Source organism: Acinetobacter sp. ANC_7634 (genome assembly GCF_056779875.1).
In genome coordinates, this window is the sequence record NZ_JBWYIT010000002.1 from 1 (window position 1) to 230,686 (window position 230,686).

Annotated in this window: 217 protein-coding genes, 3 tRNA genes, 1 pseudogene and 1 riboswitch (1 of these 222 cut by a window edge); of the genes and pseudogenes, 109 read left to right on the top strand and 112 right to left on the bottom strand. The window is 39.2% G+C overall.

The features are described 5' to 3' along the window. Positions 1–282: 282 nt before the first annotated feature. Genes AC1M9A_RS03800 through tssH form a run of 6 tightly spaced genes read right to left on the bottom strand, consistent with a single transcriptional unit; the run spans position 283 to position 7,917 of the window. A complete protein-coding gene (locus AC1M9A_RS03800) occupies positions 283–1,260 on the bottom strand; it encodes a M15 family metallopeptidase (protein ID WP_180029098.1) in 978 nt (325 codons plus the stop codon). After that, the gene (locus tag AC1M9A_RS03805; protein WP_481609681.1) at positions 1,257–1,874 is read right to left on the bottom strand and encodes a hypothetical protein; all 618 of its coding nucleotides are present in this window, start codon (positions 1,872–1,874) and stop codon (positions 1,257–1,259) included. The genes AC1M9A_RS03800 and AC1M9A_RS03805 overlap by 4 nt, the downstream gene beginning before the upstream one ends. Before the next feature lie 12 nt (positions 1,875–1,886). Further along, positions 1,887–2,690, bottom strand: a complete 804-nt coding sequence (gene icmH, locus AC1M9A_RS03810; protein ID WP_481609682.1) for a type IVB secretion system protein IcmH/DotU — start codon at positions 2,688–2,690, stop codon at positions 1,887–1,889. Positions 2,691–2,709: 19 nt separating this feature from the next. Beyond that, complete coding sequence (gene tssK / locus AC1M9A_RS03815) at positions 2,710–4,074, bottom strand: type VI secretion system baseplate subunit TssK (RefSeq protein WP_481609683.1); 1,365 nt, start codon at positions 4,072–4,074, stop codon at positions 2,710–2,712. 5 nt (positions 4,075–4,079) lie between these two features. After that, positions 4,080–5,198: a type VI secretion system protein TssA gene (gene tssA / locus AC1M9A_RS03820; RefSeq protein ID WP_481609684.1), complete on the bottom strand. Its 1,119-nt coding sequence runs from the start codon at positions 5,196–5,198 to the stop codon at positions 4,080–4,082. Positions 5,199–5,220: 22 nt separating this feature from the next. Further along, positions 5,221–7,917 carry a type VI secretion system ATPase TssH gene (gene tssH, locus AC1M9A_RS03825; RefSeq protein ID WP_481609769.1) on the bottom strand — a complete coding sequence of 899 codons (2,697 nt, stop codon included), beginning with the start codon at positions 7,915–7,917 and terminating at the stop codon, positions 5,221–5,223. Between the two features lie 434 nt (positions 7,918–8,351). Between tssH and AC1M9A_RS03830 the strand changes: the two genes are divergently transcribed. The 12 genes from AC1M9A_RS03830 (at position 8,352) to AC1M9A_RS03885 (ending at position 22,151) form a co-directional block, all read left to right on the top strand. Next, positions 8,352–8,939, top strand: coding sequence for a hypothetical protein (locus AC1M9A_RS03830; protein ID WP_481609685.1), 588 nt, complete (start codon positions 8,352–8,354; stop codon positions 8,937–8,939). Positions 8,940–8,967: 28 nt separating this feature from the next. Next, positions 8,968–9,480, top strand: coding sequence for a type VI secretion system contractile sheath small subunit (tssB, locus tag AC1M9A_RS03835; RefSeq protein ID WP_092766613.1), 513 nt, complete (start codon positions 8,968–8,970; stop codon positions 9,478–9,480). Further along, positions 9,473–10,954 (top strand): type VI secretion system contractile sheath large subunit, encoded by a 1,482-nt coding sequence (tssC, locus tag AC1M9A_RS03840; protein ID WP_092766612.1) that lies wholly within the window; start codon positions 9,473–9,475, stop codon positions 10,952–10,954. The genes tssB and tssC overlap by 8 nt, the downstream gene beginning before the upstream one ends. 44 nt (positions 10,955–10,998) lie before the next feature. Next, positions 10,999–11,502 carry an Hcp family type VI secretion system effector gene (locus AC1M9A_RS03845; RefSeq protein ID WP_092766611.1) on the top strand — a complete coding sequence of 168 codons (504 nt, stop codon included), beginning with the start codon at positions 10,999–11,001 and terminating at the stop codon, positions 11,500–11,502. Positions 11,503–11,570: 68 nt separating this feature from the next. After that, positions 11,571–12,050 carry a type VI secretion system baseplate subunit TssE gene (gene tssE, locus AC1M9A_RS03850; protein WP_092766610.1) on the top strand — a complete coding sequence of 160 codons (480 nt, stop codon included), beginning with the start codon at positions 11,571–11,573 and terminating at the stop codon, positions 12,048–12,050. Between the two features lie 13 nt (positions 12,051–12,063). After that, entirely contained in the window at positions 12,064–13,872 is a 1,809-nt protein-coding gene (gene tssF, locus AC1M9A_RS03855; protein WP_092766609.1) for a type VI secretion system baseplate subunit TssF, read from the top strand. Further along, positions 13,836–14,831, top strand: coding sequence for a type VI secretion system baseplate subunit TssG (tssG, locus tag AC1M9A_RS03860; RefSeq protein ID WP_481609686.1), 996 nt, complete (start codon positions 13,836–13,838; stop codon positions 14,829–14,831). Before tssF ends, tssG begins: the two co-directional genes overlap by 37 nt. Next, positions 14,828–16,234, top strand: a complete 1,407-nt coding sequence (locus AC1M9A_RS03865; RefSeq protein ID WP_481607149.1) for a hypothetical protein — start codon at positions 14,828–14,830, stop codon at positions 16,232–16,234. The genes tssG and AC1M9A_RS03865 overlap by 4 nt, the downstream gene beginning before the upstream one ends. Positions 16,235–16,260: 26 nt before the next feature. Next, complete coding sequence (gene tssM, locus AC1M9A_RS03870; RefSeq protein ID WP_481609687.1) at positions 16,261–20,100, top strand: type VI secretion system membrane subunit TssM; 3,840 nt, start codon at positions 16,261–16,263, stop codon at positions 20,098–20,100. 43 nt (positions 20,101–20,143) lie between these two features. After that, positions 20,144–21,103: a type VI secretion system-associated protein TagF gene (gene tagF / locus AC1M9A_RS03875; RefSeq protein WP_092766605.1), complete on the top strand. Its 960-nt coding sequence runs from the start codon at positions 20,144–20,146 to the stop codon at positions 21,101–21,103. After that, the gene (locus AC1M9A_RS03880) at positions 21,103–21,861 is read left to right on the top strand and encodes an OmpA family protein (RefSeq protein ID WP_092766604.1); all 759 of its coding nucleotides are present in this window, start codon (positions 21,103–21,105) and stop codon (positions 21,859–21,861) included. Before tagF ends, AC1M9A_RS03880 begins: the two co-directional genes overlap by 1 nt. Positions 21,862–21,884: 23 nt before the next feature. After that, entirely contained in the window at positions 21,885–22,151 is a 267-nt protein-coding gene (locus AC1M9A_RS03885) for a PAAR domain-containing protein (RefSeq protein ID WP_092766603.1), read from the top strand. Between the two features lie 135 nt (positions 22,152–22,286). Here the strand turns inward: AC1M9A_RS03885 and AC1M9A_RS03890 are convergent, their stop codons facing one another. The 5 genes from AC1M9A_RS03890 to ribF form a co-directional block, all read right to left on the bottom strand. Next, entirely contained in the window at positions 22,287–22,829 is a 543-nt protein-coding gene (locus tag AC1M9A_RS03890; protein ID WP_481588750.1) for an NADPH-dependent FMN reductase, read from the bottom strand. Positions 22,830–22,949: 120 nt separating this feature from the next. Continuing rightward, entirely contained in the window at positions 22,950–23,432 is a 483-nt protein-coding gene (locus AC1M9A_RS03895; RefSeq protein WP_035270560.1) for an FKBP-type peptidyl-prolyl cis-trans isomerase, read from the bottom strand. Then, positions 23,425–23,967 (bottom strand): signal peptidase II, encoded by a 543-nt coding sequence (gene lspA, locus AC1M9A_RS03900; protein WP_035270556.1) that lies wholly within the window; start codon positions 23,965–23,967, stop codon positions 23,425–23,427. Before lspA ends, AC1M9A_RS03895 begins: the two co-directional genes overlap by 8 nt. After that, positions 23,960–26,806, bottom strand: a complete 2,847-nt coding sequence (gene ileS / locus AC1M9A_RS03905) for an isoleucine--tRNA ligase (protein WP_481609688.1) — start codon at positions 26,804–26,806, stop codon at positions 23,960–23,962. The genes lspA and ileS overlap by 8 nt, the downstream gene beginning before the upstream one ends. A 61-nt stretch (positions 26,807–26,867) precedes the next feature. Beyond that, a complete protein-coding gene (gene ribF, locus AC1M9A_RS03910) occupies positions 26,868–27,869 on the bottom strand; it encodes a riboflavin biosynthesis protein RibF (protein WP_481592003.1) in 1,002 nt (333 codons plus the stop codon). A 192-nt stretch (positions 27,870–28,061) separates the two neighbouring features. Between ribF and AC1M9A_RS03915 the strand changes: the two genes are divergently transcribed. Next, positions 28,062–28,628, top strand: a complete 567-nt coding sequence (locus AC1M9A_RS03915; RefSeq protein ID WP_481608689.1) for a 5'-methylthioadenosine/S-adenosylhomocysteine nucleosidase family protein — start codon at positions 28,062–28,064, stop codon at positions 28,626–28,628. 77 nt (positions 28,629–28,705) lie between these two features. Here AC1M9A_RS03915 and AC1M9A_RS03920 read toward each other — a convergent pair whose 3' ends face one another. The 10 genes from AC1M9A_RS03920 to AC1M9A_RS03965 all read right to left on the bottom strand — a co-directional run bounded on the left by AC1M9A_RS03920 (position 28,706) and on the right by AC1M9A_RS03965 (position 37,732). Then, positions 28,706–29,320, bottom strand: a complete 615-nt coding sequence (locus tag AC1M9A_RS03920; protein ID WP_035264923.1) for a TetR/AcrR family transcriptional regulator — start codon at positions 29,318–29,320, stop codon at positions 28,706–28,708. A 315-nt stretch (positions 29,321–29,635) separates the two neighbouring features. Further along, the gene (locus tag AC1M9A_RS03925) at positions 29,636–30,430 is read right to left on the bottom strand and encodes an ABC transporter ATP-binding protein (protein ID WP_481609689.1); all 795 of its coding nucleotides are present in this window, start codon (positions 30,428–30,430) and stop codon (positions 29,636–29,638) included. An 8-nt stretch (positions 30,431–30,438) separates the two neighbouring features. Further along, entirely contained in the window at positions 30,439–31,236 is a 798-nt protein-coding gene (ssuC, locus tag AC1M9A_RS03930) for an aliphatic sulfonate ABC transporter permease SsuC (RefSeq protein WP_481586967.1), read from the bottom strand. A gap of 53 nt (positions 31,237–31,289) precedes the next feature. Further along, a complete protein-coding gene (ssuD, locus tag AC1M9A_RS03935; protein WP_092766595.1) occupies positions 31,290–32,465 on the bottom strand; it encodes an FMNH2-dependent alkanesulfonate monooxygenase in 1,176 nt (391 codons plus the stop codon). Between the two features lie 21 nt (positions 32,466–32,486). Continuing rightward, on the bottom strand, positions 32,487–33,419 hold the full coding sequence (locus tag AC1M9A_RS03940) for a sulfonate ABC transporter substrate-binding protein (protein WP_481609770.1): 933 nt from the start codon (positions 33,417–33,419) through the stop codon (positions 32,487–32,489). 81 nt (positions 33,420–33,500) lie between these two features. After that, positions 33,501–34,475, bottom strand: a complete 975-nt coding sequence (locus AC1M9A_RS03945) for a sulfonate ABC transporter substrate-binding protein (RefSeq protein ID WP_481609690.1) — start codon at positions 34,473–34,475, stop codon at positions 33,501–33,503. A 362-nt stretch (positions 34,476–34,837) separates the two neighbouring features. Further along, entirely contained in the window at positions 34,838–36,190 is a 1,353-nt protein-coding gene (gene argA / locus AC1M9A_RS03950; protein ID WP_481609691.1) for an amino-acid N-acetyltransferase, read from the bottom strand. 150 nt (positions 36,191–36,340) lie between these two features. Next, positions 36,341–36,718 carry an RcnB family protein gene (locus tag AC1M9A_RS03955; RefSeq protein ID WP_481609692.1) on the bottom strand — a complete coding sequence of 126 codons (378 nt, stop codon included), beginning with the start codon at positions 36,716–36,718 and terminating at the stop codon, positions 36,341–36,343. A 179-nt stretch (positions 36,719–36,897) separates the two neighbouring features. Beyond that, on the bottom strand, positions 36,898–37,296 hold the full coding sequence (locus tag AC1M9A_RS03960) for an RcnB family protein (protein WP_092766593.1): 399 nt from the start codon (positions 37,294–37,296) through the stop codon (positions 36,898–36,900). Positions 37,297–37,576: 280 nt separating this feature from the next. Next, on the bottom strand, positions 37,577–37,732 hold the full coding sequence (locus tag AC1M9A_RS03965; protein ID WP_481609693.1) for a hypothetical protein: 156 nt from the start codon (positions 37,730–37,732) through the stop codon (positions 37,577–37,579). Positions 37,733–37,952: 220 nt separating this feature from the next. Between AC1M9A_RS03965 and dapB the strand changes: the two genes are divergently transcribed. Both dapB and AC1M9A_RS03975 read left to right on the top strand, forming a co-directional pair. Then, positions 37,953–38,774, top strand: a complete 822-nt coding sequence (gene dapB / locus AC1M9A_RS03970; RefSeq protein WP_035264896.1) for a 4-hydroxy-tetrahydrodipicolinate reductase — start codon at positions 37,953–37,955, stop codon at positions 38,772–38,774. A gap of 55 nt (positions 38,775–38,829) precedes the next feature. Then, positions 38,830–39,480 (top strand): START domain-containing protein, encoded by a 651-nt coding sequence (locus AC1M9A_RS03975; RefSeq protein WP_481609694.1) that lies wholly within the window; start codon positions 38,830–38,832, stop codon positions 39,478–39,480. Between the two features lie 18 nt (positions 39,481–39,498). Here the strand turns inward: AC1M9A_RS03975 and AC1M9A_RS03980 are convergent, their stop codons facing one another. Beyond that, on the bottom strand, positions 39,499–39,909 hold the full coding sequence (locus AC1M9A_RS03980) for a hypothetical protein (RefSeq protein ID WP_481609695.1): 411 nt from the start codon (positions 39,907–39,909) through the stop codon (positions 39,499–39,501). 94 nt (positions 39,910–40,003) lie between these two features. Between AC1M9A_RS03980 and AC1M9A_RS03985 the strand changes: the two genes are divergently transcribed. Further along, positions 40,004–41,446, top strand: coding sequence for an aminotransferase-like domain-containing protein (locus AC1M9A_RS03985; protein WP_481609696.1), 1,443 nt, complete (start codon positions 40,004–40,006; stop codon positions 41,444–41,446). Positions 41,447–41,451: 5 nt separating this feature from the next. Here AC1M9A_RS03985 and AC1M9A_RS03990 read toward each other — a convergent pair whose 3' ends face one another. The 7 genes from AC1M9A_RS03990 to AC1M9A_RS04020 all read right to left on the bottom strand — a co-directional run bounded on the left by AC1M9A_RS03990 (position 41,452) and on the right by AC1M9A_RS04020 (position 45,602). Next, the gene (locus tag AC1M9A_RS03990; protein ID WP_481609697.1) at positions 41,452–42,021 is read right to left on the bottom strand and encodes a DNA-3-methyladenine glycosylase I; all 570 of its coding nucleotides are present in this window, start codon (positions 42,019–42,021) and stop codon (positions 41,452–41,454) included. A gap of 18 nt (positions 42,022–42,039) precedes the next feature. Then, entirely contained in the window at positions 42,040–42,285 is a 246-nt protein-coding gene (locus AC1M9A_RS03995; RefSeq protein WP_035264881.1) for a hypothetical protein, read from the bottom strand. A 29-nt stretch (positions 42,286–42,314) separates the two neighbouring features. Next, entirely contained in the window at positions 42,315–42,839 is a 525-nt protein-coding gene (locus AC1M9A_RS04000) for a M23 family metallopeptidase (RefSeq protein WP_481609771.1), read from the bottom strand. A 58-nt stretch (positions 42,840–42,897) separates the two neighbouring features. After that, entirely contained in the window at positions 42,898–43,929 is a 1,032-nt protein-coding gene (gene mutY / locus AC1M9A_RS04005) for an A/G-specific adenine glycosylase (RefSeq protein WP_481609698.1), read from the bottom strand. Positions 43,930–44,035: 106 nt separating this feature from the next. Further along, positions 44,036–44,404, bottom strand: coding sequence for an HIT family protein (locus tag AC1M9A_RS04010; protein WP_265596980.1), 369 nt, complete (start codon positions 44,402–44,404; stop codon positions 44,036–44,038). Between the two features lie 62 nt (positions 44,405–44,466). After that, the gene (locus AC1M9A_RS04015) at positions 44,467–45,204 is read right to left on the bottom strand and encodes a dienelactone hydrolase family protein (RefSeq protein ID WP_481609699.1); all 738 of its coding nucleotides are present in this window, start codon (positions 45,202–45,204) and stop codon (positions 44,467–44,469) included. Between the two features lie 239 nt (positions 45,205–45,443). Beyond that, the gene (locus AC1M9A_RS04020) at positions 45,444–45,602 is read right to left on the bottom strand and encodes a DUF1328 domain-containing protein (RefSeq protein ID WP_035264869.1); all 159 of its coding nucleotides are present in this window, start codon (positions 45,600–45,602) and stop codon (positions 45,444–45,446) included. Positions 45,603–45,792: 190 nt separating this feature from the next. On the opposite strand from AC1M9A_RS04020, the gene AC1M9A_RS04025 reads away from it, so the two are divergent. From AC1M9A_RS04025 to AC1M9A_RS04035, 3 genes are all read left to right on the top strand, one after another. After that, entirely contained in the window at positions 45,793–46,245 is a 453-nt protein-coding gene (locus AC1M9A_RS04025; protein WP_035264867.1) for a YcgN family cysteine cluster protein, read from the top strand. Between the two features lie 110 nt (positions 46,246–46,355). Beyond that, positions 46,356–47,540, top strand: a complete 1,185-nt coding sequence (locus AC1M9A_RS04030) for a PQQ-dependent sugar dehydrogenase (protein WP_180028374.1) — start codon at positions 46,356–46,358, stop codon at positions 47,538–47,540. 102 nt (positions 47,541–47,642) lie between these two features. Further along, positions 47,643–48,917 (top strand): replication-associated recombination protein A, encoded by a 1,275-nt coding sequence (locus AC1M9A_RS04035; protein WP_481595693.1) that lies wholly within the window; start codon positions 47,643–47,645, stop codon positions 48,915–48,917. Positions 48,918–49,337: 420 nt separating this feature from the next. Here AC1M9A_RS04035 and purC read toward each other — a convergent pair whose 3' ends face one another. From purC to dapA, 3 genes are read right to left on the bottom strand one after another with little or no spacing between them, the layout of a single operon-like run. Further along, entirely contained in the window at positions 49,338–50,057 is a 720-nt protein-coding gene (gene purC, locus AC1M9A_RS04040) for a phosphoribosylaminoimidazolesuccinocarboxamide synthase (protein WP_092766585.1), read from the bottom strand. A 37-nt stretch (positions 50,058–50,094) separates the two neighbouring features. After that, positions 50,095–50,700, bottom strand: a complete 606-nt coding sequence (locus tag AC1M9A_RS04045) for a lipoprotein-34 precursor (NlpB) (RefSeq protein ID WP_092766584.1) — start codon at positions 50,698–50,700, stop codon at positions 50,095–50,097. Between the two features lie 17 nt (positions 50,701–50,717). Continuing rightward, complete coding sequence (gene dapA, locus AC1M9A_RS04050) at positions 50,718–51,617, bottom strand: 4-hydroxy-tetrahydrodipicolinate synthase (RefSeq protein ID WP_092766583.1); 900 nt, start codon at positions 51,615–51,617, stop codon at positions 50,718–50,720. Between the two features lie 681 nt (positions 51,618–52,298). On the opposite strand from dapA, the gene mhpT reads away from it, so the two are divergent. The 3 genes from mhpT (at position 52,299) to AC1M9A_RS04065 (ending at position 55,321) form a co-directional block, all read left to right on the top strand. Then, the gene (gene mhpT, locus AC1M9A_RS04055; RefSeq protein ID WP_035264856.1) at positions 52,299–53,507 is read left to right on the top strand and encodes a 3-(3-hydroxy-phenyl)propionate transporter MhpT; all 1,209 of its coding nucleotides are present in this window, start codon (positions 52,299–52,301) and stop codon (positions 53,505–53,507) included. A 143-nt stretch (positions 53,508–53,650) separates the two neighbouring features. Next, positions 53,651–54,304: a bifunctional nicotinamidase/pyrazinamidase gene (pncA, locus tag AC1M9A_RS04060; protein WP_481609700.1), complete on the top strand. Its 654-nt coding sequence runs from the start codon at positions 53,651–53,653 to the stop codon at positions 54,302–54,304. Positions 54,305–54,355: 51 nt separating this feature from the next. Next, positions 54,356–55,321 carry a bile acid:sodium symporter family protein gene (locus tag AC1M9A_RS04065; RefSeq protein ID WP_481609701.1) on the top strand — a complete coding sequence of 322 codons (966 nt, stop codon included), beginning with the start codon at positions 54,356–54,358 and terminating at the stop codon, positions 55,319–55,321. A 6-nt stretch (positions 55,322–55,327) separates the two neighbouring features. Here AC1M9A_RS04065 and AC1M9A_RS04070 read toward each other — a convergent pair whose 3' ends face one another. The 9 genes from AC1M9A_RS04070 to AC1M9A_RS04110 form a co-directional block, all read right to left on the bottom strand. Then, on the bottom strand, positions 55,328–55,792 hold the full coding sequence (locus tag AC1M9A_RS04070) for a 2-thiouracil desulfurase family protein (protein WP_035264844.1): 465 nt from the start codon (positions 55,790–55,792) through the stop codon (positions 55,328–55,330). A 61-nt stretch (positions 55,793–55,853) separates the two neighbouring features. Continuing rightward, on the bottom strand, positions 55,854–57,692 hold the full coding sequence (glmS, locus tag AC1M9A_RS04075) for a glutamine--fructose-6-phosphate transaminase (isomerizing) (protein ID WP_481609702.1): 1,839 nt from the start codon (positions 57,690–57,692) through the stop codon (positions 55,854–55,856). Between the two features lie 12 nt (positions 57,693–57,704). After that, on the bottom strand, positions 57,705–59,069 hold the full coding sequence (glmU, locus tag AC1M9A_RS04080; protein WP_481592787.1) for a bifunctional UDP-N-acetylglucosamine diphosphorylase/glucosamine-1-phosphate N-acetyltransferase GlmU: 1,365 nt from the start codon (positions 59,067–59,069) through the stop codon (positions 57,705–57,707). A 26-nt stretch (positions 59,070–59,095) separates the two neighbouring features. Next, positions 59,096–59,572, bottom strand: coding sequence for a phosphatidylglycerophosphatase A family protein (locus AC1M9A_RS04085; protein WP_481609772.1), 477 nt, complete (start codon positions 59,570–59,572; stop codon positions 59,096–59,098). Between the two features lie 10 nt (positions 59,573–59,582). Continuing rightward, positions 59,583–60,512, bottom strand: a complete 930-nt coding sequence (gene thiL / locus AC1M9A_RS04090) for a thiamine-phosphate kinase (RefSeq protein WP_481609703.1) — start codon at positions 60,510–60,512, stop codon at positions 59,583–59,585. 12 nt (positions 60,513–60,524) lie between these two features. Then, positions 60,525–60,974, bottom strand: coding sequence for a transcription antitermination factor NusB (gene nusB, locus AC1M9A_RS04095; protein ID WP_035264834.1), 450 nt, complete (start codon positions 60,972–60,974; stop codon positions 60,525–60,527). A gap of 3 nt (positions 60,975–60,977) precedes the next feature. Then, positions 60,978–61,448 (bottom strand): 6,7-dimethyl-8-ribityllumazine synthase, encoded by a 471-nt coding sequence (gene ribH / locus AC1M9A_RS04100; RefSeq protein WP_035264832.1) that lies wholly within the window; start codon positions 61,446–61,448, stop codon positions 60,978–60,980. Between the two features lie 24 nt (positions 61,449–61,472). Then, positions 61,473–62,594 carry a bifunctional 3,4-dihydroxy-2-butanone-4-phosphate synthase/GTP cyclohydrolase II gene (ribBA, locus tag AC1M9A_RS04105; protein ID WP_035264829.1) on the bottom strand — a complete coding sequence of 374 codons (1,122 nt, stop codon included), beginning with the start codon at positions 62,592–62,594 and terminating at the stop codon, positions 61,473–61,475. 284 nt (positions 62,595–62,878) lie between these two features. Next, the gene (locus tag AC1M9A_RS04110; protein ID WP_035264826.1) at positions 62,879–64,150 is read right to left on the bottom strand and encodes a hypothetical protein; all 1,272 of its coding nucleotides are present in this window, start codon (positions 64,148–64,150) and stop codon (positions 62,879–62,881) included. A 77-nt stretch (positions 64,151–64,227) separates the two neighbouring features. Here AC1M9A_RS04110 and serB point away from each other — a divergent pair, with 77 nt between their 5' ends. From serB to AC1M9A_RS04125, 3 genes are all read left to right on the top strand, one after another. Then, positions 64,228–65,448, top strand: coding sequence for a phosphoserine phosphatase SerB (serB, locus tag AC1M9A_RS04115; RefSeq protein WP_481609704.1), 1,221 nt, complete (start codon positions 64,228–64,230; stop codon positions 65,446–65,448). Between the two features lie 413 nt (positions 65,449–65,861). After that, positions 65,862–66,176: a ciprofloxacin tolerance protein AciT gene (gene aciT, locus AC1M9A_RS04120; RefSeq protein ID WP_035264816.1), complete on the top strand. Its 315-nt coding sequence runs from the start codon at positions 65,862–65,864 to the stop codon at positions 66,174–66,176. Between the two features lie 190 nt (positions 66,177–66,366). Then, entirely contained in the window at positions 66,367–66,846 is a 480-nt protein-coding gene (locus AC1M9A_RS04125; protein WP_481592791.1) for an SCP-2 sterol transfer family protein, read from the top strand. 92 nt (positions 66,847–66,938) lie between these two features. On the opposite strand, the gene dtd is transcribed toward AC1M9A_RS04125, so the two are convergent. Further along, entirely contained in the window at positions 66,939–67,379 is a 441-nt protein-coding gene (gene dtd, locus AC1M9A_RS04130; protein ID WP_035264810.1) for a D-aminoacyl-tRNA deacylase, read from the bottom strand. Positions 67,380–67,612: 233 nt separating this feature from the next. On the opposite strand from dtd, the gene AC1M9A_RS04135 reads away from it, so the two are divergent. From AC1M9A_RS04135 to asd, 5 genes are all read left to right on the top strand, one after another. Continuing rightward, positions 67,613–69,127 carry a catalase gene (locus AC1M9A_RS04135; protein WP_180028376.1) on the top strand — a complete coding sequence of 505 codons (1,515 nt, stop codon included), beginning with the start codon at positions 67,613–67,615 and terminating at the stop codon, positions 69,125–69,127. A 139-nt stretch (positions 69,128–69,266) separates the two neighbouring features. After that, on the top strand, positions 69,267–69,770 hold the full coding sequence (locus tag AC1M9A_RS04140) for an ankyrin repeat domain-containing protein (protein ID WP_481609705.1): 504 nt from the start codon (positions 69,267–69,269) through the stop codon (positions 69,768–69,770). A 113-nt stretch (positions 69,771–69,883) separates the two neighbouring features. After that, entirely contained in the window at positions 69,884–71,092 is a 1,209-nt protein-coding gene (gene pncB / locus AC1M9A_RS04145) for a nicotinate phosphoribosyltransferase (RefSeq protein ID WP_481609706.1), read from the top strand. A 105-nt stretch (positions 71,093–71,197) separates the two neighbouring features. Then, a complete protein-coding gene (locus AC1M9A_RS04150) occupies positions 71,198–72,046 on the top strand; it encodes a sulfurtransferase (protein WP_481609707.1) in 849 nt (282 codons plus the stop codon). After that, positions 72,043–72,891, top strand: coding sequence for an archaetidylserine decarboxylase (gene asd / locus AC1M9A_RS04155; protein ID WP_035264801.1), 849 nt, complete (start codon positions 72,043–72,045; stop codon positions 72,889–72,891). Before AC1M9A_RS04150 ends, asd begins: the two co-directional genes overlap by 4 nt. 42 nt (positions 72,892–72,933) lie before the next feature. On the opposite strand, the gene phoR is transcribed toward asd, so the two are convergent. From phoR to AC1M9A_RS04170, 3 genes are all read right to left on the bottom strand, one after another. Continuing rightward, positions 72,934–74,295, bottom strand: coding sequence for a phosphate regulon sensor histidine kinase PhoR (phoR, locus tag AC1M9A_RS04160; protein WP_035264800.1), 1,362 nt, complete (start codon positions 74,293–74,295; stop codon positions 72,934–72,936). 10 nt (positions 74,296–74,305) lie between these two features. Then, positions 74,306–75,016 carry a phosphate regulon transcriptional regulator PhoB gene (gene phoB / locus AC1M9A_RS04165; RefSeq protein ID WP_035264799.1) on the bottom strand — a complete coding sequence of 237 codons (711 nt, stop codon included), beginning with the start codon at positions 75,014–75,016 and terminating at the stop codon, positions 74,306–74,308. Between the two features lie 228 nt (positions 75,017–75,244). After that, a complete protein-coding gene (locus AC1M9A_RS04170) occupies positions 75,245–75,931 on the bottom strand; it encodes a TetR/AcrR family transcriptional regulator (RefSeq protein ID WP_035264798.1) in 687 nt (228 codons plus the stop codon). A 198-nt stretch (positions 75,932–76,129) separates the two neighbouring features. Between AC1M9A_RS04170 and AC1M9A_RS04175 the strand changes: the two genes are divergently transcribed. Continuing rightward, positions 76,130–76,975 (top strand): SDR family NAD(P)-dependent oxidoreductase, encoded by an 846-nt coding sequence (locus AC1M9A_RS04175; protein ID WP_035264797.1) that lies wholly within the window; start codon positions 76,130–76,132, stop codon positions 76,973–76,975. A gap of 50 nt (positions 76,976–77,025) precedes the next feature. Here the strand turns inward: AC1M9A_RS04175 and AC1M9A_RS04180 are convergent, their stop codons facing one another. The 3 genes from AC1M9A_RS04180 to AC1M9A_RS04190 all read right to left on the bottom strand — a co-directional run bounded on the left by AC1M9A_RS04180 (position 77,026) and on the right by AC1M9A_RS04190 (position 80,689). Then, complete coding sequence (locus tag AC1M9A_RS04180; protein ID WP_092766554.1) at positions 77,026–78,393, bottom strand: MATE family efflux transporter; 1,368 nt, start codon at positions 78,391–78,393, stop codon at positions 77,026–77,028. Between the two features lie 104 nt (positions 78,394–78,497). Further along, positions 78,498–79,661: a methionine aminotransferase gene (locus tag AC1M9A_RS04185; protein ID WP_481609708.1), complete on the bottom strand. Its 1,164-nt coding sequence runs from the start codon at positions 79,659–79,661 to the stop codon at positions 78,498–78,500. Between the two features lie 155 nt (positions 79,662–79,816). After that, on the bottom strand, positions 79,817–80,689 hold the full coding sequence (locus tag AC1M9A_RS04190; protein WP_481609709.1) for a LysR family transcriptional regulator: 873 nt from the start codon (positions 80,687–80,689) through the stop codon (positions 79,817–79,819). A gap of 97 nt (positions 80,690–80,786) precedes the next feature. Here AC1M9A_RS04190 and AC1M9A_RS04195 point away from each other — a divergent pair, with 97 nt between their 5' ends. From AC1M9A_RS04195 to thrH, 3 genes are read left to right on the top strand one after another with little or no spacing between them, the layout of a single operon-like run. After that, positions 80,787–81,557, top strand: coding sequence for a 2OG-Fe dioxygenase family protein (locus tag AC1M9A_RS04195; protein ID WP_481609710.1), 771 nt, complete (start codon positions 80,787–80,789; stop codon positions 81,555–81,557). 3 nt (positions 81,558–81,560) lie between these two features. Further along, positions 81,561–82,169: a LysE family translocator gene (locus AC1M9A_RS04200; protein WP_035264787.1), complete on the top strand. Its 609-nt coding sequence runs from the start codon at positions 81,561–81,563 to the stop codon at positions 82,167–82,169. A gap of 12 nt (positions 82,170–82,181) precedes the next feature. After that, a complete protein-coding gene (gene thrH, locus AC1M9A_RS04205; protein ID WP_092766549.1) occupies positions 82,182–82,814 on the top strand; it encodes a bifunctional phosphoserine phosphatase/homoserine phosphotransferase ThrH in 633 nt (210 codons plus the stop codon). Positions 82,815–83,001: 187 nt separating this feature from the next. Here thrH and AC1M9A_RS04210 read toward each other — a convergent pair whose 3' ends face one another. The 3 genes from AC1M9A_RS04210 to AC1M9A_RS04220 are packed head-to-tail and all read right to left on the bottom strand — an operon-like array spanning position 83,002 to position 85,476. Next, a complete protein-coding gene (locus tag AC1M9A_RS04210; protein WP_481591972.1) occupies positions 83,002–84,309 on the bottom strand; it encodes a DUF445 domain-containing protein in 1,308 nt (435 codons plus the stop codon). Between the two features lie 37 nt (positions 84,310–84,346). Then, positions 84,347–84,901, bottom strand: a complete 555-nt coding sequence (locus AC1M9A_RS04215; RefSeq protein ID WP_481609711.1) for a CC0125/CC1285 family lipoprotein — start codon at positions 84,899–84,901, stop codon at positions 84,347–84,349. A 35-nt stretch (positions 84,902–84,936) separates the two neighbouring features. After that, complete coding sequence (locus AC1M9A_RS04220) at positions 84,937–85,476, bottom strand: DUF924 family protein (RefSeq protein ID WP_481609712.1); 540 nt, start codon at positions 85,474–85,476, stop codon at positions 84,937–84,939. A gap of 212 nt (positions 85,477–85,688) precedes the next feature. Here AC1M9A_RS04220 and gshA point away from each other — a divergent pair, with 212 nt between their 5' ends. Together gshA and AC1M9A_RS04230 are read left to right on the top strand one after the other, a co-directional pair. Next, on the top strand, positions 85,689–87,266 hold the full coding sequence (gshA, locus tag AC1M9A_RS04225) for a glutamate--cysteine ligase (protein WP_180028387.1): 1,578 nt from the start codon (positions 85,689–85,691) through the stop codon (positions 87,264–87,266). An 18-nt stretch (positions 87,267–87,284) separates the two neighbouring features. Then, positions 87,285–87,785 (top strand): disulfide bond formation protein B, encoded by a 501-nt coding sequence (locus tag AC1M9A_RS04230; protein ID WP_180028388.1) that lies wholly within the window; start codon positions 87,285–87,287, stop codon positions 87,783–87,785. A gap of 43 nt (positions 87,786–87,828) precedes the next feature. Here AC1M9A_RS04230 and AC1M9A_RS04235 read toward each other — a convergent pair whose 3' ends face one another. Beyond that, positions 87,829–89,160, bottom strand: a complete 1,332-nt coding sequence (locus AC1M9A_RS04235) for a PGAP1-like alpha/beta domain-containing protein (protein WP_180028389.1) — start codon at positions 89,158–89,160, stop codon at positions 87,829–87,831. A gap of 248 nt (positions 89,161–89,408) precedes the next feature. On the opposite strand from AC1M9A_RS04235, the gene AC1M9A_RS04240 reads away from it, so the two are divergent. Both AC1M9A_RS04240 and parE read left to right on the top strand, forming a co-directional pair. After that, positions 89,409–89,993, top strand: a complete 585-nt coding sequence (locus AC1M9A_RS04240) for a YqiA/YcfP family alpha/beta fold hydrolase (RefSeq protein WP_481609713.1) — start codon at positions 89,409–89,411, stop codon at positions 89,991–89,993. A gap of 14 nt (positions 89,994–90,007) precedes the next feature. Further along, positions 90,008–91,888 (top strand): DNA topoisomerase IV subunit B, encoded by a 1,881-nt coding sequence (gene parE / locus AC1M9A_RS04245; RefSeq protein ID WP_481592802.1) that lies wholly within the window; start codon positions 90,008–90,010, stop codon positions 91,886–91,888. Positions 91,889–91,932: 44 nt separating this feature from the next. On the opposite strand, the gene AC1M9A_RS04250 is transcribed toward parE, so the two are convergent. The 9 genes from AC1M9A_RS04250 to urtA all read right to left on the bottom strand — a co-directional run bounded on the left by AC1M9A_RS04250 (position 91,933) and on the right by urtA (position 100,866). After that, the gene (locus AC1M9A_RS04250) at positions 91,933–92,229 is read right to left on the bottom strand and encodes an FmdB family zinc ribbon protein (protein WP_035264759.1); all 297 of its coding nucleotides are present in this window, start codon (positions 92,227–92,229) and stop codon (positions 91,933–91,935) included. 121 nt (positions 92,230–92,350) lie between these two features. Then, on the bottom strand, positions 92,351–93,529 hold the full coding sequence (fmdA, locus tag AC1M9A_RS04255) for a formamidase (protein ID WP_092766540.1): 1,179 nt from the start codon (positions 93,527–93,529) through the stop codon (positions 92,351–92,353). 39 nt (positions 93,530–93,568) lie between these two features. Further along, positions 93,569–94,684: an AAA family ATPase gene (locus AC1M9A_RS04260; protein WP_481609714.1), complete on the bottom strand. Its 1,116-nt coding sequence runs from the start codon at positions 94,682–94,684 to the stop codon at positions 93,569–93,571. A 38-nt stretch (positions 94,685–94,722) separates the two neighbouring features. Next, on the bottom strand, positions 94,723–95,766 hold the full coding sequence (locus AC1M9A_RS04265) for an aliphatic amidase (RefSeq protein ID WP_035264753.1): 1,044 nt from the start codon (positions 95,764–95,766) through the stop codon (positions 94,723–94,725). A gap of 212 nt (positions 95,767–95,978) precedes the next feature. Further along, entirely contained in the window at positions 95,979–96,677 is a 699-nt protein-coding gene (gene urtE / locus AC1M9A_RS04270; RefSeq protein ID WP_035264750.1) for an urea ABC transporter ATP-binding subunit UrtE, read from the bottom strand. Between the two features lie 9 nt (positions 96,678–96,686). Beyond that, positions 96,687–97,445 carry an urea ABC transporter ATP-binding protein UrtD gene (urtD, locus tag AC1M9A_RS04275; RefSeq protein WP_092766538.1) on the bottom strand — a complete coding sequence of 253 codons (759 nt, stop codon included), beginning with the start codon at positions 97,443–97,445 and terminating at the stop codon, positions 96,687–96,689. Next, complete coding sequence (urtC, locus tag AC1M9A_RS04280) at positions 97,442–98,608, bottom strand: urea ABC transporter permease subunit UrtC (RefSeq protein WP_481609715.1); 1,167 nt, start codon at positions 98,606–98,608, stop codon at positions 97,442–97,444. The genes urtD and urtC overlap by 4 nt, the downstream gene beginning before the upstream one ends. Before the next feature lie 19 nt (positions 98,609–98,627). Beyond that, positions 98,628–99,548, bottom strand: coding sequence for an urea ABC transporter permease subunit UrtB (urtB, locus tag AC1M9A_RS04285; RefSeq protein ID WP_481609716.1), 921 nt, complete (start codon positions 99,546–99,548; stop codon positions 98,628–98,630). Between the two features lie 79 nt (positions 99,549–99,627). Beyond that, on the bottom strand, positions 99,628–100,866 hold the full coding sequence (gene urtA / locus AC1M9A_RS04290; protein ID WP_179999684.1) for an urea ABC transporter substrate-binding protein: 1,239 nt from the start codon (positions 100,864–100,866) through the stop codon (positions 99,628–99,630). Between the two features lie 202 nt (positions 100,867–101,068). On the opposite strand from urtA, the gene AC1M9A_RS04295 reads away from it, so the two are divergent. From AC1M9A_RS04295 to AC1M9A_RS04305, 3 genes are all read left to right on the top strand, one after another. Beyond that, entirely contained in the window at positions 101,069–104,545 is a 3,477-nt protein-coding gene (locus AC1M9A_RS04295; protein ID WP_481609773.1) for a hybrid sensor histidine kinase/response regulator, read from the top strand. A gap of 3 nt (positions 104,546–104,548) precedes the next feature. Beyond that, positions 104,549–105,469, top strand: a complete 921-nt coding sequence (locus tag AC1M9A_RS04300) for a response regulator transcription factor (RefSeq protein WP_180028395.1) — start codon at positions 104,549–104,551, stop codon at positions 105,467–105,469. A gap of 108 nt (positions 105,470–105,577) precedes the next feature. Continuing rightward, positions 105,578–105,979: a nuclear transport factor 2 family protein gene (locus tag AC1M9A_RS04305; RefSeq protein WP_218945362.1), complete on the top strand. Its 402-nt coding sequence runs from the start codon at positions 105,578–105,580 to the stop codon at positions 105,977–105,979. Between the two features lie 68 nt (positions 105,980–106,047). On the opposite strand, the gene AC1M9A_RS04310 is transcribed toward AC1M9A_RS04305, so the two are convergent. Both AC1M9A_RS04310 and alc read right to left on the bottom strand, forming a co-directional pair. Then, on the bottom strand, positions 106,048–106,545 hold the full coding sequence (locus tag AC1M9A_RS04310; protein ID WP_481609717.1) for an ureidoglycolate lyase: 498 nt from the start codon (positions 106,543–106,545) through the stop codon (positions 106,048–106,050). Between the two features lie 93 nt (positions 106,546–106,638). Next, positions 106,639–107,646 carry an allantoicase gene (gene alc / locus AC1M9A_RS04315; RefSeq protein ID WP_481609718.1) on the bottom strand — a complete coding sequence of 336 codons (1,008 nt, stop codon included), beginning with the start codon at positions 107,644–107,646 and terminating at the stop codon, positions 106,639–106,641. A gap of 212 nt (positions 107,647–107,858) precedes the next feature. Between alc and hpxO the strand changes: the two genes are divergently transcribed. Next, a complete protein-coding gene (gene hpxO, locus AC1M9A_RS04320) occupies positions 107,859–109,016 on the top strand; it encodes an FAD-dependent urate hydroxylase HpxO (protein WP_481586895.1) in 1,158 nt (385 codons plus the stop codon). Between the two features lie 32 nt (positions 109,017–109,048). On the opposite strand, the gene AC1M9A_RS04325 is transcribed toward hpxO, so the two are convergent. From AC1M9A_RS04325 to puuE, 6 genes are all read right to left on the bottom strand, one after another. After that, positions 109,049–109,555 carry a GNAT family N-acetyltransferase gene (locus tag AC1M9A_RS04325; protein ID WP_092766530.1) on the bottom strand — a complete coding sequence of 169 codons (507 nt, stop codon included), beginning with the start codon at positions 109,553–109,555 and terminating at the stop codon, positions 109,049–109,051. A gap of 95 nt (positions 109,556–109,650) precedes the next feature. Then, complete coding sequence (locus AC1M9A_RS04330; RefSeq protein WP_035264928.1) at positions 109,651–110,400, bottom strand: outer membrane protein OmpK; 750 nt, start codon at positions 110,398–110,400, stop codon at positions 109,651–109,653. A gap of 122 nt (positions 110,401–110,522) precedes the next feature. Then, positions 110,523–111,881, bottom strand: a complete 1,359-nt coding sequence (locus AC1M9A_RS04335; protein ID WP_481591961.1) for a nucleobase:cation symporter-2 family protein — start codon at positions 111,879–111,881, stop codon at positions 110,523–110,525. 34 nt (positions 111,882–111,915) lie between these two features. Further along, on the bottom strand, positions 111,916–112,242 hold the full coding sequence (gene uraH, locus AC1M9A_RS04340) for a hydroxyisourate hydrolase (RefSeq protein ID WP_035264724.1): 327 nt from the start codon (positions 112,240–112,242) through the stop codon (positions 111,916–111,918). Then, a complete protein-coding gene (gene uraD, locus AC1M9A_RS04345) occupies positions 112,239–112,742 on the bottom strand; it encodes a 2-oxo-4-hydroxy-4-carboxy-5-ureidoimidazoline decarboxylase (RefSeq protein ID WP_481591960.1) in 504 nt (167 codons plus the stop codon). Before uraD ends, uraH begins: the two co-directional genes overlap by 4 nt. A gap of 132 nt (positions 112,743–112,874) precedes the next feature. After that, complete coding sequence (gene puuE, locus AC1M9A_RS04350) at positions 112,875–113,837, bottom strand: allantoinase PuuE (RefSeq protein WP_481588788.1); 963 nt, start codon at positions 113,835–113,837, stop codon at positions 112,875–112,877. Positions 113,838–114,078: 241 nt separating this feature from the next. On the opposite strand from puuE, the gene AC1M9A_RS04355 reads away from it, so the two are divergent. The 3 genes from AC1M9A_RS04355 to AC1M9A_RS04365 all read left to right on the top strand — a co-directional run bounded on the left by AC1M9A_RS04355 (position 114,079) and on the right by AC1M9A_RS04365 (position 115,887). Then, entirely contained in the window at positions 114,079–114,438 is a 360-nt protein-coding gene (locus AC1M9A_RS04355; protein WP_035264715.1) for an HPF/RaiA family ribosome-associated protein, read from the top strand. 126 nt (positions 114,439–114,564) lie between these two features. Further along, positions 114,565–115,107: an ankyrin repeat domain-containing protein gene (locus AC1M9A_RS04360; RefSeq protein ID WP_035264700.1), complete on the top strand. Its 543-nt coding sequence runs from the start codon at positions 114,565–114,567 to the stop codon at positions 115,105–115,107. A 12-nt stretch (positions 115,108–115,119) separates the two neighbouring features. Next, complete coding sequence (locus AC1M9A_RS04365; protein WP_481609719.1) at positions 115,120–115,887, top strand: transporter; 768 nt, start codon at positions 115,120–115,122, stop codon at positions 115,885–115,887. 61 nt (positions 115,888–115,948) lie between these two features. On the opposite strand, the gene AC1M9A_RS04370 is transcribed toward AC1M9A_RS04365, so the two are convergent. After that, a complete protein-coding gene (locus tag AC1M9A_RS04370; RefSeq protein WP_035264694.1) occupies positions 115,949–116,863 on the bottom strand; it encodes an alpha/beta hydrolase in 915 nt (304 codons plus the stop codon). A 143-nt stretch (positions 116,864–117,006) separates the two neighbouring features. On the opposite strand from AC1M9A_RS04370, the gene AC1M9A_RS04375 reads away from it, so the two are divergent. Next, the gene (locus AC1M9A_RS04375) at positions 117,007–117,444 is read left to right on the top strand and encodes a DUF2147 domain-containing protein (RefSeq protein WP_035264927.1); all 438 of its coding nucleotides are present in this window, start codon (positions 117,007–117,009) and stop codon (positions 117,442–117,444) included. A 48-nt stretch (positions 117,445–117,492) separates the two neighbouring features. Here the strand turns inward: AC1M9A_RS04375 and AC1M9A_RS04380 are convergent, their stop codons facing one another. Then, entirely contained in the window at positions 117,493–117,843 is a 351-nt protein-coding gene (locus AC1M9A_RS04380; protein WP_481609720.1) for a Spx/MgsR family RNA polymerase-binding regulatory protein, read from the bottom strand. Positions 117,844–118,274: 431 nt separating this feature from the next. Further along, entirely contained in the window at positions 118,275–119,093 is an 819-nt protein-coding gene (locus AC1M9A_RS04385) for an exodeoxyribonuclease III (RefSeq protein ID WP_481588791.1), read from the bottom strand. A gap of 38 nt (positions 119,094–119,131) precedes the next feature. Between AC1M9A_RS04385 and pyrE the strand changes: the two genes are divergently transcribed. Next, positions 119,132–119,782, top strand: a complete 651-nt coding sequence (gene pyrE, locus AC1M9A_RS04390) for an orotate phosphoribosyltransferase (protein WP_481586886.1) — start codon at positions 119,132–119,134, stop codon at positions 119,780–119,782. Between the two features lie 183 nt (positions 119,783–119,965). Here pyrE and arsH read toward each other — a convergent pair whose 3' ends face one another. Genes arsH through AC1M9A_RS04405 form a run of 3 tightly spaced genes read right to left on the bottom strand, consistent with a single transcriptional unit; the run spans position 119,966 to position 122,035 of the window. Then, positions 119,966–120,670 carry an arsenical resistance protein ArsH gene (gene arsH / locus AC1M9A_RS04395; protein WP_481586963.1) on the bottom strand — a complete coding sequence of 235 codons (705 nt, stop codon included), beginning with the start codon at positions 120,668–120,670 and terminating at the stop codon, positions 119,966–119,968. A gap of 5 nt (positions 120,671–120,675) precedes the next feature. Next, positions 120,676–121,716, bottom strand: a complete 1,041-nt coding sequence (arsB, locus tag AC1M9A_RS04400) for an ACR3 family arsenite efflux transporter (RefSeq protein WP_481609721.1) — start codon at positions 121,714–121,716, stop codon at positions 120,676–120,678. Positions 121,717–121,720: 4 nt separating this feature from the next. After that, entirely contained in the window at positions 121,721–122,035 is a 315-nt protein-coding gene (locus AC1M9A_RS04405) for an ArsR/SmtB family transcription factor (protein ID WP_035264683.1), read from the bottom strand. Between the two features lie 82 nt (positions 122,036–122,117). On the opposite strand from AC1M9A_RS04405, the gene arsC reads away from it, so the two are divergent. The 4 genes from arsC (at position 122,118) to AC1M9A_RS04425 (ending at position 125,928) form a co-directional block, all read left to right on the top strand. After that, complete coding sequence (gene arsC, locus AC1M9A_RS04410) at positions 122,118–122,546, top strand: arsenate reductase (glutaredoxin) (RefSeq protein ID WP_481609722.1); 429 nt, start codon at positions 122,118–122,120, stop codon at positions 122,544–122,546. A 304-nt stretch (positions 122,547–122,850) separates the two neighbouring features. Then, positions 122,851–123,162: a hypothetical protein gene (locus AC1M9A_RS04415; protein WP_481609723.1), complete on the top strand. Its 312-nt coding sequence runs from the start codon at positions 122,851–122,853 to the stop codon at positions 123,160–123,162. Positions 123,163–123,209: 47 nt separating this feature from the next. After that, entirely contained in the window at positions 123,210–124,952 is a 1,743-nt protein-coding gene (locus AC1M9A_RS04420) for a multicopper oxidase domain-containing protein (protein ID WP_481609724.1), read from the top strand. Further along, entirely contained in the window at positions 124,939–125,928 is a 990-nt protein-coding gene (locus AC1M9A_RS04425) for a copper resistance protein B (RefSeq protein ID WP_481609725.1), read from the top strand. The genes AC1M9A_RS04420 and AC1M9A_RS04425 overlap by 14 nt, the downstream gene beginning before the upstream one ends. 350 nt (positions 125,929–126,278) lie before the next feature. Here the strand turns inward: AC1M9A_RS04425 and AC1M9A_RS04430 are convergent, their stop codons facing one another. The 4 genes from AC1M9A_RS04430 to AC1M9A_RS04445 form a co-directional block, all read right to left on the bottom strand. Continuing rightward, complete coding sequence (locus AC1M9A_RS04430) at positions 126,279–126,902, bottom strand: LysE family translocator (RefSeq protein WP_481608666.1); 624 nt, start codon at positions 126,900–126,902, stop codon at positions 126,279–126,281. Positions 126,903–127,049: 147 nt separating this feature from the next. Then, the gene (locus AC1M9A_RS04435; RefSeq protein ID WP_092766521.1) at positions 127,050–127,661 is read right to left on the bottom strand and encodes an NAD(P)-dependent oxidoreductase; all 612 of its coding nucleotides are present in this window, start codon (positions 127,659–127,661) and stop codon (positions 127,050–127,052) included. A gap of 250 nt (positions 127,662–127,911) precedes the next feature. After that, the gene (locus AC1M9A_RS04440; RefSeq protein ID WP_481609726.1) at positions 127,912–128,850 is read right to left on the bottom strand and encodes a hypothetical protein; all 939 of its coding nucleotides are present in this window, start codon (positions 128,848–128,850) and stop codon (positions 127,912–127,914) included. 64 nt (positions 128,851–128,914) lie between these two features. Further along, positions 128,915–129,472: a hypothetical protein gene (locus tag AC1M9A_RS04445; protein WP_481609727.1), complete on the bottom strand. Its 558-nt coding sequence runs from the start codon at positions 129,470–129,472 to the stop codon at positions 128,915–128,917. 218 nt (positions 129,473–129,690) lie between these two features. On the opposite strand from AC1M9A_RS04445, the gene AC1M9A_RS04450 reads away from it, so the two are divergent. From AC1M9A_RS04450 to gshB, 3 genes are all read left to right on the top strand, one after another. Next, positions 129,691–130,524: a 2OG-Fe dioxygenase family protein gene (locus AC1M9A_RS04450; protein ID WP_081403308.1), complete on the top strand. Its 834-nt coding sequence runs from the start codon at positions 129,691–129,693 to the stop codon at positions 130,522–130,524. After that, positions 130,521–131,414 carry a LysO family transporter gene (locus tag AC1M9A_RS04455; RefSeq protein WP_035270265.1) on the top strand — a complete coding sequence of 298 codons (894 nt, stop codon included), beginning with the start codon at positions 130,521–130,523 and terminating at the stop codon, positions 131,412–131,414. Before AC1M9A_RS04450 ends, AC1M9A_RS04455 begins: the two co-directional genes overlap by 4 nt. A gap of 132 nt (positions 131,415–131,546) precedes the next feature. Continuing rightward, a complete protein-coding gene (gene gshB, locus AC1M9A_RS04460) occupies positions 131,547–132,485 on the top strand; it encodes a glutathione synthase (RefSeq protein ID WP_035270267.1) in 939 nt (312 codons plus the stop codon). 19 nt (positions 132,486–132,504) lie between these two features. Here gshB and AC1M9A_RS04465 read toward each other — a convergent pair whose 3' ends face one another. Then, on the bottom strand, positions 132,505–133,722 hold the full coding sequence (locus tag AC1M9A_RS04465; protein WP_481586876.1) for an MFS transporter: 1,218 nt from the start codon (positions 133,720–133,722) through the stop codon (positions 132,505–132,507). Between the two features lie 393 nt (positions 133,723–134,115). On the opposite strand from AC1M9A_RS04465, the gene murG reads away from it, so the two are divergent. The 7 genes from murG (at position 134,116) to lpxC (ending at position 142,212) form a co-directional block, all read left to right on the top strand. Then, entirely contained in the window at positions 134,116–135,213 is a 1,098-nt protein-coding gene (gene murG, locus AC1M9A_RS04470) for an undecaprenyldiphospho-muramoylpentapeptide beta-N-acetylglucosaminyltransferase (protein WP_481609728.1), read from the top strand. Positions 135,214–135,228: 15 nt separating this feature from the next. Beyond that, a complete protein-coding gene (gene murC / locus AC1M9A_RS04475; protein WP_481609729.1) occupies positions 135,229–136,677 on the top strand; it encodes a UDP-N-acetylmuramate--L-alanine ligase in 1,449 nt (482 codons plus the stop codon). Between the two features lie 55 nt (positions 136,678–136,732). Next, on the top strand, positions 136,733–137,662 hold the full coding sequence (locus AC1M9A_RS04480) for a D-alanine--D-alanine ligase (protein ID WP_481609730.1): 930 nt from the start codon (positions 136,733–136,735) through the stop codon (positions 137,660–137,662). Positions 137,663–137,665: 3 nt separating this feature from the next. Continuing rightward, a complete protein-coding gene (locus AC1M9A_RS04485) occupies positions 137,666–138,520 on the top strand; it encodes a cell division protein FtsQ/DivIB (protein ID WP_481609731.1) in 855 nt (284 codons plus the stop codon). A gap of 61 nt (positions 138,521–138,581) precedes the next feature. Beyond that, the gene (ftsA, locus tag AC1M9A_RS04490) at positions 138,582–139,844 is read left to right on the top strand and encodes a cell division protein FtsA (protein ID WP_035265831.1); all 1,263 of its coding nucleotides are present in this window, start codon (positions 138,582–138,584) and stop codon (positions 139,842–139,844) included. A gap of 163 nt (positions 139,845–140,007) precedes the next feature. Next, positions 140,008–141,186 carry a cell division protein FtsZ gene (ftsZ, locus tag AC1M9A_RS04495; protein WP_481609732.1) on the top strand — a complete coding sequence of 393 codons (1,179 nt, stop codon included), beginning with the start codon at positions 140,008–140,010 and terminating at the stop codon, positions 141,184–141,186. 123 nt (positions 141,187–141,309) lie between these two features. Further along, positions 141,310–142,212 carry a UDP-3-O-acyl-N-acetylglucosamine deacetylase gene (lpxC, locus tag AC1M9A_RS04500; protein WP_481607208.1) on the top strand — a complete coding sequence of 301 codons (903 nt, stop codon included), beginning with the start codon at positions 141,310–141,312 and terminating at the stop codon, positions 142,210–142,212. A gap of 97 nt (positions 142,213–142,309) precedes the next feature. Here lpxC and AC1M9A_RS04505 read toward each other — a convergent pair whose 3' ends face one another. Continuing rightward, positions 142,310–142,753, bottom strand: a complete 444-nt coding sequence (locus tag AC1M9A_RS04505) for a DciA family protein (RefSeq protein ID WP_035265826.1) — start codon at positions 142,751–142,753, stop codon at positions 142,310–142,312. A 107-nt stretch (positions 142,754–142,860) separates the two neighbouring features. On the opposite strand from AC1M9A_RS04505, the gene AC1M9A_RS04510 reads away from it, so the two are divergent. The 9 genes from AC1M9A_RS04510 (at position 142,861) to recJ (ending at position 155,497) form a co-directional block, all read left to right on the top strand. Continuing rightward, the gene (locus AC1M9A_RS04510; protein ID WP_481591846.1) at positions 142,861–143,568 is read left to right on the top strand and encodes a M23 family metallopeptidase; all 708 of its coding nucleotides are present in this window, start codon (positions 142,861–142,863) and stop codon (positions 143,566–143,568) included. A gap of 302 nt (positions 143,569–143,870) precedes the next feature. Continuing rightward, on the top strand, positions 143,871–146,573 hold the full coding sequence (gene aceE, locus AC1M9A_RS04515) for a pyruvate dehydrogenase (acetyl-transferring), homodimeric type (RefSeq protein WP_092766512.1): 2,703 nt from the start codon (positions 143,871–143,873) through the stop codon (positions 146,571–146,573). Positions 146,574–146,575: 2 nt separating this feature from the next. Continuing rightward, entirely contained in the window at positions 146,576–148,555 is a 1,980-nt protein-coding gene (locus AC1M9A_RS04520) for a 2-oxo acid dehydrogenase subunit E2 (protein ID WP_481609733.1), read from the top strand. Positions 148,556–148,643: 88 nt separating this feature from the next. Next, positions 148,644–148,786: riboswitch (yybP-ykoY riboswitch) on the top strand. A 75-nt stretch (positions 148,787–148,861) separates the two neighbouring features. After that, the gene (locus AC1M9A_RS04525) at positions 148,862–149,437 is read left to right on the top strand and encodes a TMEM165/GDT1 family protein (protein ID WP_481594504.1); all 576 of its coding nucleotides are present in this window, start codon (positions 148,862–148,864) and stop codon (positions 149,435–149,437) included. A gap of 215 nt (positions 149,438–149,652) precedes the next feature. Further along, positions 149,653–150,018 carry a YkgJ family cysteine cluster protein gene (locus tag AC1M9A_RS04530; protein ID WP_481609734.1) on the top strand — a complete coding sequence of 122 codons (366 nt, stop codon included), beginning with the start codon at positions 149,653–149,655 and terminating at the stop codon, positions 150,016–150,018. Between the two features lie 177 nt (positions 150,019–150,195). Further along, positions 150,196–151,662, top strand: a complete 1,467-nt coding sequence (guaB, locus tag AC1M9A_RS04535; protein WP_035265814.1) for an IMP dehydrogenase — start codon at positions 150,196–150,198, stop codon at positions 151,660–151,662. Between the two features lie 125 nt (positions 151,663–151,787). Next, entirely contained in the window at positions 151,788–153,122 is a 1,335-nt protein-coding gene (gene glmM / locus AC1M9A_RS04540; RefSeq protein WP_481609735.1) for a phosphoglucosamine mutase, read from the top strand. A gap of 14 nt (positions 153,123–153,136) precedes the next feature. Further along, a complete protein-coding gene (gene pdxH, locus AC1M9A_RS04545; RefSeq protein WP_481609736.1) occupies positions 153,137–153,793 on the top strand; it encodes a pyridoxamine 5'-phosphate oxidase in 657 nt (218 codons plus the stop codon). Continuing rightward, positions 153,794–155,497: a single-stranded-DNA-specific exonuclease RecJ gene (gene recJ / locus AC1M9A_RS04550; RefSeq protein ID WP_481609737.1), complete on the top strand. Its 1,704-nt coding sequence runs from the start codon at positions 153,794–153,796 to the stop codon at positions 155,495–155,497. Positions 155,498–155,535: 38 nt separating this feature from the next. Here the strand turns inward: recJ and AC1M9A_RS04555 are convergent, their stop codons facing one another. From AC1M9A_RS04555 to AC1M9A_RS04565, 3 genes are all read right to left on the bottom strand, one after another. After that, entirely contained in the window at positions 155,536–156,297 is a 762-nt protein-coding gene (locus AC1M9A_RS04555; RefSeq protein WP_035265808.1) for a putative porin, read from the bottom strand. Between the two features lie 174 nt (positions 156,298–156,471). After that, on the bottom strand, positions 156,472–157,254 hold the full coding sequence (locus AC1M9A_RS04560; RefSeq protein ID WP_035265806.1) for a putative porin: 783 nt from the start codon (positions 157,252–157,254) through the stop codon (positions 156,472–156,474). Between the two features lie 289 nt (positions 157,255–157,543). Then, positions 157,544–158,395, bottom strand: a complete 852-nt coding sequence (locus AC1M9A_RS04565) for a putative porin (RefSeq protein ID WP_481597182.1) — start codon at positions 158,393–158,395, stop codon at positions 157,544–157,546. Between the two features lie 177 nt (positions 158,396–158,572). On the opposite strand from AC1M9A_RS04565, the gene prfB reads away from it, so the two are divergent. The 5 genes from prfB (at position 158,573) to AC1M9A_RS04590 (ending at position 163,381) form a co-directional block, all read left to right on the top strand. Then, a protein-coding gene (gene prfB / locus AC1M9A_RS04570; RefSeq protein WP_481609738.1) for a peptide chain release factor 2 occupies positions 158,573–159,668 on the top strand; the annotation gives its coding sequence in 2 pieces (ribosomal slippage) (positions 158,573–158,644 and positions 158,646–159,668; 1,095 coding nt in all). A gap of 216 nt (positions 159,669–159,884) precedes the next feature. Next, on the top strand, positions 159,885–160,187 hold the full coding sequence (locus AC1M9A_RS04575; protein WP_035265803.1) for an ArsR/SmtB family transcription factor: 303 nt from the start codon (positions 159,885–159,887) through the stop codon (positions 160,185–160,187). 26 nt (positions 160,188–160,213) lie between these two features. Next, the gene (locus AC1M9A_RS04580; RefSeq protein ID WP_481609739.1) at positions 160,214–161,278 is read left to right on the top strand and encodes an alkene reductase; all 1,065 of its coding nucleotides are present in this window, start codon (positions 160,214–160,216) and stop codon (positions 161,276–161,278) included. A 98-nt stretch (positions 161,279–161,376) separates the two neighbouring features. Continuing rightward, positions 161,377–162,657, top strand: coding sequence for a 3-deoxy-D-manno-octulosonic acid transferase (locus AC1M9A_RS04585; protein ID WP_481609740.1), 1,281 nt, complete (start codon positions 161,377–161,379; stop codon positions 162,655–162,657). A gap of 10 nt (positions 162,658–162,667) precedes the next feature. Next, the gene (locus AC1M9A_RS04590; RefSeq protein ID WP_481609741.1) at positions 162,668–163,381 is read left to right on the top strand and encodes a 16S rRNA (uracil(1498)-N(3))-methyltransferase; all 714 of its coding nucleotides are present in this window, start codon (positions 162,668–162,670) and stop codon (positions 163,379–163,381) included. On the opposite strand, the gene AC1M9A_RS04595 is transcribed toward AC1M9A_RS04590, so the two are convergent. Further along, on the bottom strand, positions 163,355–164,338 hold the full coding sequence (locus tag AC1M9A_RS04595; protein WP_481586863.1) for a mechanosensitive ion channel family protein: 984 nt from the start codon (positions 164,336–164,338) through the stop codon (positions 163,355–163,357). The genes AC1M9A_RS04590 and AC1M9A_RS04595 overlap by 27 nt on opposite strands. A gap of 453 nt (positions 164,339–164,791) precedes the next feature. Here AC1M9A_RS04595 and acs point away from each other — a divergent pair, with 453 nt between their 5' ends. Next, positions 164,792–166,735: an acetate--CoA ligase gene (acs, locus tag AC1M9A_RS04600; protein ID WP_035265794.1), complete on the top strand. Its 1,944-nt coding sequence runs from the start codon at positions 164,792–164,794 to the stop codon at positions 166,733–166,735. Between the two features lie 149 nt (positions 166,736–166,884). Then, positions 166,885–168,066, top strand: coding sequence for an acyl-CoA dehydrogenase family protein (locus AC1M9A_RS04605; protein ID WP_481607216.1), 1,182 nt, complete (start codon positions 166,885–166,887; stop codon positions 168,064–168,066). 44 nt (positions 168,067–168,110) lie between these two features. On the opposite strand, the gene AC1M9A_RS04610 is transcribed toward AC1M9A_RS04605, so the two are convergent. The 4 genes from AC1M9A_RS04610 to msuE form a co-directional block, all read right to left on the bottom strand. Then, on the bottom strand, positions 168,111–168,725 hold the full coding sequence (locus tag AC1M9A_RS04610; protein WP_092766502.1) for a riboflavin synthase subunit alpha: 615 nt from the start codon (positions 168,723–168,725) through the stop codon (positions 168,111–168,113). Positions 168,726–168,803: 78 nt separating this feature from the next. Continuing rightward, positions 168,804–169,952, bottom strand: coding sequence for an MFS transporter (locus AC1M9A_RS04615; RefSeq protein ID WP_306669939.1), 1,149 nt, complete (start codon positions 169,950–169,952; stop codon positions 168,804–168,806). A gap of 308 nt (positions 169,953–170,260) precedes the next feature. Beyond that, positions 170,261–171,370 (bottom strand): dimethylsulfone monooxygenase SfnG, encoded by a 1,110-nt coding sequence (sfnG, locus tag AC1M9A_RS04620; RefSeq protein ID WP_481609742.1) that lies wholly within the window; start codon positions 171,368–171,370, stop codon positions 170,261–170,263. Between the two features lie 29 nt (positions 171,371–171,399). Beyond that, positions 171,400–172,137, bottom strand: a complete 738-nt coding sequence (gene msuE, locus AC1M9A_RS04625) for an FMN reductase (RefSeq protein WP_035265789.1) — start codon at positions 172,135–172,137, stop codon at positions 171,400–171,402. Positions 172,138–172,513: 376 nt separating this feature from the next. On the opposite strand from msuE, the gene AC1M9A_RS04630 reads away from it, so the two are divergent. After that, the gene (locus AC1M9A_RS04630) at positions 172,514–173,164 is read left to right on the top strand and encodes a response regulator (RefSeq protein ID WP_035265788.1); all 651 of its coding nucleotides are present in this window, start codon (positions 172,514–172,516) and stop codon (positions 173,162–173,164) included. Between the two features lie 61 nt (positions 173,165–173,225). Here the strand turns inward: AC1M9A_RS04630 and AC1M9A_RS04635 are convergent, their stop codons facing one another. Next, complete coding sequence (locus AC1M9A_RS04635) at positions 173,226–173,993, bottom strand: hypothetical protein (RefSeq protein WP_035265786.1); 768 nt, start codon at positions 173,991–173,993, stop codon at positions 173,226–173,228. Between the two features lie 424 nt (positions 173,994–174,417). Then, positions 174,418–177,909: a hybrid sensor histidine kinase/response regulator gene (locus AC1M9A_RS04640; RefSeq protein WP_481609743.1), complete on the bottom strand. Its 3,492-nt coding sequence runs from the start codon at positions 177,907–177,909 to the stop codon at positions 174,418–174,420. A gap of 183 nt (positions 177,910–178,092) precedes the next feature. On the opposite strand from AC1M9A_RS04640, the gene AC1M9A_RS04645 reads away from it, so the two are divergent. The 4 genes from AC1M9A_RS04645 (at position 178,093) to AC1M9A_RS04660 (ending at position 183,155) form a co-directional block, all read left to right on the top strand. After that, positions 178,093–178,425, top strand: a complete 333-nt coding sequence (locus tag AC1M9A_RS04645) for a DUF485 domain-containing protein (RefSeq protein ID WP_035265779.1) — start codon at positions 178,093–178,095, stop codon at positions 178,423–178,425. 1 nt (position 178,426) lies between these two features. Continuing rightward, complete coding sequence (locus tag AC1M9A_RS04650) at positions 178,427–180,133, top strand: cation acetate symporter (protein WP_180028478.1); 1,707 nt, start codon at positions 178,427–178,429, stop codon at positions 180,131–180,133. Between the two features lie 137 nt (positions 180,134–180,270). Continuing rightward, complete coding sequence (locus AC1M9A_RS04655) at positions 180,271–180,960, top strand: ion channel (protein ID WP_481609744.1); 690 nt, start codon at positions 180,271–180,273, stop codon at positions 180,958–180,960. Between the two features lie 224 nt (positions 180,961–181,184). Continuing rightward, entirely contained in the window at positions 181,185–183,155 is a 1,971-nt protein-coding gene (locus AC1M9A_RS04660) for a BCCT family transporter (RefSeq protein WP_481608656.1), read from the top strand. Positions 183,156–183,218: 63 nt separating this feature from the next. On the opposite strand, the gene omp33-36 is transcribed toward AC1M9A_RS04660, so the two are convergent. Beyond that, positions 183,219–184,154 (bottom strand): porin Omp33-36, encoded by a 936-nt coding sequence (gene omp33-36 / locus AC1M9A_RS04665; protein WP_180028475.1) that lies wholly within the window; start codon positions 184,152–184,154, stop codon positions 183,219–183,221. 821 nt (positions 184,155–184,975) lie between these two features. Here omp33-36 and blaOXA point away from each other — a divergent pair. The 3 genes from blaOXA to AC1M9A_RS04680 all read left to right on the top strand — a co-directional run bounded on the left by blaOXA (position 184,976) and on the right by AC1M9A_RS04680 (position 189,913). Then, positions 184,976–185,869, top strand: a complete 894-nt coding sequence (blaOXA, locus tag AC1M9A_RS04670) for a class D beta-lactamase (protein WP_481609745.1) — start codon at positions 184,976–184,978, stop codon at positions 185,867–185,869. Between the two features lie 488 nt (positions 185,870–186,357). Further along, positions 186,358–188,064 (top strand): GGDEF domain-containing protein, encoded by a 1,707-nt coding sequence (locus tag AC1M9A_RS04675; protein ID WP_481609746.1) that lies wholly within the window; start codon positions 186,358–186,360, stop codon positions 188,062–188,064. Positions 188,065–188,122: 58 nt separating this feature from the next. Next, on the top strand, positions 188,123–189,913 hold the full coding sequence (locus AC1M9A_RS04680) for a P-loop NTPase fold protein (RefSeq protein ID WP_481609747.1): 1,791 nt from the start codon (positions 188,123–188,125) through the stop codon (positions 189,911–189,913). A gap of 12 nt (positions 189,914–189,925) precedes the next feature. On the opposite strand, the gene uvrA is transcribed toward AC1M9A_RS04680, so the two are convergent. The 3 genes from uvrA to tenA form a co-directional block, all read right to left on the bottom strand. Beyond that, entirely contained in the window at positions 189,926–192,757 is a 2,832-nt protein-coding gene (uvrA, locus tag AC1M9A_RS04685; RefSeq protein WP_481609748.1) for an excinuclease ABC subunit UvrA, read from the bottom strand. A 255-nt stretch (positions 192,758–193,012) separates the two neighbouring features. After that, on the bottom strand, positions 193,013–193,384 hold the full coding sequence (locus tag AC1M9A_RS04690; RefSeq protein ID WP_481609749.1) for a hypothetical protein: 372 nt from the start codon (positions 193,382–193,384) through the stop codon (positions 193,013–193,015). 172 nt (positions 193,385–193,556) lie between these two features. Continuing rightward, a complete protein-coding gene (gene tenA, locus AC1M9A_RS04695) occupies positions 193,557–194,231 on the bottom strand; it encodes a thiaminase II (RefSeq protein WP_035265765.1) in 675 nt (224 codons plus the stop codon). A gap of 317 nt (positions 194,232–194,548) precedes the next feature. Between tenA and AC1M9A_RS04700 the strand changes: the two genes are divergently transcribed. The 4 genes from AC1M9A_RS04700 to AC1M9A_RS04715 all read left to right on the top strand — a co-directional run bounded on the left by AC1M9A_RS04700 (position 194,549) and on the right by AC1M9A_RS04715 (position 198,298). Then, positions 194,549–195,634: a DUF475 domain-containing protein gene (locus tag AC1M9A_RS04700; protein WP_179999088.1), complete on the top strand. Its 1,086-nt coding sequence runs from the start codon at positions 194,549–194,551 to the stop codon at positions 195,632–195,634. Between the two features lie 172 nt (positions 195,635–195,806). Beyond that, complete coding sequence (locus tag AC1M9A_RS04705) at positions 195,807–197,171, top strand: MFS transporter (protein WP_481608651.1); 1,365 nt, start codon at positions 195,807–195,809, stop codon at positions 197,169–197,171. Between the two features lie 51 nt (positions 197,172–197,222). Then, positions 197,223–197,789, top strand: coding sequence for a single-stranded DNA-binding protein (gene ssb, locus AC1M9A_RS04710; protein WP_481608650.1), 567 nt, complete (start codon positions 197,223–197,225; stop codon positions 197,787–197,789). Between the two features lie 104 nt (positions 197,790–197,893). Next, the gene (locus tag AC1M9A_RS04715) at positions 197,894–198,298 is read left to right on the top strand and encodes a hypothetical protein (protein ID WP_481608649.1); all 405 of its coding nucleotides are present in this window, start codon (positions 197,894–197,896) and stop codon (positions 198,296–198,298) included. Between the two features lie 115 nt (positions 198,299–198,413). On the opposite strand, the gene AC1M9A_RS04720 is transcribed toward AC1M9A_RS04715, so the two are convergent. The 4 genes from AC1M9A_RS04720 to kynU form a co-directional block, all read right to left on the bottom strand. After that, complete coding sequence (locus tag AC1M9A_RS04720; RefSeq protein ID WP_481609750.1) at positions 198,414–199,475, bottom strand: porin; 1,062 nt, start codon at positions 199,473–199,475, stop codon at positions 198,414–198,416. A 164-nt stretch (positions 199,476–199,639) separates the two neighbouring features. After that, the gene (locus AC1M9A_RS04725) at positions 199,640–200,392 is read right to left on the bottom strand and encodes an alpha/beta hydrolase (RefSeq protein ID WP_481609774.1); all 753 of its coding nucleotides are present in this window, start codon (positions 200,390–200,392) and stop codon (positions 199,640–199,642) included. A gap of 14 nt (positions 200,393–200,406) precedes the next feature. Then, complete coding sequence (locus tag AC1M9A_RS04730; protein WP_180028467.1) at positions 200,407–201,807, bottom strand: amino acid permease; 1,401 nt, start codon at positions 201,805–201,807, stop codon at positions 200,407–200,409. 40 nt (positions 201,808–201,847) lie between these two features. Further along, positions 201,848–203,101, bottom strand: coding sequence for a kynureninase (kynU, locus tag AC1M9A_RS04735; RefSeq protein ID WP_481591876.1), 1,254 nt, complete (start codon positions 203,099–203,101; stop codon positions 201,848–201,850). Positions 203,102–203,242: 141 nt separating this feature from the next. On the opposite strand from kynU, the gene gigD reads away from it, so the two are divergent. From gigD to ahpC, 8 genes and pseudogenes are all read left to right on the top strand, one after another. After that, the gene (gigD, locus tag AC1M9A_RS04740; protein WP_092766480.1) at positions 203,243–203,695 is read left to right on the top strand and encodes an Lrp/AsnC family transcriptional regulator GigD; all 453 of its coding nucleotides are present in this window, start codon (positions 203,243–203,245) and stop codon (positions 203,693–203,695) included. A 517-nt stretch (positions 203,696–204,212) separates the two neighbouring features. After that, positions 204,213–204,289 (top strand) — tRNA-Met (locus tag AC1M9A_RS04745). A gap of 241 nt (positions 204,290–204,530) precedes the next feature. Further along, positions 204,531–204,743 (top strand): cold-shock protein, encoded by a 213-nt coding sequence (locus AC1M9A_RS04750; RefSeq protein WP_035267602.1) that lies wholly within the window; start codon positions 204,531–204,533, stop codon positions 204,741–204,743. 542 nt (positions 204,744–205,285) lie between these two features. Further along, on the top strand, positions 205,286–205,507 hold the full coding sequence (locus AC1M9A_RS04755) for a hypothetical protein (protein ID WP_035267598.1): 222 nt from the start codon (positions 205,286–205,288) through the stop codon (positions 205,505–205,507). A 319-nt stretch (positions 205,508–205,826) separates the two neighbouring features. Next, the gene (locus AC1M9A_RS04760) at positions 205,827–207,911 is read left to right on the top strand and encodes a catalase (protein WP_481609751.1); all 2,085 of its coding nucleotides are present in this window, start codon (positions 205,827–205,829) and stop codon (positions 207,909–207,911) included. Positions 207,912–208,145: 234 nt separating this feature from the next. Then, a pseudogene (locus tag AC1M9A_RS04765) lies at positions 208,146–208,578 on the top strand (uroporphyrinogen decarboxylase/cobalamine-independent methonine synthase family protein); the annotation flags it as partial. 112 nt (positions 208,579–208,690) lie between these two features. Then, on the top strand, positions 208,691–209,185 hold the full coding sequence (locus AC1M9A_RS04770) for a flavin reductase family protein (RefSeq protein WP_035267597.1): 495 nt from the start codon (positions 208,691–208,693) through the stop codon (positions 209,183–209,185). A 391-nt stretch (positions 209,186–209,576) separates the two neighbouring features. Continuing rightward, a complete protein-coding gene (gene ahpC / locus AC1M9A_RS04775; RefSeq protein WP_481609752.1) occupies positions 209,577–210,140 on the top strand; it encodes an alkyl hydroperoxide reductase subunit C in 564 nt (187 codons plus the stop codon). A 45-nt stretch (positions 210,141–210,185) separates the two neighbouring features. Here ahpC and AC1M9A_RS04780 read toward each other — a convergent pair whose 3' ends face one another. After that, complete coding sequence (locus AC1M9A_RS04780) at positions 210,186–211,109, bottom strand: LysR substrate-binding domain-containing protein (RefSeq protein WP_481609753.1); 924 nt, start codon at positions 211,107–211,109, stop codon at positions 210,186–210,188. Positions 211,110–211,231: 122 nt separating this feature from the next. Continuing rightward, a complete protein-coding gene (gene ycaC / locus AC1M9A_RS04785) occupies positions 211,232–211,858 on the bottom strand; it encodes an isochorismate family cysteine hydrolase YcaC (protein ID WP_035267592.1) in 627 nt (208 codons plus the stop codon). Positions 211,859–212,158: 300 nt separating this feature from the next. Between ycaC and AC1M9A_RS04790 the strand changes: the two genes are divergently transcribed. From AC1M9A_RS04790 to AC1M9A_RS04800, 3 genes are all read left to right on the top strand, one after another. Then, on the top strand, positions 212,159–213,028 hold the full coding sequence (locus AC1M9A_RS04790; RefSeq protein ID WP_035267590.1) for a pirin family protein: 870 nt from the start codon (positions 212,159–212,161) through the stop codon (positions 213,026–213,028). Between the two features lie 448 nt (positions 213,029–213,476). Beyond that, the gene (locus AC1M9A_RS04795) at positions 213,477–214,775 is read left to right on the top strand and encodes an FAD-dependent oxidoreductase (RefSeq protein WP_481609754.1); all 1,299 of its coding nucleotides are present in this window, start codon (positions 213,477–213,479) and stop codon (positions 214,773–214,775) included. 8 nt (positions 214,776–214,783) lie between these two features. Then, a complete protein-coding gene (locus AC1M9A_RS04800) occupies positions 214,784–215,623 on the top strand; it encodes a class I SAM-dependent methyltransferase (protein WP_481609755.1) in 840 nt (279 codons plus the stop codon). Positions 215,624–215,672: 49 nt separating this feature from the next. Here the strand turns inward: AC1M9A_RS04800 and AC1M9A_RS04805 are convergent. The 3 genes from AC1M9A_RS04805 to AC1M9A_RS04815 form a co-directional block, all read right to left on the bottom strand. Beyond that, positions 215,673–215,748: transfer RNA gene (locus AC1M9A_RS04805), tRNA-Thr, on the bottom strand. A gap of 177 nt (positions 215,749–215,925) precedes the next feature. Further along, positions 215,926–216,153, bottom strand: a complete 228-nt coding sequence (locus AC1M9A_RS04810; protein WP_481609756.1) for a hypothetical protein — start codon at positions 216,151–216,153, stop codon at positions 215,926–215,928. Positions 216,154–216,361: 208 nt separating this feature from the next. Further along, positions 216,362–216,452: transfer RNA gene (locus tag AC1M9A_RS04815), tRNA-Ser, on the bottom strand. Positions 216,453–216,575: 123 nt separating this feature from the next. Between AC1M9A_RS04815 and AC1M9A_RS04820 the strand changes: the two genes are divergently transcribed. Further along, on the top strand, positions 216,576–218,456 hold the full coding sequence (locus AC1M9A_RS04820) for a potassium transporter Kup (RefSeq protein WP_035267583.1): 1,881 nt from the start codon (positions 216,576–216,578) through the stop codon (positions 218,454–218,456). A gap of 69 nt (positions 218,457–218,525) precedes the next feature. On the opposite strand, the gene AC1M9A_RS04825 is transcribed toward AC1M9A_RS04820, so the two are convergent. Next, on the bottom strand, positions 218,526–218,888 hold the full coding sequence (locus tag AC1M9A_RS04825) for a hypothetical protein (RefSeq protein WP_228133254.1): 363 nt from the start codon (positions 218,886–218,888) through the stop codon (positions 218,526–218,528). Positions 218,889–219,188: 300 nt separating this feature from the next. On the opposite strand from AC1M9A_RS04825, the gene AC1M9A_RS04830 reads away from it, so the two are divergent. Both AC1M9A_RS04830 and AC1M9A_RS04835 read left to right on the top strand, forming a co-directional pair. Continuing rightward, positions 219,189–220,232, top strand: coding sequence for a DNA/RNA non-specific endonuclease (locus AC1M9A_RS04830; RefSeq protein WP_481609757.1), 1,044 nt, complete (start codon positions 219,189–219,191; stop codon positions 220,230–220,232). 72 nt (positions 220,233–220,304) lie between these two features. Continuing rightward, positions 220,305–220,550, top strand: coding sequence for a hypothetical protein (locus AC1M9A_RS04835; protein WP_035267579.1), 246 nt, complete (start codon positions 220,305–220,307; stop codon positions 220,548–220,550). Positions 220,551–220,592: 42 nt separating this feature from the next. Here the strand turns inward: AC1M9A_RS04835 and AC1M9A_RS04840 are convergent, their stop codons facing one another. Then, a complete protein-coding gene (locus AC1M9A_RS04840; RefSeq protein ID WP_035267577.1) occupies positions 220,593–221,600 on the bottom strand; it encodes an AraC family transcriptional regulator in 1,008 nt (335 codons plus the stop codon). A gap of 199 nt (positions 221,601–221,799) precedes the next feature. On the opposite strand from AC1M9A_RS04840, the gene AC1M9A_RS04845 reads away from it, so the two are divergent. Then, positions 221,800–222,435 carry a hypothetical protein gene (locus AC1M9A_RS04845; protein WP_035267575.1) on the top strand — a complete coding sequence of 212 codons (636 nt, stop codon included), beginning with the start codon at positions 221,800–221,802 and terminating at the stop codon, positions 222,433–222,435. Positions 222,436–222,702: 267 nt separating this feature from the next. Here AC1M9A_RS04845 and hisF read toward each other — a convergent pair whose 3' ends face one another. Beyond that, the gene (hisF, locus tag AC1M9A_RS04850) at positions 222,703–223,461 is read right to left on the bottom strand and encodes an imidazole glycerol phosphate synthase subunit HisF (RefSeq protein WP_035267573.1); all 759 of its coding nucleotides are present in this window, start codon (positions 223,459–223,461) and stop codon (positions 222,703–222,705) included. 114 nt (positions 223,462–223,575) lie between these two features. On the opposite strand from hisF, the gene AC1M9A_RS04855 reads away from it, so the two are divergent. From AC1M9A_RS04855 to AC1M9A_RS04870, 4 genes are read left to right on the top strand one after another with little or no spacing between them, the layout of a single operon-like run. After that, positions 223,576–224,526, top strand: a complete 951-nt coding sequence (locus AC1M9A_RS04855; RefSeq protein WP_481609758.1) for a homoserine kinase — start codon at positions 223,576–223,578, stop codon at positions 224,524–224,526. A gap of 24 nt (positions 224,527–224,550) precedes the next feature. Then, positions 224,551–225,174 (top strand): DUF1294 domain-containing protein, encoded by a 624-nt coding sequence (locus AC1M9A_RS04860; protein WP_035267569.1) that lies wholly within the window; start codon positions 224,551–224,553, stop codon positions 225,172–225,174. Between the two features lie 29 nt (positions 225,175–225,203). Beyond that, complete coding sequence (locus AC1M9A_RS04865; protein ID WP_035267567.1) at positions 225,204–225,596, top strand: DUF4870 family protein; 393 nt, start codon at positions 225,204–225,206, stop codon at positions 225,594–225,596. A gap of 26 nt (positions 225,597–225,622) precedes the next feature. Next, complete coding sequence (locus AC1M9A_RS04870) at positions 225,623–225,937, top strand: antibiotic biosynthesis monooxygenase family protein (protein WP_035267565.1); 315 nt, start codon at positions 225,623–225,625, stop codon at positions 225,935–225,937. 2 nt (positions 225,938–225,939) lie between these two features. Here the strand turns inward: AC1M9A_RS04870 and AC1M9A_RS04875 are convergent, their stop codons facing one another. From AC1M9A_RS04875 to AC1M9A_RS04885, 3 genes are all read right to left on the bottom strand, one after another. Beyond that, positions 225,940–226,827, bottom strand: a complete 888-nt coding sequence (locus AC1M9A_RS04875; protein ID WP_481591884.1) for a DMT family transporter — start codon at positions 226,825–226,827, stop codon at positions 225,940–225,942. A 53-nt stretch (positions 226,828–226,880) separates the two neighbouring features. Beyond that, positions 226,881–227,612, bottom strand: coding sequence for a 1-(5-phosphoribosyl)-5-[(5-phosphoribosylamino)methylideneamino]imidazole-4-carboxamide isomerase (gene hisA / locus AC1M9A_RS04880; protein ID WP_035267561.1), 732 nt, complete (start codon positions 227,610–227,612; stop codon positions 226,881–226,883). A gap of 129 nt (positions 227,613–227,741) precedes the next feature. After that, positions 227,742–228,503, bottom strand: coding sequence for a hypothetical protein (locus tag AC1M9A_RS04885; RefSeq protein WP_481609759.1), 762 nt, complete (start codon positions 228,501–228,503; stop codon positions 227,742–227,744). Between the two features lie 557 nt (positions 228,504–229,060). Between AC1M9A_RS04885 and AC1M9A_RS04890 the strand changes: the two genes are divergently transcribed. After that, a complete protein-coding gene (locus tag AC1M9A_RS04890; RefSeq protein WP_228133253.1) occupies positions 229,061–229,489 on the top strand; it encodes a helix-turn-helix domain-containing protein in 429 nt (142 codons plus the stop codon). Between the two features lie 50 nt (positions 229,490–229,539). Here AC1M9A_RS04890 and hisH read toward each other — a convergent pair whose 3' ends face one another. Then, positions 229,540–230,157 carry an imidazole glycerol phosphate synthase subunit HisH gene (hisH, locus tag AC1M9A_RS04895; RefSeq protein ID WP_035267559.1) on the bottom strand — a complete coding sequence of 206 codons (618 nt, stop codon included), beginning with the start codon at positions 230,155–230,157 and terminating at the stop codon, positions 229,540–229,542. Continuing rightward, on the bottom strand, positions 230,157–230,686 hold the 3' portion of the coding sequence (gene hisB, locus AC1M9A_RS04900) for an imidazoleglycerol-phosphate dehydratase HisB (RefSeq protein WP_035267557.1). The gene runs 64 nt beyond the window's last position; the window shows 530 of its 594 coding nt (coding positions 65–594); the start codon falls outside the window, past its right edge; it ends in the stop codon at positions 230,157–230,159. Before hisB ends, hisH begins: the two co-directional genes overlap by 1 nt.

The following is a 230,686-nucleotide window of genomic DNA, read 5'->3' on the forward strand; positions in this document are numbered from 1 at the left end:
AGAAGTGAAACCTCTTAGCGCTGATGGTAGTGTGGGGTTACCCATGTGAGAGTAAGTCATCGCCAGCTCATTATTCTAAACACCCCCTTCAATACAAGGGGGTGTTTTTTTATGTGAAAAGAAAAAAATAAACAAATAAAATTAAGGGAAAGGCATGGGTACGGGAAAATTAACTTCTAAATCAATGTCTTCACATAGTTAATTACAAGCGCAAAATATATCAATAAATACAAAAATGCCTGTATCGTTAACAGGCATTTTGAAAAGAGAATCAACGGATTATTACTGTTCTATATTGCTTGCCATTAAATTACCTTGTTCAGCTTCTCGCATGAAACGATCATGAGTTTCCTTGCTACGAACCAAGCCAGGCATTCGATATTCTGTATGACCGTAGTCATGAATTTTTGTCCAACGTCCTCCCCAAACTAAACCGACAGACTCAGCAACTTGACCATATAACTGATAGCCACGCATAGCCCAAGGATCACGTTCAGAAATAACGACTTTACCATCTCGCTTGAATGCGACATCAGCTGCCAAACCAAATTGGTGATAGCTACGGTATGCAGTCGCTAAAGTGGTTGCTTTATTCCGAGATAGGCTATTTTGTCGTGCAGGACTACGATAACCCTCTAGTAATACTAATTCATAGCCATGTTGTTCCTTCATAATTTTGAAGACCATAAGTAATCGTTGTTTATAGCGTGGATGCATCTTGTCCCACTTACGATTTACCATTGAAGTATCGAGATGACCATGAGAAAACTCTGAATTTTCTACATTAGGAATAGTTGTAGATGAAACAGAACCGCCAGTTTGAGCTTGATATTGTTGCTCAAGACGTACAGCTTCAACGATTGCTGCATCGACGAGACTTTCTTCAACCTCTGGTGGAGGGGAAAGAATTTCCCCATTTAATAAGTTATAAATTTGAGGATCAGCTTTCTTTAAATAGTTCGCTTCTATTTTTGTAGGATCAACGGGTTTTGTAAAAGCAAAAAGCATAATACTGCTAAGTAAGAAAAAACCAGCAATGAGTATCCACCATTGCTGTAAGTGCCAATGCGTTTGAATTTGGTCTGCTGAAGCAGCATGATTCATTTCATGTGCAAATTTACGTGCGTTTAAAAGCTTTTTTTTACCTTGTGGTAATAAGCTTTGTGCAAAATCTATTACTTTTTGTCTTATCTCATAAGACATCAATAAAGTCAGCGCGATGATCAATATCACAAAACTGACAATGATAAAAAAAATCACGGTGCAGGTTCTTTAGCAGTTCGTGTGACTGAAATTTCTACACTGGCTACAGGAATATCAATATTTTCATCAGTATCAGCTTTACTTTCAGCAACTTTATTTGGGCTGGATGTCGTAGGCTTAACCTCAGGCTTTTTAATGGTTTTCGGTAATGTTTCAGTTGTCGTCTTTTTTACTGGTTCTGCTTTAGGTTGAACTTGGGGAGTTTTGTCACTTAAAGGTTGTGCTTGATTAAAAGTTGATTCAAAGGGATTCTTACTTGAAATCACTGGTTGAGTTGCTTGAGCGGAGTTGGTTTGCTGATGTTTGAAAATATTATTAAGCTCATTTAGCTTGGGTTGAGCTTGGTGATATTCATCAGGTTCAGATTGCTCGTTTTGATCAGCTTGGGTGATTCCCGAATCAACATTGGATAATTTATCATTTGAGTGTGTTGAATCTGTATCCGCTGCGTTAATCGGTTGGAAGCTTGGTTGATTTAAATAGGTATAAAAAGCTAAAGATGTGGCAGAGATACCAATTGCCACACCAATGATCCCACTTACTAGAGGCGAAATTTTTTTATTTTTTTTAGTAGGTGTAAGGACTCTAATATTTTTCTTTTCTTGGCTCATATTGAATATCTTTTATGGTAAATGAATCGTTATGTGGGCCTGTTCAGCAGGTGCACTAATGACATTATTATATTGAGTCATGGCTTTGGTCTCTTGTTGACTGAGCATATAGCGAAGTCCAGAAAATGCCAATAATGCAAAGAGGAGTAAAAATAAGAGAATCCAAGCGAATGGAAGTTCTTTATGAATAATGTTTTTAATTTGATCAGGCAATGCAGCGAAAGGTGAAAAGAGGGCTTTTTTACCTTTTAAATAATCTATTTCATCGCCTACGCGTGCAACCAAATGATTTAAGCTTTCAATTGATTCAATACGGTATTTACCTTGAAAACCTAACAGTAAACAGTAGTGAAAAACTTCTAAAGCCGCTAAGCGATCTTTTCCACGAGTTCTAATTTTTTCTAATAAGTCAAAAAATTGATAACCTGCGAGTTGAGATCCAAATAAAGTTAACTGAAGAGGACTAATTAACCACGAATTTTGTAAATGGAAATAACTAGGGTCCTGTTGTGTGACAATCGTTTCATCAAGTAATGCACAAAATGCATATTTTGCATCATGGATATCCTCGGCTGAGAACTGCAACTTCTTCGCTTGTAATTCGAAACGTTGTAGTTGATCCATGATTTTTTGGCGAAATTCATCGACATTGTCAGGAACGTATTGGTTACGAATTAAAAAAACGATATAGAAACCGTCATGCATTAAATCAACCAAATTAGAAGACTGTGTCAATTTATTCTGTTGCTGTGGTGTAGAGCCTGCTCCAATCTGACCGTCATCGAACAGTGAAGGTGCTCCATTAGGCATATTCATATTTTTCTCTTCTCAATCTCTAGCCATTCATCACTGCGATGAGTTCAATACTGATATCTTGGAATCCAGCAGGTACATAAATACAGATGGTTTCAGACTCCAACATGCGTTGATAGAGTTCATGATGAGGTTCAATTTCAAAATAACTCACACCAGAGCGGACTGGAATCGCAGTAGGTACTTGCATCAAATGGTGAATCGGAATAGCAGGCAATGCAGAGACGACACGTTGCTCAACATCGACTGTTGTGCCCACTTTAAAACGTAGTGGGACAATTTGTACAAGTTCGTGTGTCTGCATCATTGAACTAGACACAGCAATATACAGACGAGATTCGCGAGTGATCTTATCTGACTCTAAGCTACCAACCCAATACGAAGGACGTATTTCTTTAAGACTGATATTGAAGTATCGACTTGAAATGATTGTGTCGAGTAACTCTCTTAAAATGACATCTAACTGCGCAAAGCTATCTTGTAAATTATGATGTTGATATTGAGGTAAATGTTCAACTTCATAGGCTGTTGAGAATGTCAGTAATGAGCCAGTCAATCTGAGTAATTCAAAAAATAAGCGTTCAGGGTGAATTTGGGGATGAGTCAATAAATGGCTGAGAGTTGCATGAGCAGTATTCAATGCATTCACTAGCCAAAATGAAACAATGTCACCTGATCTAAATTCAATTAATTTTTGTTCGTTTTCGCGATTGTTGGTTTGAATAGTTTTGATTTTTGCTTTAATGACATTCAAGGTACGTTTTAAATTAGCAACCAATGACTCACATGAAGCAATATGCAAAATTGGTGGAATAAATTTTGTATCAAGTTCAAAGTTTCCTGAACTATGACGCTTAATTTTTCCTATCGGCAAATATAAAAAACCATCCAGTTCATGAGGAGTATTATTCTGAGATTCCAGTAATTTCAGCTCAGCACGACGACGAATGTAAGTAATTTCAGCAGGTGTGGCATCTGTGAACAAATCATGAGTTTCATTCAGATACGAATGATATCGACTTGGTTGTGTCGAAGCCTCATGGGCGATATTACGCTTGTTTGGTTGAACGATAGGGAGCGCAAGAAAAATGGTCATTTCACCACGGAAATTGAGCTCATCAAGCAGCACGGGCTGAGGTAAAAGATCTCGCGAAGGAGCAGCGTAAATTTCACCATCTTGCCAAATCATTTCAATGTGCTCGATTGCTAGCACATGGGTCGTTAATTGAGATTCATCAAATTTGAGCTGTTGTACCCCATATGCGAACGGAATTGTGGCACGAATAGTTTGATTTAAACGCTGTTCATGATAACTGTCTTGAATTTGAAAGTGCTGTGGTCTTAAAAACAGACCTTCACCCCACAGTACTTTTTCTGCTTTAAACATTGAGATTACCATTCATTAGATTCATTGCTATTTTTTACACCCAAGAGTTCGTGGACTGATTCCAATGGGTTGTTATCGTTTTTAATAACTTGTGCGAGCCATTCATGAAGCGGCATTTGGCTCCATTTAATGGTTTTTTGAAGCATATAACTTACAGGACTATGTGGTTCATTTGCTTGAAAATAATCCGCAATATCTTTAAGCACCCGCATTGCTTGTTCACGATTTTGTAGATGACTTTGTGGTTGAGGTTGAAATGACTGCTGAGTTACTGCTGCTTGTATATTTGCTGTTGGAGCAGAATTTATATTTGAATTGTTTTCTTGGAATTGTAGGTCTTGATTCATGTCAGGAGTATCCTCAGACATTAAAAATGCATCTGCTTTATAAATTTTTTTCAGTGTTTTATGTATGTCTTCCAACTGAGAATCAGTATTTGCGAAACTTGGAGCATCTAATTGCATCAGTTGATCAAGTACTTGCTTGAGGGTATCCCAGTGCGTCAAAATTTCTAAAAAGAACTGATAATTGTTGTATTGGAAACTTTTTGAGGTATTAAATAAGCTTTGTTCGAATTGCTCGAGTTCTGGATGATTCTGAGAAGATCCATAATCATCAGCATTTTTTAATCTTACATTTTGTTGATGCAGTAATTTTTCATAATCATAGATTGAATAGAAAGGAGCTGAATTGATGAGTGGAACACGTTTAATCAAAGCAGGTAACTGAGAAGTCAAACCTTGCAATAAACCCAGACGTTGATCTAAATCATCATCTTCAATTTCAGGATGTATATCTTTCCAATAATTGGATAACATACGATGTGAAAGCTCAAGGCTACGAGCGACTCCTTCGTAACCGTAGAGTTGACTCCAAGCCTCGCTTAACCAAGTCAATAAACGAATATCTTTACTTTTTTGAGTCAGAACATCGATACATTTTGCCGAAACAAATGACCAATCTGCTTGTTTAGGTTCAGCTACCCAATCTCCCATATCTAAGAGCGGATCATCTTGGGTTTTCGCTTTCTTGATTTCATGAAATTCATTCGAAAAAGATAGATCTTCGCCACAGATTGCTTGATCTGAGATTGGTTGAAGTAGCTTTTCTATATCAATGTTCATATTAATTTATATACTCAAATAATTATGCTTCAACAATTTTCTTTTTGGCGGCTTTACGCTTTTTCGGTGCTGTTGTTGGATCTAATCGATACTCAATCACGTCATCTTTGCTATCAATTTGAATTAATTTAGGCACTTTGTTATCCGCTAAGGCAATCAATATTTGTGTTGCAAGTTCAGGTAAAACTGAAGAGTTTAGAATATTGTCTACATTACGTGCGCCACTATCGACTTCTGTACAGCGACTTAAGAGGAGTTCCACCAAATCATCGGTGTATTCAACACGTGTTTGATATTGTTTGAAAATACGATCAGTAATTTTGCCTAACTTATGATGAATAATACGCACAAGTAGATCATCATGGAGTGGGAAGTAAGGCACGATACGCATACGTCCCAAGAAGGCAGGTTTAAACTGTTTATATAAACTTGGTTTTAAATGTTCAATTAAGTCTTCTGCCGTAGGCCATTCTTCTACAGGTTTAGTCAAACAGGCCTGCATAATTGCGCTTGAGCCAGTGTTAGAGGTCAATAAAATTGTGGTATTTTTAAAATCGATAACACGTCCTTCACCATCTTCAAGTGTGCCTTTGTCAAAGACTTGGTAAAATAACTCTTGAACATCTGAATGTGCTTTTTCAATTTCATCTAACAAAACAACGCTATACGGATTGCGTCTAACAGCTTCAGTGAGGACACCACCTTGACCATATCCTACATAGCCTGGAGGCGCACCTTTCAATGAGGAAACAGTATGAGCCTCTTGATACTCAGACATGTTAATCGTGATGAGATGAGATTCCCCACCATACAGCTCATTGGCTAAAGCTAAAGCCGTTTCTGTTTTCCCCACACCACTTGGTCCAACCAACATAAATACCCCTTGAGGCTTGTTTGGATCTTCAAGTTTTGCTTTAGAGGTTTTGATTCCTTGAACAAGTTGATGCAGGGCATAGTCTTGACCCATGACGCGTTGTTCCAGTTTTTCTTCTAAACTTAGAATTTGCTTAATTTCGTCATTGACCATTTTTCCTACAGGAATACCAGTCCAGTCTGAAATAATCTCATTAATGATTTGTGCATTAACACGTTCAAATACCAGAGGTTGTTCACCTTGTAATATTTTTAAATCGGATCTAAGTTGCTGAATCTGATTTTTAAAATCATTAATGTGTTCTTCATCTTTTAATTCAGAATTTTTTTGCTCAAGTGTTTTGATTTTTTGAACAATTTCTAGTTCTTGTTTCCACTTTTCAGTTGTGGCATTTAACTCATTTTCTATTTCAGTTATCGTATTTTTAAGATTGGAGAGGCGTTCGTCATGCTGTGGGAACTGATTATTCTCTTGTTCCAAAATATCTAATTCAAGCAATAAATTATGATGTTGAGCATGTAGCTGATCTAACTTTACCGGCTGAGCATTCTGAGTTAATGCCACACGAGCGGCAGCAGTATCTAAAACACTCACTGCTTTATCTGGGAGTTGTCGACCAGCAATATATCGATGTGAAGAATGAACAGCAGTCACAATGGCTTCGTCATCGATTTGAAGATTAAAGTGTTTAGCCATGACAGGAATCATGGCGCGAAGCATATCAATCGCAACTTCTTCAGTCGGTTCTTCAACGTTGACGACTTGGAAACGACGACTGAGCGCCGCATCTTTTTCAAAATATTGCTTATATTCAGCCCATGTAGTTGCAGCAATTGTTCTTAACTCGCCACGTGCTAAGGCTGGTTTAAGGAGATTCGCCGCATCATTTTGACCAGCTTGACCGCCTGCACCAATCAGTGTGTGTGCTTCATCAATGAAGATGATGATAGGATGAGCGGAACTTTGAACCTCTTGGATGACTTGTTTTAAGCGATTTTCAAACTCACCTTTTACACTTGCACCTGCTTGTAATAGACCCATATCAAGAACATGGATATGTACATTTTTTAATGCATCAGGCACTTGGTTGTTGGCAATCTTCAGCGCTAAACCTTCAACGACAGCAGTTTTACCTACGCCTGGCTCACCTGTTAAAATAGGATTATTTTGACGACGACGCATCAGAATATCCAACATAAGGCGAATTTCAAACTCACGTCCAATGACAGGATCAATCCCACCGTTAAGCGCTTTTTGAGTCAAGTTAATGGTGTATTGATCTAGTGCAGGTGTTTTTGCATGAGACTCTGAACTTTGAATCGTATCCTGATCCTGAACATCATTTTGATGATCAGCTTGAGGGAGATGCTCTTCAATGCTAGCTTTACAAATTTCTATAAATTTGTGTTTCATCATATCAATCGGGAACAGATCGAATAAACTCGATGCACGAAGCGCGATTTGATATAAATCTCCTGCAGTCAATAACGCAACTAATAAGTGCCCGCTACGGATGACTGGGGTTTGATCTGCGGAAGCAATAAGCCAAGCTTGTTCTAGCAGACGTACAATCGATTGAGCAAAAATAGGTGTACGCGTATTGCCTTTGGGCAAGTGCGAAATCGTTTCTTGTAAATCATCGATCAGTGCATTTTTAGAAATTTTATAGTGATTGAGCAAAATAGAGAGATCATTTTTTACGTTTTGATTTAATAATTCGAAGAGTAGATGTTCAATTTCGATTTCGTAATTTTGTTGATTAATACAATAATTTGCAGACTTTTCTAGTGCTGTTCTTGTCGTAGGAGATAGTTTTGTAATCAAAATTTTCAAGTTATTCATCAGAATTCTCTGTGTTCAAATTATTTATAGTTACTTAAAATAAACCTACATAACGTCTATTTTTAAGATTTTTAACGACTAAATATTTAATAAACAATAATTTTTAGTATGAAAAAATTCACCCATATTTTTTATTCTACCTAAATAAAGGTGATAAAAAAACTATCCTATAGTGTGAATCGTTTACAGAACTATATAATTTTGTAACTTAAAAAACTTAATTGTTTCTTTATTATAATGGTCATAATGTTGACTAAGTTTGCATTTATAAGTTTAAATTTTAATTAAATCTAATATATATAGAAGACATTGCTCTAAACATTGAGTGTGTTAAAAAATGATTTAATGAATCATATAGTTAATGTAAATTTTATAATAAATGAGGGTGTATTTTGAATACTAAAATTCTGCTTACAACTCTGCTAATTGGGTTGGGGATGGCGTCTACAACTTACGCAGATGAAGTAAAACTCAAAAGAGGTTGTGTTAAAGATCATCCATTAGTAGCGGGTGAAACAGACCAGACATTGCTACAAATTTATGCTCAAGCATGTGATAAAAAAAATAAAGACAACAAAAATGGTTTTCTAGCACAAGCAGCTCAGCGTTTTCAACAAATCGGACAAAATCAGAAAGCACTTCAATTGGTGAACAGTCTTAATGCACAAAATGTTCAGCACTCATCGTTAACAGATACTAAGTTTTTAGCTGGAATCGGAATCGCGAATGAGGCATTAGAGCAAATGCGTGGACCAGAAGTACGTTATTTGACTGAAGAGACTTACGAACCTGCGTTGGCACTTTCTGAAGCAGTTAAAAAAGCTAAACCTTTGACTGTAATCGAAACCAAAGTTGAAGAAGCACCTAAGCGTGTTCAAGAGACTCGAACTACTCGACAGCCTGCACGTACGACGCGCCGTGCATCGACTCCAGCAAAAACAACATCCGCTAAAACAACGACACCTGCGAAAGTTGAAAAACCAGCAGCACCAAAACGTGAGAATCCATTTGGCTCGTTGAACTGATCAAATTACAAATTTAGGAAAAAATAATATGGCTAAGCGTGAAAGTGTTCAAAAAAAATTACAACGCATTCGACCACCTCGAGTACAACTGACGTATGACGTAGAAGTAGGTGATGGTAAAGAAATAAAAGAACTTCCTTTTGTTGTTGGTGTATTAGGGGACTTCTCAGCAGCATCTGAACTTGAAAGAACCAAACTGAAAGATAAGAAATTTATTAATGTGGATTTGGATAACATTGATGAAGTAATGAGTTCGCTAGCACCAAGAGCAGCCTTTCAAGTTGAAAACACAATTTCGGAAGAGGGTGGAAATATGTCGGTAGATCTTACTTTTAACTCAATGGAAGATTTCCGACCTGAAAATGTTGTTCAACAAGTTGACCCTTTACGCAAATTGGTTGAAGCGCGTGAACGCCTTTCAGATTTGCGTAATAAAATTTCAAATAGTGAACGTCTAGAAGATCTGCTTGATGAAATTCTTCAAAATACAGATCAAGTACGCAAATTAAGTGCTGAAGCAGGAGGCGACGACCGTGAGTAATTTACAAACCGCACCTGCGACAAGCAATGCTGTTGAAGAAACGAGTCTTCTAGATTCGATTGTTGAACAAAGTCGAATTGCGCGTAACGATGATGAACATGTTCGTGCGAAAAATTTAATTGGGGAATTAGCCAAAGAAGTTATGGCTGGAACAATTACTGTTTCAGAAAACATGACGGTCTCAATAGATAAGCGTATTGCTGAAATTGATGCTTTAATTTCTGCTCAATTAAGCAAAATTATGCATCATGAACAGTTTCAAAAGATTGAGTCGACTTGGCGTGGACTTTACTATTTCTGTCAAGAAACACCTTCAAATCCTTTAATTAAAATCCGCATTTTAAATACCACTAAAAAAGAATTGATTAAGGACTTCCAAGGCGCAACTGACTTTGATCAAAGCACATTGTTCAAAAAAGTTTATGAAGAAGAATATGGTTCTTTTGGTGGTGCACCTTACGCAACTTTGATTGGTGATTTTGAATTCGATCGCACACCGTCAGATATGTATCTTTTAGAACAAATCTCTCATGTTGCCGCTGCCTCTCATGCACCCTTTATTTCAGCAGCAAGCCCTTCAATTCTAGGTCTTGAATCTTTCACTGAAATTGATCGTCCTCGTGATGTATCTAAAATTTTTGAAACTGCAGAATATGTACAGTGGCGCTCATTCCGTGAAAGTGATGATTCTCGCTATGTGGCTTTAACTATGCCACGCGTTCTGGGTCGCCTGCCTTATGACCCTAAAGAGGGTTGGGCAACAGAAGGCTTTAACTTCGTTGAAGAAGTCTCAGGTGAAGATCACGATCAATATCTCTGGATGAATGCAGCATACGGTTTCGGTACACGTTTAACGAATGCATTTGATATGCATGGTTGGTGTGCAGCAATTCGTGGGGTTGAAGGTGGTGGTTTAGTAGAAGGCTTGCCAGTACATACCTTCAAAACCAATGATGGTGAAGTCGTATTTAAGTGTCCGACAGAAGTTGCGATTACGGACCGCCGTGAGAAAGAGTTGAGCGATCTCGGTTTTATTCCATTAGTACACTGCAAAAACACAGACTACGCAGCGTTCTTTGGGGCTCAATCGACCCAAAAGCCTAAGAAATATGATAGCGATACAGCGAATGCAAATTCAGCACTCTCAAGCCAGATTCAATACATCATGGCTGTGTCGCGTATTGCGCATTATTTGAAAGCAATGATGCGAGATAAAGTCGGAAGTTTTGCTTCAGCTGGAAATGTAGAAAGCTTTTTGAATGATTGGTTATCTCAATATGTATTACTAGATGATGGTGCATCACAAGAGGCCAAAGCTAAGCGCCCGCTTCGTGAAGCATCTGTAAAAGTTGTGGAAGACCCGGCGAACCCTGGTCACTACAAATCGGTCGTGTTTTTAAGACCGCACTTCCAGTTGGACGAGTTGTCGGTATCTTTGAGACTTGTCACTGAGTTACCTCAGTCCTCTAATTAAATAGAGCAACTTTATAATAACGTTAAATAAAACAGGAAATCTTCATGAAAGATATATATGTTCAATTTCGAGGAAAATACAAAGTAGACGGCGAATCTCGTGACACTGAGCACAAAGATTGGTTGGAAGTTAATTCTTGGTCTCATAACATCCGTCAGCCTAAATCTGCGACATCTTCAAGTGTTGGTGGTCATACTTCTGAGCGTGTTGAACATTCAGACATGTTATTCGTTAAAGATTTAGATGCGACTAGCCCGAAACTTTGGGAAGCATGTTCTGCTGGTTACACTTTTGATGAAGTACAAATCGATTACTACCGTGCGAATGGTGATAAGCGTATCAAGTACCTTCAAATCAAATTGAAACATGTTCTAGTTTCAAGCGTAACACCATCTGTAAATGCTGAAGGTGTTCCGACTGAAGCATTTGGTTTGAAATATGCTGCTGTTGAATGGACATACAACCAACAAGATATCGATGGTACTCAAAAAGGTGCGATCACGAAGCAATGGTCACTTTCTAACAACACTGCAAGCTACAAAGCTTAAAGTCTTGAAAGTGAGAGGAGTAGGGGCTGACTTAAGTTGGCCTTTATTCATCTTTTAGAGTAGGCAAGATGAAAACAAATTTAGATCATCTTTATCCATTTGGCTTCCGTGCAACTTTATTTGACCGCTTGATTCCAGAATATGAGGATCAGATCAAAGGCTTATCTATGCAAGAGCTACGTGAATCTGTTGCACATGACTTGGAAGATCTACTCAATAGTCGAGTAGCCAAGTTTGATCAAATTGATGACTTCCCTACGGTTAAAGGCTCGATTGCACAGTTTGGCATTATTGATTTTGTTGGATTATCAACAGCCAATCCAATGGATCGAGACAAAATTTGCCAATCTATTCAGCAGTCCATTGCGGCACATGAACCTCGCCTACGACAAATTCAAGTTGAAATGTTGTTAGACAGCGACAATATGGGCGCACTTTGCCTCAGTATTCAAGCATATTTAAATATCCATCCATTGTATGAGCCTGTAGTTTTTGATGCTTTATTGAAACCAACGACACAACAATATGTAATTTCGGCTAGATCTTAAGATTGGGGCTTTTGTGATAGAAGAACTTTTACCGTACTACGAAAAACAATTACAAGAATTTGGTCAACAATCTCGCGAGTTTGCTCAGAAGTATCCTAAAATTGCCCAACGGCTCTCGCTCAACCAAGAACAGATTGATGATCCACACATTGAGCGCTTAATTCAGGCGTTTTCGTTGATTGCTGCTCGAATTGATAAAAAATTAGCAGACAGTTATGACGTTTTTACACGTGCTTTATTTGAGGTGATGTTCCCTCAATATCTAAGACATTTTCCAAGTTGTACTGTCGTCAGTTTCGAGGATCAAAATAAAATAAAACAATTAACTGAAGCTCACGTCATTCCGCAGGCAACAACGCTAAAATCACGAAGCTTTAAGGGGGTACAATGTGAATTTAATACCTCTCAAGCTGTACGATTACTTCCCATTCAACTGAATCAAGTTCAATTTAAAACGAACCCAAGTGCTCAAATTCATCTCAATCAAAATGCCACTTTGCAATTAAGTTTTGAAACTTTCAATGAAGCAGGCTTGTGGATTCATCAAGAAAAACTCCCTATTTATTTAGATGCTATTTCAAATTTTCCGCTGCAAGTTTTGGATAGTATTTTCAAAAAAGATACGACTTTTACGGTACGCATTGGAACACAACTTTATCAAATTTCTAATCCATTTTCCTTAATGGGCTTTGAGGAAGATGAGAGTTTATTGCCTATTGATCAACATACACATCATGCCTATCGCTTGTTGATGGAATATTTTTGTTTTGCAGATAAATTCAGCTTTCTTAATCTTGATTTGTCTTTTTTAAGAAATTTATTAGATCAGCAAACGAGTTTTGATCTCCAAATTCATTTTAAGTTAAACCTAAACGATCAGGCGATTATTCGTAATTATTCAGAGCTGAATGTTGCAAATTTCAAATTATTTAGCACGCCGGCTGTTAATCTTTTTGAAAAAAATGCTGAACCACAAAAAATACATCATCGACAACTTGAATATCCATTGATCACGGATGCGCATCATCCTGAGTTTTATCAGGTCTATTCGATTCAGAAAATGCACATGGTTCGTGAAAAGATTAATCAGGAACAGGTTTATCATCCAGTGTTGCCGTTCTTTGGAATGAGTCATTACCATGATGAAAATGTCCAATTTTTCTATGCATTGAACTCATCACAGCTCAACAATAAGTTTGTTGAAACGGGTTATTCCATTATTTCTAAGCATTTACAGCCGTATGATACAAAGTCTGATTTTATTAGCACCGTATTGCTATGTTCGAATCGGAATTTACCGCATGAAGCATTAAGCCAGTCAAATAATATTTTAAATCTGAATGATAGTAGTTTGGCACGTCGAGCGTTGGTATTGAAGCGTCCGAGTTTACCCTATCAATTTGAGCAAAATCAGAAAGAGCAATGGCGCATTATTTCTCATCTTTCATTAAATACGTTAGCACTGATGAAAGGGGATGCGGTAGCACATTTAAAAGAATTATTAGAGTTATATAACTTACCGGCGAATAAAGAAAATCATCTGTTAATTAATTCGATTAAACAAATTGAATTTAGCCTGACGCATAAGTTGGTTGAAGCAAAACCTTTCCCGCTTTTCGTACGAGGACTCAAAGTTGTTATCCGAATCGATGAACAAATATTCAGAGGTCATAGTCTTTATATTTTCAGTCAATTGCTGAGTCATGTGTTTAACTTAAAAGTGCAGTTAAACAGTTTTGTCGATGTCATAATCGAAGATGCTCAATCACAACAGGAGTTATACCAATGCGTGCAGAACGTTGGTGGCAAGAAGCTTCTGTAATAGACCATTTATTTCAACAGCCGACTGCTTATGAGTTTATTCAGTCGATTCGATTGTTAAGACATGTGCCCTTTGCTCGGCCACATACACCATGGGATCGTGATTTTAAATTTCATCCTTCCTTAGAGCTTAACTTCCCTAAAAAAGAAATTGAATCGCTAGCTTTAGAAGATGAAAAAGTTCAGCTTACAAATTTAATGGTGGGTTTGACTGGCATGCAGGGGGCATTACCCTATAGCTATACCAATAAAGTTAAATCAGCATCACGCAAATTTCGAGTTGAAACAACGCAATTCTTGAGTTTATTTAATCATAAGCTCACTTCACAATTCGTTGATGCGACGGTCAAGTACAATTTACCAATACGGTATGAGGTCGAGTCTGAAAATCATTATCTGAATATTATCCATGCTTTAAATGGTTATATTAGTCAGCAACATCAACAACAAGAACTTGATGATTATTTTGCTGAATTTGCAGGATTAATGCAGGGGCAAAATAATACAGCACATGCTTTAAAAACCATGATTGCACAGGTATTTAATCAGCATGTGGCAATACAAGAGTTTATCCCTGAAAAATTTAAATTAGAGCTTCAGCAGAGAACATCCTTAGGAGGGGCGACGCCAAGCTTGTTAGGATTGAATACATTTTGTGGAGAGACTATTACCCAAATTGATGGCAAAATTGAAATTCAAATTGGACCGTTGGATCGTAAAACTTACCTAGATTTTCTACCACAACAAAAACTAAGTTTAAAATTAAAAAAACTACTACAAAGCTGGTGTAGCCCAACCTTATTGGTTGATGTTCGTTTAATTTTATCAAAACAAGAAATACAGCCTATTACTTTAAATTCGGAGCATTCTATGGGGCTTAGTCAGGGTGCCTTTTTAGCTCATAATCAACCGCTAGACAATGATGAAACTTGCTACCCATTGCTTGGAGTAGCGTCATGATCAAAATCATTGTTGGAGTATTCCTTACTGTTTATCTGGTGATTTCTGCGATTGTGGTGCTGTATTGGCGTGACATCAATTTTGATCCTTCTGGCAGTGATCTACTTATCTTTTTTGGATTGTTACCTGTTGCAATCACTGCTTTTTTGGTGATGCCATATATGATTTATCATTGGATAAAAGAGCAAAAAAATAAACAGAATGATCCTCAACTTAGCGATGAGGTCGCAATTGAGGAGCTACAGCCTGAGCCTGTGGAGTGGATCAATTTAAATGTCTATCGCGCTTATGCACTCAATGCTTTGGGTGAAAATCATCTGATTATTGATGCGATTCGGGAATTCAAGAGTCCTGAACTTGATGACAAATTATTGAATGGGTATGGCTTGCCTATTCTGAGTTATCGAATTTCTGATTTAGACGTCGAACAAGATGAAGAGGATGAATATAGCTTCAAACGGCAATACCGCATTCACCAATTGATTCTGACTCAACTCGAACAACAAACAGAAATACTCTGGGAAATTAGTGAGCATTTAAAAAAATCTGCACTTTTCTACGATACTCAAATTAGCCAATCTTATCGTATGCATCCAGCATGGATTGATCCTCAGGCTGAGTATCATGATGGGGAAGAAGATACTCCTTCTGTGCAGCAAGTTTATCGACTGAATAAGCTTAAAATCCACCTGATTCTCGCGGAAGAATTACTGCATGTTTGGGATGAACAAGATTCTGAGCAACTCATTTCAGACTACCTGAGTCAGCTCAATTATATTCCTGAAGTGTTTCACGTGGAACACCACTATTGGGGTGCTGAAACAAGCTATAGTGAATGGATTCATCTTTTACAAAGTATTGAAAAAGATGAGTCGTCTATAAGTCTTGTGTTTATCGTTGATTCCGAAATTGACCAAGATACATTAGATGAAAAGATTTGGATTTCAGAGCAGTATATTCCTGCAGAATATATTTCGAGCTGTTGTTTAGCTTCACCTAAAATTCAAATTGAAAATGTTTTACCTACGAAAACATTAGATATTGCGATAAATGAAAAACAACTGAAACAGAGTTTAGATCGCTATAACATTGATCATCAGTTCAAAGTGGAAAATGAGCAGCCCTTTACAGTCCTGTTGGATGACATTACTCAACTCAAAACACTTAAGAAAATTGAGCAAAATTTTGCCAATACGAATATTGAGCAACATCACTATTTAATGCTTTTTCCAACACTTGGGAATACACAAAGCTTAGCTAAAATTTTTGGCTTTACTCTCGCTTTTCAGTTTGATGATGCCTTGATGACAATGGTGTATACAACTCAAAACCCAGATGTTCAGACATTTATTCAAACTTATCAATCAGAATCAGACATAAATCCTGAGCAGCAAAACGTTTAAAAATTTACGAAAAAAATGAGAATACAATGCACACGATATTAGGCTATGTATGGCAGTACGTTTCAAACCCAAAGGCAATCATTGCATTGTCATTGTTTGTTGCCTTAGTGTCTGCCTATCACACGATACCTAGACAGTATTTCTGGCCGCTTGCGGTGGCTTATGTACTGGGTCTAATCGGTTATGGAATCTATTGGTTCATTCAACGCAAACGCCATGAGAAGCAAGGGGAAGAATTGGCGGAAGCAATCGAAAAAGATACCCAAGCTGAGTATGGTAAGCAGAAGGATAAAGATGAACTACAATTGGTTCATCAACAGATGAAGGATTCAATTCAGCTCATTCGTAAGTCAAAGCTGGGTGATAAAAAAGGGAATGCAGCGCTATATGAGTTGCCTTGGTATATGGTCATTGGTAACCCTGCTGCCGGTAAGAGTTCTGCCATTTATAACTCGGGCTTAAAGTTCCCATTCGAAGAAACGCATAAAAATGCAGTGTCTTCAGGTTTGAGTGGAACACGTAATTGCGACTGGTTTTTCTCAACAGAAGGGGTGTTGTTGGATACTGCTGGTCGTTACTCAGTCTATGCAGAAGATCACTCTGAGTGGATTAGTTTTTTGAACTTGCTCAAAAAAAATAGATCTAAAGCGCCGATTAATGGACTGATTGTCACCGTCAGTATTGCCGAGTTAGTTAGCCAAAGTCCTGAAAAATCTTTGAAACTCGCTAAAAACTTGAGAGCACGTATACAAGATTTGACGGAACGTTTAGAAATCTTTGCACCTGTGTATTTGGTGTTTTCTAAAATGGATTTGATCGCAGGATTCACTGAGTTTTTTGATTGTTATGATCAGGATGAATTTGACCAAGTTTGGGGAGCAACGCTGCCTTATAATCCAGATTCATCTGAAAATGCTGTTGATCTATTCGAGCATCATTACAATATTTTGTATGATGGATTGAAAAGCGTAAGTACGACTCATTTAAGTCGCCGTCATGCACAGAATATCTCACCAAGTGTGATGACTTTTCCGCTTGAGTTTAAGACTTTAAAACCAGCACTCAAAACTTTTATAGGAACACTATTTGAGGAAAATCCGTATCAGTTCAAACCTGTATTCCGTGGTTTTTACTTCACCAGTGCCTTACAAGAAGGAACGATCGAGAGTCCAATGACGGAGCAAATTGCTCAAGAATTTAGACTTCAGAAAATTCCGAACAGCGAACATGGTATTCCACAAAATTCTGTATCACAGAATCATGGGTATTTCTTAAAGGGATTATTTTCAGATGTCATTCTGAAAGATAAAAACTTGGTGAAGCAACATATTAACCCGGCGAAAAAGCGCCAACGTTATTTGAGTTTTATTGCAGCTTTACTTGGGGTATCTATAATTTTAGGCCTGTGGGTGTGGTCTTACCGTAACAATCAACAGTTGATCGCAGATGTTCAAGCTGATCTGAATAAAGTGATGCAAATGGAGCAGGCATCAGGTCAGCATTTGGCGACACAGCTCGACTCGTTACTAATTTTACAACAGCGTTTAGAACAGTTAGATCAATTTGAAGAAGATCGTCCATTAAAGTTTGGCTTTGGTTTGTATCAAGGCAATGATCTGCGGGAAAAACTTAAAACCGAATATTTAAATGGTGTGCGACAAATTGTTTTAGAACCATCTCAACAAAATATTGGTCAGTTCTTGCAACGTGTAAAAAATAATGAAGCGACACTAAAAGAAAATCACGTTAATGTTGAAATTCAGCAAGTATCGGCTAAACCTGCACAAAATGCTTTGGAACCTTCTGATTCGAATCCCCAAGATGCTTACAATGCATTGAAAGCTTATTTGATGATGAGCAATTCAAAATATATGGAAGCAAGTCATCTGAGTGATCAGGTTACGCGCTTTTGGCGTTCATGGTTAGATGCCAATCGTGGACAAATGCCACGTGGTGAAATGATCCAAAAAGCGGAGCAGGTGCTGACCTATACCATGACATTGGCGAATGATCCAAAATTCCCACAGTTGTCAGCGGATGCGCAATTGGTTGATCAAAGCCGACAAGTATTGTTGGCGGTGATGAAGGGGATGCCAGCACGTGATCGAGTTTATAATGAGATCAAAATGCGTGCTGCTGTACGATATCCAGCAGTGACAGCAGCTCAAATTGTAGGTGAGAACAATCGTAGTGCCGTATTAGGTTCTTATGCTCTTCCTGGGGTATTTACATATAAGGCATGGAACGAATATATCGATCAAGCCATTGATGAAGCTGCGAATAGTCCGACAGACAGTCGTGACTGGGTGTTGAACAGCAATCAATCAGATGACCTCACCTTTAGTGGTAGTCCAGATCAAATTCGTAAGCAGCTGACTGAACTCTATAAGAAAGAATATATCGCAGAGTGGCGTAAATTCTTGAATGGAATTTATTATGCAAAACAACCTGATTTTGCCCAGCAACATAAAACAATAGATTTATTGGGTGAGCCTCAAAACTCCCCGATACGTTTGCTCATTGAGCATACAGCGAAAGAAACCAATTGGGATAACCCTGTGGTTCAAGCGGAATTGGCGGCTCCACAAACAGGATTTATCGCTTGGTTTAAACGTAAGGTTCTTCGTCAAGATAATACCAATGAAATTCAACGTGCAGCTGAGCGCGCCCAAGGTGCTATCTCAAAAGAATTTAACGTTTTTTATCAGTTGGTTCGTAAACGTGATGATCAGCAAAATGAATCATTACTTGATGAGTATTTAGAAAATCTCGCACAGGTACGTAGTAAGTTCAATGACCTCCGAAATGCAGGGGATATTGGCCCAAATGCGATGGCTTTGGTAAAACAAACCATCAATGAACAAACCTCAGTATTTAATACTACGCAAAAACTTGTCGATGAAAAACTGACGGTAGGTCTGAATGATATTGACAATAAGCTCATTCAAAAGCTTTTGGTGAGTCCACTGACACAATCCTTTGCAAGCTTAATCACGCCAGCACAAGATGAGATTAATAAATTATGGGTGATGCAAGCTTATCAACCGTTTAATCAGACTCTGAGCCAAAAGGTTCCATTCAATACCTCGGCTTCAATCCAAGCGACGAGTAGTGAAATCGGTCAAATCTTCGGTGAGGGCGGTAGTATTGCCAATTTTGTTAAAGAAACGCTCGATCCATTTGTGATTCGTCGTGGCTACACACTGACTTCTAAAACGTGGAAAGACCAAGGCATTATCTTGAATCCACAATTTGTGATGAGTTTCCAACGCTATGTTTCACCACTTAACGGTGTAGCTACAGGTACTTTGTCACAAGGTTCTGCGCCTGCTGCGACCAATCAGTCCAACTTCCAATTCTATCCATTGTCTAATCCACAGTTGCTGTCTTATACGATTGATATTGATGGTCAACGTATGGTCTTTGAAAATGGTATCCAACAGTGGGTGAACTTTGTTTGGCCGAATACTGGTGCTATTCCTGGAGCGCGTATTACTGCAGTCGATCTCGAAGGGAAAACGCATACGATTTTTGATGCACCAGGTGAATACGGGATCAATCGTTTGATCGACTCTTCACAACGTCGTGATCAAAATGGTGTCATCGAAATGACTTGGGCAAGTGCTCAACAACCATCATTAGCGGTAAAAGTAAACTTCCGTTTGATCAGTGGGAATTCAGGTCAAGGTGGAACAGGCGTTGGCTCTAATCGTGATTTAAACGGTTTGCAATTGGTTGATAAGGTGACGACCAACAAGGCGACAGCACGTGTGGTATCTGCTCAAAAGGCACCAACACCAGCACCTCAAGCTGAGAATTCAACGAATACGGCATTGCAAAATGCAACACAAGGAGCACAGCCATGATGTATGGAGTACAACTTAAGATGGATCATCAGTAGGAGGCGATATGTACAGTGTGAAAACAACGCCTTTGTACTATGGTAAGAGTCCTGCTCGTGGCGATTTTCTGAAAACCAAAGGACAGTATTCTTTGATTCAAGTGATTGATCAGTGGATTACTGAAGCGCTTGAAATGGCAATGAGAAATCCAAATTTCGATCAAAATTATCAAAGTTTGGCATCATTAGATTTCTTTATTGCCAATCCGCGTGAAAATATGTTCTTGGTTGCAAACTTAGTGACCAGCCAAGACAGCTCAGGTCGTCAGTTTCCTATGGTGTTGAGTCACTTATTGGAAGTGGATGCACCCTACCAAAATTTGCTCTATGCACCTTATAGCTATAAGCCAGTTTTGATTGACTTATTTCAAAGAAACCGTGTGATTCGTCAAATTCGAGATGCTGATGATTTAATCGAAAAACTGGCTCAGCTCAAAAAAGAAATTCAAGTTCTTGATGTAACTGAATCAACCGCTTTTTTTGAAAATCATACCATGCATTCGTTTGCACAAATGATGAAAATATCGGTCTATGAGCTTGCACAAAGCATGATTGGGCTAGGTCTTTTACTCCAACCTGTATTAAAAAATGGAACGAGTAAACTGAATAAGGTGTTAATTTTACCGATTCACAACCCTAGTTTTTGTTATGAAATCGCAGCATTCTGGGTTAGTTTAATTGCAAGATTTTTGCCAAAACATAATACCGAAGTGTTAATTGGTATTCTTCATTCAGAACGTCCAGTTTTATTATTTGGCTTTCAGGGCGCAGATATTGAAGCATTAAGTGATATTTTCAATCAGAACTTAAGCTCTGAACATTGGGTTTCATTGGTACAAGCACAGTGGATTGATCGCTATTTGGAGCAAAATGCAGGTCTTGCTGCACTCGAGCAATCTTTGTGCGAACGACAGTTAAGTTTAAATCAAGGAATGAAATTATTCCGACAGACTTTTATAGAAGAATAATGATGAAGAAAACCTTATTAAAGATTTCATTGCTTAGTTCGATATTGAGTATAAGTGTTATATCGTTTGCGAAAGAAATTATCGTTGAGGGAGTTGTTCCTAACGAGATGAGCAAACAGGCCATATTGAATAAAATGAAAGTGGTCTATAGCCAAGACCAAATTATCGATAAAATTCAGGTTCGTCCTGTCACTGCACCCAATGGATGGAGTGATTCCGTGACACAAGTCATTACACCTGATCTTAAAAAAGTTTCTCAAGGAAAATTGAGTGTAAGAGGAACACAAGTTGAGCTCACAGGTAAAGTCCTCAATCAAAATGATATCGTACCGACTCAAAATACATTTCAAAATTTAGTTGTGGCACCTTATCGCTTTAATGCACAGTTATCTGTGAATCATGCAGAACAAGCCATCATTGATAATGCTTTAAAAAATCGAATTATTGAATTTGCTTCTGGAAGTGCCACACTTTTACCAGCAGGCACACAAATTTTAGACGAAATGGTGGTTGCGCTAAACAAAGTTCAAGGCAAAAATGTCAAAATCATCGGACATACTGACAGTCAAGGTAATCCACAGAAAAACAAAGAATTGAGCTTGCAACGTGCGGATGCAGTAAAACAATATTTGATTGCCAAGAATATTTCACCTTCACGATTAAGTACAGCGGGTATGGGTGCTGATGAACCTGTTGCAGACAATGCAACGGAAGAGGGTCGTAAGAAAAATCGAAGAATCGAGTTTGAAGTTCAATAAAATATTATAAAAGGAACAAGTGTATGGCTTTCCCTTATATTACGATTGGCTCTCCAACCACTGGTGGTGGGCAGGTTATTTCAGCAAATAGTTCTTTCTTAATCGAAGGTAAGCCAGTTGCTTGTGTAGGGGATAAGGCCACCTGTCCTAAACATAAAACGGTGACGACAATTGTTGCGGGTGACAGCAAAATGGTTATTATGGGAAAACCCGCCGCACAGCATAATTCACCTTTGGCATGTGGATGCAAATGTATAGGGAATCAAAGTTTAACGGTTGGACAAAATTAGTTAATTCATTGGGATCTGTATCTAAAAAGAACCCTCTAATTTTAGAGGGTTTACTTTTTCAACTATAATTTTATCTCGATCAAAGTGTCTTCGGTATTTGTAATCGCGCACCTACTGATGATCTGAAGATGATTATTACGCACTTACATATTGCACAATTTTATCAAACGCAGATTTAAGCGCTTTGTCATCGAATTCATTGCCTTCGAATGTTTCATTGCGATTGCGTGCAAAAATATCGCGAATCTCAACCACGGCATTTGAGTCGACTAAACCTAATTGCGTAGCAACTTGACGGATTTGATCGATAGAGCGAGAGCCATTACTACCGCCATAACTGACATAAGCAGCAGGTTTTCCATTCCACTCTTTACCTAAATAGTCGAGTGCATTTTTAAGTGCAGGGCTGTATCCATGATTATATTCAGGACTAATAAATATAAATGCATCACCTTTCGCGATTTGAGCAGCCCATTCTTGTTGCTTAGGTTGATCATATATACCCGTTAGTGGTGGATTTGCTCCAGCGAAAAACGGTAAATCCCATTCTTTTAAGTCCACAATTTCTGTCTTAATCGTGCTGTAGTTATATGATGAAATCGTGTTTTGAACCCAATTTGCAACTTTAATGGCTGTGCGGCCTTCTCGAATGCTTCCCACAATAATTTGAATATTCACCAAATTTATCCTTCTATCTGTTATCACACTGACTTTAAAATGTTTTTTTTAAAAAAGGTAGATCGAAAATGTATCTAAAAAAAAGCGCCATAAGGCGCTTTTTTATGTACGAATCAGGCATTACATAATTTTGATGCCTTGCTGACCTGCTGGTGTTACTTTGAAAATTTCAACTTCAAAAGTAATGTCCTTACCAGCAAGCGGATGGTTAAAGTCGACCTCAGTGATATCATCACCAACCGATTTAACCACACCATATAATGACTGCTTTGCTTTATCTTCAAACTCAATCATTTGACCTTCAGCAGGACGTTGCTCAAATTTAACAGTATCAAATTTTTGCACGTTCTCTTGGTTCCAAGGGCCAAAAGCATCTTCAGCAGGTAAACTTACTGTACGACGGTCACCCGCGCGTAAGCCAAATAAAGCTTTTTCAAAACCAGGCAATAAGCTGCCATCACCTATCACGAGGCTTACAGGTTCTTCGCGACTACGGGTATTATCAATTTCAACACCATTTTCAATGGCTACTGAAAAGTGTAAATGTACTTTTGAACCCGCTTCAATGCGAGTATCTTCATTTGGATTAATAAAATCAGTCATTTTGCGCTTCCGCACGTTGAATACGATGTTTCTCTAAGAAAAAAGTATCGATCAGCATTAAGATGGTACCTAAAGTAATGGCACTATCTGCAAGGTTAAAAGCAGGGAAGTGGCTATTGTTATAGTAGACATGAATAAAATCTACAACATAGCCTAAACTTACTCGATCAATAAGATTACCAATCGCCCCACCTAAGATGAGTGCGATGGCTAAAGGCAATACTTTCATGTTTTTTGGCATACGCATAATCCAAAACACAAAAATAACCGAGACAATTCCTGCAAGTGATGTAAAGAAATAACGTTGCCATCCACCGGCATCGGACAAGAAACTAAAGGCAGCGCCGTAGTTATGTAGTAATGTCCAATTTAAAAAAGGTAAAACAGGTACAGGGTCTGCATAAGTCAGATGTGTACTTGCTATCCATTTAGTCCATTGATCCAAAATAATGGCAACAATAGACAATCCTATCCACCACAAATTGTGGGGATAGAATTGGAATAAACCTTTTTTATTATTTTGTGGATTAGGCATATTTTCTCTCTTCGCCTTGACCTGTAGGGAGGTTAATAATACAACGACCACATAGTCCTGGATGTGATGGATGTGTATTCACATCAGGCAGAACATGCCAGCAACGAACGCATTTTTCGCCGTCAGCAGCAGAAACTTTCACATTCAAGCCTTCTAAGTCAGATACTTCACCTTGTGCTGCATCGAAACTATTGACTATCACTTGTGAAGTAATGAGAACGAAACGAAGTTCATCGCCTAATTTGTCTAGAACGGCTTTAAGTTCATCATTCGCCCAAAGCTCAACCTTAGCAGACAAGTTTGAACCCACAGTTTTCGCACCACGTGCTGCCTCGATAAACTTATTCACTGCCGATTTCACATTGATCAATGTTTGCCATTCAGTTTCTGATACGACATTGGCACTTGATGCAGTCGGAATATCATACCATTCAGCAGTGAAGACATATTTCTCAGTTTGACCGGGAATCAATGGCCAAGCTTCTTGTGCGGTGAACGTTAAAATAGGTGCCATCCAACGTACAAATGCTTGAACCAAATGGTACAACGCAGTTTGTGCAGAACGGCGTGCTTGAGAATCTGCTTTGGTGGTGTACTGACGGTCTTTGATAATGTCTAGGTAGAAACCACCTAAATCGTTGATACAGAAATTCGTCAGCGCACTTGTCACGATATGGAAGTTCATATCTTCGTAAGCTTTCTTAATGGTTTCTTGCACTTCTGAAGCACGTTGCAAGATGTATTGATCAAGTGCAATCAAATCATCAGTCGCTAAGCAATCAGTCGCAGGTTGGAAACCATTTAAGTTTGCTAACAAGAAACGCAATGTGTTACGAATACGACGGTAACCGTCTGAGGCACGGTTAAAGATTTCTTTACCTGCGGTCATTTCATAACGGTAGTCTGCAGATGCAATCCAGAAACGAAGGCCATCAGCACCCATATCTTTAATGATGTCTTGCGGTGTGATGACGTTACCGATCGATTTCGACATCTTACGGCCTTTCTCATCGACCACGAAGCCGTGTGTCAACAAGCCTTTATACGGTGCGCGTTCGTTGATTGCCATTGAAGTCAACAATGAAGATTGGAACCAACCACGGTGTTGGTCTGAACCTTCAAGGTACAAATCAGCAGGGTCTTGTAGCTCTTCACGTTCACGAAGGACTGCAAAGTGTGTTGTACCTGAATCGAACCATACGTCTAAAGTATCTCGAACAGCGTTATAGCAATCTGCATCATCACCGATGAATTCGCGTGCATCACGGTTATACCAACCATCAATACCTTCTTGCTCGATTAACTTCGCAACTTCTTCAATCAATTCAGGTGTACGAGGGTGTAACTCGTTAGTATCTTTATGAACGAAGAATGGAATTGGCACACCCCAAGTACGTTGGCGAGAGATACACCAATCTGGGCGACCTTCGATCATCGCTTGAATACGGTTTTTACCCCAATCTGGTACAAACTCAATATCATTTTCAATCGCGTTCAATGCACCTTGGCGTAGACCTTTGGCATCCATGCTGATGAACCATTGTGGTGTTGCACGGAAGATAATCGGAGTTTTATGGCGCCAGCAATGTGGGTAGCTATGTTTAATCACAACATGTGCCCAAAGTTTGCCTGCTTCAGTCAATGCTGCAATAATTTTTGGATTGGCTTTGTAGATGTGCTCGCCTGCAAAGAGTGGCGAAGTTGGTAGATACACACCATTACCACCGACTGGGTTTTCAACTTTTAAGTTGTACTGTAAGCCAACTTTATAGTCGTCTACACCATGACCTGGTGCAGTATGTACAGCACCTGTACCGCTACCGTCAGTCACGTGCTCACCTAAGATTACAGGCACTTGGCGTTCAGCGATCAGTGGGTGTTGCAGAACAAGGTTTTCAAGTTTTGCACCAGTGAATTCTGCAATGACTTCAAATGCAGTAAAACCATAACGCTGAGTAGCTGATTCAACCAATGATTTCGCAAGAATGAAGTTTTGAGGTACTTTGTCTTCGCCAGTCGCTTTCACAAGTTGATATTCGAGATCAGCATGAAGCGCAACCGCTTGGTTGGCAGGCATAGTCCAAGGTGTTGTGGTCCAAATCACGATGTCGGTACGTTCAGCAATGTCTACACCCAAACGTGCAGAAAGGTCAGCTAAATCAACAACGCTGAAACCCACATCAATTGCGTCTGATTTTTTATCTTCGTATTCAACTTCAGCTTCAGCCAATGATGAACCACAGTCTAAACACCAGTTGACGGGTTTAAGACCTGGTTCGATATGACCTGCTTTGGCAATAGCACCCAATGAACGCACGATGTCGGCTTCTTGTTTGAAGTTCATCGTTAAGTACGGATTGTCCCAATCACCAAACACGCCCATACGCACGAAGTCTTTCTTTTGCAGTTCAACTTGTGTGTAAGCATATTCACGGCAGGCTTTACGGAATGTAGAAGCATCTACTTTTACGCCGACTTTACCGACTTTTTCTTCAACTTTAAGTTCAATTGGAAGACCATGACAGTCCCAACCCGGTACGTATGGTGCATCAAAACCATCCATTACTCGGCTTTTAATGATGATGTCTTTTAAGACTTTGTTAACCGCATGACCTAAGTGAATTTGACCATTCGCATATGGAGGGCCGTCATGAAGCACATATTTTTTCTTGCCAATACGCGACGCACGAATCTGCTGATAAATGTTGTCGGCATACCACTCTTCTAACCATTTCGCTTCACGTACTGCGAGATTTGCTTTCATCGCAAAGTCAGTACCTGGGAGGTTTAGCGTGGCTTTATAGTCCACTGCATTTTCAGGAGTTTGCTTATCGCTCATGCAAGTTGTCTTCCAATTTAATCAGTCTAAAGCTGACGCGTTTTACAAAAATTAAGGAGTATTAATAAGGAAAGTTGGGGTTATTTCGGCGAAACTCAAGCAGTTGCTCAACATCATCATCGATCCCAGCTTTGAGTGCTTCTAGCGAAGGATAATTCTTTTCGCCGTGAACAAAGTTCAAAAATGTTACCCGCATTAACAGACCATACAGATTAGCAGAAACATCAGGGAAATGTACTTCTAATCGCCACTCTGGATGTTCCTGTTGGATGGCTGGTCGGGTGCCGACATGTCCTGCACCGAAAAGGGCTGTAGACTCATAACCAGCGATACCTGGATATTCGGCATTTTCATTGCGAACTTTGTCTTTTAACGATTCTGTTTCACAAATCACTTCAACACCATAGATACCATGTAAACAGGGCTTATGGCGGTTTAGACGAACATTGATAGTTGGAAAGTTAATGGTGCGACCGATTTGATCACCATATTGAACACGACCCGTAATGCTATACGGGCGACCAAGTAGCTCCGCAGCTTTTTTAAGGTCCCCTGTAGCCAAAGTTTGGCGTATTAAGGTAGAGCTAATACGCTCGCCATTCAGTTCAACGTTATTTAAATCGGTGACTTGAAAACCATAATCGCGCAAGAATTGGCTATTACCTTGTCGGTTTTTACCAAAATGATGATCTTCACCAAGTACTAGGCTTTGGGTATTCAGCTTGTATTTTAGAATATCAGCAAACTCTTCCGCACTTAAATTACGGAAAGTGTCATCAAATTTGGCAACAACAATATAGTCGATACCAAGTGCAGCCAAATGTTCCACTTTTTCACGTAATGAACTAATTCGTGGTGGTGCATCGTAACTTTTAAAATATTCTAAAGGCTGTGGCTCAAAAATCATCACCACAGTTTTTAAATCTTGTTGTTGTGCAATGTCTTTTAATTGCTGAACCATCGCCTGATGACCCAAATGAACACCATCAAAATTGCCAATGGTGACGGCAGTTTTGGGCAATTGAAAGTTGGGCGCTAAAGCATTCAGACGGAGTAGCTTCATGGGCGAAATGGTGACTAAAATTAATTTGGGCTATATATTGCCATATTCTCACAGTTTCGTCTTGTTGTTGTGTTTTTATTCAATACTTTTCTTGTTCTAGATCAAGACGCTTGAGTCATTAGATCAAAGAAACTTTTATTTCGGGATATATTTTTGTCTAATGTATTCCATTCGAAATTTAATGAGTAAGTAATGTCTGATCTAGCCCTAATTATGGCCCTAGCAAGTGAATCTAAAGGATTATTCGAAGCTGAAAATATTGCAGTACATTACAGTGGTATTGGTAAGGTGAATGCAGCATTTAAAGCATTTGAAGTGATTCAAAAAACGGGATGCACAACTTTGCTGAATTTAGGAACAGCAGGAAGTTCGCATTTTGATGCACATTCCTTGGTTGAAGTAACGACATTTGTACAGCGAGATATGGATGTTTCACCGCTTGGCTTTGAAGTTGGTGTTACACCGATGGATCAGGAATTTCCCGCAGCGATTAACCTAGAGCCGTATTTTCAACATCTTCCCAAGGGCATTTGTGGGACTGGCGATAGCTTTGAAACTGGTGCACCTAAGGTGCCATGTCAGTTGGTTGATATGGAAGGATATGCGCTCGCCAAAGTATGTAAGAAACTTGGCGTTCGTTTGATTTCCGTGAAATACATTACAGATGGGGCAAATGACACCGCACATTTAGATTGGGAGGAGAACTTGTTGTTGGGCGCTCAAAAATTATTGGCTTTATATCAGAGTATGGAACACTAGATTTTGAAGATTTTGGCGACCATAGAAACTATGGTCGTATGCCAGAGATCAATCTCGAAGAGATTTAGAGAAACCAATTATGGTCGAGGTAAAATACCGTATAGCATCATATGGACTGTATGCTCAATGGTACGTTGATACATGGTGCGATTGCGCAAGGTTTTTCCCGTTACCATTTCAGTTTGGGTGCTAAAATCAGCATAGTTTTGTGTGATACCCCAAAGGTTAATAATTAAAACCTCAGCATCGATCTTGTCTGATATTTTGCCTTGCTCTTGCCACGTGGAAATGACTTTAGATTTACGTTTGAAGAGTTTTTTTAATGGGCCTTTCAAAATTGGCAGGATATGTGGTGCGCCTTGGATAATTTCTAAAGCAAATAATTTTGATGCCTTATGTTGAGTACGGGAAACCTCAATCTTTTGCATGAGATATTGTGTGATCGCTTCAGCAGGCTCTAAATCAGCTTCCAACATTTGCAGTGGAGCTAACCATTTTTGCATGACAGTAGTCAGTACTTCGACATAGAGCGCTTCTTTATTTTCATAGTAATAGAAAATATTCGATTTGTGCATTTCCGCGAGTTGTGCAATTTCATCTAAGCTTGCACCACTAAAACCATACACAGAAAACACATCTAATGCAGCAGCTAAAAGCTGTTGACGTTTTTGCGTACTCTTCTTTTGTTCCATCTCGTCAGTAAATTATAAAAAGGAACCTCAAATTGTACGGCAAAACGTGCGATTTGTGCACAAGGATTAGGGCATTTGCAAAAGAATATGAAGAATAATTGTGTAGTTAAGTGATAAAACTAATAATAAGACACATGTACAATTTATTTGATAAACAAATACATATTACTCATGTGGGAAATGCTGATCGAGAATATCTTTTAATTTAATTAAAAAAAGCCATTTATCAGTACGAAAAGTGTCTAATTTTCCGACGAAAATTAGACACTTCCATTTACCTCATTCAACAATTCAGAATGTCATATTTTGTATCGCTTAAGTTGAAAGTACGGCTTCTAAAACTTGTTGTTCAAGCTCTGCAAATTTGACATTTTTTTGTCGCGGTCGTGGTAAATCTACTTTGAACTGATGTGCGATATGACCTTTATCGAGCAAAATAATACGATCTGCTAACTGAACAGCTTCACTGACATCATGTGTCACTAAGATGGTGGTGAAGCCTTGTTCTAACCATAGTTTCTCGATTAAATTTTGCATGTCTAAACGCGTAAGCGCATCTAAAGCCCCCAAAGGTTCATCAAGTAATAGTATTCGAGGGGTATGAGACAAGGCACGAGCTAGCGCTGCTCGTTGACGTTGTCCACCTGAAAGTTGTGCAGGCCAAAGTTCAGCTTTTTCATTTAAGCCAACTTTTTCCAATAATGCTTCAGCCTTATCATGCTGGGATTTATCTAAGCCCAATTGCACATTTTTTAAAATGCTTTTCCATGGTAATAGGCGAGGATCTTGGAACATGACGCGGATGTCATCAGTGGTAATACCTTCACGAAAGTTCAGTGCAGATTTAAATTTAATCTCACCATAACTCGGTTGTTCTAAATCCGCGATTAACCGTAACAACGTACTCTTACCACAGCCACTTCGACCCACAATGGCAACAAATTCACCAGGTTCTATATGTAGGTCTAAATCCTCTAATACTTTAACTTTGCCATAGAACTTGTGCAGTTGTTCAAGATTGATTTCTGCACCGATTTTTTGTGGAGCTGATCTGGCATGATCTGGAATGACATGTTCATCAGCGAGATTTGAAATACTTAAATCAGTCATATGCATTCCTATTTTTGATAGCCTGGATGCCAGCGTAATAAATATTTTTCTAAGGCAACCGCGAGTACATCCGCTAATTTACCAAGTAGGGCATACAGTAGAATCCCAACTAAAACGACATCTGTTTGTAAAAATTCACGCGCATTCATGGTCATGTAGCCAATTCCAGCTTGTGCCGAGATGGTTTCAGCCACAATTAAAAGAACCCAAACTAAACCTAGTGCGAAGCGCAAACCAACTAAAATGGAAGGAAGAGCACCTGGTAAAATAATTTCTTTGTATAACTGCCAGCGTGTTAATCCATAACTCTTGCCCATCTCGATCAGCTGAGGATCTACAGATCGGATACCGTGATACGTATTGATATAAATTGGGAAAAACACGCCAATCGCGACCAAAAATAATTTGGCAGATTCGTCAATTCCAAACCATAGAATCACCAATGGAATTAAAGCTAAAGCTGGAATATTACGGATCATTTGTAGGGTCGTGTCGAGTAACGTAGAGGCGACTTTAGATGAGCCATTTAACAACCCTAAAAATAATCCTAAGCCACCACCAATCAGCAAGCCAATCAGTGCACGTCCCGCACTGACTTGGACATGTGTCCACAGTTCACCACTAAGCAATAGATGCCAAAAAGCCAAAACCACTGCGGTTGGAGCAGGCAAGACGCGGCTTTCTAAAATGCCAGTGACTGATGCCAGTTGCCAAATCACAATAAGAAAAATGGGTACTAACCAAGGCAACAAACGTTGCCCCAGTTGTTTGATTCCTCGAGAGAGAAAACCTTCAGCTTTAACCACCTTGGTTTTACTCAACACGATAGAATGTTTTTGAGTTTTATCTACCGCTGTTGTCATGCCGGCTCCTGAACCTGATCTCCTTTTTTATTTTCTTCAGGAGTATAGTTATTCGCGACAATCTCGCCAAAAGGACCAGTCAGATTCGGTTGAGTCAGTTTTTGGCGTGTTTCTAATGGCAGAAGAGGGAATACCAATTCAGCAAAACGAATTGATTCTTCAAGGTGCGGATAACCCGAGAAAATAAAGGTATTAATGCCTAAATCTGCATATTCTTGGATACGTGCCGCCACAGTTTCAGGGTCACCTACTAATGCCGTGCCTGCACCCCCACGGACGAGACCTACGCCAGCCCATAAGTTTGGTGACACTTCAAGTTTCGAGCGATCTCCATTATGAAGTTCAGCCATACGACGTTGACCAACAGAGTCCATTTGTTTAAATTTTTTCTGTGCCGCAGCGATGGTTTCATCATCAACATACTGAATTAATTCTTCAGCAGCTCTCCATGCTTCCTCGTTGGTTTCGCGGACGATGACATGTAAACGAATACCGTAATCTAGGGTGCGACCTTTAGCTGCCGCCTTAGCGCGGACATTTTCAATTTTTTCTTTAACCGCTGCTGGAGGCTCTCCCCAAGTTAAATAGGTATCTACTTGATCAGTTGCCAGTTCAACAGCATCATCAGAAGAACCACCAAACCACAATGGTGGATAAGGTTTTTGGACGGGTGGATATAATAATTTTGCATCATCCACGCTTAGACGTTCACCATGGAACGTGAAGCTTTCACCCGTATGAGAGCGTTTTAAAATTTCGCGCCAAATCGTAGTATATTCAGTCGCAGTTTTATAACGCGTTTTATGATCTTCATAGACGCCGTCACCTTTTAACTCTTGCTCATCACCACCAGTGACCAAGTTCAATAGAACACGGCCATTTGAAAGACGGTCAAAGGTTGCTGCCATACGTGCAGCCAGTGCAGGAGTGGTTACCCCTGGACGCAAAGCAACGAGAAATTTAAGATTTTTGGTGGCATCAATTAAACTTGCGGCAGTCAACCATGGATCTTCACAAGAACGACCAGTCGGGATAAGCACACCTTCATAACCTAGATTATCCACCGCCACAGCGATTTGTTTCATGTAGGCATGGTCGACAACACGTCCGCCTTTGCTTGTACCTAGGTAGCGACTATCACCATGAGTAGGAATAAACCAGAAAATTTTCATTACTTAAGTCCTTAATATGAGTTACTTACCAGTCCATACGACTTGGTTAATTTGTATCGGTTTAGGAATGATTTTGAGCTCAGCAAAGCGATCAGCCAGTTGTTGCTGATCTGCAATGACTTTCGCGTTTAAAGGTGCTGCATAAGATGGACGAGGTCGGCGCTGAACAAAGGTTTGGCTGACATTCGGCTTTAAACCTGTTGTTTTGGCAAAAATCGTTGCTGTAGTTTTTAAGTTCTTTTGAACCCATTGATCAGCAAGATTAATCTGTTCAATGACACCTGAAATCGCTTGAGGATGTTTGTCGATAAACTTGCCTGAAGCGAGATAGAACGTGTAATTCGGGCTCAGCCCTTGTCCAGTGGTCAAAACTTTTGCTTTATCTTCAAGTTCAGCAGCAGCGTAATACGGGTCCCAAATGGCCCATGCATCAACAGCACCTTTTTGGAATGCTGCGCGTGCATCAGCAGGACTTAACCAAATTGGTTTTACATCGCTCCATTGCAAACCTGCTTTTCGGACGGCTTGGACCAATAGATAATGTGAACTAGAGCCACGATGTACTGCGACACGCTTGCCTTTGAGGTGTTTAAGCTGAGTAATTTTGGATTTTTGCGGCACTAAGATTGCTGAAGAAAGTGGCTTCGCCGCCTCATAAGCAATGTAATGCAAAGGTTTGTTTCCTGCTTGCGCATAAACAGGGGGGGTATCACCTGTTGCACCAATATCCACTGAACCCACTGCAAGTGCTTCTAAAATTTGAGGACCACCAGGGAACTCATTCCATGTAATTTTGGCATTGGGAAATTCTTGCTCAAACAGTTTTTGCTGTTGAGCAATCACCAAATTTACGGAAGATTTTTGGAAGCCAATGCGTAATTCTTTCACTGAGGGATCAACAGCCCATGCAGCTGAGCAACCCAACATCGCACAGGCAAATAGCATCGTTGTCATTGAATGACTTGAGGTTTTAAACCAAGTGTGTGCTGTATTTCCTGATTGATATTGAGTCATGTTCATCACCTTTTCATGTTGTTATTTGGGTGTAGGCGCAATAATTGCGGCCTGAATATTGATTTTGTTTGGAATCAATTTCTGTTGATGGAATACATCGGCAACTTTTTGCTGATGTTGAGTAACTTCATTACTAATTGGATAAACGCCGAAGCTCATACGTCCAATTGAGGTTTGAAGAATTTTGTAATCTAGACCTGTAGGCTTCACGAGCAGTTGAGCGGCTTCATCTTTATTGGAAGCAATCCAATCAGATGCTTCATTAAGTTCTTGAACAACGGTTTGTATAATTTCAGGATTCTGTTCAACGAACTTACGATCAGCCATATAGAACTGGTAGTTATTGGCATTCCCTTCGCCAGAAGCGAGAACACGTGCGCCGATTTGATGCTCTGCTGCTGCAAAGAACGGATCCCAGATTACCCATGCATCGACTGCACCGCGCTCAAATGCTGCGCGAGCATCCGATGGTGGTAGGTAAACCACTTCAATATCATCAAGCGTCAAATGATTCTTTTCTAAGATCTTCAAGAGAAGATAATGAACGTTAGAACCTTTGTTTAACGCTACACGCTTACCTTTAAGTTGTTGAATATCTTTGATGTTCGAATTTTTTTGAACAATCAACGCTTCAGCGCGTGGAGTCGCAGGTTGATTTGCGACATAAACCAAATTTGAATTCGCTGCTTGGGCAAAAATAGGGGGGGCTTCACCGACTTCACCAAATGAAACACTGCCGACATTCAAACCTTCTAACAGTTGTGGTCCACCTGGGAACTCTACCCATTTCACTTGAATGTTTTGATCCTTCAAAGCGGCTTCTAATTCACCACGTTCTTTAATCACGGGCAGTAAGCCATACTTTTGATAACCGATATTTAACACTTGGGTTTTATCTTCTTTTTTTGAGTCGCAACCAGTGAGTAGCAAAGCACCTGTTAACGCAGAAGACAAAATGAGTGTTTTTTTCCAAAGATTAGCGTTAAAGCTGCTCATATTGAAAATCCTGAAAACTTAAAAATAAAAAAAATCAAAAAAATAAATGCGTCATGTAACGCGCCTAAGTTAATGAATTTTCTATTTCGTAAAAAATAAGAATTCAGGAATTCCTAATGAATAAAAAAGATAAAATTAAAAGAGAAAAAAATATCTAAAAAAATGCAAAAGGCTCAATCTAAGAATAACGATATTTTTTTTCTAAGTTTATGAAATATATAAATATATATTAAAATATTAAATTGTGATAAGGATATGATTTGTATGAATATATCGAATGATTGTGAAGATAGTTCACCTAGGAATATCGATATATAAAAGAAAGATAAAGCAGTTCATAAGGGTGCAATAAAAAAGCCACTTTAGAGTGGCTTTTTACAAACAATTGAGTTTCTTTGGAAATTATAAAGTGCCTGACGCGCTTGTGGTAAGTCATCCACCGATGCTTTGACAAACCCTTGTTCCAAAAACCAATGTGCGGTTCGTGTCGTAAGAATAAATAACTGTTGGATATTAGACTTTTTTGCTTTCTCTTCTAAATAGTGCAAGATTTGGCTACCACGATTTGATTTGCGGTAACTTGGATGTACTGCCACACAGGCTATTTCTGCAGAACGAATTTCATTTGATTCAGTTGGTATTGGATATAATGCTGCACAAGCCAGAACCATACCGTCACGTTCAATCACAGCGAAATGATCAATTTCATTTTCTAAGCGTTCTCTAGAGCGGTATACCAAAATGCCTTCTTGTTCTAATGGGCGTAATAAACTGATTAATCCACCGACATCCTGAATCGTCGCTGTGCGGACTTCTTCATAATGTGCATCGGTGATCATCGTGCCATGCCCATCACGAGTAAATAATTCTTCGATTAATGCACCATCATGTTCATATGACAATAAATGTACGCGGTTAACGCCATTTAAAGAGGCTTCCTTGGCATTTTGTAAATGCAATGCCAATTCATAATTTTGCTCTAAAGCAACGTCAATATGTTGATCTAGCTGATGCGGGGTCACTTCGCGCAACAACTGCTGTGGGCTTTGCATTAAACCTTGTTCGGAACCGAGAAAAATGAGTTTATCGGCACCGAGTTGGATAGCTGTTTTGGTCGCCACTTCTTCAGCAAGCAAGTTATAAACTTCACCAGTGGTTGAATAACCTGAGGGGCCAAGCAATACAATATTGTGATTGTCCAAATGCTTTTGAATCGCATCTGCATCGACTGAACGCACTTCACCGGTAAGTTGATAATCGATGCCGTTACGAATGCCATAAGGTTTAGCTGTTATAAAATTACCAGATACCACATCAATGCGAGCACCATACATGGGTGAGTTTGCAAGTCCCATAGACAATAAGGCTTCGATTTGTAAACGGATTGAGCCTACGGCAGACATGACCGCACTTAATGAATCACGTGTTGTTACTCTACGATGATTATGAAAAGGGCTATCTAAATTCTTCTCAGCAAGATTTGCACTGATTTGTGGTCGTGCTCCATGAACCAGAATGAGTCGAATGCCGAGAGAATGTAAAAGGGCAATATCATGAATAATATGTTGAAAATTTGGTGATTGAACTGCTTCGCCGCCAAACATTAAAACGAAGGTTTTATTACGATGGGCGTTGATATACGGCGCTGAGTTTCGGAACCAATGCACATATTGCTGTGTCATATTTTGAGTTGTATCTATTGAGTCCGATTGCATGCATGTACCGATAGAAGCGGGAAGTGGTCATCAGATTCTAAACAAAAAAATGATTTTCCACACCTGCATTAAAATAAAGACATAAAAAAGCCCAAACTGAGTTTGGGCTGAGTGAAGGGAAGATCAATTTGAGAAGATCTAGGAATAAGCTTATCCGATGATACGCACGATGCGATCTGTACGCTCATTCACTAAGACATAGTCTCCATTAATTTTGTACCACTGCTGGTTACGCGCCGCTTTAGGTAGATTCTTCGCTTGACGATCACTTAACTCAAATTTTGAAGAGTTGAATTGACGTGGTAACTGTTGACCTACTCGCCATTGACGGCTTGGATTTACATTTTGGAAGCCACGATTTTGTTCATAGCGGTCATGTTGATATTTCCCAGGCTGACCTTTATTCCAATACGCTGGTGGTGGAGTTGGTTTTGAATAGTGACGACCATCGTCATGTGGACCAGCCATCGCAGATGTTGCCAATAAACCACTCATTGCTAATGTAAGTACTGATACTAACTTTTTCATGTGGGATACCTCTAACTTTGTTATTTATCCGATATCGCTAAAGTACAAAATGATTTGAGATAAACCGTGGAGAGATATAGTCAATTTGTGAAATGTATGAAGAAGTGATGAAGATGAATGATTAGGATTGAACTTAACAAAAAACCCGACATGAAGTCGGGTCGATTTAAACGTCAAAATTAATCTTGCTGGATTTTCAAAATGCTATTGCTGTTTGAATCCACCAGAATAAAGTCATTATTCACTTTGTACCATTGTTGGTTTTTACCAGGTTTTGGTAGGTTATGATCTTTATATTCGGTTTTATAACTATTGCCACGATAGTGTTGAGGCATGACGTAGCCAGTTTGCCATTTATGTTGACGTAAACGTTTTACGCCACGCTCTTCTCTGTTTTTACGACGATCTTGGAACTCTTGATCTGATGAAGCATCATATTGAGTACGTTTCTCAAATCCTTTACCACGTTCACGTGAACCTTTATCTTGGTAGTCATCAGAGTAAGGAGCAGCATTGGCAATATTTGCTGTAAATATTGCACTTAAAGATAATGTCAAAACTGTCATAATCTTTTTCATATTCCGCCCTCGTTGACCTTATAAATTGGGGTTCACACTAATGTACTGAAAAAATGCAGAGAAACTGTGAAGATAGAATGTAATTTAGATTAAAAATAACGAGATAATAAGAACATATTTTAATAGGAATGAAAATAGAAACCGATGCTTTAGCTGAGCAATCAATGCTTTGAGCAATTTTAAATTTTGAATCCTAATATGATTTTTAAATTGTAAATATTTTAATAACACAGAAGATGATTTTCTTTTAAATAAGAAAAATCATCTGATCCGTTTCATCTCAGTGCCACTGATTATGATATTCCTGCAATTGTTGAATAGCTTCGATAATGATCCACGCAGTGTCGGCATGATCTAAACCTTGAACTAATGAAGCATCCAACTGTAACTGTTCGATCGTTTGGATCGTTGATAATTTTCGAGCTTGGTCTGCCATAATATTTCCTTATAAAAGTGTTGAATTTCATGGCATTGATCATAGTTAAAATTTATAAATATAAAAAACCGAATATTTTTCTCAATTTAATCTGATTATTCGATTAATGTTCGAATCAAATGCTTAGAAGACAGCATAATTTTTTATATCGATAAACTTAGCGTATGTATAGACTTTTGTTATAGTAAGAACAATTTTAAAGCAACACTAGGAATAGGTTATGTCTGTCGCTCCGCGTATTGGGATTTTAGGTGCTGGTGGCCGTATGGGTCGTACATTGATTCAAGCAGTTCAAGATGCTGGTTATCAATTAGCAGCAGCGGTAGAGCGTCCAGGCAGTAGCCTTATTGGCGCGGATGCAGGCGAATTAGCGGGTATTGGTACACTTGGTGTGAAAGTCGTGGGTGATATCCAAGATGTTTTAAATGATTGCGATGTATTTATTGATTTTACTGCACCAGTTGCAACTGAACAGCATTTGAAACTGTGCCGTGAGGCTGGTGTTGCATTAGTGATCGGTACGACGGGAATGAACGATGAGCAAAAAGCATTTTTAGATGAAAGTGCAACGATTGCACCTGTAGTGTACGCAGCAAACTACTCCGTAGGCGTGAATGTATCCATTAAACTTTTAGAATTAGCATCTAAAGTCTTTGGTGACAGTGTCGATATTGAAGTGATCGAAGCACATCATCGTCATAAAGTTGATGCGCCATCAGGTACTGCTTTAATGATGGGTGAGGCGATTGCTGATGCATTAGGTCGTGATTTGAAGCAAGATGCTGTGTATCACCGTGAAGGGCATACTGGTCCTCGTGAACGTCAAAGTATTGGTTTCCAAACCATTCGTGGTGGCGATATTGTGGGTGAACATACGGTAATGTTTATTGGTGAAGGTGAACGTGTAGAAATCACACATAAAGCCACGAATCGCATGAATTTTGCTGCAGGTGCAGTACGTGCCGCTGCTTGGGTTGTCGGTAAAGCACCGAAAAAATATGACATGAAAGACGTTTTAGGCTTCAATGATATCAAAGTTTAAGTTTAAAAATACTGCGTGATCATCTAAATAATAATGTTAAATATGAAGAATAAAAATGAAGAAATTTTCTATGATCTGCTTGCTTGTCAGTGCCATTGGCCTGACAAGCCAAGTTCAAGCCAATGAAGCCTCTCGACTCACCATTAACAAAAACAATATTAAAGTGTGGACGATGCAAAATCCTGATCATCCTGTGTTGTCCTATCGTGCTGAAACAGTAGTGGATGCTTCACTCGAAAGAGCAATTGCAATAGTTTTGGATGTGGAAAATGCAAAATCATGGGTACCCAATGTCGGTTCAGCACAGGTGATTTCTCAAAATTTGAAGCAAGGGGAATTTAAACTCTACATGGTGTTAGATTTTCCATTTCCTTTGAAAGATCGAGACCTGATTGTGCAAGGGAAAATGTATAAGGATTCAAAAGGTATTATTCATATTAAGAATAAAGCTTCGCAAACGGGAAAATCGAAGAATCCTCAGTATATTCGCCTGCAACACTATGTTGGAGACTGGAGCTTTGAACAGATTGGACCGAATAAGGTAAAGGTCAGCACTTCAGGATATGCGGATCCAGAAGGTGCAATTCCACAAAGTGTGACCAATATGTTTGTACAACAGCAGCCTTATCAAATGTTGCAAAAAATGAAAACTGAATTAGCAAAATCTCAATCTGCGCAGATATCGTTACCAGATATTTTGAAATAATGACGTTACATCAGTCATTTAATCATTTTTCAAAGTGTAAGCTGTAAATTGCTTTAACTCTGCTGCTTGAGGCAAATGAAAACTCAAAATTGGTTGCTTAGTCTTAGACGTCTGATCCAATAGAAAAACTTGATAGATTTGTTTTTTGGAATCATCACATTGAAAATTTAAATTTTTTTGTGTGGGGCTATTGAGCTTGACTGCATGATCAGAAGACACGGTGTAGAGGTAAATTTTCTGCTGATCTGGAGATTCAATACTTTTTGTAAAACGATAATGACTGTTGTTCGTCACTTTTAAGAATCCATCAATTAACGATGTACAAATAAATTTTTGCTCAAGTGCAGCTTGATCGATCGCATGCTCTGGTTGGCAAGCTGTCATAAGTGCTACCAAGGGTAATATCAAATATAATTTATCGTTGTTCATGTGGCCTCCTGTGTTTTTTTAGCTGTAAGACCATCATAAATTTGCTAGGTTTATAGATACAGATACACACATTTTATAAAAATGAGCACAGTTCATGTTCAAGTATCAAATCTTAGCCAAACATATCAAACAGAAAATTCTGAGTGGAGAACTGTGTTCAGGACAGAAGCTCATTTCCCTTCGACAATTTTCAGCATTACATGCCGTCAGTTTAAATACAGCAAAAAATTGTTATGCATTATTGGAATCGGAAGGGCTCATCACTGTTAAAAATAAATCGGGTTATTTTGTTCAACATTTGAAATCCAGAAACGATCCGCCAGTATTGCCTTATCATCATGAATTTGAAGTTGAAGCAAAGGATATCAGTAACTTAGATTTGCAAATTGAAATACAGGAGTCTTCAATCAATAACCGATCAATTCATTTAGGTGCAGTACAAATCTCTCCGAATCACGTGCCTGTAGATGCAATCCGAAAGTCAATTCAACGTGCTTTAAAACACAGTCAACCAGAAGATTTCCTTTACAGTAATCGACAAGGGCATTTGAGATTGAGACAAGCTTTATCAGACCATTGGGCTGAAGATGGTTTTTATATCAATCCAGACGAGATTTATATCACCAATGGCTGTATGGCTGCGTTATCACTCGTGGTTCAGCTCTTGACCAAGGAAGGGGATGGCATTGTGATTCCAACCCCAAATTTTAATGGTCAATTACAGTTGTTAGGGACACTGAAACGCAAGTTGATTGAGATACCTGCAAATGTGGATGGTTTTGATTTAGAACACTTAGAAAGAGCAATGCAGCACCCCGATACCAAAGCCTGTCTATTGACTGTGAATTATCAAAATCCACTAGGATTTGAGCTTTCTAATCATGATAAGCAGAAGATTGTGCAATTGGCTGAACAATATCAATGCTATGTGATTGAAGATGATATTTATGCTGAATGTAGTTTTAATTTACAAAGACCTTTACCGATTAAGCATTGGGATGAAGCAGGCTATGTCATTTTATGCAGTTCAATATCAAAATCATTGTCCAGCGCATATCGAGTAGGTTGGTTTTGTTTACCGCCGAGGCTTAAATATTTGCATCGTCAAATTGTCATTCAAAATGTCAGTGTGAATACACCTTTGCAATTGGCTTTGGCTGACCTGATGTATAGTAGAGCCTATCGTGAGCATCTACTCCGATTAAAACCAAAATTAAATCATCAAGTTGATGCATATCGAAAAACGATATTAAACGCTTTTCACGGGATCGACATTGGGTTAAGTCAGCCGGATGGTGGTTATGTTTTATGGCTGCAATTGCCGACACATATTGATGGTTTAGAACTCTATTATGCTGCACGTCAACATGGTATTAACATTGTTCCCGGTGATGTTTTTGGAGAAGAACGCCGTTATAAAAATTATATTCGCTTAAATGCAGGGCATGAACTAACTCATGAAATTCATGACTCCATCGTGTTTTTAGCGGATTGGGTGAAACAAAAAATGAGGTCATCATCCCAAGCACCTTCTTAAAAAGATTATGGCGCTAAACTAAGCTTTTTAAAGCAGTGATTTTCATGATCATCAATCATTCCTACCGCTTGCAGATAAGAATAGATAATGGTTGGACCCACGAATTTAAAACCATTCTTTTTTAGAGTTTTAGACAGTTGCAGGCTTAATTCGCTTTGTGTTGGTGCTAAGCGATAGTCTGGCACAGAATGAACTTTGGGTTGATGCCCTACAAAACTCCATAACCATTTGACCATATCAGGCATGATTTGGCGCATATTCAACCATGCTCGAGCATTATCTCGAATCGCCTTTAGTTTACCTAAATGACGAATTATGCCCGGATCTTGTGCTATTTCGAATAAATGTTCATCTGTAAAAGTCGCAATTTCTTCAATGGTGTATTGAAAGAAATGATATCGATATCGCTCGCGTTTTTTTAAAACAATAACCCAAGCGAGTCCTGCTTGCTGACCTTCTAAACAGAGCATTTCAAATAAGGTGTGTTCATCATATACAGGAACACCCCATTCTTGATCGTGATAATCAATATAAATCTGCTCATCGGAGCACCAGCCACAGCGTTGAATCGTCATGCGAATGCTCCGAAGTGATCAAATGGTAAAAGCAACCCACTGATCGTTTTGATTGTCCCAAAAGAACAACTCTGCTTGCTCTAAATCCGAAAAATTAATCCAGAAATCTTTACCTGCTTTATCTGCAAACCCAGTGCTAATCAACAGAGCTTCTTCGGTAATTTCCATAATCCAGCCCTGATGGCTTTGTCCATTTAAGACAATACGTTGTTGATTGCCAGATTCTGCAAATTCAACTAGACGATTAATCAAGGCTTCTGACATGAAAACTTCCTAATAATAAAAACTTTAATTTAACGTAAATAAGGGTATGGATTGACAGGGCCTCGACCGCGACCATCTAAGTAAATTCCATAATGTAAATGAGGGGCAGTATGTCGAGCATTACCCGTATTGCCGACATAACCAATATGGTCACCTCGTCGCACGAAGTCACCCTCATTGAGACCTTTTTTATGCTGATCTAAATGCGCATAATAATGCCAAGAACCAGCGGGTCCTAAAATCCAAATGACTTTCCCACCCAGCTTATTATCGCGCATACTGCGAACAATTCCATCAGTTGCACTATAAACTTTTGTACCACGAGCCGCCAAGATATCAATGCCTTCATGTGTTCGACCGTGACTTCGTGATGCACCCCAAGTATCAGTGAGTTGTCTCACTTTTACACCTTGTACTGGGATAGGTAATTTGCGGTCCAAAGGAAGCATATGTAAGCGAGCAACGAGGGTTGGGTCAAGCGGCGTTTGTTTTGGAGGTTGGCTACTGCAGGCAACAAGTAGAATAGCTACACTTAGGATGATGTAATGTCGCAAATACTTAGTCACTCCAACTCCTTGATTGATACAGCCACACTTATTTGAATCGACTATGTCACAATTTCACGGCTGAGATCAATTTTTTCATCGCAGTTGGAATGCCCATTTCTGTTACAACTTGTGGAGCGAGCCATTCACCTCCTAATTCTGTTTGGAGGTATTCCATCTGGTCGAGATCAACATGGAAAATATGTGCATTCAGTAACCAGGTAAAGTGGGTGAAACTGTGTGAAATTTGAGTCGGTAATTGATTACTCACCAAACCATATTGCTGAGTCAATTGACTAAATTCTGAAGTTTCATCAATAATGGGTAAGGTCCATAAACCACCCCATAAGCCTGAATGCGGACGTTGATGCCATAGCCATGTATTTTCAGTACTTCGCAGTAATAAAACATCCGCAGTTTTTATAGGCACTGCTTTTTTTGGCTTTTTAAATGGTAACTCTTGTGTCAGACCCTGCTTTAAAGCTTGGCATTCTGACTGCATTGGACAGTACAGGCAAAGTGGTTTTTTAGGAGTACAAATTGTTGCACCCAAATCCATAATGGCTTGCGTGTAATCATGGTTGCGTTGTTCAGGACAGAGTCGCTCGGCTAATTCCCACATTGCACGATCATGGAGAGGCTTTGATAAATCATCTTCAATGGCAAAGAAACGTGCTAAAACACGCTTAACATTTCCATCCATTATCACGCCGTATTTGCGTAATCCAAGTGACATCAATGCACCAGCAGTTGATCTACCTATTCCTGGCAGTGCCATCCAAGCTTCTAAAGTCTCTGGAAAATGTCCATTTTGACTTACGATTGTGGCTGCTTTATGCAGGTTGCGAGCACGCGCATAATAGCCTAGACCTGCCCAGTAAGGAGCAACTTCATCCCAAGTAGCACGACCTAAATCGGTGACCGTCGGAAAGCGCTCAATAAAACGATCATAGTATTTCAGAACAGTTTTCACTTGGGTTTGCTGCAACATAATTTCAGAGACCCAAACTTTGTAAGGATCATCTGCGACTTGCCATGGCAGGTCATGTCGACCATGTACATCAAACCAATCCAGTAACGCAGTTGAAAAAGAAAACATGAAAATACCATTAATACAATCTGTGCTCAGTATAACCAATCTAGGCAAAGACCTTTTAAAAAAGCATGAAAAAAGGCGCATATTGCGCCTTTTTGTAAAATCAACATTACTCTTGAATAATGCCCCAACGACTATCTAATTTAAGCGGTTGGTTTTTGTAACGAGGAATAATATGGATGTGTAAATGTTCCGACTCTTCATCGCCAAAAACTTTGCCATCATTAAAAGCGATATGAAAGCCTTCCGGATGATGACGGATTTTTAACTCGTTACGTGCCAGTTCTAACAACGACTGTAAACTTTTACGCTCTTTATCGGTAATTTCAAAAAAAGAACTCACATGACGTAAAGGAATAATAACGGAATGTCCTTTAGTCAACGGCTGCTGTTCTGGCAAAATCACACCGAATTCATTTTTATCAATCACATCATATTCATCGTGATTGCAATAAGTACATTGTTCACTCATCCTTATATTCCTCTTATATTTTATCTTCTTTCTTCAATAATCTTAGCGCTAATAAACTTTGAAAGTAATTAATCTAAGTGACGCGACAGTAACTCATACATCGCAGCTAAGCTTTTTTCCTCAGCTTCAGCGTTATAACCGAGATCTACACCATTGGCTTTTGCCCGTTCATCAGCTTGTGGATTACTAAAACCATGTTTTGCATCCTCAAAGATAATGACCTCATGTGGCACCTGAGCTGCAAACATTTCTTCTTTAAATTGTGCCACATCATCTAGCGTGACCATGCTATCTAGCTCACCATGCAAAACCAGAATTTCAGCTTTTACTTGACCTTGTTGAGCAGGTGTTTGCGCAGATAAATTAGCATGGAAGGTAGCAACTGCTTTTAAGTTCGCACCAGAGCGAGCAAGATCTAAAACAACTTTTCCGCCGTAACAAAAACCAATCGCAGCTAATCGAGTTGCGTCAACTTCAGGCTGTGCAGATAAAGTGTCTAACGCAGCTGTAGCGCGTTGTACAATCGTTTCAGGCTGTGTGAAAGTTTGCATCATCCACTCATTTGCTTGAGAAGCTTCAGTGGTTACCTTTTTTTCGCCGTACATATCAATGGCAAAAGCAGCATATCCTTGTTCTGCAAGTTCTCGAGCACGTTGTTCTGTATATTCATTACGACCCCACCACTCTGGGGCTACAATAATACCTGCAGCTCCTGAAGAGTTTTCAGGTGCGGCAAAATAACCAATCAATTGTGTACCATCTGCCGCTTTATACTGAATTTCTCTTGTTTGAATTGCTGAAGTCATTATTGAAAGTCCTTTCGTTTATGAAAATCAGCCAAGATTAAAGCATAAATGTTTTCCGAAGTGATGAATTTGCAATAAGAAAGTAAAATCAAATGTGAGAATTTATGAAAGATTGGAATATGTAAAACGCGTATCAATGAACGAATAAAAAGAAATAAAAAGAAATAAAAAAAGAAGAAGGAGTACCTTCTTCTTTTCATCAATCTTGTGTTTTCAATTTAATCTAGTGATTTAGAACACTAGACTTTGCCTCTTGAGATAAAGCCTACAATTGCGAGAATCACTGCAATCACAAGTAAGATAATTGCGAAATCTTTAGATAAGCCTGCTACACCACCAAACCCTAGCAAACTTGCTATCAATGCAATCACTGCAAAAATAATCGCCCAACGGAACATTTTGATTCTCCATAAATTTTTATTAATGTTCATTCAGTATAAGAAAATAAACTGAGCAAAATGTATACAAAGGGTATTTTAACGTAGAGTATTGATATTCTTTAGTTAATCAACTGTAACTGAGATTGATGAAATTTTATGAGAATTATTAGTGATATACTGACTCAAATTTTTGATATTTAGCTGAATCATGAGCACATCTTTACGCCCTGAATTTTGGAAACATTATTCACTGTTTGAAATGAACCAAGCAGAATGGGAGGCACTGTGTGATGGTTGTGGTATGTGTTGTTTGGTTAAATTAGAAGATGATGAAACCGAAGAAATCGCATATACCAAAGTGGCTTGCAAACTTCTAGATTGTCAGACGGGGCATTGTTCAGATTATGAAAATCGTCAGGTGCATGTACCTGACTGTATTCAGTTAACGCCTGAAAAATTACAACAAATACGATGGCTACCTTCGAGTTGTGCATATCGACGTATTAATGAAGGTAAAAAGCTACCGAATTGGCATCACTTGGTGACAGGCAATAAACAAAGTGTGATTAGTGCTCGAAAATCTGTAGCAGGTCGTTGTATATCTGAACAGCTTGTTGATGAAAATGAAATAGATGAATACATCGTGCGGTGGGTACGCTAGTACATTCAATTGCTAGACTACACATATTTTGTAATATAAAAACACTTTTAAAATGATCATTGCCGTTTAATCCTTGAGACTGATATTCAAGGATTTAAAAAGGGAAAGGCATGTTAAAAGCTGCAAAACTGATTTGGATTGTTGGTTTGAGCGGAATCATAATGGCGTGTCATGCCAATCAAAATAAAGCCACTGAAGCACAGAATCCGCAGGAATCAACAGTCAAAAACGAAAATTCAAAAGCTCAAGAACAACGATATCAAGTTGAAAAAATTGCTCTATTTAATGAACCATGGGCGATTGCAACTTTACCAAATGGTCAACTGTTAATTACAGAAAAGTCAGGCATACTTAAGTTGTTTGACCCACAATCAAAACGTAGTTTTAACGTGGCTGGTGTGCCTCAAGTTGCTTATGGCGGACAAGGTGGGTTAGGTGATGTTTCGATTCATCCTAATTTCAATAATAACGCTTGGCTATATCTCAGTTATGCCGAAGAAAAAAATGGATTGTTTGGTGCAGTGGTAATCCGAGCGAAATTGGATTTATCGAATATCGAAGCACCGAAACTGACGGATATCGAACGCATATGGGAGCAAGTCCCTAAAGTGTCGGGTCAGGGGCATTATGCACATCGTATAGTGTTTGACCAGCAAGCGAATTTATGGATTAGTTCAGGGGAACGGCAGAAGTTTCAGCCTGCACAAGATATGCAGTCTAATCTAGGTAAAATTGTATATTTGTATGATGATGGTCGTGCTCAAGAATCTAATCCGTTTGCCAAACAAGGTGGTGTCTCAGCGCAGATTTGGAGTTTAGGTCATCGTAATCCTTTAGGTATGGCATTTGATCATCAAAATCGTTTGTGGGTGGCAGAAATGGGCCCTAAAGGTGGCGATGAGTTCAATCTTATTGAAAAAGGTAAGAATTATGGCTATCCAATTGTATCTAATGGTGATCACTATGATGGGAAACAGATTCCGAATCATGAAACGCGACCTGAATTTATAGCCCCTAAACTTGATTGGTCTCCAGTGATTTCACCCTCGAGTCTGATTTTTTATAAATCTAACTATTTTCCACAATGGAAGAACAAAGCCTTAATCGGTGGATTATCATCGAAAGCCATTATTGTGGTAGATCCACAATCTGAACCTGTACGAGAAATTCAGCGCTTGGATATGGGGGTTCGAGTACGAGACTTGCATGAAGCGAAGGATGGCACAATTTGGGGAATAGAAGATGGGCCGCAAGCTTATTTATTCAAATTAAAAGCAAAACTCGAATCTGAGTAAAATGAAAAATGTTGAATAGTGATGGTTGTTTTGACTATTAATATTGGAATTTGACTATTACATAGTAGACTAGTCAACAGCACTTTGAGATCTATAAAAAATATGTCCGATACACAAATTCCGCTACCTGAACGCTTACGTCCACGTGATTTGTCTGAGATTATCGGACAAGATCATTTACTTGGTGAAGACGCACCTTTACGTCAAATGATTGACCAAGGACATTTACCTTCGATTATTTTTTGGGGGCCTCCAGGGGTCGGCAAGACCACCATTGCGCTATTGTTAGCTCAAGCTGTAGATCGTACTTTTATTAGCTTGTCTGCACTCAACACTGGTGTTAAAGAGCTTCGAGAAATCATTGGGGAAAGTGGCGATCTCATTGTGCCAGTGGTTTTTATTGATGAAATTCATCGCTTTAATAAATCTCAACAAGATGCCTTACTGAGCGCAGTAGAAAAAGGCAAGATTACTCTGGTTGGTGCAACCACAGAAAATCCTTCTTTTGAAGTCAATAATGCTTTGTTGTCGCGCTGTCAGGTGTATACGCTGAATGCATTATCTGAGCATGATATTCAACATTTAATTGAACGTGCACTCAAGCAAGACCAATTTTTGAAAGACCGTCATATTCACATCGAAGAATATGATGCATTAATTCAATTTGCCTCAGGCGATGCTCGTAAAGCACTCAATTTATTGGATCTCATTGCGAGCACATTTGAAGCAGATGTTGAAAATATTGTCACCAATGCCATCGTGGTAAAAGTAGCTCAACAAAATATTGCGCGATATGACAAATCTGGTGAGCAGCACTATGATTTAGTCTCAGCTTTCATTAAATCAATTCGTGGAAGTGATCCTGACGCTGCACTATATTGGATGGCGAGAATGTTAAAGGGGGGGGAAGATCCAGTCTTTATTGCGCGTCGGATGTTAATAGCCGCTTCGGAAGATATTGGAAATTCTAATCCTAATGCGTTGTTATTGGCTGGGGAGTGTTTTAGGTCCGTTCAAGCGGTTGGGATGCCAGAATGCCGTATTATTTTAGGACAATGTGCAGTGTATTTGGCCACAAGCGCGAAAAGTAACAGCACTTACTTAGCAATCAATAAAGCATTAGAGTTGGCTGAACGTACGTCAAATCTTCCAGTTCCATTGCATTTAAGAAATGCTCCAACCAAGTTAATGAAAGAGCAGGGATATGGTGTAGATTACTTATATCCACATCACTATCCAGAACATTTCGTGTTGCAGGATTATATGCCTCCAGAGCTGAAAGGCACCAAATTGTACGAATCAGCTCGTAATAAGCGTGAAGTCGAAGCAGAGCGTTTACAGCAGCGACGTTGGCAGCAAGAGCAGCAACAACAATAAAAAAAAGCCCAGTTCTATGGGAAGCTGGGCGAAAAGCGATTCATCTGGTCGGCAACTACAGTCTCTCTCTTGAGCCACCAACTCCTGTAGTTGCCTGGTATAAAAATATATTAGTTGAACTTAGTAATATTGTAAAAACGATCATTTTAATAAATAGCATTAATTTATTCGATTAATGAGGGTAAATTTAAAAACAAAAACAACAATTGAGTTTTTTAATGATCAAAACCCCAGATTTGTCATCTTATTTAAATATCGATTCGATAAATTAATAGCATTACCAATGAGGAGAGAGCATTGGTAATGCGACTTAACAAAAATAATGAATGTATAACAACAATTTGAAAATATAAAAATAATATCAACAGATACAAAAAAGCCGAGTCATATGACTCGGCTTCATTTTATCTAAATTTTGATTTAGATATCAGAAAGGTCAACACCGATACGTGTAGCAACTTCTTCATAAGCTTCAACCACACCACCTAAACCTTGGCGGAAACGGTCTTTATCTAATTTTTTCTTGGTATCTTTGTCCCATAGACGGCAACCATCTGGAGAGAACTCATCACCAAGAACGATACGATCATGGAACACACCAAATTCAAGTTTAAAATCAACTAAAAGCATGTTGCCTTGAGCAAAAAGATCTTTTAAAACCACGTTTACTTGGTGAGTTAACTCTTTCATACGCTCAAGTTGTTCAGCAGTAGCCCAACCTAAAGCAATGGCTTGAGATTCATTCACCATTGGGTCGCCCAAAGCGTCATCTTTGAAAAATAATTCAAATGTAGGTGGTGTAAGTTCTAAACCTTCTTCAACACCCAAACGACGGCAAAGCGAACCAGCTGCATAGTTACGGATTACACATTCAACTGGAATCATGTTTAACTTTTTAACCAAAACTTCGTTTGGTGTTAAAAGTTTTTCGAAATGAGTTTCGATACCTGCAGCTGCAAGTTTTTCCATGATAAAGGCGTTAAAACGGTTGTTCACCTTACCTTTGCGATCTAGCTGTTCGATTTTTTCGCCATTAAATGCTGAGGCATCATCACGAAAGACTAAAATCAGGTGGTCTGCACTATCGGTTTCATAAACGGATTTAGCTTTACCAGTATAGAGCAAGGTTTGTTTTAACATGGTGGAACCTTTTTCAGAAAAAATATGCCTAGAACGACTAGGCTGGCCAGTTTTGATAAATCTGGGTTAACAGGCTCGCAGCTTTTTGTTTATCTGCAAACGCGTTAGTTGGGGTAAACACGGCCAAGGTATGACTCGAACCTACAGATGTCAGTTTAAGCACTAAACTTTCACCATCCACTTGAATTGTCGCGGAATGGGGATTCTTAGGTTGATTGACAAAGTTGTAGTTGAGGCTACTGAGGGTGGCGATTGTGTATTGCCAAATTGTAGCAGAATTTCCGTCAATTTTGATCAACGGATTGCCATTTCCATCAGTTAAAAGTTGTGGACGACCGACAGCAGTTGATTGTTCACTCTCAACAGGATTAGAAACGGTTGGTGCCACATTAGGACGAGGTAGCTCAAAACGATTACCTCGCTTATTAACCATTTGTGGCGCATTGTCTATTGCAAGCTGTTCAACAACAGGCGCTGGATAAAGCGGTGTTGCTGGTCTAACCATTGAACCTTCAGGGAATTTAAGCGGGGCTTGTGCAGTAGATTTTTTATAATCGAGTGAACCATTATCGATACCAATCGTACTACAACCGACCATGCTGAGGGCTGAAAGGGCAAGGGGTAAACCAAAACGTAGTTGCATAGTTGTTAAACTCTTCTTTAAATAATGCTCGCAGCTTTTAATGCATCACGCAGTGAAGCTCGATATTGTTCTGCTAATGGAGTAAGTGGTAAACGGATACCTGTACCAATTAATCCCATTTCATGAAGTGCCCATTTCACAGGAATTGGGTTTGATTCACAAAATAGAATTTCGTGTAAATTTGCAACTTGATCATTAATTGCTTTTGCTTGAGCTGCATTACCCACTAAACCAGCGGCACATACTTGGCTCATTTGCTTTGGAGCAACGTTAGCGGTCACAGAAATATTACCTTTCGCACCATGCTCAATCAGTTGATATGCTGTTGCATCATCACCTGAATAGACCACCATATCTTTGCCTTCAAGTGCTTTTAAAAGCTCAGCACCGCGAGGAACATCACCTGTTGCATCTTTAATCCCTACGATTTGAGGAATATCAGCAAGACGAACTACAGTTTCATTGCTCATATCAACGCCAGTACGGCCAGGTACGTTATAAAGAATTTGCGGTAAATCAACAGCTTCAGCAATTGCTTTGTAATGCTGATACAAGCCTTCTTGAGTCGGTTTGTTATAATATGGCGTTACTAAAAGTGCAGCATCTGCACCAAGCTCTTTAGCTTCTTTGGTAAGCTCAATCGCTTCATGCGTTGAGTTTGCGCCTGTGCCGGCAATAATTGGAATGCGTTTATTGGCTACACGAATGATTTCTTTGATCACTTGAGTGTGTTCAGCCATGCTTAAGGTCGAAGCTTCACCTGTTGTTCCCACGGCAACGATACTATTTGTACCTTGTTCAATGTGCCATTCAACAAGCTTCTCGAGACCCTTCCAATCAACAGTTCCATCTTCAAACATTGGAGTGACGATTGCGACGATTGAGCCTTGAATTACCTGAGCTTGCTGAGTAGTCATTTTAAAACACGATCCTATTTTTCCATCCAGTGAAGGTTGAGAAGCGAAGTTTGGATGGGTATGTATTTTGATTTATATCACGATCCAATATGCCTGCATACTGGATAATGCGTATGCAAATTATGAACTAAGCAACCAATAAGAACAATATGAATTCACTTCAGTCAAAAAAAAGTTTAGTTAAAACAAGTAACTTTTTTTAAAAAAAGCAATTTTAAGACCTTATGGTTAGGCATTTAAATAACAGTGAAGATAGATGTTCGTCTATGAAAGTATTGCGGATAAAAATGAAAATTCGAACTAAAATCTGACCAATTTACCCTGAATTAATAGCTTATATCACTTACATCAGATTTAAGACGTATGTATATAAAGGTGAATAAACTAATAATTTTTAAATTATGTGATTATTATAATTTATAAAACGTCTTAATTTTTTTACTTAAAGGTTAAATTATTCTAATACTTACAGATTTTATAATAGATTTTTCTTGGTTTTTTTTTAAATAAAAAAAATAATTAATCGTTTTGAAGACTAGAATTTATTTTGGTTGGCAAGAGGTATGAAATTTAATCTTATTTTGATTACATTTTATTACACCATTTGATAACTCTCACTTTCATTGACTTACATAGATAATCGGGCATCGGACTCAAATGCTGATGAGTGAGGGAAGTTCAATGCAAGAATCAGTAAGTAACAAACATGCAATTTTGACGGTAGGTATCTGCTTCCTCATTGCAGTAATTGAAGGCTTAGATATTCAGGCTGCAGGTATTGCAGCTGCGGGTATTCGTGAACATTTTGGTTTAGATAGTTCACAATTAGGTGTGTTTTTTAGTGCTGGTATTTTAGGTCTGTTACCTGGGGCACTGGTAGGTGGGCGTATTGCGGACCGTATTGGTCGTAAAACAGTTTTAATTTGGTCTGTTGCTGTTTTCGCTGTATTCACTTTATGTACGGTATGGGTAAATAGTTTTAACAGTTTATTGGCTGTACGTTTCCTTGCAGGTGCAGGACTAGGTGCAGCAATGCCAATTCTCATCACTTTGGCTTCTGAAGCAGTAACCCCACAAAATCGTGGTCGTGCTGTAGGGCTAATGTACTGTGGTATGCCTGTCGGTGCTGCGATCTTATCTTTAATTGCAAGTACAGATTTCGGTGCTAATTGGAAAAATATTTTCTATCTTGGTGGTTTATTACCATTAATTGTTATACCAGTGATGATGAAATTCTTACCTGAATCTAAAGAATTTTTGAAAACGCAAAATAGAACTGAAGCTGAAATTGCAGAAGCTCCACAAGGTTCGTTTAAAGATTTGTTTAATTCACAGAATCTTCTTCGTACGATGTTCATCTGGTGTAGCTATTTCTTCACGCTCATGGTGGTTTACATCATGCTCAGCTGGTTACCTTCTCTATTCCAAGAATTAGGTTTTTCGAGAAAAGAAGGTGCGACAGCGCAATTCTACTTCATGGTAAGTGCTACTGTAGGTACTGTGATTTTAGGTGTATTAACTGACCGCTGGAAAAAAGCTTATGTGATCTTGTTAATGTACGGTGGTATTTTGGCTGGCCTTCTTGCGTTGAATGCAGCAAGCTCACTCACACAAATGTATTTGGCTTCAGCATTGGTTGGTGCTTTCGTGATTGGCTGTCAAGGTGTGCTTTACGCATTTGGTGGTATTGTGTACCCAACAGAAGTACGTGGTACAGGTGTTGGTGTAGCATCGGCAGTAGGTCGTATCGGTGCTATGCTTGGGCCAGCAATTGCAGGATCATTGTTAACGGCAGGATTTGGTGCAGCAGGCGTAATCTCTGCAGCAATCCCTTGTATTATTATTTCTGCGATCTTCATGTTAATGTTGGTACGTCGTATCCAGAATTAAGACAAAAACATAGATTAAAGCCTGCTTGATGCAGGCTTTTTTTATAGAATTTTGATATCAAATTTTCAACTCAAGCAATTGTAGTTCTCTTGATCCTATGCAATAGTCCCTAACAATTTTAAAAATATTGGGAGCTGAAAAGGATGTTCCAACCACAACAAAGTGCACTTATCGTTGTTGATGTTCAGAATGGATTTACCCCTGGGGGAAATTTGGCGGTAGCAAATTCAGATCAAATTATTCCAACCATTAATTCACTTGCTCGGCATTTTGACAATGTTGTCCTTACCCAAGATTGGCATCCTCAAGACCATATTTCATTTTTTGAAAATCATCCTGGAAAGTCTGCTTATGAGACGATTGAATTAGCTTATGGCCGCCAGGTGTTATGGCCTTCACATTGTGTGCAGGGTACACATGATGCAGATTTTCATCCAGACTTGAATATACCCAAAGTGCAGTTGATCATTCGTAAAGGTTTTCATCCACATATTGATAGTTATTCTGCCTTTTTAGAAGCTGATCATCGAACGTCGACTGGCTTAGCAGGTTATCTGCGTGAGCGTGGAATTCGTAATGTCTTCATTGTCGGGATCGCCACTGATTTTTGTGTGGCTTGGACGGCAATTGATGCTGCAAAATTAGGTTTTAATAGTTATGTCGTGTCAGATGCGACTAAAGGCATTGATTTAAATGGTTCGTTGCAACATGCATGGCAAGAAATGCTTGCACAAGGTGTGAAACGAATATACGCCAAAGAACTGATGATTCTCAGACACTCCGCGCAGACCATTTAAAGGTCATGGTTCAAGATCATACGTCGTTAATCCAATAAGTGAACTTTTTAAATGAAAGCCATCAATCAATTCTTGCAAAAAACCTTTGCGCTGTGGGTACTCCTTTTTGCAGGAATTGCCATGTATATGCCAGAAGCATTTATTTGGCTTAAGTCTTATATCACTTGGATGCTCGGGATTATCATGTTTGGCATGGGAATGACCATGTCGTGGAAGGATTTTAAAAGTGTTCTCAGTCAGCCTAAGGCGGTTGCCATTGGGGGGGGTGCTCAATTTATAGTGATGCCATTATTGGCATGGGGCTTGTGCATAGCATTTCGATTACCTGCTGAAATTGCCATTGGCGTACTCCTTGTTGGATGTTGTCCCGGAGGTACAGCATCTAACGTCATTGCTTATATGGCAAAGGCAAATGTGGCTTTGTCCGTCGCGTGTACCTCAGTTTCAACGATGTTAGCACCTTTGCTGACACCATTGATTTTTTATCTCTTAGCGAGTCAGTGGATCGATATAGATGCGGTAGCAATGCTTGTATCGGTAATGCAAGTGATTTTGTTCCCTATCATTTTAGGGGTGATCGTGAGCGGTCTATTTAAGCAAAAAATAGATCGATATATCGCAATGATGCCTATGGTTTCAGTCATCGCGATTGTATTGATTGTGGCTGCGATTATTGCTGGAAGTAAAGTGCAAATTTTACAGTCAGGGTTACTGATCCTTGCTGTTGTAATTTTACATAATGGATTAGGATATTTTATAGGTTATTGGGCTGCAAAATTATTGCAGCTCAATCAAGCAGATGCTAAAGCAGTTTCGATAGAAGTAGGGATGCAAAATTCTGGCTTAGGCGTTGCTTTAGCTGCGGTTCATTTTGCGGCAACCCCCATTACAGCACTTCCAAGTGCAATTTTTAGTTTGTGGCACAATATTTCTGGACCCGTCTTGGCAAGTTATTGGGCGACGCGTGACAAAGCTCACCTTAAAAAACATGAATATGACGATGATGTGATTAAGTAGCTGATTTTATTTCATTAACTGATCTAGAAATTCTTTTTCAGTCATGATGTGAATACCATGTTGCTTTAAAAGCGCTGCTGTAACACCGTCCGCATTTATTTTTGACCCCGAAAAAGAGCCATCATAAATCTGACCAAAACCACATGATGGACTTTTAGCTTTCAAAATCGCATGAGTAATCCCATGTTTTTTCGCAAAAGCTAAGGTCTGTTTGGCACCTAAAATAAATGCTTCGGTAACATCTTTTCCCGAAAGATCAAATACTTTTGCATGGCCACTCAAAACATCGGAGCCTGTTCCTTTTTGAATTTCAGCAGGGGCTCTGGGAGTGCTAAGTCCTCCAGAAATTTCAGGGCAGATTACGACGGCCTGATCGGTATCAATCAGCGTTTTAATTTTTTCTTGAAGGCAATGTTGACCATCGTAGCGAACTGGATGTCCGACTAAACATGCACTGATAAGATATTTCATTTGATAAAAAAAAGACCGATAATTTTCATTATCGGTCTTTTTAAGTGTAGATCAAATTGAATTATTCAACCGTAACTGACTTAGCTAAGTTACGCGGCTGATCTACATCGGTACCGCGTAGTACAGCGATGTGATAGGACAAAAGCTGCACAGGAATACTGTATACGATTGGTGATAATAGTGCTGAAACGCTCGGAACTTGAACAACGTGTTGGCGCTCTTTTTCCTTAATGCCACTATTTTCATCTGCAAATACAAACAGCTCACCACCACGTGCTTGAACCTCTTCCATATTTGATTTGAGCTTATCAAGCATGTCATCCTGAGGAGCAAGAATGACAACAGGCATATCATTATCAACTAAGGCCAATGGGCCGTGTTTCAACTCACCAGCTGCATAACCTTCAGCATGAATATATGAAATTTCTTTCAGTTTAAGCGCTCCTTCAAGCGCGATTGGGAACTGTGTTCCACGACCTAAAAATAGGCAATGTTGTTTTTCAACAAACAATTCAGATAGGCGTAAAATTTCTTTATCACATTGTAATGTGTCAAGAATCACTTTAGGTGTATGCCACAATCCAGTAATGATTTCTGTTACTTGTTCATTAGAAATCGTTTGTTTAACTTGACCGAACTTAAGCACGAGAAGCATCAAGGCAGCAAGTTGTGTGGTGAATGCTTTGGTCGACGCAACCCCAATTTCTGGACCTGCTAATGTCAATAAGCTGTAATCTGTTTCACGCACCATGGAAGATGTTGCAACGTTACAGATCGTCATCGTGGTGATATTAATATTTTTCGCTTTGGCACGTTTTTGTGTATCACGAAGAGCAGCCAATGTGTCGGCAGTTTCACCTGATTGAGAAATACACACATAGAGTGTATTGTTCACGATGACTGGAGTGCGATAGCGGAACTCACTTGCAATTTCAACTTGGCAAGGTACATCAATCAGTTGTTCAAACCAATATTTTGCGATCATGCCTGCATGGTAACTGGTACCGCAAGCGATGATTTGAACTTGCTGAATCTGAGAAAAATCTTCTACAGCATTTGCAAGAAAATCATCACGTAAGTGATCGGCATTTAAGGCTTGAGAGATAGTTTGCTTGATTGCTTCAGGTTGCTCATAAATTTCTTTCAGCATGTAATGCTTATATTCACCTTTTGAAGCATTACTCACTGTCGCATCAAGTTCTTTGACAGGGCGTTCAACGCGCTCACCTTGTACATATACTTCAATCGTATCACGTGTTAAACGCGCAATATCACCTTCTTCAAGGTATATAAAACGATTGGTAATCGGTAATAGGGCCAATTGATCAGAACTGATAAAGTTCTCACCAATTCCCACACCGATCACGAGCGGTGAACCTTCACGAACAGTGATCAATTCATTTGGGTAATCTGTATGTACGATACCGAGTGCAAATGCACCTTTGAGTTGAGGCACAACTTGTTCAACGGCTTTAAGCAGGTTAGGAGCAGACTTCAGTGCATCGTGAACTAAGTGTGCAACAACTTCAGTATCTGTTTGGGATGTAAACACATATCCTAATGCTTCAAGATCATCTTTAAGCTCTTGGTAATTTTCAATAATACCGTTATGTACCACAGCGACTTGACCAGATATATGCGGATGTGCATTATTTTCTGTAGGTTTGCCATGAGTAGCCCAACGTGTATGTGCGATACCAAGCGCGCCAGTGATCGCTGCTTCTGAAACCGCTTCTTCAAGGTTGATAACTTTACCGACACGACGTTCACGTAAAACTTGACCTGCATTGATTAAAGCTAATCCCGCTGAGTCATAACCACGGTATTCAAGACGCTTTAAGCCTTCAATTAGAATATTCGTTATGCTTCGTTCTGCTACACCGCCGACGATACCACACATACTGTAATCCCCTTAATTCTTAATCTTTTGTGGACGTGGATAATTGTCTTTCACAAATTGTTTAGAGCGTTCTACCGCTAAACTATGATCATCCACATCACGAGTAATCGTCGATCCAGCACCAACTGTTGCACCATTACCAATTTTAACCGGCGCGACTAAAGAGCTGTTTGAACCTATAAAGGCTTGGTCACCAATGATCGTTTTAAACTTGTTGGCACCATCATAATTACATGTGATCGTACCCGCGCCGATATTTGAACCCTCACCCACTTCAGCATCACCTAAGTACGTAAAATGATTGGCTTTAGAGCCTAAACCAATGGTGGTGTTTTTCACTTCAACAAAGTTGCCAATGTGTACTTCATTTGCCAATTTAGCACCAGGGCGCAAACGTGCGAATGGTCCAATTTGAGTCTGCTCACCCACAATGGCTGAATCAAATACGCTATACGGTTGAACTTTCGTGCCTGCAGCAATTTTGGAGTTTTTAATTACACAGCCTGCACCGATTTCGACATTGTCACCAAGTTCACATTCGCCCTCGATAATGACATTGATATCGATACGTACATCTTGACCAACCTTGAGTGAACCTCGGAGATCGAAACGACTCGGGTCGATCAAATGTACACCTTGCTGCATCAGTAATTTCGCTTGGTAGTTTTGGTATTCTCTTTCCAATGCTGCCAATTGCACACGATCATTTACACCTTCAACTTCGAAAGCTAAAGCAGGTTCAACTGAGGCAATTTCGAGTCCATCGTCAATAGCCATTGCTACGATATCTGTTAAATAATATTCGCCTTGCGCATTATTATTATTCAGACGTGGCAACCACTCGTGCAATTTGGCATTGCTTACTGCATAAATGCCAGTATTAATTTCTTGAATTAAACGTTGCGCTTCAGAAGCATCTTTATGTTCAACAATGGCTTGGATTTTACCATTTTCTCTCACGATACGACCGTAACCTGAAGCATCGTCTAGTGTAAGTGTGACTAAGCCAATACCTTTAGATTGTGTTGCTTCAAGTAATTTTTGTAATGTATCGGCTGTAATACAAGGCACATCGCCGGATAAAATTAAAGAAATACCATCTTTGGGTAAGACAGGTAAGGTCATTTGAACAGCGTGACCTGTACCAAGTTGTTCAGCTTGTTCAACCCAGTCAATATTTTCTGTCGAAAATGCTTGTTTAACTAGAGCGCCGCCGTGACCGAAAATAGTAATAATATTTTCAGCTTGTATTTTTTTTGCGGTTTCAATGACATGCCCTAAGAGTGGACGTCCTGCTAAAGGCTGTAATACTTTTGGTAGTTTTGAACGCATTCGCGTCCCTTTACCTGCAGCAAGAATAACAACTGTGGTTGACATACAACATCCTTTCTTTGGAGCTTGGCTTAAACCATATCAATATAGAGATAAATTATAATACAAAGTGCTGCCCACAAACCTGCGATCAGGTCATCAAGCATAATGCCGAAACCACCGTCGACTTGACGATCAATGACGCGAATCGGCCAAGGTTTCCAAACATCAAAGAGACGGAAAAGTGCAAAACCAATAAAAAGCCATACCCAATTCATCAGACCTAGGTAGATTAAAGGGAGAAATGTGATCGATTGACCCGCAAATTCATCCCACACAATTCGTCCGTCATCATGGACGCGCATTATATCAGCGGCTCTTCCACAAATATATATCCCAATCAATGACATAACGATTATGGCAATCGTGCTATACAAAAAACCTATTGCCATGAAAGCAGGGATAAACAACAAGGCAAAAGCTGAACCAAAAGTACCAGGTGCTTTTGGCGCTAAACCAGAACCGAATCCAACGCCACAAAAAACAATGAAACGTTCAGACCAAGTCATCGTTTTAAAATTAATTGGTTGTTTTTGCAAAGTGCTGATATCCCTGTAATTCTAGTTCTTGTGGTTGTCGATAATGATAAAAATCTAATAGCTGAGTCTCTTTTACGACACCAATCACCGTGATTGGTGTATCGCAGTGTTGAGCTTTTAACTCATCTAAGGCAGATGAAGGAATCGTAAAACACAATTCATAATCATCGCCACCTGCTAAAGCCAATTGCCATTTTTGCTGATTGGGCAATGCTTGTAAGGCAGGACTAAGTGGAAGTTGATCTAAGTGTAAGTCGGCACCTACATGTGATGCTTTGAGAATATGTCCTAGATCTTGTGCCAAACCATCGGATACGTCAATCATACTATGCGCCAATCCTTTAAGCGCTTGACCGAGTTCACAACGTGGAGTGGGATAATCGAGACGTTTTTTTAAAGCATGATCGGGATATTTTAATCCGAATGCAGCATCACCGACAGTGCCTGATACACAAATTAAATCACCTGCTTGAGCACCAGAGCGTGGCACGGCTTTTCCAATATCCACCCAGCCTAGAGCGGTAACTGATAATGTGAGATGTGGGCTTTGCGTTGTGTCGCCGCCAATTAAACTTATCCCAAATTGATCGCAACAATCATACAAACCCTGACTAAACCCTTTTAGCCAATCATGATCAATTTGGGGTAGGCTCAATGCCAAGAGAATGCTTTGAGGTTTTGCACCCATGGCTGCAATGTCTGAAAGATTCACAGCTACAGATTTCCATCCAATCGCATGGGGATCTGTATCGATGGGGAAATGTCGACCAGCAACGAGGGTATCGGCACAAATGACCAATTGTTGCTGTGGAGGCGGGGTGAGCAGGGCTGAGTCATCACCGACACCTAGATCGACTGAAGAATAACTCGGTCGATTGAAATAGGTATCAATAATAGAAAACTCAGCCATTTCAACAACAACTTATTTTGCTTGTTGCTTTTCTGCTTCACGTAGGCTTTGTGCCAAACGGTCTAATACACCATTGATGTATTTGTGACTATCTGCACCGCCGAAGTGTTTAGCCAATTCAATTGCTTCATCGAGAACGACGCGATATGGAATTTCAAGATGCTCTTTCAATTCATACGCGCCAAGACGCAAAGTAGCTAATTCAACGCCGTCCAGTGCCGAGATCTCACGATCTAGTACTGGAATTAATAACGCATCCAATGCTTCATGATTTGCAATCACTTGTGTGAGCAACTCGTGATAATAGCTGAGATCCACTTTATGCATGGCATTTTCAGCACGTGTACGTGCTTCAATTTCATGCACAGGGTTGTGGCTCATTTGCCATTCATAAATCCCTTGTACAGCAAAACGACGTGCTTTGCGTTTAGCTGCATAAGTAGCTTGGAGTGTCTGCGACATGCTTTAGATCGCCTTTAGCAAGTTAACCATTTCAATTGCAGTCAAGGCAGCTTCACCACCTTTATTACCTGCTTTTGTACCTGAACGCTCGATGGCTTGTTCAATGCTGTCTGTAGTCAATACGCCATTGATTACAGGTAAACCAGCTTCTAAACCAACAACACCAAGGCCTTTTGCACATTCACCAGCAACAAAGTCAAAGTGAGGAGTGCTACCGCGAATAACTGCACCAAGTGCAATTACCGCATCAAACTTACCAGAATTTGCGAGTTTTTTCGCCACAACCGGAAGTTCCCAAGCGCCTGGCGCGTGAACGACAGTGATATTATCGTCTTTAACACCATGTCGATGCAATGTATCAATTGCACCTTCTAATAAATGTTCAACAACAAAGCTGTTAAAACGACCAACTAGAATCGCGTAACGATCTTCGCTCGCGAGATGTAATAAACCTTCAATACGGCGAATCGCCATAGCAACCTCGATATTTAATAAGAGTTATGAATGAGAGCTCTGATCAGCTGTGATGTATTCGACCACTTCTAAATTAAAGCCAGACAATGCATTGAAGCGTAAAGGTGAGCTCAGGAGCTTCATTTTCTGTACGCCTAAATCACGTAAAATTTGTGCACCCACACCAATGGTTTGGTATTGCTGCGATAAGGCAGCATTTGACTTGGCTGGTTTTGGCGCAGTTAATGCTTCTAATGCTGGACCTAAATCAGACGGCTGACGTTGTCCAATCCATACCAAGACACCACGATCGCTTTGAGCAATTTCTTTTAAAGCACGATCTAAATTCCAAGCTGCTTCACCATCTTGCTTATTAAGCTTTAATAAGTCTCGCGCCGGATTGAAGCCATGAACGCGAACAGTCGTCACACCCTCTTCAGGTTGACCTTTAACCAATGCCAAATGAATATCAGGATTCCCGACTTCACGATAACGGTAAAGATCAAAAGTACCATACTCGGTATCGAGTTTTTGTTGATCCAAACGCTCTACCGTTTGTTCATTGGTCATACGGTAGTGAATAAGATCAGCAATTGTACCAATTTTTAGACCGTGTTTTTCAGCAAAAATTTCAAGGTCAGCACGACGGGCCATAGTCCCGTCTTCATTGATAATTTCACAAATCACAGAAGCTGGTTCAAGACCTGCAAGACGAGCTAAATCACAGCCTGCTTCGGTATGACCTGCACGATGGAGCACACCACCTGGTTGTGCCATGAGTGGAAAAATATGGCCTGGCTGAACGATATCTGCTGGTTTTGCATGTGCCGCAACTGCTGTTTGAATCGTGTGCGCACGTTCTGCTGGAGAAATACCTGTAGAAATGCCATTTGCAGCTTCAATAGAAAGCGTGAAGTTTGTCCCGTGTTGAGCGCCATTCGCATCAACCATTAACGGTAAATTTAATTGTTTGCAGCGTTCACGACTTAACGTTAAGCAAACCAAGCCACGAGCATGCGTGATCATGAAATTAATGTCTTCAGGTCGTACGTGCGTTGCAGCAATAACGAGGTCGCCTTCATTTTCACGATCTTCATCATCCATCAGGATGACCATTTTTCCTGCACGGATATCTGCTACAAGTTCTTCTACAGTATTGAGCGACATCAACCTTCACCTTTTTGTTATGTCATTCTGACATTTGAATAAATTTGTTGCGCCATAGTCTAACGCTTTTTTAGTCAGTTTGCCTATGCTTATGACTGTACCATTCAACACAGTCCAACATACACCTTCATAGCACATTGAAAAGAGAGATAAAATTACCAAAAGAGCAATTTTGTATACAAACTAGACGCTTAGTCTAACTTTTCACGACTGTGAGCTTTTAAAAAGAAAAACCAGATTTAACTTAGCATCAAATCTGGTTTACTTATTAAAATTTAATCTAATTAAGAGCTGATTGTACGATCCGTCGAGGAGCTTTGGGCTTTGCCTTTCAAAATCTCAGTACGGATATTTTGTGCGAGTTCGGCACAGGCTTCGTTCATACCATTAATCATGAAAGCGTGACGTGTTAACACACTGGTTGGATTCGGCATCGGAACCAATTGATAGCATTCACCAATATGCTTTAACTGATCGTGGGTCAAATATAGCGCCATTTCTTTCGCAATCAGGTGATGTGTGAGTCTTTCCGCAGCTTGTACTGAATCGAGTTGCATTGCCTCCACTGGGGCGGTTACAGCACAGCGCGTTTGCAATACGAACCGTTTATCCTCACGGTAACGCTTATAGAGTACTTCTGACAATAATTGAAACACCGAACCAATCATTAAGATGCAAGCAATCGAGTTATTCTTGAGTGAAGAAATACTGATGACAGCGCCTTGTTGATCAAAACTACGATTCACAACGATATCATCAACATTCAAATGATAATGCGCTGTACACAGTTCGATACTCTTATTTAAGAAAATTTGACATAAATTAAAATAAGGTAAAGAGACAGATTTGTTGACCGTATTAATTAATTGTTTCGGATCATAAAATTGGATATTCAGTGATAAAGCATCCTGATTTAACTGCAGAGTCGGTACTTTTGGCGTAATTGCAGCTTGTTCTTTATTTTGCTCTGGCGTATGAGGTTGTTTAGGCTGACTCTTTTCCAGTTCTAATGCTTCAGTGAGCAGTTTGATCTCATGACGTAAACGGGACTCATTATTTAATCTCGCAAGATATTCGCTACGCGTAGGGCGAGCAATGGCACGATAAGCCAACCATAATAAGCCATGAATAAAGAGTGACGAGAGGATCGCCAGCCATTGTGTTCTTAATATTTCACCGATACTTGGTTTAACCAATGTGATTTCCACACTGCCAATTTTCTTTTCATTTTGTAGTGCATCTCGAACGAAGATTTCACCCTGACGCGTCTTAGACAAGCCTGCAGTTGCGAGAACTTGATCTCCTGTGCCAAGAATACGTATATATGCAACACTTGGATTCGTTGCATAGCGGTTGGCTAATAATGCAAGAGATACAGTATTGGCAGGTTCAAGTTCAGTTAAGCTATCTGCGACCAGTTGAGTCGTCATTAGCAAACCTTGGCTTGCACGGTTTTCATTTAATTGATGTGTCGTTGCAATAACCAATAAAAAGGTATGCAAGGCAAAACTTACAATCAGCAGGCTAGCAAATAGCCCTTGTCTAGGCGCATTCAACGTAAACTTCCAAAGAAAATTAATTCAATTTCGATTATGATTCTTACAATATTCGTAGCTCAGACCCGAGTCAATTCATGCGAGAAATCATTCTTATTTCATTTTTAGGACCTGACCAACCGAATCAGTTTACTCGATTGATGCAGGTGTTGTCCGTACATTCTTTGCAAATTTTAGATGTAGGACAAGCAGTTATCCATAACCAATTGACTCTCGGCATCGTGGTTGCTTCCGAAGACCAGACAGCAACGGCTTTGGCCATGAAAGATATTCTGATTTTAGCACACGATATTGGTCTTACTGTGCGCTTTAAACCGATCGATTCAGAAGATTATGAGCAATGGGTGAAAGAGGGTGGACGTACACGATATATCGTGACGGCATTGGCACCTGAACTTACTGCAGCACATTTGCAAGCAGTGACTAATATTGTTTCAAGTCAAGGGTTTAATATTGAAACAGTCACTCGTTTGTCTGGTCGCCCAACGTTGAATCATTTTGAAAATGAACCAAAACGTGCTTGTTTGCAATTTGGTTTGAGCGGTCAGATGTTAGATGCTGCAACGATGCGAGCGGCATGTTTAAGTTTATCAAATGACCTTAGTGTCGATGTTGCAGTACAAGAAGACACGCCGTACCGTCGTAATCGTCGTTTAGTTTGCTTTGATATGGATTCAACGCTGATCGAACAAGAAGTGATTGATGAGCTTGCAATTGAAGCAGGTGTCGGTGCACAAGTCGCAGAAATTACTGAGCGTGCTATGCAAGGTGAGCTGGACTTTCAGAGCAGTTTCCGTGCGCGTGTGGCGCTACTGAAAGGTATGGATGCTTCTGTATTGCCTAAAATTGCAGAACGTTTAACGATTACTGAAGGTGCAGAACGTCTTATTTCAACCCTGAAATCTTTGGGTTATCGTACGGCTATTTTATCTGGTGGCTTCCAATATTTCGCTGAATATTTACAAGAAAAACTTGGGATTGATGAAGTTCATGCCAATATCTTGGATGTTCAAGATGGGCAGGTCACTGGCGAAGTTAAAGGGCATATTGTGGATGGCGCTCGTAAAGCATTTTTATTAGGCCAAATTGCGGATGAAATGGGCATTTCACTTGAGCAAACGATTGCAGTAGGTGATGGTGCGAATGATTTGCCAATGCTCTCTATAGCGGGCTTGGGCGTTGCATTCCGTGCTAAACCATTGGTGCGTCAAAATGCAAATCAAGCCATCTCAAGTGTTGGGTTGGATGGTGTTCTGTACCTGTTAGGTGTACATGATAAAGATTTAAGTCGAGCTTAAAATCAAAAAAAGCTTATTAAAAAGGCGACCAAATGGTCGCTTTTTTTTATCTAAGTGAATCATTCTTAGACAAATTTTAATCAGCTAAGTTCAGACGAAAAAACAGATGGTCATCATCGAAAAAAAGATGTTTTTGACAAAAAATTACGAGGTATTTTTTTGTAATGACACGCCAAGTTTGACTGATTCTGACTCTATGAAAAATGTCTAATCTTAAAAAATGTAATGACAAAAGAATGTTGCGACAATATGTGTCGCTTACAAAAGCATCAGGTCTTTTTTTCTGAAAAAAACTCACCATAATGCTTTCATAAACGCCAACAAGACCATTGAAGAAAGTGAAGCGTTATTTAATTTGTTGTGAAACACCATTAGGCAGTATTTGAAACATCTAAATTTTGACGGAGATTTTTATGGTCACTTTAACTTTTGCAACGATACTCGGATTTGCTCTGATCGCTGTAGCATTGGCGGCCGTATTCTTTTCACCTTATCGTCATTGGCTAGGGTTTATGTTGGCGGGTATGGTCTTCTGGGGTTTACTTGAAGGTATTCGTTATAGTGTCCAACACGTCTTTGACATGTCTTTGGCATATAGTTATTTAACAGCGATTAGCTTAGCCATGGTGGCTTTAACGGCTTTCTTACTTCGCGAAGATAGTCGTGCGCAAAAGGCTTTAGAAAATCGTCGTTATATTGAACATACTCCTGTATATGAGGACGATTAAATCCTACTCATGACAAATGATATGTAAACCAAAACTGCGTGGTAACAATTTTATATTTAAAGGTGTATCAAAATGATATACCTTTTTTTTGCCTATACGTTTTGTTAAACAAAGCTGCATTTCCTTACTTATAAGATATGCTAGGATGAATCAATTATTTTTGATATTAAAAAAACGGACTTAAATTGTCATGAAACTATCTTCAATACCTGTTGTGAAATTACCTATCGTTGATGCAAGCACAGATCCACTAGACCTTTTGGTGTTAGGTTTGGCGTTGCGTATGAAACAATTGTCACGTACGAGTCCAAAATTTATTGAGTTAATTCATGATCGTCAGTTCCGTATTCAAATAGGTACAGATCTAGGTGTTGCACGTCAGATTTTAGTCAACAATGGTCAGATTGATTCTGTTTCAGGTGATGCAGAGAAAGCAGATTTCGTACTTCAGTTTGCTGATAGCGAGCAAGGTGTTAAAACCCTGTTGAAAGGTGATCCAACTGCATTCATGACGGGTATGCAAAATGGCAGTATTAAAATGGAAGGTGATTTCAGCTTATTGGTATGGTTTAACCAAGTCGCTAAATTAATTCCACCAAAAATTCCTAAACCTGTAAAAGAAAAAATACAATTTGCTCGTCAATTTATTAAAGAAAAGACAGGTAAGTAATACAGCACCTAAATACGGACTTTTCTCGTTTTGATTCTAGAGATGAGTATTGAAATGCAAGAAAAAAAGCCCTCATCAGAGGGCTTTTCTAGTCATTCAACTTCAAGATTGAAGGTTACCGGACCATCATTGATGAGATGCACTTTCATATCCGCTGCAAAGATTCCTGTTTGTACATGTTCAAACTGAGATTTTGCGTATTCAACTAACTGTTCATACAGTTCTTTTGCTTCGAGAGGCGGCATTGCAGGGCCGAAGTCAGGACGCAAACCTTTTTGGGTTTGTGCCATCAGGGTAAATTGCGAGACTAATAATAATCCGCCTCCGGCTTGGCTAAGATTCCAACCCATTTTTCCTTGGTCATCATCAAAAAAACGGTATTTTAAAATCTTATCGATGAGCTTCTTACCTTTTTCAAAGTTATCTTCTTTGCCAATACCAATAAAAACTAAAATCCCTTTTTCGATTTGACCAGTAATCTCACCATCCACAACGACTTTCGCTTCAAGGACGCGTTGGAGTAAAGCACGCATAATTCAACCAAGTTTGATGTTTTTTAATTCAAATGAATTGTATCAAATTGGAAAAAAGATAAGGGATAAAGTCGTTATCTATCCTCATAAGCCATTGATAAAAAAATAATTAATCGGAGTATATACTTTTGATCTAATAAAGCGATTGAAATAATAAAAATTAACCTTTTTACCAATTTTGTTAAAGAAGGTAATTTACGCGTGCAGGAAAGGTAAATTTGAGAGAGAAAACGATGTTTAAGCGTTCAATGTTGGTTGCAATGCTTGCAACTGCGACAGCAGCATCAGCTGCACCATTAACAAAAGATAACGGCGCACCAGTGGGTGATAACCAAAACTCAATCACTGCAGGTCCAAATGGTTCTGTATTATTACAAGATGTACAGTTGATTCAAAAACTTCAACGTTTCGGTCGTGAGCGTATCCCTGAGCGTGTTGTACACGCACGTGGTACGGGAGCTTATGGTGAATTCGTTGCAACTAAAGATTTATCAGATCTTACTATTGCTTCACTTTTCAAAGCAGGTACGAAAACTCCAGTATTCTTACGCTTCTCTACAGTAATTCATGGTAAGCATTCTCCAGAAACTTTACGTGACCCACATGGCTTCGCAATTAAGTTTTATACTCAAGAAGGTAACTGGGATTTAGTTGGTAACCAAACGCCTGTATTCTTCATTCGTGATGCGATTAAGTTCCCAGACTTCATCCACGCAATGAAACCAAGCCCAATTGACAACGTTCAAGACGCTAATCGCGTATTTGACTTCTTGTCTAGCCAGCCATGGGCAACAAATATGTTGACTTATGTATATGGTAACCAAGGTGTTCCTACGAGCTACCGTGAACAAGACGGTTTCGGTGTACATGCATTTAAATTGTACAACGACAAAGGCGAATATAAATACGTTAAATTTAACTTCCGTTCTAAGCAAGGTGTTAAAGGTCTAAACGTTAAAGAAGCTGCTGAATTACAAGGTAAAGACTTTAACCACTTAACGAATGATCTTTATAAGAACATCAATGCGGGCAATTTCCCGAAATGGGATCTTTATATCCAAGTGTTGGATCCTAAAGATTTGAATAGCTTCGATTTCGATCCACTTGATCCAACTAAAATCTGGCCTACTGATTTAGTACCAGAAACAAAAGTGGGTACTTTGACATTAAATCGTATGCCGAAGAATTTCTTCCAAGAAACGGAACAAGTTGCTTTAGCACCAGGTAATTTAGTACCAGGTATCGAGCCATCAGAAGACCGCTTACTTCAAGGTCGTATCTTCTCTTACTCTGATACACAAATGTACCGTTTAGGTGCAAATCACCAACAAATTCCAGTAAACCGTCCATTGGTAAATGTGAACAACAATAACCAAGATGGTTATATGAATGTTGGTGCTACGACATCTAATGTGAATTACGAACCAAGTCGTATTGAACCAAAACCATCTACAGCGAAAGCTCGTGCTGTTGAAACTCCACTTTCTGGTACGGTTCAGCAACGTGGTGTGAAAGAGCAAAACTTTAAGCAAGCGGGTGATTTATACCGTTCATACTCTGCTAAAGAGAAATCTGACCTCATTATGAACTTAGCAGCTGATCTTGGTAACGTAAAAGATTCAGAAACTAAACACATCATGTTGTCTTATTTCTATAAAGCAGATGCGGATTACGGCACACGTATGACTAAAGCTGTAAACGGTAACTTAGCGACTGTTAAAGCGAAAGCGGCAGCTTTAAAAGACTAATCAAGATTAGTTCTTGAATTGGTGATTAGGGTCTAAGGTGTCACCTCAAAAAAGTCCTGTAAAACTCAATTCCTTTCCTGCAACCCTAGGGGAGTTTTACAGGCACTCGTTATCGAATTTAAACTCAGGTGAGGGAAGAATGAAAAATATTGTATATAGTTTATTAATCGCTTTACTGAGTTTAAGTTCAGTAATGCTTCACGCTCAAACGACGTCTGTCAGTAGCTCACAACAATCAGATCAGAAAGAAGTGATTGACTTATTTTTTGCAGCAGCGAAAACAGGAAACAAAGAAGTTGTTCATGAATTTTTGAAACATGGGTTTCCAGTCAATATTAAAAACCATGCTGGTTTTACACCATTAATGATGGCGACCTACTATGGTCATCAAGATATTGTAACGACTCTATTGGAAAACGGCGCAGACCGCTGTGCTCGTGATAATAAGGGTAATACAGCTTTGATGGGTGCTATCTTTAAGCTTGAATGGTCGATTGCCAAACAATTACGCCAGGTCGATTGTGATGCTCAAGCAAAACAGACAGGACACAAGACCACAGAAGAATTCGCAAAAGTTATTGGGCAAGATAAAGCATTGAAAGCTTTGACTGAGTCATATAGTCAAGACAATGCAAAAAAATAATCAGTTTAAGTTTTAGTAATTAGTCGAATAATCTTCGACAATTACTAAAACGAGCTATGAATCGCAACAAAATGTGCTTTAATGCAATAAGTTGCTAAAAACTGAAAAATAATATGTCTGCCATTATTCAATCCTTACTTGATACTGACTTGTATAAATTCACGATGCTACAAGTGGTATTACATCAATTTCCTCAAACGGATAGTGTCTATCAATTTCGTTGTCGTAACCTTGAAGATACAGCCTATCCACTCGTGGATATATTAGAGGAACTGAACGAACAGTTAGATTTACTGTGTCAGCTCAAATTTAAAGAAGATGAATTACAATATTTAAGAAGTTTACGCTTTATTAAAAGTGATTTTGTAGACTATTTAGAATTATTCCAACTTAAGCGCCGCTTTATTAAAGCCAGTATCGATGATCAAGGTCGTTTAGATATTCGTATCGAAGGACCTATGGTTCAAGCAATGATGTTTGAAATTTTCGTGCTTGCAATCGTCAATGAACTCTATTTTCGTCGTATTCGCGATGAGCAGGTATTGGCAGAAGGAGAGCGCCGTCTTAAAGCTAAAATTGAATTGTTGAAACACTATGAAAGTAGTCAACAACCGAATGATCCACCATTTCTTGTTTCCGATTTTGGAACACGCCGTCGCTATAGTTTTGACTGGCAGAAACATGTGGTGGAAGAGTTTAATAAGGCTGCACCACATATTTTTCGTGGCACCAGTAATGTTTTATTGGCAAAGCAGTTGGGTATTACACCCATTGGTACGATGGCACATGAATTTTTACAAGCTTTCCAAGCACTGGATGTTCGCTTACGTGATTTCCAAAAAGCTGCACTTGAAACTTGGGTGCAGGAATATCGCGGAGATTTAGGCATTGCACTGACAGATGTTGTTGGTATGGATGCATTCCTAAGAGACTTTGATTTGTATTTTGCCAAATTGTTTGATGGTCTACGACATGACAGTGGTGATCCATATGAGTGGGGCGATAAAGCCTACGCACATTATAAAAAATTAAAAATTGACAGCAAAACTAAAATGCTCACTTTCAGTGATGGTCTAAACTTAGAGAAGGCATGGGATTTGCATCAATATTTTAAAGATCGTTTCCAAGTGAGTTTCGGGATTGGTACTAACCTCACCAATGATATGGGACAAACTGCTTTGAATATTGTTCTAAAGTTAGTCGAGTGCAATGGTCAATCAGTAGCTAAACTCTCTGATAGCCCAGGAAAAACGATGACTGATAATGATACCTTCCTCGCATATTTGCGTCAGGTATTTGATGTTGAGTCTCCTCAATCATAATTTCCCTTTTCTGATTTTTTGCTAATACCATGCAAAAAATCAGAATAATTTTGAAAAAGTCTTGTGCTAAGATTTTAACAAGGCCAATAGAACTATTCAATAAATATGACCACTAACGCTTTTGATTTCGGTCTGCTCATTGAAGCAGAACAACTTGTTCCTCATTTAGGAAGTGAAAAGTTACGTATTGTTGATTTGACCCGAAGTTCGGTCTATGAGCAATTACATATTCCGCATGCTATACATCTGAAGCCAAAATTTTTAGTGCGCCAAGAGGAACAAGCTACGGGTTTATTGCCTGATGATGAAGGGCTTCAGCAGCTAGTCCAGATATTAAACATATCACCTGAGCATCATGTCGTGGTCTATGATGATGAAGGTGGGGCATGGGCTGGTCGACTGATCTGGAATCTACACTGTATGGGTTTTTATAACACCAGTTTATTAAATGGTGGTATTCATGCATGGTTAGGCGCCAACTATCCTACGTCTTCAGAAGTTGAAGAGGTTCAGCCAGTCACATGTCTTTTTCAAGTTAAGACATCCAATGTTGATCAACACCGGGTTGATTATTCAAATTTAATAAAAAAAATTGAAAATAAAACTTGCCAAGTATGGGACTGCCGGACGGCTGAAGAGTATACCGGGCAACGTCTCGCGGCACGTCGTGGTGGACATATTCCAACGGCTAGACATTTTGAGTGGAGTACTGCACTTAATCGTCAAAATCATTTAAAATTGCACCCCTTAGAACGCACGCAACAACGTTTAGAACAATTGGGCTTTCAATTTGATCAGCCAGTCGTCGTATATTGTCAGTCTCATCACCGTTCAGGTTTAGCTTACATTATTGGTCGATTACTGGGTTGGGATATCCAAGCTTATGATGGTGCGTGGAGCGAGTGGGGCAACCGCCTCGACAGTCCAATCATTACTGGAGAGTCACCTGAGTGAGTCTGACAAATTTAAAAAAGAAACTATTTATTCAAGCGCAGCAAATCGTCCCGCAACAAAAACTCAGCCGTTTGGTGGGTAAAGTCGCAGCCAGTGAAAACCCAGTATTAAAGAATGTTGTCATTCAAGCATTTAAAGCAAAATATGGCATTGATATGTCAATTGCTGAGCAACAAAATGCCTTGAAATTTAAATCCTTTAATGAGTTTTTCACTCGCTCTTTGAAAACAGGCGTTCGTTCAATTGATCCTAATCCTAAAAGTGTCGTGTCACCTGCAGACGGTGCAATTTCACAATTGGGTAAAATCAATGAGGGCGATATTTTTCAGGCAAAAGGTCAAAGCTTTTCAGTTGAAAAGTTAATTGGTGATCCTCAATTGGCAGCACCATTCAAAAATGGTGAATTTGCAACAGTGTACTTATCACCGCGTGATTATCATCGTGTGCATATGCCTTATTCTGGTACATTGACTGAAACTTTATATATTCCAGGTGAATTATTTTCAGTCAACCAAACTACAGCTGAAAATATTCCGGGTTTGTTTGCACGTAATGAACGAATGGTATGTTTATTCGATACTGATATTGGTCGTATGGCTGTTGTTTTAGTTGGCGCAATGATTGTTGCTGGAATTGAAACTGTTGCGACAGGTAAAGTAAAACCAACAGGTCGCTTAGAGCTGAACCATCATGCGATGAAACTTGAAAAAGGTGATGAGCTCGGACGTTTTTATTTGGGTTCAACGGCTGTAGTTTTGTTTGAGAAAGATAAAATGCAATGGGACCAAGCATTTAAGGCGAACTCAACTGTAGTAATGGGTGAAGCGTTGGGTCATCTTATTTGAGTATATCTTTTGAATAAAAAAAAGCGCCTAAGGCGCTTTTTTTTATTCGTGCATTTTATACAAGCGTTCTTTGGGAAACACGGCAATAAATGTAGAGCCTTCGTTTTCTTTCGACTCGATTTCAATATGTGCGCCATGTTGCATAAGTACGTGCTTAACGATGGCAAGGCCTAAACCAGTACCACCTGTTTGACGACTGCGTGCACTATCCACACGATAAAAACGCTCAGTTAAACGCGGTAAGTGTTTTGGATCAATTCCAATACCAGTATCCTGAACAGAAAAATAGCCACGTTCTCCATCATCATGCCAGCCGATGGTGATGGTGCCACCTTTCGGGGTGTACTTTATGGCATTGGTAATTAAGTTGCTAAATGCACTCGCCAATTCCATATCTGAACCAATTAAGTCACAGTGGCTGTCTATATCAAGGTTAAGTGTATGACCATAATCAATATTGTAAGCTTGCGCATCATCAAACAGATGGTTCATTAAACTTGGCATTTCGATAATTTGATTTTTCGCAATTTGTTTTTCATTTTCTAAACGAGACAAAAGCAAAAGATCATTGACCAATGCATTCATGCGTTTAGTTTGCGATTGCATTTGTTCAAAGGCACGTTTCCAACGCGGATTGATATCTTCTTGATCTGTGAATGTTTCGATATACCCACTTAACACTGTGAGTGGTGTTCTTAATTCATGTGAAATATTGTCAACAAAATCTGAACGCATTTGCTCGAGATTTTTCATACGCGTAATGTCGTGCGCAACTAAGAGGCGACTTTCATTGCCAAAGCGAGTCAGTTTGATTTGCGCGTACTTATTATCATGGTTCACCAATTTAATTTTTACACCATCTGGTGCTTGATGGGTATTATGAAAATATTCAATAAAATCTGGCTGGCGAATAATCGTGAGCAGGTTGCGGCCACGATCAACAGCTTGAATGCCAAATAACTTTTCCGCAGCAGGATTCCACCATTCGATTTGATGGGAATCATCCGTAAGAATAATCGCTTCTGATAAAGCCACGAGAGAAGATTGAGTTCGATCGATCAGTCCAACCATTTCAGACTGAACAATACGTTCTTGGCGTTGAGCCCGATATACATTGAACAGTAATGCCCCCCAGATTCCATTTAAATTTGGTGGTACATCGTAAGGACGATTCGAAATCCAATCATTGACTAAATATAATGAGCGTAATTGGATACCAAAAAATATGAGACAGGCAATGCCTAAGCATATCCAAAGATAGCCAATCCCTAACCCGATACAGCCCGCAATAATCAGTAGAAATACCAGTAAACGTAAGTCTTGCTTGGCAAAAGTCCATAAACTGCTATATAGAAACTTTTGATGTTCACGTGCCAATTCTGGGACGGGGTAGGGTTCGTACATAAAATCTAAATTAACCTAAAGCAACATCAGCTCGTGTTGAAAAACGATAGCCAGTACCACGCACAGTTTGAACATAACGGTCTGCACCATAAGGTTCGAGCACCTTACGTAAGCGACGGATATGGACGTCGATGGTTCTGTCTTCAATATACACATTTCCACCCCATACCTGATCAAGTAATTGAGCACGGGTATAGGCACGTTCTGGATGAGTCATAAAGAATGCCAATAGACGATATTCTGTTGGCCCCATATCAAGAATATTTTGATTATAGCTGACACGTTGGCTTACTGGGTCAAGAATTAAGCCATTTGCATCAATGGTTTTTTCGCCATTTAACGCATTTGCACGTCTTAACACTGCTTTAATACGGGATACCAACTCACGTGTTGAAAATGGTTTCGTCATATAGTCATCTGCACCAGCATCAAGACCTTGAACTTTATGATCTTCTTCGCCACGCGCAGTCAACATAATGACTGGAATTTCTGAAAGTGTTTCATCACGCTTAAGGCGACGACACAAATCTACGCCACTCACGCCACCCGGTAACATCCAGTCGAGTAGGATAAGCGCTGGACGTTGATCAACAATCATTTGATGTGCTTGTTTCGCATCTTCTGCTTCCAAGCATTGAAAGCCTGCCATATCTAAAGAAGTATGGATCATTTCCCGAATTGGGAGCTCGTCGTCGACAATTAAAATGTAGTCATCTTTCACAACGCAATATCCTATGATGAACGGTGAACCGTTTTATATTTATGACAGGCTTATTACAAAGATTAATTATGACAGTATCATTGCAAGATGGAAATCGAAGTTAAATATAGCAATGTTTTGTGACAATTAGGCTGATATTTTGTCTCATTGATATTTATTAATCTGAAATTAAATCAATATCTTAAATTTACTTACGATTTGTCACAATTTCTTCATCTTAATTTGATGCTACTTTTTCATTAGATCATTCAATAGGGCGAGAAAAACGGTTTTACATGCCTGAACGACCTCAGCACGTGGAAGTTTAAAACCACCTACTACCCAGCGAACAGCAACTTGAGTGACATAGCCATTTAGACCAGTTGCAATCAAGGAGATCTCTTTTTCAGTGAGATGGGTATGTGGCATCATTAATGTGACAAAGGCATGAATCATTCGGTCGAAACGGCCCATTGTTTCTTGAATGGTTGCATGATTATGAAGTTCTTGGACGAGCATTGCATCAATATAAATAATCCGAGCGGTACGCGGATCATCTTCTAAAAAACTAAAGAACGCATTTAGACCTGCATCAATCATGTTTAGAGGCTCAGGAGAGGCTTTCATAATAGCTTGCATTAATGTTTGTTGAAGCTTCTCAATCAGTTCTAAAAAGATCGTTTGGAATAAGTTTTCACTTTTCTTAAAAGATTCATAAAAGTAACGTTCAGTTAATTTCGCTTGTGTGCAAATATCTTTAACGGTTACTGAGAAAAAACCATGAGTTCCATATGCTTCAATACCCGCTTCAATAAGTTTCTCACGGCGTGCTTGTTTGCGTTCAGTTAAGGACATCCCTTTAAATTGACGCTCTTTTGCGGGAGGCTTTTCAATCGCTTGCTCGTGTTCTGATGGAGTGAGGTTCTCTGGGTTCATAGCAATTCGAGTCTTTTTATAAAAGTGTTATGCTGCGGTCAGTATAGAGTACTGATCAGCTAAAGATACTAAATTGGCCTATAGTAACAATAAAAATGGTCGATAGTTACATTGACAATAATAATTGTCAAAATTATAGTGAACATGAATGACCCAGATCAACGCTGTGGTGCATAAAAATCAAAAAAAGGATTCACAATGAAAAATTTTAAAAACAAAGTGGCTGCAATCACAGGTGCAGGTTCTGGTATTGGTCAACAACTTGCGGTGTTACTGGCTAAGCAAGGTTGTCATTTGTCTTTAAGTGACGTAAATGAAAAGGGCTTAGCAGAAACAGTTGAACTGACGAAGAATGCAAATGTACGAGTCACAACCAAAAAAGTAGATGTTGCGAATCGTGACGAAGTTAAAGCATGGGCGGCTGAAACTGTACAGAATCATGGTTCAGTGAACATGATTTTCAACAATGCTGGGGTGGCATTGGGTTCGACCGTTGAAGGTGCAACATACGAAGAGTTGGAATGGATTGTTAATATTAACTTCTGGGGTGTCGTATACGGCACCAAAGAATTCTTACCATATATTAAGAAAACAGGTGATGGACACATTATCAACATTTCAAGTTTATTCGGTTTAACTGCGCAACCAACTCAGTCTGCTTATAATGCAACTAAATTTGCTGTACGTGGTTTCACTGAATCTCTTCGTCAAGAGCTAGATATTGAAAATGTGGGTGTGAGCGCGCTTTGCGTACATCCAGGTGGCATTCGTACCAATATTGCGAAAGCTGCAAAAATGAATGACAGTTTAAAATCTTTGGGCATGAATCCACAGAAATCTGCACAGACATTTGATAAATTATTACGTTGTCCACCTGAAGAAGCAGCGCGTCAAATTCTAGAAGCAGTGCAAAAAGATCGCCGTCGTTTACTGATTGGTAACGATGCGAAAGTGATTGATTTAATGCAACGTGTGATGCCAACGGGCTATCAAAAAGTGACTGCATTTGCGACTAAAATGAGTAAACGTTTCGATTCTAAATAATCGTTAAAAAACCCGCGTCATGCGGGTTTTTTATTTTCTTGATTTCTAATTTAAATCAGTACTTGAACAGTTTTCTTTTTCCAAACAAATTGATAATACAAACCTTGCATCACACATAAGCAAACGAAAGCCAAAGCATAAGCGTACCAGATTCCCGCCAGCCCCCACCATGCGCTAAATAGATAAGCTGCTGGGAGTTCTATACAGAGTATGGCTACAATATTGATGATCATTGGCATAGTCACAGTGCCACTTGCACGCATAATTGAGGCGAAAATAGCACTCGCGCCAAAAAATAAAATTGACCACAGCACAATAAACAATAATTGTTGCCCGAGTATCACGACTTTTTCATCTGTAATAAATAATGCCATGAGATATTTTGAGAACAAATAAGCCAAGATTACGAGCCCGCCTGTAAAGACAAAATTCATCCCCAGTGCTGTTTTAGTTACACGTGATAAAGAATCCGCTTTACCTGCACCGATCGCTTGAGCCCCAAAAATAGAGGCAGCAATTGCGATAGACAGAGCAGGGAATTGGATGTAGTTCAAAACCTGATTAACTGCGCCATAAGCAGCTGTTGCTTCTGAACCATAGCGATTGACCAAGCCGACAATGACTAATCCTGCCACAGAGGTCGTGACCATTTGAATGCCTGTAGGAACGCCAAGTCTGAGAATAATTTTGCTCAGTTCAGGATTGTGGCGTACATGTTTACACATTGCTAAATCTGGACGTAATGGATGATTTTTTTTATTTAAATAAACGTACAGAAAAATAAGCACGGCTAGATAACCCACAATCGTAGCGATGGCGGGTGCAATGATACCTAATTGAGGAAATCCAAAATATCCAGCGATGAGAACAGGAGTAATAAAGAGCCCAATTAAACTGGTCATTCCCAAAGCGATGAGAGGTGTAATGCTATCACCGACACCACGTAAGATAGAGGTATAAATAATATAGATAAAAAGGAGTGGGCTACCTGCTAACATCCATTGAACATAAGGCAAAGATAAGTGCATGACACTTGGGTCTGTGCCTAAGGCTTCAAGAATGTGGCGTGCAGATAGAACACCTAAAATGGCAATAATCGTCCCGCCGATCAATGTCATAAAAATAGTAGACCCGACAACCGCTCTTACTTTTTCTAAATTTTGTGCTCCCCACGCTTGACCAACCAATACCGTCGAGCCAGCCGAAAGCCCAATCACAAAAGCCAAGAGACAGAACAAAATAGGGAAGAAGACGGAAACAGCAGCAATTGCTTGAACGCCCATCATTTGCCCGACGAAGATCGTATTAATTGTGCCTGATAAATTTTGCAGGATATTGGTTGCAATCAGCGGAACTAAAAAAACTAAAAAAACTTTCCAGAAACCAGGTTCATCAATCGGCCGTAAGGTTCTCGCCATATATAAGTCTTATCCATTATTGTTTTCTATATCAACGGATTGACCTTAACACCTTATCATTCAAATTGCTTTAGTAATAAAGTAATCCGTCTCGTCTCTTTTCGTTATTGTGATTGAACCTTCGTTAAAATTTCTCCTGCAAGATGCAAGGTTTCCTCTCGTTTTGCAAAACAGACCCGAATGAGCTTCAGATCTTGAGGTGGCTGTTGATAAAACACTGATATAGGAATCGCTACCAGTTTGTGTTGTTCTGCAAGATATTGGCACATTTCTATATCTGTGAGCTCAGGTCTTAGTGTACTGAAATCTAAGTTTTGAAAATAAGTTCCTGGTGACGGCACATATTGAAATTTTGAATGTTGAATTCCATGGATGAATAAGTCACGTTTAGCTTGATAAAAATTGGGGAGATCTAAAATATGTTCAGGATGTTGTTCGATGAATTGATTAAGCGCGATTTGAATCGGATGGACACCACAGAAATTGGCAAATTGATAAATTTGACGAAATACTTTCATCAGTGCCTGAGGTGCAACGCAATATCCAGTTTTCCAACCAGTAACATGAAACGTTTTTCCGAATGAACCAATCACAAAACTACGATCTCGAAGTTCAGGAAAACTAAGCGCAGAATAATGTTGTTGACCATCAAACACTAAATGTTCATAGACCTCGTCAGAAAGTACACAAATGTTTTTATCCTGAATCAACTCGATCAGTTGTTGCCAATCTTGCTTGGACCAAATTGCACCTGAGGGATTATGTGGTGTATTTACAATGATTAATCGCGTTCGTTCATTTATTCGATCTTTCACCACATTCCAGTCAACATGGAAGTCTAGATGTACCAAGTTGATATGGATCGCTTGCGCCCCAGCGAGTTTCACTGCAGGTGCATAACTATCATAAGCAGGATCGAAAATAATTACTTCATCTCCAGCATTTACAACAGCTTGAATCGCACACAAAATTGCAGTCGTTGCACCAGGTGTAATGGTGATTTCGCTGATCGGGTCTAAATCGACTTGGTCTCGTTGGCAGAATTGGGCTGCAATTTTTTGTCTTAAACTCAGCAGACCGTCACCAGGTGGATATTGGTTATAGCCTTGTTGTGTGGCTTGAGCTAAAGCTGCAATTAATTCAGGAGGAGGTGGAAAATCAGGAAAACCTTGAGAAAGATTTAACGCGTTCAACTTTTGGGCGAGTGCTGACATCACGCTAAAAATAGTGACACCTAAGTCTGGTAATTTAGATTCAATTTTAATCATGCTGGATAGTAATATTTAGCCCGTTTCTTCGTAGTTTAGCAGTTGAAATGCCTGCACTAAATACAAATATCTGCGACATATTCGTTTTAATTCTCATAAGATTCTAATGATCTTCAATTAAGTTTAAAACCTTAGATGATCTATGCGATCTCATGTTAAAAATGATTGATCTGACTTTGCTTCATTTCATTTTTTAACCAATTTAAAAAAATAATCTTCCTAGGATCTTCAATAAATCTAGTATGGGACAGTAGATAATAGGCAGAACCATCCTGAAGAATTGGTGTTATTTTTTTTACAGACTTGAGCTCTAATTCTTTTTCAATCATGTAGATAGAAATGATCGTCTTTCCTAGGCCAGCCAAGCAGCCTTCTAAACATAAGTAAAAATGCTCTAATTCTATTTTGGAATGTTTCTTCAAAATATCTTTGAGTTCATCCAATTGGTGTAATTTTTTTGAAAAATAAGGGCGTGATTTAGAAATTAACAATTCTTTGGTTTTAGGGTGGTGAGATGCTTGGACTGCCACAATATATTCATCGCCAATTTTCTCACTAAACAGATGCGATCCCCATTCAAAATCATTTCTTCGTATTGCGATATCGATATTATCTTTTTCAAAGTCGACTATACCACCACCTGTGAGCAAAACCACTTCAAAATCATGTCCAAGTTTTTTAAATTCAACAAGTCGTGGAATTAACCACTTCATCGAAATGGTTGGTTCACAGGACAGTACCAATTGTTTGTTTTCAGTTTTATTTTGAGTTAGTCCAATTAAACAATCATCCAATTGATTGAAAATATTCTGAGCGCAATGAAAAAGAGTTTCTCCTTCTTTGGTGAGTATCAAGGTTTTATTTCGTCGTTCAAATAATGTGATATTTAATATTTCTTCGAGATTGTTAATTTGCTTACTGACGGCACTTTGCGTAACAAATAATTTCTTTGCTGCAATCGTGACACTGCTGTATTTAGCGACAAAATAAAAAAACTTCAGTGAATTCAAAGATATTTTTTCTATCATTCCAAAAACTCATATATTTTTAGTCGATTTTATTGATTTTATTTTTTTAACTTTTGTTCAAAATGAAGATTACCAAAAGCAAAATAAAGCTAATACAATGGAAAATATATTAAAATTCAGTCCATTTAACAAGCAGCATCTCGATGAATACACATATTCAAAAGAGATAATCACAAAGGGTTATGCATTTATTGATTTAAATACATTCCAAGAAATACAGAAAAATAATAATTTTCACGATGTTAATGAGCAAGATGTCAGTGATTTTATAGACAGTTGGAACGCTCTAGATTTAGATCAATTTATGTCGGATAAAGGTAAATATCGAACAAGAAAACATGCAACTTTTACTATTAATGATAAGCATAAAATTTTACTGAAAAATTCTTATATTCCTCATTTTCAGACGATTGAATACAACACTTTGAATGGTGGAATTGCGAGATATTTTTCAGAGATTGATAAAAATACAATTGAAAATCCAATTTTTAGAAATTTACTACAATTCGCATATCTCACCTTTTCAGAAATTGAAACTGAAAATTGGTTTATCGAAGCGCATCAATTTCGCATTGAAGCAAAATTTAACGATAGTGGTAAGCCAACCCCTGAGGGGATACATCGAGATGGGGTGGATTTCGTTTTAATGGCCATGATCAACCGTCAAAATGTTCAGGGTGGAATGACCCGAATTTATGACTTAAATAAGAATTTGAAAGCAGAATTTATGCTTGAAAATTTTTTAGATATCGCACTTGTGGATGATCATCAGGTCTATCACAGCGTAACGGAAATCAAAGTCAATGATTTTACGTTGGGTGATACTGGATTAAGAGATGTATTAGTGATCACGTTTAAAAAGGCATAATGAATGGGTGAGTTTATAGCAGTTATTCTCATCACCATACTCGCTGTTGTGAGTCCTGGTGCTGATTTTGCTATCGTGACAAAAAACAGTTACTTATATGGTAGAAGGATAGGTGTTCTCACTTCACTGGGAATTTCTTTAGGTGTTTTGATTCATGTGACTTATACGCTTATTGCTGTCGCATTTGTCATGGCGTATACACCTCAAATTCTAAATATTGTGAAGTATATTGGAGCCATCTATCTCATCTATATCGGTTATAAAACTTTTGTACAAAGTCCGGTTGTCGAGACGTCATCAACTGCTGCAATTAATCCTTTTCAAGCAGTGAAATATGGCTTTTTCACCAATGCACTTAATCCTAAAACGACTTTATTTGTGATTAGTACATACACTCAGATCATCAGTGTGAGTACGCCGAAAGCGATTCTGGTCGGTTATGGGCTATTTATGTCTTTTGCTCATTTTTTATGGTTTGGATTGGTGGCTTTGCTTTTTTCATCGATTGTTTTAAGACAGAAAATGTTAGCTAAGCAAGTACAGATTAACAGAGTGATTGGAACTGTATTATGTCTGCTAGGGATAGCACTTCTGTTTGCTAAATTTCAATAATAGGGTAGCAATATGAAAAAGATGGCTTTTATCGATATGGAAGGTGTTCTTGTCCCTGAAATATGGAAACACTTTTCAAATGTATACAATATCCCAGAGTTGGCGATTACAACTCGAGAAGTCGCAGACTATAAGTCTCTGATGGAATTTAGAATTAATTTACTGAAAGAAAATAAAATTCCTTTAAAACAATTAATCGATGACATTAAAGAACTGGATGTCATTCCAGATGCTAAAGAGTTTTTAGAATATTTGCAAAAGGCTGAAAATTTTGAAGTTAACATTATTTCAGATTGCTTTTATGAGTTTTTATTTCCCTTTTTTGAAAAATTAAATCTTCCTGTTAAAAATACATATTGTCATCACTTAGAAATTGGACCAGATGGATTTATAGAAAATGTTCTGTATACACGAGATAAAGGGAAACATGAAATTATTGTAAAGTTCCAAAAAGAAAACGTTTCAATGACCAATAGTATTGCGATCGGTGATGCATTCAATGATTTTTCGATGTTGCATTTAGTTGATTATGGTTTTTTATTTCAACCCTCAGAAGACGTGAGAAAGAACTCCCCAGCTTATTTTTGTAAAGTAGACTCTTATCAAGATATTATTTCACATTTAAATCGTAAAAAAATTATGTAACCTTATAATATTATTATGGTTTATATAAGATGAAGCAGATAGGAATGACTCTAGTGATAGCTTAGTTCTTTAAATGGATTAAGAATAATAAATACAGCCCATTCATGCAGAAATGGGCTTTTTGATGACGTCAATTCACAATGAATTCAATTTTAGTCAGCGACCAAATTTAAATTTCATTTCTAAGTTAAATCAAAAATTCAACTGCTGCTCGGATGATCCCTAACACTAAACCGATAAATGCACCAACGACAACACCGTTGACGCGAATCATATGTAAGTCACCACCGACTTCATTTTCAATTTTATCGATCATTTCTCGTGAGTCCCATTCGTGAATGCGTTCACTGATAAATAAAATGACTTTTTCGCTGTATTGATCACTGAGATTGACTGCCATTGAACTCATTTTTTCATTTAATAATTGGCGTAATGCAGGATTGGAAATGATGTTTTGACCGACTTGTTGAATCGCAACACGTAAATTTTCAGCTATACCTGAATCTGCTTTCTCCAAATCTTCACGAATGGCATTGCACAGAATGACGACGGCACCAGTAATAAAATTTAAAACTTGAGGACTATCTAACAATGCATTTTTAGTTTCATTTAATTTAAGACTCGCCTGACTTTCAGGATTTGCGAGTTCAGTCATTAAATGCTGTGCAATACTCTCAATTTTTTGACGCCATGGATGCTCTGGATCTGCCAACATTGACTCGACACGCTCTATTAAAGAGTCAATCGTTCTTTGTTGAACATCGATACCGATCCAACTTGCGCCTTTGGCTAAACGCCACACTCCGAGTTCTTTAAATAGGGTGCGGGTTAGCTCCCGAGTTTGTTCAGGATGTGAAGTCACCCAACCGTGCGCAACATCGAGACCACGTTGTAAAACATCTTGGTGGAAGTCATTTTCTAATACGGCACGAATCATTTCACTGGCCAGGGTATTGATTTGAGTGTTCTTTACCCATTGCACACTGTTAGTTTGAATAAACCTACCGACTTGTTCTTGTCCAACAAACTCAAAAACTTTAGGCACTGTCTGTTGAATCACTTGAGTCACTTGACGATTGTTATCTGGATTGGCTAGCCATTGTCCTACTGCCAAACTCACATCTGTTTGACTCAAGCTTTTTGCCACAATCTGTGGCGATAGGAAGTTTTCTTGAACAAAACGTCCCATGGATTCTGCAATACGCGCTTTGTTACGTGGAATAATTTCGGTGTGATCTTTTAAAAACTTAGGAATAGGGATACGGCCGAATGGGTTCCGAAACAAAACCGTAATGGCATACCAATCTGCTAAACCACCAACCACACCTGCTTCAGCAGACAACATTAAAATATGAATAAGCCAAACATATTCTGGAAAAATTTTGGCAGCCACCATGAGCGATATCCAAGCCAATACAGCGACAACCAGTGCGATCATGGCAAACCGTTTGCTTCGATCCAGACTAGGGGTAGTCATTGTTGGTGATACACTCATGCATAATTCCTATGTAAGCTGTTGTATTAATATTATTTTATTGTGATTGAGAAGGCTGTGTTTGTACAGGCAGTATGTCGCCTGTAGCACTTAAACCATATTTAGACCCTAAGGCCTGTAAAATTAAACGTGCATCAAAAGCATCTTGAGGTGCTGTTTTTTGATCTTTAAAACAGGTGATGGTATAGGCTACTTGAACTGGCTCTAAACTGACCACCTGTGGCACATCATTAAAAGGATCAAAGAACATAGGATGTCTACGATATCCATAACCATACGGGTAAGGATTGGAATAAACCACAGCTTGACGAGGTGGTTGTTGTGTGCGATTGCTTGGATCATCTTGGACTTTAAAAAAATGAAAGCCCTGTTTGACTGTTGTTTGTGCAGCTTTAAGTAAGGTTATTTCTTCAGCTTTACCATAGCTCATGTTAGATGAGCCTTGAAAACTAATACGATACGTTGATTGGTTCAAGGGAATAGTTGCGAATTGCCCAAGCTGATCAAATGTACGCGGTTTACTTGGCGTCGTGACACAACCAGACAGCAGGAGCATGCCAGATAATCCCAAAATCATGCATAAGTTTTTCATTTCGCTCTCCTGAAGTCTGTTGTGTCAATATCAATTTAGAAGCTACTGTTTGGCTGTTTTAAGAATTCTATTTCCTCAGGCGTAGAGAGACGATTTAAAATTTCATTACGATGAGGATAGCGGCCGAAACGTTCAATGATGACTTGATGCTTTTTCTCAAAGTCTAAATTTACAGGGTTGCCTAATGCCTCAAACAAACGAAGCGCTTGAGTGTGAATGATTTTTGATTCGCTATGCATGAAAGGCATATATAAGAAGCTACGTTGTTCAGGTTCCAGTTCGAGATCTAAACCAAGACGAACCGCTTCTTGAGCTAGCCCAAGTGCTAATGGATCTTGGGCAAAAGATTCAGCTTTGCCACGATAAACATTACGAGAAAATTGATCCAAGACAATGATTTCTGCTAAGCGTCCTAAAGCAGTTTCCCGCCATGTCCATAGTTCGCCTGCGGCAGCTTGTTGGATGGTGTGACCAAATTGCGCTTGAATAAGTTGATCGAAAGCATCGCTTTTCGCAAACCAATGTGGTTGAGTTTCAGCACTGAACCAAAAATCTATAACGTTTTGATAATTCATATTCTTTACAGTTTGTTAGCATTTATTCTGCAATAAAATCACAAATTTCAGATGTCTTAAAGACTAAGATTGTGTTAAAAATTTGCCAAAATAAAAGGTTTATCCAACTGAAATGTATATGCAAACTGCATTTGGGAATATAAATCACGGTATACTTGATATAAATCAATAATTTTTTATCTCAGTCGTTCTTCTAGATAAGCGAGTAAGTAATGAGTCAACCCGAAGCGCTCTCTGAAACAATTTTACCAAATTGGGTGGATTCGTCGGTGTTTAAAGGTATGTTACGAGGCATTGAGCGCGAAAGCTTAAGGATGCAAAGTGATGGCTTTATCTCCCAGAAAGATCATCCTAAGGGTTTAGGCTCTGCGTTAACTCATCCTCATATTACGACAGATTATTCTGAAGCCTTACTTGAGTTTATTACGCCTCCTCAATCTTCAATTCCTGAAGCATTAAGCTACTTAGAAGATATTCATGCTTTCACTCATCGACATCTAGAAGATGGTGAAAAGCTATGGCCAATGTCGATGCCATGTATGTTGGATGATGAAGAAGAAAGTATTCGTCTTGCGCAATATGGCTCGTCCAATATTGGTAAATTCAAAACCTTATACCGTCGTGGTTTAGGTGTACGTTATGGTCGTCGTATGCAGACGATTTCAGGTGTACATTACAATGTTTCATTCCCTGATGCGTTGTTTGAGCAGTTGCAAGCAAACGAGCAAGATGAAGCTTTAAAACAGCTCAGTTTGCAGGATTATCGCAGCCATCGATATTTCGCTTTAATTCGAAATTTCATTCGTTTAACCCCATTGGTTATGTTTTTGATAGGTGCAAGCCCATCGGTCTGTCGTTGTTTTATGACGGGTCGTGAACATCATTTATTGCCTTTAATTAAGGGAACATTGTATTTGCCATATGCCACTGCATTGCGTATGGGGCGCTTTGGATATCAAAACTCAGCGCAGAAAGAGTTAGGTATTCATTACAATGATTTGAAAGGATATTTAGCAGGCTTACAAAAGGCGGTGAAAACGTCTTATGCTGCTTTCAGTCGTTTGGGATTAGATGACGAAGCGGGCGAACCGATCCAAATTAATGATCACGTACTGCAAATTGAAAATGAGTACTACAGTCTTGTACGCCCTAAACAAGTACCACAGTCTGGTGAAACACCATCTGATGCATTAGCAAACCGTGGGGTAGGGTATGTTGAATTACGCGCAGTAGATGTGAATCCATACAGCCCAATTGGTATCAATGAAGATACTGCAGGCTTCCTAGAGGTATTAGCGCTTTATTGTTTATTAAAAGACAGTCCTGAGCTGCTAGATGATGAACTTGAAGTGATTGAACAAAACCAGCAAGAAGTTGTGAATCGTGGACGTGCGCCAAATGCTGCCATTGTTGAAAATGGTCAATCAATTGAAATTGAGACATGGGCAAATCAATATCTCAAACAGATGCAGCCTTTAGCAGAAACGTTAGATCAAGTTCACTTGACCTCGTTGTATTCTGATGCAATGCAAATCATGCAATCACGTGTAGATGAGGTGGATGAAACCTTCTCTGCGAAAATAGTAGAAGATACTGTAAAACATAGTGGTACTTGGAGCTTAGGCAGTGTGCTCGCGCATCAACATGCTGATCATTATCAAAATTATGTGTTATCTCAGGATAAAGTCACCTATTTTGAACAACTCACAGTGCAATCACTTGAACAGCAACAACAGTTGGAAGCAGAGTGTAGTCTAAGCTTTAAAGAATATCTAAAAGCATATCGATAAAAATATTGAGGAAAGTATATGCAGTGGCAAAATTATCGCATGGTGAGTGGTCTGTTGTTTGTAGCCAGCGTGATTGGAATGGCCTTCGCGTTGTATCTCGAACATGTCCAAGGACTTGAGCCTTGTCCATTGTGTGTATTTCAACGGTTAGGTCTGATCGGACTGGGACTGATTTCTTTTATTGCGGTTCTACACAATCCCGTCCGTAATGGTTTAAAACGAGCATATGCTTTCCTAGGGACATTATCGATTTTATGGTCAGCGGGTGTTGCTGCACGTCATGTCTGGCTGCAGAGTTTACCTCCAGATAAAGTCCCAAGTTGTGGGCCTGGTTTAGATTATTTGGTAGATGCTTTGCCGCTTAAAACAGTGCTTCAACAAGTGCTGTCAGGATCAGGCGAATGTGCGGTAGTAGACTGGACTTTCCTAGGTCAGTCTTTACCTGTATGGTCTTTGGTATTTTTTAGTATTTTGCTGATCATCTCGATTTGGCAGTTATTCAGAAAGTATCCTGCTTAAAATAAAAAAGCCAACTAATAGTTGGCTTTTTTATTGAAGATGGTCAGGTTTCTACGATTCCTTCCATGCTTTCTAATTTGATTAAATATTTACGGATTTGCTCTTCAGCTAATTCATCGTGATGTGGATAGAACCATTTAACGATTTGCTCAGCAACACTGGAATGGTATTGAATCTCCATATGATTGAGCCCGTAGAACACCGCTTTGTGTGATTCTGGCAATTTCAGTTGGAATCGCGGATTTGGATGCTCACCCAAAGCACTTTGCACACTCACTAAGTAATCGCCAATGACTTTGAGTGTACGATTTTTACGATTTTCAAACTCAATTGTTCCAGCTACTAAGAATGTATTGATATGTGAAGGCAGCGGTGCAGGTTTACGATTATCATCCATCATGCCAATACGAGCGTGATTGTGTTCCCAGTCATCATCACGGACACTACCATGGCGTAAATCCAAAATACCATCACTGCGAATATTCACAATGTGGCTGGCTAACTTGATGACGGGAAAGTGTCCAATTTTTTCTTGAACGGCAAAGCCAATACGTTCTAGAACTGCACCATGATGTGGAGAACCTAAGCAGACCAAATTCTCTGCCATGTGAAACCATTGATGGAGATTTTGTTTACCATAAAACAAAGCACTTCGAGAAACCAAACCACCCATACTGTGACCGATTAAATCAAGGCTGGTGATACGTGGATTGCGCTTTACCAAGTCTTCAAGCATATTGGCCAACGAACGACCATTCGCTGAAATTCTGCGACCAGTGTTGTAATGCAAATAAAGCATGGTGTTGTTGTCGCGTTGTGCAAGCAGTTTTTCACCAATACCGCCATAGTTACGATTGGTCCAATCAAGATGATTCATGCACAGACCATGGCAAAAGATCACGACACGACCTGACAGGTCACCCTGTTGTAACTCTCCATAGTGATCATACAGATTACTGGTAATCGCCAACGGATTTTGATTTTTGAGTAAATAGTCGCCAATCACGCCATTAAGAGCACTGACCAAAAAAATCATTTTTGGCGTGAGGGGTTTATCATGGAGTTTCGGAAATTGATCAATGATTTTGCGCAGGGCTGGTGCGACCAAATAATTTCCGTAATTTAGAAGCGTGTCATATGAAAATTGATATAACTTTCGAACGTAGGTTTTTTTTTGAAATTCTTTTGATGTTTTTTTACTTAAACCAAATACGGTTAAGAGCACTTCACGTTGAAGTGATTGAATGAGATTTTGAACAGCAAGGTTGATTGGAGTGCTGACCAGTTGTGCCAAACCTTCAAGCACATCGGCCTGACTCGGAGGAGATCGATCCCATTTACAATAGGTTTCATGTAGTGGCGTTAAACTCGGCATCTAGTCTTATCCTGATAGTGCATGATCATCTAAAGACACTTTATTTTTAGCAATGATCACTGTATAAAATTCCTTGTATTTATCTTATGTTGTTCATCCCGAACAATTTTTAAGATAACTTTGATTTCAGATCGGCTCTAATTTTTTTGTCTGACAATATTTGTTATCGTACAAAAGAGAAACAAATATGTGATCTGATTCACAATAAAAATTAGAACAATTTTGAGGAAAATGCAATTAATCAGTTCATGAATATTATCTATCTACATGGATTTCAAAGTAGTCCTTTTTCGATTAAAGGGCAACTGATTCGTCAGTATTTTGAAAGACATGAACATGTACAAGTGCATTTGCCTGATTTAAATATGCCGCCTGATCAGGTCATTACTTTGATTTCGACACTCATCGAATCTATGTCAAATGTCGTTTTGATTGGGAGCAGTTTAGGTGGATTTTATGCGACGCAGCTTGCCGCGAAACATGGAGTCGTAGCTGTACTGATTAATCCCGCTATGCAACCATGGAAATTATTTAGAAACTTGTTTTCAACGGCGCAGTTTCCTCATCCAGTCACTGCGAATTGGTCGTTAGATGAAGCTCAGCTTGATCAATTGGAGCATATGGCAGTTCCGTTTGTGCAAGATGCAGACAAAATCTTGGTCTTGTTACAACAAGGTGATGAAGTTTTGGATTATCGTGAAGCGGAACGTTATTATAATTGCGATGGTCATCAAGCGTTCCTCATTACAGAAACATATGGCAATCACGCGATGGATGATTTCGCGGATAAAATACCCTTGGTATATCAGTTTTTAGCTGACAGCTTAAAATAAGGAAACAATTCAACGTGTCTCAATATACGGCCCAATCCCTTGAAGTCTTATCTGGTTTAGATCCTGTACGCCGTCGTCCAGGCATGTATACCGATACCACACGTCCAAACCATTTGGCGCAAGAGGTCATTGATAATGCGGTCGATGAAGCATTGGCAGGACACGCGAATAAAATTACAGTGACTGTGTATAAAGATGGTTCATTGTCAGTAGAAGATAACGGGCGTGGTATGCCAGTTGATATTCATCCTGAATATGGTCAAAGCGGCATTGAAATTATTCTGACTAAACTGCATGCAGGTGGGAAATTCAGTACAGATAATTATCAATTCTCTGGTGGTTTGCACGGGGTTGGTATTTCTGTTGTAAATGCGCTTTCCACACGTGTGGAAGTCCAAGTTCAGCGCCAAGGTAATTTATACAAAATGGCCTTTGAGCAAGGTGAAGCAACGGCACCACTTGAAGTTCTGGAAGGTAAAGCACCCAAACGTGCATCGGGTACCTCAGTTCACTTTTGGCCTGAAGCGAAATATTTTGATTCACCTAAATTTGCATTGAAGGCGCTTAAACATAATTTAAAAGCGAAGGCGGTATTAGCTGCTGGCTTACAAATCAATTATGTTGATGAAATTAACGACGAAAAGATCACGTGGCAGTTTGAAAATGGTCTCGTCGATTATTTGATGGATGAGTTGGAAGATCGTGAAATCATCCCTATGCCTGCATTTGTCGCTACAGGTGACGCGGAACGTGCCAGTGCGGAGTTTGCGATTTGCTGGAATGTTGAAGGCGGAGAGAGCATTCAAGAATCTTATGTGAACTTGATTCCAACGGCTCAAGGTGGCACACATGTGAATGGTCTACGTTCAGGTGTGACGGATGCGATCCGTGAGTTCTGTGAGTTACGTAATCTCTTACCACGTAATATGAAGCTTTCAGCAGAAGATGTTTGGGATGGCGTGAACTATATTCTGTCTTTGAAATTTCAAGAGCCACAATTTTCAGGTCAAACCAAAGAGCGTCTTTCAAGTCGTGAAGCCTCTGCGATTGTGCAGAACATCGCAAAAGATGCTTTTGCCTTATGGTTGAATCAAAACTCTGAAATTGCAATGCAATTGGCTGAAATGGCGATTTCAAAAGCGGGACGTCGTTTAAAAGCAGCGAAGAAAGTTGAGCGCAAAAAAATCGTTTCAGGTCCAACTTTACCAGGCAAATTATCTGATTGTGTGGGACATAGTTTGGAAGAGTCAGAACTATTTATTGTGGAAGGTGATTCTGCTGGAGGATCTGCCAAACAGGCGCGTGATAAGAATTTCCAAGCGATTATGCCGATCCGCGGAAAAATTTTAAACACTTGGGAAGTCTCTTCAGATGAAGTACTTGCTTCTCAAGAGGTTCATAATATTGCAATCGCAATAGGAGTCGATCCGGGTTCTGATGATTTGTCTGAACTCCGCTATGGCAAGATCTGTATTCTTGCCGATGCAGACTCAGATGGATTACATATTGCGACTTTGCTATGTGCATTATTTGTGAAGCACTTCCCAAGTCTAGTTGAAGCAGGGCACTTATTTGTTGCGATGCCACCTTTATTCCGTATTGATGACGGTAAAGATGTGCATTACGCGCTTGACGAAGCAGAATTAGAAGGCATATTGAAAAAAGCCAAAACTAAATCCCCACAAATCACACGATTTAAAGGTTTGGGTGAGATGAATGCAAGTCAGCTCCGTGAAACAACATTGGATCCCAATACTCGTCGTTTGGTGCAACTAGATTTGGATGATGTGCATTTTACTTCAGGTTTATTAGATAAATTATTAGCCAAGAAACGCGCAAGTGATCGTAAAGAATGGTTGGAACAAAAAGGCAACTTAGCTGAATTAGTCGTTTAATTGTCCGTAGACACGAGCATTAAAGCCCGCAGATGCGGGCTTTTTTATACTTCACAAAGTGAACAATTCACACCACGACAGTTGTGCAGCACTGAACTGCGCGCACTATTTTTATTGGTACCTGGACCGCCGACTAAAGGTCCTGCAAGTTGTTCTGCGCCTGACCCTGGGCGCCATTTGGTCTTCATGTTGATTTGTTGTCTGCCAGTAATCATTGGTTTAGCTAAGGTGGGTTGTTGGCAGTATTTGCATTCGATGGTGTCAGTTGCAATCCTAGAAATAGGCACACGTTGTTCAAAAATTCCTTCGCAGTGCTCACAACGGAAATCGTATAATGGCATGGTCGTGCTCCTACTTATTTTTAAGCATGCGCATATTTAAAAGTTAAAAAGGAGGTAGCTCGCATGCTTACTCAAGCTACCCCGTAAAATGGTGAAACCTGTAACAACAATAATGCGCTAATTAGCGTTTATGCCCCCAAAATTTATCGTCATTTAAAGCACCTTGCGGCAAGATATTTTGTTCAAAAATGGAGGTTGGGAGTGAGACGGTACATGCACAGTTTGGAATATCTACAATACCTCCGATACGACCTTCAACTGGTGCAGCGGTAAGTAACATGTAGGCTTGTGACCCAGTAAAGCCAAAGTTTTCAAGATACTTGATGGCTTTTAAACATGCTTGGCGGTAAGCCACTGTCGCATCGAGATAGTGATTTACACCATCTTCAACACTGATCCCTTCGAAAGTCAGCCATTGATCATAATTTGGACGTACATTGCTTGGAACAAAGATGGGTGAATCAATATTGTATTTTTCCATCCCACCTTTGATTAAATCGAAACCGACACGTGTAACGCCATCCATTTCAATCGCACCACAGAAACCAATTTCACCATCACCTTGTGAGAAGTGGAGATCGCCCATTGAGAAGCCAGCACCTTTTTGATAAACAGGGAAGTAAATACGGCTTCCTGCAGCAAGGTCTTTAATGTCTGTGTTACCCCCATGTTCACGTGGAGGAACTGTGCGTGCAGCTTCAGCCGCCATACGATCAAATTCGGGACCTTTTACACCACGCAGAACGGCTGTACGTGGATCAGGAGGGTTTGCTTGACCTTTAGGAACGAGCAATGCTTCACGGCGATTCCATTCTTTCAGTAAATCATGTGATGGTAGAGTTCCCATCAAGCCAGGATGTTTTAATCCTGCAATACGTACACCAGGGATATGACGTGAAGTTGCAAATAAACCTTTCAAATCCCAAATGGCTTTATCTGCTTCTGGGAAATAGTCCGCCAAGAAGCCACCACCATTTTCCTTGGCAAAAACACCCGAAAAACCCACATCAGAAATCGGTTGAATGTCTAGTAGATCAATGACCAACAAATCACCTGGTTCTGCACCTTCAACATAGAATGGACCTGTTAAAGGATGAGCACGTGTTAAATCCACATTTTTAACATCAGAAATATCGTCAGTATCTTTAATTTGTGCGTCAAGGAAATCCAAACTTTCAATCAGAATCTCTTCACCAGGTTTTACTGATGTCAGAAAAGGTAAGTCTGGGTGCCAACGGTTGTGACCAATTTCGGCTTGCTCCGCAAGTGGAACTCCTGGTTTGATTTTAATATGTTGCATAATGTATCCCCTGTATTGAGGTCAAATAAAGTTTAGGTCTCAGTGTTGTTGTGATGCTTCGTGTATCAGTAACGGATCAAGTTGTTTCACTGCAGGCTCAATCATCTGAATTTGAAGCTTCGTATTGTCGTAATCGATGATGAATTCACTAATGTGCTTGTTGTTTAGAAAAGCTTTCGCGAGTGCAGGTTCAACTAACACTTTAAAACGACGGCTTAAACCCCGAGCACCAAATCGAACATCATGTCCTGAACTCAGGAATCGAATGGCAGCATCGGTCAAAGCAATGGTTCGACTTTGCTTTTTTAGACGTTGGTTCATTTTGTCAATTTCGAGTTGGACTAAGGTTGCAGCAAAATCAGATTCAACTGGCTGATAATGTAAGATTCGCTCAATTCGATTTAGAAACTCAGGATCAAACTTTTTATCGAGTGCTTTTGTCGTGATTTCACTGTCATCTAATTTCAAATGCTTGGCTAAATTCTGGAGTGGTTTTGGTAATTGACTGAGTTGTTTCTGACGCTTTTGAGCATCTTTGGCACCTACATTACTGGTCATAAAAATCATGCAGTTTTTAAAGTCTAAAACCTTTGTACCCGCAGTTAATTTTAAAGTTCCTGTTTCAAGCACATTGAGTAGCCCTCGAATGACTTCAGTACTGGCTTTTTCAATTTCATCAAAGAGAACAATGCCAGGTTTGGAGAAACTCCCTTGAATCAGGGCTTCATCGAATAAAGTATTTCCTTCTTTAGAGCCGACATAGCCTGGTGGGGCACCTGTCAGGGCGGCTGCATAATGCTCTTGTGCCAATGTATTCATATCAATTCGGCAGAATGCATCAGCTTTACCGTGTATCGCTTCAGCAATGAGGCGGACTGTTTCCGTTTTTCCTACACCGGTAGGACCTAACATCAGTGTGACACTTAAAGGACGATGAGCTGCGTTAAAATCTGCTTTCACTGTGGTGAGCATATTTTCAATTTCATCAAGTGCGGCTTCTTGTCCAATAATATGTTCACGTAGATGGGTCATCACGGCATCTGGTTCAAAACTGAATCGGGAAGTACGTGCTATACATTCCTTGCTTTGCATGTCATAGCGTTGTTTTGCCAAACTTTCCTGATTGGCATGTATACGGTCACTGGCAAATGTCATGTTCGAAACCTCCTGAAATCAAGTCGGACGAAGCTTCTTTAAGAAGCTTCTTTCTCTAACCCTTCGTGAGGTAAGTTGCCAATTGGGCACTCTGCAACGCCAATGGTTGAACGCGTAAACTGCTCAACATTTTCCTGTGCTTTTTGTGCGTCTAAGACCCATGTTTTGTAGAAGTCGAATGGACAATCGGCAACCCCTTTATCACCATCACCATTGTTGTATACGCCTGTGTAACCACGGTGTAGCAGCTTGAACAAGTGGTTTTGTGATTGATCGTATTTACGTGCATCACGTATTTCTGTGAGTGATAACTGTGCGTATTGGATACCATTTTCTTCCGTACCACATTCACCTAATGTACGTCCGTCAAAGCCGACCACTGCCGAATGTCCAAAGTAGGTATATACCCCATCAAAACCAGTACAATTGGCAACAGCCACATAAACGTTATTTGCCCATGCCATACATTTGGCCATATTGATTTGCTGTTCATCAGCCGGGTACATATAACCTTGGCATCGCACCACAAGTTCAGCACCTTTCATCGCACAGTCGCGCCAAATTTCAGGGTAATTGCCGTCGTCACAGATAATGAGTGACATCTTGATGCCTTTAGGGCCCTCTGTCACATAAGTCGTATCTCCAGGGCACCAGCCTTCAATTGGGCACCATGGAATAATCTTGCGATATTTTTGAACGATTTCACCTTTGTTATTGATGAGCACTAAGGTGTTATATGGCACTTTATGCGGGTGTTCTTCGTGCTGTTCTCCAGTAATTGAGAAGACGCCCCAAACATTTGCTTCAATACAAGCTTGAGAGAAAATTGCCGTTTCATCACCTGGGATTGTGGCTGCAGTTGCCATCATTTCATCATGATCATACATAATGCCCATGGTGCTGTATTCAGGGAAAACAATGAGATCCATGCCTGGAATACCTTGTTTAATCCCTTTCAACATTTCAGCAATTTTTTTTGCATTCTCAAGTACTTCTGCTTTGGTGTGCAGGCGTGGAATTTTATAGTTCACTACTGCTACACCTACTGTATTTGGACTACTTGAGATATCACCGTGACGCATTCAACTTACTCCCCATATCTTTAAAATTAAAATCTATGTAAGGAGTTTCGCGTGAAATTGATCGATGCAAAATACGGTGAATTGCGTATATGAAGCGATATTTTGAATGAGTCTTTAGATCGAAATAACAATACCACTCCAACAAATGGTCAAAAAAATCCCCCGAAAAATCGAGGGAGATGCCAAATTAAGAATTGATGAGATGACGTGCTTTAAACTGAAAGATATTTGCTAATGGTTGCTTCATCGACATTCGCTCTGACATCTTCATAAGCAAAACGGCCTTTATCGATGACCAAGAAGCGATCTGCCATCGCCATAGTAAAGCTCAGTACTTGCTCGGAGACCACGATAGTGAGGTCTCGTTGATCGCGAATTTCTTTTAGCGTTTTCGCAATATCTTTAATAATCGAGGGCTGGATTCCCTCGGTAGGTTCATCGAGCAGCAATACTTTGGGATTGGTGGCGAGTGCACGTGCAATTGCCAATTGTTGCTGTTGTCCACCAGATAAATTTCCCCCTTTGCGTTTACGCATATCCCAAAGTACAGGGAAAAGCTCATACAGATCGTCAGGTACTTTGCCATGGGCAGACGCAGGGAGACCTGTTTGAATATTCTCTAGAACAGACATGGTTGAGAAAATCATACGACCTTGAGGAACATAAGCAACACCATTTTCTACACGTTGATACGGGTCAAGCTTTTCTAAGTTTTTACCATCGAGCTTGATTTCGCCTTGAGTATTTTTAATATCACCGATAAGGGTTTTAAACAGTGTGGTTTTTCCCATCCCATTTCGACCCATAATCGCCACAATTTCTTTGGGTTGAATTTTAAGTTCTAGATCATGAATGACTTGGCTTTGTTTATAACCTGAACACAAAGAACTAATTTCTAATAATCCGCTCATAAGGCCTCCTTAGTGTCCGAGATAGACTTCAATGACTTTTGGATCACTTTGCACATCATCCATTTTTCCTGCTGCGAGGATTTTCCCTTGGTGCAATACTGTCACTTTATCTGCAATGGTTTTTACAAACTCCATATCGTGCTCAATCACGAGGACTGAGCGTCCTTTACTGATTTCACGAAGCAGTTGTGCTGTCTGTTCGCGCTCAGAAACACTCATGCCTGCCACAGGTTCATCCAGCATTAACAACTCGGGGTCTTGCATAAGCAACATCCCTATTTCAAGCCATTGTTTTTGTCCATGAGACAATAGGCCTGCGGAGGTGTGTAATAAATCAGTGAGGAAAATTTTTGAAGCGACTTCTTGGATACGCTCTTCGACATCTTTGGTTCGCTTAAAGAACAAAGCCCCAAACACATTACGACCACGTGGGAAAGACATTTCGAGGTTGTCATAGACTGAAAGGTTTTCGTAAATATTGGGATTTTGAAATTTACGACCGACACCTTTACGAACGATTTCGAACTCTTTGAGCTTAGTCAGTTCAATATCATTAAATTTGATCGTGCCAGAAGTTGCTTTAGTTTTACCGCAAATCAAATCCAATACTGTTGTTTTACCTGCACCATTAGGGCCGATCACCACGTGAACTTCGTTTTTATCGAGATAGAAGTTGAGATCGCTGACGGCTTTAAAGCCGTCAAACGAGACTGTGAGGTCTTCAATTACAAGTACAGGTTTTGCCATTTCTACGCCGACTTTACTCATTTCACACCTCCTTCTACTTCAACATTGCTATCTTTATTGGACTCCGTGGGTTGATGGGGGGTAGGCGAAGCCGTTGTTTTTTTATCTTTGAAGATAAGTGGGCGAACATATTTTTCATATAAGCCAGCTAAACCATTCGGTAAGAACATCACAACGCCTATGAACAATGCACCAAGGAAGTACAACCATACTTCAGGGAATGCTTCAGAGAAGTAAGTTTTACCGAGGTTAACTAAAACTGCACCATATACAGCTCCAATCAGTGATAAGCGTCCGCCTATTGCAGCCAAGATCACCATTTCAATAGATGGGACGATGCCAATAATCGTTGGAGACATGAAGCCGACTTGCAGCGTAAACATTGCCCCACCGACGGAAGAAACGACTGCCGCAAAGCAGAAGATAAAGACTTTGTACATTGAAACGTCATAGCCAGAAAAACGTACACGTTCTTCTTTTTCACGCATTGCAGAAAGTAAGCGACCTAACTTTGAGCTGAGAACAAAGCGACTGATCATGATGACTGCGATGAGTAATAATGCATTGATGTAATACAGAACGTACTTTGCCTCATCCGTACGGATGTCCCAGCCATGTAATGTCTTGAGATCAGTAATACCGTTGATACCACCAGTAAAGCCTTGTTGACCAATAATCAAAATTGTCAAAATCGCCACAATCGCTTGCATGATGATAGAGAAATACACGTCTCCTACACGACGAGTAAACATTGCAAAACCAATAATAAAAGCCAATAAAATTGGAATAATTACAATCGTGAATAGGGTAAATGTGAAACTATGGAACGGTTCCCAGAACATTGGTAAACTGGTAATTTGGTTCCAGTCCATAAAATCAGGAATACCGGGTGTGGTTTGAGCTGCTGTGGATTGCATGTCAGAAGCTTCGAGCTTGAGGAACATGGCCATACAGTAGCCACCGATCCCAAAGAAAATACCCTGACCTAAACTCAAAATGCCGCCGTAACCCCAGCACAGCACTAAACCAATCGCGACAAAGGCAAACGTAAGATATTTACCCATTAAATTGAGACGGAAAACATCTAAAAACATGGGCATTACAAATAGGATCAGTACTGCCAATATAGCCAGTCCAATCGCACCTTCTTTACCGCCTAACAAGGCATTCATTGGATTACTCATATCAATCTCTCCTGAATACCTATTTACGAATTTTGATTGAGAACAAACCTTGAGGACGTAACATCAAAATGATGATGACCGTCGCTAAGGTAATGACTTTGGCAACAGAGCCTGACAGGAAGAACTCTAGGATTGATTGGGCTTGTGCAATACTGAAAGCCGAAGCGATAGTGCCTAATAGACTTGCAGCTCCACCAAACACCACAACCAAGAACGTGTCTACGATATAGAGAGAGCCTGCAGTTGGACCAGTTGAGCCAATTGTCGTAAACGCCGCACCAGCAATACCGGCCAAACCACAACCTAATGCGAATGTTAGACTGTCCACACGCTTTGTATTAATACCAACGGCACCACTCATGAAACGGTTTTGGTTTGTCGCACGAAGCTGTAAGCCCCAGCGAGAACGATAGATGAGGAAATAGACGAAAGCGGTCACGGTGAGTGTGACACCGACAAGGAATAAGCCATTAATAGGAATATCAATCGTCTCTGTCGGTTGATAAGAGCCCATAAGCCAATCAGGTAGTGTTGGACTCACTTCTTTGGGACCAAATGTAGAGCGAAACACTTGTTGCATGATTAAGCTCAAGCCCCAAGTTGCAAGCAAAGTATCGAGTGGCCGCTGATAAAGCCGACTAATCATGAGCCGTTCGACCATATAGCCGATAATGCTTGCTGTCAAAAAAGCTGCCACAATCGCTACAATAAAATAATAAGGAAGCAACTGAGGAAAATAGCTTTCAGTCAGGGTTGAAATGACAAATGTGGTATACGCGCCTATTGTGAGGAATTCACCATGTGCCATATTGATGACACCCATTTGCCCAAAAATAATTGCAAGGCCCAGTGCCATTAACAACAGCACACAGAAAACAGAAAGACCATTAAAGCCTTGCATCGCAAATATTGCACCGAAGTCAGCTAAAGATAAATCCATCGCCTCATCCTCCAAGCTTTAAATAATAGGTTTGAAATGAAAAGATCAGGAGAGGGCTCTCCTGATCATGTGCTGTCGATTAGTAGCCTTTAGGGAATGGATTAGGCTTGATTAAACCTTTTGATTCGTAGACCACTTTGAATTGACCATTGGTTTGCACTTGTGCAATACGTGATTTGCTCCATAAATGATGATTGGCATCAATTTTCACGTAACCTTCAGGCGCATTTTTCATTTCGATCCCTGGAGAGGCTTTGGTCACTTTCGCAACATCAAAACTACCAGCTTTTTCAACTGCGGCTTTCCATAGCCACGGACCAAGATAAGCGGCTTGAGTCACATCACCAATTACTGCTTTAGGACCGTATTTCGCTTTAAATGCTTTTACGAAAGCTGCATTACTTGGATTATTTAGACTTTGGAAATATTTCATTGAAGAGTAGAAGCCCTTCATATTCTCGCCACCAATACCCAGTAATTCATCTTCTGTCACAGAGAAGGTGAGCAGTGTTTGCTTATCGCCAGTCACGCCTGCAGCTTTCATTTGCTTGTAGAATGAAACGTTTGATCCACCTACCACGGCAGCGACAATTGCATCTGGTTTACGAAGTTTGGTTTTGTTAATTAAAGAACCAAATTGCGTATGGCCAAGCGGGTAGTATTCTTCACCGACGACTTTACCTTTCAACACTTTTTCAATGTGTGTACGGGCAATTTTCATGGTGGTACGTGGCCAAATATAGTCAGAACCGATTAAATAGAATGTTTTGGCTTTTTTCTCACGTGCAAGCCAATTCAGAGACTCAAGTACCTGTTGTGTAGCTTCTTGACCGGTATAAATCACATTTTTAGATTGTTCTAGACCTTCATAGAATGTTGGGTAATACAGAAGTGAATTATTTCGTTCAATAATAGGTAATACGGCTTTACGAGAAGCTGAAGTCCAGCAACCAAAAATTGCTGCAACACGATCCTTTTCAGTTAATTTTCGGGCTTTCTCAGCGAAAGTTGGCCAGTCAGATGCACCATCTTCTTGAACAATTTTAATCTGACGACCTAATACACCACCTTGTTTGTTGATCTGCTCAATGGCTAAGCGTTCTGCTTGGATGGCCCCTGTTTCAGAGATTGCCATCGTTCCTGTCGCTGAATGAAGCTGACCGACATAGACGAATTTATCATTTACGTTAAGTTTGGTTGTATTTACTTTTGCTGTCGCTGGAGCACTCGCAGTGGTCAAGACAGGTGCCAGTAAAAAAGGAACAGCGAGTAGTCCTGCGAGTAAGCCAGATGTTTTAACTTTAGATTTTAAGGTCATTGGTGTTCCCCTGATGAAGTGGATAAGGCCATTGCGCGGTTTATTGTTTGCGCTTGCTATGGACTTAAGCCTAAGGGGTGTTAAAAAATGAGCATATACGTCACTTTACGTATATCGATGTTCCTCAAAATGTTTTTTGATGAAAGTTACGCTGGGCATAGATTTTGCTAACTGTAAGGGTCTATTTAAATTGCCCAGCTTTATGGTTTCATCTAGCAATACTCCTCAAGCACCGCAACGGGTGATTCATACACGCCGTAAATACAATACTTGGGTGGTTGATGAGAGTATTGAAGACTATGCACTACGCTACGCACCGAGGTCAGTAAGACGGTGGTCCCTTTGGACGGTGACCAATACAGCGCTTGCAGCAGTCAGTTTTCTAGCGATGGAAGCGCTTGGTGCAACCATGTTATGGCAATACGGCTTTAGCAATGCATTCTGGGCCTTAGTGGTCGTTTCAATCATTATCTTTTTGACCAGTTGGCCTATTGGATATTACGCGGCCAAATACAATGTTGATATTGACCTACTTACGCGGGGCGCAGGCTTTGGCTATATCGGCTCATCTATAACTTCAGTCATTTACGCCAGTTTTACTTTCATCTTCTTTGCTTTTGAAGCCGCTATCATGGCTTTGGCGCTTGAGCTTGGTTTAGGTGTGCCGCTGAGTCTAGGTTATTTAATTTCTGCGCTTATTATTCTGCCCCTAGTGATCAAAGGCATAGGGTTTATTAATAAAGTACAAGCGTTTACCCAACCATTATGGATTTTTTTATTATTACTACCATGGTGCTTTGTTTTGGTGAAGCATCCGACTCTGCTCTCTGAAGTTGCCCTAATAGAAGGCGCGCAAAGTCAAAGTGCAGGATTCAATTTGGCTTTTTTTGGCGCATCTTGCACTGTTTTGTTTGCGCTGATTACGCAGATTGGTGAACAAGCTGATTATTTAAGATTTTTGCCAGACAAAAAACATGCTCAAAAGACATGGAACTGGGCGGTATTTTTAGGCGGTCCTGCATGGATATTGGTGGGATTCATTAAAATTTTTATGGGAATGATTTTAATGGTTCTCGCCCTTAAATTTATGGTGCCGAATCATGAATTAAGCAATCCGAATTATCTATATTGGATCGCCTACCAACAAGTGATTGAGCATTCTGGTGCTGCATTATTTCTTACAGTCATGTTTGTGTGTATCGCACAGTTAAAGATCAACGTAACCAACGCTTATGCTGGCTCATTGGCGTGGTCTAATTTCTTTGCACGCTTAACACACAGTCATCCCGGACGTGTGGTTTGGTTAGTGTTCAATATTTTTATTGCGCTATTGTTGATGGAGCTAGGCGTCATCCATGCGGTGGAGCGTGTATTGGGGCTTTATAGTAATGTCGCCTTGGCATGGGTGGGAGCCATCGTTGCTGATCTCATCATTTGTAAGCCATTGGGGCTGAGCCCGAAAGGAATTGAGTTTAGGCGTGCCTATCTCTATGACATTAATCCAGTCGGTGTTGGCAGTTTATGTATTGCATCCTTGTTGTCGATTTTATGCTACTGGGGATTATTTGGTGATATCGCAAAATCCTTAGCAGGATTTATTGCTTTAGGTTCAGCTATCGTCTGTGTCCCAATGCTTGCTTATTTTACTCGTGGCAAATACTACATCGCACGTCATGAAGATAAATCATTAAAACCAATAGAGACACAACGATGTGTGGTTTGTGAGCATGATTATGAAATGGCTGACATGGCGACTTGTCCTGCTTATAACAATATTATTTGTTCTTTATGCTGTACCTTAGAAGCTCGTTGCCATGATTTATGTAAGCCTCATGCACGGTGGTCTGCACAACTTAAGCATTTTGCAGTTTGGTTTCTACCGCGCCAATGGTTGAGATACATCAATACTAGATTGAGTCTTTATATTTTGATGATCTTTGTTCTGAGTGTGGTATTGGCAGTCAGTTTAAGTCTGGTTTATTTACAAGAACTGAGTAAATTCGGCACAGTATTTGGATCAACTCAACAGCATGAGTTGCTGATGCTATTTGTGAAAATTTATGCCGTATTATTTTTACTGTTATGTGTTGCAGCATGGTGGTTGGTACTCAATGATGAAAGTCGCCGACAAGCTCAGCTTGAAAGTAATATGCAAACACAACTGCTCATGGACGAAATTGAAGCGCATAAAATTACAGATCGGCAATTACAAGATGCACGAACTCAAGCTGAAAAAGCCAATGAGGCCAAAAGTCGTTATGTTGTTGGGATTAGTCATGAACTGAGAACACCTCTAAATAGTATTTTAGGATATAGCCAATTACTCAATAAACAAGAACAACTCTCTGAACAAGGAAAAGCTGCGCTGGGCGTGATTCGTCGTAGTGGGCAGCATTTAACGTCCTTGATTGATGGTTTACTTGATCTTGCAAGGATTGAAACAGGTAAAATTTCTTTAGAAATGTCGAATATTGAATTTCCGAAGTTTCTCCAACAAATCGTGAATATGTTTGAGCCACAATTCCAACAAAAACAACTGAAATTTACGGTCGAAATTAGTGAAAAAATACCACAATACGTACGTATAGATAAAAAAAGACTTGAACAGATCCTTATCAATTTAATGGGAAATGCTTTGAAATTTACGCTCGAAGGAGAGGTGAAATTTCGAGTGGATTATCGCTTTCAGACGGCATATTTTGAAATTCATGATACGGGATGCGGAATTGCTGAAGCAGATCTAGAGCGAATATTCCAGCCTTTTGAGCGCGGACAAAATGTCGTACAAGGTAGCTTTGCTGGAACAGGTTTGGGTTTACCAATTGTTAAACTATTGGTGGATATTCTCGGTGGGGAGTTAAAGGTCAGCAGTACGTTAAAAAACGGTTCTATTTTTAAAATAAAACTATATTTACCTTCAAAGTCGGTCATTCATCCGATTGCTGATGTCGCATCGAATACAGTATCTGGCTATACGGGACATCGCCGTAAAATATTGGTCGTAGACAATGAAGCAACTGATCGTGGACTAGTTTTAAATTTCCTTAAACCTCTCGGCTTTATTCTTGAAGAAGCAGAATCGGGATTGCAATGTCTAAGAAAAGTCCCTGAATTTCGACCAGATTTAATTTTAATGGATTTGAGTATGCCTTTGATGGGAGGGTGGGAAACTGCGAAATTATTGAGAAATAATAAAATGACCAATGTTCCCATCATCATTATTTCCGCAGATGCCAATGAACGAATGCAGAACCCTGAAACCGATGTATTGAATGAAGACTTTCTGGTCAAACCAGTGGACTTAAATCTGCTACTGAACAAAATTGGAGATAAATTAGGCTTGAACTGGGTTCATCAGAATGAGCCAACTCAAGTCGCAGAAGAACCTCAAAAACAGGTTGAACCCTTACACTATGATAGTAACGCTTTATCTGTCAGCGTGATTGATGAGGATGATGTAGCACCAGAACAAGCGCTAATCAAACTAGAAGATTATTTGAGTATTGGTTATATCCGTGGAGCCAAAGAGATCCTCGAAATTTGCAAGAAACGTAATGTCTGTGATCCTTCTATATGGCAACACATAGAATTTGATATTCAACGCTTCGATACCCAACGTGCATTACAACGATTACACGAGCACCTATCTGATATCAGATCTGATTTGGAAGGGAGTTAAGCTATGTTAGAAAGCATTTTAATTGTGGATGATATTCCTGAAAATCTAAGTTTATTACATGAGAGTCTTGATCAAGCAGGCTATCAGGTCTTAGTTGCTACCAATGGTTTTACTGCTATTGAAATTGCGCACCGTTCACAGCCAGATATGATTTTATTGGATGGGAGTATGCCTGAGATTGATGGTTTTGAAACCTGTATCCAGCTTAAAGCGAGTCCAATGACTGAGCACATCCCTGTCATATTTATGACGGGTTTGACGGAAACCGAACATATTGTAAAAGGCTTTCAAGTCGGGGGCGTAGATTATGTGACAAAGCCACTGAATATCGATGAAGTACAAGCACGTGTCAAAACGCATTTACTGCAAGCCCGTTTAATGCACCAACAGAAACAAATGCTCGATGCAACAGGCAGTGCAATTTTGTCGATGAATATGGATGGGGAAATTATTTGGCAGACACCTGTAGTGCAAGGTTTATTAACGCAACATGGAATTGATATTACTCATTTTAGAAAGAGTATAAATCATTGGTTAAAAGCACTTTTCCAGCAATCGTATCAAGAAGAAATGTTACATGGTCAATATGGTCATGGGCATCAGCAATTACAATTAAATTTATTGACCAAGCTGAAAGAAGGACAATTACCTAAACATGTTTTGGTTCAGATCAAAGAGCAAACACACATGCCAAGTGTTGAAGAGATCGCTCAAGCTTGTCCGAATTTAACACCACGTGAAGCTGAAGTTATGCATTGGGTAACGCTTGGCAAAACCAACCGAGATATTGCAGAAATTTTGGAGTTGAGTCCACGCACCGTCAATAAACATTTAGAGCACGTTTTTGAGAAGCTGTTTGTGGAAACGAGAACTGCTGCGGTGTTACATGTGATGTCAGCTTGTCAAAATCAAGCAGTCGTATAGAACTCATCGTTTCTAGCAAAATCTTTAAATCGCTATACCAGCTGATAGTGATCTTTCACTATCCCTTCATTAACCTCTTTTTATCCTAAGATAAAAAGAGTAAATAAAATGAGTATGATCAATTCACTTCAAATCATAGACCAAATGTTTGAGGCATTTAGGTCTCAAGATTTACAGGCTGCTGTTGCAACAGTAACTGAGGATACGGTATGGATTCACCATGGCTCACAAAAACTGCCTTCAATTCGATTTGAAGGAAAAACGGGTGTAGAACAGTTCTTCAATACCAATTTCACAACCATGCATGTCGCATACTTTGATATTTTACGTATGGTCAAAGAAGGTAACAAAGTGGTGGTTTTTGGACGCGAAAAATTTACGATTGATGGTCAAGATGGTGAATTTGAGCAAAAATGGGTACAAGAGTACACCATTGAAAATGGACTAATTTCAAGAATGGAAGAATATGCGACATCGGTGAATGACAATGATTACCTGGTTGTAAAATAATAGTCAAAGATGGACATAAAATTAGATGGTCTCATGATCTGCATAACTGAGATGCATAAGCACCAGATTCAATGTGATATTTCAATTTGATCAAACTGAAACACATCACAATTATTCCCAGCACCAATCCGATCCACCACCGCAAAATCACTCGGGCTTTCCAATGTTAAAAGTGGATGATGCCAAGTCCCCGCCCGATAGTTCACACCTTGAGAGCCATTGGTTATAAAAGCTTGTAGGTTTGAAATATCGGGCTGATCCGCATTTAAGTTTGGTGCAACCACTACTAAAAACTTTTGTCCCTGCATCGGGATGAAAGCTTGTGATCCATGAGGATGACGTTCAAGCATTGAAATTTTGAACGGAATATTGGTACTTTGAATATTTCGAAAAATACTAATCCCGGCTTTGGCATCGCCAATAATTTCAGTGGTCACTAAAGCATGATAGCGCTCTGTATGCGCATCGTTAATATGAAAATAATCATTTCCTTGGCAAGCAATGACGTCACCAAAAGGTGCAAAATTTTCGGAGGTTAAAGGTTGTAGGGTAATGGTATGCTTCATAAAAATTCGCTAAAAAGATACTGCATTTTCAATTTAGAATTGAGTCGAAAATGCAGTCAAAATAAGATCGCTTTAAAAGTAACAAATGCTCAACTAAGGATTCACTTTACCCCAGAGGCGTATACGGCTAATCCCTCCATCAGGAATCATATTCACCCGAATATGAGAAATTTTTTCATGTCCCAACACTTCATTTACAAAGTTATGAATGTGATCCATTTGCATCGGTTGAGGTGCGAGTAAAAAAGGCCAATACATACTTTGTGGAATCAATTGAGGATCCGTTGCATCTTCTATATAAATGGCTTGAATGGACACTTCAGCAGGATAATTTCCTTTAAAGTGGGCTGTATCAATCTCGATCTTTTCAATGTGACCAGCTTGCCCTAAAGCTAAAATACACCAGTCGAAACCGGGTGCACGACGGCGTGCGGTTTCCCAACCATCACCCATATTAACCCCACGTCCTGGATTGATCAGATTACGTGGATGTCCGAAGTGTGCATCACTATAGGCAATAACACGTCCACCATTTTCAAGTGCAAGCAGGTCGAGGGTTTGGCTTTGATCTTGGATTTTAACGCTGACTTCACCATATACGCGGAATCGTGCGATACCCCCATCTGGAAAAATATTTAAACGAAGATGGGTAAAGATCTGATTCATTGAAACTTCAAAGACATGGTGCTGACTTGGTCCCAATATACTATTTGGTAAAATTTGGTGCCATTCAGCATCATCCAAGTTTTCATTTGGTGCATAACACCCTTCTACTGAAGCAGAAGCGGGATAATTACCACTAAAAAAAGTAGTATCAATATCGAGTGCTTTAATTTTACCTGCAACACCTAACTGAACAATCGCCCAATCATAACCACTGTGACGCTTACGACGGGTTTCCCATCCATCCATCCACTTGCCATGATCATCAAATTTACCTTCTACAAAGATAGGCGCATCAAACTGAAGCATACGTTGAGCTTCAGCAAAAAAATCATCAGAACATGTTGTGACTTTTGCACCAATTCGGGCATCTGCAAGGTTAGTAAGTTGCTGTAAATGAGTAGGGATTTCAAATTCCGGTGCCAATAGTGTTGCCATGTCATCTTCCATTATTACTTTAAAACTTGATTCTTATCAAAAGAATGCATTCTTAGAATCATAATGCGTTGTTATGTCGCATCTGCTTAAGGGCTTTAAAAAGAATGCACAGCATGTGCCAACCTTGCACTTATGTAGCGCTATATTGGTGGAAATGGCACGTTTTTCGCTTTAAGCAGTGGGTTAAAGCAAAAAAAATTGTGGAAGTAAAAATGAATATCACCATTATTGGTGCCGGAATGGCAGGATTAACGACCGGAATTGCGCTGAAAAAATTTGGTCATCAAGTTTCAATATATGAACAAACTGAAAAAATTTTACCCGTGGGTGCTGCGATTTCATTGTGGTCAAATGGTGTGAAATGTTTGAACTATCTAGGACTCACGGATCAAGTCGCTCAACTTGGTGGGAAAATGGATCACCTTGCTTATGTCGATGGGCTCACGGGTGATGTCATGACGCAATTTAGTTTATATCCATTGATTGAAGAAGTCGGGCAGCGACCTTATCCAGTTTCTCGCGCTGAATTACAAAATATGTTAATGGATGAGTTTGGACGTGAAGATATTCATCTTGCAAAAAAAATGATCGGACTTGAGGATCAAGGTGATGACGTCAAAATCCATTTTGCTGACGGAACACAAATAACCACGGATTTATTGGTCGGCGCGGATGGCACTCATTCGATCACGCGTGCCTATGTTTTAGGTGAGCAAGTTGAGCGTCGTTATGCCGGTTATGTGAATTGGAATGGGTTGGTCGAAATTTCTGAGTCGCTGGCACCTGCTGATCAGTGGACCACCTTTGTGGGAGAAGGGAAGCGAGCTTCTTTAATGCCAGTCGCAGGTAATCGTTTTTATTTCTTCTTTGATGTACCACTTGAATTAGGTTTGGAAAATAATCGTAATCAATATAAAAAATTATTGAAACAATATTTTGACGGTTGGTGTCCGCAAGTACAAACTTTGATTGATGCTATTGATGAACAGCGAACCAATCGTGTTGAAATCCATGATATAGAACCATTTGCAGATTTCTATAAAGGGCGAGTTGTGATTGTTGGCGATGCAGCACATAGTACAACACCTGATATTGGGCAGGGCGGTTGCCAAGCGATGGAAGATGCCATTTATTTGGCTCGGGCATTACAGATTAATACACTGGGAATTCAGGATGCTTTAAGACGTTATCAAAACAAACGTAATGAACGCACTGCTGAAATGGTATTGAGAGCGCGTAAACGTTGTGATGTGACGCATATGAAAGACGAATCGATTACTCGTGAATGGTATGAGGACTTAAGAAAAGAACAAGGACCTCATATTATGAAAGGTATTATCAGTAATATTGTTGGAAATCCTTTGGATTAAAAAATTTTAACTAAAAGGGCTAAATGCCCTTTTTAAGTATTTAGATTCAGTTGGAATAAGACGAGATTGCGCCAAGATCCAAATTTTTGTCCGACTTCAGGTAAATAGCCTGTTTGTTTAAATCCAAAGTATTCATGTAATTTGATGGATGCAAAATTTTCATGATCTATAGCAGCGATCATGACATGAATTTTATGTTGGCTTGCGTATTGAATTAAATGTTGGAGTAAAGCTTTGCCTAAACCCAAACGTGTAAAATTGGGATGAATATACACAGAGTGTTCGACAGTTTGTCTAAAACCACTGATCGCTCTAAATGTACTGTATTCAGCATAACCTGCAATTTGTTGGGTGAGTTCGTTTTCAACCACAAAAATAGGGAAATGATCTATTAGATGCTGACGATACCAATTCTGATAATAATAAATGTCTTGATCTTGCTCATTCCATGTTGCAAAACCATTCAGAATTTCATCGTTGTAAATATCTTGGATTTGAGTTAAATCCTGTTCAGTTGCGAAACGAATTTTAAAAGACATTTTTTATTCTAATCGTCAGTATTTATAACTTTATTTTGATTATTGAGCATAAAAAAAGCAAGACACTAGTCTTGCTTTTTTATTATAAATATCAATTAGAAATGATATTTAACCAATGCGCTTACATCGTTTTGGTCTTGACCTTTTTGACCGAATTTATTGTTCCAAACAGAGTGTTCAACACCTACATACAATTTGGTTTTTGGAGAGATATGTTTACCAACATTCCATTTATATTGGCTTGTCCAGTTCAATTCACTCGCATGACCAGGACCTTCATTTGTAGACCAATCAAGGAATGCATCTGCCAAGAATTCTTCATTGCCTAGCTTGAATGGAACAGCGTAAGTGATCGTCATTTGGTAGTCATCTTCAGTCAAGTCATTGTCAACTCGATAGAAGTTAATATTTGCATATTGCGTGTAAGGAATATCTAAAGCAAAGCCTACGCCATACAAGAAGTTATTGAACTCAGTATTGTTGTTATAACCAGCGTTGTGTTCCCAAGTCGTTGCAATCAATACATCTTTGATTGGACCAGCGCTTAGTTTTTGGCCAGAAACTTCACTTAAACTTAATCGTGGAGCTAATTCAAGGTAAGTTGAATCGCCATCTTTTCCGCCCCATTGTTGATCGACGAAAAAGAAAACATCCGAGTACTTAAGCTTTGCAGCATATTCAGCAGTGATGGTATAGCGTTCACCTTCTTGTTGAGAGAAAGGGTTTAGGTAGTTATCGCCATAAAGACCAGTTAGGCTGAAATCTTGCCAAACAATTGGACTTGCTTGAGTAAACGCTGCTGTAGAAGCTAATGCGCAAAGTGCTGCGATTTGATTAAGTTTCATAAAAGAATCCCCAGAGAAAGCGGTAACAGAATAACGATTCTTTTGCAAAAATAAAGCCAAAATTGGATGAAAGGAAAAATTAATGCCCACGTATGCAGGCATTGATACAAAGATGGTTTAAATTAATGATGAGAATCAATTATTTGTTTACTTTTAATACTAATTTTCGGTCCAAATAATTTTAAGTGATTAAATAATATATTGAGGATTATCGCCATTAAGCAGGTTGAGCTAATACCCGAATGGAACAAGGTTTGGACCCATTTTGGGAAGTCGGAATAGAATGAATGGTCAATAATGGGTACCATTCCTGCAGCAATGGAAGTCGCGACAATAATTAAGTTTTTCTGATCGTTATAATCAATTTTTGCCAGTGTACGGATACCACTCGCGGCTACTGTACCAAATAAAACAAGGCCAGCCCCCCCAAGTACAGGCACAGGAATCGCTGCAATAAAACGCCCCATCACTGGGAGTAATCCAAGTACGACCAGAATTATCCCGCCAGCAGCGACAACATAGCGACTTTTAATCCCTGTTATTGCAACTAAACCAACGTTTTGCGCAAACGCACTTTGCATAAATGAACCAAAGATCGGTGCTGCTGCACTTGATAACATATCTGCGCGTAGACCATCTGAAATACGTTTTGAATCTACATCCGTACCGATAATTTCACCGACTGCAATAATATCAGCTGTAGTCTCAGTCATAATCACGAGGGTAACAATGATCATGGAAAGTATTGCTGTAAACTCAAAGGTCGGCATACCAAATGCAAAGAAGCTAGGAACCTGCAACCAATGACCTTCCCCAACTTTGCTAAAATCACCAAAGCCAAACATAAATGCTAAGACAGTGCCAAGAATAATTGCCAGTAAAATTGAAAGGCGTCGAATTGTGGCACTGCCAGCCATATTCAATATTATGACGATTGCAAGCGTCGCTAACGCTAAACAAATATTTTCAGCACTTCCCCAATCAGGTGCACTTTTATTGCCGCCCATCATCCAACGCACAGCAACTGGCAGGAGTGATAAGCCTATGATTGTAATTACACAGCCTGTAACAACTGGGGGAAAAAATCGAATAATTTTAGAGAAGTAGGGCGCTAAGAAAAACCCTAAAAGTGATGCCACAATGACGGCACCATAGACTGCCTGTAATCCGCCACCTGTGGTGACAATTGCGACCATTGTGGCTACACCAGCAAAAGAGACACCCTGAACCAAGGGCAATTGTGCACCAATATGTTTAACGCCTATGGTTTGTAAAATTGTCGCTAAGCCACCGACAAATAAAGCAGCAGCGATGAGTAGCCCAATTTCCATACCTGATAAGCCTGCAGCCGTACCAACGATCAGAGGAGGCGCTATAATACCACCATACATGGTTAAAACATGTTGTAAGCCATAAGCAGCACTTTTACCAGTACCAAGATATTCATGTTCGGGTGATTGTTGTTGTTCGTGTGCAGTCATAATAAATCCCTCTATATTTTAAATTTGCGAGTGCTCAGCTGCCACGATAGGTGGAGTAGGCATAAGGGCTAATCAGCAAGGGAATGTGGTAATGTTGGTGAGCGTCGTTTACTGAAAAATGAATGACGGCTTTTGGAAAAAAAGTTGGGATGTTCTGCGCTGAGAAATATGCTTGCGTCATAAATTCGATGCTGTATTCAGCGACATCAATTTGATCGAGTCCAAAATCTGCTGCTGTCACACGTCCATCAGAATTGGTTTTGGCTATCGCTAATAACTCTCCAGACGCAGAAAAAAGCTTAACTTCAACATTACTTGCAGGACGTCCAAGGTGGGTATCTAAAATATGTGAGCTGATCATGCTTGAATTTCCTGTGAGAGGCGCAATAAAGCAATTTCTAAAAGTTGGCGATGGACGATTCTTTTTTCGGTCTCAAAATCGTTTAGTAAGCGGTATTCCAATGCAGTCAGAATCTCTTCACTATTCAAACCAGAAGCTTTAATCAGAAAAATAAAACCGAATTTTTTTTCATAGGCCAAGTTGCCTTTATATAACGCATCTAGAACTTCTTGATCATGTGTGATGCGTGCTTGTTCACGCCTTGAAAAAGTTTGTTCTTGTTCTGATAATTCAAGTTTTGCTTTTCTTTCGCCAATCCTTGGGTGTGTATTTAGGGCTGCTAAAATTTCATCCCATGTCCATGTAATGGCATGTTGTTCAGCATACTTTAATAGTCCTTCTCGTGTGTCAAAAGGACCGTGATGAATGATTTCCTCGCCCCATCGTGGGATATGAACACATTGCAATAAAAATGCTTTCTGATGTTCAACAGATGTTTGATTAAATTCTGAAAGCAACACAATTCAAACCTATACATTGAAACTTTAGGCTTAAATTGCAATAACAATGCCAACGTAGATTTGGTGGAAAAAGTGACTGAAAAAGATCAAAAGAGCACTTTATAAAGCACTCTTTTTCTCATGAATGTGAAATTATGGTGCGAAATGATCGATCCAATGTTGCGCAATATCTCCACGACGACAAATCCAAACATGTTCATGAGATTGAACATAGTCTAAGAACTGTTGTAGTGCCTTGAAGCGTCCTGGGCGTCCTAAAAGACGGCAGTGCATCCCAATAGACATCATTTTTGGTGCAGTTTCCCCTTCGGCATACAAGACATCAAAGGCATCCTTTAGATATTGATAAAATTGTTCACCATGATTGAAGCCACCTGCTGAACTAAACTTCATGTCGTTGGTGTCCAGAGTATAAGGAATAATTAAATGCGGATGCTGCTCGCCATTGGGATGGGTGAGCTGTGTCCAAAAAGGTAAATCATCGCCGTAATAATCGCAGTCGTATTTGATTTGAGGAAATTCAGTTAAAAGTTGACGTGTGTTAGGACTATCTCGACCTGTGTACCAACCGATTGGGGCTTGTCCGAATAGCGTTTCAAGTACACTAATGGCTTGATCCATATGCTGCCTTTCGGTCTCAATATCCATATTCTGATAATGCAACCAACGTTGACCATGAGATACCACATCGTAATCCGCAGATTTAATTGCTTCGACCACATCTGGATGACGTGCCAAAGCCATTCCCACACCAAAAATAGTCATGGGTAATTGACGTTTCTTGAACTCATTATGAATACGCCAAAAACCGACTCTTGACCCATACTCATACATAGAATCCATTGACATATGCTTAGCATTAAAACTGGCAGCACCAACGATTTCAGATAAAAATTGCTCTGAACCTTGATCACCGTGCTCAATGTGGTTTTCACCACCTTCTTCATAATTTAAGACAAATTGCACTGCGATACGCGCTTGATTAGGCCAATGAGGATGAGGTGGATTCGCCCCATAACCTCTCAAGTCTCTGGAATAAGGTGCATTTTGAATCGAATCAATAAGCGCCTGTCCGCGTAAGTAAGTACTTGTCACAATGAGTAATCCTTTTATTAATTTTTTAAAATACCACTTGCATATTTTTGAGTTAGGCCCGATATTCAAAGTATAAGGACACGGTTCTGCAGACTCAAAAAGTGTTCATCATTCAATGTGGAGGGACGTATTCCAAACAGCAATTGAAGATGTTCGATGCAATTAGATTGCAAGCTACAAACGTGCCAAGATAAAAAGTTTTGCACAAAAATGATTCAGAAGAAGAGTGAGGATGATATTTATGAACATAGAAATCCGTACAGATAAGAATATTCAAAACAGTGAGCGATTAATTGATTATGTACGTGCAGAACTAAATACAGAGTTTCAACGCCATAGTGAAAGAATTACCCATTTTTCGGTTCATTTAAGTGATGAAAATGCCCATAAAGGCGGTGCAGACGATATTCAATGTATGATCGAAGCTCGCCCAGCTGGACTAAAACCAGTTGTGGTCAATCACAGAGGTCATAATATCGACACAGCGATTCATGGTGCGATTGACCGATTAAAGCGTAGTCTTGAACATGTATTCGAGAAAAAAGAGAACCCTCGTGGAGCGCCCATCCAACTGAAAGAAGATGAAGTGGATGTGGAATAGCAAAAAGCCCTTCGGGGCTTTTTTTTTTGAATAAAATTTTGAATGAACAGTTTTGATTTATTTAATTGAATAATGATCTGCATTATTAGGCATAATGTCGTTATAGATAAATAGTAGAGAAAGTAAATGCTAACAGCACATCAACAAGTGTTTTTACAGGCCTTAGAAGAATTAGACCTAGCACAGGTACAGCGCCTGTTAGCAGAAGGTTTAGATCCAAACTTTATCGCAGGAGAGAAAGGCCCTGCGGTTTCTGTGTGGTCAGACACTTTATTTCAATGGTGGGAAGAAATTTGTGAAGCGTATGAGCAAGGAAATGCGCTTTCAACAGAAGAAAAACAACAGAAATTACAAGTACATCTTGATATTCTAGATGCACTGATTGCAGCGAAAGCTAATTTCCATTTATGGGATGCAGAGGAATGTTACGGCCCACTTTGGGATGCTGCGAGCGCTGCTTGTGTACCAGCAGTTCAACGCTTACTTGATCACCAAGTTGATCCTAATACCAAAGATGAAGAGGGGAATACCATTCTGAGTTCAATTAGTGATTTATTTTTCGACTGCGATTTTGATACCATTGATTGGTCACAGGCTTTACCGGAAGAACGTGAGACACTCGAGTTATTACGTAGCCGTGGCGCAAAAATGACGAAAGAATTAAATTAATTTGGGTGCCCCATGACAAAATTAAAACAACTGAGCTTGATACTTTGCTCAACCGCGAGTGTAAGTGCGATGGCTGCAGATTTTGCCTTCGATCGACCTGGTACGAGTTTCAGCACAGGCATTACGCCCGTAGGTCAATTGGCATGGGAGCAGGGACTTCCAACTGCACAGTATGTTGAAAGTACTGAAAATGGTTTTAAAAATAAATCATTGCGACTCAATGCTGATGTCCTGTTGCGTACGGGATTGAGTAAGAATACTGAGCTTCAATTGGGTTGGGATGGCCCAGCGTGGGAGCGGACCCGAATCCAAAATCGAACTGATGACCATGATGGTTTAGGTGATGTTTCTGTTGGGATTAAGCATCACGTTGACTTACAAGATGATCAACTGAAAATGGCAATTTTGGCACAAGCTAAAATCGCAACAGGAAATGATCGTTTTACTTATGTTGATGATATTTATACTTTGGGCTCATCTGTTGAGTATCAATATAACGATACTGTAACGACAGGAATAGGAATGTTCTATTCGGCTCAAAATAGTGACTGGTCGGTGACTGCTGTACCTACTATTAGGTATAAAATCGTGGGTAATTTATCGGGCTATTCTGAAGCAGTATTTACCAAGAAAGAAAGCCAAGAGCGAGAGTATGGACTGGCATCTGGTTTAATCTATGCCTTGAATGATCGTGCGCAGTTAGATGCAAGCATCGGTGTAGACCTAAGTGGATCCGATCGAATTTATCATGGTGGATTTGGTGTCTCATACTTATTCTAAATGAATAAAAAAGGAGTAGCTTACGCTACTCTTTTTTATGTTTACTTCAGTTTTGATTCAATCAGTCTTTATCCAAACGATGGGCAAACTCTGCGATATCGGTCAAAGCTTGCTTTGCTTCATCAAACCAAGCGCTAAACATTTGGAAGTTATGCCACATACCGGTGTATAACTTAAACTCAACATCTACTCCAGCTGCTTTAGCCTTTTCTTCAAATCGCGTAGAGTCGTCTAACAAAATTTCTTTTGAACCCACCTGAACCAATGTCGGTGGCAATCCTTTGAGATCTCCAAAAATTGGGGAAATTTCGGGAATTGAGACATCTACACCTTTAGGAACATAATGATTTATGCCTGCTTCTAAAGCTTCAATTGACAATAAAGCATCATGCTTTTGATTGTAGCGTAGAGATTCACTGGTCAAAGTTAAGTCAAGAAAGGGTGACATTAAAATCAATCCACTTGGAAGAAGTTTTGGATTTTCTTCTTTTAAACGTAAAGCCAGTGCAAGTGCTAAATTGGCACCACAAGAATCGCCAGATAAAATAATATCTTTCGGTTGAGCACCTTGCTCTACCAATAATTGGTACACATCATAGATTGCTTCTCCGAGATCGGGGAAACGTTGTTCAGGTGAAAGAGGGTAATCGATATGTAGCACTTGCATTTGAGTCCGAAGTGCCATTTCAGTCATCAATGCGCGATGTGTATTTAACGATCCTAAAAAGAACGCGCCACCATGAATGTGAAAAATGAGCTGAGTCGTTTCAGGTTGAGGCAAAATTTCTTCGGCACGAATACCTGCGATTCTTAGTTTTCGAATACTGACATCTTTGGACTGTGGAAAAACACGCGTCATCTGCTCTAAGGCAACACGAAGTACGGTGGGGGGAAGATTAAAGCGACTCGGAAAGCGAAGACTCGTTTTTAAAAAAGACTCTGTTATGTATTGTTTCAAAACCGGATTGATCTTCATTGTTTTTCCATATTAATGAAATTATGTTTATTATCAGCACACAGCATTACAATGGTACACTAAATAGTCACATTCAAAAATTGCTTAAATGTTATCAATTTTTAATAATATTAAAGTTAATTCAGCAAGGGAAACAAAAAACAATGAAAAAAATTGCACTAGCGTTAGGATTACTCGCTTCAGCAGTATTTGCAAATGCTGCAGATCCACTCAATGGTACCGTGTGGAATACGATTGATGAGAAAACTAAAAAAGCTAAAGCTTTTGTAAAATTCACTGAACAGCCAAACGGAACATTGAATGCAACCATTCAGAGTGTTGTCACACCGGGTCAAGAAAATTCATGTACGAACTGTGAAGGTCCCTATCACAAGAAATCTTTAAAAGGTTTAACCATTGTGAAGGGTCTTAAAAATGTAGGTGGAACGAATTACGATGGTGGTTCAATCTTAGACCCACAATCTGGAAAAACTTACAAATTGAAGGGTTCATTGAAAGACGGTGGTCAAAAGCTTGAACTTCGTGGTTTCATCGGTGTATCAGCGCTTGGTCGTAACCAAACTTGGGTACGCGTGAACTAATTTAAGATTCATAAAAAAGCCGGGTAGTTGCTCGGCTTTTTTTATTTCCTATTTCTTTAATGCTTTTATCGCATTTTCATCAAAACCAATTACATAGCCTGATTCAGTAGTGATCACTGGTCTTTTAATAAGGCTCGTATGTGTAGTCAGTGCTTCAATCAAGCCCTGTTCAGATGCAAGGGCAGTTTGTTGATATTCATCAGACAATTTACGCCAAGTCGTTCCCTTTTTATTGAGGACAAGTTCAGCACCAAGATCATTTAGCCATTTTTGTACTGTTTCAGCATCAATACCTTGTTTCTTATAATCGTGGAACTCATAACTAAGCCCCAACTCATTGAGTAAATCGAATGCTTTCTTCATCGAGTTGCAATTTTTAATACCGTAAACTTTAATCATCTCTAACAGTCTTATTCATTGTGATCAGTCTAGAGCTTAGCAAAATTTACGCAAAAACATAAATGTGATCAGAATATTTTAAATAGGTTTGAAATCTACAGTGTGGCTTTATGGTGGTTATCAATAAAATGGTGGAAAATTTCTTATGTTAAAATTTGTATTGATCTTTTAAATAGAGAAAACCCGCATTAAATCATCCTGATCATGCGGGTCTCAATTCAACGTCCAATGTCTTCATCCTTGGAAAATAAACCGAAATTTATTTTCTTTTCATCCTACGGCTTCCAATCCCTATTGTCATCCTGACATGTCCCTGTGCCGTGCGACAATAATGCACTGAATTAGTCGGAATAAAAATACGTTAACACGACAAGATTTGTGAGCAATTAGCGTACATTTAGTAAACAGTTGTTCACTCAGTTTGCACGACACTAAATTTTATAATCGATAATGACAGGGGCATGATCGCTAAACCACGTTTCTTTATATACCCATGCATTCACAGTACGATCTTTCCAATCTGGTGAGCAAGCTTGATAGTCAATCCGCCAACCCACGTTCTTGGCACGGGCTTGTCCTCGGTTTGACCACCATGAATAAAGTTCTGCTTCTTTACGCACTTCACGGAAGGTATCGACATAGCCTAAATCATCATAAATATGATCGAGCCATGCACGTTCATGTGGTAAACAACCTGAAGCTTTTTGATTGCCTGACCAGTTCTTAATATCAATGCGTTTATGTACGATATTGTAGTCACCGCAAACAATCACAGATTTACCTTCATCACGCCATTGTTTTAAGATCAGCTTATATTCATTTAGAAAGTGATCTTTACGGGCTTGTGCTTCTTCACCAGAAGAACCTGATGGTAAATAGAGTGAGCAAATATGAGCTGTTTTCTCTAAGCCTAGATCAAATTCTGCTGAGATAAAACGACCTTGTGAATCAGCCAATTCAAAACCCAGACCATCGGTAACTGAGATAAACGGCAAACGACTATAGATTGCGGTACCAGCATAGCCAGGACGCTCAGCTGGGAATAGGTGTGTATACCAACCTTCTGGCTTAAATTTATCTGTCCATTGTTCGTGTGTAATACGGGATTCTTGCATGCAAATGACATCGGCATCTGAAGTTGCCATCCAGTCAAAAATTCCTTTTTTTTCTGCAGAACGAAGACCATTTACGTTGATTGATACGACACGTAAAATTTTTTGATCACTAGGATAGCTACTCTTTGGTATCATGCTCGAGTTTAACCTCAATTTAATAAATGGAGCACCTCATGACAGCGCAAGCGGCATTTAATCCACAAGCTTTTATCGAACTGGCATTATCACGTGGTGTGCTTAAATTTGGTGAGTTTACTTTAAAATCAGGTCGTGTGAGTCCTTATTTTTTTAACGCCGGTTTGTTAAATGACGGTGAAGCCTTAACTGGCTTGGCTTCTGGCTATGCAGCAAAGTTAACTGAATGCGAACACGTTGAAGTGATATTTGGCCCTGCATATAAAGGGATTCCATTTGTAGCTGCAACGGCTGTAGCATTGTCACAAAACCACGGTGTAAGTGTACCTTGGGGCTTCAACCGTAAAGAAGCTAAAGATCACGGTGAGGGTGGTGTGCTTGTGGGTGCTTCGGTAGAAGGTAAAAAAGTGTGGATCATTGATGATGTGATCACTGCGGGTACAGCCATTCGTGAAGTTGTGACCATTTTAAAAAATGCAGGCGCGCAAATAGCGGGTGTATTGGTTGCGCTTGACCGTCAAGAAAAAGGTCAGGGTGAATTGTCTGCGATTCAAGAAGTTCAAAAAGAGCTTGAAATTCCTGTGCATGCGCTTATCACAATGAAAGATTTAATGGATTACTTAGATGCTAAAGGCGACAAAGATGCTTTAGCGAAAATGGAAGCGTACCGTGTGAAGTACGGAATCTAAGTCTTATAAAGTTCTACTTAATATTAATGTGAAACATTGCTTAATAAATAAGCGTGGAACTTGAAGAATCTATAAAAAAGCCCAGATCTATAGGTCTGGGTTTTTTATATTGATATAAGTTATTGATTTGTATTTAATAAAAAATCATTTCGCATAAGGTGTATTATGTTAATTTTAGGAAATCTAGATACTCTTTTGATTCACACGCTTTGAAAGCTCTTCTGCACTTTCTACACGTTCAGAGTAACGGTCAGTGAGATATGAGGACTGTCCCCTGGTTAAAAGCGTAAATTTATAAAGTTCTTCCATCACATCGACAATCCTCATGTAATAAGAAGAAGGCTTCATACGACCATCCTCTTCAAACTCTAGAAATGCTTTAGGGACTGAGGACTGATTTGGTATCGTGATCATACGCATCCAACGCCCTAAAATACGTAATTGATTTACAGCATTAAAGGATTGCGAACCTCCACAAACTTGCATTACAGCTAAGGTTTTACCTTGCGTTGCACGGATTGCACCCGCTGCTAATGGAATCCAATCAATTTGAGCTTTCAATATCGAACTCATTGAGCCATGACGCTCAGGAGAGCACCACACCATGCCTTCTGACCATGCTAAGAGTTCATGGAGTTCCTTAACCTTTGGATGTTGCATATCACCATCTTCAGGGAGGGGTAGCCCTTTTGGATGGAAGATTTTCACTTCCGCACCAAAATATTCAAGGATTCGACCAGCTTCCTGAACAGCTAAACGGCTATATGATCTATCACGATTTGAGCCATACAAAAGCAGTATTCTTGGTGGATGCTTAAGGTTCTTTGCCTGAACTTTTTCTAAAGTCGGTTTTTCTAAAAGACTAGGATCAATATTTGGTAGGTTCATTCGACTCATGCCTCTTTAAAAACTTTTTTTCTCAGCCATAGCGAAACTGTCACTAAGGCAATCAATACAGGCACTTCAACAAGCGGTCCAATCACGGTTGTGAAAGCCACAGGTGAAGCTAATCCAAAAGTGGCAATCGCTACAGCAAGTGCTAATTCAAAATTGTTGCCTGCCGCAGTAAAGGAAATAGCAGTTGTTTTAGGATAATCGTTACCCATCCACTTACTCATAAAGAAGCTGATGAAGAACATCGCAACAAAGTAAATTGTCAAAGGAATAGCGATCCTAAGTACATCTAGAGGAAGGCTAACCACTTCACCACCTTTAAGGCTAAACATGGCTATAATCGTGAATAAAAGCGCAATAAGGCTGATTGGGCTAATCTTTGGGATAAATCTAGATTGATACCAATCCACCCCCTTCTGTTTGACTAAAATCAACCGAGTTAAAAATCCAAGTAAGAACGGAATACCTAGATAAATAAGAACAGCATAGGTAATTGTCCAAAAGCTCACATTAATGATTTGTGCTTCTACTCCAAAGAATGGTGGTAAGAAGGTTAAGAATAACCAGGCATAAGTACTAAAGAATAAGATCTGGAAGATACTGTTAAACGCGACTAAGGCAGCGACATATTGATTATCCCCACATGCCAGATCGTTCCAGACGAGGACCATCGCAATACATCGGGCTAAGCCTATGAGAATTAGGCCAGTCATGTATTCAGGATAGGCATGTAAAAAAATGATTGCCAAACCAAACATTAAGCAAGGTGCTATTAGCCAGTTTTGAACGAGAGATAATGTAAGGGTTCGCTTGTCCTCAAAGACTTTAGGCAAAGTCGCATAGTCTACTTTGGCAAGTGGTGGATACATCATCAAAATAAGCCCTATTGCGATAGGGATATTCACTGAATTAATGCTTAATTGATCGAGTACCACAGATGCTTGAGGAAAAAATACACCAATACCTACTCCTAATGCCATGGCAATAAAAATCCATAGCGTTAGATTTCGATCTAAGAATGAGAGCTTTGATCCGGACATTGAATTACTCGCATTGCATAGAGATAGATAAGTTGCTTGCAGGTTTATTCAGTACTTCATCATTTAAGACATTGAGCACTGCATTTACCCATTCTGGTAAATCAGGATTTAATCGGTAATACACCCATTGTCCCTTGCGCTCATCTAGCAAAATTGAGAGGTTACGGAGTAAAGCCAAGTGACGAGAAATTTTGGGTTGGCTCAGTTGTAATATCTCTGTGATTTCACAAACACATACATTTTGTCTTGCTAAAATAATTTTTAAAATATCTAGACGTGTCGGGTCAGATAGGCATTTAAAGAAATCTGCTTGATCCATCATCTACACTCCAATATATGCTATTGCGAATATACGCATATCCATATATAAATGCAATATTACTAAGCTTTGAGTTAATCCAATGTCATCAAAAGTTAAGATCTATCACAACCCTGCTTGCGGAACATCAAGAAATACACTGGCTTTAATTCGAAATACCGGAGAGGAACCTGAAATTATTGAGTATCTTCTCAACCCTCCGAGCAAGAGAGAACTGATTAATTTAATTGAAAAATCAGGTCTTTCTGTACATGAAGCTATTCGTAAAAATGTAGAACCTTTTGAAACTCATAAATTGGATCAGCCACACTGGACAGATGAACAGCTCATTAATTTTATGGTTGAGTATCCAATTTTAATTAACCGTCCATTTGTAGTGACTGAATTAGGTGTAAAACTATGTAGACCATCTGAACTCGTTTTAGATATTTTGTCTGCGCCTCAATTAGGAGCTTTTATCAAAGAGGATGGTCAAATCATCATAGATAAAGATGGTAAGCGGATTAAATAAATCCCCCCATTTAACATAATAGGCGTTATACGAAATTTTAAAAAAAATAGTAAAAAATGGGAGCCTAAGACTCCCATTTTTGATTTCGCATAAGGTGTATTATGTTAATTTTAGAGAAACTACTAAATTATATTGAGTTGTAAATAGTTGAAATTCCGTTAAGATATTTTGGATTAAATTCTATTCCTAGATAGCATTCGTGTTGACTCATCTCTCCAAAAAACTTTGGTTTTGTTTTCTTATGGTTTTTGCCATAGGATGGAGTAGTGTGTCTGTTGCATCAGTAAAGATAATGCATATCAATATGCAAACTGAAATGAGCCAAGATCATTGTTTAGATCAAGCACAGCAAGTCACTCAACATGGTATTAATCACGAAGTACAAACGAATACCGATTGCCATAATCATTTAGCTATTAATCAGAATATAGATCACAAAAAGTGTCAGGAATGTTCTAGCTTATCCTGCCAGACACAGATCTCATGTCTTCATTCTTTGCAAAGCTCGCTAGATCCCCTAGATACCTTCTATTCTATAGATCAGCCTAATTTTTATTACCTCAACCAATATCTAAATGGGTATTGGCAAGAAATTTCACGTCCTCCTAAAACTTAACCAATTTTTTTAAAATTTATTTATTTTTCAAAAATTAAGGTTAAGTTATGTCTCATAAAATTAGTTCGTACCTATTAGCAGGTATTTGTTTTGCATCGTCGCCTTTGGTTTTTGCCGAAGTGCGTGAATATCAGCTTGTTATTGATGAAGCAGTGGTCAGCCCAACTGGAAAGCCTGTAAAGCGCATTACCGTAAATGGTCAATTTCCTGCGCCTTTGCTTGAGTTTGAAGAGGGTGATGAAGCCATCATTCGCGTGAAAAATAATTTAAAAAACCAAGATTCTTCTATTCATTGGCACGGACTGTTGTTGCCGGGCATTATGGATGGTGTACCAGGATTTAATGGTTTTAACGGTATTAAGCCTCAAAGCGAGTATGTTTATAAATTCAAGATTCGCCAAAGCGGGACTTATTGGTATCACGCTCATTCTAAAGGACAGGAACAAGACGGCTTATATGGTTCTTTTGTGATTTATCCAAAAGGTAAAACACCATTGGCAGCACATGAAAAAGCTGAACGTGACTATGTGGTGATGTTGTCAGATTTTCATGAAAAAACCAGTGATCAAATTCAGAAAGATCTTAAAATTTCAGCTGAATATTATCAAGATCAGCGTGAAACCTTGGGTGATGTTTGGAAGCAGGTTAAACGTGATGGTATAAAAGCGACATGGTCTGACCGCAACATGTGGAATCAGATGCGTATGCTAAAAACCGACATGTCGGATGTTACAGGTTATACCTTCCTCATTAATGGCAAAACACCTGAACAAAATTGGACAGGAATGTTTAAACCGAATGAAAAAATTCGCCTACGTTTTGTGAATGCATCTGCGATGTCTTTCTACGATGTCCGTATTCCTAACTTGAAAATGACTGTGGTTAGTGCTGATGGTCAGCCTGTGAAACCCATTTCTGTAGATGAATTCCGTATTGGTACGGCTGAAACTTATGATGTGATTGTGGAGCCAAAAGGTGGACATTATCAAATTGAAGCTGAGTCAATTGACCGTTCAGGTTATGCGATTGGTACGCTACACAATGAACTAAATCCTGTAACACACGGCATTCATATGCCTCAGCCACGTTCACGCTCGCTTTTGACTATGGAAGATATGGGACATGGTGGTGGTGATCATTCAGGAATGGATCATTCGAAAATGAACCATGGCGATATGAAAGGCACGGATCGTTCACAGCATAGCGCAGTAAAACCGCAAAAAAATGATCAAGTGGTTTATGGTTGGGCAAATGCCTCTACACCTGCAGGTAACAAAGCCTTGCAATATAGCGATTTAAAATCGTTAGAGCCGCAAAAAGATACTCGTGAAGCCAGCAGTGAATTGGTCGTGCGTTTGGGCGGTACTATGGAACGTTATATTTGGACCATTAACGGTAAAAAATTTAGTGATGCTGAGCCTTTAAAAGTGAAATATGGCGAGCGTATCCGTATCAAATTTATTAATGACAGTATGATGGCGCACCCGATGCATTTACACGGTATGTTTATGCAGTTGGAGAATGGTCAAGAGTCGGTAGATATGCCGAATAAACACACATTGATTGTACCACCGGGTAAAACAGTGACTGCTTTATTAACTGCGGATGAGTTGGGCGAATGGGCAATCCATTGTCATTTGTTGTATCACATGAGTGCAGGAATGATGAACAAGTTGATCGTGGCAAATGTTAGCGATGAACAAGTGTCTACAACGCCAATTCAAGGTACAAATTCGACTCAAACTCACCAAGTAACTGAGCAAAAAGGAGCTGGACATGCACATCACTAATTTTGTATTTAAAGCGTTTTTTTCTGTTGCGGTATTGAGTTTAACAAGCTTAAGTTTGGCGCACGAAGGGCATCATTCAACTGCTCAGACTGATGGAAAAAATGTACCATCAATGAATCATCAAGCGATGTCTGAGATGGATCATTCACAGCATTCTCCACAAGAGCATGCACAACACATGCAGATGATGGGGAAAATGAACCATGGTCAGATGAATCATGCACAACATCAGGCAACATCTACGGTTAATCATTTACATCATGTACCAGATGCGAATACTCAGCAGAGTTCGCATTATGATCATCGCTCAGAACACGGTGCGCAAATTTATGCGATTACGACGGTGGATAATAAGTGGTTTGTCAATGAAGATGGCACAGGCGGTTTAAAGTCAGAGTTTGAAACCCGTATTGGCACAGATGAAAATAAGGTTTTTATTAAAGTTCATGCCGATAAAGAAGAATCGCATGATGCACATTATGATGCCAAACTTTTATATAGCCGTATGATTTCAGACTTTTGGGATGCACAGATTGGTGCACGTTATCGCAGTGAAAAAGTTGAACTCGATGATCATCGCAAAGACACCGAAGAAAATGTTGATGCAGTGATTGGCTTACATGGTATGGCACCATATTTCTTTGAAACTGATGCTTATCTCTATGCAGGAGAAGACAGTTATGCGGGCTTTAGTCTAGAAACGGAACGTGATTTTCTGATTACCCAAAAGTTGATTATTCAAACTTATTTAGAGTTGGATGCGATCTTTAGTGATGACTCTAAATATGCGAAAAAAACTGGTTTAAGCAGTGCAACCGCAGGGCTTGAAACTCGCTATGAAATCAGTAAAAAGATCATGCCGTATATCGACATTGCCTATGAGTATTCAAAAGGTAATGATGAAACGTCGTGGCAAATAGAATCAAACTCTGAGAAAGGTTGGTTATATGGAGCTGGTGTTAGATTTAGATTTTAATTAATTTAATGATTACTAAATAGCTTTATTTAAATAAAACTCTAGCTTAATGTGGTCGGAAGCAAAATGTTAACTTATTTTGCTCCCTCCCTCCCATTTAACATAATAGAGCTTATGCGAAATTCTTATCTGCATCACACAAATTACATTTTTACGTTATGCCCAACTTTTCATTCAGTTCTTGTTACCTCATCACTCAAGGACGATTTTGCTACGGTGGGGTATATCAAATGTATAACCTGATCGCAGGCAAGAATCATCTAATCAATGATTTTTATCTTCTGAATAAAAGACGATCATGGCGGGTTGCATCATTAGAAACCCCGGGAATAAATTGTAGTTTAAATAAGTTAAAGAGACTCGTAAAAGAGCGCTGTGCTGAATATCCCATACCCAGCGATGGTCATGAGGATCGCGCCACACAAGGCTAAGATTTTTGAATAAATACGTTGTTGAGAAATAGCGTTAAAACCTAAATAGACCAAAGATAGTACGACAAAATCTAGAAGAATCCATGTGATGATTAACAGCGTCAAACTTAAATCTATATTTGGTGTAATTTGAATAAACTGCGGAAAAAAAGCAGTGAAGAAAATAATATCTTTTGGATTGGAAATACCAACTAAAAAACCTTTGGAAAAACCACTATCGATCGGCTTGATCTTTGAAGAGGCAGTTTGATTGTGCTGAAAAGTTTCTCTAAGAATTTCAAAACCTAAATAGCCAATGTAAAGACATCCTAGGACTTTGATGACATTGAAAATATGCTCATTAAAATGCAGAACACCCTTAAGTGCAAGAATTGAAAGGGTAATTAAACATAGTGAGGCAACATTAGTACCTAAAATAGTCTGTAATGCTTTTCGATAACCACCTTTTGCACCTGCACTGGCCACCAAAATCATAACAGGGCCTGGAGTGGCAATCATAATAATGACAGTGAAAATATATAAAAAATACTCAAGATAATTCATGAAAATACTACTTTTTAAATTTTATTTATATAAATATTATAACCTCTTTAGATTTCATTCATCTCATTTATTTAAAATATCTCATAGAGCGAAATAAATAATAAAAAAGGAAGCCTAAGCTTCCTTTTTTAATAATATCATTGAATATTAATAACCTACGCTAAAGCGCTCTTGAATATGGTTATTATTTTCAAGCTCATCACTGAGCGCTACTGCGAAATCTTCTGCAGAGATTTTACTGCCTTCTTCACCAACGATAAGTTCATCTTTACCAGAGCGATATTCACCAGTTCGCTTACCAGGACCGAATTCCGCTGCAGGAGCAATAAAGGTCCAGTCAATGTCGTCCACTTGTTTTAACTTATCAAAGAACTGAATGCCTGCTTCCGCCTCAGCTTTATATGCATCAGGGAAGTCTTCTGTATCGATTACACGCACATTTTGATTTGGTACAGTTAAACCGCCAGCGCCACCAACAACAATATAACGTTTAACTTTTGATTCACGAATAGCATTAAGAAGTGAATTGATATCAAGACCTTGGAAACGTACTGCACTAATTACAGCATCTTGACCTTTCAGCTCATTTACAAGTGCTTCTTGATCATTTAAATCTAAATCTACAGTTAACACACGCTCTGTATCTGAAACTTTGCTTGTATTACGCGCAATCGCTTTGACGTAGTGTCCACGTGAAACAAGCTCTTCAAGAATACGAGAACCTGCCATGCCTGTTGCACCAATTAAAACTATTTTCATAATGCCCTCATTAAATTTATAACTATGATTATTGGAGTGCTAAATATTTAGTCATCACGATTAAAAAAATGAAATCATGAATGATTAAAATGTAATATTAATTTAGCTTAAAATAAAAAAGATTAATGTATTAAATCTATGTTGATTTATAGTTAAAATAGGAGTGGGAAGTTATTTAATTATTTTAAATGTAAATTTTATGTAATTATAAGCTTGAAAAATATTCATATAAAACCAGTCTAACTTTTATTTATTGTTGAAGTTGGTTTAAAGAAAATCGCCATATATCATTTTTATATCCATAACTTTCATCTTTCGAGCTTGGTGGATGCTGTAAGATAAAATTATGTAGTTGCTTTTTTTGATCATTATTCAGAACTTCAACAATAGCTGGTTGGTCGACAATTTGATTATTTAAATTCGCAATAATGTCTTCAATCATCTTCGGATTTTTATGCGCAAGTTGTTCTAAAGTTGTGTTATTTCCCTGACCATTTAGCAGATATTGAGAAAGAAATTGTGCTTCGTTTGGTGAGATAGAATTTTGTTGAAGAAGTTCTTGTGCAAGATTGTGCTGAGTTTGGACAGATGCGGTATGCGGTAGGCTAGAAATAAGAACTTGTTTAACCTTTGGATCTAAAGTTGGATCCTGAAAACGTTGCTCTAAAGCGTGACTAATTTTCTGTCGAATCAAATCATTTTCAGGTAGGGATTTTTTGAGTTCATGTTCTCGATCAGTCAGCAACATCGCATTATTCAGTGCGCCTATCGCTAAGCTTTGAATTTTAGGATTTTGATGTGTGAGAAATGGCAAAATTTGTTCAGTTGCTTCTAAAGGATTGAGAGAAGTAAGTTGAGTCAGGATTTCTTCTATTGCATTTTCATCATGCTGGTTTTGTTCAAGGAGCTGAATTAAATCATGTATTTTTTCATCTCGATTCGCAGTAGATTGATCCAGTTGAAGTAACTTTTTTGCCCATACGGGTAGGTTGCTAGTGTTGAGTTCCATATCTGCACTATTTTCAGACAAGCTAGTCGCACGATCTTCATTGCTTTTTAGCGTTGAAGTATTATTGTTTTGATTTGATATACTTTGAGTCGTATCTGCTGTCGATTTCAAATACACCCATAAAATTACTGCACAGATCACGAAGATCAAAATAACCAAAAAAATATTTTTCTTATTCATAATATTAAGCTGTCGTTGCCTTCAACATCAGAGATGTGAAGGCAATATAATGGGAATGATTTATTTACACTCGTGTAATTGTGAGTAAGCTACTGTTGAAAGTTCCACGCGGTGTGCTTCCTCCTAGATTACCATTACCTGTCTGAGTGTAGAGCCATTTCGTAAAGCTGTCACATCGGAACGTTCCCTTTTGCCATGTATATTTGCTACAAGCACCGTTGGAGTTATATTGTGAACAGACTTGCACAGCTGGGTTTGGTGTTGCTGAATACAGCGTGTAAGCGACATGAGGTCGTTGCTGATTTGAAATCGCAGTGATTTGATTAGCAGCAGATGAGTAAGGAGATTTATATCCAAAACTTGTTTTGGCCTTTGCTCCCCAATATTTTGTAGTTTTAAATCCACTTAAGCTGACATATTCAATCACATCTACATATGCCGTTTTGTTCATGACTTGAACAATATTGTTTGAACTTATATATACACCTGTATGCCCTAATGCACCAACAATTGGAACGTTGAGGTCTCGACCGAGTACATCACCGACTCGTGTAGGATTGCCTGCTGCTAAAGTAACTGAACTGATAGTGAGTAAACATAGTGTAGAAATTATTTTAATCATGGACTTGTACCTATTGTTGGAATATTAAGTCCTGTTAGTTTTATTCAACGATGTTAACGTTTGATGTAATTCGTATTTGAAGTTGTAACAATAATTTTGTAATTTTTCTTAATAATTTAATTTGAAATAGTAATATTATTTTGTGAGTAAACCTTAATAAAAACGTAATAATTTTAGCGTAACTATGATATTTATTTAGTTATTCTTAAGGGTTAATTGTGCTTGATCAATTAGACGCTAATACTGAATCGTATAGCAATTTGACTGCTATAAAACATCAAGAAATTGATTTGAAGAATACCTTCAAAGCAAAAGGGTATCTACATTATAAATCTATAGAGGTGGATCATTTTTCTAAACTATTACTAGCTAAAGAGTTTGAAAAACTTGAAAAAGATCCTTTTGCACCTACACATACTCAAAGGTTTAGAAGATACGGAAATGCCTTAATTTTACCTTGGGAAAAAGATCTTAAGCCTATTTGGTTGCCGACAGTGCGTGATAATATAGGGCAGGAGTTATCTGGATATGATCAGGGAGGGAACAATCCCGAGCATCAGTCGATTCGTTATTTTAACGCGTTGAGCCAAGAAGCTAAATCTACGCAATATCTTAATGATTTGATTGTAGATGATTATCAACTTACTTTTGGTTTGGAAAATGCCTATCTGCCAATTTACGTGGGTGTCCATTTTGTCAAACTGCGTTCAACTCATGCCGATCAGCTAGGAATTAGTTCGCCTAATTGTTTTCATCAGGATGGTGAGCCATTCACATTTGCTCATTTGTTTTATAGGAGCAATAACATTGAAGGAGGTGAAAACTTTATTGCATCACCTCAGGAAAGAAATAAGCGTTTAGATGAGGTAAATAATTATAATATTTATCAAAAATTTACGTTGAGACAAGCTTCTGAAAGTTTTGCTGTACACGATCCAGCAGTTTCACATTATGTATCACCTATTAGAAAAATAGATCAAGGCACAAATGCTGAGGCTGGTGAGCGCTGGATGATTTTGATTGATTTCTCTCTTACAAAGCAAAAAATATGATTCAAAATTTAATAATTTCGCTTTTACCTATTCTCATTTCTCTTATATTGGGTTGGGGCATAGGTAAAGCTGCAAACGTTCAAGTTCGCAATATATTGGTTGGTCAAATTACGTTTTTGGTGTGGTTGCTCCTCATCTCTATAGGCTTTCAATTTGGCAGTGTCTTGTTTGATAAAGATCTTGGTTCAAAAATATTAATTGAAGCTTTTATTTATTCTACAGTGTTAAGTGTGATTACCTTTGGACTTTTATTTAATCGTAGCCACTTTAAGGCTGAGCACCAAAAATCATTCAAGGATATGCTCAAACCTATTACCGAATGCTTGATTGCGATTGGAATGGTGTTGATCGGGATGGGGCTATATTGGCTATTACCCAAGACTTTATCAGGGGAAATGTTAAGCGCGATACTATTGTATGTGTTGATTTTTTTAATCGGAGTGGATTTGTCTACGATTAAAATTCAAGCCCTCACTATGAATCATATTAAAGTGCCATTTTTTTCAATCATTGCACTATTTATTGCGGCTTATTTGACGAGTCATATCATGACTCAATCTTTTGTCGAACTCGTTGTGATGGGGAGTGGATTTGGTTGGTTCTCTCTTTCTGGTCCTTTAGTTGCTAAAGTATTAGGACCTGAGCAGGGAACTTTTGCTTTGATCACAGATCTTGTACGAGAGTTTTATGCGATTGCATTGTTGTATTTATTAGGTCAGCGTTATCCAAAGCCAATCATTGGTGTATGTGGTGCCACGGCGATGGACTCGACTTTACCCTTTGTAAAAAACAATTGTTCACCATTAGATGTACAAATTGCAATTCTCAGTGGATTTTTCCTGACGCTCATTGCGCCGTTTTTTATTATTTTTTTTAGTAGTTTGATATGAATCCAAATTCTAGTGCTCAGCAGAAATAGGAAGGAGCTTCTCTGAATTTATACAATTGATCCTTTGATAGATCAGTAGATCGTTCACTAAACTTCGTTATAATCGCTTCATTGATAAAATAGAGAACAGATCATGCGCGTACTTGTGGTGATGGATCCCATCGAAAATGTAAACCTCAAAAAAGATTCGACCATGGCAATGCTTTGGGCTGCTGCACGTCGCGGTCATGAGTTAGGGTATGCACTTCAGGAAGATTTATATATCGATCAAGGCAAAGCTTTTGGTTTGATCTCACCACTTAAAGTGTTTGAGGATTATAATCATTACTATGAACTTGGTGAAAAACAGAAAGAATCTTTAGCCGCATACGATGTTGTACTCATGCGTAAAGATCCACCTTTTGATATGAACTTTGTTTATACAACTTATATTCTGGAACAAGCGGAACGTGAAGGTTCCTGGATTATCAATAAACCTCAAAGTTTGCGAGACTGTAACGAAAAGCTGTTCGCTACACAATTTCCAGAACTGCAGGTTCCGACTTTGGTAACTTCACAGCAAAGTTTAATCCGAGAGTTTATTGCTGAACATCAAGATGTGATTGTAAAACCGCTAGATGGGATGGGCGGTATGGGGATTTTCCGTTTAACTGCTGCAGGGGCAAATATCGGTTCAACTTTGGAAATGTTGACTCAAATGGGGCAGCAACCGATTATGGCGCAACGTTATATTCCTGAAATTGTGGATGGAGATAAGCGTATTCTGATGGTCAATGGTGAGCCAATTCCATATTGTTTAGCGCGTATCCCACAAAATGGTGAAACGCGAGGTAACCTTGCTGCTGGTGGGCGTGGTGAAGCACGTCCGTTGACTGAAAATGATAAGGTGATTGCTGCTAAAGTTGGACCATTCTTGCGTGAGAAGGGGCTGGTATTTGTTGGTCTTGATGTCATTGGAAACTATGTAACAGAAATTAATGTGACTAGTCCAACGTGTATACGTGAAATAGACGCACAATTTGGTACTTCTATCGCAGATACATTATTTGATGTTTTGGAAGCTGGACGTTAGCTGATCTGCAAAAAAGAGCCTAAATAGGCTCTTTTTTTTGCGTATATATTTTAAATAAATAATAGCTGGTCAATAGTCCTAGGGTGGAAAGACTTACGGTAACCCATGCGGCATTGGACCACTGGTGAGAAGACGAAACGAGAGCTGCTGTTGCTGGGGGAACAAGGAACTGCGCACATGCAGAAATTTGCAGCACTAAGCCCATACTGGATGCTGCTGCGTTGACCTGTGGTGCGTATCTAAGCGTATTGGCAAAGACGGTCGTCGGAATAATGCCACCGATAAAAGAAAACAAAATAGCGCACAAATATTGCAACTCAAAAATCAACCAATAGGGTTGTGAAAATACAACCCAGCTACATAAAATTAGACTTAAAAAACTAAATTGAAGTAATTTAAAAGGAGATATGCCTTTTTGAAGTAATACGCCTGCGCCAAAGGTTCCACCTAAGTTAGATAACACAACCATTGACACCAAAATTCCTGCAAGCTTTAAATCCATATTGAATGAGACATAAAGACTGGGTAAAAAACCTGTGAGTGTGATCCATTGACTGGTATAGCAAGCAAAGATAACGGCTAGACAGAGAATGGGTGGATGGGTCACGGTGACTTTAACAATAGATAAAAAAGAGTTGGAGGTTGATGTGCTCAGTGCCTTTGTCGTTACAGTGGTTTGCTTATCGTCATAACGTAAAAAATGGTAAATCATCAAGGCAACCAGCCAACAAAAGGCACCAAATAATGCCCAAATGTGTTGCCAACTGAGCCATTCGAGTAATACAGGGATGGTCAAAATAGCAAGACTAACCCCAACTCCCATATAAGAACTCCATAACCCCATTTTAAAATTCATGGTTTCAGGCGTGCTTAGGCGTTTTAAAATTGCGGGAGCGCAAAGACTAATGGTGAGAAATCCAATGCCTTCCATAAATCGAAAAAAATAAAGGCTAATACTATGATCAATCCATAAGCCTGCAAAACTACTCATCCCCAATAGAATGAGTGCAAAAATAAGACATTTTTTGAGTCCTATTTTCTCAGATACAGCACCAATACACAGGGCAAATAGCATTCCAGCACCTTGAACCAGTGATAAGGATAGGCCTGCTTGGGTGAAACTTAGATTTAAATCTTTTTGAAGAATTGGAATAACAGCAGAAAGTTTACCGACATGAATTGCAGCAAGGTAGCCTGCCAAAATAATCCAAATGTCATAAGATGATATTTTTGACATTTGCGTTTAAAAATCCTTTTATTCGCGAGCTGAATCTCAATGAGATATAGCAATATCATAAATAGAACTATTGCCTCATACCATTTAGACATAAGTTTATATCCAATATGGTGGTAGCGCAGATACGAAGGAACAATAGAGCCAATACTGTGGTGGTTTTTAATGTGCACATTAATCATTATTTTGGTGCGTTATAAACTAGATCGAATGGTAAAATACATAAAAAAGGCACACCTCATAATAAATCTAGTTTAAACTCTGAAATCATATGAAAAAAACAATTAAAGGGTCCGTGAAAAAAAGTAAATAAACTTTCATGGATATACGATTGTGATTACAATTGATGCCTTATATAAAATTTTCTGTTAGCTCTTAGATTTGAAGAATTAGACCGTGACACAAGCTCAGCATAAACAACCTAAACATGTCATGATGATGGCTGCAGGTACAGGTGGACATGTATTTCCTGCCCTAGCAGTTGCTCAGGAATTACAACAGCAAGGTGTCGAAGTGTCATGGTTGGCAACGCCTTCAGGTATGGAAAACCGCTTGCTTAAAAATCACCACATTCCAATTTATCAAATTGATATTCAGGGTGTGCGTGGCAATGGAATCGTCCGTAAGCTGCAAGCCCCTTTTAAAATTTTAAAAGCAACGCTTAGCGCAATGCGCTATATGAAACGATTAAACGTAGATGCAGTCGCTGGTTTTGGCGGTTATGTTGCAGGTCCTGGTGGTTTGGCTGCGCGTATTCTTGGTATTCCTGTCATCATTCATGAGCAAAATGCAGTAGCGGGTTTCACCAATACCCAATTGGCTCGTGTTGCTAAAACGGTCTGTCAGGCATTCCCGAAAACATTTCCAGAAAATCATAAAATCGTGACTACAGGTAATCCCGTACGTAAGGAAATTTCTGCGATATTGAGCCCTGCTTGGCGATATCAAGAGCGAGAAAAAGCCAATCAGCCTATTCGAATTTTAATTGTAGGCGGCTCTTTGGGCGCACAAGCATTGAATGAGCGCGTACCCGAAGCACTGAAACAATTAGATGTTCCTTTAAGTGTTTATCATCAGTGTGGTCAAAATCATGCTGATAGCACGCGGGCACGTTATGCCGATGCTCCTGATCATTTACAGGTAGAAGTTCAACCGTTTATTGAAAATATGGCGGAAGCCTATGCCAATGCCGATCTTGTAATCTGTCGTGCTGGTGCACTGACGGTCACTGAGATTGCTACTGCGGGTGTTGCAGCCGTATTTGTACCTTTGCCAAGTGCAGTAGATGACCACCAAACCGCGAATGCCAAATTCCTAGCAGATATTAATGCTGCAAAAATTTGTCCACAAGCGACACTCACTCCTGATTCATTAAAAACAGTTTTATTGCCACTCATGAACCGTACATTGTTGACGGAAATGGCTGTTAAAGCACGTCAACAAGCTCAACCAGATGCAACTCAGCGTGTGGTTGGTTTAATTCAAGATTTGTAAGTTTTAGAGAAAATTATGTCTTCAACGAACCCAGCTGATAAAGCAAAAAACCTGATTAAAATTCCTGAAATGCGCCGTATCAAGCATATCCATTTTGTGGGTATTGGTGGTGCAGGAATGTGCGGGATTGCGGAAGTCTTAAAAAACCAAGGCTATAAAGTTTCAGGGTCGGATATTAAAGCCTCTAAAACCACTGCACAGCTTGAAGAAAATGGCATTAAAGTTCATATCGGACACGCTGCTGATAATATTAAGGGTGCGAATGTATTGGTTGTATCGACTGCGATTGACCAAGAAAATCCAGAAATTAAAGCAGCGATTGAAACACGTATCCCTGTAGTTCGTCGTGCGGAAATGTTGGGCGAGTTGATGCGTTACCGTCATGGTATTGCGGTTGCAGGTACACATGGTAAAACCACTACGACAAGTTTGGTGACCTGTATGCTTGCTGAAGAAAACATGGATCCGACATACGTGATTGGTGGTTTGCTTAATCGCTCTGGAGTAAATGCTGCTTTAGGTGCGAGTCGTTATATTGTAGCTGAAGCAGATGAATCTGATGCTTCATTCCTATATTTAGAACCAATGGCCGCTATTGTCACCAACATTGATGCTGATCATATGGACACTTATGGTGGTAGCTTCGATGTTTTGAAAGATACTTTTGTTCAATTCTTGCAGAAGCTTCCATTCTACGGTTTAGCCGTAGTGTGTGGCGATGATCAAAATATTCGTGAAATTATGCCACGTATTGGTCGACCTGTTTTAACTTATGGTTTTAACGAAGATAACGATATTCGTGCTGTAGATGTGGTACAAGAAGGGATGCAATCACATTTTACTGTGCTTCGTAAAAACAAAGAGCCACTCAAGTTAACCATTAATATGCCTGGTTTGCATAACATCCTTAATGCGTTAGCTGCGATTGGTGTGGCAACTGATGAAGGTGTATCTGATGCTGCAATCGCTCGTGCTTTAGAAAGTTTTAGTGGTGTAGGGCGTCGTTTCCAAATTCAAGGTGAATTTGAGTTAGGTGATGGAACGGTCAAACTGGTTGATGATTATGGTCACCATCCAAAAGAAGTTGAAGCAACGATTAAAGCTGCGCGTGCAAGTCATCCTGATCGTAGACTTGTGATGATGTTCCAACCTCACCGTTTTAGCCGTACACGTGATTGTTTTGATGATTTCGTTGATGTCTTGTCACAAGTCGATCAATTACTGCTATTAGAAGTATATTCTGCAGGTGAAAAGCCGATTGTTGGTGCAGATAGTCGCTCATTGGCAAGAAGTATCCGATTGCGTGGTGATGTTGAACCAATCTTGATTGATCCAGTAGAAGGGAATTTGCCAAATGTGATACAAAAAGTGTTACAAGCAAATGACTTGTTATTGACTCAAGGTGCGGGTAACGTTGGAGCAATTTCAATTGAGCTTGCTCAGAACCAGCTCTATTTAAAATAATCGTCGTTTGATGATTTGGCTAAATTGAAAATTTTATAAGTTTAAGGAACTAAACGTGTCAAATGCTTCTAAATTCGGCAAAGTTGCTGTATTGCTTGGTGGTAAATCTGCAGAGCGTGAGGTGTCATTAGATAGTGGTAAGGCTGTACTTGAAGCATTGGTACGTTCAGGTGTGAATGCAGAGGGTTTTGACCCTCAAGAACGCAGTGTGACTGAACTGGTAAATTACGATCGTGCATTTATTGTGTTACATGGTCGTGGTGGAGAAGATGGTCAAATCCAAGGCGCATTAGAGTGGTTAAATATTCCATATACTGGAACTGGTGTGCAGGGGTCGGCTATCGGAATGGATAAAGTAAAGACCAAGCAAATTTGGCAAGGTTCTGAACTTCCTACAGCGCCATACCGTATTGTTTCTAAAGATACTGATGCACAAGCACTCGTTGCAGAGCTTGGATTACCACTGATTATCAAACCCGTGCACGAAGGCTCGAGTGTGGGCATGAGTAAGGTTGAGAAAGCAGAGGATTTAGCTGAAGCAATTAAAAAAGCGACTCAACATGATGCCGTGGTCATGGCTGAGAAGTGGATTACAGGTCGTGAATTTACGATTTCATTTTTAAACGGACAACCATTACCAGTCATCCGTTTACAACCTCCAGCTGATGTAGCCTTTTATGACTATGAAGCTAAATACCAACGCAATGATGTTGAATATGGTATCCCTTGTGGTTTGAGTGAAGCTGAAGAAAAAAGTTTACAAGCGCTTTGCTTACGAGCGTTTCAAGCTGTTGGGGCAAGTGGTTGGGGTAGAATTGATGCTATGCAGGACGAGCAAGGTCAATTTTGGCTGCTAGAAGTGAATACTGTTCCAGGCATGACCAGTCATTCATTGGTACCAAAAGCAGCTCAAGCAGTAGGTTATAGTTTTGAAGATTTGTGTTTGGCTATTTTAGAGCAAACCTTAGCGGAAGAATCACACTAAGTTATGGCTCAACTACCTCCATCGATGCGTCGCAAACGTGCGGCGATTACATCGATTCATGACAAACCACCGACTCGCAAAGAGAAAATGATTAATGCGGGTGGTTGGGTCATGCTTATTTTTGCATGTTGTGTACTTTTGGTCGGGATTTATGGCTTATATAGCGTCATGACCAGTGCAAAGGTAGCATCTTTGGATGTGGTTGGTCTGCAAGCCGAGCCTGAAATTAGTCAAGTGAAACAGCAGTTAATGCCTACCATTACAGGCAATTATTTTACTGCTGATCTTGAGCAAATTCGTGATAAGGCATTAGGGATTTCTTGGGTAGATCGAGTGGTCATTTCTAGAGCTTGGCCAGACGGTATTAAGGTTCGTGTTATTCCGAAACATCCGATTGCACGTTGGGGAACAGGACGTCTGTTAAGTGATCAGGGTGTGGTGTATACAGAGGCATATTCTAGAAATCACGCAAATTTACCACTTATGCATGGTCCGTCAGATCAGTCAAAAGTCATGATGAGACGTTATCATGAAATTAATCAACTATTTAGTCCAGTTAATCTGCGTTTGAAAGAGCTATATTTAACAGATCGTCGGACATGGTTTATGCAGTTCGATTCGGGTTTACGTATTATTGTGGATCAGGATCAGACCATGAGCAAACTGCAACGATTGAGTCACTTATCTCAAGCAGATCTGAAAGTGGTTTGGCCAAGAGTTTCAGCAATTGACTTACGTTACCGAAATGGCTTGGCGATTCAATGGAAAAATGCGACACCACCAAAGATTATAAATGGTCAGTTTGTTGTAACCATTAATGACATTAACATTGCAGATTCAAGAGTTGCAAAGCCATAATACGTGGCTTTAAAAATAGGCATAAGCCAGATATAAACAATGAAGAAAATGGTAGTGAATCATGAATGAGGCTGTTCCCTCAGTTGTTGCGATAGACATTGGGACACATAAAGTTTCAGTTCTAATTGGTAAAGTACATGCGCCGGATAATATCCAGGTCATCGGTATGGCGACTGCGCGAAATAAAGGCATGAACAAAGGAAAAATTGTTAGCCTTGAAAAAGTGATCTCTGCGATTAAGAATGCGGTACAAGAAGCAGAAGATATGGCGGAGTGTCGTGTGCATTCAGCATGGGTATCGATCCCGAGTACAGAACTGCAAAGTGCTTATGCGACAGGCCGGACACCGATTTCTAATCCAGAACGCACCATTACGACTTCAGAAGTGGTTAAAGCTTTAGAAATGGCAAAAGCCAGTCATTTAACTTCTGATCATTATCTTGCAAGTGCAGTGCCATTGGGTTTTGAGTTGGATGATTCACCTGAGTGGGTGCATAATCCAATTAACCTTTCAGCAAATAGCATGACGGCGCATTATCAACTCATGATGCTACCAATCAGCACCATGCAAAATTTAGATCGTGCAATGAAAGGCGCCAATATTTTTGTCGAAAAGATGGTGATTTCATGTTTAGCAACGGCTGAAGGTGCATTGCTAAAAGATGAAAAAGAGTATGGTGTATGCTTATTGGATATTGGGGCTGGTACAACCAATATTGCAGTTTATATTGAAGGTCATTTAGTGCTAGCACACACCATTCAACGTGGTGGTGAAAATGTAACGCGTGATATCGCTGCAGTATTGCAAACGACGACCGAAGAAGCTGAACGACTTAAATTGCTTTATGGTTGCGTTGATTTACAGCAAGTCAAACCTGAACATATGATCGAGTTTGAAGCGATCGATGGTCCTCAAGCGATCAGTCGGATTGAGCTATCAGAGATTATTATTGCACGTTACGAAGAAATTCTTTCTATGGTGCGTGATGAGTTACAACAACGTGGTGCGCTACAAAGTTTATATCACGGTGTAGTTTTAAGTGGTGATGCATGTCAGATTGAGGGTATGATCACATTATCACGTCGTATGTTGGGTGTTTCTGCTCATTTAGGCAACCCTCCGCTACAAGTATATGCGGATGATCAACATTTACCTGCATTAAGACGTTCAATGTATTCTACCGCAACAGGACTGCTGTTATTTAGTCAAAGCGATTTACAAGAATCGGTTGAGCAACCTGAAGAAGTGAATAAGCGTCCATTATTAGAGCGCATAGCGAATGGTTGGAATGCGTTTAATAACAAATTGAAAGGTATTTTTTAAGTTTAGTTTTTAAGGGAGTATTGTTTGCAACTTGTAAGAGCAACTTCATGTGCTTGACAAGAATGTGATTGCAACGCATCCTAAAAACAAATTTTTATTATTGAAGATCAAGGCAGTATACGGGCTTAAGTGACTGCCAAATTTATTAGGAAAAGTTAAGGTCATGGCTTCATTTGAATTTTTAGAAGATGAACAAACCGATAATAACGGTCAAGCCCGTTTTACTGTGTTTGGTGTTGGTGGCGGTGGTGGTAATGCCGTACAACACATGGTGCAATCTGATATCAAAGGCGTGAAATTTGTTTGTGCAAATACAGATAAACAAGCTTTGGATCGTATGAATGCGCCATTCAAAATCCAATTGGGCCAACAAAGTACGCGTGGACTAGGTGCAGGAGCAAATCCTGATGTCGGTCAGATTGCAGCAGAAGAAAGTCGCGAATTAATCCGTCAGCATCTGGAAGGTGCAGATATGGTATTTGTTACTGCCGGCATGGGTGGTGGTACTGGTACTGGTGCAGCACCAGTCGTGGCTGAAATAGCACAAGAAATGGGTATTTTGACGGTTGGTGTTGTCACCACTCCATTTAACTTCGAGGGTCGTCGTCGTCAACGTTCTGCTGAAAAAGGGATCGAAGAACTTGAAAAGCATGTTGACTCATTGATTATCATTCCAAACCAACGCCTACTTAGCGTTTATGGTGATATCTCGATGCAAGATGCTTATCGCAAAGCGGATGATGTCTTGCTTAACGCGGTACGAAGTATCTTTGATTTAGTTGTGCGTCCTGGTCATATCAACCTTGACTTCGCCGATTTAAAAACAGCGATGAGCACACGCGGTTATGCGATGATGGGTGAAGGTAAGAGTAGCGGTCCAGATCGTGCTGAAGATGCAGCGCGTCTTGCGATTCGCAGTCCGTTGCTTGACAACGTAAATATTATGAACGCGAAGGGTGTTTTAATTAATATCACTGGCGGTAATGATGTTACCTTGCGTGAAACTGAAATTATCACAGATGTTGTCAATCAAATTGTTGATCTGGATGAAGGTGAAGTCTTCTTTGGTACAGTATTTGATCCAGATGCGCGTGATGAAATCCGTGTTACTGTGATTGCGACAGGTTTAACTCGTAATGCGAATGAAACGGAAGTGAAGCGCCGTGCGCCAGTGAGTGTAAACCCATCAGTTGGTGGACAAGCTGCTGCTTTGGATGAAGATGATGTTCCAGCAATCAGTAAACGTCAGAATCAAGAGAGTGTAGCCTCTGAGCCTTCTGCGGCGCCTCGATCTGCACCAATGAGCATTCAAGATTATCTTAAAAATCAACAGCGTAAATAACATGTAACATAATGTGTTTACGATGATCAAACAGAAAAGGTGGCGCTTATGCCACCTTTTTGATTTTTATCAATGGCTAAATGTGCTAACGTATACTAGATTTTAGATGAATATTGAAGAAACATGTTGAAACAACGCACCCTGAAACGAGTCGTGAAAGCGAGTGGTATCGGATTACACAGTGGGCAAAAAGTAATGATTAACTTTGTACCACATGTAGCTGATGGGGGTATTGTTTTTCGTCGTATTGATTTAAATCCGCCTGTAGATATTCCTGCTAATGCGATGCTGATTCAAGAAGCATTTATGTGTTCGAATTTGGTACAAGAAAATGCCAAAGTTGGGACTATCGAACATATTATGAGTGCGATTGCAGGTCTTGGTATTGATAATCTGATTATTGAAGTATCAGCTTCAGAAGTTCCAATTATGGATGGAAGCGCCGGTCCATTTATCTATTTACTCATGCAAGGTGAGTTGATGGAGCTAGAAGCGCCTAAAAAATTTATAAAAATATTAAAGCCTGTAGAAGCATTAATTGACGATAAGCGCGCTATTTTTAATCCGCATGATGGTTTTCAACTTAATTTTACAATTGATTTCGATCACCCAGCCTTTGCCAAAGAATATCAGTCTGCCAGTATTGATTTCTCAACGGAAACATTTGTTTATGAAGTCAGTGAGGCACGTACTTTCGGCTTTATGAAAGATTTGGATTATCTTAAGGCGAATAATTTAGCTTTGGGTGCTAGTTTAGAGAATGCAATTGGTGTTGATGATTCAGGTGTCGTGAACGAAGAAGGCTTACGATTTGCTGATGAATTTGTACGTCATAAAATATTAGATGCGGTGGGTGATCTTTATTTACTCGGACATCAAATTATTGCGAAGTTTGATGGTTACAAATCTGGACATGCACTCAATAATCAACTGCTTCGCAATGTTCAGAGTGATCCATCTAATTATGAAATTGTAACATTTGATGACGAAAAGTCTTGTCCAATTCAATATGTAAGTGTGATCTAAGTCATTGTCTTCAGGTTAAATGTTATAGTGTAACATTGTTAAGTGTGACTTAATTCGCTTTTAAAATAGTGAATGACGTTTAAATCAAATGGTCCAGTTACTTTTTATTGCTTGCCAAACGTATCATAGCTTGGCTAAGCTTAGGATCGTTCACAAAACTAGCAGCGTTGAGTAACATTTCTTGCGTTGTCGGACATAAAGAAGTTTTGGAATTTTCAGTTTGTGTTTGGGGAATTTCTTTTTTTGCTCGAAGACGAACTTGGATTTTTTGTAAATCTTTGAGTTCAGGGATTTGTGATAACTGAGAAATATACTGTTTTTGAAGGTAACCGAGTTGACTAATCATGGCTTGATTTTCACCGGTGATGGTCAAAATACCGTATTGATAACAGACAACTTGCCATTGTTCATTTTTGGGCAATAGCGGTTGAATTAATTTTGTAAGTCTCTGCCAGTCAGCAACTTGCTTTGTGAGAAACGATAAGTTTCCTGTTTTTATGTGTTGTCTTGTTTGTTGAAACATATTTTTTGGTTCTGACATACATTGTTCCTACATTGTTTTGTCTTAATCTTAAACGCTTGTTTCTTTCGATATCAAGGAAGAGATCACACAAGAGACTTGAGTAAGAACAGTTTAATGAGGTTTATATGTATACGCGACGTATTTTATTAGCGTTTTCTTTAGCAGCTTCAGCAGCTTCGGTTGCATTTGCAGATTTAGTTCAATTAGATGCCACACAAGCCTCCAATCCTGATCGATTGGAAGAGTTAACAAGAACACTATCACAAGGTTCTTATAGTCATCCTGATGACATGGACATTCCAGCGACAGCACAAGTCGATGTGACAGTTCGAGCGAAGGCGGATCCAATCGAATTAAATAATGCGCTGCTTAATAGTAAATACCCTGCTAAAAAAACTACAACGACAAGTTCAAATCGTTACTCTTCAAATAATGCATATTCATGGTTAGTGACACACCCGCTTCCAACTGGTCGTGTCAGTTCAAATTATGGCGGCCGAACAATGGGCGGTCGTGCTGAAAACCATTCAGGCTTAGATCTTGCTGCACCAACAGGCACTCCAATTTATGCAACTGGTCCAGGTATAGTGACCAAATCAGGTTGGGGTACAGGTTATGGTCAATATGTTGAAATCAACCACGGTAATGGGTATATCACACGATATGCACATGCTTCACGTTTGATTGCTAAAGTAGGTGATAAAGTCACTGCTGGTGAGCATATTGCCAATGTGGGTTGTACTGGACGTTGTACTGGTCCTCACTTACATTATGAAGTGGTCAAAGATGGTCAGCGTAAAAACCCTTCAACTTACCTAGCGATGTTGCCTTAATTAATTATCAAACCTCATTAATACACATCCATTGTTAAGTCATTTGAATAAATCGCCAAGCATAGTCTTGGCGATTTTCGTTTTTGCAGTCAGGTCACCTGACTAAATTCAAGATTAAAATAAAGCTTTGTATAAAAAAACAGCAGAATTGGCGTTTTAGTGTTAATTTGTGTAATAAATGGTCAAGTACTATTTATTATCGAAATATTAGTCTAATGTCGTATTCATTTATAGCCATAACTGCGTATCGCGAAAATATGTTAAATATAGGGCATACAAATAGGCATGAATATAGGTGTAATATGGCGTATTACGGTGATACCGACGCACAAGAAACCCAAGAGTGGCAGGACGCTTTTGACTCTGTTTTACAGCATATGGGGACGGAAAGAGCAGCCTTTCTTCTTGAAAAACTGTATCAACGTGCGATTGCGAAACATGTTCCCATTCAGCGTCTAAATACTCCTTACTTAAATACGATTTCAGTAGAAGAGCAACCTGCAATGCCTGGCGATCCAGATATGGAGCGCCGAATTCGTGCTTTGATTCGTTGGAATGCTTTAGCAATGGTGCTTCGCGCCAATAAAACAGGCGACGATCTTGGTGGTCACTTAGCCAGCTTTGCATCTTCTGCAACTTTATATGATGTTGGCTTTAACCATTTCTTCCGTGCGAACAGTGATAACTTCGGCGGTGACATGATTTATTATCAAGGTCACTGTGCACCAGGGATTTATGCGCGTTCATTCTTGGAAGGTCGTTTAACTGAAGAGCATCTAAACAATTTCCGTCGTGAAGTTGATGGTATTGGTTTGCCTTCGTACCCACATCCATACTTAATGCCAGACTATTGGCAGTTCCCAACGGTATCGATGGGTCTGGGTCCAATCATGTCCATTTATCAAGCACATATTCAAAAGTACTTGATGAACCGCGGTTTGATTAAAGAAGAAGATCGTAAGGTTTGGGCTTATCTTGGCGATGGTGAGATGGATGAGCCAGAAAGTACTGGTGCAATCTCGTTGGCAGGTCGTGAAAAGTTAGACAACTTGGTTTGGGTTGTAAACTGTAACTTGCAACGTTTAGATGGTCCAGTTCGTGGTAATGGTAAGATCATCCAAGAACTTGAGTCTTTATTCCGTGGTGCAGGTTGGCGCGTGATTAAAGTAGTATGGGGTCGTCATTGGGATCCACTACTTGCTAAAGATGAATCTGGTGCGCTTAAAGCCATTATGGAAGAAGCTGTAGATGGTGATTATCAGCGTTATCAAGTGAAAGGTGGTGCTTATACACGTGCGCACTTCTTTGGTAAATATCCTGAAGCTGAAGAGTTAGTTAAACACTTAAGTGATGAAGATATCGATAATTTAAATCGTGGCGGTCACGATCCTTACAAAGTATATGCTGCTTATGCAGAAGCCATGAAATCTACAGGTCAGCCAACGGTTATTCTCGCGAAAACTGTTAAAGGTTACGGCTTATCTGAAGAAATTGAAGCGGTCAATAAAACGCATCAAATCAAGAAAATGCAACTTGAATCGCTTAAATATGTACGTAACCGTTTCAACTTGCCATTTACCGATGAGCAACTTGAAGAAGTTCCATTTTATCGCCCAAGTGAAAACTCGCCTGAAATTAAGTATATGAAGGCTCGCCGTGAGGCATTAGGTGGTTACTTACCAGCACGTCGTAAAGAGAGCGAATCTTTAGCGATTCCTGAGTTGTCTGTATTTGATGCAGTGTTAGCTGGTTCTAATGGTAAGCAACAATCAACGACCATGGTGATGGTACGTTTAATCTCTGCACTACTGAAAGAAAAAGCAATTAAAGACCGTGTGGTACCAATTGTTCCAGATGAGGCGCGTACTTTCGGTTTAGAAGGGATGTTCCGTCAATTGGGCATTTATGCCGCGCACGGTCAAAAATATACCCCTGAAGATCAAGAGCAGTTGATGCATTACCGTGAAGCGAAAGATGGTCATATGCTTCAAGAGGGGATCAATGAAGCAGGTGCGATGAGTGCTTGGGCTGCTTTAGGAACAAGTTATTCAACCAATAACCTTCCTATGATCCCGATGTACATGTATTACTCAATGTTTGGCTTCCAACGTATTGGTGATATTGCATGGGCGGCAGGTGATGCACAGGCGCAAGGTTTCTTATTGGGTGCAACTGCTGGTCGTACTACGCTGAATGGTGAAGGTCTACAGCATCAAGATGGTCACTCACATATTCTTGCGAATACGATTCCAAATTGTATTTCTTATGATCCATGTTTCGGATATGAACTTGCGGTGATTGTACATGACGGTCTAAAACGCATGTATGTGGATCAGGAGCGTGTGTTCTATTACTTAACTGTAATGAATGAGAACTATGAGCATCCAGCGATGCCACAAGGTGCTGAAGAAGGCATTAAACGTGGTATGTATTTACTTGAGGAAGATGAAAAAGCCACAGTTCAGCTTTTAGGTTCAGGTGTAATTCTGCGTGAAGTGATTAAAGCGGCTCAAATCTTACGTGATGAATATCAAATTCATTCGAATGTCTACAGCGTAACAAGCTTTAATGAGCTTGCGCGTGATGGTATGGCGTGCGAAGAATATAATCGTTTACATCCACTTACTGAAGATGTAAAAGAAGCATGGGTGTCGAAGCAGTTGCGTGGTACGAAAGGTATCGTCGTTTCTGCAACAGATCATATGCGTGCTTACAGTGAGCAAATTCGCGCTTACCTTCCAGATAACCGTCCATTTGTAGCATTAGGTACAGACGGTTATGGTCGCTCAGATACACGTGCAAAACTTCGTAGCTACTTTGGTGTAGATGCTGCACATATTGTTGTTGCGACACTGAAGAAACTTGCTGACGAGGGTGAAGTAGATGCGCGTCTAGTTAAAGATGCGATTTCTAGCTTTGAATTAGATACTGACCGTCCAGTCGCTTGGGCACCTCAAACAACGCCTGAACTTCACGCTGTAGCTGACTACAAAGAGGAGAACTAAGCATGCAAATTACGACTCCTGATATTGGTGTAGATAAAGCTACAGTGGCTGAAATTTTGGTCAAAGTGGGTGATACGATTAGTGTCGATGACAGCATTGTTTTGTTGGAGTCTGACAAAGCATCTGTTGAAGTGCCAAGCACTTCAGCAGGTGTGGTGAAAAGTATTTTGGTGAGCCTTGGTGACGAAGTTGCTGAAGGTGCGGTTTTGGTAGAGCTTGAAGCGGAGGGGCAAACGTCATCTGAAGCACCTACAGCACAAGTTGAAGAATTGAAAGCACAAGCTCAAGCAGAACCTGTAGCCCAATCTCAAGTGGAAGCACCAAAAGCAGCAACGGCATCTGAAACTGTTGATGTTCAAGTACCAGACATTGGTGTTGAAAAAGCCACTGTGGGTGAGATCTTGGTTGCGGTTGGCGACGAAATTGATGCCGATCAAAGTATCATTGTTGTTGAGTCTGACAAAGCGACAGTTGAAGTTCCAAGTGCTGTTGCGGGTACAGTTGAATCGATTGAAATTTCAGTCGGTGATACAGTGAAAGAGGGTGTTGTGATTCTGAAAGTGAAAACAGCAGCTTCAGCATCAACCGCGGCGCAAGCTGCTGCAGAAACTACACCGACGACTGTTCCATCTGCAGAGGCACCACCTGCAGAATCAACAAAAGAGACAGTTGCTTCAGCGCCAGCAGGTAAAGTTGAGATCGCTGTCCCTGACTTAGGTGTAGACAAAGCTGCTGTAGCTGAAATTTTAGTGGCTGTTGGTGATAAGGTTGAAAAAGACCAAAGCATCATTGTGGTTGAATCAGATAAAGCGACCGTTGAAGTACCAAGTACCACCACAGGTGTGATTACCGCAATTCATATTGAATTGGGTCAAAATGTGTCTGAAGGTGTGGCTTTAGTCACGATTGAAACTGAAGGTCAAGCAACCCCAGTTACAGAAGCCCCTGTATCAGCACCAGTGACTACAAAAGCGGAAGCACCAAAAGCTGCCCCTGCGCAAGCAGCGGTTGCTACTGTACAAACAGCAGCCCCTTCAGCAGATAAACTGACCAAAGAGCAAAATGCAGCAAACGCCAAAGTATATGCTGGTCCTGCGGTACGTAAGTTGGCGCGTGAGCTTGGTGTTGTGTTGGCAGAAGTCAAAGCTTCTGGTCCACATGCACGCTTAATGAAAGAAGACATCTTTGCGTATGTGAAAACACGTTTAACTGCACCAGCACCTGTAACTGCTGCACCGACAGTTGCTGCACCAGCAGGATTGCCTAAATTACCAAGTTTTGATGCCTTTGGTGGTGTAGAAGAAAAAGCGTTAACACGGTTACAGCAAGTGTCTATTCCACAGTTGTCATTGAACAATTATATCCCGCAAGTGACCCAATTCGATGCGGCAGATATTACGGAGCTTGAAGCATGGCGTAATGAGCTTAAAGGCAACTTTAAGAAAGAAGGCATTAGCCTGACCATTATGGCATTCATCATCAAGGCTGTAGCGCATTTGCTAAAAGAAGAACGTGAGTTTGCAGGTCATTTGTCTGATGATGGCAAAACCGTATTACTGCGTAAAGAAATCCATATGGGCATTGCTGTTGCTACACCAGATGGTTTAACAGTGCCTGTGCTACGTAATCCAGATCAAAAATCAATTAAGCAAATCGCAGTTGAACTCGGTGAGTTGGGTCAAAAAGCACGTGATAAGAAATTGTCACCGAAAGATCTGCAAGGTGCCAACTTCACGATTTCAAGCCTAGGCGCAATTGGTGGTACGGCATTCACTCCGCTTGTCAACTGGCCGCAAGTGGCAATCTTGGGTATTTCACCTGCAACGATGCAACCTGTGTGGAATGGACAAGGTTTTGATCCACGTTTAATGCTTCCATTGTCATTGTCTTATGACCATCGTGTCATTAATGGTGCTGATGCTGCTCGCTTTACCAATAAACTGACGAAGCTGCTTAAAGATATTCGTACATTGCTCATCTAAATATTTTTAACGTATTTTGTCTGCAGAATCAAAACCTCACTTCGGTGGGGTTTTTATTTGTAAAAACAAAAAGCCAGGCTTATAATGGATAAACTTCATTGGGGAGTAGCCGCTGTTCTGCAATAGAACAGGTGATGGTCAACATATTTGCTCTAAAACGAGCATGGTCATCATAGCAAAGAACCAAATGAGCTCTATTTGAGCTTTCTTTTGTTGGCAAGACCTTTGATTTACCATTCTGCAGATTTTTGGCTAGCAGGGATGGTGGGTCATTGGTATTTGTTATGCTAGCCAGAGAAAGACATCATGTATGAATTCCTTCTGTCTACAGGTATCGTCGCACTAGCTGAAATGGGTGATAAAACCCAATTGTTAGCTTTACTTCTTGCTGCACGCTTTCGTAAACCCGTTCCAATCTTAATTGCTATTTTGTTAGCAACAATTGTCAATCATGGAGTTTCCGCTGCTCTAGGACAATGGGTTACAACAATTTTAAGTCCCGAGATCCTCATGTGGATTCTAGCAATAGGATTTATTGCTATGGCTGCTTGGATGCTGGTCCCTGATGAATTAGAGGATGAGTCAGGTAGTATTCAAAAATGGCAAAAATTTGGCGTTTTTGGAGCGACATTTATTTTATTCTTCTTGGCTGAAATTGGCGACAAAACGCAGATTGCGACAGTGGCACTTGCTGCACGTTTTGACAGTATCTGGTGGGTGATGGCTGGAACGACATTAGGTATGATGATCGCTAATGCGCCGGCAGTATTTATTGGTGATAAATTGGCGAATCGATTACCTATCTCCTTGATTCACAAAATTGGCGCAATAATTTTCCTTGTCATTGGTGTGGGCACTTTAGTGCAACATTATTGGTTATAAATGGTTGTATACGCATAAAGATCTGAATCTTCAAAAGTTTTAGTTTATTTATAAATAGTATTGAAATAATGCACCATGAAAGTGATTCATAATGGTGCATTTTTTTAATGGAAGTTATTGATTAGTAAATAAATATAATAAAAATAAATCTTGTTTTTGAAATTAATTTTTTTTAGGATTTCGTCACTAAAAAATTATTTTTAAGAGATTTAAAAATGCTCTCTCAGATTTCTGCACAGGATGCGTGTTTAAGTTGTGGTGCTTGTTGTGCCTATTTCCGTGTTTCATTTTATGGTGCGGAAGCGATGAACATCCCTACCGAGATGGTTGAGGATATTAACCCTGTATATGCTTGTATGGTGGGGACGAATCAAACTAACCCGCGATGCGTTGCTCTAGAAGGAGAAATAGGGAAGCAGGTCTCTTGCTCGATTTATACGTTTCGCAGTTCATCGTGTAGAGAGGTCCAAGCCGGAGATGCGCAATGTGCCAAAGCTCGACAAGCCCATCATCTGATCCCATTAATTGATATTGAAATTGTTCCATCGTCGAATGATGACGATTACGATCAGGTCAGTTAATTTGAATGATTTAAAATATGCTTCTGTTTTATATGCTCTTATTATGATTTTCTCGGATAGTAAATTGTATAAAAATAGGGGTGATGGGTAAATTTCATAAAATTGTCGATAATAAGAAATGAAATTTACCTTAAAATTTGTATATAATGGCGCACGGAAATTACCAGTGAGACTGTTATGTTGACCATCGTTCAAGACGCGTTAACTTTTGATGATGTCCTATTACTCCCTGCCTACTCTACTGTTCTCCCAAAAGATGTCTCTCTAAAGACACGTTTAACTCGCGGCATTAATTTGAATATCCCTCTTGTGTCTGCAGCAATGGATACGGTGACTGAATCCCGTATGGCAATTGCAATGGCACAAAATGGCGGTATTGGTATCCTTCATAAAAATATGGATATTGCAGCGCAAGCTGCTGAAGTACGCCGTGTGAAAAAATTCGAAGCAGGCATGGTGAAAGATCCAATTACAGTAACCCCTGAAACGACTGTGCGTGAGTTAATCGCAATTACGCAAGCGAACAATATCAGCGGTGTGCCAGTGGTGAAAGATGGCAAAGTAGTTGGTATTGTGACAGGTCGTGATACACGCTTTGAAACTAATCTTGAACAGCCAGTAAGCAACATCATGACTGGTCAAGATCGTTTGGTCACTGTTCGCGAAGGTGAATCGAAAGAAAACATTCAGGCACTTCTTCAAAAAAATCGCATTGAGAAAGTGATTGTTGTTGGCGAAAACAACGAACTAAAAGGTTTAATCACTGTAACAGATTTTAATAAAGCTGAGCTTTATCCAAATAGCTGTAAAGATGACTTAGGTCGTTTACGTGTGGGTGCTGCAGTTGGTACAGGTGTAGAAACTCCAAGCCGTGTTGAAGCATTGGTTGATGCGGGTGTTGACGTGATTGTAGTCGATACTGCACATGGTCACTCTGCTGGTGTTATCGAGCGCGTACGTTGGGTTAAAGCCAACTACCCACAAGTTCAAGTCATTGGCGGTAACATTGCGACTGGCGATGCTGCATTGGCTTTACTTGATGCAGGCGCAGATGCTGTGAAAGTAGGTATCGGTCCTGGTTCAATCTGTACGACTCGTATTGTTGCAGGTATTGGTATGCCACAAATTTCGGCGATCGATTCTGTTGCTAACGCACTGAAAGATCAAATTCCATTGATCGCAGACGGTGGTATCCGCTTCTCAGGTGATATGGCAAAAGCGATCGGTGCAGGTGCAAGTACGATTATGGTGGGTTCTTTACTTGCTGGTACTGAAGAAGCACCAGGCGAAGTTGAATTCTTCCAAGGTCGTTATTACAAAGCTTACCGAGGAATGGGTTCATTGGGTGCAATGGCGGGTGCAACAGGTTCTGCGGATCGTTATTTCCAAGACTCTAAAGCAGGTGCTGAGAAGTTGGTTCCAGAAGGTATTGAAGGCCGCGTACCTTACAAAGGGCCAATGGGCAACATCGTGCATCAAATGATGGGTGGTTTACGTTCATCTATGGGTTATACAGGCTCTGCAGTGATTGAAGATCTTCGTCAAAATGCGAAATTCGTGAAAATCACGTCTGCGGGTATGTCTGAATCACACGTTCACGATGTGACCATTACTAAAGAAGCACCGAATTACCGTGTTGGTTAATTGCCTGTTATAAAACAATTTTTAAAAAAAACCGTCATGTAAATGACGGTTTTTTTATTTTGGTGTAAAGTGGTGCGCATTGAAAAAGGATGATGTTAATCACCCGCTAAGAAGTGAGAGAATGAATGAGTTATTTTGGTACTGATGGTATTCGTGGGAAATTCGGTGTATTTCCAATCACACCTGAGTTTGCACTCAAATTAGGGTTTGCTGCGGGTAAAGTACTTAAGCGTAGAACAAAAAGAAATAAACCGATTGTAGTGATGGGCAAAGATCCTCGTTTATCAGGTTATATTTTAGAAGCGGCTTTACAATCGGGTTTAAACGCAGCTGGTGTTTATGTGCATTTATTGGGTCCATTACCTACGCCTGCCATTGCTCATTTAACTCGTGCTTTGCATGCCAGTTTAGGGATTGTCATCTCAGCTTCACATAACCCTTATCATGATAATGGCATTAAGTTTTTTTCTTCAGAAGGAAAAAAATTACCAGACGAGTTTCAAGATGAGATTAATGCTGAACTCGAGAAAGATATTGTCATTGATGATATTGCGAGTCTAGGAAAAAGTGTGCGTGTTGATGATGCTCCAGGTCGTTATATTGAATTTTGTAAATCAACGTTCCCATACCATTATGATTTAAACAATTTAAAGATTGTCGTCGACTGTGCCAATGGAGCAGCATATAACGTGGGTCCTGCGGTATTCCGTGAGCTCGGTGCCAAAGTGATTGCGATTCATAATGAACCGAATGGTTTGAATATTAACCAAGGCTGTGGCTCAACTCATCCTGAGAGTTTGCAAGCTGCTGTTGTTGAGCATCAAGCAGATTTGGGTATTGCATTTGATGGCGATGCAGATCGTGTCATTCTAGTGGATCAGAATGGAAAGCTGATTGATGGCGATCATATTCTATATATCTTGGCGACACAAAGTGTCAATAAACCAGCCGGTATTGTCGGTACGCTCATGAGCAATATGGCACTTGAATTAGCACTTGAAAAAGCAGAAGTTCCACTGCTACGTGCCAAAGTTGGTGACCGTTATGTACTGCAAGGTTTAGAGGAAAACGGTTGGGTTATTGGTGGTGAACCTTCAGGTCACATTTTAACTCTAGACAAGAGCACCACAGGTGATGCGATTATTGCAGCCCTACAAGTCTTAACTGTCATGGTTGAACAGAAGAAAGCATTGCATGAGTTGGTTGCTGACTTTAAATTACTGCCAAACGTGCTTGTAAATGTCCGTTTAAATGCAATGTTTGATCCATACTCAGTACCTGCATTGGCTGCAGAATTTGCCAAAGCCGAAGCGCAACTTAAAGGTCGTGGTCGATTACTGATTCGTAAGTCAGGGACTGAACCTGTAATTCGTGTGATGGTTGAAGGTGATAATCTTCAAGAAGTGACTGCACTGGCACATGCTTTGGCAGATGCTGTACGTGCTAATGCAGCAGCTTAATCGGGGATTGACTCATGAGTGATTTGATTAAAGATCTCAGTGAACTGCGTCTAAATTATCAAAAAGGCGAATTACATGAGAATCAAGTGAATGCTAATCCACATGAACAGTTTTTATTGTGGTTTAACGATGCGTTAGAAGCTCAGCTTCACGAACCGTATGCCATGTCATTAGCTACAGCAAATGCTGAGGGTCGACCGCACGTACGTACCGTATTACTTCGCGGTGCCGATGAAAATGGTTATGCGTTTTATACCAATTATGACAGCCAAAAAGGACTCGACTTAGTAGCCAATCCTTATGCGCAAATTCTGTTTTATTGGGCTGAACAAGAACGCCAAATTCGCATTTCAGGTCGAGTGGTAAAAATTTCAGAACAAGAATCCGCTGATTATTACCATAAGCGCCCGCGTGATAGCCAAATTGCAGCGCATATTAGTACCCCACAAAGTGGTGTGATTGCGAGCCGTGACGAGCTACAGCAACGCTTTAATGATTTGCATGATCGTGTGGCAGATCATCAAACTTTAGATAAGCCTGATTTCTGGGGTGGTTACCGTATAGAGCCAGATTATTATGAGTTCTGGCAAGGTCGCCCAAACCGTTTGCACGACCGTTTGTGTTATGAAAAAATCGACGGTGCGTGGAAATTACAACGATTGATGCCATAAATGTCAAAACTTGAAATCAAGCAACGTCCATTTTTAACACGCCCTGAAAACTTTCAGGGTGTGCCTTCATTTGTTGCCGAAATTTTGGCACGTCGAGGCGTTGAATCTGAACAAGAACTAGAACTGAAATTAAAATACTTATTAGCGCCAACTATGAAGGGGTTAGATGCTGCAATTCAGTTGATCGACCAAGCCATTGATCAACACAAAAAAATTGTGATTGTCGGGGACTATGATGCTGACGGTGCGACCAGTACAGCACTGATGATGCTTGCACTACGTGACATGGGGGCAGATGTTGATTATTTAGTCCCTGATCGCTTTAAGTATGGCTATGGTTTGACACCTGCTATTGCAGATCTTGCGTTTGCCAACTTTACGCCTGATTTGTTGATTACGGTGGACAATGGCATTTCAAGTCATGATGGAGTTAAGCAAGCTCAAGATCATGGGATGCAAGTAATTATTACCGATCACCATCTCACAACCAAGCCAACGCCTATGGCTGAGGCAGTGGTGAATCCGAATCAACTCGGTTGTGAGTTTCCAAGTAAAGCTTTGGCAGGAGTAGGAGTTGCCTTTTATGTGTTGGCGAATTTATCTAGTCATCGTAAAAAAATGGGCAAGTCTTTTGCACAAATGATTAACTATTTGGATTTGGTAGCGCTTGGGACCTATGCCGATGTTGCCAGTTTGGACTATAACAACCGAATCTTAATCGACAGTGGTCTAAAGCGGATTCAACAAGGATTATGTCGCCCCGGGATTTCAGCCTTATTAGATATTGCAAAACGTGATCCTGCAGGACTGAAAGCGCAAGACCTAGGTTTTGTGATTGGACCGCGAATTAATGCGGCAGGGCGTATGGAAACCATGGACATTGGCATCGAATGTCTCTTGGCATCCGACTTGGCTACAGCATATCCTTTAGCGGAACAGCTGAATCAACTCAATGTGGAACGTCGTCAGGTAGAAGGTAAGATTAAACAAGAAGCATTGACTGCATTAGATCAAATTCAGCTAGATAAGGATGCAATACCTGCAGCGTTAATTATGTTTGAGCCACATTGGCATCAAGGCGTGATTGGAATTGTGGCAGGACGCTTAAAAGAGCAGTTCCATCGTCCGAGTATCGTTTTTGCCCGTGATGAAGATGACATTCATATCAAAGGTTCAGCGCGTTCAATTGAGGGAATTCATATTCGGGATGCGATTGAGCGTGTGGCTGAGCAATATCCACATATTGTCAGTCACTTTGGTGGGCATGCTGCAGCTGCAGGTCTAACCATTAAAAAAGAACATTTTGCTGAGTTTAAGCAGGTATTTGAGCAGTTGATTGCCAGTCAAGATGAAAGTCTGTTTACTGCAACCTTATGGACGGATGGGGAGTTGCCAGCTTCAGCTTTCCAAATTGAAACGGTGGACGTATTACAAAATTTAAGTCCTTGGGGGCAAAAGTTTCCTGCGCCTGTATTCGAGGGAGTATTTAAAATTTTGGATTATCGCTGGCTGAAGGATGTGCACTTGAAACTGCGTGTAGCTTTAGAAAATGGTCAAGTGGTAGAGGCAATCGCCTTTAACGCAGCAGATAAATATCAGTTTGATCCGATGCTCAATGAAATTCGCTTGGTCTATGAGCTGGATAAAAATACCTTTAATGGTAATACCAGTTTACAAATGCGCATTGTACATATGCATCAATAAAAAAACCGCTCATCAGAGCGGTTTTTAGCACTCAAAGATCAGAAGCGGTATGCACCACGTATAGCAAAGGTATTACCGTCATCTGCAAAACCAATTCGACCTTCGACACTTACTTGCTGATTGAAGAATTTTTTAGCATTTACACCAAATTCATCAAAAGATCCGCCGTTGAAATCTTGATTGAAATAGTCGACACCCACGCTGAGTGTTTTATCAATGTAATAATCGCCTCTTAAAGAGAACTCGTCTAAATCACCAAATGCAGCACCAGCCTCTAAATTCACATCGTTTGCGCCAATTTGAGTGACATATTTTGCTCGAATAGTAGGGTCAATGCCATCATCATAATCATGATCCCAACCACGTAAACCAGCTGCGACCAATAAAGATGGTGCTAAGAAATAACCAGCTTCAACTTTATAGAAAGTTATATCAAAGTCGGGAGTATTCGGAGCTTTTTCAGTTTCCTGAGAAATATTGGCATTTAGATAGAAATCAGTGTTTGGAACAAAATATTCAACTCCAACACCATAATTCCAATATTCGTTTACATCAAAGTCGTCATAAGACACTTGTGCATTCACGTTGCTTGAACGATTTAAAAATGCAGCTTCGTTTAATGGAGAGTTCTTGATTTGAACAGGATTAAAATAATATGTGCCATCAAGCGCAAAACCTGCAGAATTGCTACCATTATCAGGATCGATCAATTTGGCTGTAGCCCCAACTTCAGCTTGATACGCATGTGCAGTTCCTAAGCTTGCAATAAGTGCAGTCGCAAGTGTAATTTTTTTAAACATATATTGACTCTCTTTGTTATAGAAATATGACTGTTTTGTGACAGCTGGTTTCTATTGTAAGAACAAAAGGGGATGAGTCAATGCACAAAAAATGACATTCCATCGGGTTTTTGCACAAAAAAAAGCCCATCATTAAGATGGGCTTTTAATAAACATTAAATCTTAATCAAGATATTAGAAGCGATATTTAGCAGCTAAACCGAATTTGTTGTAATCATTATTCGCAAGTTCACCAAAACCTACACGACCTTCTAAGCTTACTTGAGGTGTGAAGAATTTACGTGCGCTTACACCAAACTCGTTTGTATCTGCAGGACCAGTATCTTTACTATAGTAATCTACACCAACACTTAAAGTTTTATCGATGAAGTAATCAGCAGCTAGATTATATTCATCAAGGTCACCAAATGCAGCGCCAGCTTCTAAGTTGATATCTTTACCGTTAGACAATGTAGTTACATATTTAGCACGTAATGTTGGGTCAACACCATCATCATAGTCGTTATCGTAACCCTTAAGACCTGCTGCAATTAATAAGCCAGGTGCAGGCAAATAACCTACTTCAGCACCATAAACTGTCTCATCAAAATCAGGTCCAATATCAAATTTACGATCATCACGACCAACATTACCGCTTACATAAAAATCAGAATTAGGTACGAAGTATTCAACACCTACGCCGTATTGATGTCTTTCATCATCACCAACTTCGCTGTATTGGTATTTCGCATTTACATTACTTGCACGATCAAGGAATGCAGCTTCAGCTAGTGGAGCATTGCGTGTTTGAACTGGTTGGAAATAATAAGTACCATCAACACCAAATGAACCACTTGTACTACCATTATCAGGATCGATAAGACCTGCAGAAGCACCTACTTCAGCTTGATATGCATTTGCAGTTCCAGTTACAGCTAAAGCAGAAAGAAGTGCAGACGCGATTGCTAATTTTTTCATGGATACTTCCCCTCAATAGAGTTAGTTGTTAATACATTTTTTGTTACAAGTTCAGTGTAGGGGAAAATCATGAAGGATCAATCAAGCAAAAGTAACAGTAATGTATCTTGTGTAATTTTTATGTAAAAATAAAAATTTAAGTTATTGATTTTAAAAAATAAAAAAACATGTTAATTCATGTGAAAGATAAGGTGTTTTAGTCATTTTATGTTGCTTTTGAATATGAATTGTATGCAATTTGAACGAAAGTAGCAGTTTTGGGACTGCTACTTCCCCCTGTTGAATGGAATTAGAATCGATATGTTCCGTTTACATTAAACTTATTTTCATCATCACTGAATCTTAAAATACTCCCAAGAGAGAGGTTATTATTGATAAAGTATTTGCCACGTAATTGGTATTCGTCTTTATGAATTTTACTAGTGCTATTCGTATCTCGCGTATAAGCACTACCTAGGCTTAAGCGTTGAGTTAAATAATAATCCCCACCAAATGTAATCGAATCAATATCATGTCCAAAGCTACCATCCAATTCTAAATTGAGATATTGACCATTTTGGCCTAATGGGGTGACATATTTGGCTTTTAAAGCAAAAGCATTTTCATCAAAGCCTTCACCTTTATAAGCATTAATACCTACTGCTATCAGTAAATTTTGAATAGGAGTATAACCAACGAGAGCTCTATAGGTGGTTAGATCGAAACGCTGCTTAGCATGAGATGAACCGTTTAGTGAGCTTGAGCGTGACTCCACTTTATAATGTTGACGACCGACCTCACCTGTGAAGTACAGTTGATCAATATAATATTCTCCCCCTATTGAATAGCCGTGCAGCTCTTGTTTGCTTTGTGCAACTGTTTCATTTATATACACTTTATCGTCTTTAATATGCTGAAAACTATATTTCGCTGAAACGCGATTATGGTGGCCAAGAAATGCAGCCTCATTAAGTGGTTTATTTTCAGTATCAACTGCTTTGAAGTAATAAGTACCTTCTGTTTCAAATACACCGTGATAATCAACCTTGAGACTATCATGGTCAAAATAGGTATATCCAGCATCAATTTGAGCTTGGTAGGCCATAGCTGAAGTTGTCAAAGGGAGGATGGCCAAAGCCAAATAGGTTTTGTTCATTTTCATAAGTCTCTGCTTATTGTTGTAAAAATAAAGTAAGTATTTTTTAATAATTAAATGTATTGTTAATAATAACTAAACAATGGTCAAGAGAATATTGAATAAAAAAGCAAACTCTCAAGTTTTACTTGGCTGTGTTAAAATATTGCCAATTTTGATATAGACATATTTAGGATCTACACCGTGGAAATTAATCCTTATCTTCTCCAGCTGAAAGACTTGAACGAACGTGGTCAAACACTACGGGGGTATCTTTGACTACGATCTAAAGAAAGAGCGTTTAGAGGAGGTTCTCCGCGAACTTGAAGATCCAGCAATTTGGAATGATCAAAATCGTGCTCAAGCGATGGCAAAAGAAAAAGGTGAGCTCGAAAACGTTTTAAATGTTTTAGATGGTTTAGCAACACAACTTGATGATGCACAAGCGATGCTTGATCTTGCTGTAGAAGCGGATGAAGAAGAAATGCTTGCAGATGTTCAAGCAGAACTTGATTCAGCTGAGGCTGAACTGGCTAAACTTGAATTCAGACGTATGTTTAGTAATCCAATGGATCCAAATCCTTGCTATGTCGAAATTCAAGCGGGGTCAGGTGGTACTGAAGCTCAAGATTGGGCATCTATGCTATTACGTATGTACTTACGTTGGATTGAGCGTCATGGCTTTAAAGCTGAGTTAATGGAAGAGTCTGACGGTGATGTGGCTGGGATTAAATCGGCAACTATTCGTGTAGAAGGCGAATATGCTTATGGTTGGTTACGTACTGAATCAGGTGTACATCGCTTAGTCCGTAAATCACCTTTTGACTCAGGCAACCGTCGTCACACTTCATTCTCAGCGGTTTTTGTGTCTCCAGAAATTGATGACAACATTGAAATTGAGATCAATCCAGCAGATGTTCGAACGGATACATACCGCGCTTCAGGTGCAGGTGGTCAGCACATTAACAAAACAGATTCTGCCGTGCGTTTAACCCATGGACCTACTGGAATTGTGGTTGCTTGTCAGAACCAGCGTTCACAACATGCTAACCGTGATCATGCTTGGAAACAGCTTCGTGCTAAATTGTACGAATTGGAAATGAATAAGCGTAATGAAGCAGCTCAAGCACTAGAAGATTCTAAATCGGATATTGGGTGGGGGAGCCAAATTCGATCTTATGTGTTGGATGATTCACGTATTAAGGACTTACGTACTGGCGTTGAAAATTCAAATACGGGTGCCGTGCTAGATGGTGATCTTGATAAATTTATTGAAGCTAGTTTGAAACAAGGGCTTTAATATTTTTTTAAAAAAAGGCAGGGCAAAAGCCCTGCCTTTTTCGTTCTAGCACGAAGCTTGCTAGATTAAATCAGTTCAATGTTAGAATCAGAATTATTCGGCACAGTCATTCATAAACTCGATTTGTTAAATATCGTAATAATTCGATATTAATATCTATAAAAATCGATATAATGAGTTCAGCACAGTGCAGATCATTAACTTGAGTGAAATGAGATGGATACTGAAGCAATTTTTAAAGCCTTATCGAACCCGATACGCCGCCAAATTTTACAATGTTTAAAAGATCCAGAGCGCTTTATTCCACAAGATGAGTGCGTGCAAGATTTTAGTCGTGGCGTATGTGCAGGACAGATTGAAAAAATTGCAGATGTATCTCAGTCAACCATGTCTAATCATTTATCTGTTTTACAGCAAGCAGGTTTGGTTCATGTTACTAAGCATGGTCAATGGTCTTATTTTTCTCGTAATGAAGCACTGATAAAAAGTTTTGCAGAACACCTTCAACAATCACTCTAACGATAATGAGTGAAGAGGATAGATGAATGACTGATTTTAGTAGCCCAGTAGTCTTTGGTGAATTAAAGCTCAAAAATCGCGTGGTTATGGCACCTTTAACGCGTAGTCGTGCGACAGATGATCGCGTACCAACAGAAATGATGGCTGAGTATTATGCGCAACGTGCAAGTAGTGGATTAATTATCTCAGAAGCGACCGTAATTTCTGAGGAGGCGAATGGCTATTTAAATACGCCAGGATTATTCACTGATGCTCAAGTAGAAGGGTGGAAGAAAGTAACCCAAGCTGTTCATGATAAAGATGGCTTAATTGTCGCTCAGCTTTGGCATGTTGGACGTGTGTCACATCCAGATTTACTGAAGGGTGATATACCCGTTTCGGCGAGTGCTGTTCAACAAGCCGGACATGTCAGTTTGTTGCGTCCGAAACGTCCTTATGTCTTGCCACGTCCATTAAAAATTTCTGAAATTCACGCGATTACAGCGCAATATAAAGAAGCAGCAATTCGTGCTAAAGAGGCAGGATTTGATGGTGTGGAATTGCATGCGGCGAATGGTTATTTAATTGATCAATTCTTGCAATCGAAAACCAATCAGCGTGAAGATGAATATGGTGGCTCGGTTGAAAATCGTGCGCGTTTCTTGTTAGAAGTCGTGGATGAGCTAATTGAAGTTTGGGGTGCTGGTCGAGTAGGTGTACATTTAGCTCCTCGTGGTGATGAACACGATATGGGTGATGATGATCCACGTGAAACTTTCGGTTATGTGTTAGAACAACTCGGTCAAAGACACATTGCATTTTTCTTTACACGTGAATATTTGGCAGAAGACAGTATTAGTCAAGAATTAAAAGCGCGTGGACAAGGTATTCCTTTTATTGCCAATATGCGTTTAAGTCGAGAGGATGCTTTACAACTTCTCACTTCAGGTCAAGCTGATGCAGTGTCTTTTGGTAAAGATTATATCGCCAATCCTGATTTATATGAGCGTTTGGTACACAATGCTCCTTTGAATGAATTAAAGTTAGAAAATATGATCGGGACGAATGTGGCTCAAGGCTATATCGATTATCCTTTTTTACAAGGAAATTGAAATTTAAGATAAGTATTTGAACCGAAAAAATTCGCAGGGTATGATCTCAACTTCGTGGTCATGCCCTATTTTTTTAAGAAAGCTCGAGGTCTTACGTTTTGACAACTCCATTTTGGTATAACGCAGCATTGGCTTTACTAAAGCCAATTTATAAATGGCGTATAAAAAAGCGAGCAGACAATATTGAGCAATTTCATCAAGAGTGCTTAGAGCGCTTCGGTCCGTTTCAATCTCCAAAAAATCTTAATGCGATATGGTTTCATGTGGTTTCAGTTGGAGAAACCAATGCTGCACAACCTCTGATAGAACATTATTTAAAGCTTGGGTATGCTGTGTTGGTTACGAATACCACCAAAACAGGTCAGGCACGAGCTAAATCCTTATTTGCAAAAGCACCATATGTAGATCTTTTTCAAGCAGTATATTTACCTGCAGATCAAAAAAAATTAGTCAGTGCTTTTTTTAAAAAATATCAACCTAAAATGTTGGTTTTGGTTGAAACAGAACTATGGCCTAATTTAATTGATCAGGCGAAAATTAGTAAAATACCCACTTTTTTGGTGAACGCACGTTTATCTAAAAAGTCAGCAAAAGGATACGCCAAAGTACCAAGTATTACTCAGCCTATGCTCAGCGGTCTGACTCAACTTTTGACTCAAGATGAAGCTTCACTGAATCGATTTAGGGCTTTAGGTGCTGCTACAGCGCATAGTCAAACAGTGGGTAGTATTAAGTTTGATATTCATGCGCCCGAAGAAATGCTATTGAAAGCGCAACAAATTTATCAAGATTGGGATTTGCAAGCACGCCAAATTATTACGATTGCAAGCACACATCATCCTGAAGAGAAAAATCTGTTATCTAAGTTTAAAGATTATTTAAATGATCATCCTGCCGTCTTGCTGATTATTGTACCGCGTCATCCAGAACGTTTTGATGAAGTTGCACAAGCCATTCAAAGTCATGAGTTAAAAATGCATCGACGTAGTTTAGGTGAAATTATTGAGGCTGATACACAAGTTTATCTTGCTGATAGTATGGGTGAAATGTGGATTTGGTATGCATTGAGCCAAGCAAGTTTTGTGGGTGGATCATTAAATGAACCTGGCGGTGGGCATAATATCTTAGAGCCAATATCACTCAATGTCCCGACTGTGATTGGACCGAACTACTTTAACTTTCAAACCATTGTCGATGAATTTGTGGAAGAAAAAGGGATTCTAATCGGTCAAACTACGGAAGAGGTGGTGAATCATCTTATTCAGTGCTTATCTCAGGATGAAACGATTTTAGCAGTACAAAATCAGGCTCAAAAGATCATGCAACGGAATACAGGGTCATTGCAAAAACATATTCATGTCCTGAATCAATACCTTTAGTTTTAAGTATATGAATATTGTATTGCTTGATCCTGTATCAGCACAGGATGACCTCTGGAAGATTCAATCAGCACGCCAAATTGAGCATCTGAAGCATCAACTTGATATTAAAATTGGAGATACTTTAAAGGTTGGTATTAGAGGTGCTGGTCGATATACAGCTGAGGTCATAGAAATTTCTGAAAGGAAAATCTTAATTCAGCCACTCTATGAAGAGCCTGTACCGAAGAAATTACCTGTAACGTTAATCGTTGCTATGCCTAGACCGAAAGTATTGAGACGATTGATTCAAGATGCTGTAACTTTAGGCGTAGAAAAAATCATTTTGCTGCACAGCTATCGGGTCGATAAAAGCTATTGGCAAACACCATTTTTACAGCAAATTGATCACTATGTTCAACTGGGCTTAGAACAAGCGGGTGATACATTTCCACCTGAAATCGAAATATATAAACGCTTTAAACCTTTTGTGGAAGATGTTCTTCCTCAAATGATTTCCGTTGAACGACCAGCTTATGTAGCACATCCTTATGCAACCCACAGTATGCCTCATGCGATTGAGCACCCATGTACGATATTGATTGGGCCTGAAGGTGGTTATATTCCTTATGAGATTGATTTACTCATAAAAAACGGCTGCCAAGCTGTCAGCTTAGGCAACCGAATTATCCGTACTGAAACAGTGATTCCTTATGTGTTAGGTTGTCTGTTTAGCACGTGGTGACTCATCTTCTTGTGAAGAATCTCCGCGATAGACTTTAACCTCTTGAACTGGATATGGAATCGAGATTTCATGTTCAGCAAAAGCTTGAATCACTTTTTCTTGAACTAAACTAATAGATGTAGATGTCGCAGTTTCACCCGTATTCACCCACCAACGTACAGTGAGGTTGATTGAGAAATCAGCTAAGGCAGAGACATTCACGCTAAATGCAGGTTGACTGAGGATTTGTTGATCCCGGTCTAAAATACTCAAAATAATATCTTTCGCTTTTTGAACATCATCTTCGTAACCAATACCGACCACGAATTCACAACGACGACGTGGATATGCCGTATTAACAGTAACTGCATTGGTATAAACCGTTGCGTTGGGAATAACGATACGGCGACCATCAGGTGAACGTAAGTAGGTTGCACGAATTTGAATATCTTCAACGGTCCCCTCTAAACCATTCACAATGATATCGTCGCCAATTTTGAAGGGTTCACCGAGTAGAATTAAGATACCAGAGAGCAGGTTTTGAAAAATATCTTTAAATGCAAAACCAATTGCGACAGATCCGATCCCCAGTGCACTCATCAGCTGTCCAGGTGTAAACCCTGGAATTGCAATAACCATCGCAATTAAGAAGCCAAAGAAAATAATAAAAGAGCTACCGACGCGGTTGAGGACGAGCACTAAATTTTGTTTGGTATATGAACGCTCTGAAAGTGCTTTTCTGACAAATAATTTGAACAGCTTAGACAACAACCAAAATAAGGTAAATACAATCAAAGCAATACAGATATAAGGGATTCGTTCCCAAAAGCCATCCATGATTTTATCAATGGTGGTATATGCATCATTGTATTTCGCAGTATGTGCAATGACGGTTTGAGCCGTTTTCTCACTTGCATCTTGTAGAAGTTGAGTCGTACCTTGAGCCACCTGACTCAAAGAATTTTGTTGTTCAGCCACGAGTGTTCCAAATGTATTGAATGTTTACATTTTGCCTGAAAATACAGTGAATAAAAATCACGTTCGCAGGTTTTATCGTCATTTTTATTCATTGAATAAACTGAAAATAACAAAAAAATTGCATGTTTTTATAAACATTCAGCACCTTGTCCAACAAAAAAATCGAAATGGTATTTATTGATAAAAAAATGGAGTTTTTTGACAACGACAGATTTTACTTGCTTAGGAATGATGATCAGCAATGATTCGGATCATTGATTGTTAGATATTTTAGGTTGTTCAATTGGCAAGAAGATACGGATAACTTTTGAAATAAATGAATGCTCAGTCTACGACCAAAGCATGATTGTTTGAAATTTTAAAGTATAGTCATACTCAAGATATAAGACAAAAAATGATCAGTATGATCAAGACAACTCTCGAGATGAGAAACATAAATCAAGGATGCGAATTATGAATGAAATATATCCAGTACCCGAAGTTTTTAAAAAAACTGCACGAACCAATGAAGAGCAATATTTCGAGCGGTATAAAGCATCTATTGAAAACCCCGAAGCATTTTGGACCGAAGCAGCCAAGAAACTAGACTGGATTAAGCCTTTTACACAAGTCAAAAATACCAACTTTGATAAAGAGAATTACAAAGTTGAATGGTTTGCAGATGGCCAATTAAATGTCAGTGAAAACTGTCTCGATCGACATTTAAAAGAACACCCACATAAACCTGCGATTATTTGGGAAGGTGATCATCCATCACGCCATAAAATTATTTCATTTGAAGAATTACACGATGAAGTTTGTCGTTTTGCCAATGTTCTCAAGAAGCATGGCGTGACCAAAGGCGACCGTGTTGTTCTGTATATGCCAATGGTCCCTGAAGCAGCCATTGCGATGTTGGCATGTACGCGTATTGGCGCAGTACATTGCGTGGTGTTTGGAGGTTTTTCACCAGATTCTTTAGCAAGTCGTATTGATGATAGCCAAGCAAAAGTCATCATTACAGCAGACTCGGGCATGCGGGGTGGTAAGCCAATTCCACTGAAAGAAAACGTTGATGCAGCGATGGAGCTTGAAGGGACGAGTTCTGTACAAAATGTCATTGTGGTGCATCGTACTGGTAACCCAATCACAATGCATGAAGGTCGTGACCTGTGGTATCACATGGAAATCATGACAGTCACAGATATCTGTCCACCTGAACCAATGAATTCAGAGGATCCGCTGTTTATTTTATATACTTCAGGCTCAACGGGTAAACCTAAAGGTGTGCTACATACTACAGGCGGTTATCTGACTTACGCGAACTTTACCTTTAGGGAAGTATTTGATTTAAAACAAGACGATATTTTCTGGTGTACCGCTGACGTCGGTTGGATTACTGGTCACTCTTATGTGTTGTATGGTCCGCTTTCAAATGGGACGACAACATTGATGTTTGAGGGTGTTCCACAATATCCAACTTGGGCACGCACAGGACATATTGTAGATAAGCACAACGTCACAATTTTATATACGGCACCAACGGCGATCCGAGCGATGATGCGTGAAGGTGATGCATTTATCCGTGAAAGTGACCGTAGTAGTTTACGCTTGTTGGGCTCCGTCGGAGAGCCAATTAATCCTGAAGCTTGGAACTGGTACTACACCGTAGTTGGTGAAAGTCGTTGTCCAATTGTAGATACATGGTGGCAAACTGAAACAGGTGGCTTCATGATTTCGCCTTTACCGGGCGCAACTGCACTTAAACCTGGTTCTGCAACACGCCCATTCTTTGGTGTACAACCTGCTTTGGTTGATGCTGATGGTAAAGAGCTAGAAGGAGAGGCTGAAGGTAATTTGGTGATCAAAGATTCTTGGCCAGGACAAATGCGTACCATTTGGGGTGATCCAGATCGTTTTATCGAGGCATATTTCTCAACTTATCCAGGGAATTATTTCACGGGAGATGGTGCACGCCGTGATAAAGATGGTTATTACTGGATTACGGGGCGAGTGGATGATGTTCTGAACGTTTCGGGACACCGCTTGGGGACTGCAGAGATTGAAAGTGCATTGGTTGCACATGAACATGTTGCAGAAGCAGCCGTTGTGGGTATGCCACATGACATCAAAGGTCAAGGGATTGCAGCCTATGTAACTTTACAGGCAGATACGCCAGAGTCAGCAGAACTCAGGAAAGAGCTAGTAGGTTGGGTAAGAAAAGTTTTAGGACCTGTGGCTACACCAGATGCAATTTATTGGGCGCCAGCATTGCCAAAAACACGTTCAGGCAAGATTATGCGCCGAATTTTGAGAAAAATTGCTGCTAATGAGCTAGATAGTTTGGGGGATACCTCAACTTTGGCAGATCCACAGGTCGTGGATCAATTAATTGCTGAAGTGAAATCACAGCAGTAATCCCGATTAAACAGACGAAGTCATGTTTTAAATACCGTTAGTTCAACTAGCGGTATTTTTAGTTCAGTGATAAGAAAAGCAGGCATTGTGATAAGTCAAATCATGTTGATCTGCTAAGCTTATCAGCAGATGCGATACGGAACATAACAATGAATTCTCCCCTAAATTTTAACCCTGAAACGCCACTTGAGACTGCGCAAATACTTGCATCTGAGTTTGCGAAGACCGCAGCAGAACGCGACAAACAAGGTGGAAATCCAAAGGCTCAGCGAGATCTAATTCGACAAAGTGGTTTGTTGTCTTTATCTATTCCAAAAGAATTTGGTGGGCAAGGTGCAACTTGGAGCACGATTTTTAAAACTATTCAAACCATTGCTCAAGTTGATAGTTCACTTGCGCATGTATATGGCTTTCATCATTTGCTTATTGCGACGGTACAACTTTTCGCACAGCCAGCTCAATATGGAGATTGGTTTAGACAAACTGCCAAACACAACTTATTTTGGGGAAATACGTTAAATCCATTAGATCGTAGAACAACCGCGAAACAAGTTTCTGACGAAGAATTTATCTTCCATGGTGATAAAAGTTTTTGTTCTGGATCAATTGATTCAGATATCTTGCTCTGTTCAGGATTTAATGAAGATGGAAAGTTACTGATTGGCGTGATTCCAACAGCACGAGAGGGCGTGAGCTTTCTTGGAGATTGGAATAATATGGGGCAACGTCAAACGGATAGTGGTACCAGTCATTTTGAACAGGTCAAAATTCGCAAGGATGAATTACTCCTCAATCCCGGTCCTTTAAGTACACCTTATTCAAGTTTGAGACCGCTAATTGCTCAATTGATTTTCGTGCATTTATTTTTAGGTGTTGCTGAGGGAGCGTTCAATGTTGCGAAAGAGACAGTTCAAACACAAAAAGCTTGGTCGAAATCACTGGTTGAACAAGCGGTGAATGATCCGTTTACCCAAAAGCATTTCGCCGAATTTTATGTGCAACTTGAAGGTGTGCGCTTGCTCGCGGAAAAAGCGATCAATACATTACAAAAGGCGTGGGATGAAGGGGAAACATTAACTGCGGAGCAACGTGGTGAAGCCTCAATTGCAATCGCCACCGCCAAAATCGCAGCGACTCATACTTCACTTTATGTGACACAAAATATTTTTCAAGTGATGGGTGCACGCGCGACTACTGCAAAACTGAATTTAGATCGATTCTGGCGTAATGTACGAACCCAAACCCTGCATGATCCAATTGATTATAAATATCAGGAAGTCGGAGAGTGGGCATTAACTGGAAAAATTCCAGATCCAAGTTTCTACTCTTAGATCCAATTGATTATGAAAAAAGCCTCTATCGTAGAGGCTTTTATTTATTTTTGATGAATATTTTCTAAAGTATCGACAAGCGTACGTGTCATCTGATCAATTTCGTAATTGACTTGATCGCCGACTTGAACATATTTCCATGTGGTTAGGCGTAAAGTTTCTGGAATAAGATCGATTGAGATTTGATTGTTTGCACGATCAACCCGATTGACTGTCAAACTGCAGCCATTTAAACCGATAAAGCCCTTTAAGAAGAAATATTTGATATTGCCATTTGGAATTTCAAGGTCGATATGAAACGTTTCACCATTTTTGGTTAAATGCTTTACGGTTGCAGTGCCTTCAATATGACCATATAAATTATGCCCACCATTCTCAGCACCTACTTTAGCGGAGCGTTCAATGTTGACCTCATCACCGACGTTGAGTTGACCTAAAGTGGTTAATTCAAGTGTTAGATTTGAAACATCAAAATGCACTTGACCAGCGATCAAATCAATTTGTGTAGCGGTTAAGCAAACACCATTAATCGCAACACTGGCGCCGATAAATACATCATGAAAAAGATTGAGCGCATTAGAAATAACAAAAGTCCGATATCCCTCTTTATGCTGTATATCTAATACTTTTTCTAACCCTTGCACGATACCTGTATACATAATAAACCTTTGCCTAAAAATAAATCTTAATTGCTTTTAATCCTACCTGATATCGTAGAGATGATCATCTTACGCAGATCAATTGGTTCTAGGTAAAAAGAAGGTCAATACACCCAGTAGTGGTAAGTATGAGCTAAAGTGAAAGACCCAACGAATACCTTGATGATCTGCTACATAGCCCAAAGCTGCTGCCGCGATACCGCTGATCCCAAACATCAAACCAAACATCAAACCAGAGACCATGCCGACACGACCTGGCATCGCTTCTTGTGCATATACAACCATTGCTGAAAATGCGGAAGACATAATCAATCCAGCAAGAATCGCAAAGATACACGTCCACATCAAATTCACATGTGGCATGAGTAATGCAAAGGGTGCCATGCCAATAAAGGAAATCCAAATGACAGCTTTACGACCTATTTTGTCACCGATAGGGCCGCCAGCAAAAGTACCGATTGCTACTGCGGCTAAAAAAGCAAATAAATAAAGCTGAGCTTGTTGAATACTGACCTGAAACTTTTCGATCAAATAGAAGGTATAGTAATTTCCAATACTTGCAATGTACGTGAATTTTGCAAACATTAACGCACAGATAATCACAATTCCCTGTACAAGTTTAGAACCTTTCAACGGTGTTGATTGCTTGGCTTTTACTGCTGAAGCAGCTTGAACACCATATTGAATGGTCCATCGACTGATTCTGTAAAGCAGATAAATAGCGAAAATGGCAAATATCATGAGCCAAGCAACTGAGGCTTGGCCGTTCGGTACAATGATTGCTGCGGCCAACAGTGGCCCAACGGCAGAGCCGCTATTACCACCCACTTGAAAAGCGGATTGAGCAGTTCCGAAGCGACCACCTGATGCTGTTCTCGCTACTCGTGAGGCTTCTGGGTGAAAGGCAGATGAGCCCACACCGATGAGTGCTGCTGAAATCAGTAAGATTGGAAAAGTCCATGCAAATGCCAGCAAAACGATACCTAGCAGTGTAACGCACATACCCAAAGGGAGGAGGTAGGGCTTAGGATGCTTATCAGTGTAGAGTCCAACCCAAGGTTGCAGAATAGATGCAGTCATTTGATAGACCAAAGAAATAATCCCGATTTGGGTAAAGCTCAAGTCAAAATTGAGTTTCAGCATGGGATAAATGGCTGGTAAGCAAGACTGGATCAGATCATGTAATCCATGCGCTAATGCAATAGCGAAAATAATATGAACCGCCATTTTATTCGCTGAAGCACCAGAGGAATTGTTTGAATGTTCTATTGATTGAATTGAACCCATAAGGCTGTGCTGTCTTCATTTTTGAGGTGATTATAACCGTGCAACAGCGGAACAATGTACGATTTATTCAATTTTCGATGTACTGTTGCTGATCAGATTATATGAACTATCCAATAAAAAGCCCCCAAGCCGAGCCTTGGGGGTTAAGTTGCTACTGCATGACGCTATTATTATAGTTATCAGGGTCAAAACAAGACTGAACAAAGCGCTGATTTCATTCAGATCGTTGTTAATTAATCGAAGACCAATTAAGCTGATTTAGCGGTAATGTGTTGTTGCTGTTCAGCTTCGAGTTTTCGAACTAAAGGCAGTACTTTTTCACCAAAATATTCAACTTCCTCTATAAAATGTAAGAAGCCAGATAAGATCAGATCCACACCAACTGATTTTAATTCAACGATACGTTCAGCAATTTGTTGCGGTGTACCGATGAGATTTGTTCTGAACCCGTCGTTGTATTGGACAAGATCTTCAAATGTTGATTTTGCCCAGTTACCTTCACCTTCTTGAGTTGCGGCACCAGCTTCACGAGTTGCATCACCAAAGGCATTGACTGCTTCTACATTTGCATTGTCAATGATTTCTTGAAGTACAGCTTTTGCTTCCTCTTCAGTATCGCGAGCAATGATAAAGGCATTCACCCCAATTTTGACTTGATGTTGATTCAGCTTGGCTTTTTCACGGATGTCATCAATCTGCTTTTTAATTTCAGCAGGCGTGTTTCCATTGGTGAAATACCAATCAGAAACACGAGATGCCATATCACGTGCGGCACGCGAGCTACCCCCTTGGAAAATTTCAATATGTGGGCTTTGAACAGGTTTTGGCTTCAAGGTGTAGTCTTTAAATTGATAATATTTTCCATCAAAACTAAAGTTATCCTGCGTCCAAATGCCTTTTAAGCTACGAATAAACTCCTCTGAACGTGCATATCGTTGATCGTGTTCAGGCCATTCTTCACCGATGGCATCAAATTCACCACGGAACCATCCGCTCACAACATTAATAGCGATACGACCATTGGTTAAATGATCAATTGTCGCGAGCTGTTTAGCCGCCAGCGCGGGTTTCCAAGGGCCTGGTAAAATTGCTGCGATTACACGTAACTTTTCAGTTTTTGCCAATAAGCCATGACTAAAGCTTACAGATTCATGCTGATTCTCCGCACCGTATCCTGCCGTGAATCGAATCTGTGTCAAAGCATATTCAAATCCACTTTTTTCAGCAGCTTGCGCGAGTCGAACATTGTAGTCGTAGCTCCAGTCTGTTCGTTGTTCAACATTACTGACGACAAGACCACCACTGACATTTGGAACCCAATAGGCAAATTTAATCGCTTGTTTTTCTGCATTAGACATGGCTTATACCCTCATTGATTCAATTATATTTATGCCACTTCAATTTTTGGGGCAGCATTATTCTTGTGATGCAAGCGTGACTCTGCTGCATCTAAACTTGGTACTGCTGCTGAAGGCAATACTTCTTCTTGTTCGATTTGTTTGTTAATGCCCAAGTTCTGATTGGCTTGTTGGGTTTTATCTTTAACGACTTCAGCACGTTTACCTTTGGCTGGTGCCCACTCTAAAATTGGTAAAGCACGAGCAATGGCTAAGGTAATGCGCGCACGTAATAGTTCACTGTGAATGGTGTATTCAGGCGTAAAATCACGATCAGTTGCATAAACGCCAATTGGCAAAGTCTGTGCTTGGAAGAAGCTAAATAAAGGACGCAATTGATGCTCAAGTACTAAGGCATGGCGATCACTGCCCCCTGATGCAGCTAGTAATACAGGCACATCAACCAGCGCAGTTTGTTCTACAAAGTCAAAGAAATGTTTAAATAAACCTGTGAAAGATGCGCGATATACGGGCGTTCCCACAATCAATGCATCCGCGGCTTCAACAGCAGCAAGATCATCTTGAACACGTTGCGGCAGCTGATTGCGATAAATGGCACCACCTAATAAATGACCGATTTCGCTAAATTTAATAAAATGCACATTAATAGGTGTTGCTTCACCTAACTCATCCAAAATCGCTTGAACAAGCGCTTCAGTTTTTGAAGGATTATTTAGACCGCCAGAGACAGCAACGATATTTAATGGTTTTTGTTGAGCAGTAGACATAGTACAAACCTAAAAATTTAAAATTAATCTCGGATGCACTATTTATGTGGATTTATGCTTATTCTGTAAAATAAGCAAAATAAGAATAAATATCATTTTTGCGTATATAGCGATAATTTAATCTTTTTGAGATATAAATAAGTGATAAATAACTGAATAAACGTATATTTATGATTATGAATAAGCTATTTCAATATTTGAATAAATTTTATATTTAAAAGTGATGTGCTTATCGAATTTTCAAAATTACATAAAAAAATCGCGTTTGTAAGATTTAGCCCGACATTTTCTGCAAAAATTCGTTAATATTTATATATCCTTAACAGCTATAGCACAGTTAGTATATTGATTGTGTTTGAGATCTCTCGCCTCGCTTATGAATATTTTAATCGTTGATGATCATCCACTGTTTCGTCATGCTTTAATTCAAGCAGTTCGTTACAGCTTACCGCAAGCCCAAATCCATGAAACAGCTGCTGTTAATGAATTTTATGAACGTTTAGAAAAAGGTCCTGAACCAGATTTAGTGCTTTTAGATTTGAATCTTCCAGGTGCATCAGGCTTCTCAGCGTTGGTGCATGTGCGTGCACAGTATCCATCGTTACCAATTATTGTCGTATCGGCGCATGAAGAAGTTTCAATTATTCAACGCTCGATTGCACATGGTGCAATGGGCTATATTCCAAAATCAGCGCATCCAAGTCACATTGGTGAAGCGATTCGTCAGGTATTAGAAGGGGATATGTGGTTACCACCAAACCTGCCTGCGAATTTAAACTTTGATCCACGTGCTGCAGATGAAACAGCTTTAGCAGAACGTATTCAATCTCTAACACCACAACAATTCCGAGTGTTAATGATGGTTGCGGAAGGTTTGTTGAATAAACAGATCGCATACGAACTTGATGTTTCTGAAGCAACGATTAAAGCGCATGTGACCGCGATTTTCCGTAAATTAGGCGTTCAAAATCGTACTCAGGCTGTATTAGCGATTAATGCATTAAACATCGAAGAAAAACGTGTTTAATTGATTCTTAGATTTGAAAAAAAGACCTAATCAAAGGTCTTTTTTTCGATGCGTATCTACTTTAGGCTAAACAGTCCTGTTTAGGTGTCAACTCATTACAATATAGAGGATTGAGTGCACATTGAAGTTCATCAATTTGATCTTGTGTTACATAGCCCTTGCGTTTTAAATATTCTGCAACGCGATCATCTCTAAGACTTAAAAAAGCGGCATCATAAACTTTCAGATCAACAAAGAGTGCAGCCGTTTCAAGTCCATTAAAACGATCTAAAAATACCTCATTGCCATACATGAGAAAAATATGATCGAAATCTGCATATGCATCGATGCCCAGTTGTTCTGCGAGTGCAAGCGGCGGTGTTTTGATGAAGAGTAAATCTGAAATTTCATCAAACTGCGTGGTATCCAGCGTATTTTCACCAGTTTTCACTTTACCAAGCCAAGCTTTAAAGACCAAAACGGCACCACCACGCAACAACATACTCCACACTTGATGACGCGTATGTTCATCTAAATCTCGGCATTCTGATGCTAAACGTTGAATAAGTTGATTTTCTTGTTGTGCCAATTTATCAAATAAACCTAAGCCTTGAGGGTGATAAGCTGCTGGTGTAAATACATCAAATTTTAATTGTTCAAAAACCTGTAAAGCCAAAGGTACTGCAGTTTGGTAAATCTGTTCTAAGGCACGTACATGTACATTTTTTAAGGATGTAGATGGAAAAATTTCTTGCCACTTGATTTCAGGCAAAATTGCATTGGCACCATATTGGCGATGAAATTCGTGATTACGATCTAAACCATGTGGCATAGCTTCTGAAATATTCATTGCAAGACTCCATTTGATACTTTTATTCTCGAGAAAATTTGAGGCACTTTGATTTCTTTAATCGAAAGAAGATGTGCTGATGGCTAGATTTAGAATTATGTTGATTGCAATAAGAATAAGACTAAAGTATTAATTTTTATTTGATGAGTAAATTTGTCATCTAAAAACATGATGTTAGTAAACTTGTAACTATTTGTTTTAAATGATCTTTCAACTTTTGATGTGTTTTGCCATAGAAAATCGGACTTTGATTTTTTTGGTCAATTGCCAACACTCTCTTTAGCTTTATTTTGTTCTCTTTTGCCACCTCTAAAGCTAAGGTCTGCCAATCATTGTAAAGTATGGTGTGAATATGTATCAAAATCACCCAGCTCTTCTTGGAAAAACTGGGTGATGAATGTATCAAAATATAACTATTCAAATCTTATTCTGAAATTTTTAAACCTGATAACCATGAACGTAGTGAGGCAGGTTTGAGAGGTTTTTTCAGTAGGACAATATTCAGCTCTTTGAGTCGTTGAGGAAGCTCAGGATCTGAATCAGCTGTAATCAATGCCACAGGTACATTTTCTTGACGATGGTCTACAATAAAATCTAATCCTATTTTATTTGAATTCAGGTGTTGATCGACCAACCAAACTTGAATGTTCTCTTGTTGAATAATCTCAAGCGCTTGTTCAGGTTCTGTGGCTTTAAACACTTGATAACCCCATTTAGTAAGCAAAGTTGCCATGCCTTCTAAAATAGTTTCATCATTGTCTAAACATAAAATTTTATACGCTGCAGATTTTAATGGTGTGGCTTGAATTGGTGCGGTCACAACCTTTGGTGCATCGATGAGTGGGACTTCAATCATAAAACATGAACCCTTACCCAACTCGGAATACACATGCACAGGATAACCCAACATGCTGGTCATTCTCTGAACGATGGCGAGTCCAAGACCTAAACCTTGTTCACCCCATGGCGAGGTATGTCCACAACGTTCAAACTCTTGGAAGAGTTTAATACGTTGTTGTTCAGCAATCCCTGGACCAGTATCCCAAACACCAATACGAATATGGTTTGCTCTTTCTGCTGAACGTAACACCCCAACAATTACACGACCTTTTGCTGTGTATCTTAGGGCATTACTGACAAAGTTTTGAATAATACGGCGAATCCATTGAGGATCTGTATCAATCCAGAACTTCACGTCATGCACTCGGAAGGAGATCGCTCGTTGTGCTGCAATTGATTTAAATTGTAGTTCTAAGTCACTCAATAGGTCATGTAATGGATAGGCTTGTCGTTTAGGTTGTATTGTTCCACCTTCTAAACGTGCAATGTCTAATAATGCAGAAAGCATACTCTCTGCACCATGTAAGGCACGATCGAGTTGCTGTAGCGTTTTAGCATCTTCTTCATTTTGAATGCTTTGTTCTAATGCCGTACTGAATAACCGTGCAGCGTGCATAGGTTGAAGTAAATCATGACTTGCTGCAGCAATGAATCGACTTTTTGACATATTGGCTTTGTCAGCTTGTTCACGTGCCAATTGTTGTTCTGCCAAGGCATTGGCAAGTTGTTGAGTGCGATCTTGAACGCGTCCTTCAAGTAGTGCTTCAGTTTCTCGGAATGCCGTAATATCAGCAAATGTCGTCACGAAGCCACCGCCTTCGATTGGATTTCCTCGCATTTGGATAACACGACCATCTTTACGAATACGTTCAAACTCATGAGCGCTACCTACTTTCATCCAATGAATACGTTTACGTACGTGCTCTTCAACGGAACCAGGTCCACATTCACCGCGCTCTGCGTTGTATCGGATCAAGTCTGCAATCGGGCAGCCCACATATACCAAATCTTTTGGATAATCGAATAAAACGAGATATTGATTATTCCATGCGACTAAACACATGTTTTCATCGACAACACTTACCCCTTGGGTCATGTGGTCGATCATGGTCATAATTAGATTTTGGTTAAAGCGTTGCCATTGTGATGCTTGGTCTAGAATATTAGCGACCTGTCCAAGTGCTAATCCATTGTTAACCATGGCTGTAGTGAGTAGGGTACGTGCCGATGCAGCTCCAATTGTGCCAGCAAGATATTGTTCAGTGAAACGCCACCACATCCCATTGGCACTGCTGTTTTCGTTTAATATCACATTATTGGATAAGCAGAATTGATTAAACGCATGCATGGTCGGACCTTCACCCGTAATCCGTTTGGCAAGCGTGATCAGGTCACCCACTTTTAATCGTGCGACATCATGATGTAAATAATTAACTTCATTTGAGGTTTGTTGCGTTTGTAGGGGTTTAGTTTCGTAATAGAAGAAACTTTCTGCCTGTATTTGCTCAGCAATACTTGGACGATAAATTCGTGAGATCCAGATGTAGAGCACGATATTTAAGCCAAGTGACCAAATTACACCATGTGTTAATGGCGCAAATGATTCAAAACCAAGTAATGCTTCAGGCTTTAATAAGTCAAATCCCAGAGGGCCAAACATCAGAAACGAATAAGTAAATTGATAATATTCATCTGGTAAACTTCTTAAAATTGTTGGTAAGAGCAGTGTGTAACTCCACATCACAAAACCAACGATGAGACCTGCATAGACCCCTTGCTTACTTCCACCACGCCAGTACAACCCCCCAATAAGTGCAGGTGCAAACTGTGCAACAGCACTAAATGCCAAAAGACCAAATACTGACAGCTGATCAATGTCATTAAAGAAATGGAAGAACAAGAATCCAAGTAGCATGACCGCCAAAATACATACGCGACGTGTGAATTTCAGCATTCGAGGTAAACGCTTGTCATGACGAGAAATCCAACCCAAGCGCCATAGCGCAGGCATAATCAAGTCGTTACTGAGCATGATTGAGAGTGCGACTGAAGAGACTAAAAGCATACCAGTTGAAGCCGAAAATCCTCCAAGGAATGCTAAGAGCGTCAGCCATTCTTGGTTATAGCTCAAAGGCAGTGACAGCACGGCAACATCAGGGACTGCCATGTATTCTGGTGCAGCATGAAGTGCCCAACTTGCAATCGGAATAATCGCGACAACGGTTAAAATGATGTAAGCGGCAAACCATCTGCGCGCACCACGAATATGTTTTTCATCACGTAATTCAACTACAGCAACATGAAACTGGCGTGGCAAACATATAATCGCTAATGCTGCTAAAAGTGTTTGAATCCAAAAGGTATCTGGCACGCCCATCAGTTGAATTTCATGGAAGGTTTTGGATACGTCTGCGGAAACTTGAATGAGGTTTTCGGGGCGTTCAAATAAAAAGAAAAAAGCGACACAGAGGAGTGCAAATAATTTAACAAAGGATTCAAAAGCGACTGCCAGCATTAAACCGCCATGCTGTTCGGTGTTGGCAATCTGACGTGTACCAAACATCATAGCCAAAATTGCTAGAACCCCTGTAAGTGCAAGTACACCATTGGTGGTCAGATTCATCACTTCTGAATCTTGTTGCAACATCACGGATGCACTGAGTGCAATGGCTCTCAGTTGTAAGGCAAGATAAGGAATGATGGCGATCACGGCTAAAATGGTGACGAGTGAGGCGAGAGGTCCGCTTTTGCCATAACGTGCTGCCACAAAGTCAGCAATTGAGGAAATAGCATGGTGCTGACGTACTCGACCTAAGCGACGCCAAATATCATAACCAAACCAGACAAACAGAAGTGGGCCTAAGTAGATTGGAAGGAAAATGATCCCTTCACGAACAGCAGCACCCGTTGCGCCGTAGAATGTCCAAGACGAACAGTACACGCCTAAGGTCAAACTAAACAATAACATGCGTCCACGTGGGCTGAGCCGACTGGCATGTTTTTCACCAAAAAAGGCGCAAATAAAAAGGATGAGGATGTAGAGGGCGAGTACCCCAATAATCAACCAACTGTTCATAGGACTTACACTTGAGAATCTCGTGTAATGATAACGCATCCATGAACTGTCACGTTCAAATTGATCAAAATTTAGCGACCAAAGTCTAAATTACAACCAATGCAAAATCTTGCTAATTTAAAAATCGGAATAATTTAAATAAAAAAAATGACCTACGGTTGGGTCTCATATGGAGTCTTGTTTATGGATGAGAGACAAGTAGAGCAAATTCTACAGAATCCCAAATTCAAAGAAATGGTCAAAAAGAAAAGCACACTGAGCTGGACATTGACAGGCATTATGCTGTTTGTCTACGTTGGTTTTATGCTTTTAGTTGGCTATAACAAAGAGTTTTTATTGTCATCGCTTTCAGGTGGTGTAACCACTTGGGGTATCCCTCTAGGATTAGGCATCATCGTGCTGTCTTTCTTGTTATGTGGTGTGTATTCGTACATTGCCAACAATAAGCTCGATCAATTAAACGAAGAAGCTATGCGCGAAGTTGAAGCCATCACTCACGAGAAGGGACTACACTAAGATGAAATGGAATTCTTTACTCACATTTGCAGGGACTGCAATGTTATCTGGATTGGCATTTGCAGGTCCTGATTTAGGTGCAGCAGAACAACAAGCAACAAATTGGCCTGCGATTATCATGTTCTTGATTTTCGTCGGTGCAACGCTGGGGATTACCAAATGGGCAGCTAAACAAACCACAAACACCAAAGATTTCTATACCGCAGGCGGTGGAATTTCTGGTTTCCAAAATGGTTTAGCCATTGCTGGTGACTATATGTCCGCAGCATCGTTCCTTGGTATTTCTGCGATGGTTTTCCTGTCAGGTTTCGATGGCTTACTCTATTCACTTGGTTTCATGGTAGGTTGGCCTATCGTACTTTTCTTGATAGCAGAGCGTTTGCGTAACTTGGGTAAATACAATTTATCTGACGTTGTATCATTCCGTTTACAAGAAAAACCTGTACGCACACTGGCAGCGTTAAGCTCTCTTGTTGTTGTTGCATTCTACTTGATTGCCCAAATGGTCGGCGCTGGTCAGTTGATCAAGCTTCTGTTTGGCTTGAACTATAACATTGCTGTCGTCATCGTCGGTCTGCTCATGATGGCATACGTTATGTTTGGCGGTATGTTAGCGACAACATGGGTGCAAATCATTAAGGCAGTGATGTTGTTGTCAGGTGCTACCTTCATGGCATTTATGGTGATGAAAGGCGTTGGCTTTAGCTTCACCAATATGTTCGAGCAATCGATTCAAGTCTTCTCTAAAGTACATGATTTAACCTTAGATGATGCAACCAAAATCATGGGACCAGGTAGTCTGGCATCAAACCCAATTGATGCGATTTCTCTTGGTTTAGCATTGATGTTTGGTACAGCTGGTTTACCACATATCCTCATGCGTTTCTTCACAGTAAAAGATGCGAAAGAAGCACGTAAATCAGTTGTTGTTGCAACAGGCTTTATCGGTTACTTCTATCTTTTAACTTTCATCATTGGTTTCGGTGCGATTCTCTATGTATCGAACAACCCACAATTCCTTGATATTGCGAAAATGGCAGTAACTGGCAAGCTAGAGCTTGTTGGTGGTAATAACATGGCTGCGGTTCACTTGTCTGATGCTTTAGGCGGTGACTTGTTCATGGGCTTCATTTCAGCGGTTGCATTTGCCACGATTCTAGCAGTTGTTGCAGGTTTAACGTTGTCAGGTGCTTCAGCAATTTCACATGACTTATATGCGAACGTATTGAAAAAAGGACAAACTACACCTGAATCTGAACTTCGTATGTCTAAAATCGCGACTTTAGGTCTTGCGATCTTTGCGATGATCTTGGGTATCTTGTTCGAGAAACAAAACGTTGCCTTCATGGTAGGTTTAGCATTCTCTGTTGCTGCATGTGCAAACTTCCCAGTGCTTGTACTTTCAATGTTCTGGAAAGGTTTAACAACGCGTGGTGCCGTTGCCGGTGGTGTTGTTGGATTAGTTTTAGCGGTTGTACTCATCGTACTTTCTAAAGCAGTTTGGGTAGATACGCTTGGTATTTCTGATACACCAATTAATCCATATAACGGTCCTGCATTATTTGCGATGCCTTTAGCATTCTTCTTCTGCTGGTTGTTCTCTGTGACAGACAATTCTGCACAAGCGCAAGCAGAACGTAAAGCATTTGATGCACAGTTTGTACGTTCACAAACAGGTATTGGTATTTCTGGTGCGTCAGACCACTAAACCATACTGATCATGATAAAAAGCCCCTTTAAGGGGCTTTTTTTCATTACCAAATTTCTATTTTAAATGACATACAAGTCATCAACTGTCCGCTATGCTTTCATTCAAACAAAACAATAAAAATAGTTGGAGTTGAGATGAGTTTAATATGCCGCGTGATACGTGATCTCGTACGTTTACCATCCGCGTGTCTACTGATTTTACAGCTGCTGATTTTATTCCTCGCAGTGATATCAAGTCATGATTTGGCTTATCGCTCCATGACTTGGATTCTCGGCGCTTTAGTCCTTCTTATTATTGCTAAAGTCATCAAAATGACCCCAATTTTTAGTGCTGTAGGTTTATTTGGGGTATTAGGAGCTCTCATTTTTTCTTTCTTGATTCTTATTGGATATCATCAAGCCTATATTCAAATTACAGCGCATGTATTTGAAGTTATCGCGTATACGACAGCGGCTTATGGTTTGGTTCGATATATGTTCGAAGACCGCTATTTGACCAAAGATGAATTATTTGCGGCAGCAGCTGTTTTTACTTTAATTGCATGGAGCTTCGCATTTTTATATAGCATCTGCCAGCTATATGACCCACTGAGTTTTAGCATAACGCCTGAACAATCTGTTCAACATAGTTGGTTAGATTTGTTGTTTCTCAGTTTTAGTATTCAGTCGGCAACAGGTCTTTCAGATATTATGCCCTTGAGTCCGCTGGCGAGACTGATTGCCATGATTCAAATGTTTAGTGGAGTCATGTATCTGGCTTTGATTGTTTCGCGCTTAGTTGCACTGCAATACATTGCTCATTTGCCAAAGTATCAGGATGATTAAAACAGAACGTTACATCTTGCTAACGGCATTCATCTGCAAAATCATGAATAATAAGTACTTAGATTAAAAATAATCTCCAACCCTCGATATTGAGTCGATTTTCTATTCTGTTTTTGATGAAACTAACCCGGCTTTATATGAGGTTGAGGATAAATGATCTCAATTCATATAGCGTTTTATCCAGTTTGAAGCGTTTCACCGAAAAATAAATATATAGGGGAATTATGTCTTCTCAGCATCCTTCATGGTATTCAAATGTAAATCCACGTGTTTTTATCAGCACGGTACTCATCATTTTTGTATTTTTGGCCACTGTGGTGTTATCTCCTAATGGTTTTGAATTAGTTACTCAGCAACTGAACCAATGGATTACGGATTCTTTTAGTTGGTTCTATGTTTTAGCAGTTGCCATATTTCTGATCGTGCTGGCTTATATCGCAATTTCTGACTACGGCAAAATCAGGCTCGGTCCAGATCATAGCCAACCGAGTTACAGTAATGGCTCTTGGTTTGCCATGCTCTTTACCGCAGGTATGGGGATTGGCCTGATGTTTTTTGGGGTAGCAGAACCTGTAATGCATTATGTCTCTCCGCCAGTCGGTGATGGAGAAACGGTTATGGCAGCGCAGCAAGCGATGCGAGTGACTTTCTTCCACTGGGGACTTCATGCATGGGGAATCTATGCATTGATTGGATTGTCCTTGGCCTATTTTGCTTATCGACATCAATTGCCTTTAAAAGTGCGTTCCGCGCTTTATCCGATCATTGGAAAAAAAATTCATGGTCCAATGGGGGATGCCGTAGACACATTTGCCACGATTGGAACAGTATTTGGTGTGGCGACAACATTGGGTTTTGGTGTAACGCAAATTAATTCAGGCTTGAATTATTTATTTGATGTTCCTCAATCAGCAAGTACTCAAGTGATACTGATCATTATCGTCAGTTCATTGGCATCATTGTCCGTTTTTCTAGGTTTAGAAAAAGGAATTAAACGGTTGTCTGAGTTGAATTTGGTATTGGCAATAAGTTTATTGCTCTTTGTATTCTTCGCGAGTTCTACCATTTATCTTTTGCAAACCACAATTCAGAACATGGGTCAGTATGTTTCTAATCTCTTTACCATGACATTTAATTTATATGCTTATCAACCGAATGGTTGGATTGGTGGTTGGACGATTATGTATTGGGCATGGTGGATCTCATGGTCACCATTTGTCGGGATGTTTATCGCACGTGTGTCACATGGAAGAACTATTCGAGAGTTTATCGTTGGAGTTATGTTGATTCCTACTGGATTTACACTCATTTGGATGGGCTTTATGGGGAATGCTGCGCTCTTCAGTATTATGCAAGAAGGCAATGAAGCACTGATGCTAGCAGTACAGAAGGATTCTTCCGTTGCATTATTCGAATTTTTAAATAGCTTACCACTCGCTTCAATCATGAGTGTGGTGGCAACATCGCTGGTTATTTTATTCTTTGTCACTTCAGCGGATTCAGGTGCATTAGTTACAGACTATTTGACGGCCAAAGGTGAAGGTTCACCGACATGGCAACGACTCTTTTGGACTGTGCTTATGGCGGTATTGGCAATTGTATTATTATTGGTCGGTGGGCTCGGTGCTTTACAATCTGCGACCATCATGAGTGCATTGCCATTCTCCGTCATTATGCTCTTTATTTGTTGGGGATTACTCAAAGCCTTAAAAGTAGATTTAATTAAAATGAATGCTTTGCAAGAAGCGAGAATTACACCTCGAGCGATTCATCAACCACGGAGTTGGCAAAAACGCTTAGGATTGATTATGCACTATCCTCATTCTAAGGAAGAGGTTGATGTATTTATTGAATCTCAAGTATCTCAAGCATTAGAGCAAGTGCAGAAAGAGTTCAAGAGAAGACAGTTTAAGGTTAGTGTAAATCGATTGGGTGAAGGTGTAGAGTTGAGGGTAGATCATCATGCTGAGTTGAATTTCGTATATCAAGTGATGTCACAAAGAACAACGCCACCGAGCTTTATGCCAGATACAATGGTGACTGAGCAGGATTATTATCAGGCGGAAGTGTTTTTAAGAGAGGGTGGACAGGCCTATGATGTAATGGACTGGACACAAGAAGACTTAATTCAAGATGTCATTGATCAATACGAAAGACATTTACATTTCTTAAGTGTAATTCGTAGCCCTGAGTAAATAGTGAATGATTAAAAAAGGACGCATTATGCGTCCTTTTTTGATTCTGTATCTAATAATTTATTAGAAACGGAATTTAGCATTTAAGCCAACAGTTTCAGTATCACGGCTAGAACCATTTTCAGCGTTAGCATTTACATAACTTGCACCAACAGCTACAGCTGGAGTGATGAAGTAGTTTACGTTAGCACCGATAGCTGAGCTTGGAGTGTCATTAAAGCTTGATTCAGTATAAGAAACGCCTGCGCTTAACTGTGGATTGAAGTAAAGGTCAGATTTTAATTGGTAAAGTGTGTCTTCACCGTATACTAAACCAGCTTCAAAGCCAACAGACATATTTGTATCAGTGATGCCGCCTACATATTTAGTACGAGCTGTGATCGCATCTTGATCTTCAGCAATAGTACCTGTTTCAAGTGCTGAGAATACGCTGCCGTTGTTGATTGCTTTAAAGACATCAAAAGAGTATTGATCAGCAACGCTTGTATAACCTACAGCAACTAAGAAGTTTGGAAGTAACATTGCACCAAGTTCTAAAGCATAACGATCGCCGTTACCATCTGCTAATTTAGCAACTTGTGGGTGGTTTAATGGGTTGTTTGCAGTGAAATCATTTTTAGCATCAGTTTTTGAGTGGCTATATGATGCGCTTGCATATAAAGGAATAAGTTTAGTTGGGATATAAGCTTCAGCTTTTGCACCATAGTTATGTTGCTGAGCTTCAACTTTCTGATTAGCAGCTTTAATATCAGCAGAATATTCACCGAAGTTATAAGCCACAGATACATTAGATGCTTGATTTAAGAAAGCCGCTTCAGCTAAAGGACCTTTAGTTGAGTCTACATTCTTGAAGTAGTAAGTACCTTGAACAGAACCAGTATAGTTATCATTGTTCAATGAGTCATCAAAGTATTCAGCAGCGCCTTGTACTTCAACTTGATATGCGTGTGCCCCAGTCATTGCTACTAATAAAGCAGTGGCTAAACTAATTTTTTTCATAATAGTTACCAAATAAATGTCGAATGAATATGCAGTAAATATTGTATTGTAACAATGTATTAAGTCAATGATCTTTAAGGTAATAGTCTGCTGGTCTAAATTTATTTTGTGTGTTATGTCTTGATACAAGAAGATTAAGAACATGAATTTTTGAACATTTTATTCAAAAATAACAATGTGATAAGGAGATTTTCAACGTCGATTAAGCTTAAAAAATTGCATCGAAATTATACAAAAAAAAGATTATTAGAATCGGATAAAACGTATAAAGAAAATGTTAATTTACATGAAATTTAAGATTTTCGTTTAATTTTAAATCATTTGAAAATAAATAATGTGACTTTTTTCACCTACTTGGTATTAAAGTGTTAGGTTGATTCGGAATTTCAAAGGGTTACGATGTTTGCAATTTAAGTTAATTTTCACATAATTACATGCTCCTTAACTAAGTTTTTTTTTATATTTAAATAAATTGAGTTTTGCCTTTTAGATTTACTAAATATTATAGTGGTTATTTCTCTCATATACCCAGCTTTCCCCAAGGCTGGGTTTTTTTTAACTTATATTTATTTGCACTATTATAGTGCATAATCAGGTGTATTCTTTATCAATACTGAGCAAAAAAAAACCTAGTTTTCTATGAAAACTAGGTTTTTTCGCCAAAACTTGGGGGAAATACAGAAATTCTGCTGAGGTATATTTCTATCTCGCCCTAATGTGGGGCATTATGCACCAGCATATTGCACATGTAAATAATATTTTTAAAAAAAGTGTTAAAAATAGACAAAAAAATTAGAAATAATCTGTCAAAATTGAATTAAATGCATTGGTCAAATTGGAACATTGAATTGAAAGGAATCTACGTTGTTGCACTTGTTTTAACGTCTGTTTTTCTATCTGCCTGCCAGGCCTTAGATCATATTAATCCGAGAACAAAAGCATACGATTTAAAAGATGATTCAATGCTGAATAGCAGTGAATCAAAGAATCAGCATCATATTGAGACCCTATTTAATCAGCAAAATATTCAAGGTGTATTTATCACCTATGATGGCAAACACGTTAAAACTTACGGTTCTGATCGAACAAGAGCAAAAGAAAACTTTATCCCTGCATCCACTTTTAAAATAGTGAATGCTTTGATTGGATTAGAACATCATAAATCAACTCGGTATGAAGTGTTTAAATGGGATGGAAATAAGCGTTCATTTGATAGTTGGCAACGTGATTTTACGCTTGGTGAGGCCTTACAATCATCTGTTGTACCTGTGTATCAAGCCTTAGCACACCGTATTGGACCAACATTGATGCAACAGGAATTAATTCGAATTCAGTATGGAAATGCAAAAGTCGGGGATGAGATAGATCAGTTTTGGTTAAAAGGTCCTCTAGAGATTACACCTGATCAACAAGTTAAATTTGTTTATAGATTGGCACAGTTGTCATTGCCGTTTCGTAGAGATGTACAACAAGATGTAAGAGACATGATGTATGTCGAATCACGTGGTGCGAAGAAGCTATATGCCAAAAGTGGTTGGGGAATGGATATTGAGCCTCAGGTGGGCTGGTATGTGGGTTTTGTAGAACAAGCCAGCGGTCAAATCACTGCCTTTGCATTAAATTTAGAAATGAAAAATGGTGATAAAATTCAGCAACGGAAGGAAATCACTTTAGATATTTTAGATCGACTTGGTTTATTTCATTATTTACGTTAAAAGTCATATAAAAGATAAAAAAAACCCAGCCGATTGGGATGGCTGGGCTGAAAAAGGATGTTCTGTATGTGGGAGAAACATCCGAGGGTAGAACAAAATTCATTAAGCAAATCTGATATGAATCAGTGTCTTTGCAATGTAAGCATTATGGTTTAAAGGATGAGGTTTGTATAATGATTAAAAATTATGCGCATGATCTATTTTTTCGATGCTGATTAAGTGATCAAAATAATCATCTGATTTTAATTCAAAAAAAGTAAATACTGCCAAATATGTCACTTGTATATTGGTGGAAAAATAATTTAAATATTGAACAAAAAAAATTTACGGCATTACAATAGTGTGATATTTATCACATTGTTTCTTAAATAAAAACTTGTGCTTTAAGTGCTTTTTAAGCATGGTTATATTGTAAAATATAACTAAGTTCAAAGAAATTTTATAAATCTCACCGCTTTATACGGTCTTTTATTTTAGAGGTAGTTTGGATGTTAAAATCACATTCCGAGCAAATTGGTCGCCGCCTATTTGTGTTCGTGATGATTATCGTCTTATCTATCCTCTGTATTTCAATCCCATTGGTCATTAGCCATTATCGCGAATATCAGAAATCACAAACAGCATTGATTGAAATAGAAAATCTTCGTGCCGTTGCTGCTCTAGCGAATCGTATTTCACGCGAGCGTGGCCCTGCGAACATGGCAATGTCGAGTTCACAAGAAGAGTTTGAAAAAAATAAACAAGCGCTTATTGAGTATCGCGCGGGAGTAGATGAACAAATTAAGGTCTCGATTCATCGATTAGATCAGTCTGGATATGATGGGTTAGAAGAGTACGTCGCTCAATACCTAAATCCAAAATTAGCGGAAGGTCGCAAACAAGTCGATCACTATATTTCGTTGCCATTTGCAGAGCGTACGCCTGAAGCTTTAGATCAAGCTATTCTTACAATGTTTAATGCGTGGGATAGCAGTCATGATTTACTGAAGAAACTGGTAATGCAGTCTAAAAGTAAAGACAGTTCGATGGGGCATTATTACACCATGATTTTGGTGTTGGCTGATTTGCGAGATCAGGCTGGACGTGTTGCTTCAAATGTAACTGCACATGTGACATTTCAGCAGCCGTTACCAAGTGACAATATTGCACGCGCATTACAAACGCAAAAACAAGTTCGCTATTTGTGGGATTTAGTGAATACCATCCAACCCGAACGCCATCGTACAGCTGAATTCGCTCGCTTACACCAAGAAGTGAAAACTCAGTTTATTGATCAAGGTTTACCTATCATCATGCGATTAATTGATGAAAGCCGAAAGGGACAACCTTATTTTTTATCAGGGACTGAATTAAGTGTAGCTGTATCTGGTAAATTCTTAACAGTTATCGATTTACAAGACTATTTGCTCAATAAGAGCGTTGAAATCGCAAAGTCAGAAAAAGAAGCGAATCAATTGAACTTCCTACTCACGTTGATAGTCTCTTTAATTTCACTATTGGCTGCTTTATTTACGATGATCTATGTTCAACGTAAAGTTATTTCGCCGCTTATCATGGTGAGAGATAAATTAGTTGAATTGTCGTATGCCAATGCTTTGGTCGATAGTCATTTTATTGAAGATCAGCAGAAGCAAGTACATTCATTATACGAAGCGATGCAAAAGCTTCAGAAAATGTTGCATCAACGTGATGAGTTTGAATTTGAATTAAAGAATATTGCTAATACCGATAAATTAACAGGTGTTTCAAATCGTTTTGCTTTAGAAGCCTATACCAAACTTATGGAAGCTCAGCCCAATAAGTTTACCCAAACGTGTTTGATGATTGTAGATATTGATTATTTTAAACAGGTTAATGATCAGTATGGTCATGTGGCAGGGGATCAAGTCATTCAGCAGGTGGCAAATTGTTTAAGTCATAATGTTCGATCAACTGATTTAGTCGTTCGCTTTGGTGGGGATGAATTTTTGGTGTTGATTGAAAATTTAGACCTTGAACATGGGTTACGTGCTGCAGAAAAGATGCGTAAGGGTATTGGTGATTTACAATTTACAGATGAGCAAGGTCAATCATTTACGGTTTCGATCAGTGTGGGTGTTGCGGTAGGTGCTGATTCTTGGAAAGCATTATTTGCTAAGGCAGACCAAGCATTATTTAGAGCGAAAGCGCAGGGACGCAATACGGTTTCAAGTTGATTGTTTTTATGGGTGTTATTCTTTATAAATGAGCAATAACATCAATTTATAAAATATTATGAATACTGAGCAAGAACAGCATTTAGAGAAAATATTTAGAGATAATCAAAATCAAGGCATTGCTATTGCGATTACAGGTTGTTGGGGGGTCGGTAAAACTTTTTTCTGGCAAAACTTTTTAAAAAACCAAACTATGAAAGAGTATGATCACTTTAATTCATTTTATTATCATGCTAGTAAAGTGAATTATGTTCATATATTTGAAAATAAAAAATATGCTTATATTTCTCTATTTGGTGTTGAAAGCCTTGATGCTTTAAAAAATGAGATTTCAATAAAATTAGGTTGGAATCCTTATTCTAGAAACGTTCATAAACATTACGGAATACCTCAACTTCTTAAAAAAACGTTGGCTCAATTTAAAGATATTAAATTTTCTCATTATGGTGTGAGTTCCAGTTCTAAATTGGTAGATTCTTTATTGTTTGGACAAGTTAAAAATGCCATTATTTGTTTTGATGATTTTGAAAGATTATCTGAAAAGCTGAAAATTCAGGATGTTATGGGTTTAGCTAATCAATTAAAAATAGAGCGTAATTGCCAAGTCATTTTAATTTTAGATGAGTCGAAAACAATAGAAAAAAATCAGAAAAAATATACTGAATATAAAGAAAAACTGATAGATGAAACGATAAAAATTAATTCTGTTGAACCTTTGATTCGTGTAAATACCCAAGATATTGATAAGCCATTGGTTGATTTAATGGTGAAATTTGCAGAAGCGTTAGAAATACATAATTTCCGATTTTTTCAAAAAGTCATAAAACTTTATATGCAATTTAGAGAGCAGTTGCTTAGTGAAGTTGCTTATTCAACTAAAGAAATTATTTTAATTCGAGTTTTACAGGGATACTTTATTGAAGATTTTGGTGAAAAATTAGGAATTTACTGGAATAGTTTTACTTTCAATAATGCAATTATTCGTAGACAAAATAAAGATAACTCAGAGAATAGTAATAATGCGGAGGTTATCTTTACTAAGTTGGAGGAAATCTCATACAAATTAACAATTGCTGAGGATGAGTGGTCTTTTGAATTCAAAAAATGGTTTGAGCAAAGAGATAAAGTTAATTTTGAAGTCTTAAAAAGGTTAGCTCAATCTGATTTAAATACAGAGAAAAATAATTTATTAAAAGATGAATTGCACTATTTAATGAACAAGTGGCGAAATTTAGAGGTTGATGAGAAGTATTGTGAAGAATTATTTACGGTAGCGTCTAAATTAGTTGGCATTGAAAGCCTAGGATTACTTGAGTTAAGTGCAATATTATTAAAAAAATTTGGACAACCTGAACTTTCAAGAAGACTAAAAAAAACAATTATTGATAATTTAAAAATTGATTTAGAAACCAATGCAATAGAAATCTACCAAAAGTATCAACGGTCTCCAGTGCAACATCTAACTATTTTTCATCGCTACATAAAAATGTTTAGAATTAATAATCCCACAACAGGACTACCTTCATTAGTAGATGTTCTGAAAGCAGATCTTATAGAAGGTGTTCAATTACATTTTGCAAAAGAAGTAATCAACAATACTAAGGAAAGTGAATGGGAGGTTTTTATTTTCGAAGATGCCTCAACTGACCCAGAGTTGAGCAAATTAACTAAAGCAGATGTAATAGATAGATTATTAAGCAATCTAAATATAATTGGTGTTGATCAGGCAATTTTGAAAACTAAAATCAGAAACGTATTAGAGTCAAGGATGGATAGACTGGAGCCATCTGCAATAAAAGAAAACTATAAACTGGTTATAGAAAACTTTAAAAAAGAAGGGCTCTTATGAGCCCTTTCAAAATCACTTTAACATCGGCTTTAAGAATCTCGCCGTATGCGAAACCTTATTTTTCGCTACTTCTTCAGGTGTACCTTCAGCAATAATCATACCGCCACCAGCACCACCTTCAGGACCTAAGTCCACAATCCAGTCGGCAGTTTTAATCACATCCAAATTATGCTCAATCACCACGATGGTATTACCCTTATTGCGTAGCTCATGAAGAATATCCAAAAGTTTCGCAATATCGTGGAAATGTAAACCTGTGGTTGGCTCATCAAGCACATACAGTGTTTTACCTGTATCACGCTTCGCCAACTCACGTGCAAGTTTCACACGCTGTGCTTCACCACCTGAAAGCGTGGTTGCCGACTGACCTAAACGAATATAGCCCAAACCAACTTGATGTAAAGTTTCTAAACGACGATGAATCACAGGAATCGCATCAAAGAAATGCATTGCATCTTCAACGGTCATCTCGAGTACGTCAGAAATGTTTTTGCCTTTATAGCCGACTTCCAATGTTTCACGGTTATAACGCTTGCCGTGGCAGGCATCGCATGGCACATACATATCCGGTAAGAAATGCATCGCCACTTTAATCATACCGTCGCCTTCACAAGCCTCACAGCGACCACCTTTCACGTTAAACGAGAAACGACCTGCGGCATACCCACGTGCTTTGGCTTCTGGGGTTTGAGCAAAGAGTTCACGAATTGGCGTAAACAAACCTGTATAGGTTGCAGGGTTTGAGCGCGGTGTACGTCCAATTGGGCTTTGGTCAATATCCACGACTTTATCGAGGAATTGTAAGCCATCAATCGAATCAAATTTTTCTGCCGTTAACGTCGTTGCACCATTCAATTGTGTTGAAGCAAGTGGCAATAAAGTACGGTTAATTAAAGTCGATTTACCTGAACCCGATACACCCGTCACACAGGTCATAACACCTAAAGGAATGGTGAGATCAACATTCTTTAAGTTGTGACCACATGCACCCATCAGCTTAATTTGCTCATCAGGTTTAGGTGGTTGTACACGCGTTTTCGGCACCTCAATTTTTAACTTACCTGAAAGGTATTTGCCTGTCAGAGAATCCTCATTGGCTGCCAATTCATCATAAGTCCCCTCGGCAATGACATGACCACCATGCACACCTGCACCAGGACCAATATCAATAATATGATCCGCTGCGCGAATGGCATCTTCATCATGCTCAACCACTAAAACGGTATTGCCGAGATCACGTAAACGAACCAAAGTCTCAAGCAAACGGTCATTGTCACGTTGATGCAAACCAATCGATGGCTCATCCAGCACATACATCACGCCCATTAAGCCAGCACCAATTTGCGAAGCTAAACGAATACGCTGTGCTTCACCGCCTGATAAGGTTTCGGCTGAACGAGATAGACTTAAATAGTTCAAGCCGACTGATACAAGGAAGTGCAAACGCTCACGAATTTCTTTAAAAATCTTATCGGCAATTTCACCTTTGGCGCCTTCAAGATTGAGATCTTGATAATAGCTTTCAGCATCGCCAATCGACATTTTGGTGATTTCGGCAATGGTTTTGTCTTTGACACGCACATGACGTGAAATTTCATTGAGACGTGAACCGCCACAAGCGTCACATGCAGCATTCGATAAATACTGAGCTAAATCATCACGTACATAGTTTGATTCAGTTTCACGGTAACGACGTTCTAAATGTGGTAAAACCCCTTCGAAAGCCATCACACGGTTATGACGGCGACCACGTTCATCGATATAGCTTAAATCAATTTTTTCTTTGCCTGTACCGTAAAGGAATTTCTTTTTGGTTTCCGCATCAAGTTCATTCCACGGCGTATCAAGAGAAAAGTCGAAATGTGCAGCGACTTTTTCAATCATGCTGTAATAGTATGGACGCTGACGATCCCAACCACGAATTGCCCCTTGGCTAATGCTGACTTCAGGGTTTGGAATGAGTTTGTCAGAACTAAAATGGCTGCGTGTCCCTAAACCATCACAGACTGGGCAAGCACCAAATGGGTTGTTAAAAGAAAACAGACGAGGTTCTAATTCGGCAACGGCACGGTCACATTCAGGACATGAGTGTTTTGCTGAAAACACACGATCAGATTGTTCGCCTTTCATCCATGACAAAATAGCAATATCGCCACCTAAACGCAGTGCGGTTTCAAAACTTTCTGCAATACGGTTGCCTAGGTCATCGCGGACTTTAAAACGATCGACCACGACTTCAATGGTGTGTTTTTTCTTCTTATCCAGTTCAGGCGGTGGATCAATTTCCATAATTTCACCGTCTACACGTGCACGGACGAAACCTTGGCTTTGTAATTGCTCAAATAAATTGGTGTATTCACCTTTGCGCTCACGTACAACAGGAGCAAGTAACAATAAAGCAGTACCTTCTTCAAGTGCTTTAACCGCATCAACCATTTCCGAGACGGTTTGTGCCACCATCGGCAAGTCATGCTCAGGGCAGTAGGGTGTACCCACTCGAGCATACAACAAACGTAAATAGTCATAAATTTCAGTAATCGTACCGACCGTTGAACGTGGGTTATGACTGGTTGATTTCTGCTCGATGGCAATAGCTGGGCTTAAACCTTCAATCGAATCGACTTCAGGTTTTTCCATTTGTGACAGGAATTGGCGTGCATAGGCAGATAAAGATTCCACATAGCGACGTTGACCTTCTGCATATAAGGTGTCGAAAGCCAGTGAAGATTTACCTGAACCTGAAAGTCCCGTAATCACCACGAATTTATCGCGTGGAATATCAAGGTTCACATTTTTTAAGTTATGGGTGCGTGCGCCTCGAATACGGATATGACTTTGGCTCATAAAACATCTCGAAAATATGCTGAGTGAAGGTGATATATGATAGCGATTTAATTTTGTTCAAGCACAAATGAAGAATAAAACACGACAAATTATGTCGGTAAAATTTCATTGAACAGCAAAAGTCCAATGTAAAGTGCTTTGAGAGCTCCTGCAATCTGATTTTAAATAGATGAACAAGACAGAATCAATTCGCAAATTTGATGTCATGATGAGCCATAGGATGTTAAGTATAAGTGAATTTCGGGTGAATATTGATCAGCAAGCACGTGAATAGTGACGTTCGAAAATAGAGTCCACCTGTTCAAAACATATATGTCTTTCAATAGCATGATGTTGACGTGCGTAAAAATTCACTTCTTTTTCTAAGTGTTGAAGAAAATCGTTATATTCCGCTTCGAAATGTTGTAAATCTAGAAAATCAAAACGTATAGAGCTTGAACAAGAGTATTGAGCAATGAAGTCGAGCATTAAATTTTGAATATGATGATTGGTAAAATAAATGAGATATGTGGCAGCAGATCCACAGTGTGTACATCCTTTTTCTAAATAAACTTCTTCACTATTTAACCAACAGCATTGTAAAGTGAAATATGCACGGATTGCTTCTGTTCCCAGTGAATGTTGCATAGAAAACCTCAAGTAAATTTTATTTATGATAATGAGAATTATTATCAATAGTAATTGTGCTTGAAGTCTGCTTTAAAATCCAGTCTTAAATCCATTTAAATCGAAATGAGCCTGAAAGTCGGCAATGCAGTTTAGATCACCGACCTTTAATTTGGTTATACAGGTGATAGCATCATGAGTGATCTAGGCTTAACCATTGACGTTGATGATAAGCACTATCCCAGAATAAATATTCGAGTTCAGCTCCCCGTGTGTAAGCTTGATGCATTTTTTCAATGGTATGTTGATCGCTTTCTGCCGCAACTCGATCAATAATTTCAATGACTTTGCGTACTTCTTCGTTGAAATGCTCACCAGCATAAGTGTCAATCCACGCTTGATAAGGATTATTTGCAATATTACGTTTAAGAATGTCTTTGCCCACTTCCGCATAAATCCAATAGCACGGCAGTAATGAAGCTAAAACGACAGGATAACTCTCTGACCATGCAGTAGCTGTCAGAAATGAGGTGTAATGATGGCAAGCAGCAGTCAAAGGTGTATTTTCAAAATCAGCTTTGGTGATGCCAAATTCGTGCATAAAACCATTGTGCAGTTCACGCTCAACCACAATTGCTTCATTAGCACCTTGCGTAAATTGAATAATGGCATCGGAGTCATATGCTTTAGCACCACAAATAGCCAATGCTCGACCATAGGCAACCAAATAATGCGCATCCTGAATGACGTAATGGCAAAAAGCTTCTTGATTCAGTGTTCCAAGCGCCAGTTCTTGGTTAAAAGGGAGTGCTAATGTTTTTTGATATAAATCGTAGTTTCGTTGCCAAACGGCTTCTGAAAAACGCATAAATCCATCCTGAATAAAATCATCTCTAGGTATCATCTAAGATCATATCAATTTGTCGTTACAAAACTAGCTTGAGCGATACATCATCTTCAACAAAAAAATCATACGAAGAACTTTGGATTAATTTTGAAAACTCGTCATAATTAGCACAGTTTAATTGAGTGTCTTTTAGCGCTAGAGATCAGACATTCAATTTATAGAATTTTTACAAATCACTAAGCACAGACTTCACTTAATATTCGTCATATAAAAATCCTAAGTTTATGTTTTGTAAAATTTTTATTGATTCACCTCATTTTTTATAAGGTCGCTAGATTATGTGGAAACATTTTGGTTTCTCTATCGTATTCACGATCGTGTGTCTTGCGCTGTCTGCCTATTGGGGTTATACCCATGGTCCAGAAGCTGGCCTCAAGACCATGTTCACCGTACTGACCATCACTGCAATTTTAGCTGTGATGGAGGTTTCACTTTCTTTTGATAATGCTGTCGTCAATGCTTCAGTGCTTCGTCATTGGGATCACTTTTGGAAAATGCTTTTCCTGACTGTGGGTATTCTCATTGCAGTATTTGGTATGCGTTTAATCTTCCCAATTGTGATCGTCGCGGTCACAGCGGATATGGGCATGATGGAAGTTGTCAATTTGGCATTAAATGACCCTAAAGAATATTCGGCACGACTGATGAATCATCATCCTGAAATTGCAGCATTTGGTGGTGCATTCTTATTGATGGTATTCCTTAACTTTTTCTTGGATGATGGTAAAGACACGCATTGGTTCAAATGGATTGAGCGTCGTTTAGCGAAATTGGCATCTGTACCTGCACTATCTGTATTTGTTGCTTTAGTGGCTTTACTGATCATGGCTGCTAATGTTGATGAAGCTAAACGCTTAGTCGTGACTATGGCGGGTATTTGGGGCATCGTCATTTATATTGGGGTACAAGTACTGAGCCATTTGCTGGGTGGTGAGCCTGAAATTGATGAAAATGGTAATGCAATTGGTCACGATAGTAATGGTGTGCCAACAGGCGTAGTCAAAGCAGGTATCGGCGGGTTCTTGTATTTAGAAGTATTGGATGCATCATTTAGTTTTGATGGTGTGATTGGTGCTTTTGCGATTACCTCAGATGTTGTGGTGATTATGTTAGGTCTTGCGATTGGTGCTATCTTTGTTCGTTCGATTACCATCTATCTCGTTGAGAAAGGCACTTTAGATGCTTACATCTATTTAGAACATGGTGCGCACTATGCAATTGGTGCATTGGCTTTCATTATGATTGCGAGTGGTACAGGCGTACATGTTCCTGAAGTGGTTACAGGTCTGATTGGTGTAGCATTTATTGTTTGGGCAGTGATTGCATCTATTCAATATAAGAAGCGTCAAGCGCTACAAGGCTAGATGAACACATCGAAAAAAGCACAGCACAAGCTGTGCTTTTTTTGCTTAAGGCCTTTGTTCTAGGGAAAACAGATGGTGTTGATCTTTATTTCAAATAAAATTCATGCCTGTTCATCAGCCGAATATTCTATAATCAAAGTAGACATAGAAATCACGCGATAACCTAAATTTTATGATGAATGCCTTAGAACGCCGTTCCACATTTGCATTGAGCAGCATTTTTGCATTGCGAATGTTAGGTCTGTTTATGATTGTCCCGGTCTTTTCTGTTGCGGGACAGGCTTATGAATATGCAACACCTGCTTTGATTGGTTTGGCTGTAGGTGTGTATGGTTTGACTCAGGCAATACTACAAATTCCTTTTAGTTTGATTGCAGACCGTTATAGCCGAAAGCCGCTGATCGTATTGGGTTTATTGCTGTTTGCCTTGGGTGGTGCAATCGCCGCAATGTCAGACACAATCTACGGTGTGATTATAGGGCGTGCAATAGCTGGGGGTGGAGCTGTCTCTGCTGTCGTCATGGCGTTATTGGCAGATGTTACGCGTGAAGAAAATCGTATGAAGGCGATGGCAATGATGGGGATGAGTATTGGTCTCTCTTTCGTTATTGCATTTAGTTTAGGGCCATGGTTGACCAGCGTGGTGGGTATTTCAGGCTTATTCTGGGTGACCACACTCATGGGATTACTTGCCATTGCAATGCTATTTCTTGTTCCCAAAACAACACGTCATCATAAAAATTTTCAGCAAGGTTATCTCACTCAGCTAAAACAAGTTTTGAAAATGGGCGATTTAAATCGCTTACATGTTTCTGTGTTTGCTTTGCATTTATTGCTGACGGCGATGTTCATCTATGTGCCTTCTCAATTGATTGACTTTGCAGATATTCCTTTAGCTCAGCATGGTTTGATCTATCTTCCCTTATTGGTAATCAGTTTATTTTTTGCTTTTCCTAGTATCATTCTTGCTGAAAAATATCGAAAAATGCGAGGTATTTTTCTGACAGCGATTGCTGGGATCATCGCCGGTTTGATCGTGATGATTTTTGGATTTGAATCGAAATACATTTTGTTGCTTGGTTTAGGTCTTTTCTTTATTGCCTTTAATGTGATGGAAGCACTACTGCCATCTTGGTTATCGAAGGCAGCACCTATCCAATCCAAAGCGACAGCAATGGGTGTGAATGCCAGTGGTCAATTCTTAGGTGCTTTTTTTGGCGGTATACTGGGTGGGCAATTGCTGATGTTAAATAACACTGCTCTAGGCTGGGGGGTACTGACAGGAATTGCCATTCTTTGGCTGTTCATTAGTTTTGGATTAAAGCAGCCACGTTATTTATCATCACTGATTTTGAGTTTGCCCAAAGTCCAAGAAACAGATGAATGGACTTCTCAGTTACTGGCAATTCGTGGTATTGAAGAGGTCGTGGTGATGACTGATCAACAAGTGGTCTATGTCAAAGTTGATAAGCAGCAGTTAGATGACACTGCGCGACAACATTTAACGCACTTGTTGGGTAAAGAGGTAGCCATTTAATCATAACTCTTATAAAGTAAAACATAGAATCGAATAGGAAGATTAGAGCACATGCGCGGCGTGAATAAAGTTATTTTAGTTGGTACTTTAGGTAAAGATCCTGAGACAAAAACATTTCCCAATGGTGGTTCATTAACGCAGTTTTCAATTGCAACAAGTGAATCTTGGACAGATAAAAACTCAGGTGAACGCAAAGAACAAACAGAATGGCACCGTATCGTCTTACATAATCGTTTAGGTGAAATTGCACAGCAATATTTACGTAAAGGTTCAAAAGTTTATATTGAAGGCTCTTTACGTACCCGTCAGTGGACAGACCAAAATGGTCAAGAGCGTTATACGACAGAAATCCGTGGCGAACAAATGCAGATGTTAGATTCTAATAATCGTCAGCAAGGTGATAATCAAGGTGATGGTGGTTATCAGCAACCTCGTTTTAATAATAATCAAGGCGGTTATGGGAACCAAGCGCCTGCTCAAGGTGGTTATGGTAATCAGGCGCCTCAAGGCAACTATGGCAATGTTAATCAAGGTTTCCAATCACCTAAACCTCAGCAGCAGCCGGCAAAGCCTATGGCGACAGCACCGTCTGATTTAGATGATGATTTACCGTTCTAGATCATATATTTAAATAGTTAAAAACCCTTTGTATAACAAAGGGTTTTTTGTTTTTATGGTGATATAGTAAAACGTTTGTTCATAGTTGAATTAGGGATAGTTGAATGAAACACGGGATTATATTTTTAACTTGTGTGCTGTGTAGCAGCATGAGTTTAGCACAATCACCACAATGGACCATGTTTGATCGGGATGATGGGGGCTGGTCTTATATTGATAAAACGACTATTAAATCACTCGATCAAGCCTCGCATATTTTTGAAATTGACTATAAATATGTGTATGAACATGGCGTGCCCTCATTAAACATCAAACCCAAGGGCTACATACAAGCCGTTCATCAAATTGATTGTCAAAATAAAGCCAGAGCCTTTGTAAAAAGTCAGCGTTTTACACCTCAAGGTAAAGCCGTAGATGATAATAATTCATTCGATACGATTTATTTTGAACCCATGTCGATGCAACTTCCTAAAAATATTAAATTAATTGAGATGTTGTGCATCAAATAAATTTAATCATTTTAAAGAGCAGAGCATTGTGACGTTGTATTTAAATCAATGTGTCATCATTCAAAGCCTATGAGCATATCAAGGCTCTGAATGACAGTTATCCTAAAATTTTGATTTACCATTCATAGCGTAGACGGAACAGATGCATATCTGGGGTTTGGAACGTGTCATGTGTATATAAACGCTCATAATCAAAGCCCAAACCATGGTTAAATCTAGCTGCTATACCAACACCGAGATCTCGGCGTTTAAATTCGGAGCCACTGGTATATTCAAGTTGATTTCCCATGATATAGGGCTGAATGAATTTGATACCGTATTCTTCAATCTTGAAGTGCTGTCCCGCATAAAATTCAACGCCATAAGCCTCAGTATTCAGCAATGATTGAAGTTGAAAATCGCTCGATTCACTGTAAGCATCAAAATTTGGAACTAGATTTTTATACCAACCAGCGCCAAAGCTAAGCATCCATTTTCCATCAAAATAAAATAATGAACTTGCCCAAATTTCTTGCTTTAAATCATGTTTATCTTGTTGATTATTCAGACTAGCATCGTTGTACTTCCATGAGGTCGCCCAACTTAAATTTTTATTTAAATGCACATCAACTGCCAATTCGGCACCATTTTTACGTTGATATTGCACATCCGTATCTGCGACCGTCGTACTATCCTTGAACAAATAGCTGGCATATAAGTTTGCTTTATCCATTTTGAACTCATAACGTAAAGTTTTATGAGCTGCTTGCGTACCATCTGTATAAGCGACAGGGCTCCACGTTTGGGGCTGAGCCAAGGTTGAGTAATTCCATAGGTCAGTTTTGGCACCTACAATGTCGTAATAAATACTATAGATTTTTCCAAATTTAACGGTACCGTATTCTGAATCTCGCAGACCAATATACGCCTGTTCGGTGGTGATGTTTTCATCAGAGGAACGGTAATGACCGTCCCAATCCAGCATCTTGGGAAGATTGATATAGTTTTGATAGCCTGCAATTAAATGCAAACGTTCATTCCATGCATAATCAGCATTGGCATAAATACGGCTATTTGAGCTATAGCCATCTCTGCGATATTTCTGATTTTCGTTAGATTGATCGTAATGATCGAAATTTAAGGCTTGTAGACGAATACTACCAGACGTGGTGAGTTTTAAACGATCGGATTCACTCACAATTTGCTGTTCATCTATGAGTGTTATCTCGGCAAATGTAAGATTTGACAAAATAAAGGTGCAGGAAAGGAATAGCTTGTAAAAGCATGGTTTTGACATAGTAACATCCGTGTGACTAGATATGAATTAAGCTGGTGATTCAGCTGATTAAAGCTGAGCAGAAATTAGGTGGTCATTATCGATTTAAAATATCGTTCCAAAATGGAGTAGTGGTTAGTGTCTACAAAACTCAATAGATGCGTGAATTCAGGCTCTAGTTGCTGTCGAATTTGATAATATTTTTGGCTCTGCCATTTCAGTTCTGGTAACTCATCGAGTCCATACGCAATCGTACAGGGCTTAGCAAAGTGCGTAGAATGTTCAACTGGACTTAAGTTTTTAATGTCTAGCTCAGATAAATTTAGCGCCTTGTTTAAATGTGTTTCTTGAATCGGTTTTAGGTCATAGATCCCACTGAGTAATACTGCTGAACCAATCAGGGGGTGATCTAAATTTAAAGCAGCTAAATGGGCACCGGCAGAATGCCCAACCACAATGACATTGGAGCTGATCCAAGTTTGTTTGTGGATATAATCGAGCGCTTTGCGAATTTGTAGATTAATCAGATTTAAACTACTTAGAGGTGCTAAATCATATTCAACCAACACACATTGAGCATTTTGCTTTAAAACAAATTCAGCAACAAAGGCAAAATCCCTTTTTTCACACCATTGCCAATAACCACCATGTATAAAAATAACAGTAGTATTGGTGGCAACAGGCGTGGGGAAAAAATCCAGTGTAGATCTTCGCTGAAAGTCATACTGTAAATCGGCAATATGATGGTGTTGTTCATAAGTTGCTTGGCTCATTTTTTTAAAATCAGACAAGATCTGATTTTCATCCACCACAGTTTTCGAGTTGTCATAGAGCATGATTTACAGCTCCTTTACTAGGCTTGTTCATTTTCAGTTAATTGATGCTTTAAGGATGATTTCTTCATTTGATAGAAAATGATTAACATCACGATAAAAGGCACGCCAAACTGGAGAGTTGATTTAAATTCTTGCGTAAACCATGTGGTAAGCGTGATTGCAAGAATGGCAAACAAACCAATAAAGGAAATATAACGACTACCAGGAATGCTGTATTTGAGGTGGATATTATTTTTTGCTAAGTTCTTTCTAAAGAAATAGTGTGTGGCAAAGATCGCCCCCCAAGTAAATAAAGCTCCAAACATGGACAGTGCAATCATGATTGGAAATGCTGATTCGGGATTAATGCTATAAACAATACTCGCCACGGCAATACCTGTTGCCGAAAGTAGCAAGGCATTGATGGGCACCCCATTTTTACGAATTTTACCAAACAGCTTAGGTGCATCTCCTGAACGTGACAAACTGAATAACATACGCGTTGAGATATATAACATGCTGTTCATTGCGGACAGTGCTGCCACAATCACAATGAAGTTTAAAATATGATCAGCAAAAGGAATGCCGACAATTTGCATAACAGACACGAAAGGACTGGTTGCACCTGGTGCTATCAATTGAGTCCATGGAACGAGAGTGACAATTAAACTCAGCGATAGTAAATAAAATAGAAATAAGCGAATCGCAGTGCTTTTGAAAGCGTATTTAACTGCTTTTTCAGGATCATTGGCTTCACCTGCAGCAACCGCGATCATTTCGATACTGAGATAACTAAAAATAGAAATAATGACACCAATCCAAACACCTTTAAATCCATTTGGCATAAAGCCATCATGTGCAGTGAGATTGTGAGTTAGCGCTTGATGAGGATTTGGATCTTGCGTCAAAATACCTATTGCCAACAGAATAAACACAATGATGGCAAACACTTTGATCGTCGAAAACCAATATTCAACTAAGCCAAATGCTTTGACACTATAAGCATTTACTGCGAGAAGTACGGTTGAAAAAAACACGATCCAAATACCTGAACCGACATGAGGAAACCAAAGTTTCATATAGTCAGCCACGGCGGTAATTTCTGTGCCTACAGCCAACACGATACATGCCCAGTAGCTATAACGAACTAAGAAACCAGAAAGTGGATTTATATAATGTTCAGCGTAAGCACCAAACGAGCCTGAAGTGGGGTGTTGTACAGTCATTTCTGCCAAGCAAGCCATTAGTGCAAAAGCAATTAATCCGCCGATCGCATAGCTTAGAATGACAGCAGGTCCTGCAAAACTAATGGCAAATTTACTACCCATGAATAGACCGGTGCCAATGGCACCGCCTATTGCAATCATGCCCATTTGTTTAGCGGTTAATTTTTTATGTAATCCTGCTTCGCGTGTTTGAATTTTATCGAAGTTACTCATAAGCCCTCCTGGCCATGGTGATATAAAGTGAGTAACTGAATTAAGTTACTTGACCTCGCACCGAATATTTTTCATTTTTCCATTCTTCATTCAGCATCACTTGTTTAAGATGTTGAACAGCATGCCAAATGTCTTCATGGCTTAGGTACAAAGGTGTGACCCCAAATCTGAGCACGGCTGGCTCTCGGTAATCTCCAATCACACCACGTGCAACAAGCGCTTGGACAATGGCATAACCGTGTTCATGGCAATAACTCACATGACTACCACGCTGTAAATGATCGATTGGTGTAATTAACTCAAAACCAAATTCAGCACATTCCTGTTCAACCAATTGAATAAAGAGATCTGTTAAATTTAGAGATTTTTCTCGGATCTTTTGCATGTCAGTTTTTAAGAACACATCTAAACCACATTCGATCAAACTCATGGACAAAATACTTTGTGTGCCACATAAAAAACGACGAATGCCTTGAGCTGGCTCGTAGTGATCAGCCATATCAAAAGGACGTTGATGCCCCCACCATCCTGAAAGAGGTTGCCAAAATTTATTTTGGTGTTTTGCATTTACCCAGATGAGAGCAGGAGAACCTGGTCCACCATTAAGGTATTTATATGTGCAACTTACGGCAAAATCACTTTGGGTCTTGTTTAAATCGATTGGCACAGCACCTGCAGAGTGACATAAATCCCAGATGACCAAAGCGTTATATTGATGAATCGTTTGGTTGACCTGTTCCATGTCATAGAAATATCCTGAGCGGTAATTGATATGTGACAACACCACAACTGCCGTTTGATGGGCTTTCAGAGTGGTTTCTAATTCATCAGGATGTTCGATTAAAACCAGTTGGTAGCCTTTTTGAACAAGGTCAATATAACCTTCAATAATATAGAGGTCAGTCGGGAAGACGTCCTTTTCCGCAATAATCACTTTACGTTCAGGAGCGATTTCAGCTTGGATTTTGACAGCAGCAGAGAGTGCTTTAAATAAGTTGAGTGTGGTTGAATCAGAGATCACCGTTTCGCCTGGATTTGCCCCAATGAGCTGAGCCACCTTATCACCTAACCGAGTCGATAATCCCCACCAATCCGCTTTGTTCCAGCTATTGATGAGATCTTCCCCCCACTCTTGGCTCACCACTTCTTGAGCACGTGTTAAAGCAGATTTAGGGCGTGCACCAAGGGAATTTCCATCTAGATAGATAGTATTCTCAGGTAAAGCAAATTCATTTTTTAAATGTTTCAGTTCGTCTTCAGCATCCCATGCTTTGCATTGATCTAAGGTAATCATTTTTATCCTAACTCGGTCCGTGTTATTTCATTCGATTTTATCACGGTAATTTTTAGTATTTATCCGATAATTATGCTTGAAATTGCGTGAAAACTGGATAGTATTCGAATTAAATATAAAAAATCAGGATGATATTTAGGAATGAATTTAGACCTCATTGATCATAAAATTTTAAGACTATTACAACAAAATGCACGACTAAGTCATCAGGAATTGGCAGATTTAGTGAATCTTTCTGCTTCAGCATGCCATCGACGTGTCAAAATTTTAGAAAACAATGGAGTCATCGAAAAATACCAAGCAAAAATTAATTATGAAAAATTGGGTATTCAGGTTGAGGCGATTGTTGAAATTAAACTCAATCAGCTGACCGAATCAGATCATCAGCATTTTCTGAGCCAGATTCGTAATTTTGATGAAGTGATCAATGCTTTTATCATTACAGGGGATTCGAATTACGTTCTCTTTGTGGCCACCAAAGATTTAAATGGGTTTTCCCAGTTTATTATTAATAAGTTAAACAAAATTAAAGGTATAGCCAACATTAATTCTAAAATTATTCTTGAAAAAGTGATCGAGAAGACCTTTATGTGATCATTAATTTTTTTATGAAAAAAAGTGAATCCGTATTTTAAAGTCAACCTCGAATTGATTTTACAAGCGATGTTTTTTTATGAGTTAAAACACATAAAACTGCTATTATGGTTCATCTTTTTTTTTAAATAATTCTATGAACGAACATTACAAATATATATACACTAAATTTAGTTTTTTTGGTTCATTACCTACATATAAAGTGTTTCTGAATGAACAAAATAAGATCGTAAAATGGGTCTTTGCTGATAACTCTTTTATCTATGGGTATATATCTGATTGGGCATTGAATCATTCTGGTTTAGATGTGGGAAAGGCTACTTGGGCTGAAGAGTCGACATTATTACTAAATAATGAAAAATTTAAACTCAATTTGTATAGGTCTTTACATCAAAAATTTAAAACAGAATTATCTGAATAATTTATCTAGTAACGATAATGATTTTATAGTTTTTGATAAAAATAAATTATTTAGATTGCTATATATCTCAAATTAGCGTACAAATGCACTTGTTGATGCGGGATGGAGCAGTCTGGTAGCTCGTCGGGCTCATAACCCGAAGGTCGTTGGTTCAAATCCAGCTCCCGCTACCAATTAAAAACTAATTTAAAAGTTTACAACCTAATTGCGGTCGATCTGTAGTTAGGTTTTTTTATTAAAGAAAATTAAATCAATAAATCAATTAAATATGTGTTATATTGGTTTTCTAGAATTATAATTTTATTGTTTACTAATTTTATTTTGATCTGATATTAATTACATCTTTCATTCTATTAAAAGTCTATCTTCAAAATTATTTTCTAATTATTCATTACATAATATAGGAAATAAATGATGTCTAATTTAACAACTGGTACTGTTAAGTGGTTCAACGAAACTAAGGGTTTCGGATTTATCGCTGTAGATAATGGTCAAGATGTATTTGCTCATTTTAGTGAAATTCGAGCAAATGGTTTCAAGAATCTAGTCGAAGGACAGCGAGTTCAATTTGTTGTACAACAAGGTCAGCGTGGCTTACAAGCAAGTGATATTGTAGCTATTTCATGAATACCTCATTAATTGAGGTGAAAGATCAGTTTGAAGTTAAATATGCAGTGATAGGTACATTTAATACTTCGCAGCATGCTTCGAACTTATCTCAAATAAATATTAAATTTATCACTGTTGATAATGAAAATATAAGACCTAGTTTTGATTTAAATTTTCATAGTTTAAATACTGGTAAAATTTACCAGCTCATTTAAATATTAAAATTAAACCATAAAGTATTTTTTATGGTATAATCGTTGTTGATCGAATCCGTAAGCGAAACGGAAGTGTTTAGATAGAACTTAGAATTGCGTATTCTCAATTTATAGATTTTAATATCTATGATGTCTAAACAGTTAACGCAGAGCATGAACTCGCACCATGCCGATCTTAGAAGTCCACAATCTCATTGTGGGCTTTTTATAATTAAATACATGCTAATGTAAAATTGTAATTTGAATTATAGGCTTGAGCCTCTTCGATATCAGAATCCATACTCTCGATTTAAATATTTAATATTATTTTTAATTTTACATGAGCTCATGAATGAGTAAGTGAAAATGAATATCTCTAATGGCTGGACTACAGCAAAAGCAGTGAATGGTGAAACCATTCGAATTAACATTATCCCATTTCATAAAGTTCAAAATACGATGAGAGGGCAAATTCTTGTAGAAGTTTCTAAACAAGTTGAAGTCGAATCAGGTGAAGTATTTGAAATAAACTTAGATGGCCGATCTTTTTTCTTGGGATTTAATAATCTATATAAGATTATGATTTAAAAATATTTTTCATAAAAGTCTAATGCGAAAAATTAGACTTTTATGGAAATAGAATCATAATACTAGTAACAGAATTATATAGATCACGATTAAGATTTACCCCATACATACCAATGATGATTTTATAAAAAATATCCGAAAATTATGTGAATAAAAGTTGGATAACTCATTTTTTAACATTGTTATTTTTAAGTAAAACTATAATGAGAATATCTTTTTAACATACTAAGATAAATTGCTGTACAAATAGTGACCTGTGTAAGTTCAATTTATAAAGCACAACTTATTATCTTAACAACTATGTAATAAGGAAAATAACATGAGTAAGAAAAAGATCAGTAGCAATGCAAAAATTCAACAGTTTGAACAGGATAGCTATGTCGACCCTAAAGGTAAAACACTTACGACTTCACTAGGGGTTCCTGTAGTTGATAATCAGAATAGTCTTAAAGTAGGGGAGCGCGGTCCTACACTGTTAGAAGATTTTCTATTACGTGACAAACTGATTCACTTTGATCGTGAGCGTATACCAGAACGAGTTGTCCATGCTCGAGGATTTGGTGCTCATGGATATTTTGAACCGTATAAAGGCAATGAAAAATGGACTAAAGCCAAATTTCTGACTGATACCAGCAATCCTACCCCTATTTTTGCGCGGATATCTACAGTTCAAGGTGGACGTGGCTCAGCAGATGTTGTGCGTGATGTTCGAGGTTTTTCTATTAAGTTTTATACGCAAGAAGGAAATTATGATTTAGTAGGAAACAATATTCCTGTTTTCTTTATACAAGATGCTATTAAATTTCCTGATTTTGTCCATGCTGTCAAGCCAGAAGATCCGAATGAAGTCCCGACTGGACAATCAGCACATGATACCTTCTGGGATTTCATTTCTTTAAATACCGAAACAGCACATATGACAACTTGGGTGATGTCAGATCGTGCTATTCCTCGTAATTTGCGTTCTATCCAAGGTTTCGGTGTACATACATTCAGACTTATCAATGCGCAAGGCAAAGCTCATTTAGTCAAATTTCATTGGACTCCAAAGCAAGGGGTTGCTCAAGTCGTATGGGACGAAGCATTAAAACTGAATGGCAAAGATCCTGATTTCCATCGACGAGATCTATGGGATGCAATCGAAAATGGAAATTATCCTGAATGGGAGCTAGGAGCTCAAATTTTCACGGAAGAAGAAGCTTCTGAATGGGATTTTGATGTTTTAGATCCAACTAAGCTTGTACCAGAGGAATTAGTACCTGTAACTCCATTAGGCAAATTTATATTGAACCGTAATACAGATGATTTCTTTGCCGAAACGGAGCAAGTTGCTTTTAGCCCAGCAAATATTGTATCTGGTATAGATTTTAGTAATGATCCTTTACTTCAAGGAAGATTATTTAGCTATACAGACACCCATCTACATCGTTTAGGTACAGCTAACTTTAACCAAATTCCAATTAATAAACCTGTATGCCCTTTTCATACCAATAGACGTGGTGGATTTGCTAACCATGAAGTTTACAAGGGAAAAGCAAATTATGAACCAAATTCAGTGGATGATAATTGGCCACGAGAAATTGGGCAGCAAGAAGGGGGATTTAGTTCTTATCCTGAACATGTGGAAGCAAGTAAATTACGTATTCGACCTGAAAGCTTTGCAGATCATTTCTCACAAGCGACACTTCACTATATGAGTTTGAAGAAGCATGAACAACAGCATATTAAAGATGCTTATGCATTTGAACTCTCTAAAGTTCAAGATGAAGAAATTCGTCAACGCGTGGTTGATCGAATTCTAGTAAATATCGATAAAGATCTCGCGACATACGTTGCAAATGAGTTAGGTTTAAAACTGTCTGATAAGCCAGCGATTAAAAAACAAAGTAAAGTTAAAATTTCAGAAAAACTTAGCATTGAGGCTTTCCCTGCACCAGATATTAAACAACGTAAAATTGCAGTACTTGTGCATAATGGTGCAAATGCAACTTCTGTAGATGCCGTGAAAGCATGGGCTGAAAGTGAAAATGCGGTTGCAGAAGTTTTAGCTCCAAGTGCAGCTCCAGTTAAATCTAAAGATGGAAAAGAAATTGCAGTAGATGGTCGACAAAATGGTGAGCCGTCAGTCACATATGACGCAATTGTTGTTATTGATGGCGATAATCTAGAAGCATTTAAGGCTGATGGAGTTGCAAAACACTATGTTCTTGAAACGTTTAAACATCTTAAACCAATTTATTTGCTTGGAGATAAAGAAAATCTTCTCGAATACTTTGGTATCGAACAAGATGATGCTATTTTTAGTAGTAAAACCTTTAAAGATCATCAAGATAAATTTAAGAAAGCGATACAAAATCACAGACTCTGGTCTCGAGAGGATATAGTAGCAAGTATCCCAGCATAAAAATAAGAGAAGCCTAGATTCACTATCTAGGCTCTTTTTTTAGGTAGTCATGATAGGTTTATTGATCGAATTATTTTGATTGGTCTTAAGTAAATATACCGTGAATAATCTGAGCACAGTTCATCATAGAGCTTTTAGACTCGTCATTCGAGCGACGTTAGATCGCTACTTGATTTATTTCTATTGATGACCTTGATTAATTTGATACAAAGTTAATTTTGATTTGTCTAGAGAATTGCTATTCTTGAGCTAGCGCTTGAAAATTTGAAATGTGAAACCGCCATACATATTTGTAAAAGTAATTCTATGAAAGATAATAAAAATGGGAAACAAACTTTGAGTAATGAACGGTGTCCTTTTGAAACGTCACTCCGATACTACAAAAATCTAAGTTGGGGCATCATTTCTTTAGAGTGCAAAACTCACATATATCCATGGATCTTATTGAACTGATTCGTGGAAGAAAGTCATGATCGGTGTAATCGATGTGGCAACCAATCAAATTGAAACACTTGACGAAATGGTGAACACTTTGCGTAAAGTTTTGCAATTTGTCGATGCTGATAAGCTATATCCTTCAACCAACTGTGGAATGATACCACTGTCTCGTCACGTGGGACGTGACAAACTTGAAGCCTTAAGTATGGGTTCAGCGATCTTAAACTAAGAAGTTAGTGCTTTAGCTGAGTTTATTTTCTACATTCAAGATGGATCATCTGTGCAATCACCTATATCCTAGGTTCGCACGAGTTTAGCAATTTATATTTGAGAAGAGAAAAATGGTTGAAGCTTCAGACTACAGAAACGCAATGTCTTTATTAACCACTGCAGTCAATATTATTACAACAGCTGGTGAAACAGGACAGCATGGTTTCACGGCTTCTGCTGTATGTAGCGTTACTGATTCACCTGCTACGCTTTTGGTGTGTATGAATCAATCATCCCGATCTCATCAGTATTTTATTGAGAACAAAGTTTTATCTGTCAATGTGCTCAGTTCTCAACATGAGTCTCTTTCAAATGCTTTTGCATCGAGTCAATTGAGTGCAGAACAACGTTTTGGATTAGCCCAATGGGGTAAATTGAAAACAGGTTGCCCGGTTTTAAAGGACGCTTTAGTCAGTTTTGATTGTGAGATTGAGCAAATTCAACGAGTGGGCACACACAGTATTTTTATTTGCCGAGTTGTAGCCATTCAACAAAGCTCGCAAGAGGAAAGTCTTGTCTATTTTAATCGATCTTATCATCAGGTGAGTGCAGAAGAGGAAGTTTAATGAGCTAGAGCAGCAAGATTTTCAATCGTTTCTTATAATGATCTTGGGAAAGATGGTGAATGGTAAGCCTCGAACAGTGAGCTTTCATAGTGTGAGGTTAAACCCAATGGATATTACTCGAATCGTTTATGATCATACAGAGTGAATGATCTTTCTCTTTGGGATGAAAAAAGAAAAGTATTATTTTCAAAAATTTGAAACCAATTAAATAATTTTTAAAAAAAATAATCAGTGTTTTATATTTAATTTATTCTCTTAAAGAAATATATTAACTTTTAAATCTAGAAATTCGATTATTTTTATAAATACTTTCGGTTTTACCAATCCAATCATCTTTTGTATTCTCTATTTCAACGAAGCAACACTCTCACAAAGAAATAGAGGAAAACACATGAGTTTAATCAATACTGAAGTCAAACCATTCAATGCAACTGCTTATCAAAATGGTGAGTTCATTGAAGTTTCTGAGCAAGATTTTAAAGGTAAATGGTCTGTTGTCTTTTTCTATCCTGCAGATTTTACATTTGTGTGTCCAACAGAATTAGGCGATCTTGCTGATAACTATGCTGAATTCCAAAAGTTAGGTGTAGAAATTTATGGTGTATCTACAGATACTCATTTCACACATAAAGCTTGGCATGATACTTCAGATGTGATTGGTAAAATTCAGTATCCACTTATTGGTGACCCAACGTGGACATTGTCTAAAAGCTTTGATGTATTGATTGAATCTGAAGGTTTGGCAGATCGTGGTACATTTGTAATTGATCCTGAAGGAAAAATTCAAATTGTAGAGATTAATGCAGGTGGTATTGGTCGTGATGCTCAAGAACTTCTTCGCAAAGTGAAAGCGGCTCAATATGTTCATGCCCACCCAGGCGAAGTATGTCCTGCGAAATGGAAAGAAGGTGATGCTACACTTGCACCATCAATCGATCTTGTTGGTAAGATCTAAATTAAGTTGAAAAGTAAAGAACCAGCACGATGTGCTGGTTTTTTATTAAGAGGCATAACCTTCTTGATTTTGTGCTGCTTGTCGTAAACCATCAACCAAGTGGTCGATGAGTTTTTCCATCACGAGTCGTTGTCCTTTACGTGATGCATAAACGAGTTGCACAGTCCCTATATTTGAGCACCAGTCAGGCAAGATGTGTATAAGCCGTCCTGCTGCCAAATCCTTTTGCACTGTAAGATAAGGTAGATCTGCAATACCTAATCCATCCATCACTGAATAATACACACCAGCCAAATCATTACTTTTAATACGTGGTTGTAATGGAATTTCAATGAGATCATGCCCTTCAATTCGGTGCAAATTCCATTGATAGTGTGTTTTTTGAGTTCCTAAAACAATTGTTGGAAAATCATTGATTTCAGTTGGATATTCTAAAACGCGACCCTGTAAAAGCTCAGGGGTTGCCACTAAACAATGAGTGGTTTTGATGACATCACGAACCACGATGGTGGAGTCTTCATTGGCAGAAAAATTAGTTCTGATCGCCAAGTCAATATCATCGTGCAATACATCTACGCGTCGGCTGGTTAATTCCATCTCGACTTGAACTTTTGGATAGCGCTTTAAAAAATCATTGAGTAAAGAGCGAATTTGATAACGCATCATTACGGGTGGGCAACTAATTTTAACTAGACCCTGAGGTTCACTTTTCTGTTTAAGTAAAACATTATGAGCGCAATCAACTTGGTTGATTACTTTTTCACATTCTTGAAAAAATTCTTGACCTAAAGGCGTTACTTTGAAATGGCGAGTAGAACGTTGAATGAGTGTGACATTAAATTTTGCTTCGAGTTCTAAAATACGTCGACTAAGCTTTGATTTAGTTATATTTGACGCGTCACTAGCAGCACTGAAACCGCCGTATTTAACGACCAAATAAAAATAGTAATAGTCATCAAATGAATGCAATTTTCACCTCGACGCCTGATCCGATAAAGTTTAAGCATAGGTTAAACTAAGCCGTTCAAGAAATCATCTTGGGTTTTGAATATGGTAAAAAAAAGCGACCCACAGGTCGCTTTTATTAAATATTATTTTTTAGTGGTGTTCTTTACATAGCTAACCATTAAGTTTTTATAGTCAGGAATATGCTCACCGAATAAAGCACCTAAACCTTCGATATCATTACGCCAGTCACGATGTAACTCACCTGCAGCACCAAACCATGTCATAAGTTGAGCACCTGCTTGAGACATGCGGTTCCATGCAGCATCGCGCGTAATTTGGTTGAATGTACCAGATGCATCAGTAATCACGAATACATCAAAGTCTTCAGCAAGAGCTGAAAGTGTAGGGAATGCAACACATACTTCAGTCACAACACCAGCGATGATCAGTTGTTTTTTACCTGTCGCTTTAACAGCATTTACAAAATCTTCGTTATCCCAAGCATTGATTTGACCTGGACGCGCGATATATGGAGCATCAGGGAACATTTCAACTAATTCTGGAACGAGTGGACCATTAGGACCATCTTCAAAACTTGTTGTTAAAATTGTCGGCAAGTTAAAGTATTTTGCTGCTGCTGCGAGTGCTAAAACATTGTTTTTAAACTTATCAGGATCGATATCACGTACAAGAGAAAGAAGACCTGTTTGGTGATCGACTAAAAGCACTACTGCATTATCTTTATCTAAACGAACGTAAGGTTTGCCCATTATTATTAGCCTCTATGATGTTAGTAAGTGTGAATACGTATCAATGAACTCGTATTCAGTCACCAGTTATATTAGACTGAAAATGAGATAAATTTGTGACCATTTTTAGGATAATTAGTCTTATTAATAGGAATATTGTAATCATAAATTTCAAATTTCAGTGAATAGTCACATATATGAATTAATTTAGATTATTATAATCATAAAAATAGGAATCTGTATGTCAGTAAAGCTCTTTTTATTTTCTGTGCAAAGTCTAAAATGAGCGCATGTTCATCCTATCGAATATAGGAGTAAAAGATGAAAAGAGTAATTGGGGTTTATCGTAACCAACATACACATTGGGTTGGTGATGGTCTGCCAGTGCGTAACTTATTTTCTTATGATCGGTTAGGTCAAGCACTTAGTCCTTTTTTGTTATTAGATTATGGTGCACCACATCACTTTGAGCCAACGACACGTCAGTTAGGTGTTGGTTCACATCCTCATCGCGGATTTGAAACAGTGACTATCGCCTACCAAGGTGGTTTGGCACATAAGGATTCCAGTGGTGGTGGTGGTGTTATCGAGGCAGGAGATGTGCAATGGATGACTGCTGGGGCTGGATTGGTTCACGAAGAGTTTCATTCTCCTGAATTTGCTCAAAAAGGTGGAATTCTTGAAATGGCACAGCTTTGGGTCAATCTACCAGCCAAAGATAAAATGACTCAACCACGTTATCAAGCGATCACATCTCATGATATTCCAACAATTACCATGGATGATGATGCTGGTCACATCCGTGTAATTGCGGGTGAGTTTGGTGGTCATTATGGTCCTGCTGAAACATTTACTCCAATAAATGTGTGGGATGGTCAGCTTAAAGCTGAGTATGAAACATTCATACATGTTCCTGTAGATCACAATGTATTGGTTGTAGTGTTGAATGGTGAACTCGTAATTAATGGGACTCAAAAAGTTCTAGACAGTTCAATTGTGATGTTTGCTCGTGATGGTGAGGCAGCAATTCAATTGCAAGCATATAAAGATACACAATTTTTAGTGCTTACAGGTGAGCCACTAAATGAGCCAATTCAAGGGCATGGACCATTCGTCATGAACACCAAAGAAGAAATCATTCAAGCTTTTCATGATTTCAATAATGGTAAATTTGGTGAAATTGCACGTTAATTGGAACGACAAAAGCGGAAATATCATTTCCGCTTTTTTTGTGATCATCATTTTAAAAAAATAAAGGACCTCTATCCCACACAACAGAGGTCCTTATACGCTGTAATTTATATTTATTTTCTAGATCACATTCTATTTGTGCTTCTTATTAATGTGATGTAGTTCTCATTTTTAAAACAATGATAATGCATTTTTTTTAAGCTGTAAACTAAAAAATTAAATTATTGGTGAAAATATCTATTTTGTTTTTAAACATATTTTTTGATTTCTTAAAAAATACAAGTGTATTAAATATTTAGCGTATGACGAATAGTGTAGCAAGAATTTTACGTAAATTTATTTGATTAAAAATTAATCAAAAACAAATAAAATCTGGAAGTTTTTAATAGCAAGTTTCAAAGTGTTCTATCGCATAATTAAAAAAATTTTTAATGCTTGGATCATAATTTTGAAAATTGCAGTGATTGGAAGTGGTATGGCAGGGTTGGCAACTGCGAGAATTCTCAAGGATGCTGGTCACCAGATCACAGTTTTCGAGGCGCTTCCAGGGCGTGGTATGGATAGTTATAGTCTTGAGTATGAAGGTGGGATTATTGATTCGCCATTACGTGTCATGAATCCAATGCTCTGGAAAAATACATTGAGTCTTGCCACACATTTGGGTCTCAATACTTTTCCAGTACGTACATATATGTCATGTAGCTGGTTATTTGAAGATAAAATCGAAACTTGGCTGACAACATCACGTTCACGCATAGGCAACTTTCCAATCATTAACAATCGAAAAGGATTAAAGCAATATGGCATCCGTTTAGTGAAAGGGATGTTACAACTTAGATCTGCATTGAAGCAGTTTTTTAAATCTAAAAATCAAGATATCACTTTAGATGAGTTCGTTAAATATAACCAAATAGAAGAAGTATTTTGGAATGGGGCAGTCATGCCTGTCCTATTTACCATTTGTACATGTGATGCCAAAACAATTGGTGAATGGCCAGCGAAACCATTGTTGATTTTCTTACGCCAACTGACGGATGGAGATGCACTTCTTCGAATTCAAGGTGGGACGCCAGCTTTCGTTGATAAATTGCTGGAAGATATCGATTTAAGAAGTGGGCAGCCTATTACTCGTGTACAAGAGCAGGGTGATTTAGTCTATGTGGAAAATGAAGCAGGTGAATCTAACTTATTTGATCGCGTGATTGTCGCGACACCAACAACAAAAGTTCATGAGTTTTTAGATGCTGAACAGTTTGCGGATGATATTGCACTTCTCAAACAATTTAAGTTTGTTGATGGTGAATTGGTCATTCATACTGATTCAGTGGTAATGCCTGTGAAGCGTAAAGATTGGTGCGTATTGAGTTATATGATGGATCGTAAATTTACTAAACAGCATTTCACTGTTTGGCTGAATTCGATTGAGCCAACATTAGTGGGTAAATCTCCTGTTTTTCAAACTTGGAATCCAGTAATTGAGATTGATCCTAAAAAAGTAATACATAAAGTGAAACTCACTAGAGCTGTTGTAGACCGTCATACTCTACCACTAACGCATGAGTTGAGTGCTCGTCACCAACAACAAGGTCGTAAAGTATTTTATTGTGGCTCTTGGTCATGTGATGGATTACCAATTTTGGAGTCAGCGGTGACTTCAGCAATGGATATAGCAAAATTACTTGATGCGCCGTTACCATTTTTAGGTTTAAAGCCTAAGGTACAGGTTGCACCAGAGTTAGGATATTAAGGGATTGAATGAAGAAGCTCCAAGCATGGATGAAAGCACCTCAACATAAATACGCGATCAATGCAGTTTTATTGGGGGATCACCGTAATTGTGCTTGGAGTAATTTAGGTCTATGGCAAACTGACCAGCTGAATTATCCACAAGCCTGCGAGTTACTCGCAATAACCCTTGCTCAATCTATCGATTTAAATTCAAAAGATAAATTAATTGATTTAGGTTGTGGGCAAGGTGCTAGCCTAATTTTATGGAAAGAAAAATTTCAAATCGAATACTTGGAAGGAATTGAATTACAAGAATATTATGTAAATCATACGCGTAAGTTTTTACCTCATGTCAATCGGATCTCGCAGGGAACATTTTTAAATTTAGAATCTAGATCATTTGAATTTAAATTTGATGCGGCAATTTGCATCGATGCTGCTTATCACAGTAATTTGAATTTATTTCTTCGTTCTGTAGATGGTATTTTGAATTCAAAAGGACGCTTAGCATTTCATTATCTTGCTTTGAATTCAAAGTTCTATACTTTGAGTCCTCTAGCGCAATTGAAAGTTAAATTATTATTAAAAGCAGCTGACGTTCAACTGAACCATTTGCACTCATTCGATGAAACGAAATCAATCTTAGTGCAAACGGGTTTTAGAGATATACAGATTCAAGATTTGAGTCACGAGGTATTTGCAGGATTTGCAACGTATATTCAGAGTGATATTTTTAAAAATAACATCCAAGCTTATTCGTATCACGTTTTAGATTTGGCAAAAATTAAGATGACAGCAAAGTTGTGTGCGAAACTTTATCAAGAGGGAATCGTACGATATGTACAAGTGAGAGCAAGTAAAAAATAAATCATCAAAAACAACAAAGCCTCACTAAAAAGCGAGGCTAAGTATAAAATGGTGCCGGCACACGGATTCGAACTGTGGACCTACTGATTACAAGTCAGTTGCTCTACCAACTGAGCTATGCCGGCAACGTGGAGAGAATAATAGCGTTTTTTCACTAAAACGCAAGTCAAAAATTAATCGATTAATTAAAATTGAGCAGGATGAATTGTTTTTGCTTTATTTTTGATCGTCTTTTCTCCTCATTTTATAGTGATGCCCGTCATAGCGTGTACAGGCATCTTGAGAAAATTTTATAGGATCAGCTATTTGGTTTTTAGAATACGATCAAGGTCTTGTGCACACTCTTCAAGAGTATAAGCCATATCAAATTGCATTTGAGGTTTTAACTCTTGTGCTAATTTTCTCCATTGCTCAATTAATCTTAGCGCTTTTTGAATTTTGTGTTTATTCACATCTTTAGCGATAGTGGGTGTGTAGCCACCACGTTTTGCATTTTTAATTTGTTTTACATAGTTGGCGCTGTTATTCATATTATCTCCGGAATAGCAGGTTCTATATTTAAATAGGTGTGCAAAAATCATCTATTTGAATAACGTTGTTAGGTTGTTCAGCTCCTTAAGTATTGTTTTTATTAACTTAACATGATGTTGATGACAGTAAAATGAAGCGAGATACGTGCCAAAAGCGAAGTTTTAGGCGAAAAAAAAACCGAATCTCATGATTCGGTTTTTTAAATTCTGGCGGTGAAAGAGGGATTCGAACCCTCGATACGCTATTAACGTATACACACTTTCCAGGCGTGCTCCTTCAGCCACTCGGACACTTCACCAAGGCGTGCGATGATAACTAAAAAAAAAGCAGATGCCAAGTTGAAACAATTGATTTAAAGAAAAAGTTTTTAGCCAGTGATATGATTGCCGAAAAATTCTGTCGAATGCATGAAGACTAAAATATGCAAAGCACTGCAAAAAAAGCCGCACTTCCTGCGGTAACATTGGCAGCATTAGGGGTGGTGTTTGGTGACATTGGAACCAGTCCTCTGTATGCATTGCGTCAATGCTTCCTTACGGCTCATATTGCAATTACTGAGGCAACCGTTCTGGGTATTTTGTCGCTCATTTTCTGGTGCATGATGCTCACCATCAGCTTTAAATATGTCTCAGTCATTATGAAGGCAGATAACAATGGTGAAGGCGGTATTATGTCGCTTCTTGCCTTAAATCTACGTTCAACTCGTATTGCAGATCAGCGCAAAATTTATCTCATTGCCTTGGGCTTTATCGGTGCATCACTGTTTTTTGGTGATGGCATTATTACCCCAGCAATTTCTATTTTATCCGCGATTGAAGGTTTAAGTATTGCGACTCCGATGTTTAATCAATGGTTATTACCATTGGCCATCGGTATTTTAACAGCACTGTTTTTAATTCAGCGCCACGGCACGGCGACCATGGGTAAGTTCTTTGGACCAATCACATTATTGTGGTTTGCATCAATTGGACTATTAGGCTTATGGAGTGTTATGCAAACACCGTTCGTGTTGGCAATGATCAGTCCGCATTGGGCGTTTGGCTTTATCATCAACCAACCTTTTGTTGCATTCCTCACGATGGGTGCCGTCATTTTAACGATGACGGGGGGTGAAGCACTATATGCAGATATGGGGCATTTTGGTCGTATGCCTATTAAGCTTGCTTGGTTTGTGATTGTATTGCCAAGTCTAGTTTTTAACTATGCGGGTCAAGGTGCTTTACTTTTACGAGATCCAAATGCAATTGAGAACCCATTTTACCTGTTGGTCCCTGATTGGGCTTTATTTCCAATGATTGGTCTTGCAACCGCTGCTGCCGTGATTGCGTCTCAAGCGGTGATTACGGGCGTATTCTCAATGGTCAATCAAGCGATTCAATTGCGCTATTTACCGCGTTTAACCGTGCAACATACATCTGATGTTGAACAAGGACAAATCTATGTCCCGTTCATCAACTGGGTATTATTTATTTCAGTCATTATTCTCATTTTATTATTTGAAAATAGCGCGAATCTTGCCAGTGCCTACGGTGTAGCAGTGACCATGACGATGCTGTGCGGTACGATTTTAATTTCGATTTTAGCTTATGGCGTTTGGCGCTGGCCTGTTTGGAAAGTAGCCCTTTTTGCTGTGCCTTTATTGATCATCGACCTCATTTTTGTTGCTTCGACTTCTTTAAAAATTGTTGGTGGTGGATGGGTGCCAATCTTGATTGGTGCAATTGTATTTACCGTTTTAATGACGTGGAAAGATGGCCGTCAAATCGTACTTAATAAGCTTGAGTCTGATGCGTTACCTATTGATCTCTTTATTCAAAGTGTCAAGATGAGTGATGAAACGCTGATCGTTCCTGGGGATGCAATTTTCCTCACAGGAACACCTAATATCGTTCCACATGCGATGTTGCACAATATTAAGCATAATAAGGTTCTACACGAACGTAATATGATGATTACGGTCATTACTAAAGATGTACCTTATGTACCTGATATTGAGAGAATTCGTGTAGAAAAGATGGATAATCGATTCTTTAGGATTTTTGTATATTATGGGTTTAAAGACCAACCCAACATTCCAGTCGCGCTGAAAGCGGCATATGAGCAGTTAAATTTTGAATTTGATATGATGCAAATTAGTTTCTTTATTTCACGTGATCGTCTGATTCATACCGTGGGAGAAGGAATGGCGCCATGGCGTGAAAAATTATTTATATCAATGCAGCGGAATACCAGTCCTGTGAGTGATTTCTATTTAATTCCACCAAATCGCGTGGTCGAAATGGGAAGCCAGATCGAAATCTGAGTAAGCGTTTGCTAAAATTTTGGATATAAAAAACCGCCTCAAAGGCGGTTTTTTATTAAGCCTAATACCTTACTCAGCCGCTGGTGCTTCTACAGGCGCTTCTTCAGTTGCATTTACTTCAGGTTGAGCTGGAACTGCAGTTTGTGCTTGAGGAGCAGTTTCTTCTGCTTCAGCAGGTGGTAAGTTTCCAATAGGCGCTTTCGCATCAGCAGGCGCTTGTGTTGTAGCACCTTCAGAAATAACTTTCATCTGACCATTAGCTAATACTTCTTGTAAAGTACCAGGCTGACCATTCACTGTTGTTACGACTTTAGCTTTAGAAAGGCTTTCCAAAGTTTCGCCAGCTTGAACTGGTGGCTCAGCAAATGCACTTGCACTTGCCAAAGATAAACCCATTACTAATGCTGTCAAAGAAGTATGTGCTAATTTCATAGTGTCCTCACTTTCAATTCTTTTAATTTACTAAATAACTTTTATACCATCTCACAAGTAATTGATGTAATTCAATCAAATACACGTAAAACCTTAAAGAGTATTAAAAAACTATTCTATAAAAACAACAATTTGTTACTTATTTTGAGTGATATTTGAACGGAATGCGAAGATCCTTTATTCACTTGAAAATTCACTTGATGTACTTCAAATTCATAGCTTGTTAAGCTGTGGCCGGTTTTGAATAAAGCCCACGCATTGGGCCAGAAGTTGAACACGGAATGAATAGGTAATCTGAGTTTGAATAATATTGTGGTAAAAGCTGTATTAGGTATTGTTGCAGCAGGAAGCTTTGCAATTGCTTTCGGTCAAGAAAAGTTGTCTTCATATCTGCCATTTTCAGGTTCGGTTAATAATACAGCTTGTCTAAATCAATTTTATCGCCAAGAGCCACCTTATTTAATCAAAGAGAGCTTAAGTAAAGATCGCTACCCATTATGCTTTAATGGATTCACCACTATGTATTCTGGTGTCTCAAAAACACCATTATGGGTAGCTGAATATCTGAATCCAGATCGGCTGAGCCAAAAAATAAAAAGAGAAGACAGTTTCCATGAGGAGACTCGTGTAGCAGAAAAGCATCGAGCATTATTATCAGATTATCGTGGGTCGGGATATGACCGTGGTCATATGGCTCCAAATGCTGATATGCCAAATAAAGCTGCACAGTACGACAGTTTTTCTTTAGCCAATATGGTTCCTCAAGCTCCGCAGAATAACCAACAAATCTGGCGAGAAATTGAGGAAGCGACACGTGCAATCGTTACGAAGCAGAAACATGATGTGTATGTGATTACCGGGCCTGTATATAGTGGCAAAAAACTGAAAACCATTGGACGCGGTGTTATTGTTCCAACAGCGGTGTTTAAAGCCGTATATATACCTAAAACAGGTGCTATTGGCGCATATTACGCTCCAAATAATAATTCACTACAGATGCAAGTGGTCAGTGTATGCCAGTTAGAAGAAGTGCTTGGCATGAATCTGTTTCCTCAACTTACATCTGAGCAAAAGCGTAATACTTATAAATTGCCATTAAAAGCCAATCAGGTCAAAGCCCAACAAGCCATAGAGTATTCGCACTGGGATGCCGAAAGCCAATGTGCAGTTGATATCTCAACAGATCAACTCAAAGCGCTGCAAAAAGAGTTTAGTAGTCAAAGCGTACCTGTCAATACAACCGCAACGAATCAAGAGGCTAAGATCGATGAACAAGCACAAGATGCAATCGTGAAAGAGTTGGTTCAAGCGTTGTTGCAATATTTATTACAAATCCTTAAATAAAAAAGCTCGAATTCGCCCTGAAGATTCATTTATCTTCAGGGATTGATATTTATAAACTTAAAGAGATTTGCCATGTTTAAGCCTTTTAAAAATGGGACTGAGTCACATTCCATTCATGACTTGACGCTTGAAAACGATCTTGATCGTGTGAGTATTTATGGCAACTTGCAAATCACCAAAGATCAAGCCGGTTTAGCCGCTGCGAAAGCGTTAAAACAATATTTAGATGCAATGGTCATCTACTTAGAAGATCAAAAAAATTTAGTAGAAAAAATAGAAACGACGGCTGAGAATGAAATAGAAAATCCTTTCTTGTGATTCATCAATCATCTTTAGACTGAAGACTTAAATTCACAATCATCAAGTGCGAATATGATGTTGAATACGCCACTGTTGGGGCGTCATCTTCATCCACTGACGAAATGCGCGTTGGAATGCACTTTGTTCGGAATAACTGAGCAATAACGAAATCTCGTGTAAGCTGAGATAAGGATCTTGTAAATATTGAATCGCTAGAAGTTTGCGAACTTCTTGAACGCGCTGCTGATAGGTATCACCTTGATTTTGTAAATGGCGCTGAAGTTGTCTGACTGACATTCCCACTTGTTCTGCGACAGTTTGAATTTGATAATTGTGTCTTTGGATTCCAATCAGAATGGCTTGCTGTAACCGTTCATCGATTTGTGTGTTGTTGGGGAGTCGACTTAACAAATCTTGAGCTTGTTGCATCAGGAGTTTTTGTAAAGTTTGATCAGCTTGTTTAATCGGTGCTTGTAGGAGCTGGCTTGGAAAAGTAAGCTTGACATGAGGCTGAGAGAATTTTACTTTGCTCTGAAAAAAACGCTCATAAATCGCAATATTTTTTGGTGCTGGAAAGCGAAAGTGAATTTCTTGAATATGTAAATGCTCAATACCCGCATAACGTTTTAGAAATTCAACCAATAATGCCATCGCAATTTCATCCGTGATTTGTGTCGACAAATGCATTGGCAAATCTTCCCAACGTACGCTAAATACGCCTTGCTCCAGATCAACGGCGAGAGGTGTACCATCATAAATTAAACGATGATATTCATGATAACGGGTGAGTGCTTCTGCTAGGTTATCGCATGATAAAGCGATATACGCGATAATGCCTAAATGTTGCGGTTTGACCCATTGAGCAATTTCTAACCCTAACGCAGGTTGTGGGTGTACTTCATAAATTTCATTTAATATTTCACGCCAAATGCTAAAGTCAAAGCGTTCGGCTTGCTGAATACTTGCCAATTTTGCAGAAATAGGGAGACCGCTCTCTTCACAATAATTATGTAAGAGATGTCCAAGTCCACCATGAACCGAGCCTGAATAATCCTTTATCTGCTGCATGTGATTAATACTTTTCTTGTTTTATCAATTGAAATCACGATGAGTTATTAAGCCTGTTTTTACAGTGCCATACAAGCGCTTTTTCTACCATACGACATTGAAAAATATGTCGTGATTTGTCAATGAAAATTTTATCTTGCGTCAATGGTTGAGAGCTTGAGTTAGATATATTGAAAGAAAAGAAACAGGGATTTTGAACATGATTAAAGGTTTTGTTGCAGGCTTAATCATTGCCAATGGATTTGAATGGGTCGCGCATAAATATGTTCTACATGGTGTACACCGTCCGGGTAAAGCGAGGTTTAGTCCTGTGCCTAAAAATATGGAATCTCATTGGGCACATCACCGTGAAGTTAGAACACAAGATTTCCATGATGAGGGTTATGTAGAGGGAATCTCAAATTGGCGAACAAAAAATGAAATCGTATCATTGGGGATTGTTGCTGCTGTATTTGGAACAGCATTTTATCCAATCTCGAAAGGCATGAGTTTATCCGTGCTTTATAGTGCTTGTAACTACTACTACACGCATCGCAGAGCTCACCTCGAACCTCATTGGGCAAAAAAGAAAATTCCTTGGCACTATGACCACCATATGAACGCCAATCAAGATGCAAATTGGTGTGTCACTAAGCCTTGGTTTGATTACATTTTAGGGACACGTGTCATTTCAACGCCAGATTTGAAGGAAGATAACCCTTTAGGGGTGCAGTTACCGTCTTTTATTTCAAAACGAGTCAATCATATTGTTGAACAATATTTCCCCGCAAAGTGGGTTGAGCAGATAGCAGCGCGCTCCGATATTTCAAAAAAAGCTTTGGCTATAGTGGAGTAAGTCAGATTAGATATGGAATTGGCTGAATTGACATCTGGTTTGTCATGATTGGTCAATAAAATATGTAGCTTTTGTCAAGATTTCGTGCAGATCTGTCATTTATGATATGAGATGAATAAATCGGAGAATGAAAATCTGATGGTAGAACTCTCCAGTTTATCGCTTTGCATAACGAACCAAGCGCTGTTTTTTCTTGGTTTTTAGAGCCTTCGGGCTCTTTTTTTTTGCAAAAAAAAAGAGGCATTTGCCTCTTTTTTATGGGCCTGATTAAAGACGCATTTCAATGCCTTGTTCAGCTAAATATTGTTTTGCTTCCGGGATGGTGTGTTGACCAAAGTGGAAGATAGAGGCTGCCAGCACCGCATCAGCACCCCCTTGTAAAATTCCGTCTGCTAGATGTTGAAGATTACCCACACCACCTGAAGCAATCGTTGGAATCGTTACACGATCATTAATCTGACGCATCAATGCTAAGTCATAACCAGCTTTTGTACCATCTGCATCCATTGACGTAATGAGCAATTCTCCTGCGCCGTATTCTGCCATTTTCACAGACCATTCAATCGCATCGATACCCGTTGGTTTGCGACCACCATGTGTGAAAATTTCCCACTTATTTTCACCCGTTTTTTTTGCATCAATCGCAACTACAATACATTGTGCACCAAAACGTTGAGAGGCTTCTTGAACGAATTCAGGATTAAAGACAGCAGCTGAGTTAATACTGACTTTGTCTGCACCAGCGTTAAGCAATAAACGAATATCTTCAACTTTACGAACACCGCCACCTACGGTCAGTGGTACAAATACAGTTTCAGCCATACGCTCAACCGTACGGTAAGTGGTGTCACGCCCATTAGATGTTGCAGTGATATCGAGAAAAGTAATCTCATCTGCACCTTGTTCGTTATAACGACGTGCTACTTCAACTGGGTCGCCTGCATCACGAATATCAAGGAATTGAACACCTTTTACAACTCGACCGTTATCTACGTCGAGGCAAGGAATAATACGTTTAGCAAGCATAATTTTTTCCAAAAATAACAGCCGATTATGAAACTTACAGACTTTGGTGCTACACCTTGGTAGTCGGAGCAGGTATTCTATCAAAATAATGTAAGTTTTTTCGCAGGTTTTTTTATGTCGGTTTATACCACTTTGACTTTAAAGGAAGTTCAGGATTTTGCTACGCCTTATGGATTAGAGGTGATTGACCTGATTCCGATTCAAGGAGGTATTCAAAATACGAACTATTTTCTAGTTTGTGCAGATCAAACCGAATATGTTTTAACAATTTTTGAAGATATGGATGAACACGGCGCAGGTGAACTCGTCCCTGTACTTGAGCATCTGGGTCATGCAGGTCTGCCTGTGCCTGTACCTTTGAAACATTCAGGACGTTCGATTCAGATCTTAAAAAATAAACCTGCACAAATTGCGCCTAGAATGCGTGGCAAGCATCCTATGCCTTCATCACTTGAACAGGTTCAGTCCATTGCTATTGCACAGGCTCAAATACATGTGGCTCTCGATAACTTTCCCTTAGAGCGCGCAGAGTATCGTAATCATGATTATTGGTTAAGTGTGGCTCAGCAGCTTCGACCTACGCTAAATCCAGCCGATCAAGTATTATTAAATAGTTTGTTAGGTTTATATGACGCTCTTACCGCAATGTACCCTGATCGTCCACGAGGTTTTATCCATTCTGACCTATTTAGAGATAACACTTTATTTGAAGGGGCTACTTTAAAAGGGATACTCGATTTTTATGAGTTGAATAAAGATGAACTTTTGTTTGATATCGCCATTACGATGAATGATTTCTGTACAGAATATCCAAGTGTTCATTTGAATGAGGAAAAGGCCTTAGCATTCTTGGAGGCTTATCAAAGTGTACGTGAAATGACCAGTGATGAAAAATCATGCCTAGAACTCTATTTAGCGATGGCAGCTGGACGTTTCTGGATGATGCGTTTGCTAGTGGCTCAAAAGAACAAAGAAATGGGGCGTGTTAGCGAGGATATTTTGCAAAAAAATCCTTTAGAAATGCGCAATATGCTGGTTGAAAGATTAAAATTTGTCACAGCTTAAAAATTTAAAAAATCTGGGGGAAATATGCGTGATCAAGGTCGTCTAGTTGAATGGTTTGATGAAAAAGGCTATGGATTTATTCAACCCAATGATTCATCCAAAGATCGCGTTTTCCTTCACATTAAAGATTTTGCCAAACCAGGCCCAAGACCGATTCCAGGTTGTGCTTTGGAGTATATCGTTCAATTGGATGGTCAAGGTCGATTTAAAGCGAAACAAGTAACATACTTAAAAGCGACTCAGGCAAAAAAAGTAAAAACGAAGCCGCGTCATTCACCAGTTACTCAACAAAAAATGCAACCGATGCAAGTAGCGATTATTGCTTATATCTTGACGCTTGCTACATTAGTCCTATTGGGGCTATTGAGTATGATGGTGGTGTTGGTCATTTTATTGATGAACCTGATCACCTATGGCTTATATGCACACGATAAAGCGGCGGCTCAACAGGGGAGTCAACGTGTACCAGAAAATACATTACATGTGGTTTCTCTATTAGGAGGATGGCCGAGTGCTTGGCTTGCTCAGCAACGCTTGCGTCATAAAACACAAAAACAACCATTTCGAAAAATTTATTTCTGTACTATAGCGTTTAATATACTGATTATTTTATGGATAATTTCACCATTTAATGGTTTGAAATTATAAAGCCTCAAAAAAATTAAAAAGGTGACTTTATGAATTATACAGCTGATCAAGATCCAAACCGCAGCTTAACGATTTTACTTTATATCCTGTATATCATCGCTATTTTTTCAGCAGGTATTTTGGCGGTTATTGCGCTAATTATTAACTATTGGAAACGATCAAAGGTACAGGGCTCAATTTTTGAAAGTCATTTTACTTGGCAAATTCGTACTTTTTGGTGGTATTTAATTTGGAATATCATCGCGTTCCTGCCGTTTTTGTTCTTATTCTTCACGGGTGACAATCCTAATGCCTTTGCTGGTGTAGCACTGGGTGCAACAACATTCTGTATCGCAGTGATTGGTTTGTCATGGGTTTGGATTGTTTATCGTGCGATCAAAGGAATTATTAAGGTCAATGATAACGAGCCAATGTATCAATAATTAAAACTCATGAATGGGGTGGTGTCATGATTATTGAGCATGTTCATTTAAATATCAAAATGAACCAGAGTGAGGCATTCGAAAATGCTTTTAAATTAGCTAAAGACATTATTTCACCAATGAAGGGGCTAAATGCGGTTCAGCTGATTAAAAATACGAATAATGAACATGCTTATATTTTACTGATTTACTGGAACAAACTTGAAGATCATACGGAAGGTTTTAGGCAGTCAGAGGCGTATTTAAAATGGAAGGAACTCTTGCATCCCTTTTATGCGCCTATGCCTGAAGCACAGTATTTTCAACCATGTATGATGTTAAAGCTAAAAGAGCCCCAATAAGCTTATTCTTTCTTCTTAAATTTTGGTCTCCACTCACTGGTAATTACACCGAGCACAACCAACACGCCACCTAAAATTGAGAGCATAGCTAAACGCTCACCTGCTAATCTCCCAATCAAAGCCGCCCAAACAGGTTCGCCAGAATAAATAATGGCAGCCTGTGAAGGATCAACCACGCGTTGAGCCCAGTTCATGACTAACTGAATGATTGCACTTGCAAGTCCTAATCCTCCAATAATCGCAACGAAGATCCAGTTAAACTCAGGGAGTTGTGTTTCACCCACCAATGGTGCCATTAGAAAACAAATTAACGATGCAAAAATGAGTTGTAATATCGTCACTCGGCGTAAATTGACTCGAGGTGCAAAGTAACTAATGAGAATAATTTCAAGCGCAATCGCAATTGATCCTATCAAGGTAATGATCTGACCAAATTCAAGCCGAATAGCACCAAACCCATTGCCTGTTAAGAAAACTAAACCTACAAAGGCGAGTCCTGCCCCTATCCATGTCATGACATGTGGCCTTTTTTTAAAGAGCAACCACAATAAGATGGGAACCAACGGCACATAAAGTGCTGTCAAAAAGGCAGACTCGCTACTGGTGATGGTCTGTAAGCCAATGGTTTGCGTTCCATAGCCAATTGCAATCACTGTTCCAATGCAAAATCCTGCCCAAATATCTTTGGCACTAAAATATTTACAATATTGAAGTGAGATCAGACCAACAGCCAGCGCAGCTGCTGCAAATCGAAAGGCAACGAAAAGCACTGGTGTGCTGAAGTTCAATCCATATTTGACTGTTATGAAACTGGCACCCCAAATCATCGTAATTGCAATAAGGGCAAGTTGTGGTGTTTTGGTTTTGAGGGTAGGAGATAAATTCAACATATTTTTTAAGTAAGAAAAAAGAGGTCCTAAGACCTCTTTAGAAACATGCGCTATTAGAGCGCTTGTTCATCAAGTAATAATTGAGCTTCACGAAGATTTAAAGTGCCTTCATAAATTGCACGACCAGTAATCGCACCTAAAATACCAGGCTGACCTTTTAAGTTGCGAACGTCGTCAAGATTGGTCACACCGCCTGAAGCGATCACAGGTAAACCTGAATAAGTCGCAAGATTAACTGTTTGTTCGATATTCACACCTTGCATCATGCCATCACGTGCAATATCTGTATACACGATACTAGATACACCAGCATCTGCAAAGCGTTTAGCTAAATCAGTTGCTTTTACGTCAGTTACATTTGCCCAGCCATCAGTTGCGACCATGCCATTGATTGCATCAATACCGACAATGATGTGGCCTGCGAATTTTCTACAAGCTTCCTCAACAAACTCAGGTTCTTTGACTGCTTTTGTACCAATAATGACGAATGATACACCTGCATCTAAGTAGTGTTCGATAGTTTCAAGAGAACGGATGCCACCACCAATTTGAATTGGCAGTTCAGGTTGTGCTTTTGCAATCGCTTCCACAACAGGTTTGTGAATAGGTGTACCAGCGAAAGCACCATTTAGATCAACTAAATGTAAACGGCGAGCACCAGCGTCTACCCAATGTTGTGCTGTTGCCACAGGATCATCAGAGAAAACGGTATCGTCTTCCATACGACCTTGTTTTAAACGGACACATTTACCATCTTTAAGGTCAATTGCAGGGATAATCAGCATGCTTTCGCTCCTTGCCAGTATTCTGGAGTTTATTCGCAGCAATCTTAGCAAAGAAACATCAAATGAGCGAAGTAACAATGAAAAAAAACCGTCAGAACAATGTTGACGGTTTTTAATACGAACTTTGAATTAAATGTATGGTGTTGTATCTAAGTTAGAGATTAGATCAAAGCTAGTTGGTGTGATACTGGTTGGGATTGCACCTAAAGCATTTGTGATCTCTCCCGTGAATCCTACAAGATCACCCACGACAGGAATCGATGACAGAGTATCTGTTACAGGTGCTAAATCATCCAGTAAATTATCCAATGTTCCTGAGACGTCTCCTAATGTTCCTGTGACACTGCCTAAAGGATCATCAATGAGACCAGTCACGAGATCAAGAGGTTTGGTACTTGCGACATAATCTCCCGTTTCACTCACGAATCCCAAAAGATTTGAAGAAGTTTCTCCGACAACATCTACGACAGCACCTAAACCTGGCACTTGGCTTAGCAGGTCGGTCACGGGATCGGCTAAACCAGCGACTTCACCTACAACATTTGAAACATCTTTGATGGTTTGGCCTACAGTTGCAGTAGTGCCATTCAATGCAGTATTAATGCCCCCTAATAGATCTCCCTTCGAAAAATCATCAGCGATAGCGTGTAAGCCTCCGCTTAAATTTCCTAGTAAATTATTTTCAAGATTGAGTACCGATTCCACTGTATCTCCGATCAGTGGCAATTCTGTTAACTTATCCGTTAATGGTTTGGTCAGCGTCCCTACTGTGTCAACAACGGTATCTACAACTGTCGTTACGGTTTCTAGAATAAAACCAACTGCTTTCGTAATTCCCTGTAAAGCAAGGCTTAGAACGCCACTGATTTTTCCAGTAAAAAGTTTAAACATGTGCAGATTGCTCCAAAATATATGTGGTTAGTGTTGGATCTTTGTTGTTTCAGCAAGTTCATAATTAACAAAGAAAAAAATTTCAGACAAATCGAAAAAAAACAATATAAGTGGAATAATTTTGAAGATATGCCGTAAAAACAGCAACTTAATACAACACAAGGGTAATGTTTAAAAATGTTAACAAAATCAATTATTTATTGTGGTTTAATTTGGTGCTTGATAGAATAAATGTACACTTATAATGCATGAATATTATCGAGTAGCATGGTGTAAATACCTAAAATGCCAACTTGTTCGATTCGTTGATTGATTTTGTGAATTTTGTGTATTTTTTTAATGATTAAAATTGGTGCTCATTGTCTTTACATAAGTTAACAATTAATCATTGGGTCAATTTATTTTTCTTTTTTAATTCAAACTGAGTAATGAGAAAAATTAGATCACACTTTTATTTGTGAATTATCTATATTGAAAATAATTTCAATTTCATCTGATTTGTTTGGCAATATTAGACTCAACTGCATAGGCTTAATGTTAAATTGAGACTGCAGACAGTGAATAAGATTTGGACAGAAGCGATGGCAGTTCAAGAAGATGATTTATTTAGCGAAGGTGCTAAAAAACTTAGAAAATTGATCAAAGAGAAAAACATTAAACCGACTGATGTGGTGAATGCATTGGGAGTCTCTAAGGAAACGCTGTCGAAATGGGTGCAAGAGTCAACTCCTGCCAATGCTCAACATCTAGTTGAATTAGCGAAAGTACTGAGTGCTGCAGAACGATGGGTTTCAGACGCTAAAGATGGTAAAAAATCAGAAAGTTTTAAACAGTATCCTTTGAAGGATGAGTTGGCTTTAAAAGATGCAACGCCAGAACAATTAATTTCAGAACTTAAAAGTCGTTATGCTGCGCTGAATCTAAAAGCAGAAATTAAAGTAACTGTTGAGCCAATTGAAGGTGGCTTTGTCGTAAAAGATATTTAGAGTAAAGTCTGAAAAAAAGCTCACTGAAAACAGTGAGCTTTATTATGGCTTTAAATTTTCCACTCTACAAAATTTTTCAACAACTGTAAGCCAGCTGTATGACTTTTTTCTGGATGGAACTGCGTAGCAAACAAATTATCTTTATGGATTGCGGTGCAGAATTCCAAACCGTAGTTACATGTCGCAGCAATGATCTCAGATTGTTTCGGTTCAACATAGAAACTATGTACGAAATAGAAACGAGCATCTTGATCAATGTTGTTCCACATTGGATGGCTTGGATCTGCTTGGTGTACCTGATTCCAACCCATATGGGGAACTTTTAAACCTTCAATATCTGGAAAGCGTTTAACAGCACCATCAAAAATGCCTAATGCATCTGCACCACCATTTTCTTCAGAGTGTTGCAGCAGAGCTTGCATGCCGACACAAATCGCAAGGACAGGCTTGTTGAAAACGGCATTGCGTACAACCTCGTCAATGCCAGCCTCGTGCATACCTTGCATGCAATCACGCATTGCACCAACGCCTGGGAACACAATTTTATCTGCTTGAGCAATCAGCTTAGGATCATTGGTCACATCAACGGTTGCACCAACATGCTCAAGTGCTTTTGCTGCTGAGTGAAGATTTCCCATGCCATAATCAAGAAGGGCAATACGGGTCATTACAAAGTACCTTTGGTTGAAGCTACAGTATTTTCTGCACGTGGATCTACTTCACAAGCCATACGAAGTGCTCGTGCAAATGCTTTAAATACACTTTCAATTTGGTGATGGCTATTTTTACCTTTCAAATTGTCTATGTGGAGTGTCATTAATGCGTGATTCACAAAGCCTTGGAAAAACTCAGAGAATAGGTCGACATCAAAAGTACCAATGCGCGCGCGCGTAAATGGAATGTCCATCCATAAGCCAGGGCGGCCTGATAGGTCAACAACGACACGACTCAAGGACTCATCAAGTGGTGCATAGAAGTGACCATAGCGACGTAAACCTTTTTTGTCACCTAAAGCCTGTGCAAATGCCTGACCAAGGGTAATACCACAGTCTTCTACTGTATGGTGATCATCAATTTCTAAATCGCCGTCGCAATGAATATCGATATCAAATAAACCATGACGCTTGATTTGGTCGATCATATGGTCTAAAAATGGAACACCTGTATTGAGGGTGCCTTGACCAGTACCATCAAGAT

What these genes read in the sequence shown, in the direction of transcription:
- AC1M9A_RS03805 (WP_481609681.1), bottom strand. Translation starts at nt 1,874, where the DNA reads ATGAGCCAAGAAAAGAAAAATATTAGAGTCCTTACACCTACTAAAAAA.
- icmH (WP_481609682.1), bottom strand. Translation starts at nt 2,690, where the DNA reads ATGAATATGCCTAATGGAGCACCTTCACTGTTCGATGACGGTCAGATT.
- tssK (WP_481609683.1), bottom strand. Translation starts at nt 4,074, where the DNA reads ATGTTTAAAGCAGAAAAAGTACTGTGGGGTGAAGGTCTGTTTTTAAGA.
- tssA (WP_481609684.1), bottom strand. Translation starts at nt 5,198, where the DNA reads ATGAACATTGATATAGAAAAGCTACTTCAACCAATCTCAGATCAAGCA.
- AC1M9A_RS03830 (WP_481609685.1), top strand. Translation starts at nt 8,352, where the DNA reads ATGGCGTCTACAACTTACGCAGATGAAGTAAAACTCAAAAGAGGTTGT.
- tssB (WP_092766613.1), top strand. Translation starts at nt 8,968, where the DNA reads ATGGCTAAGCGTGAAAGTGTTCAAAAAAAATTACAACGCATTCGACCA.
- AC1M9A_RS03845 (WP_092766611.1), top strand. Translation starts at nt 10,999, where the DNA reads ATGAAAGATATATATGTTCAATTTCGAGGAAAATACAAAGTAGACGGC.
- tssE (WP_092766610.1), top strand. Translation starts at nt 11,571, where the DNA reads ATGAAAACAAATTTAGATCATCTTTATCCATTTGGCTTCCGTGCAACT.
- tssG (WP_481609686.1), top strand. Translation starts at nt 13,836, where the DNA reads ATGCGTGCAGAACGTTGGTGGCAAGAAGCTTCTGTAATAGACCATTTA.
- AC1M9A_RS03865 (WP_481607149.1), top strand. Translation starts at nt 14,828, where the DNA reads ATGATCAAAATCATTGTTGGAGTATTCCTTACTGTTTATCTGGTGATT.
- tssM (WP_481609687.1), top strand. Translation starts at nt 16,261, where the DNA reads ATGCACACGATATTAGGCTATGTATGGCAGTACGTTTCAAACCCAAAG.
- tagF (WP_092766605.1), top strand. Translation starts at nt 20,144, where the DNA reads ATGTACAGTGTGAAAACAACGCCTTTGTACTATGGTAAGAGTCCTGCT.
- AC1M9A_RS03880 (WP_092766604.1), top strand. Translation starts at nt 21,103, where the DNA reads ATGATGAAGAAAACCTTATTAAAGATTTCATTGCTTAGTTCGATATTG.
- AC1M9A_RS03885 (WP_092766603.1), top strand. Translation starts at nt 21,885, where the DNA reads ATGGCTTTCCCTTATATTACGATTGGCTCTCCAACCACTGGTGGTGGG.
- AC1M9A_RS03895 (WP_035270560.1), bottom strand. Translation starts at nt 23,432, where the DNA reads ATGACTGATTTTATTAATCCAAATGAAGATACTCGCATTGAAGCGGGT.
- lspA (WP_035270556.1), bottom strand. Translation starts at nt 23,967, where the DNA reads ATGCCTAATCCACAAAATAATAAAAAAGGTTTATTCCAATTCTATCCC.
- ileS (WP_481609688.1), bottom strand. Translation starts at nt 26,806, where the DNA reads ATGAGCGATAAGCAAACTCCTGAAAATGCAGTGGACTATAAAGCCACG.
- ribF (WP_481592003.1), bottom strand. Translation starts at nt 27,869, where the DNA reads ATGAAGCTACTCCGTCTGAATGCTTTAGCGCCCAACTTTCAATTGCCC.
- AC1M9A_RS03915 (WP_481608689.1), top strand. Translation starts at nt 28,062, where the DNA reads ATGTCTGATCTAGCCCTAATTATGGCCCTAGCAAGTGAATCTAAAGGA.
- AC1M9A_RS03920 (WP_035264923.1), bottom strand. Translation starts at nt 29,320, where the DNA reads ATGGAACAAAAGAAGAGTACGCAAAAACGTCAACAGCTTTTAGCTGCT.
- AC1M9A_RS03925 (WP_481609689.1), bottom strand. Translation starts at nt 30,430, where the DNA reads ATGACTGATTTAAGTATTTCAAATCTCGCTGATGAACATGTCATTCCA.
- ssuD (WP_092766595.1), bottom strand. Translation starts at nt 32,465, where the DNA reads ATGAAAATTTTCTGGTTTATTCCTACTCATGGTGATAGTCGCTACCTA.
- AC1M9A_RS03940 (WP_481609770.1), bottom strand. Translation starts at nt 33,419, where the DNA reads ATGACAACGATGCTATTTGCCTGTGCGATGTTGGGTTGCTCAGCTGCA.
- AC1M9A_RS03945 (WP_481609690.1), bottom strand. Translation starts at nt 34,475, where the DNA reads ATGAGCAGCTTTAACGCTAATCTTTGGAAAAAAACACTCATTTTGTCT.
- argA (WP_481609691.1), bottom strand. Translation starts at nt 36,190, where the DNA reads ATGCAATCGGACTCAATAGATACAACTCAAAATATGACACAGCAATAT.
- AC1M9A_RS03955 (WP_481609692.1), bottom strand. Translation starts at nt 36,718, where the DNA reads ATGAAAAAGTTAGTATCAGTACTTACATTAGCAATGAGTGGTTTATTG.
- AC1M9A_RS03960 (WP_092766593.1), bottom strand. Translation starts at nt 37,296, where the DNA reads ATGAAAAAGATTATGACAGTTTTGACATTATCTTTAAGTGCAATATTT.
- AC1M9A_RS03965 (WP_481609693.1), bottom strand. Translation starts at nt 37,732, where the DNA reads ATGGCAGACCAAGCTCGAAAATTATCAACGATCCAAACGATCGAACAG.
- dapB (WP_035264896.1), top strand. Translation starts at nt 37,953, where the DNA reads ATGTCTGTCGCTCCGCGTATTGGGATTTTAGGTGCTGGTGGCCGTATG.
- AC1M9A_RS03975 (WP_481609694.1), top strand. Translation starts at nt 38,830, where the DNA reads ATGAAGAAATTTTCTATGATCTGCTTGCTTGTCAGTGCCATTGGCCTG.
- AC1M9A_RS03980 (WP_481609695.1), bottom strand. Translation starts at nt 39,909, where the DNA reads ATGAACAACGATAAATTATATTTGATATTACCCTTGGTAGCACTTATG.
- AC1M9A_RS03985 (WP_481609696.1), top strand. Translation starts at nt 40,004, where the DNA reads ATGTTCAAGTATCAAATCTTAGCCAAACATATCAAACAGAAAATTCTG.
- AC1M9A_RS03990 (WP_481609697.1), bottom strand. Translation starts at nt 42,021, where the DNA reads ATGACGATTCAACGCTGTGGCTGGTGCTCCGATGAGCAGATTTATATT.
- AC1M9A_RS03995 (WP_035264881.1), bottom strand. Translation starts at nt 42,285, where the DNA reads ATGTCAGAAGCCTTGATTAATCGTCTAGTTGAATTTGCAGAATCTGGC.
- mutY (WP_481609698.1), bottom strand. Translation starts at nt 43,929, where the DNA reads ATGTTTTCTTTTTCAACTGCGTTACTGGATTGGTTTGATGTACATGGT.
- AC1M9A_RS04015 (WP_481609699.1), bottom strand. Translation starts at nt 45,204, where the DNA reads ATGACTTCAGCAATTCAAACAAGAGAAATTCAGTATAAAGCGGCAGAT.
- AC1M9A_RS04020 (WP_035264869.1), bottom strand. Translation starts at nt 45,602, where the DNA reads ATGTTCCGTTGGGCGATTATTTTTGCAGTGATTGCATTGATAGCAAGT.
- AC1M9A_RS04025 (WP_035264867.1), top strand. Translation starts at nt 45,793, where the DNA reads ATGAGCACATCTTTACGCCCTGAATTTTGGAAACATTATTCACTGTTT.
- AC1M9A_RS04030 (WP_180028374.1), top strand. Translation starts at nt 46,356, where the DNA reads ATGTTAAAAGCTGCAAAACTGATTTGGATTGTTGGTTTGAGCGGAATC.
- AC1M9A_RS04035 (WP_481595693.1), top strand. Translation starts at nt 47,643, where the DNA reads ATGTCCGATACACAAATTCCGCTACCTGAACGCTTACGTCCACGTGAT.
- purC (WP_092766585.1), bottom strand. Translation starts at nt 50,057, where the DNA reads ATGTTAAAACAAACCTTGCTCTATACTGGTAAAGCTAAATCCGTTTAT.
- AC1M9A_RS04045 (WP_092766584.1), bottom strand. Translation starts at nt 50,700, where the DNA reads ATGCAACTACGTTTTGGTTTACCCCTTGCCCTTTCAGCCCTCAGCATG.
- dapA (WP_092766583.1), bottom strand. Translation starts at nt 51,617, where the DNA reads ATGACTACTCAGCAAGCTCAGGTAATTCAAGGCTCAATCGTCGCAATC.
- mhpT (WP_035264856.1), top strand. Translation starts at nt 52,299, where the DNA reads ATGCAAGAATCAGTAAGTAACAAACATGCAATTTTGACGGTAGGTATC.
- pncA (WP_481609700.1), top strand. Translation starts at nt 53,651, where the DNA reads ATGTTCCAACCACAACAAAGTGCACTTATCGTTGTTGATGTTCAGAAT.
- AC1M9A_RS04065 (WP_481609701.1), top strand. Translation starts at nt 54,356, where the DNA reads ATGAAAGCCATCAATCAATTCTTGCAAAAAACCTTTGCGCTGTGGGTA.
- AC1M9A_RS04070 (WP_035264844.1), bottom strand. Translation starts at nt 55,792, where the DNA reads ATGAAATATCTTATCAGTGCATGTTTAGTCGGACATCCAGTTCGCTAC.
- glmS (WP_481609702.1), bottom strand. Translation starts at nt 57,692, where the DNA reads ATGTGTGGTATCGTCGGCGGTGTAGCAGAACGAAGCATAACGAATATT.
- glmU (WP_481592787.1), bottom strand. Translation starts at nt 59,069, where the DNA reads ATGTCAACCACAGTTGTTATTCTTGCTGCAGGTAAAGGGACGCGAATG.
- AC1M9A_RS04085 (WP_481609772.1), bottom strand. Translation starts at nt 59,572, where the DNA reads ATGACTTGGTCTGAACGTTTCATTGTTTTTTGTGGCGTTGGATTCGGT.
- thiL (WP_481609703.1), bottom strand. Translation starts at nt 60,512, where the DNA reads ATGGCTGAGTTTTCTATTATTGATACCTATTTCAATCGACCGAGTTAT.
- nusB (WP_035264834.1), bottom strand. Translation starts at nt 60,974, where the DNA reads ATGTCGCAGACACTCCAAGCTACTTATGCAGCTAAACGCAAAGCACGT.
- ribH (WP_035264832.1), bottom strand. Translation starts at nt 61,448, where the DNA reads ATGGCGATTCGCCGTATTGAAGGTTTATTACATCTCGCGAGCGAAGAT.
- ribBA (WP_035264829.1), bottom strand. Translation starts at nt 62,594, where the DNA reads ATGTCGCTCAATACTGTAGAAGAACTTGTAGCAGATATCCGTGCAGGA.
- serB (WP_481609704.1), top strand. Translation starts at nt 64,228, where the DNA reads ATGCGAGAAATCATTCTTATTTCATTTTTAGGACCTGACCAACCGAAT.
- aciT (WP_035264816.1), top strand. Translation starts at nt 65,862, where the DNA reads ATGGTCACTTTAACTTTTGCAACGATACTCGGATTTGCTCTGATCGCT.
- AC1M9A_RS04125 (WP_481592791.1), top strand. Translation starts at nt 66,367, where the DNA reads ATGAAACTATCTTCAATACCTGTTGTGAAATTACCTATCGTTGATGCA.
- dtd (WP_035264810.1), bottom strand. Translation starts at nt 67,379, where the DNA reads ATGCGTGCTTTACTCCAACGCGTCCTTGAAGCGAAAGTCGTTGTGGAT.
- AC1M9A_RS04135 (WP_180028376.1), top strand. Translation starts at nt 67,613, where the DNA reads ATGTTTAAGCGTTCAATGTTGGTTGCAATGCTTGCAACTGCGACAGCA.
- AC1M9A_RS04140 (WP_481609705.1), top strand. Translation starts at nt 69,267, where the DNA reads ATGAAAAATATTGTATATAGTTTATTAATCGCTTTACTGAGTTTAAGT.
- pncB (WP_481609706.1), top strand. Translation starts at nt 69,884, where the DNA reads ATGTCTGCCATTATTCAATCCTTACTTGATACTGACTTGTATAAATTC.
- AC1M9A_RS04150 (WP_481609707.1), top strand. Translation starts at nt 71,198, where the DNA reads ATGACCACTAACGCTTTTGATTTCGGTCTGCTCATTGAAGCAGAACAA.
- phoR (WP_035264800.1), bottom strand. Translation starts at nt 74,295, where the DNA reads ATGTACGAACCCTACCCCGTCCCAGAATTGGCACGTGAACATCAAAAG.
- AC1M9A_RS04170 (WP_035264798.1), bottom strand. Translation starts at nt 75,931, where the DNA reads ATGAACCCAGAGAACCTCACTCCATCAGAACACGAGCAAGCGATTGAA.
- AC1M9A_RS04175 (WP_035264797.1), top strand. Translation starts at nt 76,130, where the DNA reads ATGAAAAATTTTAAAAACAAAGTGGCTGCAATCACAGGTGCAGGTTCT.
- AC1M9A_RS04180 (WP_092766554.1), bottom strand. Translation starts at nt 78,393, where the DNA reads ATGGCGAGAACCTTACGGCCGATTGATGAACCTGGTTTCTGGAAAGTT.
- AC1M9A_RS04185 (WP_481609708.1), bottom strand. Translation starts at nt 79,661, where the DNA reads ATGATTAAAATTGAATCTAAATTACCAGACTTAGGTGTCACTATTTTT.
- AC1M9A_RS04190 (WP_481609709.1), bottom strand. Translation starts at nt 80,689, where the DNA reads ATGATAGAAAAAATATCTTTGAATTCACTGAAGTTTTTTTATTTTGTC.
- AC1M9A_RS04195 (WP_481609710.1), top strand. Translation starts at nt 80,787, where the DNA reads ATGGAAAATATATTAAAATTCAGTCCATTTAACAAGCAGCATCTCGAT.
- AC1M9A_RS04200 (WP_035264787.1), top strand. Translation starts at nt 81,561, where the DNA reads ATGGGTGAGTTTATAGCAGTTATTCTCATCACCATACTCGCTGTTGTG.
- thrH (WP_092766549.1), top strand. Translation starts at nt 82,182, where the DNA reads ATGAAAAAGATGGCTTTTATCGATATGGAAGGTGTTCTTGTCCCTGAA.
- AC1M9A_RS04210 (WP_481591972.1), bottom strand. Translation starts at nt 84,309, where the DNA reads ATGAGTGTATCACCAACAATGACTACCCCTAGTCTGGATCGAAGCAAA.
- AC1M9A_RS04215 (WP_481609711.1), bottom strand. Translation starts at nt 84,901, where the DNA reads ATGAAAAACTTATGCATGATTTTGGGATTATCTGGCATGCTCCTGCTG.
- AC1M9A_RS04220 (WP_481609712.1), bottom strand. Translation starts at nt 85,476, where the DNA reads ATGAATTATCAAAACGTTATAGATTTTTGGTTCAGTGCTGAAACTCAA.
- gshA (WP_180028387.1), top strand. Translation starts at nt 85,689, where the DNA reads ATGAGTCAACCCGAAGCGCTCTCTGAAACAATTTTACCAAATTGGGTG.
- AC1M9A_RS04230 (WP_180028388.1), top strand. Translation starts at nt 87,285, where the DNA reads ATGCAGTGGCAAAATTATCGCATGGTGAGTGGTCTGTTGTTTGTAGCC.
- AC1M9A_RS04235 (WP_180028389.1), bottom strand. Translation starts at nt 89,160, where the DNA reads ATGCCGAGTTTAACGCCACTACATGAAACCTATTGTAAATGGGATCGA.
- AC1M9A_RS04240 (WP_481609713.1), top strand. Translation starts at nt 89,409, where the DNA reads ATGAATATTATCTATCTACATGGATTTCAAAGTAGTCCTTTTTCGATT.
- AC1M9A_RS04250 (WP_035264759.1), bottom strand. Translation starts at nt 92,229, where the DNA reads ATGCCATTATACGATTTCCGTTGTGAGCACTGCGAAGGAATTTTTGAA.
- fmdA (WP_092766540.1), bottom strand. Translation starts at nt 93,529, where the DNA reads ATGCAACATATTAAAATCAAACCAGGAGTTCCACTTGCGGAGCAAGCC.
- AC1M9A_RS04260 (WP_481609714.1), bottom strand. Translation starts at nt 94,684, where the DNA reads ATGACATTTGCCAGTGACCGTATACATGCCAATCAGGAAAGTTTGGCA.
- AC1M9A_RS04265 (WP_035264753.1), bottom strand. Translation starts at nt 95,766, where the DNA reads ATGCGTCACGGTGATATCTCAAGTAGTCCAAATACAGTAGGTGTAGCA.
- urtE (WP_035264750.1), bottom strand. Translation starts at nt 96,677, where the DNA reads ATGAGCGGATTATTAGAAATTAGTTCTTTGTGTTCAGGTTATAAACAA.
- urtD (WP_092766538.1), bottom strand. Translation starts at nt 97,445, where the DNA reads ATGAGTAAAGTCGGCGTAGAAATGGCAAAACCTGTACTTGTAATTGAA.
- urtC (WP_481609715.1), bottom strand. Translation starts at nt 98,608, where the DNA reads ATGAGTAATCCAATGAATGCCTTGTTAGGCGGTAAAGAAGGTGCGATT.
- urtB (WP_481609716.1), bottom strand. Translation starts at nt 99,548, where the DNA reads ATGGATTTATCTTTAGCTGACTTCGGTGCAATATTTGCGATGCAAGGC.
- urtA (WP_179999684.1), bottom strand. Translation starts at nt 100,866, where the DNA reads ATGACCTTAAAATCTAAAGTTAAAACATCTGGCTTACTCGCAGGACTA.
- AC1M9A_RS04295 (WP_481609773.1), top strand. Translation starts at nt 101,069, where the DNA reads ATGGTTTCATCTAGCAATACTCCTCAAGCACCGCAACGGGTGATTCAT.
- AC1M9A_RS04300 (WP_180028395.1), top strand. Translation starts at nt 104,549, where the DNA reads ATGTTAGAAAGCATTTTAATTGTGGATGATATTCCTGAAAATCTAAGT.
- AC1M9A_RS04305 (WP_218945362.1), top strand. Translation starts at nt 105,578, where the DNA reads ATGAGTATGATCAATTCACTTCAAATCATAGACCAAATGTTTGAGGCA.
- AC1M9A_RS04310 (WP_481609717.1), bottom strand. Translation starts at nt 106,545, where the DNA reads ATGAAGCATACCATTACCCTACAACCTTTAACCTCCGAAAATTTTGCA.
- alc (WP_481609718.1), bottom strand. Translation starts at nt 107,646, where the DNA reads ATGGCAACACTATTGGCACCGGAATTTGAAATCCCTACTCATTTACAG.
- hpxO (WP_481586895.1), top strand. Translation starts at nt 107,859, where the DNA reads ATGAATATCACCATTATTGGTGCCGGAATGGCAGGATTAACGACCGGA.
- AC1M9A_RS04325 (WP_092766530.1), bottom strand. Translation starts at nt 109,555, where the DNA reads ATGTCTTTTAAAATTCGTTTCGCAACTGAACAGGATTTAACTCAAATC.
- AC1M9A_RS04330 (WP_035264928.1), bottom strand. Translation starts at nt 110,400, where the DNA reads ATGAAACTTAATCAAATCGCAGCACTTTGCGCATTAGCTTCTACAGCA.
- AC1M9A_RS04335 (WP_481591961.1), bottom strand. Translation starts at nt 111,881, where the DNA reads ATGACTGCACACGAACAACAACAATCACCCGAACATGAATATCTTGGT.
- uraH (WP_035264724.1), bottom strand. Translation starts at nt 112,242, where the DNA reads ATGATCAGCTCACATATTTTAGATACCCACCTTGGACGTCCTGCAAGT.
- AC1M9A_RS04355 (WP_035264715.1), top strand. Translation starts at nt 114,079, where the DNA reads ATGAACATAGAAATCCGTACAGATAAGAATATTCAAAACAGTGAGCGA.
- AC1M9A_RS04360 (WP_035264700.1), top strand. Translation starts at nt 114,565, where the DNA reads ATGCTAACAGCACATCAACAAGTGTTTTTACAGGCCTTAGAAGAATTA.
- AC1M9A_RS04365 (WP_481609719.1), top strand. Translation starts at nt 115,120, where the DNA reads ATGACAAAATTAAAACAACTGAGCTTGATACTTTGCTCAACCGCGAGT.
- AC1M9A_RS04370 (WP_035264694.1), bottom strand. Translation starts at nt 116,863, where the DNA reads ATGAAGATCAATCCGGTTTTGAAACAATACATAACAGAGTCTTTTTTA.
- AC1M9A_RS04375 (WP_035264927.1), top strand. Translation starts at nt 117,007, where the DNA reads ATGAAAAAAATTGCACTAGCGTTAGGATTACTCGCTTCAGCAGTATTT.
- AC1M9A_RS04380 (WP_481609720.1), bottom strand. Translation starts at nt 117,843, where the DNA reads ATGATTAAAGTTTACGGTATTAAAAATTGCAACTCGATGAAGAAAGCA.
- AC1M9A_RS04385 (WP_481588791.1), bottom strand. Translation starts at nt 119,093, where the DNA reads ATGATACCAAAGAGTAGCTATCCTAGTGATCAAAAAATTTTACGTGTC.
- pyrE (WP_481586886.1), top strand. Translation starts at nt 119,132, where the DNA reads ATGACAGCGCAAGCGGCATTTAATCCACAAGCTTTTATCGAACTGGCA.
- arsH (WP_481586963.1), bottom strand. Translation starts at nt 120,670, where the DNA reads ATGAACCTACCAAATATTGATCCTAGTCTTTTAGAAAAACCGACTTTA.
- arsB (WP_481609721.1), bottom strand. Translation starts at nt 121,716, where the DNA reads ATGTCCGGATCAAAGCTCTCATTCTTAGATCGAAATCTAACGCTATGG.
- AC1M9A_RS04405 (WP_035264683.1), bottom strand. Translation starts at nt 122,035, where the DNA reads ATGGATCAAGCAGATTTCTTTAAATGCCTATCTGACCCGACACGTCTA.
- arsC (WP_481609722.1), top strand. Translation starts at nt 122,118, where the DNA reads ATGTCATCAAAAGTTAAGATCTATCACAACCCTGCTTGCGGAACATCA.
- AC1M9A_RS04415 (WP_481609723.1), top strand. Translation starts at nt 122,851, where the DNA reads ATGCAAACTGAAATGAGCCAAGATCATTGTTTAGATCAAGCACAGCAA.
- AC1M9A_RS04420 (WP_481609724.1), top strand. Translation starts at nt 123,210, where the DNA reads ATGTCTCATAAAATTAGTTCGTACCTATTAGCAGGTATTTGTTTTGCA.
- AC1M9A_RS04425 (WP_481609725.1), top strand. Translation starts at nt 124,939, where the DNA reads ATGCACATCACTAATTTTGTATTTAAAGCGTTTTTTTCTGTTGCGGTA.
- AC1M9A_RS04430 (WP_481608666.1), bottom strand. Translation starts at nt 126,902, where the DNA reads ATGAATTATCTTGAGTATTTTTTATATATTTTCACTGTCATTATTATG.
- AC1M9A_RS04435 (WP_092766521.1), bottom strand. Translation starts at nt 127,661, where the DNA reads ATGAAAATAGTTTTAATTGGTGCAACAGGCATGGCAGGTTCTCGTATT.
- AC1M9A_RS04440 (WP_481609726.1), bottom strand. Translation starts at nt 128,850, where the DNA reads ATGAATAAGAAAAATATTTTTTTGGTTATTTTGATCTTCGTGATCTGT.
- AC1M9A_RS04445 (WP_481609727.1), bottom strand. Translation starts at nt 129,472, where the DNA reads ATGATTAAAATAATTTCTACACTATGTTTACTCACTATCAGTTCAGTT.
- AC1M9A_RS04455 (WP_035270265.1), top strand. Translation starts at nt 130,521, where the DNA reads ATGATTCAAAATTTAATAATTTCGCTTTTACCTATTCTCATTTCTCTT.
- gshB (WP_035270267.1), top strand. Translation starts at nt 131,547, where the DNA reads ATGCGCGTACTTGTGGTGATGGATCCCATCGAAAATGTAAACCTCAAA.
- AC1M9A_RS04465 (WP_481586876.1), bottom strand. Translation starts at nt 133,722, where the DNA reads ATGTCAAAAATATCATCTTATGACATTTGGATTATTTTGGCAGGCTAC.
- murC (WP_481609729.1), top strand. Translation starts at nt 135,229, where the DNA reads ATGTCTTCAACGAACCCAGCTGATAAAGCAAAAAACCTGATTAAAATT.
- AC1M9A_RS04485 (WP_481609731.1), top strand. Translation starts at nt 137,666, where the DNA reads ATGGCTCAACTACCTCCATCGATGCGTCGCAAACGTGCGGCGATTACA.
- ftsA (WP_035265831.1), top strand. Translation starts at nt 138,582, where the DNA reads ATGAATGAGGCTGTTCCCTCAGTTGTTGCGATAGACATTGGGACACAT.
- ftsZ (WP_481609732.1), top strand. Translation starts at nt 140,008, where the DNA reads ATGGCTTCATTTGAATTTTTAGAAGATGAACAAACCGATAATAACGGT.
- lpxC (WP_481607208.1), top strand. Translation starts at nt 141,310, where the DNA reads ATGTTGAAACAACGCACCCTGAAACGAGTCGTGAAAGCGAGTGGTATC.
- AC1M9A_RS04505 (WP_035265826.1), bottom strand. Translation starts at nt 142,753, where the DNA reads ATGTCAGAACCAAAAAATATGTTTCAACAAACAAGACAACACATAAAA.
- AC1M9A_RS04510 (WP_481591846.1), top strand. Translation starts at nt 142,861, where the DNA reads ATGTATACGCGACGTATTTTATTAGCGTTTTCTTTAGCAGCTTCAGCA.
- aceE (WP_092766512.1), top strand. Translation starts at nt 143,871, where the DNA reads ATGGCGTATTACGGTGATACCGACGCACAAGAAACCCAAGAGTGGCAG.
- AC1M9A_RS04520 (WP_481609733.1), top strand. Translation starts at nt 146,576, where the DNA reads ATGCAAATTACGACTCCTGATATTGGTGTAGATAAAGCTACAGTGGCT.
- AC1M9A_RS04525 (WP_481594504.1), top strand. Translation starts at nt 148,862, where the DNA reads ATGTATGAATTCCTTCTGTCTACAGGTATCGTCGCACTAGCTGAAATG.
- AC1M9A_RS04530 (WP_481609734.1), top strand. Translation starts at nt 149,653, where the DNA reads ATGCTCTCTCAGATTTCTGCACAGGATGCGTGTTTAAGTTGTGGTGCT.
- guaB (WP_035265814.1), top strand. Translation starts at nt 150,196, where the DNA reads ATGTTGACCATCGTTCAAGACGCGTTAACTTTTGATGATGTCCTATTA.
- glmM (WP_481609735.1), top strand. Translation starts at nt 151,788, where the DNA reads ATGAGTTATTTTGGTACTGATGGTATTCGTGGGAAATTCGGTGTATTT.
- pdxH (WP_481609736.1), top strand. Translation starts at nt 153,137, where the DNA reads ATGAGTGATTTGATTAAAGATCTCAGTGAACTGCGTCTAAATTATCAA.
- recJ (WP_481609737.1), top strand. Translation starts at nt 153,794, where the DNA reads ATGTCAAAACTTGAAATCAAGCAACGTCCATTTTTAACACGCCCTGAA.
- AC1M9A_RS04555 (WP_035265808.1), bottom strand. Translation starts at nt 156,297, where the DNA reads ATGTTTAAAAAAATTACACTTGCGACTGCACTTATTGCAAGCTTAGGA.
- AC1M9A_RS04560 (WP_035265806.1), bottom strand. Translation starts at nt 157,254, where the DNA reads ATGAAAAAATTAGCAATCGCGTCTGCACTTCTTTCTGCTTTAGCTGTA.
- AC1M9A_RS04565 (WP_481597182.1), bottom strand. Translation starts at nt 158,395, where the DNA reads ATGAAAATGAACAAAACCTATTTGGCTTTGGCCATCCTCCCTTTGACA.
- AC1M9A_RS04575 (WP_035265803.1), top strand. Translation starts at nt 159,885, where the DNA reads ATGGATACTGAAGCAATTTTTAAAGCCTTATCGAACCCGATACGCCGC.
- AC1M9A_RS04580 (WP_481609739.1), top strand. Translation starts at nt 160,214, where the DNA reads ATGACTGATTTTAGTAGCCCAGTAGTCTTTGGTGAATTAAAGCTCAAA.
- AC1M9A_RS04590 (WP_481609741.1), top strand. Translation starts at nt 162,668, where the DNA reads ATGAATATTGTATTGCTTGATCCTGTATCAGCACAGGATGACCTCTGG.
- acs (WP_035265794.1), top strand. Translation starts at nt 164,792, where the DNA reads ATGAATGAAATATATCCAGTACCCGAAGTTTTTAAAAAAACTGCACGA.
- AC1M9A_RS04605 (WP_481607216.1), top strand. Translation starts at nt 166,885, where the DNA reads ATGAATTCTCCCCTAAATTTTAACCCTGAAACGCCACTTGAGACTGCG.
- AC1M9A_RS04610 (WP_092766502.1), bottom strand. Translation starts at nt 168,725, where the DNA reads ATGTATACAGGTATCGTGCAAGGGTTAGAAAAAGTATTAGATATACAG.
- AC1M9A_RS04615 (WP_306669939.1), bottom strand. Translation starts at nt 169,952, where the DNA reads ATGGCGGTTCATATTATTTTCGCTATTGCATTAGCGCATGGATTACAT.
- sfnG (WP_481609742.1), bottom strand. Translation starts at nt 171,370, where the DNA reads ATGTCTAATGCAGAAAAACAAGCGATTAAATTTGCCTATTGGGTTCCA.
- msuE (WP_035265789.1), bottom strand. Translation starts at nt 172,137, where the DNA reads ATGTCTACTGCTCAACAAAAACCATTAAATATCGTTGCTGTCTCTGGC.
- AC1M9A_RS04630 (WP_035265788.1), top strand. Translation starts at nt 172,514, where the DNA reads ATGAATATTTTAATCGTTGATGATCATCCACTGTTTCGTCATGCTTTA.
- AC1M9A_RS04635 (WP_035265786.1), bottom strand. Translation starts at nt 173,993, where the DNA reads ATGAATATTTCAGAAGCTATGCCACATGGTTTAGATCGTAATCACGAA.
- AC1M9A_RS04640 (WP_481609743.1), bottom strand. Translation starts at nt 177,909, where the DNA reads ATGAACAGTTGGTTGATTATTGGGGTACTCGCCCTCTACATCCTCATC.
- AC1M9A_RS04645 (WP_035265779.1), top strand. Translation starts at nt 178,093, where the DNA reads ATGGATGAGAGACAAGTAGAGCAAATTCTACAGAATCCCAAATTCAAA.
- AC1M9A_RS04650 (WP_180028478.1), top strand. Translation starts at nt 178,427, where the DNA reads ATGAAATGGAATTCTTTACTCACATTTGCAGGGACTGCAATGTTATCT.
- AC1M9A_RS04655 (WP_481609744.1), top strand. Translation starts at nt 180,271, where the DNA reads ATGAGTTTAATATGCCGCGTGATACGTGATCTCGTACGTTTACCATCC.
- AC1M9A_RS04660 (WP_481608656.1), top strand. Translation starts at nt 181,185, where the DNA reads ATGTCTTCTCAGCATCCTTCATGGTATTCAAATGTAAATCCACGTGTT.
- omp33-36 (WP_180028475.1), bottom strand. Translation starts at nt 184,154, where the DNA reads ATGAAAAAAATTAGTTTAGCCACTGCTTTATTAGTAGCAATGACTGGG.
- blaOXA (WP_481609745.1), top strand. Translation starts at nt 184,976, where the DNA reads ATGCATTGGTCAAATTGGAACATTGAATTGAAAGGAATCTACGTTGTT.
- AC1M9A_RS04675 (WP_481609746.1), top strand. Translation starts at nt 186,358, where the DNA reads ATGTTAAAATCACATTCCGAGCAAATTGGTCGCCGCCTATTTGTGTTC.
- AC1M9A_RS04680 (WP_481609747.1), top strand. Translation starts at nt 188,123, where the DNA reads ATGAATACTGAGCAAGAACAGCATTTAGAGAAAATATTTAGAGATAAT.
- uvrA (WP_481609748.1), bottom strand. Translation starts at nt 192,757, where the DNA reads ATGAGCCAAAGTCATATCCGTATTCGAGGCGCACGCACCCATAACTTA.
- AC1M9A_RS04690 (WP_481609749.1), bottom strand. Translation starts at nt 193,384, where the DNA reads ATGCAACATTCACTGGGAACAGAAGCAATCCGTGCATATTTCACTTTA.
- tenA (WP_035265765.1), bottom strand. Translation starts at nt 194,231, where the DNA reads ATGCGTTTTTCAGAAGCCGTTTGGCAACGAAACTACGATTTATATCAA.
- AC1M9A_RS04700 (WP_179999088.1), top strand. Translation starts at nt 194,549, where the DNA reads ATGTGGAAACATTTTGGTTTCTCTATCGTATTCACGATCGTGTGTCTT.
- AC1M9A_RS04705 (WP_481608651.1), top strand. Translation starts at nt 195,807, where the DNA reads ATGATGAATGCCTTAGAACGCCGTTCCACATTTGCATTGAGCAGCATT.
- ssb (WP_481608650.1), top strand. Translation starts at nt 197,223, where the DNA reads ATGCGCGGCGTGAATAAAGTTATTTTAGTTGGTACTTTAGGTAAAGAT.
- AC1M9A_RS04715 (WP_481608649.1), top strand. Translation starts at nt 197,894, where the DNA reads ATGAAACACGGGATTATATTTTTAACTTGTGTGCTGTGTAGCAGCATG.
- AC1M9A_RS04730 (WP_180028467.1), bottom strand. Translation starts at nt 201,807, where the DNA reads ATGAGTAACTTCGATAAAATTCAAACACGCGAAGCAGGATTACATAAA.
- kynU (WP_481591876.1), bottom strand. Translation starts at nt 203,101, where the DNA reads ATGATTACCTTAGATCAATGCAAAGCATGGGATGCTGAAGACGAACTG.
- gigD (WP_092766480.1), top strand. Translation starts at nt 203,243, where the DNA reads ATGAATTTAGACCTCATTGATCATAAAATTTTAAGACTATTACAACAA.
- AC1M9A_RS04750 (WP_035267602.1), top strand. Translation starts at nt 204,531, where the DNA reads ATGTCTAATTTAACAACTGGTACTGTTAAGTGGTTCAACGAAACTAAG.
- AC1M9A_RS04755 (WP_035267598.1), top strand. Translation starts at nt 205,286, where the DNA reads ATGAATATCTCTAATGGCTGGACTACAGCAAAAGCAGTGAATGGTGAA.
- AC1M9A_RS04760 (WP_481609751.1), top strand. Translation starts at nt 205,827, where the DNA reads ATGAGTAAGAAAAAGATCAGTAGCAATGCAAAAATTCAACAGTTTGAA.
- AC1M9A_RS04770 (WP_035267597.1), top strand. Translation starts at nt 208,691, where the DNA reads ATGGTTGAAGCTTCAGACTACAGAAACGCAATGTCTTTATTAACCACT.
- ahpC (WP_481609752.1), top strand. Translation starts at nt 209,577, where the DNA reads ATGAGTTTAATCAATACTGAAGTCAAACCATTCAATGCAACTGCTTAT.
- ycaC (WP_035267592.1), bottom strand. Translation starts at nt 211,858, where the DNA reads ATGGGCAAACCTTACGTTCGTTTAGATAAAGATAATGCAGTAGTGCTT.
- AC1M9A_RS04790 (WP_035267590.1), top strand. Translation starts at nt 212,159, where the DNA reads ATGAAAAGAGTAATTGGGGTTTATCGTAACCAACATACACATTGGGTT.
- AC1M9A_RS04800 (WP_481609755.1), top strand. Translation starts at nt 214,784, where the DNA reads ATGAAGAAGCTCCAAGCATGGATGAAAGCACCTCAACATAAATACGCG.
- AC1M9A_RS04810 (WP_481609756.1), bottom strand. Translation starts at nt 216,153, where the DNA reads ATGAATAACAGCGCCAACTATGTAAAACAAATTAAAAATGCAAAACGT.
- AC1M9A_RS04820 (WP_035267583.1), top strand. Translation starts at nt 216,576, where the DNA reads ATGCAAAGCACTGCAAAAAAAGCCGCACTTCCTGCGGTAACATTGGCA.
- AC1M9A_RS04825 (WP_228133254.1), bottom strand. Translation starts at nt 218,888, where the DNA reads ATGAAATTAGCACATACTTCTTTGACAGCATTAGTAATGGGTTTATCT.
- AC1M9A_RS04835 (WP_035267579.1), top strand. Translation starts at nt 220,305, where the DNA reads ATGTTTAAGCCTTTTAAAAATGGGACTGAGTCACATTCCATTCATGAC.
- AC1M9A_RS04840 (WP_035267577.1), bottom strand. Translation starts at nt 221,600, where the DNA reads ATGCAGCAGATAAAGGATTATTCAGGCTCGGTTCATGGTGGACTTGGA.
- AC1M9A_RS04845 (WP_035267575.1), top strand. Translation starts at nt 221,800, where the DNA reads ATGATTAAAGGTTTTGTTGCAGGCTTAATCATTGCCAATGGATTTGAA.
- hisF (WP_035267573.1), bottom strand. Translation starts at nt 223,461, where the DNA reads ATGCTTGCTAAACGTATTATTCCTTGCCTCGACGTAGATAACGGTCGA.
- AC1M9A_RS04855 (WP_481609758.1), top strand. Translation starts at nt 223,576, where the DNA reads ATGTCGGTTTATACCACTTTGACTTTAAAGGAAGTTCAGGATTTTGCT.
- AC1M9A_RS04860 (WP_035267569.1), top strand. Translation starts at nt 224,551, where the DNA reads ATGCGTGATCAAGGTCGTCTAGTTGAATGGTTTGATGAAAAAGGCTAT.
- AC1M9A_RS04865 (WP_035267567.1), top strand. Translation starts at nt 225,204, where the DNA reads ATGAATTATACAGCTGATCAAGATCCAAACCGCAGCTTAACGATTTTA.
- AC1M9A_RS04870 (WP_035267565.1), top strand. Translation starts at nt 225,623, where the DNA reads ATGATTATTGAGCATGTTCATTTAAATATCAAAATGAACCAGAGTGAG.
- AC1M9A_RS04875 (WP_481591884.1), bottom strand. Translation starts at nt 226,827, where the DNA reads ATGTTGAATTTATCTCCTACCCTCAAAACCAAAACACCACAACTTGCC.
- hisA (WP_035267561.1), bottom strand. Translation starts at nt 227,612, where the DNA reads ATGCTGATTATCCCTGCAATTGACCTTAAAGATGGTAAATGTGTCCGT.
- AC1M9A_RS04885 (WP_481609759.1), bottom strand. Translation starts at nt 228,503, where the DNA reads ATGTTTAAACTTTTTACTGGAAAAATCAGTGGCGTTCTAAGCCTTGCT.
- hisH (WP_035267559.1), bottom strand. Translation starts at nt 230,157, where the DNA reads ATGACCCGTATTGCCCTTCTTGATTATGGCATGGGAAATCTTCACTCA.